Raw genomic sequence first — 177,194 nt, 5'->3', positions numbered from 1 at the left:
TACTACGTTGATAGGCTACAGATGTAAAGGTGGCGACACCACAGTCGAGTAGTACTAATCATCCGAAGCTTTCAAAGCAAACAGAACTGTTGTTTGTTCTTCATGCTAACTTCTTTCAATCATGTTTAAGGTTTAAGGCGATAAGGTCTGAGGCGTAGGGTTAAACCCTTCCACCTTTATACCCTTCCCCTTCTACCTCAATAAAATATTCAGGTGCCTATATCGGTGGTGTCCACCTCTTCCCATTCCGAACAGAGAAGTTAAGCCCACCAGAGCCGATGGTACTGCGGTAACACGTGGGAGAGTAGGTCGGTGCCAGATCTTAAAGAGAAGCCCTTCAGCAGTAATGTTGAAGGGCTTTCTTGTTTTACGGGCAATGGGCACAGCGCAAAGTGCATAGCGCGGTTTCCCGGCATTAAGGGGTTAGGGCGCTAAGCTGTGTTCCCCGCAGATTACACCAATCTCCGCTGATAGCATTCCATCATCCGTTCTACATCTTCCATCGAATGCCCTAGGTTAAATAGCCCTGATGGTAGCGGCATCCCTTTTGGTTAAGAAAAATTGTTTAAAAAATAAGGTTTCCAAAAGGATAGAGCGCACAGCAGGACGGAACCCGACCCAAGCGCACGGGACACTGCGCTCCAGGACCAAGAGGTATTTAAACCATTAAGAAGTTGAGAAAAGTTAAGGTTGTACTTCCGCAGATTTACACCTATCTTTGTAAAAAGCATCCCATCATCCATTTTACATCTTCCCTTATATCCCGGGTTAAATAGCCCTGATGGGAACGGCATCCCTTTTGGCTAAGCAAAATTGTTTAAAAAATAAGGTTTCCAAAAGGATAGAGCGCACAGCAGGACGAGACCTATCCCAAATGCTCGGGACACTGCGCTCCAATACCAAAAAGTTTTTAAACCATTTAGGAATTGAGAAAAGTTAAGGTTGTGCTCCCGCAGAAAACGCTGATCTCCGCAGAGACCATTCCATCATCCGTTTTACATCTTCCATATTTACTCCTATATTTTCTGTCTAAGGTTAAATAGCCTCGATGGGAACGGCATTCCTTTGGGCTGGAGATTAAAGTTATTTCTCTTAAGGTTGCCAATTGTGGTTAAATTTAAAACTGATTAATACTAAATATGTTTAATATCACAAGGTTTGCCACAATATTTGGTTATCTTTGTTTTTAATAAAAATATAATCATAAATAATGAGTTTTTTTGCAGATAAAAGAAGGGAAGTAATGGTGCATATCGAAACGTATATGCTGGAGATGATGGATACCTATCTTAAACCAATTGATACGAACTGGCAACCGTCTGATTTCCTTCCTGACTCTACGAGCGAAACATTTTATCAAGATATCCGAATTTTAAGGGATAATGCAAAGGACCTTTCTTACGATCTTGTAGCGGTATTGATTGGCGATACGATTACTGAAGAAGCTTTGCCTACTTACGAATCGTGGTTATCAATGGTGCAGGGGCCGAGTATGAAAGAAGATGGTGGCTGGATGAAATGGAACAGACACTGGACTGCTGAAGAGAACCGCCATGGTGATTTATTGAATAAATATTTATACTTGTCTGGTCGCGTAGATATGCGCCAGATGGAAATCTCTACACAATACCTGATTGCCGATGGCTTCGATATTGGTACTGGTCATGATCCTTATCGCAACTTTATTTATACCTCTTTTCAGGAGATGGCAACCAATATTTCTCACCGAAGGGTAGCTTCTTTAGCCAAAAAAGATGGTGATACTTTATTATCCAGAATGTGTGGTGTAATCGCTTCTGATGAGGCGAGGCACGCCAAAGCTTATAAGGATTTTATGAACCGTATTTTCGAGGTTGATCCTAATGAAGCCATGTTGGCTTTTGAAGACATGATGCGTAAAAAAATTGTCATGCCTGCACATTTCCTACGCGAGGTAGGTTTAAAAATAGGTCAAACATTTGGCCACTTTACAGATGCTGCGCAACGTTTAGGTGTTTACACGGCGATTGATTATGTTGAAATTATGCAGCAGTTAATCGAGGATTGGAAAATTGAAGGCATGCGGGATTTAAATGAAGCAGGTGAAAAAGCACGTGATTATATTATGGCATTGCCTTCGCGTTTATTACGTGTTGCAGAACGTATGAAAAATCCAACAATTGATTATAAATTTAGCTGGATTGCCGGATAATCAGTTTAAAAAAATATGTGAAGTCCCCCGATGCAAGTCGAGGGATTTTTTTTGGGCTTATTCCCTTACATATTTCTTCTGTATTGGCCACCCACTTCGTAAAGGGCATTGCTAATCTGGCCTAATGAGCATATTTTACACACTTCCATAAGTTGCTCAAAAATATTATCTCCAGCTATGGCTGATTTTTGAAGTTGTTTTAACAAATCTGCTGAACGGTCTTCATTTCGGTTTTGAAATTGTTGTAATGCAGCAATCTGGTATTGTTTTTCATCCTCAGTTGCACGAATTACCTCTCCCGGAACAATGGTAGGTGAACCATTTTTATTGAGAAAGGTATTTACACCTACTATCGGGTATTCACCTGTATGTTTCAGCGTTTCGTAATACAAACTTTCTTCCTGGATTTTTCCACGTTGATACATCGTTTCCATTGCTCCCAAAACACCACCTCGATCGTTGATTCGTTTAAATTCGGATAGAACAGCTTCCTCAACCAGATCAGTCAATTCTTCAATAATGAAAGCGCCTTGTAGTGGATTTTCATTTTTAGCCAGACCCAATTCTCTGTTAATGATCAACTGGATGGCCATGGCTCTCCTTACCGATTCTTCCGTTGGGGTGGTGATGGCTTCGTCGTACGCATTAGTATGAAGGGAATTGCAATTGTCGTATATGGCGTAAAGTGCCTGTAGCGTAGTTCTGATGTCATTAAAATCGATTTCCTGAGCATGTAATGAACGGCCGGATGTTTGAATGTGGTATTTAAGCTTTTGCGAACGGTCGTTTCCTTTGTATTTGTTTTTGATGGCTTTAGCCCAAATTCTTCTGGCTACGCGGCCTATAACGGCGTACTCAGGATCAATACCATTGGAGAAGAAGAAAGACAGATTAGGTGCAAAGTCATCAATATGCATGCCCCTGCTTAAATAATATTCAACAAAAGTAAATCCATTACTTAAGGTAAATGCCAGCTGAGAAATCGGATTGGCACCCGCTTCTGCAATGTGATAGCCGGAGATAGATACCGAGTAGAAATTTCTCACTTTCTCATCGATAAAGTATTTCTGAATGTCGCCCATCATCCTTAAGGCAAACTCTGTAGAGAAGATACAGGTATTTTGCGCCTGATCTTCTTTTAAAATATCGGCCTGAACCGTTCCCCGTACCGAACTGATGGCTTTAGCTTTAATAGTGGCATAAACATCGGCAGGAAGCACCTGATCGCCGGTGAGACCCAAAAGCATTAAACCTAAGCCGTTATTTCCTTCAGGTAATGCGCCATTGTAAGATGGTCTTTCTATATTTTTGGCTTTATAGATTGAAACAATTTTAGCCTCTACTTCTTCTGTCAGACCATTTTCAATAATGTATTTTTCGCATTGCTGATCAATCGCCGCATTCATGAAAAAACCTAATAACATTGGTGCCGGGCCATTAATAGTCATTGAAACCGACGTAGAGGGTGCACATAGGTCAAAACCGGAATATAGTTTTTTGGCATCATCCAAAGTTGCAATGCTTACACCGGAATTACCGATTTTACCGTAGATATCGGGGCGGACATGCGGATCTTCTCCATAAAGTGTAACGGAATCAAAAGCGGTAGATAAGCGATGTGCCGGTTGACCTAACGATACATAATGAAAACGTTTATTTGTTCGTTCAGGGCCACCTTCTCCGGCAAACATTCTGGTAGGGTCTTCACCGTCTCTTTTTAAAGGAAAAACGCCTGCCGCATAGGGGAATTCACCCGGAAGGTTTTCGGTTAACAACCATCTTAAAATATCGCCCCAGTCTTCATATCTTGGAAGAGATACCTTTGGGATATTTAGTTTTGAAAGTGATTCGTAAAATAAAGGCTGTTTAATTTCTTTATCGCGGACTTTATAAATGAAAAACTCCTCTTTGTATGCTTTTTTTGTTTCTGGCCATTGGCGCAATAGGCGTTTGCATTCGCCGTCTAATTGCTCTTCGAAGAATTCATAGCTTGCCTTTAGGTTTTTTGATATCTCATCCTGAGAATCTTTTTCTAAAGATAGTGGATTAGTCTCTCCTAATAAGTCGATTACCCCTTTAAGCTGGTACATTTTACGGGCGATGGTAACCTGTTTCTCTACCCAATCATTGTATGTTTGGCTTGCCTCAGCAATTTCTGCCAAATACCTGATCCGATCGGGAGGAATAATGTAAATTTTCTCTGACTGATCGGAGGTTAATTCCATTTTGGCATTAAAATCAGTTCCGGTTTTTAATTTAATCTGATCCATCAAAGCAACGAACAGGTTATTCATTCCCGGATCATTAAATTGGGAAGCCATAGTACCATACACTGGAATTTCATCGTCTTTAGCATCGAAAATGTTATGGTTGCGCTTATATTGTTTACGCACATCCCTTAGTGCATCCAAAGCCCCTCGTTTATCAAATTTATTAATCGCTACCAGATCAGCAAAATCTAGCATATCGATTTTTTCGAGTTGTGTAGCTGCCCCAAATTCAGGCGTCATCACATACAATGAAACATCACAGTGTTCGGTAATTTCGGTATCCGACTGGCCAATACCAGAGGTTTCTACAATAATCAGATCATAACCTGCAGCCTTACAGATGTCGATACTTTCCTGTACGTTTTTTGATAAAGCCAGGTTGGCCTGTCGGGTTGCCAATGAGCGCATGTAAACCCTTGAATTATTAATCGCATTCATGCGGATGCGGTCGCCAAGTAGGGCACCTCCTGTTTTTCTTTTTGAAGGATCGACCGAAATAATAGCCAGGGTTTTATCTTTTACTTCAACCAGGAATCGACGGACCAATTCATCGACCAGGGATGATTTTCCTGCACCACCGGTTCCGGTAATACCTACAACAGGAGCATTGTTATTTTGAGATAAACGCTTTAATTCGTTAACAAATTTTTGAGCAGCTTCAGGATCATTTTCTGCGACAGTAATGGCACCAGCTATAGCTTTGATATCTTTTGTGGAGATGCTTTTGAGATCATTGCCAATGTCTGTTTTGGTTACAAAATCAGTTTGTATCAGCATATCATTAATCATGCCTTGCAGCCCCATTTTACGTCCATCATCAGGAGAGTAGATTTTGGCAATTCCGTAGGCCTGTAATTCTTCAATCTCTGAAGGTAGAATCACGCCGCCGCCACCTGCAAATATTTTGATATGACCCGATCCTCTTTCCTGTAAAAGATCGTACATATATTTAAAATATTCAATATGTCCGCCCTGATAGGAGGTCATGGCAATACCCTGTACATCTTCCTGAATGGCACAGTTCACCACCTCATCAACCGAACGGTTGTGGCCAAGATGGATAACCTCAGCTCCTGATGACTGCAGGATACGGCGCATGATGTTAATGGTGGCGTCGTGTCCGTCGAAAAGGGACGCAGCGGTTACAAAACGGATTTTATTTTTAGGTTTATAGATTTCTACTGGTTGCATACTATGGGATTTAAAGGACTGGCATGCTCGGGTAACCAATCCTTGTTTCCAAATATATTTGGTATGCAAATGTACTAAATTATGCTACTTAAAGCATGAATACCCTATACCGTTATGGCTTTTGGTTCAGCTATAAATTTTGCCTAAATTAAAGTAAATAACCGCTATTGTCGTCAATGATAAACGGTCTCAGACTGTAGTCGAGAACCACAAAGTGTTCATCAGAGCTAAGTCTATTGAGGCAGATCGCTCCATTCCACTGTATTTCAGCCGAGATGACGATTGAATTAAAAACAAAAAAACTATGCTGGTGAGCATAGTTTTTTAGTGTTATTTATTGGTGATTTCAGTGATCGGTTCACCTACTGTTCCATTCGGGGTTTGGATATGCAGTAAAGCCGCTAATGTTGGTGCAATATCTGTCATGTAATGCATTTGGTTTGTTGCGCCCGGCTTAATTCCCCATCCCATAAAAACCAGAGGAATGTGCGAGTCGTAAGGATTCCAGTTACCATGTGTGGTTCCCGTGCTGCCACCATTAAACCAGTTCGGTTGTAAAACATAATAAATATCGCCACTTCTACGGGCATTGTATCCGTTGGTAATCATTTTCTTCTGGATCTCCTGAAGTGTGGCCTGCGATACTTTCGCAATATCTACCGCATTCTGAAAACCATCCTGCCTTTTTAAGAATTCAACCGAGGCGGATTTAATCACATCAAAGCTGATATCTGCTTTGTCTGTCTTGTCATGATCGAAGATGATCTGGTTATTCATCGATTTTAATACGACATTGTCTAACTTAAATTTATCGTTTAAATAGGCATTTAATTTACTTGCAATTTCTCTGTCGCTCACCACACCGGCAGGTAGCTTATTCTCTTGCATAAAGCCAGGTACATGGGCAGCGCCATGGTCGGCCGTTAGAAATACAGTATAATTTCCTTTACCTACCTTTTTATCCAGATAGTTGAAAAACTCTTCGAAATCTTTATCCAAACGCAAGTAAGTATCTTCAGCCTCAATAGAGTTTGGTCCGTAAGCATGACCAATATAGTCTGTAGAAGAACAGCTGACTGCTAAAAAGTCGGTGATGTTGTCTTGCCCCAGGTCTTCGGAAAGAATAGCGAGTTTGGCTAAATCTAAAGTGATGGTATTGCCATAAGGTGTACTTCTGATGGCATCGAAATTTTTATCAATGTTTTGTGTTAGCTGGTGTGGAAATGTACTTGATTTACCTTCATATGCATTTTCATCTTTTGTGCTGTTTACATAGGTATTGATCGGATATAGCGTTTCCCAGTTTTTTGCATAAAACTTGTTCGCGAGTTTCAGTTTGTTATAATCGGCAATCCAGCCCGGAACCTCTTTCATATAATAGGTACTGGTAATCCAGTTTCCGGTACTACCCTGGTACCAATACGCTGCATTTGCGGCGTGACCAGCCGGAAGGATGGAACCTCTGTCTTTCAAAGAAATACCGATTACTTTCCCTTTAAAGTTTGTCGCCAGTCTCAACTCATCAGTAATGGTTGTGGTGAGCATATTTTTTGGCGACATATTGCCTTCTGATGAAGGTGTACTGCCCACTGTAGAAACCGAAGAATCTTCTGTGCAGTAAACACTTTTCCTGGTTTCAGGATCGTACCAATCATTACCGATAATACCATGAACAGCTGGAACTGAACCCGTGTAGATGCAAGTGTGACCACATGCAGTATATGTCGGTGTATAGGGAATAAATGTGTTTTCAACAGAAAAACCTTCGTTGATCAACCTTTTGAAGCCACCATTAGTGTAGCGGTTATAATAGCGGTATAAATAATCCCAGCGCATTTGGTCGACTACCAGACCTACCATCAATTTTGGACGTGCAACCTCCGCAGGAAATGCTTTGGCAGATGTTGTGCTTGTTTTTTTGGTTTGGGCGGATGAAAATGAGATCGAAAAAATAGAAACGGTAAAGATTAAACGGAATATTTTATTCATTATGCTTTAGTTAAAGGGCTAAAGTAATGAATTTAGATAAAGCTACTTTGAAGTTAATGTAAAGATTTTATATCGCTTCGGCCACTACAAACGTGCTTCCACCAATAAAAACCAGATCTTTAGGGCTTGCCGATTGAATAGCAGTTGCTTTTGCTTCAAGAACTGATGTAAAACTTTTTCCTGTTAAGCCAAATGCGGCAGCCTGTTCTTTTAAGCGATCTGCATCTAAACCGCGTTCCAAAGCGGGTTTGCAAAAATAATAAGTTGCATTTTTTGGCATTAACAACAATACTTTCGAAATGTCTTTATCGTTAACCATGCCGAAAACGATGTGCAGGTTCTGGTAAGGCGTTTGTGCAATATTTTTAATCACCTCAGTAATGCCAGCTTCGTTATGCCCCGTATCGCAGATTACCAAAGGGGTTCTGCTTAAAGTTTGCCAACGTCCCTGTAAACCAGTTTGCTTTTTAACCTGGCTGATGCCGCTGTAAACACTTTGCTGATCGGTTTTAATTTCGGTTTTCTCGTTCAGCACAGTCAGGGTTTGGAGAACGGTTAATATATTTTTAGGCTGATAAATTCCGGTAAGATCACTTTGAAGATCTTTATATTTGATTTCTCTTCCCTGATAAACGGATACGGAAAGTTTACTGTTTTTGACTTTAAGATCCTGTGTGTTCAGTACCTGGTCGGCAAAAACAATAGTCGCGTGTTCAGTGTTGGCTTTTTTAATGAAAACTGGCGCAGATTCTTCTTGCGTTTCGCCAATCACCACTGGGATACTCTTTTTGATGATGCCTGCTTTTTCTCCTGCAATTTCCGCAAGGGTATTCCCGAGCATATTCATGTGATCGAGGCTGATATTGGTGATGACTGAAATTTCCGGGGTGATGATATTGGTAGAGTCCAGCCTCCCGCCCAAACCCACTTCAATTACCGCTACATCTACCTGATGTTTTGCAAAATGATCGAACGCCATAGCAACAGTTACTTCAAAAAAGGAAGGTTCGGTTTTTTCGATGAGTTTTTGCTGTTCTTTTACGAATGATACCACTTCAGTTTTGCTGATCATTTTTCCGTTGATGCGAATGCGCTCCCGGAAGTCTTTCAGATGGGGTGAAGTATACAATCCCGTTTTATTTCCCTGGGCCTGTAGCACGGAAGCGAGCATGTGGGATGTTGAGCCCTTCCCGTTTGTTCCGGCCACATGGATGCTTTTAAATTTATGTTGAGGATTATCCAGAGCTTCGCAAAGGATGATGGTATTCGTTAAATCTTTTTTAAAAGCTGATGCGCCAACGCGGGTAAACATCGGAAGTTTACTGTATAAAAAATCAAGCGTTTGTTGGTAGTTCATAATATACGTCAAATATAGGTTGACTGGCGTAATTATGAAATCAAATGAGAAAGATTTCTTCCGAAGTTTTTACTTTTTTTGATGGTAAAGGATGTACAAAACCAGCAGGGTAGGTGAAGTCAGATGTTTCCATCTGACTTATAGTTTAGATGATACTCATGCATCATTAATCGTTAAGAGATCCTATCAATCTTTTGAACAAATATAGTCTGTCAGATAGTAATATCTGACAGCACAATAAAAATTATTTAACTTTAAAATTAAACATCACAATTCCGGTTTGTACATCTGGAGCGGATTCCAGTTTGTTTAAACTTGCACCCAATACAGCCTGCTCGCACTTTCTCCAGAGGGCTAAATCAGATAAGGTTGTACCTTTAGCTCCGGCGCGTGCCTGTACAACTTTGCCATTTTTGTCTACGCGGATCTGGACGGCAATTTTTCCTGCGCTCTGTCCATCATCCTGTATTCTGGGGATATCGATAAATTTTCTGCTGGCTAAAGATAGCTGTACATTGCCATTTCCCGACCCCCCTTCACCATAATTTGATGCTAACGGATCGCCATCTTTATCACCCTGGTTGCCTGGCGTTTTTCCGGTACCGTCTCCTTGTCCCTGACCGGTATTTTTCTTGCCTTTGTAAAGTGCATTTTGGTTAATTACCGGCTTAGCAGGTTTATCTTCTGTTACAGGCGTAGGTGCAGTTGTTGTAACTTTTGTGGGTTTGGTATTTACGGCAATGGCATCTTCGGTACTCTGTGTTTGTACCTCTTTATCACTGCTTTCGGTGGCGGTATTTGGTGTAACCTTCTCTTCAGGTGTAACCTTTTCAGGCGCTTTACCATTCGCATTTGGATCTGCAGATGGTTCTTCAATGCTGGTATAATCATCGCCCATACCTTCTGCCGAAGTTCCGTAATTTACCACCATGCCGCCCATACCTACTTCTTCAGGTGGTTGGAATGAACCAATCACAATAAAAAAGCTGATCAATAACAAAAATCCCATAATACCGCTTGCTATAGCAATGGCCTTTGGATAATTGTTTTCCTCCTGAGGTACGTTTTGTGCTTTGTAGTTCATTATTTTTTAGGTTCAACGGCTACAACAAGTTTCAATTTCAGTTTATTGGCAATATCGTTCACCACAAATCCATCCTGATAAGTTACATTGCGCGATACATATAAAAGTATGGTCATATCTGGTGCCAGCTTTTGATATGATGCCAGGGTAGGCTCTAATTCCTCAATGCTCACCGGTTTCTTTTCAACGAAATATTTTAAATTTTCGTCTATTGTAACGGTAACTGCTTTTTTGGCGGTAGATTGCTGTCCGCTTGATGATTGTGGCAACAATAATTTTACTACTGTAGGATTGACGACTGCAGAGGCCAATAAGAAAAACAGCATCAGGAAGAACATAATATCGTTCAACGCTGAAGTATGTACTTCTACCGATCCTTTTGTTCTTTTGCGTAAATTCATTATTTGCCCGGTTCTTCTAGTAAATCAATAAAATCAATTGCATCAGTCTCCATTTTAAGAATGATTTTTTCAACCATAATATTTAAGATATGATAGAGTACATAAGCAATAATCCCGATAATTAATCCGGTTGCAGAGGTAATCATTTTGGTATATAAACCACCGGAAATTGTTCCGATTTCGATTGCTCCCTTAATCGATACCTGGTGGAAAATGGTAATTACCCCCACAATTGTACCTACGAAACCGAGCATTGGCGCAATACCTGCAACAATACCCAGGATACTGATGTTTTTCTCTAATTTAGAAACTTCTAATTTGCCCACATTTTCAATTGCGCCTTCAATATCTTTAATCGGGCGGCCAATGCGTTTTAAGCCTTTTTGCAACATGCGAGAAAGAGGGGAGTTGTTATTTCTTAAAAGCGACATGGCACCATCTAAATTTCCGGATTGGATATAAGACCGGGTTTGCGCCATAAGGTTAGCCTCATCTTTTGTGGCTTTTTTAATGGTTAAATAACGTTCAACAAAAATAATCAAAGCCAAAAAAGCCAAAAAAGCCAACGGAATCATTACCCATCCGCCTTTAAAAAGCAGATCTATAAAATGGAGTTCTTGCTGTGGCTGTGTTAATGTTTGGTTAATTGCATTTGCTGTGTCTTGCAATGCTTGTGTGGTGTCCTGAATTAATAAAGTTATCATTATGGTTGTGTGTTGTGTTTTTGTTGTACGAAATACCCTTTGCCTTTAAGTTTTTTCTCTAAAATATCTTTTTGCTCTTTAGCTTCTTTTTCTGTGCTGAAGCTTGCTATACTCACCTTTTTTAAACGGCCCGGAACAGCTGCTATTTCGGCCTTTAAACCAATTTTTTCCATTTGTTTGATAAAAACAAGCGCCTTTTTTTCTGATTGGAAAGATGCTGCGATAACATAGAACGTAGAAGGACCAGTGTTTGGTACAACTTTGTTTTCTTTAGGCGTTTCGATAGCTGGCTTAGCAACAGGTTTAACCACTTCTTTTTTAACGGTATCTGTTTTTTGCTGAACCTGATTAGCCTTTAATATACTATCGGTTTTGGCTATTGAATCCTGTTTCGCTTTCAAAGTATCCACTGCAACCTTAGGCGAATCGATAATTACTTGTGCAGGTTTCTCAGTACCGGTTGTTTCTCCTGTAAATAACTCGGGCTTAATCAAAAAGGTTATTGCTGCAACCACAAGCAAAGCCACAATTGCAATCGTAATCATTAACCAGGTAGACATACCTTGCCTAGCTTCATTGCTGTGTTCGAGCGGGTCATGGCCAAAACGGTTTGGATGCTCAGCATGCTGTTCTTTTATAAAAGCTGGTGCCTCAATTATGGGCTCTTCTTTTTTAACTTCCTCTTCTAAATTAATATATTTTTTTGGCTCATCCGTTTCTGGCCTCAATGAAAAACGGCCCGAATAATTTTGTTGGGGTTGAACCGGTTCAGCGCCTGCTGCTTCTGCATTTTTTTCTGCTTCTGGTGTATGGCCAAAACGGTCAGGATTTTCGTCATGCTGCTCTACTATCGATGTAGGAACACCAACCTGGTTAACGTCTTCAACCGGGCCGGGTACGCCGGTATCTTTTACCTGTTCGGTTTTATTCGTTTGACTATCTTCAACAGCACGGTGCTCAGCAGCAATATTTTCTACTTCTGATTCTGGTGCATGACCGAAACGTTTTGGATGTTCTTCATGCTGCGAAATCAACGATTCTGGTACTGCTACTTCTTGAATAGGTTTTAACTCTTCTTTCGTTTCAGTAGATTCTTCTGTTTTACTTGAATGTGTATTAGCAGCAGTATCTTCAATCTCCGATTCTGGTGTATGGCCAAAACGGTTTGGATGTTCTTCATGCTGTTCTTTAATAAATTCAGGCACTTCAGTAATTGCTAATGAATCTGTTTGTGTATGTTTTAAAGTGTTTTTAAGATCATCCTTAACTTCATCTAATTCGACGTTTTCAATGTTAGGGGCCTGATAAGACTTATTCTCAAAAGAAGATGGTGCAACTGGCGCTTCCGCAATTTCGTCATAAATCTCTTCCTCTTCGTTCTTTGGTAAATCTGTTTTTACCTCTTCAACGATCGTTTCTTCCAGCGGTGGAAGTCCATAAAATTCCGAACCATAATTCATGTCTTTAACTGGTTCGAAAGCTAAACCTTGTTCAGTAAAAAATAAGCGTCCGGTATTTTTAAGTTCGGCCTCGTGGTCTACTTCAAGTTTTTCATTTACTTCTTCAACAAACTGTGCAATGCGATTGAGGGCATCTTCATTTGTAATATTGGTTTTAGTTGAAATAAAGTTAGCCAAAGCTTCCTGTTCGATTACTTCTTCGGAAAACCGGAGGGTATAGCCTGGAGGCAAAAACGTTTGCCTTTCCTTATCGTATCTTCCGGGGTATTTTTTCTTATAAAAGGTGCCCAAGCCGGTAATACCAACTTCTTTGCGTTGCTGCAAGAGTGCCAACAGGTATGATAAGATATCCATTCGGGTAAAATTAAGCGTTTTAAATTAAAAATTATATTTTACCTTCAAATAGTGTCTTTGGATGCTATTATACATCCTATTTTAAAAGGGGACAAAAAACGGTACAGATAGTTGTTTCCACTATGAAGAAATTACAGTTCTTTAAACGTATAGCTGTATCCGTGCAAAGATAACGGCTACAAAGATAGAAATGGTATGCGAGTAAGCAAATGACAAGATCAATATAATCGGGTTAATGGCCTAATGTTGTGATGTAGTGATAATAAAAAAAAGCAAGAGAACCCAGGCTATCCTGCTCAAATGTTGTTTGTAACGGTAAAAATTATCCGGTTAAAAATCACAGCGCATACAAATATTAATCATGTAAATCGCATCCTTGCTCAAAAGTATCTCACATGTTTTTTTTCTTTCCGATGATTAATTGCTTTAATAGCCAGGTATATACCCAGGAATAAAAGCAATGCTGAAACAAGCAAGCCCGTTGCTACGGGAAGAAACAGGCTGGCGGCAGCAAAAAAATCGGTCCAGTTTATAAGCGGATAATAAAAGTAAGTGAGCATTAAAAAAGCTGCTAAAGTTAAAAAGGAGCAAAGGTAAAGGGCTATTACTGTTGTTTTGGTTCTCATATTTTTGGGAATGGTTGGAAGTATTGGGCTTAATCTAAATAAGGGTTTTGTGGAATGTGAACCAGATGGTATCCATTTTTCTTAAGGAGCGCTATTGTACACTCATCTGGCAACTGTTTAAAAATAACGGTGGCTAATACCTGCGAGGGCATGGCTTTTATCCTGACAAGAACATCAAGGATAAACTTCTTTAATCTGATAAAGAAAAACTGTTTACTATAGCGTTTAGTTGATACCAAATCTGCTCCTTTAAACCAGTAATTTGGATTAATTTTTTTAAATCCGATTAGAGGCAGGCCTAAACCAGCTGCTAACTTTTCAAATTCTCTTTCCGAAACCTTATAAACAAAATTTCCGACCGGCTCAAATGAAAAGCGGTTATTCCATAATTTATTTAAAAAATGCGCATTCCGGTTCAGAAGATTGCTTAACATCAATAGCAGTGGCATCTTGATTACCGGATCTTGTGGCTCTATAACGATTACGCCTTGTTTGGCTACCCTGATCATTTCGTACATGGCAGCATAGGGCCTTGGAAAGTGGTGATAGGATTCTTTACAAAGTACAAAATCAAAACTATTGTCTTCTTGTGTAAGTTTTTCTGCATTCTCCGCAACACAGGCATCAATGATTCCTCTTTTTAGTGCAATATTTAGAAAATCTGTATTGAGATCAGTTGCTAATACACTGTTGCCTGAACTAAGGATGTATTGCGCATCAAATCCATAAGCATCACCTATGGTAAGCCAACGTTGTTTCTTTTTTGCTAAAAGCGGATCAATGCAGTTAAAGAATAGTTTTTGAAGCCAAAAAGCTACATTATTTTTGCCGGTAGCAATGGCTCGTTCATAAAAAACGGTTTTAGCACTTTCAGATGGGAAATGTGTTTTATACCATTCATCATGTCTATTGTAGCTTTCGGTATGGTGCATATAAGAGGTTTTATAAACTTATACGAAGGCATTATTATAAACGCTTGGTCGAAAATAAAATACCGTAGCAAAAAATAAATTAATTTTAACCCAGCGTTTTTCATATTCACCTCGTAATCCTCTTACAACACGATGAAGAAAAACCGCTTACCGAACCAAATGGATGAACCTTTTTTCTAAGCAAGATACTAAACTGATCAAAGGCTGTAAAGCTAATGAGCGGCAAGCACAGGAGGGGCTCTATAAACTTTACTATGCCGATATGCTGCGTATATGTTTCCGTTATTTAAAATCTGATGATTTGGCACAAGATGCACTAAACACCGGCTTTTTGAAGATTTTTCAGCACATCCAAACCTTCGATGCAAAAAAAGGAGAATTTGGAGCCTGGATCAGAACGGTAATGGTGAGATCATGCATTGATATTGGCAGAAGAGAAGCCAAGTTTAATGAAACCGTTAGTCCGGATGAAATAGAAGAAATTTTTATTCAACCCTCAGTATTAGATAAACTTTTTGTTGAAGATCTCCTCAAATTGATACGCTTATTGCCAACCGCTACGCAGCTGGTTTTTAACCTTTCGGTTATAGATGGCTATTCGCATAAGGAGATAGGGGAACATCTGAATATTACCGAGAGCACCTCAAGGTGGCATCTCTCTGAAGCGAAGAAACAGTTGAGGGAAATGTTAGCGTCCTCAGCCATTGATAAACCAACTGAAAAAACGAAAAAGAAATGAAAAATTCAGCATGGTATCATAAACTCTGGCGCGATAAATTTAATGGTTTGCCTGTCAAGGATGCTGCTGATGCCTCATGGACAGGTATGCAGAAACTGCTCAATGAGCAGATGCCGATCGGTACGGGTGGTAGCCACGGACCACATTTATCAACAGGCACCAAACTATTAAAAGTAGTTAAAATAATAGGATATACCTTCTCTGTAGCTGCTGCAGCCTCTACTGTGGGTTACTTCACACTTAAAAAATCGGACAATAAGCAGAATGAAATAGAAGAGAAGGTTAAATCGGTCTTTTCGGATTCGATGCTTGTGGATAGCAATAAGGTATTAAATTATGATGAAATAGCTGACAGCACAATAATCAGAGATAGCCTCAATGGCGCAGAGGACTCGTTGAATGCAGATGTGGAGCAAAATAAATCTGTTGGCGATGATGTTTCGGAGCTGGAAAAACCGGCCGGGCAAATGGAAAACAGCGCTTCTAAAACCATGAGAGCAAATGCAGCTACTCCTTTAAACAACAAATATTTCGTTGCAAAAGAATCTAATCGAGTCGAATCAATTGAAGATTTAAATAAGATAAGCCTGAAATCCAGTTCGAAAGTGGAAGTTATCAGCAATACTGACCAAAAGGAGAACAGCTTATTTGGGAAAAGCGGCAAATTATTATCGTGGCCAAAGCTACATCAACAAGAAGTTACCTATATTGATCTTCCCCTAAAAATTCAGCGTATAGCAATACCGGTAGTTAAAGCTAATGATTTTCAAAATTCATCAGGGAATCAAGATAACACGACACGGCATTACGATAAAAATGCTGAACCTAAAAATCAAAAGGAAACAAATATCAGCTTGCCTAAAATCAGAACGAATAAAACCAAACAAAACGGTTCTATTGATCCAAAGTATAGTTATGGTTTAACGTCCGGGATGAATGTGCAAAAAGGAAATAATAGTTTTTATATAGGTGTATTTGGTTCCTATGCATTCAATAAAAACTGGCAACTTACAGTTGGTTTAAATGCCAACAGTAATCAAAAAATTGCAGGGAAATTTACACATCCGAGTTATTACCGACCAGACTCGGTACCACCGCTTACCATTGCTACAACGCGAAAATTGGTTACAATCGATATTCCATTAGCTGCTGCGTATAAGTTATCAAAGCATATCGATTTGAAAGCTGGTCCGATAGTTAGTTTTGTAGGCAAGCAATCTATAGGAATCACCAAATTAAATCCAATAGTCAATCCGCGCGACACGTTATACCATAGCAAGCAAATCGACTCTATCATAGTTAATACTAATACCGTAAACAATAGGGTAAACATCGGAATTACAGGGGGCATCAGCATTCATATTAAACAATTTGATGTTAATGGCAGCTACCAATGGTTAACCCCATACAAGCTAAGCAATAGTTTGGGTTCTTTTAAACAGCGTAATCACTTTTTTAGGATTGGGATAGGGTACAGGTTTCGGTAAACACGTCAAAAATAGGCTTGGTGTGTGGTTTTACAAGGGGGAATTACAAGAGGGAAGCAGCTGCCAATCAGATTTTTATACCTTGAAATATTGAGCCACAACGGGAAAAAAAATAGATAATTCAAGAATATTACCTCAACTTGCTTATATCCGGCTTCACACTGATGGCGGCTTTTGTTTTACATAACTAATAATCGTCTACTAAAAATAAACAAATACGCTTGATGTATTATATTTTGATAAATTTTTAGTGAGGCATGTTAAGGATTATAAGTAATTTTTATATTTGGTTTTAACTTATGCTAACTAGATGGTACGCTCAAATGAAAAAAATATACAGTAAAACCCAATCCTCGATTTCCAGAATGCATCCGGATAAACTCATTGAAGAAGGATGAAGTTTACGCAAGAACAGATTTTAAAGTTTGCTCCCGATGATGCATCTGTAAAAGCAGGGAAAGCATTAGCTACGCCTTCGAAATGGGTCGTTACGGCTGCTCATGAAAAAGCACTTTGGGGGGATTGTCAGGGGAGTGGTAAAACACCCTATAAAACCATTATCGATTTAGTTAATCTTGCTTTTAAGTGTTCTTGTCCCAGTAGGAAATTTCCTTGTAAACACGGCTTGGGTCTACTTTATCTATATGTTTCCCATTCGTCTGTTTTTTCCTGTGAAGAGAATATGGCGCCACATGTAGAAGAGTGGATCAATAAACGTTCTGCGAAACAGGAAGAAAAAAGACCTAAAGAAGATGCAGTAGCAGATGAGAAAGCCCAGCAAAAGAGAATAAAAGCGAGGACTAAAAAAGTTGATTCAGGTATCGAGGAACTTAGGTTGTGGATTAAAGATTTAGTGCGTAGCGGTATCATGCATATTCCACAGAATGCCTATGATTTTAACAAAAATATAGTTGCAAGGATGGTAGATGCACAGGCTGGTGGCTTAGCTAATAACCTTAAAAGACTGAATAATATTAATTTTTACAAAGAGGGTTGGCAAAAATCACTGGTCAAATCGCTGAGCAAAACCTACCTGCTTACAGAGGCCTATAAAAATCAGCAACTGCTTCCGGAAGATCTTAAACAGGAAGTAAGGTCGCTGGTTGGGTGGAATATATCAAAAGAGGAAATACTGGCGAACACAGGCATAACTGACAATTGGTATGTACTATCGATTGACACTACCGAAGATAATAATCTAAAAACGGAGAAAATCTGGCTCTACGGTGAAAAAACCAAGTGTTATGCACTTATTATTAATTTCTATACTACGATTCAGGCTAATGCCAATAATTTAATACCGGGAGATGTTGTTCATGCAGCGCTTGCATTTTATCCTTCGCCCACACCTTTAAGAGCCTTATTTAAAGGTGAAGTTAAAAAAGAAAATGTTCAGTTCTTTCCAGAAACGCAAAGTAATATTGCGGATCTTTTCAGGCACGTTTCGGGTTTATTAGCCATCAATCCGTTTGCAGAAGAAATTCCTTTTTTACTATCCTCTGTAAAGCTCATTTTTGAAAACGAAACATGGTTTTTGGTTGATTCGGATCAGAAACTCATTTTATTGAGCAATTCTGAAGATGAATCTTGGCTAATCCTTTCCATCACCAAGGGTAATTCTTTCGTATGTTTTGGTATTTATCAGAATGAGCAGTTCAACTTAGCTTCAGTTTTTATAAATGATAAACAGTACCCGATAAAATGAGCGATCAGAAAATTATAAAAACAGCCCTTTTAGGCACTGATAAAGTGACGTTTGATCCAATTCCCGATTTAGTCGGGATAGGTAACCGAATTATAGCCGGGCAGGTAGATAAGGAAGATGCTTTTTTGAAAAATGCTGCGGTAAATTTCCTGTATCACGAATCAGGGAGGATACCTGATGTTTATAGCGGTGCCCAGCAAGGTTGTCCGGATGAAGAAAAAACCGAAGTAGATGCATTTACCGGTTTTCAGATCAAATCAGCACTCCGGTTAAAAGACGATGTGTTATTTTATTACTTGGTTTACAGAACCAATCAGGCCAATAAAATATTTGGTGCAGATCTGGTTACCATTGCTTTAAATAAAGCTTTATTACAGAAACGGAAAGCTGAAGCAGTCTTAACAGCCTGCGGTGAGACGGGAAAGTGGCTGGCAGGCATCAATAAAAACTGGGCGGAACTTTTTGATTCCGTTTCGTCAGGGCAGGATTGGGAAACAGGTAACCTGGAATGGCGCCTAAACTATTTTGCAGGTTTAAGAGCAGAGGCGCCATCAGACGCTTTGGCGTTATTAGCTGATCTGCAACAGGAAAACGCAAATGTAAGGGCCGAATTTATCGCTTTGTTGGAAATCAATCTTTCCATCAACGATGAAACTTTTTTAATGTCAGTTTTAAATGATAGGAGCAAAAAAGTAAGAGATATTGCTATTTACCTGCTTAAATTGGTGCCAGGTACCGCAATAAATCAGCTATTTTTAAACTACCTCATCAATAGCCTTTCCGTTAAAGAAGAACGGGTAATGCTTTTTGCAAAGAAAAATGTTTTGACTATTGATCCGGGGGTTACACCGGGTGATGAATTGTTTAAATATGGTTTGGAGAAAATCAGTTCACAAAAAGGTATTGATGACGCTGTTTTTTGGGTGGCCCAGATTTTTGAGTTTATCGATATCGGGACGCTGGCTTCAAAATTTAACCTTTCGGTAGAAGATTGGCTGAAACTGGTATTAGGCGATCAACATGCTAAGGTTTTTAAACCTTTTCTGAAAAATACAGCAATTCATTTTAAAGATGGGTTATTAAGTAAAAAACTGCTTGAATCAGGTATTGAGAATGGAATCGAACTGCTAAAGTATGTTAATCCTAAAGAGCGGACGACTTTTATTAAAGAACTACTCGAAACTGATTTCAACAGGGTATTGGATTTGCTTTTGGAAAGTTATGATATGATAGAAACGGTTATTGCAGAACGGATTTTTAAAAAACTATCTGATAATCCTTATGCAATCCAGACCAACGTTTACCAAAAGCTGGCTTTATCAATGCCTGATAGCCTGTTACCACTCATGGAAAAATTCGAAACACCGGCTTCAGACCATTATCAGGCAAAATATTTCAGTAACCAGGTAGTAGCGATGGTTCGCTATATTGAGTTGAGGCAAACACTAAAATTTTAAAATCTAATTAGCGTGGAGAATAACGTATTAAGACAAGCTGCCGAACAACAGTTTAAGCAGGAAATTGAAGAATTAAAAAAGGAAGATAAACATGTAAAACCCGTAAACTGGCAGTTATCGCCACATGCCGTGATCGATTATTTGATGGGCAAAAAACTGGGGAATGGTTTTGAGGTAACCCCAAAATATATTGGCAACAGAAGGCTGATGGAAATCGCTGTAGCGACGTTAACTACTGATAGGGCTTTATTGTTATATGGTTTACCAGGTACGGCCAAATCATGGGTTTCAGAACACATTACTGCTGCGATTACCGGCGATTCTAATCTGGTGATACAAGGTACGGCAGGTACCAGTGAGGAAGCGGTACGTTATGGCTGGAATTATGCCATGTTATTATCAGCAGGTCCGGTTAAAGAAGCCATTGTAGAAACACCTGTAATGCGGGCAATGAAAGAAGGCAAGATTGTACGTATCGAAGAGCTTACCAGAATTGCAGCCGATGTTCAGGATTCACTGATTACCATTCTGTCCGAAAAAATGTTACCTATACCCGAACTAAATACGCGGGTGCAGGCGGTGCAGGGTTTTAACGTAATTGCAACCGCAAATAACCGGGATAAAGGGGTAAATGAACTGTCAAGCGCACTAAAAAGACGTTTTAATACGGTTATTTTACCTGTACCTACTTCAATTGAGGAAGAAGTTAATATTGTTGAACAAAGGGTGGCCAGTTTTAGCACATCAATTAACCTGCCTGTTCAAAAATCGATAACCGAAGAGATCAGGAGGATCGTAACCATTTTTAGGGAACTCCGTAACGGTGTTTCGCTTGATGGTAAAATCAAACTGAAATCGCCGTCGGGCACGCTAAGCACGGCAGAAGCCATTTCCGTAATGAATAATGGATTGGCATTGGCCTATCATTTCGGCGACGGGTCTTTAAAAGCTGATGATATTGCCAGCGGTATTATCGGTTCGGTAATCAAAGATCCTGTACAAGATAAAATTGTGATGCAGGAATACATGGAAACCGTTCTGAAACAAAAAGACGGATGGAAAGACATTTATAGGGCTTGTAGAGATATCGTTTAATATGTCTGTTCATCTTTTAGGAATCAGGCACCATGGCCCCGGATCTGCCCGCCATGTTCTGGAAGCACTGCAAAACCTCAGGCCCGATGTGATATTGGTTGAAGGTCCACCGGAGGGAGAGGCCATTTTAAAGTGGGTGGGCGATCAGGAAATGAAACCGCCGGTTGCCTTATTGGCTTATGTGCCTGATAATCCGAAACAATCCGTGTTTTATCCTTTTGCAGAATTTTCGCCAGAGTGGCAGGCCATTATTTATGGTTTAAAAAATAAAATACCGGTAAGGTTTATCGATATGCCCCTTATCCATAAACTGGTAGAGGTGCCTGCAGAGGAATCACCCGAAAATGCTACACCTGATGATATAGGTATGGCAGATGAAGTGGGGGACTTTATTCCTGTTACTAACAATCCGTTATCCCATCTGGCTGAAATTGCTGGTTTCGATGATCAGGAAGAGTGGTGGGAACATCATTTTGAGATTGCAAAGCAACCCGAGGATGTTTTCGCATCAATAGGAGAGGCCATAGGCGCATTGAGGGAGGGGCTAACAGAGAATAACAGGGTTGAAAAAATCCGTGAGGCATTTATGCGTAGAGGCATCAGGCAGGCAGAACGTGAAATGTATAGTTCAATTACGGTAATATGTGGAGCCTGGCATGTACCTGCCTTGCAAAATATGCCCAAACAAAAGGATGATGATGCACTGTTAAAAAATTTGCCTAAAACTAAAATCGAAACTACATGGATTCCCTGGACGAATGACCGCCTTGCTTTCGAAAGCGGGTATGGTGCTGGTTTGGATTCGCCAGGCTGGTACAAGCATATCTGGAACAACCAAAATGACGATGGCACAAGGTGGTTAACCTATAGTGCCAATGTTTTCAGGAGTAACAAAATCGACATCTCTTCTGCACACATTATTGAGGCTGTAAGGCTGGCTAATACCCTGGCAGCATTAAGAAATCTAAGCAAAGCTGGTTTAAAAGAACTCAATGAATCCACCCAAACAGTAATGTGTATGGGCGATGATATTCAGATGCAACTAATCAGATCGGAACTTATTATCGGCAACGATATGGGAGCTGTACCAGCGGGAATTCCACAGGTACCCCTGCAGAAAGATTTTGAACAACAGGTTAAAAGCCTGCGCCTAAAAGTAATCAACGAAGAAAAAATACTTAATTTAGATTTAAGGGAAACAAGTGGTCTGCAAAAAAGTATCCTGTTCCATCGCTTGCTGATATTGGATATTAAATGGGCAAAGCAAAGATATATTTCGGGTAAAGGTACTTTTAAGGAAGAGTGGCTATTACTTTGGCATCCAGAGCTTTCCATCGCACTACTCGAAAAAGCGCCTTGGGGCAATACGGTTGAATCGGCATGTAACCATTACCTGAAACATGTTTCACTTAACTGTGGTCACCTTGCCCAGATCACTGAACTGGTAAGCAAAGCACTGCCTGCTGATCTTCACGAAGGCGTACAAATATTGTTGACGAGAATGGATGAACTGGCTGCCATGACATCAGATATCGCCATGCTAATGGATGCATTTATCCCATTAACGGAAGTAAGCCGCTATGGCAACGTTCGTAAAACTGATCAGGAAACCATAGGTACTATTCTACAATCGATCTTTTTTCGTTTAAATGTAGGTTTGCCATCGAGCTGTTTCGGAATTGATGAAGAGCAGTCCGTTGTTGTTGCAGGTAAGATCAAAGCTGTAAACAAAGCGATTTTGTTTTTAGACGATGAGATGATGAAAAACGCTTGGTTCGAAACCCTTGCCAAAGTATTAAAACTTAAAAATGTGGTACCGCTGGTTCATGGGGCCTGCTGTAAACTATTGTACGATTCAAAAGTAATTGGTACAGAGGAAACTGCCCTGGAATTTAGCAGGGCACTTTCCGGGGGTAATGATCCATCATATTCTGCCTTGTGGATAGAAGGCTTTTTAAAAGATGCAGCAACGGTTTTAGTCTTTGACCACGAAATCTGGGAAATCCTGAATAACTGGTTATCGGAAGTAAGTGCTGAAGTATTTTTAGAGGTTGTTCCACTGTTGAGAAGAACCTTTGCCACTTATACCCCATCCGAAAAAAATAGTATTGCACAAAAGGTTAAGCAGGCGCCGCCGTTAGGCAGAAGCTTTACACAGAAGGATGAAGTTGATGTAGCGCGGGCGGAAATGGTTTTGCCTATACTCGAAAAAATACTTGGTTTTTAAACTTAAGCTATGCAAGAAGAACTAGAAAAAAGATGGAGGTTGATATTGGGCGGGCAAACCCGGCAGGAGCTGGATGTAGTGCTCACAAAGCAGGAAACCGGCATCGACAATACTTTGGAGGCTTTATATAATTCAGATCGGAAAGGTGGCTTAGGACCTTCATCGCCAAATGTTTCGAGATGGCTGGGTGATATCCGTGAATACTTTCCACAAACAGTGGTAAAAGTAATGCAGCAAGATGCTATTAAACGGATTAATCTCACTTCTATGCTCAACGAGCCAGAGATACTCGGCACACTTATTCCTGATGTCCATTTGGTGGCAAACTTAATGACTTTGGGCCGGGCTATTCCTCAAAAAACAAAGGCAACGGCACGTTTAGTGGTTCAAAAAGTAGTTGATGAGCTGATGCAGAAATTAATGACGCCAACCCAACAGGCCATCATTGGGAGTCTTAATCGTTCAGCGAGAAACAGAAGGCCCAAACATAACGAGATCAACTGGGCCGAAACCATTAAACGGAACCTTAAACATTACCAACCTGAATATAAAACCGTTATTCCTGAAACCCGGATCGGTTATGGCCGGAAACGGAAATCGATGAAAGACATTGTGCTCTGTTTGGATCAAAGTGGATCGATGGGAACCTCTGTGGTATATTCGGGGATTTTTGGCGCCGTAATGGCTTCAATTCCGGCAATTACTACCAAAATGGTGGTTTTTGATACCGAAGTTGCTGATTTAACCGAGGAGCTACATGATCCGGTTGATCTGCTTTTTGGTGTTCAGTTGGGAGGAGGTACCGATATCAGTAAGGCATTAACCTATTGTGCTCAGATAATAACAAAGCCGTTGGATACGGTATTGATACTGATTACCGATTTATATGAAGGCGGGAATTTGGAAGCAATGAAAAATATGGCTGCACAGCTGGTTAACAATGGGGTACAATTGATTACAATTTTGGCGCTTAATGATGATGGCTCAACAGCTTTTGATCACCACAATGCCGAATTTCTATCCTCGCTGGGCGTACCTGTTTTTGCCTGTACGCCTGATCTGTTTCCCGAATTAATGGCAGCGGCGTTGAACAAGCAAGATATTAATCAATGGGCTGGCGATCATGATATTAAAGTACATGCCAAATAAACCCCAAAAAAAATGCCCTCCTATTTGGAAAGGCATTTTTTGTACGCTTAAATAGTTGCTTAAAAAGAATAAGTCAATCCGCCGAAAATATTAAATCCATTTGCCTGGTAATATAAATACCTGCTGTAGTTGTTATTTAAGATATTGTTCGCTTTAGCAAAAACAGAGAATTTTTTATTGATCCTGTAATCTGCACCAAGGCCTAAATCTACATATCCTTTAACTGTCTCAATAAGTTCTATGCCCGGGTTCGGAATTACATATTGCGAAGCAGGAACCGGCGCACCTGTATATACTTTAGCTTTTACATCATCCTGAATGACTACACCAGCATTAAAGCTTAGTTTTTTGTTGAAAGTATACATAAAGTTCGAACTCACTTTTAAGCCTGGTTTAAACCAGGAGTAGGTTTCAGAAGCCGGCTTCCAATCATCCAGGTTTAATTTTCCGGTCCATTTTAAAGCATCGCTTACCTGAACTGAAATTTCGCCTTCCAGACCAGTTAATTTTGTTTTGCCGAAATCGTAAATGACATCGAACTTATTAAAGTCGGTAAAGTTGTTTACAAACAAAGGCATATCATCAAACTGTTTTACATAGATACGGGCTTTGTAACCAAAACCAGGTCCGCCTGTACCTTTAACACCTGCGCTGAAACTTAATTTTTCTACAGTATTTTTAACCAGGATATTACTGTTTAGCCATGGATTTTCATCGGTAAAGTTTTTTAACGAGTTTCTGTTTACATCTCCTTTAACTTCTCCAAAAACCTGTAAATAATCAGGAATCAGTGTAAAGTCGGCCGTAACCGCAGGGAATACCTTCGTGCTGCTATAGGCACCAAATTCCTGAACGAAATTAACGCCTGCGGTAATTTTAGCCCCCTTAACCTGTAAGCGGATGTAAGGGTTTAAACGCAGCAAATTGTTGCCAACACTCGTTAAAGCATCTTTCGTGTTTCCAAATTCGGTTGACGCAGCTAAGCCAAGGTTTAAAGAATTAATACGCTTGTTAACATAACCGTTTAAGCTCAGGTAATTTTCTTTAGCGCTAAATTTATCGTTCCAGATATAGCCATTGGCTTTTAAGGCATAGCTAAAAGCATCTTCGTCCTCGGTGAAGTTTTTCACCAATTCGCCTTCTAATTCGATGGTTGTTAATGCCTGTTTATCCGGATTGGGATTTAGCGTAGGCCTGCTGTTATCGATCCCATAAAAATAAGTGCCGTTACGCTCGAAATTAATGCGCCCGCTTACTGTATTTTCATCCAAAATACTGCGACCGAAAACACTTAACTGTTGGTTGCTACTGTTCTGTTTATTTAACTTTCCTTCCTGACTGAAGTGTTTAAAATAGCCACCAACCTGTAATCCTTCATCTTTGCCAGTGTTGAAATATGCTTCTCCTAAAAGAGTAGCCAAAGAACCAAATCCACCTTTTACATAATTGTTGACTAAAATGCTTTCTTTTTCTTCGGCAAGTGCCTGGGCCTGTAATTTTTGGATATCACTGTTTAGCTCCAGTTTTCTATCCATAATGCTGTAGTTTAATTTAGCTTTATATGTTTTAACGTCATCCAAATTTGGGCTTCGTCTCAACTTTACCGCTTCGGCCAAAATGGGTTTGTATGGGCGCACTACTTCAATCTCTTCATTTACTACGCCTTTTTCCTCCGCTTTTTTATCCTGGGCCTGTGCGGTCATTAAGCCGGCAGCTACAAAAAACAGCGAACTATATATATATTTAATCGATTTCATAATTGCTACTTCTTCTTGTTTAGTTTTTCTAGTTTTTCTTTGGCTGTCGGAATGATATCGTCCTTGCCTTCGTAATTATCAATAATACTGAGAAGTGTACTTTTCGCCTGTAAATTGTCTTTAAGGGCTACATAATTATCAGATAAAAGGATAAAAGCTTTCGCTACCCAATAATCGTAAGCGGCCATATTGTTAATCAGGTCAAAACAGGTTTTAGATGAAGTTTTGAAATCACCTTTGTTGTATTCCAATAAAGCTAAATTGTACTTGGCTTCGGCAGCAGCAACAGTTTTTGTTTTAGCCACTACATTCTTAAACTCTTTTATGGCAGTTGTAGTGTCGCCTTTTAGTAAGTAAGCTTTACCGGAGTATAAGCTGGAACTGTTTTTTTCTTCTTCCGATGCTTTTTCTGATTCTTTAGTCAGCTGCGCGTACTTAAGCATGTCATCAGGCATGTTTAAGGCAGTATAAGCCTTTAACAAGTTATTGATGGCAAAACTATAATGCGATTTGTAATCAGTAGTTGTTTCCAGTCTTTTCAGGTAAACAATGGCTTCATTGTATTTTTTCTGGTTTAAAAACAGTTGCGAAATACTTACCAATGAACGTTCTGTATAATCACTCGTCCAGTCGTTTAAGATAAATTCGTAATCAGGAATGGCTTCATCCGGGCGACCTAATTTAACCAATGATTCAGCTCTGATAAATTTAGCTTCCTTTTCATGTATCGCTTTAGGGAACTTATCAAAATAAGCATTTATCGCCTGAAAAGCGCCGTTTGCATCTCCTTTTAGATAGGTATTGTTCGCTGCAGCAAATACAATGTTATCCTGCTCCGAGCCAGAGTAATTTCCCAGTGGAGTAGTGGCGGCATACGCAATAAAGCCATCCGCATCGCCACGGTCTACATAAATGTTTTTAATTGATTCCATGGCCTGCTTAGCTTCATCGGCAGTTGGATAATCACGGATTACTTTTTTAAACGATTCTAAAGCAGCATCATCCTGATCCTGATTATATTGAACCAGACCAATGGTAACCAGTGCTTTAGCTACGTAGCTGCTTCGTGGATATTTGGCAACCAAAGCTACAAGGTCAGATTTAGATTTATCAAAATCACCTTTATTGAAATAGGTATAGGCTGTTTCGAAACCGGCATCATCCGCGTAGTTTGAGTTTGGAAAAGCCTTCAATAAGTTTTGCATGGTTGCAATTTTCGCATCATACTGATTTTCCAATCCCTGGATCATTCCTTTCTGGAAAGTAGCATAATCCTCAGAAGTAGTATGTCTGTTGATGATCTTATTGTAATTCGCCATCGCGTCACCATAATTCTTATTAACGAAATACGAATCGGCTAACCGAATAGTGGCATCATCAATGGTTTTTTGATCTTTATCGTTGCCTGCAAGGAATTTTTCGAAATAATTGGCCGCCTTGCTGTATTTTTCATCTTCAAAAGCTGCATAAGCTAAAGCATAGTTGGCAAAATTATATACGCCTGTCTTATCGGCATCCGGCATTTTCAGGAATTTCTCGAAAGTGCTAACCGCTTCTCCATACTTGCGCAGTTCGTACATCGATTCTGCTTTCCAATACGTGTTTAAAGCATAAATCTCATTGTCTTCCGGAAATTTGTCGGAGCGTAAAAACATGGATAAGGCATTTGGGAAAGCCCTTTCGTTGTAAAACTCCAATCCTCTGAAATAAGTAACCTTTTGATAGGCTTCTTTAGCCTCCAGGTTTTTATCAGGAATAGGTTCTAAAATGTCTACAGCGGCCTGATAATTTTTAGTGGTTAATAAAACCTCGCCCAGTAAAGTTTTCGCTTCGTTTATTTTACGCGATTTTGGAAACGTTTTTAAGAAACCCTGTGTAGCTTCCAGGGCCTGCTGGTGAAATTCTAACTCATAGCTTAATTTAGCGTAGTTTAACCAGGCTTCTTCCTGTATACTTTTATCAAAACTCAAGCGGGAAGCCCTGAAAAAGGCACTTTGTGCTTTCTGTTTATTTCCCAGCTGGATAAAAGCCTTGCCTAACGTATGCATACCGTTTTGCAGGTAAATATCATCGTTATTCAGTTTTTCTAAAACGGTAACCGCCTCTTTGTACTTTTTATTCTGGAACAAACTGTATCCATATTGATAAATAAAAAGGTTGTTTTTGGTTTCGCTTTTGTCTTTTGCATAATATTCTGCAAAATATTTTTCCGCATTTTTGAATTCAGATTTTGCAAAGTAAGATGCCGCAACCAGGCTCAGCATCTCTGGTTCAAACTGTTGTTTTGTTTTTTGAATGGCTGCCAGCGCATAGCTGATCACATCATCATAACGCTCATCCAGGTAGTACATTGATGTGATATAATAAGGATAACTCGCCTCATAAGTAGGTGAGCCCTTCAGCTTTTCGAAGTTGGCCAATGCCGTTTTATACTCTTTATTTAAGTAATTGATGTAGGCGAAGTAGTAAGTGGCACTTTCCTGAAAATCACCTTCTTCTTTTTTTACTTTTTCGAATAAAGGCTCTGCCTTATCGTAGTCTTTAAGTTCAAAATAGGCATAACCCTGCTTAAACTGGTATTCATTTCTTTGTTTGCCCGAAAGAGTAGAAGGGTCGGTTTTTTCGAACCAATCTAACGCTTTTTTATAGTTTTTTTGATTGAAATAAGTTTTTCCAACGTAGAAATAAGCCAGTTTGGTATTCGGATTTAACGGATAATCGCGGATGAATGCCTGAAACAGACTCTCGGCATCGGCATTGGTCAGTTCCAATGCACAAACAGCTGCATAAAACTTTGCGTTTTCCTTAAGTAACGACAGTTCGGCATTGCTTTCTGTCTGGGTAGAAGGTTTATAACGTTGCAGCTCTACGAGTTTAAATTGTTGCGCAGCTGCCGTATATTTTTCTTTGTCTAATAATTCTAAGCCCGTTTGATAGTTTTTGTTGAGGTTTTGCACCGCACTAACTTGCGCATAAGTGCTAAAACTTCCTGCTAAAATTAGCGGAATTAGTAAGTATTTTTTCTGCATCGGTTTCAAATATGGTTGGTACTAAATTAGAAATAGTATCAGAGCTTATCAACAGAAGTAATTAACATCTGTTAATAACACAAATTAACGACGGGATTCTTGGTTTGGTATTAAAGGGCGATCGAATGTGGAAAAGTTAGGTTCAATGGTCATTAGTTCATTCGTCATTGATATCGCCGAATCAGGTAGAGGTTCATTGGTAAACTTATCATTGGCTTATTAGGCCACAACATCAATTATTTAGTGGCTTTTCCCAAAGATGTCTGTTGCTCCAGATAATCTATTTAGCAATTGAAAATCAGTTAATTGCAAAAAAAAATAGACTCCCGACTCCAAACTAACAACTCCAAACTCCAAACTAATTATCCCTGACTGGCTAGCAGATACAACACGGCCATTCGGACGGCCACTCCATTCTCCACCTGTTCCAAAATAATCGATTGTTTACTATCGGCCACATCGCTGGTGATTTCCACACCTCTGTTTATCGGACCAGGGTGCATTACGATGATTTCTTTATCAAGGTTATCTAAGATCTGTTTATTTAAGCCATACATCATGGCATACTCTCTTAAAGATGGAAAATATTTTATATCCTGACGCTCCAGCTGGATACGCAACATATTGGCCACATCACACCAGTTCAGTGCTTTAATCAGATTATGTTCAACTTTTACGCCAAGTTGATGGATATGTTTGGGGATTAAGGTTGTAGGACCACAAACCATCACCTCTGCACCTAAGCGCTGCAGGCAAAGAATGTTGGATATCGCAACACGAGAGTGAAGAATATCTCCAACAATCACCACTTTTTTACCAGCTACATCGCCCAGTTTCTGGCGGATGGAGAAAGCATCAAGTAAGGCCTGGGTAGGATGTTCGTGCGCCCCGTCTCCTGCATTAACAATCTGTGCTTTTACATGTTTACTTAAAAACTGACCTGCCCCGGCATAAGGATGACGCATCACTACCATATCAACCTTCATGGATAGGATATTATTTACCGTATCGATGAGGGTTTCTCCTTTACTTACCGATGATGAGGAGGCTGCAAAATTAATTACATCAGCCGAAAGTCTTTTTTCAGCAAGTTCGAAGGAAAGTTTGGTACGGGTAGAGTTTTCGAAAAAGATATTGGCAATCGTAATATCACGAAGTGAAGGAACCTTTTTGATTGGGCGGTTAATCACTTCCTTGAAATTATCTGCAGTTTCGAAAATCAATTCGATATCATTCCGGTTAATATCTTTAATGCCTAAAAGATGTCGGGTTGATAATTTTTCTGCTGCCATTTTTTATTTATTGTTTTTCTCTGTTTTATTATTTGGTTTTAATTGTCAGATAGCGCTTCCATGCCAAATATTCCCATTGTAAGGTATTTGGGCTCATTTTGGCAGGGGCGGTTCTGATATTAAAATCACTTTATCTTCACTTCCTTCGCTGGCCCAGGTTACTTTTACCTGTTGTGAGTTTAAGCTATCTACCTGATGGCCAATATAATCAGGTTCTATAGGTAAGTGCCTGCTAAACCTTCGGTCTATTAAAACCAAGAGCTCCACTTTTTCAGGGCGGCCATAAGCAAGCAGGGCGTCGAGCGCTGCCCTAATGGTTCTGCCTGTCCAAAGTACATCATCAATCAGGATTACTTTTTTGCCTTCAATAATGAAATCCATCGAGTTGCTGCTCGCGGTAACCAATCCGTCTTTCCGTCGGAAATCATCTCTGAAGAAAGTAATGTCAAGGTTTCCCTTTAAAATTTTCTTGTTTTTTAAGATCTGTTGAAGATCCTGATGAATGCGGTCAGCCAAAAAAATACCTCTTGGCTGGATTCCAATTAAAACGGTATTTGCGAAATCGTCGTGGTTTTCAATTAATTGATGGCAGAGCCTCTTAATTGTAATCTGAATTTTTTGTCCGTCAAGAAGTGTTTTCTTTTGCATTGAAGAAGGATTGGGCAAATATATAAAAATGTTTTAAGCTAAGAAAGTTGAACATTGATTGTTTTAACGATTCTGTGGCTAAATTGTTCGTTATCAAAAAGTAAAAGGAAAAAAATAATTTTATGTGGATGGAAATGGTAAATTACAAAAATGGTGAAGTTAGTCCGACAGGAGTAATTCGACTTAAGTTTTAAACTCTCTGCTTTTCGCTTAAATTTTGATCGGAGTTATGGCTGTTTTTGCATTTAAAACATTATTTTTATAGTCTATGATCCGGCAACCTGTAATCTTTTTTGATGGTGTTTGTAACTTGTGCAATTCATCTGTACAGTTTGTTATTGCGCATGATCAAAAGAACCAATTTAAATTTTCGGCGTTACAGAGTGATTATGCCAAAGAAATGCTGCCAAAATTTAATGCAGATCCGGAAAAGTTGAATACCATTCTATTGCTGGAGGATGAAAAGCTCTATACCAAATCATCAGCGGCACTGCGCGTGGCCCGCAAACTGAATGGATTAATTCCGTTGCTTTATACATTTATCATCGTTCCTAAGTTTATACGTGACTGGGTTTACGATATAATTGCAAAAAACCGTTACAAATGGTGGGGAAAGCAGGAGAGTTGTTGGGTGCCCACCCCCGAATTGAAAAGTAAGTTTATTGCTTAATTTGATTGATTGTTTTTCTTTCCGCGCGGTGACCACAGCCACAGCGATAACACAATCAGTGGGATACAGATGCTTAACGAAATGACAATCAGGATCGGTCGCTGTTTAACCATATCTGCTTCCTGAGAAAGGAAAACATATATTGCTTCTTTAATGGCAAATAGGGTAATGATGGTGGAAAGCACAGCAAATAGTTTACGCATAATTTTGTCTTGAATGCAAAGATTGCATAAATTTTCAGAAACAGGAAAGATGCTGGCCTAAATCAGCATGACTAAACAGTCAACAAAAAAAGTCAGCCGGATTACTCCAGGCTGACCTGTGTTTACCAGATACGCAAAACTTACTCGGCTGTTTTAACCGGAGTTAAATTCCCTAACTCTTCTTCAGAGAATAACCGGTAATGTATTTTGAAGGTTTTCTGCATTGGAGTTTCTAAAGAAAATCCACCTACGCCGAAACCATCGAGTACATCTAACGTAAAGTGCGAAAATTTCCAGTATTCAAAAAGATCTCTGTCTACCCAAAATTCGCAACCTTCTACTTCACCTAAACAAACATCGCGCATCCGCAGGTAATAGCCTCCTTTTTCGAAACATTGGGGCTGTGTACCTTCGCAACAACCACCAGCCTGGTAAAACATGAGTTCTCCATGCTTTTCTTTAAGTACTGCAATCAATTCTTTGGCTTTTTCTGTACTGTCTATTCGGGCTACCATGATGTTAATTTTAATAATGGATTTTCAGAAGCAAGAATTTTTTAAGGTTGACGGTTCATGGTCAGGTATTTGATAGCCGTGGTGCTTATCGCATGTCTTTAATTGCAAACCATTGTAATAAACGGATAGGCTGTTTACTATGAATCACCAGGCTATAGCCATATAAACCGGTAGGCTATGAACTAACAAACCATCAACTATGATCTTGTGCACAATTTAATAAACCACCAACTATGATCCAATTAAAAGAAACCCAATTTGTTTTTATCGTAAGAAATTAACATGTTTTTAGTCTGGCGATAATGACCCAACATCATTTTATGATTTTCCCTGCCTACACCTGATTGTTTGTAGCCGCCAAAAGGAGCGCCTGCAGGGTAAGCATGATATTGGTTCACCCAAACACGTCCGGCCTGAATGGCACGGGGCACCTGGTAAAGTTCATGGGCATCGCGTGTCCATACGCCTGCGCCTAAACCATATAAAGTATCGTTTGCAATCTCAATGGCTTCTTCAACGGTTTTAAAGGTCGTTACCGCCAACACCGGACCAAAAATCTCTTCCTGGAAAATACGCATTTTATTATGGCCTTTAAAAATCGTTGGTTTTATATAATAGCCGCCACCCAGTTCGCCAGTTAGTTCATTTACCCCTCCACCAGTTAATACTTCTGCACCTTCTTCTTTACCTAATTTAATGTACTGCGCAATTTTTTCATATTGGATTTTCGAAGCCTGTGCCCCCATCATTACCGTTCTATCCAGCGGATTACCAATTTTTATTGCTTCGGTTCTTTCGATTACTTTTGCAATAAATTTTTCGTAAATATCTTCCTGAATTAATAAACGCGAGGGACAGGTGCAAATTTCTCCCTGATTTAAGGCAAACATCACCGCACCTTCGACTGCCTTATCTAGAAAAGCATCATCTTCTGCCATTACCGAGCTAAAAAAGATATTTGGCGATTTTCCACCAAGTTCCAGAGTAACAGGGATGATATTTTCAGTAGCATATTGCATCACCAATCTTCCGGTAGGGGTAGAACCTGTAAATGCTGCTTTTGAAATTTTAGGATTAGTAACCAGTGCTCGGCCAAGTTCTGATCCGAAGCCGTTTACCACGTTAACCACACCCGGAGGCAGTAGATCGCCGATTAATTCCATTAAAACCATAATCGAAACAGGTGTACTTTCTGCAGGTTTTAATACTACACAGTTACCTGCGGCCAGCGCAGGGGCCAGTTTCCAGATACCCATTAACAAAGGGAAGTTCCAGGGAATAATTTGTGCCACTACGCCAATCGGCTCATGTACGATTAAGGAAACTGTATTTTGATCAAGTTCTGACAATGAACCCTCTTCTGCGCGGATCACACCTGCAAAATACCTGAAATGGTCTATGCCAAGCGGTAAATCAGCCGCTAAAGTTTCCCTAACGGCTTTTCCATTGTCGACGGTTTCGACAGTGGCCAGGTATTCGAGGTTATCCTCCATCCTTTGTGCAATCTTATTTAAGATAATGCTTCTTTCGGTAGAAGAGGTTTTGCTCCAGGTTTTAAAAGCCTCATGCGCAGCATCAACGGCTAATTCTAAATCTTCTTTAGTAGAATGGGCTGCCTTGGTAAAAACCTGACCGTCAATCGGAGATATATTATCAAAATACGCACCTTTAACCGGTGCTACAAATTTTCCCCCTATATAGTTATCATAGTGGGATTTGAATGAAGGTTTCTCAATTAAATTTTCCATAATTATTATTGATAATTAATTTTAAAAACCATTCTGAGCGGGTTTGATATAGGATTCTTAATGGTATGGCTCATCATGATTTTTACGATTTTAAGATTTGGCTGATACAAACCTAATGGCAAAGCCTACTGAACAGATAGTACAATCGCATCAATTGATAGCATTATTGTTTCAGGTTTTGTAACCATTTTATAACCCGACCTGCTTTACGGGGCAGCCAGTAGAAATGATGCTATATTGCCGGATAACAGGTCTTTCGGATGACCGTTTGAAAAGTTGGAAATCATTATATTTGATTATAGTAATAGTCTAACCAAATTATTTCGGTTTATGCAATATACATTAGATCAGGTAAAACTCAGTACTACAGAAACCTTGCAGACACTGGTAGAGAACAGAACGTCTTATACCTTAGAGCGTTGTGAATTAAATGTTTTCGAAACTTATACCCAATCTTATAAGGTTCCCCTCACTTTTAACGATTTTGTCATTACGAGTATGCTGAGGGGTAAAAAAGTGATGCATTTATTTGATAAAGAGGGGTTTGATTATTTTCCGGGTCAGACCGTTATTGTTCCTCCATCGGTTACGATGGAGATTGATTTTCCGGAAGCCACTAATCAAAATCCTACGCAATGTATTGCCTTGGCTATAAATCAGGAGCAGATCCAAAAAACGATTGCTTATTTAAACGAGTTTTTCCCAAAGGAGGGAAGTAACGAAAAATGGTTGCTGAACTATGATGAATACCATTTTTACAACAATGAAGAAATTGCCTACCTCATTAATAAAGTCATCCGGATTTGCGCCGAACGTAGCAAGGAAAAAGATGTGCTGGCCGACTTAACCTTAAAAGAATTGCTGGTGCGCATCATGCAGACTCAAAATCTTAAAACCGTCAGCGATGAAGGTTATAACATCAATCAAAATCCATTGGCCTTTGTACTGAACTATATTAAAACTAACCTGAACGAGAAAATCAGCATCAATAGCCTGAGCGATAAGGCCTGTATGAGCAAGGCCACGTTTTACCGCTTGTTTAAACGCGAGCTGGGCATTAGTCCCAACGATTTTATCCTGTCAGAGAAAATTAACAAAGCCAAAATCTTGCTTACCCGGCCTGGTGCAAAAGTGGCTTCAATAAGCTATGAACTTGGTTTTAACGACGCCAATTATTTTATCAGGACATTTAAAAAGATTGTAGGCATCACACCGGGCACTTATCAGGTACAGGTGGCAAAACAAATCGTTCACTAATTTTCTAAATACCTTTTGGAATAGGTAATTCCCATTAAATCGTATCGTTTAAACTGCGTTTTTAACCTTTTCTGAAAATCCGGATAATTACGTTTGTCTTTTGGACTCCACAAAATTTCGCTCAGGGCATCTAACCTTGGGAAAAGCTGATATTGTACTTTAGCAGGGGTGGTGATGTATTCGGTCCATAAACAGCCCTGCGCACCCCAAATGTATTTTGCCTGTTCGGCATTTAATTCAGTAGGTATGGGTTCATAATTGTAAACATCAATCAGGGGCGAAAACTTATTTGCAGCCAGGCTATCTTCTTTTACGAACTGCCTGTGGTTAAAATACATGGTATTTTCTGGTGTCATGATGGCTTTATGGTTTTGCCTGGCCGCCTCAATGCCTCCTTTCTCTCCCTGCCAGCTCATCACCACCGCATTTGGTGCGAGGCCTCCCTGTAAAATCTCGTTCCAGCCAATAATGGTTTTACCTTTGCTGTTTACAAATTTTTCCATCCTGCGGATAAAATAACTTTGCAGTTCACTCTCGGTTTTTAAGCCATTGGCTTTCATCATCTGTTGAGAAACAGCTGATTGTTTCCACCATACTTTAGCAGCTTCATCGCCGCCAATGTGGATATAGGGAGAGGGGAATAAATCCATCACCTCTGTTAAAACATTTTCTAAAAACTTAAAGGTAGTGTCAGAAGCCTGCAGTACATTGTTGTATTTGTTCATCATGCCCCAGGTTTCGGCTACGGTGTACTTTTTGTTGGGTTCAGTTCCCAATTCCGGATAGGCTGCCAGTAAAGCCATGCTGTGCGCCGGCATCTCAATTTCTGGGATAATGGTGATGTAACGTTTAGCCGCATAATCTAACACTTCTTTAATCTGTTCTTGGGTATAAAAACCACCATGGCGTATGCCGTCAGTTTTAATTACAGCATCATTTGGTGTGATTTTAATTTCGTTGGGCATTACCTGATATCTAATATTTTTGTTGCCTTTTCCTGGCCATAAGCCAATAATACTACCGTTGCGCCAGGCACCAATTTCGGTTAGTTTAGGATATTTTTTGATTTCAATCCGCCAGCCATGATCATCGGTTAAATGCCAGTGGAAATAATTCATTTTATGCAGTGCTAAATAATCAATGTACTGTTTTACAAAGGCAACATCAAAAAAATGACGGCTTACATCGAGGTGCATGCCGCGGTAGTCGAAGCGGGGATGATCAACAATTACAACTGAAGGAACGGTGATCAGCTGATTTGCTACGGTTGGCAAGAGCTGTATAAACGATTGTACGGCATAAAATACCCCAAATTTTGATGTGCCAATAATGGTTGTATTTTGATCTGTAGTGATCAGGTTATATGCATCATTAAATTCGCTGATTCTTGTATTGGATATCAGTTTTATAAAGTTTCTGCCAGGGGTAACTTTAGTGATGGTCAGTTTTAGTTTATAGTATTTTTGAAGATAATCATTAAGAAAATCCGCTGATGGAATTAATGTAGAGTCTGCAACTACAATCTGTGTCTTTGAGTCGATTATAAAAGGCTTTTGTGTTTGTTTTTTATCAATATAGGCTGGCTGCGGTATAATATTAATCTCCTGAGCAGAAACTTTGAATGATATAAGGACCAGAAATAAAAAGATAATTTTTTTCATGCTGAAAAGGCTAGGTTAAGCTTTTCAAAAGTAGTGATAATAGCAGGGATGTACAGAATAAGTAGAGGAGAATGGATTATTTTGTTACATAATAAAAAAAGTCGTCATTGCGAGAAGGCTTTTTCAGCCGACGAAGCAATCTCTCTTGCAGGAATCGCCAATATGAAAGATTGCTTCGTCGTACCTCCTCGCAATGACGACTTAAGTATCAGATTCGTACATTCAATGGTCCTATAGATGCTGGGTATTATAGGTTGTAGGGCAAAAAAAATCCCGATAACTTTCGCTATCGGGATTAATATTTCAGTTAAAAAGAACTAGCCTTTTTTTGCTTTGCTTTCTTCGCCTTCTAATTGCGATTTCAATTGAGCCAATACGTCTAAGTCTCCTAAAGTAGATTTCTCTACAGAATCTTTAACTTTTTTAACCGCAGTTACAGCAGCTTTAGCTTCTTTTTTCTTAGCATTTCTTTCTTCTGCTACAGCTTCAGCTTTAACTTCTTCCCAGATACGGGCGTGCGATACTACGATACGTTTTGCTTCCTTGTTGAATTCAATGATTTTGAAGTCATTGGTTTCTTCAGCTTTAACTGAAGTACCGTCTTCTTTAACCATGTGTTTAGTTGGTACGAAACCTTCTACACCATAAGGTAAAGCAATAACAGCACCTTTATCAGTTACTTTAACAACAGTACCCTGGTGAACCGAATCTAAAGTGAAGATCGTTTCGAAAGTATCCCAAGGGTTTTCTTCTAATTGTTTGTGACCTAAGCTTAATTTACGGTTATCAACGTCTAATTCTAAAACAACAACGTCTAATACGTCACCAACTTTAGTGAATTCGTTAGGGTGGTTTACTTTTTTAGACCATGATAAGTCAGAGATGTGGATTAAACCATCAATACCTTCTTCGATTTCAACAAATACACCGAAGTTAGTCATGTTTTTAACAGTTGCTTTGTGCTTGCTTCCAACAGGGAATTTAGCAGCAACTTCTTGCCATGGATCGTTAGATAATTGTTTAATACCTAAGCTCATTTTGCGCTCGTCTCTGTCTAAAGTTAAAACTTCAGCTTCAATCTCATCACCAACTTTTAAGAACTCTTGTGGGTTTCTTAAGTTTTGTGACCAGCTCATTTCAGAAACGTGGATTAAACCTTCAACACCTGGGATGATTTCTAAGAAAGCACCGTAATCTGCAACAGTTACGATTTTTCCTTTTACTTTAGAACCAACCTGAATGTCAGTGCTTAAATTCTCCCATGGGTGTGGAGTTAATTGTTTTAAGCCTAAAGCGATACGTTTTTTCTCATCATCGAAATCTAAAACAACTACGTTGATTTTTTCATCTAATGATAATACTTCTTTCGGATGCTCTATGCGGCCCCAAGAAATATCAGTAATGTGAAGTAAACCGTCAACGCCACCTAAATCGATGAACACACCGAAATCAGTAATGTTTTTAACAGTACCTTCCAATACCTGACCTTTTTCTAATTTAGAAACGATCTCTACTTTTTGGCTTTCTAAATCGTCTTCAATTAACACTTTATGAGAAACAACTACGTTTTTAAACTCATGGTTAATTTTAACAACTTTAAATTCCATTGTTTTACCCACATATACATCGTAATCGCGGATAGGTTTAATATCAATTTGAGATCCTGGTAAGAAAGCCTCAACGCCCATGATATCAACAATTAAACCACCTTTAGTACGGCTCTTAACGAAACCGTTGATGATTCTATCGTTCTCAAGCGCCTCATTGATAGCTTCCCATGATCTTTGGGTTTTTGCTCTTTTGCGGGAAAGGATCAATTGACCGTTAGCATCTTCTGGTGCTTCAACGAAAACGTCAACTGAATCGCCGATTTTTAGATCTGGTGTATCACGGAATTCTGAAGTAGAAACCAAACCGTCTGATTTGAAACCTACGTTTAATACTACATCTTTGTTGTTGATTGAAACAACAATACCGCTGATGATTTCACCTTTAGTGATCTGGTTGAATGTTCCGGCATACATATCTTCAAACTTTTTACGGTCTGCTTCATTGTAATTACCAAAAACTTTTTCATCTGCATCCCAGTCGAAATCTTCGCTTGGTGTTGCTAATGATGATTTGATCGATTCGATCGAAACTGAATCAGCTTCTGATTCAATTGTTTCTTTTTCAGTCAGGCGTCCGCCTTCTCCCTGAAGTTCAGCTGTTTTAGCCGCTAATTCTTTTTCTGCTACTTGTTTTTTAGCCATTAATTAATTGTCTCCTTTTTTCCCTATTTAGGGATTGCAAAGGTAAAAATATTTTAATTAATAGAAAAGATTTTTTTAATAAATCTTGCTGATTTTTAGCGTTTTATAATTCCCTTCCTTTGGAGGGGTGCCTGAAAGGTGGGGTGGTTATTTGAATTTGCCATATAGCCTTTTGGAATATGAAAGAATTATATAGTGATTTAAAGGTTAATTATTTGAAAATGAGCGTGCCGTATTTATCGGGGCAGCAGTCCCGCTATCGCTTATAGTCCTCGCTGCGCTCCGGGCTATTCCGCTTTATCGGGTTTATAAACAAGGGACTGTGTACAAATGACCTTCAAACGTTCTTAAGTAGCGACTTAATAATTTAAGGTGAAAATAAAAAAGCCATCCTGTGGGATAATTTATTTTATAAAATCAATGTGAGTGACAGGAGAATTTAAGGAGATAAATCTCACGTTATCGTCATTGCGAGAAGGCCTTTTCGGCCGACGAAGCAATCTTACAACGATCGCTACTAGTGTGCATTAAGATTGCTTCGTCGTTCCTCCTCGCAATGACGATTTTTCTATTGCAATCTGTCAATAGCTGCCTTTCGAAGGACGATCGCTTACCCTTCAAAAAAATTCTGAAACAAGTTCAGAATGACGATTTGCTGTTATCTTTTCGTAAAAGTCCCTCTTGTAAAACCTTCTCCAATTAATGTTCTTTCATCCCTGATTAAAAGCATAATGGTGTTCTGCTGATCATATAGTTTAATCATATCGCCATCAATTACATATTTTGAGGTAAACACAGAATCGGTATAGGCATCGGTAACGGTTACTGAATCTTTCGACTTAAAATTGAAAGTTTTATACTGTATATCTTCATTGGTGGCAAAGGTACCTGTTACCACTTTTGCCTGTATAAAAGTGATATAACAGAAATACCCGATTACCAAAATCACAATTACCGAAAAACCGATAAGAAACTTATTGCCACTGGAATATTTAACCGAAAAGTATAATATGGTAATCAGTATTAACGCAATCACAGCAAAAAAGATAATGTTCGTATAATCCTTTTTTTCCAGAGGTACAGATGCCGTGATGCCTGTTTTTTCAACTTTTGCCTTTACAGGCGAAATCCTGATCAAAAATTCTTTGCTCACCCATCCTTCGCCATTGGTTACTTTAATTTTATAAAAACTGGTGTTAGAAGAATCGATTACGGCAACATTTTCATTTTTAGGCAGGTAACCAACAATTCTACTTTTCGGATCAGCTTGTTGCCTAACCCTCAAATCGTCAACGGTTACACGGTACATATCGGTGTTTGTTGTTTGGGGAGCGGCATCAGTGTGCGCAGCAGTTATTTGTGGTGTTGTAGGTTTAGCAGCAGGGGCAATTTTTTCAACGAAATCTTTGCTCACCCAACCTTCGCGGTTTTTAAACTTTACTTTGTAAAATTTGGCATCACTGGCATCTAAAACCGTAATTTTTTCATTCTGAGCTATATTTCCAATAATCTTGCTTTTAGGATTGCTGCTTTCCCTAACACGCAATTGGTCGGCTTTTACACGATACAAATCTTGTGCGCTTAAACGATCAGCAAAAAAAGAAAGAGCAATGAGGAGGAAGAAAATTCTAGTCATAAGTATAAGTTTCTGCGAACAGTTTAGTAAGTAATCGCAAACACGCTATAAGCAAACACCGTGCTAAGTGTTTCAAAATTAGAAAATACTTTTAATAGCTAGGGATAAGTTTGAAAAAAGGAATTATCTTTCTTCACAAAGCTTCTTTTATGCAGTGTGATGTTTTCTTGGCAATCACATAAGCTAAATTACCAGCTTCCACCAGTGCCACCACCGCTGCTACTGCCACCGCCCCAGCTACTGCTAGAGGAAGATGATGAACTGCTGCCTGATGATGAGGAACCGGATGAAGAACTTGACTCAACCAGCATCGCTAAGGTAATCCATTTAATAAACTCTGTTTTTTTACAGAAGCTGCACTCGTTTATGATTTTGGCTTGTCCCTCATGGCTGTAAGTAGCCTTTTTAGTGGTTACCTGTTTGTTGAGCTGGTAGGTCCGGAAATAACAGTCAGGACATTCAGTATAACTATTATAAGCTTCCGCAGGCCATGGCTTGATAAGATGTTCCTGATGATCAACACTTTCCCAGATATCATAGTCATAGGCTTTTACTATTTCCTCCTGACGCTGGCCTTTTGTTAAAAAAGGTTTACCTTCAATATTAATATCCCGGTCCAAACGCACCATTTCCCGTCCCTTACTATCCAGTACAGCTTTAAACCGATTAATATTCTTTACCCTTTTAAATAAATACAGCAGGAAACTGATTAAAATAAAGGGAGAAAAGATGATCAGCCAAAAGTTTTTTTTATGGAAGCTACTTACCGAATTAAAAAAGTTTTTATCGTCATTATGGATACTTCGTAACGCTGAAATGTGGAAAAGGTACCTGCCGAAAAGTATAAGCGACAAAATTATATACAAAATAATTGGAATATCTCTTGACCTTATTTTTTCAATTAAGCTAAAGCCATCAGAAAAAATGAATATAAAAACAACTACAAAAGTGATCATCATAGCCACCGCACAGCCTTTTCCTATCTTTTCATATTGCTTCCCATCTGATTGGGATTGATCTTTTATTACATTTTTTGCCTGCCGGTTTACAATTTTAAATGCACCCCAAAAAAGCAGCAGGATGATCCCGGTAGGTATTAAGAAGTTTTCAAAATCACTATTGCTTTTTTTTGGGGTGAACAATTGATTAAGCTCCGATTTGTTTTCAGGATTTAAAATGATTGCTCCAATGGCATTAATAGTATTGGAAATTCCTGTGGCGAAATCATTTTCCCTAAAAGCTGGTAAAAGTTGCTTTTCGGCAATATGTTTGAGCTTCACATCAGGCAGAACACCTTCTGTACCTGTGCCGGTAATGAACCTGTACTTGTGGCGGGCTTTAGAGATGAACAATAATAAGCCATTGTTGCTGGTTTTTGAGCCTACTCCCCAGGTATCGAACAATTCGTAGGCAAAGTCGAAATCTTCCTGATCATGGTCAAAATCATTAACCACCACAACCGCCACCTGCACATTAGTTTCACGCTCAAAATCGGCAATGGTATTGTTGAGCTGTGCTACTGCTCCGGCACCCAAAATGTTATCGGGGTCACTAACGTAACCACCTCCATTTTTTTTCGGATCGGGAATATCTCTTACCTGATAGGCCGTTTGCGCAAAAACAAAATTGCCTAAAAAAAGTAAAATGAAGAGGGCGAGAGGTTTGATTAAATGTTTAGTGAGCATCGCATAAATTTATGGCCTCATCATTTAACAAACAGTTGGCGGTATGGTTTACTCTTTTAAAATTTTTGCCAATACTTGATCCAGTTTTGCCTTATCTTTCATATAAGCCTCCAAATCGTAAAGCTGTACTGTTTTGAATTCTATCGGGTGGCTTTCGCTCTGTAATGAAATATAACCTGATGTTAGGGCTTTACCATCTGTTTTAACTTTTGGGTCGAAATTTGAAACATTGCCACCGCCAATTTGAGGTTTGGTATATTCTAACACCACTTCACCTGCTATAATGTGCTTGATTACAGAATCGCCTAAAACTAAAAATTCTGCGGTCACCCATTGGTCGCCAGCATAAGTTTTCGATTTGGAATCCAAGCAGTGTGGCGTAAATAATTTACCCTTATAGTTAATCAGCGTTCCAGGTGTACATACATTGCTGGTGTGGCGTTCATGTTCACCATCTCCACCCAAAATCTGTCCTTCGATAGAGATCGGGAAATCCTGGTCTTTCAACATGGTTGCAGGGTCCTGGCAATGCAACATAGCGCCGCTGTTACGCGTAGCCCAACCTTCGCCACCTTTAGCCTGCTCGCCTACAAAACGATAGGTTACTTTTAAAAGATAGGCTGAAAAAGGCTTTTTATAGAAAATGTGTCCGTATTGCTGGTCAAACTCATTGTAGCCATCATAACTTACTTTCATTACACCATTCTCTACACGAAAAGTATTCGCATAATTTTCATTGTAGTCGTGTTTGGCAATTTTAATGTTCCAGTCTTTTAAATCTTTTCCGTTAAAGAGGTTAATCCAGCCTTTTTGGGCATTTGCATTTAAAATAAAGAAGGATAGAAATAATGCAATAAGGTAAACTGATTTTAATTTCATAGCAACATTTGGTTTTGGTGCTAAAAATATAAATTTTTTCCCGAAGTCAAAGTTTGATGGATAGCTTTGGGCAGGATTTAAGTAATCCGAATATCTGCGAAATAAAATCTATCCCGATAGATCTCTCCATTTCGCTGCGTTTCAGTCGAGACGATGATTCTTTCAGAATTTGTCAATGTTAATCGTCTATGAATCTATGACCAATGAACTAATGACTAATGAACTACTGACTAATGAACTAAAAACGGATTAACTTTCTCCAGCGCAAAATCCAATTGTTTCTGCTGTGTAAGATCGGTATTATCTAAAATAATGGCATCATCTGCCCTAACCAACGGACTTTCTTTTCGGGTAGTATCGGCATAATCCCTGTGGGCAAGGTTTTCGAAAACTTCTTCTAAAGTCGTTTCGTTATTACCTTTGCTCTCCAGTTCTTTAAACCTGCGTTCGGCCCTGATTTTCGGGTCGGCGGTCATAAAGAATTTTACAGGAGCATGTGGAAAAACAGTGGTGCCGATGTCGCGGCCATCCATTACAATGTTTTTAGATTTCCCCATACGCTGTTGTTGTTTCACCATTTCATGGCGCACAAGTTTATGCGCAGATACCTCACTTACATTTTCTGAAACCGGCATCAAACGGATCTCTTCTGAAACTTCTTCACCGTTAAGAGTGATGTGCGATTCATAATCGCGCGAATGGAAATTGAGTTCGATGTGTTGCAAGGCATCTTCAACCTGGGTATCATTGCTCACATCTATGCTGTTGCGTAAAAAATATAGGGTAACCGCACGGTACATGGCCCCGCTGTCTACATAAATGAAACCTAATTTTTTAGCCAGTGCTTTCGCTAATGTACTTTTTCCGCAAGATGAATAGCCGTCAATAGCTATAACCAAGTTTTTCTTCATTCTGCTACAAAGGTAAAAAAAGCCGATGGGTTTGCTAACTTTTTTTGGATCGATATTCTTTGTATTTTTGCCTTATGTTACCGAGCAGAGAAGAAATTTTACGATCAGCCATTTTTAAAACATCGCGTAGCGGGGGTAAAGGTGGACAGAACGTAAATAAGGTTTCGAGTAAGGTAGAACTGGTTTTTAATGTAGAAACATTTGAATATTTTACTGATGAGGAAAAAGCACAGCTTAAAATAAAGCTGCAGAACCGTTTGGATAGTGAAGGTCTGCTGCATATTGTTTCGCAGGAGGATAGGAGCCAGTTGCTCAATAAAGAAAATACCATTGCCAAACTCATTGATCTGTTAAGGAAAGCTTTGGTTGTCCAGAAAAAACGAAAGCCAACCAAAATCCCAAAAGGCGTTATCGAAAAAAGGTTAAAAAATAAAGCCTCAACAGCGGAGAAAAAGAGAAATCGGAAAGTAACTGGTTTTTAGTTTGTTTGAAAAGATTTGTTGTCGTTTGACTTTTTGAAGGATCTACAATGTCAGATAGCAATATCTGACATCACAAAAAAGAATCGTCACCCTGAATTTATTTCAGGGTCTATACCGGGATGCTAAAGTACGGTGATATATCTGTAAATAGCTATCAATTAGGTAGTTGTTTTAACTTTTCCCAAACCTATAATACAAACTCAAACCACCATAATTCTGTGCTTTAGCTACACTTTTAACTTCTTTTGTTTTAAGTATCACATTAAAATCGGCAGTAAACCTTTTTGAACTATAATTTACACCAAACTGTTGTTCAAAAACGATTGGCTTTACACCAAAAGTTACCGGGCTGTTGTTGTTGAAAAGGCTTCCCTGAATGGTGGCATCGTAAGCTACCAAATTGAGCTGCGGTTTTACATAAAAGAAAAATTCAGCATTATTTAAGCTTTTGGTTTTAGAATTTCCTATTACTGCATTATGGTAAGCACTATTGAACAATTGATTGATTTTACCAGCCCTAAAAAGCACTGATGTGCCCAAACCCGAAAAAGTGGTGCCTAAATTGGCATAACCCTGGGCACTGATATCTACAATTGGGTCTTCAGGTCTAAAGAGCAATTTACTGTAATTGGCAGCCAGGTTTACGGCCAGTTCATTTTTGATCTGGTAGTCCCAACCTGCCGGCGTATAAAAACCAACCGTTTTATGGAGAAAACGTTGTGCATCCTGTCCAAGTGAGTTAGGACCAACTGTACCTAATTCTACACTCGTTTTTAAAACACTCTCATTTTTATAAAAAACCGAGTATGCACCACCCAGGTAAAGGTAACCTGCAAAAGGTCTGTCCTGATCTTCTTTTTTCGGTACCTGGCCCCAATATGGGGTATACATTTTTTGTCCGGCAGAAATTTCGTAGGTTTTCTTTTCGATCTTATCTGATAACTTTTCGGTGTTAAGTGCTCTTCTGAAATAAATAAACAAGCCATTGGTATAATAACGATCATTTAAAGTAGCCAGGTAAGCATCATTTTCGGTTTTAAAACCAAATTCGTTTTTAAAAGATTGGGCAAAACCAGTTGATACAGCCAAACAAAAAAATAGTGCAAATAAAAGTGATTTCATAAAAAAGTCCCGATAATTACCGGGACTATAAAAGTATTTATTGTAATTGGATTTTTGATTGTTCTCTGTTAAAAGATTATAAATTAGTTTACAATTGGTGCAATTTTAATACTTAAATCTAAAGGTTTTTTTACCTTGTTTTTAGTTAGTGCCAAATCAATTACTTCGCTCATTTCGGTTACATAATGAAATTTTAAATCCTTGATATAACTTTCTTTGATTTCTAAAATATCTTTACGATTGCTCTTGCAAAGAATAATTTCTTTAATGTCGGCTCTTTTGGCGGCCAGGATTTTTTCTTTTATGCCACCTACCGGAAGCACTTTTCCGCGTAAAGTAATCTCACCGGTCATGGCCAAATGCTGTTTTACCTTACGTTGGGTAAAGGCCGAAGTTAATGCCGTTAACATCGTTATTCCGGCCGATGGACCATCTTTAGGCGTAGCGCCTGCCGGAACGTGTACATGTACATCCCAATTATCAAATAAAGTATAATCAATGCCAAATTCTGCAGCATGTGCACGTAAATAAGCCAGCGCAATCACCGCCGATTCTTTCATTACATCGCCCAGGTTACCTGTTAAGGTTAATTTTCCTTTCCCCGGACTTAAACTCGATTCGATGAATAAGATATCTCCACCAACACTTGTCCAGGCTAAACCCGTTACAACTCCGGCTACTTCATTGCCTTCGTACAAATCCTTGTCGTAAATAGGAGCACCTAAAATACGTTCCACATCATCATTGTCCAGATTTACGTTGTAGGTTTCTTCCATGGCAATTTTTGTGGCCACACCACGTACCAGCGAGCCTATTTTTTTCTCTAAACCACGCACTCCTGATTCTCTGGTGTAATCTTCAATTACTTTTTCGATCAGGGCAGGTTTAATGGAAATATCTTTGGTCTGCAAACCATGATTTTCTTTCTGTTTTGGCAACAGGTATTTTTTGGCAATCTCTATTTTTTCTTCAATGGTATATCCGTTTACTTCAATAATCTCCATACGATCTAACAATGCAGGCTGAATGGTGCTTAAAGAGTTCGCTGTAGCAATAAACAGGATGTTTGATAAGTCATAATCCACTTCTACATAGTGATCGTAAAAGGCATTGTTCTGCTCAGGATCTAAAACTTCCAGCAAAGCTGATGATGGATCTCCACGGTGATCAGTACCAACCTTATCAATCTCATCCAGCACAAAAACAGGATTATCTGCGCCGGCTTTTTTAATGGAAGAAATGATACGTCCCGGCATGGCACCGATATAAGTTTTGCGGTGGCCGCGGATTTCTGCTTCATCGCGGATACCACCTAAAGCCATGCGCACATATTTTCGGCCTAATGCTTTTGCAATAGATTTTCCCAGTGATGTTTTGCCGACTCCCGGAGGGCCGACCAAACATAAAATAGGCGCTTTCATATTGCGTTTTAGTTTTAGTACAGCCAGGTATTCAATAATACGTTGTTTTACTTTTTCTAAACCGAAATGATCTTTATCTAAAATTCGCTGTGCTCTTTTTAGGTCGAAATTATCTTTTGTAAACTCGTTCCACGGTAAATCCAACAATAATTCCAGGTAGTTTAACTGTACCGAATAATCTGGCGCAGCAGGATTCATTCTACCTAACTTGTCTATCTCTTTATCAAAATGATCGGCAACGGCCTGGGTCCATTTTTTCTTTTTAGCCCTTTCCTGTAAAGCGTCAAATTCTAAATCGGCAGCATTACCGCCAAGTTCTTCCTGAATGGTCTTTAGCTGTTGATTTAAAAAATAATCACGTTGCTGTTTGTCTAAATCGGTACGTACTTTTGACTGGATCTGATTTCTCAATTCCAGCATCTGCAATTCCACCATCAAAAGTTCCATTACCTTTTGTGCTCTTTCCTGCAATTTATCCATTTCGAGGATTTTTTGCTTATCGGCCATTTCGGCATTCATGTTTGATGAAATGAAATTGATCAAAAATGAATTGCTCTCAATATTCTTAAGTGCGATGCTGGCTTCGCTCGGGATATTTGGCGAAAGCTGGATGATCTGTGCAGACATCTCCCGTATAGAGGCAATCAACGCTTTAAACTCTTTATCTGCCTTGTGCTTTTGTTCTACAAACTTTTTAACAACCGCTTTAATGTAAGGTTCGTTCTGCACTTCTTCAATCAAACTGAAGCGTTGTTTACCCTGGATAATTACGGTTGTATTTCCATCAGGCATCTGCAATAGCTTAATGATGTTGGCAACGGTACCAACTGTGTTAAGCTGCTCAAAAGTAGGGTCTTCAATAGAAACATCTTTTTGAGAAACCACCCCAATGATCTTATTTCCTTTATAGGCTTCCTTAATCAACTTAATCGATTTGTCCCTTCCCACTGTAATAGGAATAACTACTCCAGGAAATAAAACGGTATTCCGCAAAGGCAATATGGCCAAGGTTTCCGGCGTTTCTTCATTGTTCATTTCATCTTCGTCCTGTTGAGACATTAATGGAAAAAACTCTGTATCCTCATTTATGATTGGCATTGCTGTTTGGAAATCAAATATATCTTGTTTACTCATTATCACATTTTCCGCTAACGACAAACTGGCAGTTTAGTCGTATTTAATTTGTTTAATTTTTGTATTCCCTTCATAAATTCAACTCTTGTGCCAAAATAAAAATAATATTAATGATATGTTAAAAAGGCAGAGTAATATTAATATTTTCGCCTATATCATATAAAGCATTTTTTAGCGTTTAAGCTAATGTTCAGGGCAAGCGGTTTTTAATGAAAGAAAAATTAAAAACTTTTAAATTATTAGAATAGGATTATATTGCAAAAAATTTCTCCTATAAATTTAATTAGGGGTTAGATTTGTTACACTTATTATTCATACATGGACTATTTTAAAAAAGCGATTTTAGGATTAATGATTTTTACATCAACCGCTAGTTTCGCGCAGAGCAATTACGAGAGGAGCATGCAGGCGATGATGAAGGGTGATTACAAAACCGCTGCTATGCAATTAGAAAAAGCTGAAGCTAAAACTCCTGATAATGCTCGTGTACTCCAGATGCTTGGTTATTCTTACTTCCAAAATCACGAATACGAGAAATGTATTGCCACTTACAGCCGATTGCTGAACATCAAGCCTACTGAAGTTTCGGCATATTATTATCGTGGTATAGCGAGGTTAAAAATTGCTAATGATCCTAAAGAATCGTTAAACACAATGCGTGAAAATTTTTATCAGGCATCTTTAAAAGATTTTACAAAAGCAATTGAGATTAACGGAGATGAAGATGCGCAGATGTTTCAGAACCGTGGCTTAGCTTATAAAGATTATGCAATTTTCAGGTCTTTCAAAGCAAAGAAAAAGGAAGAAAAAGCAGCTTGTATTTCTTTATTCAATAACTCTATTGCTGATTTTCAAAAGGTACTAACGCTACAACCGTTAAGAAAGGATATTATCGATTGGGTAACTTATGATAAGGCGCAGATTGCCAGCCTTAAATAAAAAACAATCATTGAAATGAAAAAAGGGATCTGAATAATATTCGGATCCCTTTTTTTATTTCAGTTTTCCGGTCACGGAGTATCTTTTGTTCTTTAATAGCCTGATTTTCTGGTGCTTTTTGATGCTGTATAAGCTGTCGGGACAATAAGTTAGCGTATCCTGAGATTGATAGAGAATATTTTTATTATCGATAATGATCTCTATTTTACCTGCTTTCTGACCTTTCCAGGTAATGGAGACCTTCTTTATGGGAATTTTTTTATGGTCAGAAGTATAAATATCAACTCCGTTTTCCTGGTTTGTTTTAAAACTTCCTTTCCATGATGTTTTGTTAATATCTGCATTAACAAAAATGGCAAGTTCCTTTGTCCAGTCAGCAATTTTAACGTTTTTGTTTTCAACCGTCCCATCTACGCTTACGCTTTTATTTACAACAGGGTTTAGCTTTTGTAAACGTGAAATTTCTTTCTCAAAATATCCTTTTATATCAAAATATGCCAAATTGGTATTTGCTTCAGCTGCTTTTCGCTGGTTACAGGAAAATAAAGCCAAAGCAAATACGGGGATAAAAAGTTTTTTGATCATTATACTAAAACGTTTCCTGTCATTTCTGCCGGAATAGCCACACCTAATATTTTTAGAATAGTAGGGGCAATATCACCTAATTTGCCGTCTGCAATGGTTTTGTAGTCTTTATCAATTAAGATGCAAGGAACCAGGTTGGTTGTATGCGCAGTGTTGACAGATCCGTCGGCATTCACCATAAATTCAGAGTTTCCGTGATCAGCTAAAAGAATGAACGAATAGCCGTTTTCCAAACCTTTGTTCACTACAGTTTCGGCACATTTATCTGCCGTTTCTACTGCTTTTACCACGGCCTCAAAAACACCTGTATGACCTACCATATCTGGATTGGCAAAGTTTAAGCAGATAAAATCAGCCCATCCTGTTTCCATTTCTTTAGTAATGGCATCCGTAATGCCTGCAGCACTCATTTCCGGTTGAAGGTCATAAGTTGCAACTTTTGGAGAAGGAATTAAGATGCGTTTCTCATTGGTAAATTCGGCCTCTCTACCGCCAGAGAAGAAGAAAGTAACGTGCGGATATTTTTCGGTTTCGGCAATACGAATCTGGTTTTTATTATTGTTAGCCAGTACTTCCCCGATAGTTTGGGTTAAATCATCTTTGGTGAAGATTACATTTACTTTTTCAAAACTCTCATCGTAAGTTGTCATAGTAACGTAATACAATGGCAGTTTATGCATCTGCTGCTCCGGGAAATCTTTCTGGGTCAAGGCCGTTGTAATCTCACGCCCCCTGTCAGTACGGAAATTGAAACAGATGACTACATCATCATTCTGAATAGTGGCTACCGGAGTAGCATTATCCTGCGTTAATACAATGGGTTTTAAAAACTCATCTGTAATACCATCCGCATACGATTTTTTGATTGCAGCTAAAGCATCCTGGGTTTTTTCACCTATTCCATTAACCATTACATCATAAGCTTGCTTTACACGTTCCCAACGGTTATCACGGTCCATGGCATAATACCGGCCAACCATAGTTGCCAGTTTAGTATTGGAATTTTGTAAATGGTTTTCCAGGTCGGTAATAAAACCCAAACCGGAGTTTGGATCCGTATCACGGCCATCCAAAAAAGCATGGACAAAAGAATTTGGAACATTTGCTTCATTTGCAGCATCGCATAAAGCTTTTAAATGTTCAATGTGTGCATGTACTCCACCATTTGAAACCAGACCGATAAAATGAACTGCTTTATTATGCTGTTTAGCATAATCAAAGGCACTTACTAAAACCGGATTGTTGTGCAATTCCCTGTCGGTTATAGCTTTATTAATTCTTCCAAGCTCCTGATAAACTACCCTTCCGGCACCCAGATTCATGTGTCCAACTTCTGAGTTGCCCATTTGGCCGGCAGGTAAGCCTACTGCTTCGCCAGATGCCTCAAGTCTAGAATTGGGGTACTTCTGTAATAACGAATCGAAAAAAGGAGTGTTGGCAGCGTATGCGGCGTCAGAATTATCTTGTTTTCCATAGCCCCAGCCATCTAGAATTATAAGCGCGAGTTTTTTATCGTTTACCATTTTTATCGTAAAATTTATTGATCTTTGTCAAAACATTTTCATGTATAACATGTTTAGTATTTTGTTTACATGGCAAATATAACTTTATTGAAGCGTATCCAAATGAAGAAATCCTTTTTTTGATATGCTAATGGCATAATTTTAGCTATAGGGTTCTGTATAAAATACAGAAATGATCCGGAGCTTATTTTTATTCATAATTAGTTTGTCGTCGTTATATCATCCAAATGCCTTTCAGGCCGATATAATCGATGATTTATCGTCGTATTTTAAGGCTGGCAACTCAAAGGAAATCGCTAAAGATTTTGCCTCAACTATTGAACTGATCATTATTGATGAAGAAGATGTATACTCTAAAGCACAGGGTGAACAGATTTTGAGAGATTTTTTTATCAAACATCCACCAATAAAAACAAGTATTTTTCATAAAATCAATACCAACCCAAATTATCGTTTTGGTGTAATCATGTTGAGCACTGCAAAAGAAACTTTCAGGGTTTCGATCACCATGAAAAAATTCAATACCAGTTTTTCTATTACCGAGTTACGGATAGAGCCTGCGAAGGATTAGTGAAATAGCAATTTGTTTAATTGAGCTTCTCTAATCAGAAACCAAATTAGGCTTAACGATTCAGATTAACCCTTGGGGAATTGTCTGCTAATAAATAATTATTATTTTTGCGGCATTAAAATCTATATTTTGGATAATCAACTGATACAGCAATTCATAAAAAATGCCCTTACTGAAGATGTGGGTGACGGAGATCATACTTCACTTTCTACAATCCCGAAGGGAACACAGGGAAAAGCCAGACTCATCATCAAAGAAGATGGTATTTTAGCTGGGATTGAATTGGCCATTGAAATATTTAAGGAAGTTGATCCCGGTTTGGAAGTTGATGTATTACTTCAAGATGGTGCTGCGGTTAGATTTGGAGATATAGCCCTAACCGTTGCCGGAAGTACACATTCTATTCTAATTGCTGAACGACTGGTGTTAAACTGCATGCAGCGTATGAGTGGCATTGCTACTAAAACGCATCGCATTGTCTCACTGTTGAAAACAACCAAAACCAGGATTTTAGATACCCGAAAAACCACCCCTGGTTTGCGCTATTTAGAGAAATGGGCGGTAAGGATTGGTGGAGGGGTAAATCACCGCATAGGTTTATATGATATGATCCTGATTAAGGACAACCACGTAGATTATGCAGGAGGGATTTCAAATGCCATTACAGCTGCTCAGAAATATATTACAGATCAAAATAAATCACTTCAGATCGAAATCGAGGTGCGGAACCTGGAAGAGTTAAGGCAGGTTGTTGCTGTAGGTGGTGTGGACCGGATTATGCTTGATAATTTCAGTTTTGAAGACTTAAAAGCCGCGGTGAAGCTAATTGACGGTAAATTTATTACCGAGGCTTCCGGAGGGATTACCGAAGAAAACGTTGCGGCATATGCAGCTTGTGGAGTAGATTTTATTTCGATGGGTGCGCTTACACATTCTGTGAAAAGCCTGGATATGAGTTTAAAAGCATACTAAATTGATTTGCTCTAAAATTAAAAGCTTATTTTTTGTAACATTGTAGGCTATGGTTACGGTTTATTCTCTCAGCGCGTTAATAATTGCTTACCTTTTCGGATCTATTCCAACGGCTGTATGGCTAGGTCAGGCCTTTTATGGTGTTGACGTTAGGGAATATGGAAGTGGTAATGCTGGCGCAACCAATACCTTTAGGGTGTTAGGCAAAAAAGCCGGAATTGCCGTAATGATCATTGATATTGCAAAGGGTTATACTGCAACCAATTTAGCCTATCTCATTGGCATGTCGGTAACCGGCCCCCAAAATTCAGTTGTTTTTGTTAACTACCAGCTCGCCTTGGGGGTAACTGCAGTAATGGGGCATTTGTTTCCTGTTTTCGCTGGTTTTAGGGGAGGAAAAGGAGTGGCTACACTTTTTGGAATGGTTTTAGCAGTTAACTTCGAAGCATCTATGCTTTGCGTTCTGGTGTTTGTGGTGGTACTGCTGTTAACTAAATACGTTTCATTAAGTTCCATTTGTGCGGGATTTACCTTTCCGTTAAGTGTGGTTTTCCTGTTTCAGGTTTCTATCAAATCTGAAGTGCTTTATGGTATGGTGGTTTGTATTTTAATTTTGGTTACCCACCAGAAAAATCTCGAAAGATTGCTGAAAGGCAAAGAATCAAAAGTGTATTTGTTTAGAAAGAAAACGAATTAACCAACAAAACACATTTCTGTAAAACTTATTTATAGACTTGCTGTTTAATCAACGGCTTTTGCTTATCAGTTTTACGAATCATTTAAAAAAAAATCGCATTTATGAAAAAAATATTTTTAGCAGCAAGCGTTGCTGGGATCTTATTATTTAACTCATGTTCTACTGTTCCTTTAACGGGTCGTAGTCGATTTGATCTGGTAAGTAACGACCAGGTTTTGCCAATGGCATTCCAGGCTTATAATACTTTTTTAACAGAAAATAAATCAGCTGTTTTGCCGGCGTCCAATGCTCAGGCTTTGAAAGTTAAAACCGTTGGAAACCGGTTAATTACTGCAGTAAAGTCATATATGAACAGCAATAACTATGGTAATCTGATCGCGGATTATCAATGGGAAGTTAATGTAGTACAGAATAACGAAAAAAATGCCTGGTGTATGCCGGGGGGTAAGATTGTGGTTTACACAGGTATTTTACCGATTACACAGGACGATGCTGGTTTAGCTACAGTTATGGGACACGAGATTGCCCATGCCATTGCAGGCCATTCAGCAGAACGGATGTCGCAAGAAATGGTAGCCCAGGGCATAGGTGCTGCTGCAGGTGTGGCGCTGTCTAAAAATCCTAAAACCCAATCTATTTTTAATACATTGTATGGTGTGGGTACACCTGTTGCGATGCTGAAATTTAGCCGTAACCAGGAGCTGGAGGCCGATCGTTTAGGTCTGATTTTTATGGCCATGGCCGGATATAATCCGCAAAATGCTACTGCTTTCTGGAATAGGATGTCAGACGCGTCAGCAGGATCACAAAGGCCACCTGAATTTTTGAGCACCCACCCAAGTGATGCAACACGAATAGCACAGATCCAAAAATATTTGCCTGAAGCGAAACAGTATTATAAGAAATAAGGTGAAAGGTTGAAGGTAAAGAGGTGGAAGGTTTTGCATGATGCAGGGCATTCCACTTTTTTTCTTTTATGGATGTTGATTTAAGAAAAGATTCTACGTCTTGGTCTTAGCGTCTTGCTAAGGCCTTTTTTGTCTCAAAAAAATATCAATTGCGTCCCGAATGACAGACTCTTTCTAAGAATATTCATTAAGTCTTAGCGGACGCTAAAACTAGGGTATGTTAATTGCCACCTAATACCTGCAAAATTGCACTGGCTTTGAGTAAACACTCTTCATACTCTTTTTTGGCATCTGATTCATAAGTGATCGCTCCTCCCACCTGAAATGATAAGTATTGATTATCACTATTGTATAAGATGCTTCTGATCACCACATTAAAATCGAAATCGCCATCAGGTGTTATATATCCAAACGAGCCAGAATAAACACCTCTTTTGCTTATTTCATACTCTTCAATCAATTTCATGGCTTTAACCTTTGGGGCCCCTGTCATGGAACCCATTGGGAAGGTATTTTTAATCGCATCGATAAAATGGATCTCCGGATTTAATCCACAGCTGATGGTCGAAATCATCTGGTGTACCTGCGGGAAGCTGTAAATGCCAAATAACTCTTCAACCTTTACCGAACCTTTAACTGCCGATTTGGTGAGGTCGTGGCGTACCAGATCAACAATCATTACATTTTCTGCCTGTTCTTTAACATTGTTTCTGAGCTGCAATTTTACAGCTTTATCTTTTTCCGGATCCGAACTTCTTTTTGCTGTGCCCTTGATAGGTTGTGAAATCAGTCTCGATCCGCGTTTGCACAAAAATCTTTCTGGTGTGGCAGATAAAATATATTGGTCGTAAATCTTAAAATAGCCTGCAAACGGTGTGGGCGAAATCTGGTTTAATGCCTCAAAAGTATGAACGGGGTCTATTTCAGCATTTTCTGCAAAAAATTCCTGGCAGAAATTGACTTCATAAATATCCCCTCTATGGATGTGGCTCCTTAACGCCTCAACTTTAGCTATGTATTGATCTTTAGATAATCTATGGGAGATCTGTATCGCTCTAAGTTGTTTTTTATTTTCAAAGGATAAAGATTCGATATCATCTAAAACAGACTCATTACCAATAAGAACTTCAGCATTACCATCCTTAAAAGCAATCAGGTATTTGGGAACAAAAAAGTATAAATCAGCAAAATTTAATCCGTCAGGATTATTAGATTGAAGATCTTCTATTTCGTTTTTTAAATCATAGCTGAAATAACCAAAAATCCATTGCTTATGTGTAGCATAAAAACTTTTTAACTGATCAAAACCATTACCTGTTGAGCACTTTAATTCTTGATGCACGTCAGCGGCGATAATGAAATCATAGGCCGAATAAGCATCGTGATAATTATTTGAATCTAAAAAGCAGCAGACTCCGAACTGGTTGGCCCAGTGTAATGCTTTTCGTTTAAAATCAGATATGTTTTGCAGGGTTTTCAAGCTGTCGCAAAGGTAAAAATAGAGATGGTAATTGTAGAAAATTAATTTTTATCTTTTGAAACAACTTTTTTGAGTTTCCCATCATATTTTCATTCAGATAAGTCATCATTTCGAATGGGGTGCAATGCAGCCGAAAACTACTTATTGCTCAGCGCAGCTAAATCTGTTTAGATAGATCTCTCTATTTCTAGATCTCTCTATTTCGCTACGCTTCAGTCGAGAGGACGCAACGTGTAGTTAAGTAATCCTAAAGCCTATGGCATTAAGATTCCCGCCTGAGCGGGAATGACGATTTTTTATTATAATTAACTAAAAACAAAAAAGCAACCCGTTATGGATTGCTTTTCTTTAATTAATCGTCACCCCGAATTTAATTTCAGGGTCTATTAAGTTAATATTAGATCGATGCTGAACTAAATTCAGTATGACGAATGAGGTTTTAATGTAATTGTAAAGTTTGCGCTCTATCTGGTCCTACTGAAAGGAATTTGATTGGCACTTCCAGTTCTTTTTCTAAAAATGCGATATAATCAGTCAGCTTAGCCGGTATTTCATCTAATGAAGTGATTTTGGTTACATCTGTAGCCCAGCCTTCAATTGCTTTTAACACAGGCTTGGGTTCGATAGAAATGATGTCATATGGCATATAATCAATCGTTTCGCCATTGTATTCATAATGGGTACAAGCATAAATGGTATCGAAAGTATCTAAAACATCAGCTTTCATCATAATTAATTCGGTTACACCGTTTAACATGATGGCATATTTTAAAGCAGGAAGATCAATCCAGCCACAACGGCGGGCACGACCTGTAGTTGCGCCAAATTCGTGACCTAATGCGCGCAGGTTTTCACCAACCTCATTATCTAATTCGGTAGGGAACGGGCCGCCACCAACACGTGTACAATATGCTTTGAAGATACCATAAACAGCACCTACTTTATTAGGGGCAATACCTAAACCGGTACAAGCACCTGCCGTTGTGGTGTTGCTTGATGTTACGAAAGGATACGAGCCGAAATCAACGTCTAACAACGTTCCTTGTGCACCTTCTGCTAAAACGGCTTTTCCATCTTTTAAGAAACCATTCACATAATGTTCGCTATCTACATGAGGAATGGTTTTTAGGAATTCGATGGCCTCAAAAAACGATGCTTCTTTCTCAGCTAATTCATATTCAAAACCTTCATAATGAGAAAGGATTTCTGTATGTTTTTCTACCAGCTTAGCATAACGCTCTTTGAAATCAGGTAGTGTAGTATCGCCGACACGTAAACCATTACGCCCGGTTTTATCCATATACGTTGGACCAATACCTTTTAAGGTTGATCCAATTTTGTTTTTACCCATGCGCGCTTCGTTAGCTGCATCCAATAGCTGGTGGGTTGGTAAAATTAAGTGTGCTTTTCGGGCAATCACTAATTTGCCATCGGCAATTGGGTCATGACCAGCTTTTTTTAAATTATCTAACTCTCTTTTTAGGATAATAGGGTCGATTACTACACCATTTCCGATAAGATTCATGGTTTTTTCGTTAAAAATTCCTGAAGGAATGGTATTTAAAACGAATTTTTTGCCATCGAACTCTAAAGTATGTCCGGCATTTGGGCCACCCTGAAAACGGGCGATAAGATCATATTTTGGACTTAGTACATCAACGATTTTTCCCTTTCCTTCATCACCCCATTGCAGGCCGAGAAGTACATCTACTTGCGTCATTATTTAATAAATTAAGCTGGTTTTATTTGTATTATGATTTAATTTTGTTCAATTTTTTCAGCTGTTGCTGCACTTTCATTTACTTTCCTGGCCATGCTGCAATCAGAGCAGAAACCATAAAGATTTAATGAATGGTGCTTAACGTCGAATTTTAAAAGATCACCCACCATGGTTTGGATCTGGTGGATGCGGGGATCACAGAATTCTACTACTTTACCACACTCGATACAGATCACGTGATCATGCTGGCGGTAACCATATGACTTTTCGAATTGCGCCATGTTTTTACCAAACTGGTGTTTGGTAACCAAGTCGCAGGAAACCAATAATTCCAACGTATTATAAACCGTAGCACGACTAACGCGGTACTTTTGGTTTTTCATGTGGATATACAGGGTTTCTACATCAAAGTGGTCGTTTCTTGAATATATTTCTTCCAATATAGCGAAGCGCTCTGGTGTTTTACGTAGATTTTTGTTCTCTAAATAAGCCTCAAAAATCTTACGGACGAGCTCATTTGTTTTTTGTTCAGACATAGTTTTTAAACTCCATTCAAAGGTAGTTAATTAGTTTGATTGTTCGAGGCTTAGATTGTTTAAATGTTGTCAAAGTCGGAGTTCTGAGGTCTGAATCCGGAAGTTGAAATCGCAAATAGACTGCAACTTAGACTCTAAACCCAGACTTCGGACTTCGGTCTACAGACTCCCGACTACCTATGCGTCAAACCTGGTTACTCCGGTAACACCCCTTACTTTTAATAAATTTTTAATCAGGTTTTCCAGGTGTTCGGTATCATTTACAAAAATCATAATCGAACCATCAAAAATCCCCTCATTGGTATCGACGGTAATTGAGCGCATATTTACTTTAAAATCAGTAGAAATCACGCGTGTAATATTGTTGATTAAGCCAACGTCATCAATACCTACAATACGTAAGCCGGTTAAGAAGGTTAATTCCTGTTGTTTATTCCATTTGGCTTTAACCACCCGGTAGCCATAATTGGCCATTAGCTGCGCGGCATTCGGGCAGTTGGTACGGTGTATTTTTATTCCTTCGCTCACAGTGATGAATCCAAAAACGTCGTCACCAGGTATGGGGTTACAGCAGGCTGCCAACGTATAATCAATACGCTGCATATCTTCTCCAATGAGTAAGATATCAGAATCTCCTCCTTTAATTTTACTCTTTATTCCATCAACAGAAAGATTTTCAGGGCGTTCGGGACCGCGGTGTTCAACTTCTTTTCCGCTTAGCAGGTACTCTTTAATATCTTTTAGTTCTATTTTACCGAGGGCAACATTTACAAAGAGTTCCTGGGTAGATGGTAGTTTAAAGAAATAACTCAGTTTTTGAATGTTATCGGTATTGTAAGTGATTTTAAGCGATTTCAGTTTTCTTTCCAAAATCTCCTTACCATTTTCGGCAATTTTCCGTTTTTCTTCTTTTAGTGATGATTTAATTTTCGATTTGGCTTTAGCCGTAACCACCACATTGAGCCAATCTTCTTTAGGGGTTTGTTTGCTCGAGGTGATGATCTCTACCTGATCGCCATTTTGAAGTTTGTATGAAATAGGAACCAGTTTGTGGTTAACCTTGGCCCCAATACAGGTTGCACCTACATCGGTATGGATCTCGAAAGCAAAATCCAACGCTGTAGCACCTAAAGGCAGTTGGATTAAAGCACCTTTTGGTGTGAAAATAAAAATCTCATCCGAGAAAAGGTTCATTTTAAAATCATCGAGGAAATCCAAAGCGTTGGCTTCAGGATTACTCAACATTTCGCGTACTTTCTGTATCCACTGATCAAGGCCGTTGTCATTGCTCGACTCTTTGTATTTCCAATGTGCTGCAAAACCTTTTTCTGCAATCTCATTCATGCGTTGCGTACGAATCTGTACTTCCACCCATTGCCCGCGCGGTCCCATTACCGTGGTGTGCAAGCTTTCGTATCCATTTCCTTTTGGAGATGATACCCAATCGCGTAATCGATCTGGATTTGGACGGTATAAATCGGTTACGATGGAATATGCTTTCCAGCAATCAGCCTTTTCATTTTCAGGAGCCGAATCCAAAATAATCCGGATGGCAAAAAGATCATAAACCTCTTCAAAAGGGATATTTTTCTTTTTCATTTTATTCCAGATGGAGTGGATCGACTTAGGCCTGCCATAAACATCAGCCACTAAACCTTGTTCGTGCACAATCTCGTCAATAGGCTCTACGAATTTTTTGATGAAGAGTGCACGCTCTGCCTTTTTCTCATTTAATTTTTTTGCAATAAATTTATAGGTGTCAGGATCAAGATATTTCATTGAAAGATCTTCCAACTCTGATTTTATAGCGTATAAACCTAAACGGTGGGCAAGGGGAGCATATAAATAAATAGTTTCTGAAGCGATTTTAAGCTGCTTGTGGCGGGGCATAAAATCCATTGTACGCATATTGTGCAAACGATCTGCGAGTTTGATCAGGATTACCCTTACATCATCAGCCAGGGTAAGCAACATTTTACGGAAATTCTCGGCCTGTAAAGAGCTGTTGGTGTCAAAAACACCTGATATTTTGGTTAAGCCATCGATTATTTTAGCGGTTTTTTTGCCAAATTCGCGTTCAATATCTTCTAAAGTGATGTCAGTATCCTCTACCACATCGTGCAATAAGGCGCATACAATGGAAGTGGTTCCAAGTCCAATTTCTTCAGCAGCAATCTGTGCAACGGCAATAGGATGGTAAATATAGGGCTCGCCAGATTTGCGCCGCATATCTTTATGGCTTTCGAGTGCCATATCAAAAGCTTTTCGGATTTCTTTTTTATCCCCCTTCTGTAAGGTAGATTTACTTGCCCGAAGTAAGGCCCTGTATCTTTTTAGAATCTCTTGCTTTTCCGCCTCTAAATCAATCACTAACTCTGTTTTCATTTGTATTTTTTGCGTAAAAATTGCGTCTTATTTATGAATAAAACTTATATTAGTTCTGTTAAACAACTAATATATGAAATAACACCTAACTTTGTAAAAGTATAAATTTATGAAATTTAAAGGGCTATTTTTTCTTTGTATTGTAATGATTTATGGTGTTTCACTGCATGCGCAGGAACCAACTGCCCCTGTATTCCCTAAATTAGGTAAAAGCGATACGATAAGAGTAGCCTCGACAAATGATAACGGCGTGATGATTCCATGGATGCAACTGAATGAGGTTAACATTTATGCGGCCAGAATCTGGAAATCGCCGGCAGAGCAGGCCGCTTATAACCGTTTACGGTATAACGTATTGAAAGTAATGCCCTATGCTTTGTTTGCCAAACGCCGCTACGAACAACTGGAGCAGGATTTAGCTAAAACTTCAGAGAAAAAACAACAGAAACAATTGGTTAAACAATGTGATAAAGAAATAAAAGACATGTTTAACCGTGAGATAAAAGAGTTGACGATTACACAAGGCCAGATTTTAACGAAACTGATTGACCGTGAAGTGGGCAGAACAACCTATGATATTGTGAAACAAACCAAAGGCGGTTTTGCGGCATTTTCGTATCAGATTGTTGCACGAGTGGTAGGACATAATTTAAAAAGCACTTACGATCCGAATACAGATAGGGATATAGAATCTATTATCCGTACTTCGGGATTTTATCAATAACATACTATGCAGGATCGCATACCCAATATTTATTCCTTTAAGGTGAAGAAAGTTAACGGCGAAGAACAACCGTTATCAGCATATCAAAACAAGGTTGTTTTAATTGTAAATACCGCATCAGAATGTGGTTTAACACCCCAGTTAAAGGAGTTACAGCAACTTAAGGATGAGATTAATAATCCTGATTTTGAAATCCTGGGTTTCCCTTCTAATGATTTTGGAAAGCAGGAACCTTTGAACGGAGCTGATATTGCATCTTTCTGCGAGATCAATCATGGTGTAAAATTTCCGGTTTTTGATAAGATTGTCGTTCGCGGGGAAAACGCTCACCCACTTTATCAATTCCTGAGTGATAAAAAACAAAATGCCAAATTAAGTTCGAAACCCCGGTGGAACTTCCATAAATATATTGTAAACAGAAATGGCGAGCTGGAAGATTATTTCTTCCCGTTCACCAAGCCTTTGAATCCGAAAATTAAAAAGAAAATTCAGCAGTTGCTGAGCCAAAATGCCCGATAATTGAATTAATGAAACCGACATTATTGAAATAATCATTAAGCCAGATGGATAATGATTATTTTAATGATCAAAGGTTCCATCTGACAATTAAAAAACACGAAAACACAGATGAACTTAGATATTTTAGTAATCGCTGTGCATCCTGATGATGCGGAGCTTTGCTGTTCAGGTACGATTTTAAAACATATTGCCTTAGGTAAAAAAGTGGGCATTGTAGATTTAACCAGGGGTGAACTTGGTACAAGGGGGACAGCAGAAACAAGAGATGAAGAAGCGGCAGATTCAGCCAAGATTTTAGGATTGCATATCCGCGAAAATTTAAGGATGAGGGATGGATTTTTTCAGAACGATGAATATCACCGTTTGGAAGTGATTAAAGCCATTAGAAAATATCAACCAGAAATTATCTTAAGCAATGCGCTTGAAGACCGCCACCCCGATCATGGAAGGGCTGGCGACCTGGTTTACGATTCGGTTTTTTTATCGGGTTTACCAAAAATTGAAACATCAATTGATGGGATTAAACAGGAAGCACACCGTCCAAGATTGTTATTGCAGTTCATCCAGGATCGGTATTTACAACCTGATATTATCGTAGATATCTCTGATCATATGGATAAAAAGATCGAATCCATCCAGGCTTTTAAAACACAGTTTTATAATCCCGATGTAGAAGGTCAGCAAACTTATATCTCCTCTCCGGAATTTTTTGAAAGCGTAATTGGCCGTTCAAGAGAATTTGGTAAAAGCATTGGCGCAACTTTTGGCGAAGGTTTTACTTCGCGAAAATTGTTGGGCGTAGATAATTTATTTGATTTAAGGTAGGTCTTTTTTTAACCGCAAAGCTCGCAGAGAAAGGCGCCAAGCTGGCCACATTTTTCTAGATTCGTTTAAACCTCAATGCCCTCTGTGGAAAAACTGAAATAATGCTTTGATCTTAACCACAGAGGCTCACAGAGAAAGGCACAAAGAGCATCGAGCTGGGTCCATTTTTTAATGACTTGAAACCTCAAATATCTTTGTGAAAAAGTTTTGCGCCCTTAGCGGATAGAATCTCTATGTTCCTCTGTGCAAACCTCAATGCCCTCTGTGGAAAAACTGAAATAATGCTTTGAACTTAACCACAGAGGCTTACAAAGAAAAGCACAAAGAGCATCGAGCTGGGTCCATTTTTAATGACTTGAAATCTCAAATGTCTTTGTGAAGAAGTTTTGCGCCCCTGGCGGTTAAAATCTCTGTGTTCCTCTGTGCAAACCTCAATGCCCTCTGTGGAAAAACTGAAATAATGCTTTGATCTTAACCACAGAGGCTCACAGAGAAAGGCACAAAGAGCATTGAGCTGGGTCCATTTTTTAATGACTTGAAACCTCAAATATCTTTGTGAAAAAGTTTTGAGCCCCTAGCGGTTAAAATCTCTGTGTTCCTCTGTGCAAACCTCAATGCCCTCTGTGGAAAAACTGAAATAATGCTTTAATCTTAACCACAGAGGCTTACAGAGAAAGGCACAAAGAGCGCCAAGCTGGGCACATTTTTCTTGATTTGTTTAAATTTCAATGCCCTCTGTGGAAAAACTGAAATAATACTTTGATCTTAACCACAGAGGCTCACAGAGAAAGGCACAAAGAGCATCGAGCTGGGTCCATCTTTTAATCACTTGAAACCTCAAATGTCTTTGTGAAAAAGTTTTGCGCCCTTAGCGGTTAAAATCTCTATGTTCCTCTGTGCAAACCTCAATGCCCTCTGTGGAAAAACTTAAATAATGCTTTGATCTTAACCACAGAGGCTCACAGAGAAAGGCACAAAGAGCATTGAGCTGGGTACATTTTTTAATGACTTGAAACCTCAAATATCTTTGTGAAAAAGTTTTGCGCCCTTAGCGGTTAAAATCTCTGTGTTCCTCTGTGCAAACCTCAGTGCCTTCTGTGGTAAAAATAAAATGATGCTTTGCGTTTCTTTGCGGAAAAACTTTGCGCCCTTTGCGGTTATTTAGACAGCCCAACAAAATAGCCCTTCATTTGTTATTCTCAAAATGAATAATAATGGCGAATATATTTTCATCTCTCAAAAACGCTTACCATCTTTTTAAACATGTAGACTTCGATAAGCTGGAAGCTTTATCAAAAAAAGTCGATTTACCCAAAATGGTCGAAACGATCTCGAGCCTGGATGATAAACAGATTCAGGGAATGATGAAAATGATGGGCGGATCTGGCAAAAAGAAAGCGTTGCCACCTATAGAAGGCGACTTTTATCATTTAGGCGATGAAGCACTAAAAGATGAGGACCGTGCGCTCCAGTTAAAGGTACGTGCCTTTTTGGAACAGGAAGTGAAACCCATCGTTAACCATTACTGGAACAAAGCAGAATTTCCATTTGAAATTATTCCAAAACTTGCCGAGCTCAATATTTGTGGTTTAACCTACAAAGGTTATGGCTGTCCCGGGAAATCCAATTTAATGGAGGGCATTTTAGCAATGGAGATGGCCAGGATCGATACTTCTATATCAACTTTTTTTGGTGTACAGAGTGGCCTGGCCATGGGTTCAATATACTTATGTGGCTCGGAGGAACAAAAACAGCAGTGGCTACCGCTAATGCAGCAATTTAAAATTATCGGGGCATTTGGGTTGACTGAGCCTGAAGTAGGGTCTGCTGCTGCCGGCGGACTAACCACAACATGTAAAAAAGTAAATGGCAAATGGATATTAAACGGTCAGAAAAAATGGATTGGTAATGCCACTTTTGCAGATATCCTAATTATCTGGGCACGTGATGAAGAAACCGGGGACGTAAAAGGGTTTATCGTGAAGAAAGATAATCCGGGTTTTGCTGTAGAGAAAATGCAGGATAAAATGGCCCTAAGGATTGTACAGAATGGCTTGATTACCTTAACCGACTGCGAGGTAGAAGAAGCCGATCGCCTTCAAAATGCAAACTCATTTAAAGATACGGCAAAGGTTTTGCAAATGACACGTGCAGGAGTAGCCTGGCAGGCAGTAGGTTGTGCGCGCGGCGCTTATGAAAATGCCCTGGAATATACGCGCACCCGAAAACAGTTTGGTAAACCCATTGCATCTTTTCAATTGATTCAAAATCACCTGGTAGAAATGTTATCGAATTTAACTGCAATGCAAACACTTTGTTTCCGTTTATCGCAACTACAAGATCAGGGATTATTAAAAGATGAACATGCTTCGCTAGCCAAAGTTTTTTGTTCATTAAGAACGCGCGATGTAGTAAGCAAAGCAAGAGAAGTGATGGGCGGAAATGGTATTTTGCTCAAATACAATGTAGCACGTTTTGTGGCCGATGCAGAAGCCATTTATTCGTATGAGGGTACCAAAGAAATTAATACGCTGATTGTAGGTAGGGCGATAACAGGGTTTTCAGCTTTTGTTTAGATGATGGGAACTTAACGAAGTTTGAAAGGGTAATTAGTTGCTTGTCAGTCTGAGCGTAGTCGAAGACTGCTGTGCATAATGATTAATTTTTAGGTTTTGGAAATGAGTGTCAGTATTTCATAGGTACTGTTGCCCTGCCATTCGCTGAAATCTTTTTGCACATTTTGTAGTGCCGGGGTTTAAACCCGCGTGCTGTAGTTACAGATGCTTCGTGCCTCAGCATGGCAGTATATTTAGGGTGTAAAGAAGCAAAAAGGATTTGCGCTGCTGTCAGGTCTATCGAACAACGGCGTGCTTTCAAGGCAATAAACTTAGTATATAAAGTGAGCAGGGCGGAGATTGCGTGGAGCATAAATATTATCCATGTACCGATTCTCGTGAAACTATGAGGGGGAACTCCCCTCCTGATTCAGGAGGGGTGGGGGTGGTTATAAAGGAAATTCTATTTAGTCCTTTCCCTTTCAGGAGAAAGATGCCGATAGGGGATAGGGTTTAGGGCGCTCGCTAGCATTCGGTCGTCACCCGATAGTCATGTGACCTCGTACACATGTCAATCTAAATGCATAGGAAATGCTTTGTGACCCTCTGTGTTCGGCTTTTTGTCCTCTGTGGTTCAACCTCAGTTAAACTTTAGCATAACTGCGGAAATCTGCTAGGCCGCAAAGCGGGACTGAAAATGCCAAATGCGCAGCACCCTTCATTTCCAAATAATCATAAATTTTTAGGTTTCGGCCCGACGTTTAACTTCTTTTTAAAACGGATGTTTATTAAATGCCACCTGGCTCATCGCACTTTTTTCATATAAAGCAATACAGTCTTTGTTAAAGGCAGGATCAAAATTTATCTCTCCGGGCTGTAAGCGTTGTGGAATATTTGCATGATGCATAAAAAAATACACTTTTGTGTTGCCGTATTTGGTATGGGGCATTAAATTACCATAATCTTCCATTTCTTTCCAGATCGAATCTTTAACGGTCACCACATAAATCCGTTGTATTGGACCAGTGTTGTTTTCATTTCTATACTTAAGCATTTCTTTAAAGCCGGCTTTCATATCACTAATCCCAGGCTGATCAAAAATATCTTTAACTATAAAAAAGATCAATACCAAAACCCCTGCAAGCAGGAAATAAACAAACGATTTTCGCTTCATGCCTACAATAAAGGCAATATTTTTTCCATAACGGTCAGGCCTTCGTCAATATGCTTTTGCTCAATGCAAAGTGCCGGGCGGAAACGGATGGTTCGCTCACCACAACCTAAAAACATCACATTGTTTTCCAGCCCCTTGCCAATAAAGGCATTGCGCATTTCTTTTGTCGGGAAATCGAAAGAACATAACAATCCTCTTCCGCGTACATTTGTCATCTGATCAAATTTATGCGCCAGGTTTTCTAATTGATCTTTTAAGTATTTGCCAACTTTTGCTGCGTTCTCACATAGCTGATCCTCTTCCACGATCTGTAAAATTTGGGAAGAACGCACCATATCCACTAAATTGCCGCCCCATGTCGAGTTAATCCGGCTGGGTACTTTAAATACATTGCTTTCAATTTCGTCTACCTTATTACCAACAAGAATGCCACAAACCTGCATTTTTTTGCCAAAAGCGATAATATCCGGCCGGGCTTTTTCACTAAAGTGCTGGTGGCACCAGAATCTACCGGTTAACCCCACACCGGTTTGTACTTCATCATAAATCAAAAAAGCATCATTTTCATCTGCCAATGTTTTAAGTTGGATTAAAAACTCTTCCCGCAGATGGTTATCTCCACCTTCTGATTGGATCGGTTCTATAATAATGGCACAGATTTCATCTTTATTTTCTGCAAAGGCTTTTTTAATCCGGGCGAGCGAGGCTTCTTCAGTTGCAATGGCATGATTTAAGTTATCTCCGGAAAGTGGAAAGCTAACTTCCGGAACAGCTACCCTTGGCCAATCGAACTTGGCAAACCATTTTGTTTTATCTGGCAGGGTATTGGTTAAACTCAGTGTGTAACCCGTACGGCCATGAAAAGCCTTTTCGAAGTGCAAAACCTTGAAACCTCTTTCTTCGGTATATCCCTTGGCAAAGTTTTTTTGAACTTTCCAGTCCATGGCAACCTTAATGGCATTTTCTACTGCTAAGCCTCCACCTGCAATAAAAAAAGCATGAGGCAGATAATCAGGAATGCCAATTTTAGAAAATGTTTCCAGGAATTGTGCATACTGCTGGGTGTAAACATCGGAATTTGATGGATTGGCCAGAGCGGCCAGTAAAAGATTCTTTTTAAAAGCTTCATCACCAACCATTTTTGGGTGGTTGTAACCTAAAGGAACCGAAGCAAAGCAAGTGAAAAAATCGAGTAAAGTCCTATTGTATTTAGAGTCGTAAATGTAAGCGCCATGGCTTTTTTCCATATCATAGGTCAGGTCGAAACCATCGGCCAAAATGTGTTTACTTAACGATTCGTTAACGCGATCTGCAGGTACTGTTAATTGATACATAAACTTGGTTTTGGTATAATCCAAATTTAGTTAAATGTGCCTAAAATCAAAATTAAGCACTTTTTCTGCACTTTTCGGAAAAAATAGGTTTAAACAGTTTAAAGTATGATTATAGACAAAAACCTATTTTGGACTTCACAGATGTGGAAAACTTTTTCAGTAAAATCGCATTTGAGCAATACATTTTTTACTCTTAAATTAAGAGATATGAATGATATCTTACAATTTTTCAAGAAAATCCAGGTACAGCGGAACACTTTTTTCAACCCATTCTGGTGACGGGTTATGATCGATTCCATAGTATGCGAAAAGAGGTCTATAATCGGCTTTAACGTATTCAAAGGAAAGCTCAAAAGGGCGCGTAAGTTCTTCCAATAGATATTTGTAAATACCAGAAGGATTGAGCTCGGCTTGCTCTACACCTAATGAAATGGCCAGTGCAATTTTCTTTCCCGCAACCTTATAGCCACTTTTGCTTCCATATGCCCAACCATGCGTAAGGACTTCGTCTAGCCACTTTTTAAAAAAGGCCGGGCAGTTAAACCAATAATAAGGGAACTGAAATACTATCTTTTCATATGTTTCGATCAGTTTTTGCTCAGCAGGCACATTAATTTTTTCATCAGGATAAACTTCATGCAATTGATGCACATGGAATTTATCAGGGAATTTACCAAGTTCTTCGATCCACCTTCTGTTAACAACAGAGTTTTGAATATCAGGATGAATGACGATAATGAGTGTTTTCATTTTAGCAGCCTTAAATTATTAACTACAAAAATAAGGTAGCTTGCATAGAATATGTATATTGGCAACCAATTGTATGGTACTATAAAAAATGTAAGTAATGTCTAAAATCAAGGAAACATCGACCAATTTTGCCAATAAGCAGGCTTTAGCGGATGAATGTCCGGAAGTTTATGCTGCCCACATTATCGGAGGACAGTGGGCATTGGTCATCTGTTCCTGGCTAATTAACGGAAAACTCAGATTTGGTGAACTGAAAAAATTGTTGCCTAATATTACCGAACGCATGTTGACGCTTCAGCTCCGAAAACTGGAAGAAAACAAAATTATTAAACGTACTATTTATGCTGAAGTTCCGCCACGTGTGGAATACGAACTCACACCAATAGGTTACGAACTTAAAGCCGTTATTAAACAACTGGAAAGTTGGGGAGATAAGCACAAGGCACTGGATTCAGCAAACAGCTTAAACATTACCAAAACGAATTAAGCAAAAAGAAACTTCTAAAACTTATCCATCATCCCCAAAAGGCCCATTAGCCCACCTGTATGGATTGCCAACACTTTTTCATCTTTGCCGATAATGCCTTGTTTTGCTAAATCCTGGATGGCATAAAACATTTTTGCTGTATAAACAGGATCCAAAAGTATTCCGCTCTTTGCCGTAAAGGTTTTGATAAAGCTAATCAGTTCGGGAGTGGTTTTGGCGTAGCCTCCAAAATGATAGTCAAGATGAAGTTTGAGATGTTCAGATACAGGAGTATATTGTGCAATTTCTCCTTGAATAAAAGAAGCCCCCTTTAGTACGGGGATGATATGTAAATTCGTATTTAGCTGGTGTTGCCTGATCCCGCTCAACAAACCTGCCGCTGTAGTTCCTGTTCCGGCAGCACAAAAAATGTGATCATAAGGGACTGTTAATTCGTCGATTATCTCTGCACAGCCGATAGTGGCTTCTATAGAGGCACCCCCCTCATCTACAAAATAAGCCTGTTTATCAGCCGCAAAATTTGAATTAAACAAATTATGCTTATCCCGATAACTTTCACGGTCTGTGAAAATGAGTTTCATCCCAAATAACCGGCAAAGCAATAACATCTCATTTTTTACTTCTTCCCCACGTACAAAAGCGGTTGATGTAAACCCTGAGCGTGATGCAGCAGCGGCTGTAGCGACCAGGTGATTGGAATAAGCACCACCAAAGGTAACCAGATGAGTTTTATTTTCATCCTTTGCCTTCGCTAAAATATATTTGAGTTTACGCCATTTATTGCCCGAAATGTAGGGGTCGATAAGATCATCCCTTTTAACGAACAGGTTTTTTAAAGGTGGAAATGCTATTTCCTGTACCGGGCTATATATTTCTTCAAACATGTGTAAAAATAAAAAACACCTGAATACTTCAGGCGTTTTTGAACCATTATTATGCCTGTAAGTTTTTTATTTACCAATACCTAAACCGATACCGGCATTAACCATGCTGTATTTTGCCTGCGTATAGGAACCGTAAAACTTAAAGAAACCAAACTTTAGCTGAAAGCCTAAACTTGCTCTTACGCCGTTGATATCCCTTTGATTTACAGCAATCGGGTCGGTATAATTTACCGACTGACCATTACCAGTATCAAACGAATAGGTACCCAAAGCCTTTAAATCCGTATTGGAAGTTTGATACCCCAGACTGGCAAATGGCGTAAAAAATAAAATTTGTTTTGATACGATGGCGTCAAAATTTACACCATTGAACTTGGCATCAATGCGTTGGTCTGAATTTGCAGTATTGTTAATATTCAACGGCAAATTATATTTGTATTGGGTAAATCCTCCTGCTACAGCAATATCTACCGGCACTAATTTCTCTGTAGTCGAACCCATAAAAAGTGGCAGCAATTCTACTTTTGCACCAAAGCCGATCATTGATAAACTTCCAAGGTCGCTACCTAGTTTTATTTTAGGCATAGCTCTTAAAGTAACATCGATGTTTTTGGGTAGCCCCAATGTAGCCTGTAATTGTACTGCAGGTACAACATGGAAGCCCAAACCTTTAGGTAGATTAAAAAATGATGTAGTAGGTTGTCCGTTACTGGTGTAAATCTGCATCTTTCCGCCAACTTCGTCATTGCCAAAAGCAGTCGGCCCTATAGACGACGAACCAACTGCCGGCCTGATATTGTTCAGACCCAAAGTATTTACATCATAGCTGCGGGCTGATTGTGGCACAAAGGCGCCCGAAACCGAAAAGCGGGCATCGAATTTTAACAAACCTTTCGATTTTGCGGTATTACTCCACCCATCTGTTAAGCCAATGCCCAAACCTTTGTATAAGGGATCGAAATAAGCATTGATTAATTTAGTCGCATCGGCGGGACCAGACTTAAAAAGGTCTCCAACATTCTGTTGTGCATTAGCTTTTTGAGCAGTAATTAATAACATTAAGGCACAAATCGCCTTTAAGGTGTAGTATTTTTTCATAGAGGAAGATTTGAAACATTTTCATTATTAGTAAATATAATGCTGTTTTTGCGAAAACTGCAATCATTAAAAAAATCTTGAAGTTAAAAGTCTATTTTTGCGCCATGGAAAATGTGGCTGGATTGCAGGAATCAGAAGAACAGGAATTATACGAACATTTAAAAATTATTGTGGATAAAGGGCAGTCTTTACTGCGTATCGATAAATTTTTGATGGTACGTGTAGAAAATGCCTCAAGAAACCGGATTCAAAATGCAATTGATGCAGGAAACGTACTGGTTAACCAGAAGCAGATAAAGGCCAGTTATAAAGTTAAACCTTTTGATGAAATATCTATCGTTTTACCTCATCCGCCAAGAGATACAGAAGTTTATCCTGAAGATATTCCACTGGATATTATTTACGAAGATGGTGATTTACTTGTGGTAAACAAGCCTGCCGGGATGGTTGTACATCCTGGTTTCAATAATTATACCGGAACATTGGTTAATGCTTTGGCATTCCACTTTGAGCAACTCCCTCAGTTACCTGGAAATGACGGCCGCCCGGGCCTGGTGCACCGCATTGATAAAGATACTTCAGGCTTACTGTTGATCAGCAAAAATGAAAAATCGATTACACACCTCGCGCGCCAGTTTTTCGATCACAGCATTACCCGAAAATATATTGCGCTGGTTTGGGGTGATATTGAAAATGATGGTACCGTTACCGGTTATATTGGCCGTAGTGTAAAGGATCGCCGTGTAATGGATATTTACGATGATGAAGAAAAAGGAAAATGGTCTGTAACGCATTATAAAGTACTAAAGCGGTTGGGATATGTTACTTTGATCAGTTGCGAACTCGAAACCGGCCGTACGCACCAGATCAGGGCTCACATGCAACATATTGGTCATCCCTTGTTTAACGATGCCATGTATGGTGGCGATAAGATTTTAAAAGGCACTACGTTTAATAAATACAAACAGTTTGTAGACAATTGTTTTGAATTGCTGCCCCGTCAGGCCCTGCATGCGCAAAGTTTGGGTTTTATCCATCCTACTACTAAAGAGTACATGTATTTCGAATCGCCGTTACCGCCCGATTTTAAAGCCGGATTAACCAAATGGGAAAATTATATTGCAACATCATAAAATATGCTTCAAGAGTACCTCTTATTTAATGATGAATTTCAGGCGGTAGATGCCCCAATTTTGACAGCGGCTAACCGAAGTTTCAAATTTGGTGATGGATTGTTTGAAAGTATGCGCATGATCAATAATAAGCTGCAATTTGCAGACTTACATGCTGATCGGTTGAGTGCTGGCATGAAAGCACTAAAAATAGACGGACATGCTTTGATGGACGATTATTTTCTGCGCCAGAAAACAGCTGATTTGACAAAAAGGAACAAATGGAACGGCAATGTTCGGTTCCGACTTTCTGTTTACAGGGGAGGGGCTGGAGTATACACACCTGAAATTAATAAAGCTGGTTATATTCTGGAGGGTATTCCGCTAAAAGCCTCTACATACGAGTTAAACAGCAAAGGTTTGATTATTGATGTTTTTGACGAAATGACCAAACCAGTTAATAAACTCTCGAATTTTAAAACAGCTAATGCACTGCTTTATGTTATGGCCGGGCTTTTTAAAAGTCAACACCGCCTGGATGAGGCCATGATCCTGAATCAATATGGTTTTCTTTGCGAAAGCATCAGTGCAAATGTTTTCGTGGTATACAATAAACAGATTTATACACCTGCCCTTGCCGAAGGTTGTATCAGTGGTGTAATGCGTACAGCTATTATGCAATTATGTAAAATGAACGATATGCCTTTAATTGAGGCACAGATCAACCCCGAAATCTTAAAAGAAGCTGAAGAAGTTTTTATTACTAATGCTACTCAAGGCATACAATGGGTAATGGGCTATGGCAGGAAACGTTATTTTAACGAGGTTTCGAAGTTTTTGTCGGAGAAGTTGAACGCTTTGTAATAACCTGTCCTCAATTTCCATAGGAGGCAAATTTCTTTTGCTTCGGCGATGTTACATTTGATTTCTATCGGTTTGTGTTGACCTGAACTGTATTTTTAGTATTATTGGTCACACACACACACACAAATTTAACCGAAATGAAAAAATTACTCATGCTCGTAATGGCTTGCTATGGCCTGAACGCCCGTTCACAGCAGTTGAACGAATCCAGAAACTTTCTGTACTTCTATTCAGATTCTACAGTTTATGCACAAAAGATCAGGTTGCGACCCGATTTAACCGGCGGGTGGTCGCTTCGGGCCGATTCAAGGCGGATACCGGTGTCACAGGTCAAATTTTTTAATAATCAGGATGGCTTTTTTGCCAACACCAGAAAACTCAGTCTTTTGGGAGCGGCCTCTTTTGCTGAACGTATTATTGAAGGTAAGCTGAATCTTTATCAGGAAGTAATTTACGACGGCGTTCTTATGGAAGATGAATACTATGGATTTAGCCATTACAGGCAGCAGGCAGTAAACAACCGGATGTTCATTAATAAGGGGTATACCGATTTAAAAAGCGTAAATTATCGTAATTTAAACGAAGCAATGGCTGATAATCCGAAAAGTTTGGCGCTGTTAGGGAGATATAGGAATGCTAAAATTACGGGCATTGCTATGTATGTGGCAGCAGGAGCAGCAATTATTGCCAGTGGGGTTACGCTGATGTCAGAAGGTAAAAAAGTAGGTACCACATTCGGTGGTATGCCAAAATATGCAGACCGCAATTATACGGGCAGTTTTGTTTTGTTAGGTTTGGGGGCCGGTTTAAGTCTGGGGGGATTTCTGGTAGGCGAATCTGGTAAGAAGAATATAGAAAGGGCTATTGATAATTATAACCGGTAGCTGAACAAGATTGTTATTGCTTTCCAGAAAAAGAGGGATTTAATTTGGTCATCACGCAAAGATTTAACCAATCTCTTTTTTTGGAAAGCAAATTCTGTGGTACTTCGGTTCCGCTTGTCCCGCCCTTTGCTTAATCCCGATAAAATGATCTCATGAACAAAATATCCTTAAACGGGATAACGCTGTCGGTCGGGTTTATTTAACTTTGGACAGTAACAATGTCATAGGCATCTAAACCTGATCGATTATGATTTCTTGAATAAAAAATCTAGCTTTATTTGAAAGATCCTTCATTGCATTCAGGATTGTAAAGGTTTATTCATTCGGCTCCAGACTGATGACTTTGGACTAAAGACTCCAGACTAAGGACTACCTACAACCGTATTCCTCTTAAAAAATCTTCTATCGGCATACGTTTTTTGCCCTCATACTGAATATCCAATAGTTTGATAAAACCATCTTTAGCGGCGAATTTTAAAAAAGTTTTGCCATCGCTTAAAAAGCCTCCGGCAACAATACCTGGTTCTTTATGTTCTATTTCGGCCTTAAATATTTTTAAGGTTTTATCATTTAAAAAAGTAAAGGCGGTAGGGTATGGGCTTAACCCGCGGATTAAGTTATATATCATTTGTACCGGGTTGTTCCAGTCGATTTTGCAATCTTCTTTAAAAATTTTCGGCGCGTGTTTTAAGTTGCCGCTTTGTGGCTGCGGTTGTTCGCTAACCTCACCGGCCTCAATGGCTTTAAGCGTTTTTACTAATAGGTTGGCACCAATGTGCATCAGTTTATCATGCAGGTCGCCGGCAGTTTCTTCATCAGTTATGGGCGTACGGTCACTAAGGATAATATTGCCGGTATCGATTTCATGCGTGAGGAAAAAAGTGGTTACACCGCTTTCTTTTTCTCCGTTTATGATGGCGTGATTTATCGGGGCAGCGCCACGGTATTGTGGTAAGAGCGATCCATGAAGGTTAATGGTGCCATTTGGCGGCATATTCCATACCACTTCTGGTAACATTCTAAAAGCCACGACTACCTGTAAATCTGCCTGATATGATTTGAGTTGCTCAATAAATTCAGGATTTTTTAATTTTTCGGGTTGAAGAACAGGAATCCCTTTTTCTACCGCGTATTTTTTTACCGCACTTTCACTTAGTTTCTGCCCACGCCCTGCAGGCTTGTCTGGCGCAGTAACGACTGCAACCACATCAAAATTGGCTTGTACCAAGGCATCTAAAGAGGCTACCGCAAAATCGGGCGTACCCATAAAAACTATTTTCATACGAAAGTGTTGTGTTTCTAAAATAACGTGGTCATCCACGTTTAGTTTCGCAAAATAACTAAAAATAAACCCATACTTATAGCCAAAAAATGGTACAAGGTAAAGATGTTGTAAAAGCAAGCGGATTAGTGTATGTAACTGATGCCATGCCTGGTATTTACCGTAAAGGAAAACCAGGAAAATTTTATTATGTAGATAAAGAAGGAAATAAAGTTACAGATGACAAACACCTGGACCGGATTAAAGCACTGGTTATTCCGCCAGCATGGCAAAATGTATGGATTGCCAATAAACCCAATGCTTATTTACAGGTGACGGGAATTGATGCCGCGGGGCGAAAACAATACAAGTACCATGCGAAATGGACCAGCCGACGTGCGGAGGATAAATATTTCCGCCTCCTTGAGTTTGGAAAATCTCTGCCCAAAGCCAGGAAAAACCTACAGAAAGACCTCCGCCGCAAAGATTTCGACGAACGTAAGGTGCTGGCTATTTCGGTAGATGTACTTCAAAAAACATTAATCAGGGTAGGAAATGAGAGCTACAAACAGCTGTATGGATCTTTTGGCCTCACCACCCTACGTGATAAGCATGTAAAAATAAACGGAAGTAAAATTACCATGGATTTTGTGGGAAAAAAAGGCGTGCAGCAGAAACTGGAACTTAACGATCGTTCGCTGGCAAAACTGGTTAAAAAATGCCGTGATATTCCTGGTCAGGAGCTTTTTCAGTTTTATACACCTGATGGCGAACATAAAAGCATCGATTCCGGTAAAATAAATGCCTATATTAAAGAAATTACAGGCGATGATTTCACGGCAAAAGATTTCAGGACCTGGGGAGGTACCCTCGAAGCGCTTCGGCAGTTTGCCCAATGCCAGGTGAATGAAAATGCAGGTTTAACTAGTAAAAAACAAATTGTTGCCGTTTTAGATTGTGTAGCCAAAAAATTAGGTAACACCCGGGCGGTATGTAAAAGCTCTTACGTTTACCCGCTTTTGCTTACGGCTTACGAGAATAATCAGCTTGAAAAATACCTTAAAAAAATGAATAACCATGCACTTCAAGGTAAGGTGAGTTTAGAGCATAATGAAAAGGTGCTATTATCTTTTTTAAAATCTGGTAGCAAGTAAAAAAGCAACTATATTTGTCTTTTATCCCAATTATGCAAACTAATCTCGCCGATAAAGCCAATATTTTTAATACGCTTATAGAGGAGTCTCCAATGCCCATCGCGCTTTATACCGGAGAAAATATGATTATAGAGGTAGCCAACAAGGCTATGCTTAAAGCCTGGGGAAGAGACGCATCTGTAATAGGTCAAGAGTTGGCTCTGGCGCTGCCCGAGCTGAAAGATCAACCTTTTCTTGATATTCTTAAACAGGTAAGAAGCACCGGCATGCCTTATGAAGCCAAAGAAGATAAGGCCGTGCTATTAAATGATAATGTACTCCAAACTTTTTATTTCGATTTTATCTATAAACCGCTGCTTGATTCAGATGGGAATGTATGGGGCATTTTAAATAATGCTACAGATGTGACCGAATTAGTAAATGCAAAGTTTAAAGTAGAGCAGAGTGAAGCTTTGTTAAGGCAGATGATTTACGATGCGCCTGTGGCTATTGGAATTTTAAAAGGCAGAGACCTGATTATAGAAGATGCCAACGATGATTTGCTAAAGATATGGAGGAAAAGTAAAGCTGTAATCGGTTTAAAACTTTTAGATGGATTGCCTGAAATTGCCAACCAGCCTTTTCCAGAATTGTTACAGCAGGTTTACAACAGCGGTGTTGCTCATTATGGCTACGAAACCAAAGCCCGATTGGAGCATAACGGGGTTGAAGATGATTTTTATTTCAACTTTGTTTACGATCCAATATTTGGTCAGGACGGAGAGGTTACCGGCATTATGGTAGTCGCTAACGAAATTACCTTACAGGTTGTATCAAAGATGGAGGCTGCTAAAAGCGAAGAACGCTTTCGCAACTTTATGTATGATATACCGATGGCCACGGCTTACTATGAAACAGAAAACATGGTAATCAGCCTTGCGAACGATGAAATGCTCCGGTTTTGGGGAAAGGATAAAAGCGTAATCGGTAAAACCGTTGCTGAAGCCATACCTGAATTGAACTTACAGCCATCAGTTGAAACTTTGAAAAAAGTATATCAAACAGGAATAAGTTACCATGCTGATCAGGAAGAATTCCTGGTGATTATTGATGGTAAAGAACAGAAACGCTGGTTCAGCTTTACCTATAAACCGATAAAAGATTCTAACGAGCAAGTGTATGCCATTATCCACGCTGCAACGGATGTGACAAAGCTAGTGCAGCTGCAACAGCAAAAAGATGAATTTTTGGGGATCGCCAGTCATGAGTTAAAAACACCCGTAACCAGTATCAAAGCGTATGCACAGGTGCTTGAACGCATGATCAGGAGTGAGGGAGACGAAAAAAAGGCGACAATGGTACGTAAAATGGACCAGCAACTGAACCGGTTAACGTGCCTGATTGGCGATTTACTTGATGTAACCAAAATTCAATCAGGGAAAATGACTTTCAACCCAATTGAATTTGATTTTGATGCTGTTGTTGAAGATATTGTAGATGAAATGCAGCACATCAGTTCAAAACATAAGATCATTTGTAATCTGGAAAGTAATGCCATCGTTTTCGCTGATAAAGAACGCATTGGGCAGGTTATTACTAATTTTTTATCTAATGCAATTAAATACTCCACCGACGCCGATGAAATAGATGTTGCTACCCATAGTCAAGACGGTGAAGTGATATTAAGCGTCAGGGATTACGGAATTGGTATTTCGGAGGATTTGCAACATCTGGTTTTCGACCAGTTTTACCGTGTAGATGGTAACTTGCAACATACCTACCCGGGCTTGGGTTTAGGTCTTTACATCTCAGCTGAAATTATAAAAAGTGAAGGCGGCAGGATTTGGGTGGAAAGCACTGTTGGAGAGGGTGCCACATTTTTCTTTGCTTTAAAAATAAAATAATCGTTCAGCTCATACCATCAGATGCAGTCTGAACGATAATTTATGCTTTAGGTGCTTTCTTGATCGGCTGTACCGGTTGCTCTTCGTTTTCGCGCTGTTTAGCGGGATTATTGGTGCGAACTGGCTTGTTGGGGGTGCTGTCGTTTTCGTGTCTTACGGTTTTATGGTCAACAGGCTCCCTTCCTTTAGGTACCTCTTTCTCGTAATTGCTTCCTGGTTTATCGCTTTTAACTTTTGGACCGCTCATGTTATAATGATTGAATGAATGAATTTTGAATGATTGAATAAAGAAAATCTTTATCCCTTTAAATCATAACAAATCAGAATACGTTAAGTTTAAAAAACTTCTAAAGTTTATCATTTTTTCATTTTCTCACGCTCTCATTCAATCATTCTCACATTAATTATAAAGCAAGTATTTCTTACGCATGGTTTTGTACGTACTTAAGCCTGGTTCCCAGCTGGCTCTGATCTCTGCTTCACTCTTACCGTCAATTATCTGCTGCCTGAAATCAGCTACACCCACCAGTCTTTCAATGACGCCCATTTCTTTACTCAGTTTGGTATTAAAAAAATCTTCTTTTTTGGGCGATGCCTGATACAATGAAATTAACCATGATAAATTAATCTGTTTGGCTTTGCGCAGTTCGGCTGTATCGTAAGTTCTTAAATCTAAGCCATAACAAACCTGATCTTGGAATAATGGTGTTTCTGCCATCCCCTTTATGCTTTTTGGGGTAAAACTGAAATCGAATTTACCTTTTAGGTAAGGCGCCCCAACAATAGCAAAAGGAAACATGGTTCCACGGCCATGATTTAGGTAAGTCCCCTCAAATAAACAGGTAGATGGATAAAGTAAAATAGATTGCTGCGTGTTTAAGTTAGGAGAGGGCTTAACCGGTAAAGTATACTCCATGTTATGATCGTAATTGGCATTTTTGATAATGGTAATTTTGCATTTCACCTTATCTTTCAACCAGCCTTCGCCATTTAACATCTGTGCATATTCTCCAACTGTTAAACCATGCGCAATAGGTATAGGTTGTATGCCAATGCCCGACTTAAATTTAGGATCTAAAATTGGTCCGTCGATTAAATAACCATTTGGATTTGGTCGGTCTAAAATCAGTAAAGGCTTATGGTTTGCGGCACAGGCTTCCATCACATGCTGCAAAGTGTTGATATAGGTGTAAAAACGAACACCTACATCCTGAATATCGAAAACCATAATATCAATATCAGCTAAATCTTCAGCTGTAGGCGTACTATGTCTGCCGTAAAGGGAGACGGCTTTTATTCCTGTTTTAGTGTCAATATCATCATTAACACTCACACCAGCGCTGGCATTGCCTCTAAAACCATGCTCAGGACCAAATATCTTTTGAATTTTTACTCCTCTTTTCAAAAGGCTATCAACTGATGTTTGCGTACCAATAATAGAAGTCGGATTAACCACCATGCCAACACGTTTGCCCTTTAACAACGGCAGATATTTTTCGGTTTGCTCTGCACCGGTTTTAATGGCTGTTGGTAACTTTGCTGTCTTAATCATCAGTTTTTTGTTTTCCGGGCTATTCTTGCCCAAAACCTTTTGCTCCTGCGGTTTGGGCTGCCCACATGCAGATAAAGCAATTAAACTGGTTAACGTAAAGCTGATGTATTTTTTCATTTTAGTGTATTCTGGATATTATAATAAAACAATTTACAGCATATTTTAATTATGCTATTGGCGTTTTCTTTTTAAAAGTTAACGATTGATATTTAAAGTTGGTTATTTATTTTCGAAAATGCCATTTTTAAAAAGGAATTGAGCATTTTTGTTAATACAAACCGATTAAATTGAATTTCGAATATTTCATAGCAGGGCGGATAGCCATTAGATCTGAACGTACCTTCTCAAAACTCATTGTACGTATTGCAATAGCAGGCGTGATGTTGAGCCTGGCTGTTATGATTCTTTCCATAGCCATTATAAAGGGCTTTAAAACTGAAATTCAGGATAAAGTGAGGGGATATTTAGGCGATATACAAATTACCCGATACGATCTGAATAATTCTTTTGAGCATTCTCCCTTTATTTTAGATCGGGAAACGGAAAAGACGCTCAAAAACAATCCCGATATTGAATATTATTACCCTTTTGCTACAAAACCTGGTATTCTATCGGCCAATAATGAAATTGAGGGCATAAACTTTAAGGGGATAGATAAAAGCTATAAATGGGATTACATTAAACAGCATATTATCAGCGGCACCATTATCGATTTTTCTGATAGTACGGCGGCCATGCAAGAACTACTGATTTCGAAATACACAGCTAACCGGTTAAAACTTAAAACAGGTGATGATTTTATCATGTACTTTGTTCAAAACCAGTTACGCCCGCGTAAATTTAAAATTGTAGGTATATACGATATTGGCGTTGAAGATATTGATAAGGGCTTTGTACTGGGCAATCTGAATATCATTAAACGCCTGAATAACTGGAAAGCTAATGAAATTGGTGGCGTAGAAATCAGGATTAAGGATTTCAGCAAACTTAAACCCATTTCCGATCATATTTATGAAAGTCTCCCACGTAGTTTACGCTCGTATTCCATTGAAGAAAATTTTCCTAATATTTTTACCTGGTTAGGTCTTCTTGATGTAAATACCAAAGTATTATTGATCCTGATGCTCATAGTAGGTGTAATTAATATGATTACAGCCTTGTTGATTATGATTCTGGAAAAGACCAACATGATCGGGATGTTAAAGTCGTTCGGGGCAAGCAACTGGAGCATTATGAAAGTTTTCCTTTACAATGCGGCTTATTTAATCGGAATAGGATTGTTACTAGGGAATATCCTGGGCTTAGGTCTTGGGTTCTTACAGCAGTCTACGCACATTTTTAAGCTTAACCAGGCCTCATACTTTTTAGCTTATGCACCCATAGAGTTTCATTTTATTGATGTGCTGTTGCTTAATATCGTTACGGTAGTGGTGTGTTTAGCCGTTTTGATTATTCCTTCGTTGCTGGTGAGTAAGGTTTCGCCACTTAAGGCAATCCGGTTTAAATAAAAAACTTGGGACACCGGACAGATCATTTCCCGATGCCCAAGCAACCTAAACTATGCCCTTGCTTACTCACACCTTTATGGCTTGTGCAATATTCCATTTCTGATGAAGAACTTCGTCTCAAATCATATTCCAGTCAAAACATGCTGCCCATACACTGATATCCTAAAATCGACAAGGTCATATTTGAAAATATGTGTTCCTTTCAATGGTTTGTAAATTGGCATCTGGTGTAATATTGAATTTCCATCCCATAATGCAACCGGCTGATTTCAGGGCAAACATGGTCACCATCGATACTCCACTCCAAAAACATCTACATTGGTGTTTTTTTTGAGCCTAAAGATAGAATGAGGATGAAAAGGACAATACAGATTTGGACATTCATACCCCTTAAACGGAGTTGATAATAAAAACGCTACACTTAAATCGAAATCCATTCTGTACCTTGTGTACTGTGGATAAATTCAGTCCGTGGTTCGAGGTTTAGATAAGGATAAGTAACTTTGGAAAGATATAGGCCGGTAGGATGGGCAGGTAATGATATTTTGGAAGGTTTAAGTGTAATGAGTTCGCTTTCAAACTCATCAAAACTGAGCTGTCCTTTGCCTACCATCAGGATTTTGCCCATAATCAAGCGGATCATTTTACCCAAAAAGCGGTTGCTGGCAATATGAAACCTTAATCTGTCGCCCTTTGGGTTTACAAATAAATCGGCTTCCATTACGTTGCAGATGGTATGTTCATATTTATCCGGATGCGTACAAAAAGCCCTGTAGTCTTTATATTGAGGTAATAATTTTACCACAGCTCTCATTTTATCAAAATCTAAATCGTTTAATAGATAAAAAGAACTTTGGTTAGTCAAAAAAGGATCTTTGTAGGTATGGACGAAATAGTCATATTTACGCTGTACTGCATCAAACCGGGCATGTGGCTTGCCTTCCATTTTGATAATGTCGAACACGGCGATATTGGAAGGTAAAGCTTTATTCAAAATGTAAATCAGATTGGAATTAACCTCTTTTTCGATATCAGCATGGAAGAAAAACTGACTGGCATGCACGTGTGCATCAGTACGGCCGCAACCGTTAATGGCAATTGGCGATTTTAAAATCTTCGACAGGGTTTGTTCTATAACTTCCTGAACGCTTTTTATACCAGGTTGTTTTTGCCACCCATTGTAGTGCTGGCCTTGATAGGCAATATGAAAGAAATACCTCATTATTCTGCTGCAATTTTACGGAAATTTTAGCAGCAGGAATATTAAATGATACTTTTGTGCTGTAAATTTTAATATGGATTCAATAAACTGTCCTTGTGGAAGTGGAATAACTTTTCAGCAATGTTGCCAGCCTTATCACTTAAAAACGAAAACAGCGCCAACTGCCGAGGCTTTGATGCGTTCCAGATATTCGGCCTTTGTAGTCGCTGATGCAGATTATCTTTATGAAACTACGCATCGCAGTAAAAGAAAAAATCATTCTAAAAGTGATTATTTAAGCAGCGCGAAAAATACCAGATGGCTAAAGCTCGAGATTGTTTTTTCCACTTTTGATGTGGTAGAGTTTAAGGCCTACTATCTGAACAAAAAAAATCAGACCGAAGTGTTGCATGAAAAATCTAACTTCAGGTTAGAAGATGGTAAATGGTATTATGTTGACGGGGATTTTTACTCATGATAAAAATTCATTCAGGTTATCGGGTGTTATGACCCTGGTTTCCGCACCAGCATAAGCATCTAAAAAGGCTTTTGGAAATTTTGCCCTGGCCTTCGGGTTCCACTTCATTTCATAAGCATTCATTAAACCATTTCTTTCTTCAATATAATCTATTTCCTGCTGCGCATGCGTACGCCAAAAGTATTGGTTGCAGTTGATCTGTTTGTAAGCAAGAAACTTAACCCGTTCACTAATCACAAAATTTTCCCAAAGTGCACCAATATCCTGTCGTAATACAGCCGGATTAAATTGATTGATAACAGCATTTCTGATTCCATTATCGTAAAAATAGATTTTCCTGCTTTTCTTTAATTCATTCCTTAAATTTCTGCTTAAAGAGCCTAGCCTGAAAACAATGAATGCCTTTTCGAGCAGATCGATGTATTTTTCGGTAGTTTGATTGTCCAGCCCCGCTAACTGTCCTAACTCGTTATAAGATACTTCGTTTCCTACCTGGAAAGCCAATGCCTGAATTAATTTTTCCATTTTATCTGGCTTTTGTATTTTCTCCCAGATCAGTAAATCTTTATATAAATAACTATCTGATAATTGTTTCAGTCGTATTTCTTCTTCCCCTGGGTTGTTAACAATTTCTGGATAGTATCCGTAAACCAGTCGGTGATCAAGTAATCGTTTTTCTGTAAGTAAGCCATGTTCCTCCACCATTTCTCCGAACGAAAAAGGAAATAGATTGTATTCCCATTTCCTGCCGGTAAGCGGTTCATTGATGTGATTCGCTAACTCGAAAGCTGATGAGCCTGTAGCTATTACTTTAACATCCTTAAGCTGATCGATCATTAGTTTAATCGATAGGCCAATGTTTTCAATTCGCTGCGCTTCATCAATAATCAGTGTTCTCGATTTCCCTAAAAGAGAGCGTAATGAGGTAGCGGTGGTATTTGAAAGTATAGTTCTGATGTCGGCATCGTCGCCATTCCACCACATTACCGGCTTGGTAAATTTAGATAATAGTTGTTGTAGAAGCGTGCTTTTTCCAACTTGCCTTGGACCTAAAAGGATAATTGCCTTTTCATCTTTCAGGCGTTTTTGTATAGAATCAGCTATTGCTCTTGAAATCATAATCGCAAATTTAATATAAATTTTGCGAATCGATTCGCAAAATTTATATTAAATTTGCGAATTAGCTTCTTTTAGCTATATCTTCTTCGCTTCGTTCCAATATACATCCATTTCTGCAAGTGTCATATCGTCTAAGGCCTTTCCGTTTTCCTTTGCTTTATTTTCCAGGTATTGGAAACGTTTGATAAATTTTTTATTGGTTTTTTCTAATGCATTCTCCGGATTGATATTGATAAAACGGGCATAATTGATTAATGAGAATAATACATCGCCAAATTCTGACTCAGCTTTTTCGATATCGATTGCCGTATTGTCTGCTACATTAAATTCAGTTTTAAACTCCTGCAATTCCTCCTCTACTTTTTCCCATACCTGGTTTTTATCTTCCCAATCAAAGCCTACTCCACGTGCTTTTTCCTGAATACGGGCAGCTTTAACCAATGCGGGCAGTGAAGAGGGTACACCGGCCAATACCGATTTGTTGCCTTCTTTTAGTTTAATCTGTTCCCAGTTGCGTTTAACATCTTCTTCATTCTCTACTTCAATATCTCCATAAATATGCGGGTGGCGGTTTACCAGTTTATCGCAAACGCCGTTTAAAACATCAGTAATGTCAAAATCGTTGGTTTCTGAAGCAATTCTGGCATAAAAAACGAGGTGCATCATCACATCGCCAAGTTCCTTTTTAATTTCGTCTAAATCGCCGTCTAAAATGGCATCGCTTAACTCATAAGTTTCCTCAATAGTTAAATGGCGCAGTGTTTCCATGGTCTGCTTTTTATCCCAGGGGCATTGCGTGCGCAAGGTATTTAAAACGGTAAGTAAACGTGTGAAGGCGTCAGCTGGATTATTGGCGCTTGCTGGAATTGGATTGTTAGGCATGTTTTATGGTTGAAATAGATTTATCGAACGCTAAAGTACCAAACCCAGGCGATTAAGAAAAACTGAAAAGGAATTCTGAACCATAAATATCTTGGTCCGGGGCCTGGCTTATATAAATTTTCGTAATTGATGCGGTGTCTGGCTGCATAAATATTTGCAGGTAGAATGGCTATGTAAAAAATAATCAATGCTATTCCGGTAAAATGCCTGGTGCTTGGTATCGCCAATCCGATTGCAAATAAGATTTCCAGAATTCCTGTTAGCATTACAAGTTCCACTTTTTTGGGAATGAATAGTGGAACCATGGCTGCCATACTGGTTTTAAATTTGAAATGGCCAGCAGCAGTAAATACCAGCATTGCAGCCATTGCCATATTACCTGCAAAAATATCTCCTTTATCAAAGGTAGTGTGTTGGCCAAAAGCCATCAGCGCAATATAAACGATTACCAGGACAAATAGGGGTTTCATTAATTCGACCGATTTACTTTATTAAATTAAATGCAATCAGTATTGTAGCAACAAACAATACCAAAAGGCCGGATAAGAAGATGAAGTCGGCGGCCTTTTCCATCCGCTGGCTTGTTGTTTTTTGTCGTCTCATCGAGATAAAAGATAAGATGCAGCTGGTCATAAAAAACATTACCGCAGCTACGGCAAATTCGTCAATCAGGGAGCCATCGTTGAGTGCGAGTTTTTTCAAAGACGTGAGTACAATGAAGCAAATACCCAGGAGATTGGCAGAAGTGCTTAAAATATGAGGCGATCTGTTTTCGGCCATTTTAATCTTTTTCTTCTAATTTAATCTTTTTTGTAATCCGGTAAACCCGTTTCTTTTTATCGGGCCTGTGTTCTTCTCCCATTAATATGCCCCAGGGTTTTAATCCATCTACTCTATCAAAAATTATTTTTAAGATGGCCAAATATGGAATACATAAAAACATGCCTGAGATACCCCAGATCATTTCGCCAACAACGATACCGATAAAAGCAAATAAAGCATTTATTTTTACTTTAGAACCTACTACTAACGGCATCAGTACATTTCCATCTATAGCATGCACCCCAAGATAAGCGATTAAGACCAGCAATACTTTACCAGCACCTGCGGTAGCGAAAGTGATCAGGCAGCTTACCAGTAAGGCAAAGAATATTCCCAAATAAGGAACCACATTAAAAATGCCTGCCACCAATCCCAATAGAACAGCGTATTTAACGCCTAATAAACTCAGCACCGTAATCATTAATACCGTAACAATAAGCATTTGCAAGAACAAACCTATAATGTATTTTTTAATGATGTACTGAATCTGGCTCACAATTTCTGCGACTTTTTCTTTATGTTCTTCGCTAAAAACAGAAGTTAAGAACGTAAATAATACCCTGCGGTAGTTTAAAATAAAGAAGGTGAATAGTAATGTGAAACCTAAGAACAATAGGGTAGAAGATAAGGTTGATAGGGTTGTAGCCACAATTGCAGCACTGGTAGCCAAAGCTTTTTCCGTGCTATCGTTTAAATAACTGAGCTGTTTCTGAGAATTTATGCCGAAAGTATGCGAAATCCATTTTTGCAGTTCGTGATAGGAAACGTTTGCTTTCTCTTTAAGTAACGGCCAATCTGCCCATAAATCGCTGAGTTGATTGCCAAAAAAGTATACAATTCCGCCAATAACAGCAATCATCAGAATCACTGATAGCAAGGTTGACAAACTCCTTTTGAATTTTAAACGGTGCTCCAAAAAATTACCTACCGGTAATAGTAAGATTGCCATTAAAAAAGAAAAAAGTAAAGGGGCCAGCAAAGAGTGGCCTAAAATGGCAATGTAGGTTAAACTGATTAAACAGAAGAGAACCAGTGCCAGTTTGGGTAAAAAAGATAGTTTTTCTTTCATATCTATTAAAAATCCTGTTTAATACAAAATGCCCGAATAATTGTTTCATTAATCGGGCATTTAAATATAAGAGATTATTTTAATAACTACTGGCTTGATCTAAATGAGAAATTTCTTCTGCTGACAATTTCAAATTAGCAGCTTCAGTAAACGATTTTAGTTGGTTTAAATCAGTAACACTTGCAATTGGGGCAGTAACCGAAGGGTGGTTGATTAACCAGGCCAAGGCTACAGAAGCCGGCTCCACCTGATGTTGCGCTGCAACCTGATCAAGGGCTGCTAAAATTTTAAAACCACGTTCATTCAGGAATTTTTTTACGCCCCCGCCACGCTGGCTTTTGTTCAGATCGCTTTCGCTGCGGTATTTGCCGGTTAGGAAACCACTGGCAAGCGAATAATAAACCACAACACCCAAATTATAATCCAGGCAGATTTTTTCGTGTTCCTGCTCAAAGTCCGCTCTATCATAAAGGTTATACCCTGGTTGGTAGACTTCATAACGGGGCAAGCCATTTTCGGTAGCATAAATTAAAGATTCCCTAAGTCGATCGGCAGAAAAATTTGAAGCACCGATCCAGCGGACTTTGCCTGCCTTGATTAAAGTTTCGTACGCATTTAAGGTTTCTTCAACAGGGGTGCTTTCATCATCAAAATGAGAAAAATAAAGATCGATATAATCGGTTTGCAAGCGTGATAAAGAATGTTCTACCTGATTGATGATATAATCTTTCTTTAATGATTTACCTTGTCCCATATCTGAACCTACTTTGGTTGCGATAATAATTTCATGGCGTTTGTTTTGTTTTTTCAGCCAGTTACCAATAATTGTTTCCGATTCACCTCCATTATTTCCAGGTACCCAACGGGAATATACATCTGCCGTGTCAATAAAATTGAAACCATTTTCCGCAAATTGGTTTAATATTTCAAATGATTTCTTTTCATCAATCGTCCAGCCAAAAACATTTCCTCCGAATACAATTGGTGCAATATTTAAATCTGTTTTGCCTAAAATTCTTTTTTCCATGATACGAATGTTAATGTTAATCCAACAAATTTAGATTGTACTGGTTTGGCAGGTGCGCTAAATTATGTAAAATGATGTTGTAGATTAACCGCAGAGTGCGCAAAGAGAAAGGCGCAGAGCACACGGAGTTGGATGGCTGTTTTTGTTGTGCACGAATTTATCTCAGGGCATGAAGACACAAAGAGTAAGGCGCAGAGGGCATAAATTGGGAGACTTTTCTTATGCAATGCCATCGCCAGACTTTCTGATCCCGAACTTTTTCCACATCCATCATCCATTTTACATCGTCCATTTTACATCCTGAATTTTCATCATCCATTTCCCATTTTTACATCCCTTTAACTGCTCTAAGCATCTCTCTTTTTCCGGGGGCGCCAGGCAATTTTTCTATGTTAAATCCGCAGGCTTTAACCGCTCTTTTTAATTTTCCCGTAATGGCGTAGGTAATAAAAGTTCCTCCAGGTTTCAAGAAACTGCAGGCATGTGCAATAATTTCATCACTCCACATTTCGGGTTGGTGCTGTACCGAAAATGCATCGTAATAAATCAGGTCAAATTTTTTATTGCCGCGGTATTCGGCCAATGTAGTATGCGGAATTTCTAATGTGCAAAGTGGTGATAGTTTTTGAGGGCCTTTTAATGCTTCTGGGTAGTTGGAAATAAACCTGGTCCATATTTCTTCAGCAACATATGCTGCATAACCTGTTTGCTCAATTATTGTTGTAGTCAGCGGAAAAGCTTCAATACTGGTATAATTCAGTTTTATATTGTTTTCTGCACAATATTCGAAACTTAAAATAAAATTTAATCCCGTGCCGAAACCAACCTCTAAAATGGAAATTTCATCTTGGTTGGCGGAAGCAAATTTCAAACCTGCATCAATAAACACATGTTTGCTTTCCTGCAGTGCACCATGTTTACTGTGGTAATGTTCGCCTATGGTTTCGTTATAAAGTGTATTGGAACCGTCGGCAGTAGGCGTTATAATATTCATGGCTTGGATTATTTTATTTTTGAAGGTAATGGTGCAAATATAGGAACAGGATGGATAGGATTTTTGGATTTCCAGGATCAATTAGCAATTCGATGATCAAGAATTAATTAAAGATCATATCTGTCTTTATACTTTCAGCCTGATACTTGTATCTCGCTACTTGTGCCTTGCTAATTATATCTTTGGTCTTTAACTTTTAATCTTTTGTGATTAGCTTTGATCTTACCCTAAAGCCTAAACCCTAAACCTTCGCAAATATGGATATCGAATCGTTCAGAGAGTATTGTTTAAGTTTACCCGGTACTACCGAAGGCATGAAATGGGAGCATTTGTGTTTTATGATAGAAGAAAAAATTTATGTCATTATCGCTATTGATGAGGGGAATCGTTTTTCTATCAAATGTGATCCGGATGAATTTGACGAACTCTCTGCCAGATACGGCATTTCACAAGCTTATCATATGGCAAAGCGGCAATGGATCCAGATCGAGAATTTGGAAGTATTGAACGATAATGAGCTAAAAAGAAGGGTCGCCGATTCAAGAGCGATGGTGTTAGCCAAATTACCAAGGAAAACACAGGCAAAGTACGCTTAATTTTTATGCTAAGGTATCTTTCACGTGCTTTAGGTGCAGGATTATGCTTTAAATCGACTGGAAATTATTGTTCGCCCTTAGTTTCTTCTTTTGTTGTTTCATCTTTTTTTATGCCTTTATCTGCATTCAGTTCTTTCGACTTCATAATATTAAAACGGTACATTTCTTCAATACCAACCAGTTTTCGCGTGCATTTATCAATGTCTGTACCTTCTTCCCATAAATAAGGACGGAAGCTATAGGTTTTGGTTCCATCCAAATTGGCAATGAATTGATTCCAGCTGCTCCAGCGTAATCCCTTGTAAAATTTGGAAAGATCACTGTCAAAGCAAAAAACGAGAAACTCCCCATAACCAGCTCCAAGTGGTTGCCAGGTTAAAGTATTGGGCTCAAGATAATACACATTTTTAATGTCTTTGCCCAAACCGCCGTAGTTGATGGCAAAAAAACCGCCTACTGCATCATCAGCAATTAAGAGGTAGGGAATGTTATCGCCATACTCCTTTAAGGTTTTCCCTTTGTTCCAATCGGCTATGTTTCTGTTTAATCTTTCGCTGCCGGAGCCTAAAATTCTAATCCAGCCGTTATCTACCATAATGCCTCCCGTATTGTAAATTACCGAACCAAGTGTGGCATAGGTTGTCATTTGCGAGTGATACAAAACCTCCTTCGCCTTTGCAGAATCAACGGGCAGAACCTCTACCTTGTTTTTTGCAGATTCAATCCATTTTTTTACCAGTGGCCATGCAGGATCTGTTTTGTTGATTAATTTTTCAATACTGATCATGTTATTTTCCTGGGCAAAACCTGAGAGGGAAAATAAGGATAACGCAAAGATAAAGAGGTAGGAAATTGGACTTTTCATAGATAAGGCACTTATATTTTTCAAAGATAGGATGATAATTAAGAATTGTTTAAAGGAGTAGGATTAATTTTTGATTGAGGTGGATGTTGATTAGTTATTGTTTCGCGGGGATACGAACCAAGGCGGGAATGGGGATGGGAAGACCTTGCACCGCATCTGAAAAAAAGCGTCCCGAAATAATCAGGACGCTTATAATATTAAATTTATGATAATGTAAATTTTAAAGTTGAGGGGGATTGAGTCTTATAAATTCGACTTTCAACCTCTATTAAATGATCGAACTAAAAAGCCTTACACCCTCCACCTTCCAGCCTCAAATCTACCACATTCTGATTCTATCTTCAGGTTTTTTGTATAGTTTATCGCCAGGTTTAACATCAAAAGCTTCATACCAGGCATCCATATTTACAGGCGCACCAATGGTACGGTAAGGGCCTGGAGAATGCGGATCTGTTTTAATTAACTGGGCTGCACTTTCAGGTAAAATATTACCCCTCCATACCTGCGCCCAGGCCAAGAAGAAACGCTGATCTGGTGTAAAACCATCGATTTTTTCATTACTTTGACCTTGTTTGGTCATTTTAAAAGCAGTGTAAGCAGCATTTAACCCGCCTAAATCGCCAATGTTTTCGCCCATGGTTAACTTACCGATTACATGAACCGTATCTAACACCGTATAGGCGTCAAACTGCTCCCCCAAAGCTTTGGTTTTAGCATCAAATTTAGCTTTGTCTTCAGCTGTCCACCAGTTTTTTAAGTTGCCGGCGGCATCATATTGGCTACCGCTGTCATCAAAGCCATGACTCATTTCATGACCAATTACCGCACCGATACCACCATAGTTAACGGCATCGTCAGCATTTGGGTCGAAGAAAGGGAACTGTAAAATACCCGCTGGGAAAACAATTTCGTTCAATGTAGGGCTGTAGTAGGCATTAACCGTTGGAGGTGTCATTCCAAAGCGTTTACGATCAACCGGTTTACCTAACTGGTTAACCATTTCATTATAACCCCAAACGCTTGCATTGCGTAAATTCTGGAAATAAGTATCTTTATTAATCACTAAACCATCGTAGTTTTTCCATTTTTCGGGATAACCCACTTTGGGTGTAAATGCATTTAATTTAGCTAAGGCCTTTTGTTTGGTTTCAGGACTCATCCATTCTAAACCTTTAATTCTGATTTCGAATGCTTTACGCAGGTTTACGATCATCTGGTTCATGCGTTCTTTAGCTTCCGGCTTAAAATATTTAGCTACATAAAGCTGGCCTAATAATTCGCCAATGGTGCCATCTGTTAGAGATGACATGCGTTGCCAACGCGGCGTTTGCACTTTCTGACCGGTTTGAGCCTGTGTAAAAGCAAAACTTGCCTTTACAAACGGAGAACTTAAACTAGAAGCTGAACCTTTTAAAATATTCCATTCTAAATAGGTTTTCCAATCTTCAACAGGAATTGATTTCAACATTCCATCCAGGCTTGCCATAAATTTAGGCGATGAAACCAGAACAGTATCTTGATTTTTGATTTTGAATTTGGGTAAATAGGTCGTCCAGTTAATGTCAGGCGTTTTTTTGTTCAGTTCTGCAACGGTAAGCTTGTTATAGGTAGCATAAGGATCGCGCATTTCCAAACGGCTCATCTGCGCTTCAGCAAATTGCTTTTCAATTTTATAAACGGTTGCTGCTTTTTGTCTGGCTTCTTCAGCTGCACTTCCTGTTAAGGTAAACAAAGTCACCATATAGGTGTTGTAAGCATCGCGGATCTTCACACTTCGCGGATCATCTTTAAGGTAATAATCACGGTCTGGAAGTGTTGTACCACCCTGACTGATATTCACCATGTATTTGTTCACATTCTTGCGGTCCTGGCCAACACCCAAACCAAACATTCCGCCGCCCAAACCATTGGTGCGCATGTAGGCCACCTGATCAAGCACATCCTGTATATTTTTAATTTGCTTGATTTTGGCTAAATCGGCTTTGATAGGTGTATAACCCAATTTTTCAATGGTCGCACTATCCATGGCGGCTGTATAAAAATCGCCAACTCTACGCTTAACCGAACCTGCAGGAGCAGATTTATCGGCAGCTGCATCTTCCACTAAAGATTTAACGGCATTGATATTAAAATCGCGGAGTTCGTTAAATGAACCCCAGCGCGTTTCTTTAGCAGGAACCGGATTGTTTTTTATCCACGTACCACTCGCGTAGGTGTAGAAATCGTCGCCTGGTTTAACGGATAAATCCATATTAGCAGGGTCGATAAATTTTTTCGTTTGTGCATTTGCAGAAAAGCCAGCAGCGATTATACCCAGCGCCGCAAAATATCTTTTCAAATTTTGGTATTTCATTCGCTTAATAAGTTAATAATGATGCGAAATTTAGGAAATACTAATTGATACTGGTGTAATATATTAAGAATATTACTTGTTAAACCAGTAATAAATTTTTGCCAAGCCAAGACGTCTGATCAAGTCGGAAGCTGAAAAAGGAATTTTGATAGATTTCATGATTTTAAATCTTTATATCACTATTAACATTTTTTAACAAAATTTATTGTGCGCTTGTAAAAAATATTGCTATCTAGAATGATTCAGAATAAAACCTATTATTTTCCATAAATTTGAAATACTGATTAAACTTAGCATGTTTTTTGAAGTTTTAAAGTTTAGTAAGTAATTAAGAAGGTAATGCACTAGATACAATATATAATGACCCACTCACATGATAAAGAAGATAGCTGTTGCAGCAGTAAAGAAAATGCCGAATCAAAACATGCACATCATGATGATCATGCACACGAAGAGGGGAACGGGCATAACCATGATCATGGAGGTGATCCATCAGTCTTTAAAACATATTTGCCAGCTATTGTAACATTGGTTATGCTGCTGGTTGGAATTGCGTTTGATAACCTTTTCAATTTGCCGGCATTTCAAGTCATTCGTCCTTACTGGTACATTGTGGCTTATTTACCCGTAGGTGTTCCGGTTTTACGCGAAGTTTGGGAAACATTTAAGGCCAAAGATTTTTTTACCGAGTTCTCTTTAATGTCTATTGCCACTATCGGTGCTTTTGCTATAGGCGAGTATCCTGAAGGCGTAACGGTTATGCTTTTCTATACTATTGGCGAGCTGTTTCAAATGGCTGCGGTAAACCGCGCAAAAAGAAATATCAAAGCATTGCTTGATGTCAGAGCAGAAGTGGCGCATGTATTCCGAAATGGAAAATATGAAGATGTTGATCCCGAAAAAGTAGAAATTGGTGAAACGATACAGATAAGGGCTGGTGAGAAAACGCCGTTGGATGGCGAATTGATCAACGATAAAAGCAGTTTCAATACTGCTGCCTTAACGGGGGAGAGCAAGCCCCGCACCATTGTTAAAGGCGAATCGGTTTTGGCCGGAATGCTTAATTTAGAGAAGGTAATTGAAGTTAAAGTTACCAAAGCTTTTGCCGACAGTGCATTGTCGCGCATTTTGGAAATGGTTCAGAATGCCACTACACGTAAAGCCAAAACCGAACTCTTCATCCGCAAATTTGCGAAGATATATACGCCGATTGTTTTCTGTTTGGCCCTTGCGCTGATCACTCTTCCAATTTTGGTTTTGGGAAGTGAATACCACTTCCAAACCTGGTTGTATCGTTCGTTGGTTTTTCTGGTTATATCTTGTCCATGTGCGCTGGTGATTTCTATTCCACTGGGTTATTTTGGAGGAATTGGTGCAGCATCAGCAAATGGTATTCTTTTTAAAGGCTCAAATTTTCTTGATTTAATTACTAAGCTTAATACTGTTGTGATGGATAAAACGGGCACCTTAACAAAAGGTGTTTTTAATGTCCAGAAAGTAGAAAGCAGTATAGATGAAAAATATTTTTTAAGCTTACTAACGGCTGTAGAAGCGAAATCTACCCATCCAATTGCGAAAGCTATTGTAGCATATGCTGGCCAGAGAGAAATACATCCAGCTGAAAATATCGAGGAAATTGCCGGGATGGGTTTAAAGGGTTTGGTTAATGGCAAAGAGGTTCTGACAGGTAATGCTAAACTTCTGGAAAAATTCAATATTGATTTTGAGCCTAAAATTACTTCGATAGAAGAAAGTATCGTTGTGGTTGCTATCGACCAGAAATACGTGGGTTATGTTTTAATTGCAGATGAAATAAAAGAAGATGCTGCCGATGCCATCAAACAGCTTCACGAAAACGGAATAAAACAGGTGGTGATGTTAAGTGGCGATAAAACCTCAATCGTTAGAAAAGTTGCCGAAAGTTTGGGAATCGATACTTATTTCGGAGATTTATTGCCCGAAGATAAAGTTGCCAGACTGGAAGAAATTAAAAGCGATAAAAGCAAGGTTGTGGCTTTTGTGGGCGATGGAATTAACGATACACCGGTATTGGCGCTCAGCGATATCGGTATGGCCATGGGTGCAATGGGTAGTGATGCGGCTATCGAAACGGCAGATGTAGTCATTCAAACTGATCAACCTTCTAAAATTGCGACCGCTGTTAAAATAGGTAAAGCCACGAAAAATGTAGTGATCCAGAATATCATATTGGCATTTACCGTGAAAGCAATTGTTTTAATTTTAGGTGCAGGCGGAATAGCTACCATGTGGGAGGCTGTTTTTGCCGATGTTGGTGTGGCACTCCTGGCGATTTTAAACGCCGTGAGAATTCAGAAAATGAAGTTTTTTTGATGGGTTAATTGTTTAAATTGGTTAAACGGCTAACTGTGTTTAGAATAAAACATTTTTTTATTAATTCATGATACTACTGGTTGATAAATGAAAACTCGTTGGCATTGAATGAGATATGTTGAAAAATATAAAATCAAATTGCTATAAAAATTAGTATATTTGAGTATGTCTGAACCTGTTCTATATCCTGTTTTAAAAGATGATGAGCCTGTTAGGCATTTCAATGAACTTGATGCATCGTTAACCTATAGTTATTCTAATTATTTAAATTGGCTTTTTCCCGAAAGAGTAGAACTGATTAAAGGTAAAATCTTTAAGATGAGTCCTGCGCCTTCGAGCGTTCATCAGGAAATTGTTGGTAACATATTTCTCAAGCTCGGAAATTTTTAAAAAAGCAACCTTGTAAAGTTTACCTGTCACCATTCGATGTTCGTTTTCCAAAGGAAAGTCGCAATGATCAAGCTATTTTTACCGTTTTGCAACCAGACATCTGTGTAATCTGCGATAAAAACAAAATTGATGCTCGTGGTTGTATCGGTGCACCCGATCTGGTTGTCGAGGTTTTATCTCCCGGAAATACCAAAATGGAACTGCTGAATAAATACCATGTTTACGAAGAATCTGGTGTGAAAGAATATTGGGTAGTGAGCCAGGGAGATAAAAGTATTTTGATCTATACCTTAAATGAAATTGGTAAATTTGAGCCCTCAAAAATATTTACACTAAGTGAGAAAATTACATCAACTGTATTACCTGGTTTTGAACTTGCGCTAGATGATGTTTTTGATGACGTAGAATAAGGGTTCAATAAAACTTCATTATGGTCCTTGTCTTGAACGAACCAGTTTTTCTAACCCTGATTGACGTGATAGCTTCCGGCTTCACGTTTGACCTGCAAACCAAAAGCAGGGCAGGCCTGCAATTTAACACCCTTATCTTCTACATAAACTTATCCAAAGTTTGTCTGCGTTAGTCTTTCAGTTTTCCGCTTACCTAAGCTTTGGGCTTTCAGCTTAATTAGCTATTTTTGGGCTTTTATAACAATTTTCATGAGCATTTCCACCAAGTACAATCCTGCAGAAACAGAAGATAAATGGTATAGCTATTGGCTATCTAAAAAGTTTTTCCACTCAGAACCTGATGAGCGCGAACCTTACACCATCGTCATTCCGCCACCAAACGTCACAGGTGTACTTCATATGGGGCATATGCTCAACAACACCATTCAGGATGTATTGATCCGCAAAGCCCGTATGCAGGGTAAAAATGCTTGCTGGGTACCCGGAACTGATCATGCTTCTATCGCTACTGAAGCAAAAGTGGTTGCCATGTTAAAAGAGCAGGGTATAGATAAAAAAGATCTTTCGCGTGAAGAGTTTTTGAAATATGCCTGGGAATGGAAAGAGAAGTACGGTGGTATTATTTTAGAACAGTTAAAGAAATTGGGAGCAAGCTGTGATTGGGACCGTACCCGTTTCACTATGGAGGAGGATCTTTCTGAAGCGGTTATCGATTCATTTATTCATTTATACAAAAAAGGATGGATTTATCGCGGCATCCGTATGGTGAACTGGGATCCGGCTGGTAAAACAGCAGTTTCTGATGAAGAGGTAATCCGTAAGGAAGTAAACCAGAAATTATATTACATTAAATATCAGGTATCAAGCAGCAAGAATCAGGATGAGCCTGAATATTTAACTGTTGCTACAACGCGTCCCGAAACCATTATGGCCGATGCTGCCATCTGTATCAACCCAAATGATGAACGTTTTGCACATTTAAAAGGCAAAAAGGTTTTTGTGCCTTTGGTTAACCACGAAATTCCGGTTATTGAAGACGAATATGTAGATATTGAATTTGGAACGGGTTGTTTAAAAGTAACACCGGCGCACGATCTGAATGATTACGAACTGGGTGTTAAGCACAATTTACCGGTTACCGATATTTTAAATGATGACGGTACCTTAAACGAACTGGCGGTAATTTTAGTAGGCGAAGACAGGTTTGTTGCCCGTAAAAAAATTGCCAAAATGTTGGAAGAGGCCGGTCATTTAGAAAAGGTAGAAGATTATAAATCACAGGTAGGTTTTTCTGAACGTACCGATGCCGCGATCGAACCGAAGCTGTCGATGCAATGGTTCGTGAAGATGAAAGAAATGGCTCAGCCGGCATTGGATGATGTTTTGAACGGTGAAGTAAACCTGATTCCGAATAAATTTGAAAACACCTACCGTCACTGGATGGAGAACGTGCGCGACTGGAACATCAGCCGTCAGCTGTGGTGGGGACAAAGAATCCCGGCCTGGTATGATGATAAAGGAAACTGGGTGGTTGCCAAAACCAAAGATGAAGCTTTAGAAGAATTCTGGAAGAAAAAACATCTGGATGAAAATTGTTCAAACGAGGAAAAAGCTGGATTCAAACACCAGCTGGAGCCGTTTTTAAGGCAGGATGATGATGTGATGGATACCTGGTTCTCGTCATGGTTGTGGCCAATTTCTGTTTTCGATGGCTTTAAAAACCCGGAAAATAAAGATATCAATTACTATTACCCAACTAATGATCTGATTACGGCACCTGAAATTTTATTCTTCTGGGTGGCCCGTATGATTATGGCCGGACATGAGTTTATGGGCAAAAAGCCGTTTACAAATGTATACTTAACCGGTATTGTACGCGATAAATTAGGCCGTAAAATGTCTAAATCGTTGGGTAACTCACCAGATCCGATCGGATTGATTGAAAAATATGGTGCCGATGCGGTTCGTGTGGGTATGTTAATGTCATCACCGGCCGGTAACGATTTGATGTTCGATGAAAGCTATTGTGAACAAGGCCGTAATTTCGCAAGCAAAATCTGGAATGCGTTCCGTTTGGTAAAGGGGTGGGAAGTTGATGAAAACCTGGTAAATCCAAATACTCAGGCTATATTATGGTTTGAAAACCGTTTTAATGAGGCATTGGTAGAAATTGAAGCCAATTTTAAACAATACCGATTATCTGAAGCACTAACCATCACTTATAAGTTAGTTTGGGATGATTTCTGTGCCTGGTATTTGGAAATGGTTAAACCGGCTTACCAACAGCCGATTGATGGGGAGAGTTACAAAGCTACGATTGCCTTTTTTGAAAATATCATCAAGTTATTGCATCCGAATATGCCTTTCATTACTGAGGAATTATGGCATGATGATTTGTTTGGTGATCGTGCAGAAATGGATTGCTGTATTATTGCTGAGTTTCCAAAAGTGGGAGCTTTTGATGAGAAATTATTGAAAAATGCAGAGGTTATTAAAACCGTTGTAGCCGAAATTAGAAACGTAAGGAACCAGAAACAGATTTCTCCTAAAGAAGCTTTGCCTTTAAATATCAAAATAAATTCTGAACTTGATTATGAAAAATGGTTAAACATTGTTTTCAAATTGGCCAATGTTTCAGAAGCGGAAATTGTAAATGATAAAATTGTTGGTGCAACAGCTTTTATGGCCGGTAAAGATGAATTCTTTATTCCACTGACCGAAAATGTTGATGTTGAGGCTGAGCGCCAACGCCTAAATGCTGATTTGGTTTATCTTCAGGGGTTCTTGAAGTCAGTTAATGCCAAATTGAGCAATGAGCGTTTCGTGCAGAATGCGAAACCTGAGATTATTGCCAACGAGCGAAATAAAAAAGCTGATGCTGAGGCAAAAATCAAAATTATTGAAGAAAGTTTAGCGGTTTTAGGCTAGTTACAACTTCTTAGACCTATAAGGTTTTCAAAACCTTGTAGGTCTTAAAAAGGGATTTTCTTTTTCCTTTCATTTTCCATAATACATCCTTTTGCTACCTTTCTTTCTAAATTGTTACCTAAGCGTAGCATTATATTAAACTAGAAACGCTAATTTGGATGCTGTTAAACGTGCATTAAATCGTTTAACTTGCAATCTATCTAACCTTATTTAAACCGTTGTATTCTATGGAAAATTCCAGAAGAAAATTTATAAAACAATCAGCAATATTTGCTGTAGCAACCTATGCAGGCACCATGGGTATGAGTGCTAAAAGTTATGGGCGTATTATCGGCGCAAATGATCGGGTACGAGTTGGTGTTGTTGGATTTTCTGATCGTTTTAAAGATACGCTTCTGCCTTGCTTTCTGAACCATAATAAAGAACTTAACTTCGATATTGTAGGTCTTTCCGATCTTTGGAATTACCGAAGGGATTTAGGAATTGCCCATTTAAAAGAAAAATTCGGCCATGATATTAAAGCCTGTCGTAACAATGATGAGCTTTATGCCACAAAAGATCTGGATGCCGTGATTATCAGTACGGCAGATTTTCAACATGCACTACACACCATTGAGGCGGTAAAAGCCAATTGCGATGCTTATGTAGAAAAGCCGTTTGCTGAGACGATGGATGACGCTAAAGCTGCATTTAAAGCGGTTAAAGCCAGCAAGCAGATTGTACAGATTGGCTCCCAACGAAGGAGCGGTGAAAATTATATCAATGCTGCAAAATTTATCCAGGATGGAAAATTCGGGCCCATCACTGCGGTAGATCTGGTATGGAATGTAAACCAGCCTGGCAGATGGCGCAGACCGGATTTGGTAGCTAAATTAAAGGAAGAAGATATTGATTGGAAAAGATTTTTACTCAATCGGCCAAAGGAAGCTTTTGATCCAAGAAAATACCTGGAATATCGTTTATTCTGGCCTTATTCATCAGGAATGCCCGGGCAATGGATGAGCCACCAGATTGATACCGTGCATTGGTTTACCAATTTAAAACACCCGCGTAGCGTAGTGGCAAACGGAGGCATTTACACCTGGAAAGACGGCAGGAGGAACTGGGATTCGATGGTAGCTGTATTTGATTACGGCCAGCCGGATACCACCGATGGTTTTCAGGTTACTTTTACCTCCAGGATGCAGAATAGCGTTGGCGACGTAGGTGAAGTTTATTACTCGAATGGTGGTGAACTCAACCTCATAACCAATAAGGTATCGCCAAAGGGAGGTTTAAGGGAAAAAGAAGCAGCTGCTATGGGAATGAAAGCCAATCTTTTGCCAGAATTTGATTTAAGTAAAACTGCAATTAAAGCTGCAACCGGTGCCAATATGGGTGGTGATAGCTTAACCTCCAGTCATATGCGCAACTGGATGGAATGTGTGCGGAGCCGTAAAACACCAAATGCGCCTGTGGAAGCCGGTTATTCACATTCTATTGCCAATATCATGACCAATGCTGCTGTACGCACGGGTGCAAAAGCCGTTTTCGATGAAGGCAAACAGGAAGTAATGGCAAATGGAAAAGTATTTAAATATTAGGTGCAGTCATTGCGGGGAAGCATGATAGCTTGTCCCGACCGTTCGGGGAAGCAATTTTTTGGCAAACAAACTGTTTTCCAGAAGTTTGGAATAAACAGCCATCGGAATAATTAAAGACTATAAAATCTCATAAACCTATCATGTTAAATTTTAAAAAATATAGTATTCTGGCGTTTTCGCTAATCAGTTTATCCGCAGCTGCCCAAAAAGCAAAACCATTATTTGATGGTAAAACGCTTACCGGCTGGAAAGCCGTTGCAGGTGCTGCTCCATATAAGGTTGAAGATGGAATGATTGTGGGAACGATGACCAAAGGCACACCCAACTCATTTTTGATTACCGAAAAAGAATACGGCGATTTCATTTTAGAGCTGGATGTGAAGCTGGAAGGCGAAACGACCAACTCGGGTGTGCAAACCCGTAGCCATATTAAACCCGAAGGAAACGGCGGTAAAGGGCTGGTTTTTGGCAGGCAGGTAGAAATAGACCCTACACCACGTGCATGGACGGGAGGAATTTATGATGAAGCCAGAAGGTTGTGGCTTTATCCTTTAGAACTTAATCCATCGGCCAAACCATTGTACAAAAAGAATGAGTTTAACCATTACAGAATAGAATGTATTGGTAATGAAACCAAAACCTGGGTAAACGGAACGCCCGTTGCCTATGTGATCGATACCTTAGATCAATCTGGCTTTATTGGCTTACAGGTTCATGGTATTGGCAATAACCTGGATAACGATGGCAAGAAAGTTTATTTTAAAAATATCAACATTCAAACTGAAGGCTTGAAAGCCAAAGCTTTTCCAAAAGGAATTTACACCGTTAACTTAACGCCAAATGCCTTATCTGCTTACGAAAAATCGGAAGGTTATAAACTTTTATTTGATGGTAAAAGCAATGCAGGCTGGGTTGGTGCCTATAAAACTGCTTTCCCTTCCAAAGGATGGAAGATTGCGGATGGTATCATCAGTGTTGAACCTTCAGGAGGTGCAGAATCGACTAATGGAGGAGATATTGTAACGAAGGATGAATATGCTGCTTTTGACTTATCATTTGAGTTTAAGCTGACGCCCGGAGCCAATAGCGGTGTGAAATATTTTGTTACTTTAAGTGAAAACAATTCGGGTTCGGCCATTGGTTTGGAGTACCAGGTTTTGGATGATGAATTACATCCTGACGCCAAACTGGGCAGAGATGGAAACCGTACTTTGGCCTCTTTATACGATTTGATTACTTCGAAAAAAGAAGCCCGTTACCTGCGCCCAATCGGCAGCTGGAACAATGGACGTGTAGTGGTTTATCTGGATAACCGCGTAGAGCATTATTTGAATGGTGTAAAAGTGCTGGAATATACCCGTGGTTCAGCAGAGTTTAAAAAACTCGTTGCTATGAGCAAGTATAAAAACTGGAAAAATTTTGGTGAAGCGCCAAAAGGGCATATCCTACTGCAGGATCATGGTAACAAAGTAGATTTCAGAACGATTAAGATCAAAAAATTATAAGTTTTGATTTGAAAACGGGCATTGGTTCAATATGGCGGCCTGCAGTCCCGCTTTCGCTTATAGTCCTCGTTACGCTGTGGGCTATTTAGCTCATCCGATAGCTCCGAATCGTTTATCATTAACGTTTGTGCCTTGAAACAAACCCATGAGCACTGACGGATGGTAATTAGCCCCGACATACGCGGAAATACTTTTTGTTGCATGTTCGATCATACAGTAAGGACCTGGAACAAAAAGATTGCAGCATTGGCGGGACCAGCCTTTAATAGCAGCAGTAGTTAGCGCTCCAAATCATCATTTTAAAAAAAATAAAATATAAACATATCATGCATCGTCGATCTTTTGTTAAAACATCAGCCCTAATAAGTTCTGGATTACTTTTGGGCAATCAGGGTTTTGCCAATTTAGCAGCTGATGAAATTATTAATGTGGCCATGATTGGTTGTGGTGATCGCGGTAAAGGGGTTCTGTCGGTAATTAAGTCTTTGTCTGCAAAGTACAAAATTAAAGCCTACTGCGATCTGCTCGATTTTAGGCTAAAGGAAACTGAAAAATATGTTCCTGCTGAAGCAAGGGCGATAAAAGATTATCGCAAAGTTTTAGATGATAAAACAATCGACGCAGTTTTTATTGCCACACCTTTAAGCGAACATTTTATAATTGCAAAAGATGCAGTGCTGGCCGGCAAACATGTGTATGTGGAAAAAACCATGACTTATAACATTGCCCAGGCACTCGAACTTAAGAAACTGGTTAAAAAACATCCTAATCAGGTTTTTCAGGTGGGTTATCAGTACCGTTATTCTCCATTATATTTCAAGGTAAAAGAGATGATCCAGAGTGGTTATTTAGGTAAGGTTAGCCAGATTGATTGTCGTTGGGACCGTAACGGTAACTGGCGCAGGGCAGTTCCGGACCCGGCTTTAGAACGAAAAATAAATTGGAGAATGTATAGGGAGTATTCTGGTGGTTTGGCTGCTGAGCTGCTTTCACACCAGATCGATTTTATTAACTGGGCTTTCGAAACCCAGCCTGATGAAATTATGGGCTCGGGAGGGATAGATGTTTTTAAAGATGGCCGCGAAACTTACGATAACATTCAGGCTATACTGAGGTATGATGAGAAAGGTATGATTGGTAACTTTGGGGCTACTTGTGGCAACGCACATGATGGTTACCTGTTTAAAATAAAAGGTACGAACGGTTCGGTTTCTCTGCTGACCAATACCGGTTTATTTTACCCTGAAGCGCGTACCAAAAAAGAGTTGGGTATTGTTGATGGCGTAACCGGGGCAACCAAAATAGTGGTCAATAAAGACGGCGGAATCCCGATTTTGGATAAGCCCACCATAGATGGAACAAACTATGCGCTTGACGAATTTTATAAGTCGGTCACTTCAAAAACAGAACCGGCATCAAACATCAATACCGGCACCCAGGCGGCTATATGTGTGGCCATGTGCAACGAAGCGATTTACAGTGGTAATAAACAGGTTTGGAAGAACGAATATAGCCTGTAAATCAGGTCATTATCAACGGACTGAAGAATCTTTTGTATTGGCTGTTGCCGCACCGACGAGCGTCAACTATTATTCCATGCTCATTTAATGACGCAGATTAACTATCGAACTGATAGATGGAAATGGTCTGTGAGCCACAGACCACGGGATTAGATTAACACAGGACGATTTACCACTCCAACTTTAAAAAAGCTACTCCCTGTCTCGCCAATTCCATCTCAAATAGACCGTTGCCTGTATTGAATTTGGTGGGTTTACCCATCATTTTAAGCTGACCGGATTTTTCCAAAGTTGCAATCTGTTTTGCATCCGGGTTTTGTGGCGAACCCATTTTTTTCCATTCGGTATAAGCATTGCTATTATCAGTATCGATAAGATATTGGGTGATGTTTACTGTTTTTGCAGGCAGTTGATTTAACGAGATGGAAACAGTTTCTTTCGTTCCAGTTTTATCTTCATCGTGGTAATTCCAAACGATAACAGCAGCCGTTTTATCTGCTTTGGTGGCTAAAGCCCCAATATCTGTCTGCGTTTTTCTGATACTCGAATCGAGGATGGAATTTAAATTGTACATCCGATTGCTTATGGTCTCCACACGGTTTCCTTTCATCTGGCCAAACATCCTGAACACATTTAATACAGGTTTATCTACGCCGTTGGTTGCTAGATCGCGAAAGCCCGCAAACCAGGGCTGGTTTTCAAATTCGAACGACCAGGTAACAGCGCCCAATAGGTTGATATTATATTTGTCTGTAAGTTCATAAAGCCTGGCAAAAGAAGCTGCAGTATAACTCGAATACATGGTGCCATTGCGGTAGGCATTTTCTGGATTGGTACTCATACCACAGGCGGCACAGCCTTCGGGATCAGATTCGCCAATGATAACAGGTATATTTTTAAGTTGAGGATATTTACGGATGATCTTGTAATTGGCATCGATATTACGGAGCTGCGCCCTTACATTCATTACAACAGTTCCATCAACTACGCGGGGTGATCCTTTAGCATGAAACAATACAGCATCTAAAGGTGAACCGATTTTACCAGTTACATAATTGGTATCGGTTAAGCAATGTTTGATAAAAGCGTCTAAAAACCTGGTGCCGCCACCGGTTACATTGGCACCACCAATTTTTGCAGTGGGTAAAGCCCTTTTCAGCCCATCGGCAGCGTAATCATAAAGTTTAAAGAATTCAGCCTGTGTACTTTTCCAGTAAGCGCCATCGGGTTCATTCCATACTTCCCAATACCAGCTTTCTACCTCCTTCCTACCATAACGTTCTATACAATGTTTAACCCATTCATATACCAGATTGCCCCATTTTTTATAATCTTTGGGCGGGTAGGCCCAGCCTGTTAAAATTTCGTCGTAACGTGCGCCAGGTTTCCATTTATGCTGGTATGGAAAAGGTTTGATAGACAAGGCCTCTGGCATAAAACCAATCTGCGCCAAAGGTTTCATACCTCTTTTTACGTAAGTATCGAAAATCTGATCGACAATTTTCCAGTTATAAACCGGATTACCTTGCAAATCTTCGGTGTAAGCATTGGTAGATCCCCATTTTAAAGCAGGGGTTCCATCTCCGGATGTGAGCAGGTTATGCGTACGTACATACACCGGAACCGGACTAAACTTTGAGATTTCGGTGAGCAACTTCCGGCCGTCTTTCATATAGGTATAATTTGGTTCATCGTATCCGAACCAGGCCCAAATAGGTTGCATAGGTGCTATGTTCTTATCGAAATTAACCTGAATATTAGCTTTTGACTGAGCGTTTGCGGTATAGGTGAAAACGGCTAAACCGATGAAAAAGCAAGCTTTTTTTAAGAGGTACATGTGGTATTTATGACGTTTGTTTGAGACTGTAACTTTCACGTTTAAAGTAAATAAAAAAAATGATATTCATCAGGCTGCCCGCTAACAAATTCAAATAATTGATAATCGTTCTTCCAAAATCTCTCCGTTAATTTTCAATATGGCTTTTTGGACTTTTAATGGAAAAGTGTTTCTGACTTGTTTTTGTCAGTTGAGTATGGGATTTAATCTTATCACTAAATCCGTAGAGACGCTGCGCTTAACTCTACGGGCAGTTCATGTAAAAGTAGTGATAGCTCAGTTCAAAAGCCTAAATTAAAAAAAGGACAGACCATCCGGTACTGTCCTTTTACATCATTAACTAAAATTAAATTCAACACTTTTATTCTATCTGTTTAGTGGAAAGCGTTTAAACCACTGAGTAAGAATTTTTTGTAATTAGCTATTTCATAATCAGCACCTTGCGGCGGTGCCAATAGGGATTCTGTTTTTGGATTGAGCAGTACATAAAACGGCTGTGAATTGGATTGGAATTTTCTGGCTTGCAAGTCGCTCCATTTTTTACCGATGGTGGTAAGTTTTTTCCCTTCGGGTGTAACTGCTACATCAGCAGGAGCCAACTCCGTTTTATCATCTACGTATAACTGGATCAATACATAATCATTGTTTAGCATTTTGTATACATCCTTGTCCGGCCAAACGTTTGCTTCCATTTTTCTGCAGTTTACACAGGCATGGCCGGTAAAATCGATCATTACAGGTTTGTTCAGCTTTTTTGCTGCGGCCATACCTTCATCATAATCAAAATAAACATTCAGCTTTAAAGGTGCATGGAATTTGTCTGCATATTTATGCGGACCGTCATTTGTTGCAGTCTGTTTTCCGCCTAATAAACTGGCAGTATACAGATCAAAATCCTGGGTTTCCTGCGGTGGAAGAAAAGCAGAAATGCTCTTTAACGGCGCGCCCCACATGCCCGGGATCAGGTAAATGGTAAAAGCCAATACTATGGTAGCCAGAAAAAGCCTAGGTACGGAGATAAATGCCAATGGGCTATCATGCGAAAACCTTAGCTTACCCAGAAGATAGATGCCCATCATCCCAAAAATAACAATCCAAAGGCTTAAAAATATTTCGCGGTCAAACCATTCCCAATGGTAGGCCAGGTCTACATTACTTAGAAATTTTAAAGCAAATGCAAGTTCAAGAAAGCCAAGCACAACTTTAACACTGTTTAACCAACCACCAGATTTTGGCAGCTTGTTCATTGCAGATGGAAATAAGGCGAACAGGGCAAAAGGGATGGCCAGGGCTAAGGAAAAGCCAAACATACCTACGGCCGGGCCTAATAAGGCGCCGGTTGTTGCGGCCTGTACCAATAAAGTGCCAATAATTGGACCAGTACACGAGAAGGATACCAGGGCCAGCGTTCCGGCCATAAAAAATAAGCCCGCTACGCCTCCTTTATCAGAATTGGCATCCATTTTATTTACCCATGACGAGGGTAGGGTAATTTCGAATGCACCTAAAAACGAAGCTGCGAAAGCCACAAGCAATAAGAAGAAAAAGAAGTTAAATATCCCATTGGTAGATAAACTGTTTAAGGCATCTGCACCAAAAATTACGGTAACCAAAAGGCCCAGTACCACATAAATGAGAATAATAAAAAAGCCGTATAACGCTGCGCGTTGAAAGGCCTTTCCTTTTTCTGAACCTTTAGTGAAAAAACTTACCGTAAGCGGCAGCATAGGGAAAATGCAAGGCATCAACAGGGCGGCTAAACCGCCAACAAAGCCCGCAATAAAAATACCCCATAAAGTTTTGTGTTCTTCTTTCGATGGTGCAACAGTTTGATCAACCTTGTTTGGTGCCGCTGGTGCTGTTTTAACAACTGTATCAGTTGCTTTGATGATACTGTCAGGCGTCTCAGGTTTAATCTCTGTAAAGGTGAGATCATCAGTACCGGAGCTGTCTTGTGCATATCCGTTTAAGGATATGGCACCACAGAACAGCAATCCAAGACAGATTTTTTTTAAGGATGTCATATGCTTGTTTGCGCTTATTTTACAGGAATACTAAAGTCAACCTGTTCTGGCGGCAAACATTGTTTATCGTCGCATACCATAAATTCTACATTACCTTTAATGGTTGCCGTTTTACCTTTCAGCTTTACTTTCTGTTGAAAAACGACAGATTTTTCGAAGTAGCTCACCTCCATTTTGAAAGTAGGTTCGAACTTGGTTATTGCTTTTGGCTCGATCGTTTTGCCAATCAATGTGTAAGCAGCAGCTGTTGGAAAGGTAAAAGTTGTTTTAACAGGACCACCATCTTTAACAAATTGCGAGTAGAGGTGCCAGCCCTCGTCTATAGTAGCTTTAATAAAAACAGTAGCGGTATTTGGGCCGGTTTTTTTTGCAGCGTAACTCCAGGTTACGGGTTTTAAGATCTGGCTATATGCGCCAAGGTTAATCAGGCATACGGCACATAACAAAAAGGTGATTTTTTTCATGTTGTGGTTATTAAATTATTGGTTATGGTGGTTTTGTAATCTGCTAAAGGCCTGGTAATCCATAAAATCTACTTCAGGGGTAATGTATCCAGCCTTAACTGGTTCCTGCTTCATTAAATCGGTACTTAAATATTTCTTGTTGCTATCAGAAAAAATTGTGACTACACAACTGTCAGTTCCCATTTTTTGCTGTTGTTTAATGGCGCCTATTACATTGGCTCCTGATGATATACCTACAGCTAAACCAAGTTTTTCTGCCAGTTTTTGCGCCATTAATATGGCATCGCCATCGTTTACCTGCACTACTTCGTCCAGTTCACTCAGTTTAACAATTTCAGGAATAAACTCATCAGAAATGCCCTGGATTCTGTGGCTGCCTACTTTGTAACCTGTAGTTAAAGTTGGTGATTCTGCAGGCTCAAGGGGATGTATTTTAATATCAGCATTTTGCTTTCTTAAAAAATTGCCAACCCCCATAATGGTTCCTCCGGTGCCTACGCCTGCAACAAAAGCATCGGGCGATATGTTTTTTAATTGCAGTTGCCCCCAGATTTCCTTCCCAGTGGTCTGTTCGTGTGCTTCCGGATTAGCAATATTTTCAAACTGTTTTGGTAAAAAGATATTTGGGTCTTTTGTGGCCATTTCTTCTGCAAGTTTAATGCTACCGATAAATCCGCCTTCTTCTTTGCTCACCAAAATAATTTCAGCACCTAAACTTTTAATAATATCCATGCGCTCTTTGCTCAGCCAATTGGGCATAATGATGGTTACCGGGTGGCCTAAAGCTTTACCTATTGCTGCAAATGCAATTCCGGTATTACCGCTCGTCGCCTCCACTATCCGGTCGCCAGCTTTAATTTTACCTTCAGCATAAGCTTTTTTGAGGGTATAAAGCGCCATCCTGTCTTTAATACTGCCCGTTAGGTTATAGTGTTCACATTTAACGTAAATTTTGCCCAAACTTCCACGATACGTATAAGTAAGCTCCAGCATTGGGGTGTTGCCAACCAGAAGTGATAAATGTTCAAATTTTCCCATATTGGAAATTGTTAATTCATTAGCGGTTAATGCTTTCATGGAGATTTTTTAAATCAATTAAAGTAAATTTTTAACTAATTAAATTTCGGTAAAACTCTGTATTATTCTGATTTGGATCAATACAAGTCGATTTTTTCGGAAATTTTTTGCTATTTTTATCATTATTTAATTTTTATTTCAGTTTAGGCTATTTTTTTTAAGGTCTGTTATATTTTTTTTCATTCATCAGCGTATATGGTACAGGGCGATTTAGATCAGGTTGACATCGAAATATTAAAATTGTTGCAGCATGATGCCGCCTTAACCCATAAAGAAATCTCTTTGAAGCTGCATAAATCGATAGCAACCATACACGAACGTATAAGGCGATTAAAGGAGCAGGGTTATATTAAAAGAGTGGTGGCGATTCTTGACCGGAAAAAGATTAATAGAAACCTGATTGCTTTCTCTCATGTACTGCTGAAAGAACATACCGCCAAAACCCTGATCGAATTTGAAACCGAGGTGTCTAAGTTTGGAGAAGTAATGGAATGCCTGCAAATGACGGGGGCGCATGATTTTATTCTCCGTATCGCTACTAAAGATATGGATGCCTATCACGAATTTTTACGGAATAAACTGGCTACACTGCCTAATATTACGACTGTTCAGAGCTACTTTGTACTTTCCGAACCAAAAAGTGAAACTGCTTATCCGCTGTAGGGAGGTAATGTTCATTAGCCATTAGTATATTGGTCAATAGTTTACCGGCATTTGTTTTCTCCATAAAGCTTGCGTCATTTCGAGCGGAGTGCAACGTAGTAGAGAAATCTATCAGGATAGATTTCTCTGCCGGGTGTTCGAGACTGCGCTTTAGTCGTCGGGATGACGACACTTTCTATGGAAGCCTATCAATGATAATCGGGTGCAAAGCAGCCTAAAATCTTAATAAGTAGATTTCTCCCCGCCCGCCGCACAGGTGGGCATTTCGCCGCCGAGGAAAAACGGATGGCTCAAGTTGAACGGACGATTTTATTCATAAATCATCCAAAGAAATTACAAGTACATTTTTATTAGCAGGTTAACTGTTGAATCTTTTCAAATTTAAAACCGTAGCGCCAATCATAACCATGGTGAGCAGTGATATCGAAAGCATATTAATCCATACACGCGGAATCTGTTGACGGTTATATTTTTCCAGTTTATAATTTTTAATATCGGTATCGTTAACATCTCGATTAAGGAAGATTGCCGGATAAAAATGCAAGCGAATCTGCTCGTGGTATTTTCTGACAGCCTGTTGAAATTCAAGATGTGTAGTAAGATCTGATCCTGCCATTTTATTTAACCCAAGCTGCGTTTGTACGGTAGGAAAGAAAAAGGCAAAAATTTCTGTAAAATCCTGCCTGCCGACCAATTTCTTTTCGATGGACAGCCTGCTTGCCAATGCCTGGTCATCACCCATTTGCTGCATGGCATAATACCAATACCAGCTAAAGGTTTTCTTTTCAGGAAACGGATATTTCTTCAATTGGGGATAATGTTTAAAAAAGGGTTTCATGGTCACGTCTTTAGCCATATCCCATTTTTCATGATAGCCTTCGCGTTGGTTAATTACATTTTGCAAGGCTTCAGGTACCGGGTATTTTCGCGTTAGAAAAAGATTAAATGATGCCGGAATGACGATGCAGAGCAGTACCCACACGGCTATTAGCGCTGAGGCATTAAAATTTGAAGACTTACCTAAAGAGATGAAGAAAAAGGAAACAGCAAACCAAAAGCTCAGGTAGAGTAAAATAAGTACGGTAACCGAAAGGAAGGTTACGTCTTGCGGTAATGCCAGGTAAAACATCGCTACCAATAATAGCAATAGTGCAACGCTAAAAATCACCGCAACCCTAACTAAAAATTTTTGCCAGATAACCTTAAAAGACTGGTTGGTTTGCGCCCTCAAAAGTGACCATATCCCACTTTCTTTTTGTTCTGAAAGGAGGTTGTAGGTGAAGGCAATAATAACCAGCGGGAACAAAAAGATAAATACGAAACTAAGATCCATGTTGCCCAGCAGCAGGCTGACCGGATTATTGATATCGGTATCATAAAGCTGTCCTTCAAGCCCCAACATGGTTACCGAAATTAAGTAGGGGTTTATATCACGCTGTCCGTTGGCAAAGGCCGCCCATTTATCAGGGGAGTTGGCCAGTGTAAACTTATTATGGAAAAATAACAGGCCAATATCATCGCCGAAATGCTCGATATTTTCAAGGGTATTTTTCTTTTGCAATATGGCTGCTTTTTCAATTACAGCTTCTTGCCTGGCAATGAAAGTTTTGCCGAAATACAGGCCGGCAAAACCTGTTATAAGAAGCACAAAGATGCCAATCCAGGAAGAACTGCTTCTAAAAAACAATTTAAATTCGAGCTGATATCTATTTTTTTTCATGCGTATTGCTATATCGTTTTAAGCCATTTGGTTGAATATTGGAGCAAAATAACCGTAACCAATAACCAAAAGGTTAAGGCACTCAGCGCTAGTAGCTCATTTGACAGAACCGTATCTAATGTTTTAAAACGATAGTTAAAATCGGGTTGTTCTGCCCAGTTGGACTTACTAATGGCTAGCGGTTTCTCTTCATCCCCAGGTTTAATGTTGCTGATTTTCTCAATCTGTAGCTTATTCATCTTTTGAGCGAGCTGATAGCGGTAAGCTTCTGCCTGATGCTGAAAATCGACGTAGGTATTAAAATCAGATGCGGTTAAAGCCATCGAAATATTTTTCAGCGATAAATAAGGGTTTAAAAAACCCGTGATTGTAGTCATGCTGTTCTGTTTTTTGAAAATTTTGTTCAGTTCATTCTGGTGGCTACTGTAAATTTTTGAGGTGATCTTTTCACCTTCGGCCATAATATAGCCACCATAGTTAAAAGGAAGTTTTTTAACATCATCTACGGCGTAAGCTTTCAGCAGCGAATCCTTAATGGCCGCGTAGTGTGGGTCGTTTGGATCATGGCTGTCGCCCTGCTGATGAACTTCTGTCGCAATGGCATCGGCAAACTCTATTTTAGACGGCGAAGGATGGATCTTTACCCCAACCGCCTGGGTAATGCGTGGCATAATCACCATAAAAAATATCCAGCAGGCCAATAAGGTAATCAAAGCGGATTTAGAACTGCGGGCAAAGGCAGAAACCAAAACCGTAACGGCCGACATGATGAAAAAATAGATGGCATAAGTTAAAACCAGGAGTAACAGACGTAAGGCTGAATCCATACTGATTTGCCAATGACTTAATGATGCCCATAACAAGATGGTGAGCAGGATAAGCGGAAAAAATATAGAGAGGCACACGCCGATAATTCCCATAGTTTTCCCCCAAAGGAGCTGTCTCCAGCTTATGTCCTGGCACAACAGGATTTTTAAGGTGCCTGATTCACGTTCGGCCGATATGCTGTTATAACCTAAAAAGAAAATGAGTAAAGGCACCAACAATTGTAATACCATGGCCACACTGATTTCGCCAAAGCTTAACATACCGTTTGTAAAACCTGCTTCACTAAAATTAACGGTATTCTGTTTGTGTGCCTCTAAAAAAATAGATACCCCTGCAAAACTTTCTATGCCAAAATCGAAGAAACTGAGTTCATGTTTTTCACGAAAGGCGAGGTAGCCATAGTGCGCCATCCGGTGTGGGTGTTTATCTGGTTTAGCTAACCATTGCGCCCTTACCAGCGCTTTATAATGGAGCCGTTGATTATTTTGCATTTTAAAGTTTTGCCAACCAACATAAGTAGCCAAACAGAGTGATAAGCCCAGTAAAAGTGTTAAGGCTAATGTTGCTTTATTGTTGAATGCGGCTTTAAATGTTTGTTTTGCGATAGTGCTTATTCTACCCGACATTATATTCTATAGGTTACGTTAAACATTACATTTCTTGGCGTGCCCGGGAAAAGACGCAGGTAGTTTTGCGCACCTACCCAATAGGTTTTATTTAAGATGTTATTTACATTTAAGGCCAACTGCACCTTTGAGCCGGCCGGCGAATAATAAGCTGCGGCATCAACAAGGGTATAGGCTGGTAGAGTAAAATCCCTGATGTATAATGGAAGTTTAGTGCCGATATATTGTAAACCTGCACCAAAACCCAGGCCCTTCAATTTTTGAGTTTCAAAATTATAACGTGTCCACAAACTGGCACTGTGCTTTGGCGTGTTCTGCACCCGTTGACCAATCAAAGCCGGGTTGAAATCATCCATAATAATAGCATCAATGTAACTATAGCCCGCATTAAACTGCCAGTTCCGGCTGATGAAACCTGAAGCTTCAAACTCAAATCCGCGGCTGCGCTGTGCGCCACGTTCAATTAAACGGTTCACATCCAGAGGGTCGTTTGCATTCATCAACAGGTTTTTCTGGTTAATTTCAAAAACCGAAATGTTAACCATTAAACTTTTATTCAGCCATTCTGATTTTGCGCCAATCTCTTTCAGGTCACTTGTTAGGGGTTTAAAGTTGGTGCCTGCCGGCGGTGGTACAATAACGAGTGAAGAGGTGTTTCCCTGTGGCTGGTAACCCTGCAAATATGTTCCGTAAAGGTTAATGTTATCGGTTACCGCATAGGTTAGCCCAACTCTTGGTAAAAGCTTCTGCTGATCGATCTTCTTTTCTGTTACCAGTTTGTAATTGCTGTAATCCTGGTACCATTCCTGTCTCAGGCCCAGGGTTAACGTGAGTTTACGGTATCTGATCTGGTCCTGAAAATAAACCGCATTAACTAAATTATAGGCCGGCTGGATTTCAGTTTTGGTAAAAATATAATCGCTTAAATTTTTAATCGTATAACTTGGGTTAGCAAGGTTGAAATGCTCAACATTAGGTACAGGTGCATTCACCCCATTTACCATTTTAAATAAATAGAGGTCTTTTTTTGCCGGATCATACCTGCTGGCAATGTTACCATCTTTTAGACGGTAACCCTGTGCTGCATTTTCGCCGCCGCCACGTAGTTTCTGGGTATTGATGCGGTCGTAGCCTATTACCATTTTATGGTTCAAGTGAAATGTATTGGCGTTTATACTTAAATAAGTACTTAAATTATCGGTACTCCACTTTTGCTGGCGCTGAACTGCCCGCATAGCAGCAAGGGTGGGGATCGCTTGATTGTTTTCATCAACACCAAAAGCATTGGTGGTACGATGTTCCAAAAGATCTTCATTCCAGTTTTGCTTCATATAAGCCACATTAAATACAATATCCTGATTAAAGCGATGAGAAAAATTGGTCATCAACATTAAATCCTGAGTGTTAAAACGATCATTGCTGGCACCCATATTAAAACTGATGGGTGTACTTTTTAAATCGGTTTGCCCGGCAATGGCGCCAAAAATAGCTTGGCCACGGTCCAATCTTGAATTGCTGTTGTTTAGCACAGCCTCTACATTTAAACTGGTACGCTCATTCGGGGTGTACGAAAACGAAGGGGCGATTATATGACCTTTTCTGTACTGGAGGTCCCTGAAACTTTTGCTGTCTTCATATCCAAGATTCAGCCGGTAAAGCAAGGTTTTATCCGCATTTAAGGGGCCTGTAAAATCTAATGCTCCACGTATGGTACTAAAACTTCCGGCTGAAATACTGATTTCCCTGCGGTCTTCTGCCAGCGGTTTTTTTGTTACGAGGTTAATACTTCCACCCGGGTCTACACTCGAAAAAGTAGCACTTGCCGGACCTTTTATCACCTCAATCCGTTCCAGGTTGTTGGTTAATGGTTGGTTAAAATAAAATTGGCGGGTACGCATGCCGTTAATGATGGCGCCTTCTTCATTTTGGTTGATTCCCCTGATGGAGAATTGGTTGTAATAACTGCTTTGCGATACACTGGTTACGTTTTTGATGGCATCAGCTAGTACAGCAGCCTGCCTGTCGGCAATTAATTCTTTCGAAACCGAAGAAATAGCCTGTGGAATGTCTTTGTTTAAAGTGGCCGTTTTTGTGGCTGAAAAGGAATAATTGCCGTAATATTTTTTGCCGTTGGTACCCACCACCTCTACCGTTTGTAGTTCTTCATTCGAAGCTTGTAATACAATGGCATCGAGGTTTAAATCACCTGTTTGATTGACAGGATATATGAGGCTGAAACTGCTATAACCAATGGCGCTAACGGTAACCGCATAATTAGCTGTTTTAGGTAAAATAAGCGAGAAATTCCCCAACGAATCGCTTATTGTATTCAATTGATCTTTACCATTTTTAAATTTAATAGTGGCTTTGTAAATGTTTTGACGCTCTGCATTGATTACTTTCCCGCTTACCTTGATCTGGGCAATGGCTTGAATGCTTACCAGATTGAGCAGGAGGAGTAAAAAAAATGTAGCGGCACCATAAAGTGCCTTATGTTTTGGGTGCATGAAATGGATTTGATTATATGGTTTGTAAGTATAGTTCCTGCAAGTCGGTTGCGTTAATTTCGCTTGCTTTAAGGGTATGGATCAATTGGCCCTGTTTCATAATGCCGATGTGCGAGCCTACATTTACGGCATTAAAAATATCATGCGTCGCCATTAAAATAGATTTACCTTCTGCAGCCAATTGTTTAACCAATAGGGTAAATTCGGCCGTGGCTTTTGGATCTAAGCCACTGGTTGGTTCATCCATTAAAATAATTTTCGCGTTTTTAGCCAGGGCAATCGCAATACCGACTTTCTGGCGCATCCCCTTGCTGAAACCGGACAGGTGTTTATGGTGAGCCGATTCTTGTAAACCACATTGATTTAGAAAATTGGTCAAACTACTGGTTTCATAATTAAAACCTGCAAGTTTTGAAAAGTAATCGAGGTTCTCTATGGCCGAAAGGTTACCGTAAAGCATCACCACTTCAGGAATGTAAGCAAGGTGTTTGCGGCGCTCGTGATCATGCGCATCCAGCGCCTTGCCATCGATTAAAATTTTACCCGCGCTTGGTTCAATAAAACCAAGAAATAAATTAATGGTGGTCGTTTTACCTGCACCATTTTGGCCCAAAAGGCAAAAAACCTCGCCGGCGTTAACGGTTAAATTAAGTTGGTTCAGAGCCTGATAAGCTCCATAATTTTTAGATAATGAAATAGCTTGAAGCATAATATATAGGAAATATAGGCGCATGCCGGATACAGCTGCACATTAAACAAAATAAATTTGTCGGATAAATAAAGTAAACCTGATTTTGAGATTATGCCATTAAACTTGGCGGCCCTTTATTGCTAAAAGATAGAATATAAGCAACAGGTTGCTTGATCAGATAAACACAGGGTTTAATACCTGGTTTATTTATAGGTAAAAGAAATGCCAGCGGTAAAGGGCGATCGAAAAAGTGCGATTGGTGTTTCAGCACTTCGCAGAGTTTACAGGTTAACTTTGTCGAAACAAGTTGGGCGTTGTATTTTGAATGCGATGTATGGTTTACGGAATGTTTCGCTGCGTGGTGGTGCAGACTTTCGATCAATGTCGCATTAAGAAATACCCCTAATAACAATATCGCCCAGATGCGGGAAAAAATTTCGCGGCGGTATTTACTCTTTGAATGATTCAATGCAACAAAGTTACATTTAAAAAATTAAAATCAAACCTTTTATCAGATTTGGTTATCGGATCTGATGTTTAAATACTTGTAGTCAATATACTAAAATGGAGCTACGGTGGTAGAGTTTAAAATAAAAATGGTTCGTGCAGACACGAACCATAGCAGTGGTTACTTTAGCCTCGCCCTCTGCTTAATCCCGGTAGATTAGCTGGTAAATAAAATAAAGTTTAAACCTGGATAACGCTGTCGATCCCTTAGGTTTAGTTAACTCAGGTTTTTCATTTCATCGACCCCTGTGTTTATTCTGATCGCTTAGGTGGTCTGTGAGGACACAGACCACGGTGGTGGCAGTAGAGTTAAAATGAAAATGGTTCGCGCAGAAACGAACCACGGCAATGGTGATAGTAAATTCCTCCGTGTCAATCTGTGTTTTCCGTGGTAAAATTAGTTAAGAAATATTAAGATTCTTTTAGTTTTTAGGAAAGCAATACTAGTGCTGCTTCGGTTATGGTAGTCCCGCCCTTTGCTTAATCCCGGTAAATTAACTGGTAGATAGAATAATACACAAACCGGGATAACGCTGCCGGTCGGGTTTAGTTAACTCAGGTTTTTCATTTCATCGACGCCTGTGTTTATTCTGATCGCTTAGGTGGTCTGTGAGGACACAGACCACGGTGGTGTTTAAAATGAAAATGGTTTGTGCAGACACGAACCATTGCTATGGAAATAGTGAAATCCTCCATGTCAGTCCGTGTTTCCGTGGCAATATAAACAGCTTGTGATCGGTGTTGTCAGATGTTACCATCTGACACGTAAATAGTTAATATCACTTAGAACTCAAAGCGAAAAAGACTCGGTGAAGCACGTTAATTATATCACCTGAGACTTCACTTAACTTTAAGTTAACACCGGTATCTTTTCTTTGCTCCATATTGCCTGATGCAATTGCCTTTAAAATGAACAAACTCATTAGTCTGCTTTTATTTTCTCTTTTTTTCATCTCTGATGTAAACGCCCGGGAAGATCGATTTGAATCAATTTTTGTTCAGGATCAAAAAGATCCGGCTACAGCCCTGGCTCAATTAAAGAGGATCTATGCCAAAGCTATTGATGATAATGATGAGTTAAAAGAGGGCAAATGTTTAAAGCAGATGGGCAAGATTTGTTATACACAAGGCCACTTTAGTCAATCTTTAGAGTTCTTTTTAAAAGCAGATAAGATATTTGGTAATGCCAATCAACCATTGTTATTGGCCGCTAACCTTAATGATGCCGGCGTGCTTTACTATTACATGAAACAGAAAGACAAGGCCATGAATAGCTATCGTAAAGCTATTGATCTCTATAAAAGATTAAATAATTTAACCGGACAGGTAACGGTATTGGGCAATATTGGGCAGTTGTACGAAAAAAGGCAGCTTTATGATAGTGCGTTTTATTATCAAAAACTGGCTCTAAAAATAACCGAAAAGCTTAACAATAAAAGCGAAGCTGCAAAAATACACGAAAACTTCGGGAGCATATATGAAGATCTGGAGCGTTACGATTCCGCTTACGTACACTTTAAACAGTCACTGGATTTATATCAAAAAGACCGGAATAAGCTGGGAAGTATTGAGGTCATTAACAATTTAGGCGATATTTTGCGTAAAACCGGTCGGTATAAGGAAAGTATTGTGCAAACCGAAACGGCTCTAAAACTTGCCGAAAAAATGGGAAATATTTATCAGGTAAGTTCCTGCTGCAGAGATTTAGGAAAAGCCTATGAGTTATTGAACAATATGGACAGCGCCTATCATTATGTAAAACTTGGTTATAAATATACTATCGATCTGTATTCGGTAGATGGAGCCAGGCAGGCCGCATTTTTGCAGGTACTTTACGATATCAATAAAAAATCTGATGAAATTATCAGATTAAAAAACGACCGGAAGGTAAACCGGATTATTGCTTTTTCTTCTGCCATTGTGGTGATATTATTGGTTGTTCTGGGTTTTGTGATTTTCAGCAGGCAACGTTTAAAGTTAAAAGATCAACACATGCTGGCAAGGCAAAAGGCCATAGAACACGATATGACCAGCCTTGAACTCAAAAATCTTCAGCTCGAAGAACAAAATCTGAAACAATTACTAGAGGTAAAAAGCAGGGAGTTATCTACTCATACTTTAAATCTGATTAAGCATAACCAGTTTCTGGAAAACCTGAGAAGTACCTTGCAGGCAATGGTGAAAGAGGATAAACGCGATCAGAAAAAGCAGATGAGCCAGATCCTAACCGAGATTAACCAGAGCTTTAACCACGAACGCAATTGGAAGGAATTTACGGCCGCTTTTGAGCAGGTACACCATCAATTTCTGGAAAGCCTTAAAAAATATAGTCAGGAGCTTACCTCAGCAGATATGCGCTTAATCGCGTTGTTAAAAATGAATCTTGATTCGGGAGACATTGCCACCTTGCTCGGTATATCTACCGATAGCTTAAGGGTATCAAGATACAGGCTAAGGAAAAAGCTAAATCTGGCTCAAGGCCATAATTTATCCGCATTTATCCAGGCCTTATAACCGTTACATCGATGGCTATCTATTGCCTGTTTTGAATGTTTTTTAGGGCTTAACAATTCGTTAATGTAACGGTAATAAAAGCATAACGGCGTTTTTTAATATGTTTAATGGTCTTATTTACAGTAGTTTGTTTCTTTTTGTTGCTTTTTGATATATGCCTGTTGTAACGCTGTTGCCTTTATGTAACCCTTAATATTTTCTGATGTAATCTGGCGTGTACATCTTTGCCCCGTCGATAATAAAAAGACAAGACCAAACGCAATGAATAAACCATTACAAATTCTGTTTTTACTTCTTTTTTGTGCAGGCACAGTTCATGCCACAAAACTAAAGGGCCATGTTTACGATAAGCAAAGTGGCGAGGCCATTGTAGGTGCAACGGTGGTTTTAGAAAATCCAAGGCGCATAACCAATACCGGATTAGACGGTACTTTCGAATTTAAGGATGTTAAAGTTGGTACTGCTAAAATCAGCATAAGCTATGTTACGTACAGAACCATCGAAAAAACATTCGTGATCATGAAAGAAGATAACGATCATTTAAAGTTTTACATGGAAAGTGATTCGAGAATCCTTGAAGATATTACCATTAAATCCAATACGGTTAGTTCTACTGATCAGGGGGCAAGACGCTTAGAAAAAAACGCGCCACAACTGATGAACATCGTATCAGGCAGGGCGATTGAAATTTCACCGGATCTCACGGTTGCGAATGTGATGCAACGTATTTCGGGTGTATCCATAGAGCGTAACAGCAATGGCGACGGACAGTACGCCATATTAAGGGGAATGGATAAACGCTATAACTATACGTTAGTCAACGGCGTTAAAATCCCAAGTCCGGATAATAAATACCGTTATGTTCCACTCGACCTTTTTCCTGCTGATTTACTCGATCGTTTAGAGGTATACAAAACCCTTACCCCAAATTTAGAGGGCGATGCTATTGGCGGTGCGATTAATATGGTGATGAAAAATGCACCGGGTTTGTTGCAGGTAAATGCCAATCTTTCTACTGGTTACAGCCAATTGTTTTTCGATCGTAAGTTTACCAGCTACAATGCTTCGGATATCAGTTATAAATCGCCTTATGAAATAAACGGCAGAACCTATAATGCTACACAGAACGATTTTACCAAAGGAACGCTTGATTATAAATATAGAAACCCTGCACCTAATCTAATCGGAAGTTTATCTTTAAGTAAACGCTTTTTGGATAATAAATTAGGCGTAGTGTTAGCAGGAAGTTATCAAAATACCTATCGCGGAAGCAATAGTACCTTCTATAATAATTCCGTTGTTGGTACAGATGCTTATGCCACCATTACCAGTAAAAGTTACCGTGAATTTTCGGAGCAGCAACAACGTACAGGTTTGCACGGGAAAGTTGATTATGTTTTTAACAAAAACCATCAGATCAGTTTTTACAATGTATATGTTAACCTGAAAAATCAGCAGGTTAGGGATGCCGTAACTACTACTTATAATAAAGATTATGATCCAATAGCAGGAAATGCACAGTTGGTTTTCGATACCCGTAGCCGTTTAACTGAGCAGCAGATTTACAATTCAACGCTGCATGGCGACCATCAGTTTTTTAATGATAAATTTAAGGTGCAGTGGTCGGCTGTTTATTCTTCTGCCAAAAACGATGTGCCTGAAAATACCAGTATCAGTTTAAATGGGTTGGAACAGAATTTCCAGCGCAAACGCACCAGCTTGGTGAATACCAACCCGGTTACCCGCAGGTGGGAGCGTAATACCGACGAAGATTTGGCAGGTTATCTGGATCTGGCCTATCATGTTTTAGCAGGTAAGCATAAATTGGATGTTATGGCTGGAGGTTTATACCGCGATAAACAAAGAAGCAGCTTCTTTAATAATTACAATATGGCCCAGGCCGCTGATCATGCAAATGATGTTTACGGTGTAAATTTCCAAAATTATACCGATCTGAACCTGGTGGTAAGCAATCCAACCGGTGCTGTAGCCAATTCCCTTACCTACGATGCCACGGAACAAACCACTTCCGGTTATGGAATGTTTAAATATAATTCAGCTAAGTTAGAAGTAATTGGTGGTGCAAGAGTAGAGCATACCAATCAGGGTTATCACCTTCTTTTTGCCGCAGGAGAATCTTTTCCAAAAGGAAATCAGGTTTACACCGATGTATTGCCGAGTTTAACCGCAAAGTATTTCTTAACGGAAAAAGCACAGTTACATGCCTCTTATTATAAGGCGCTTAACCGCCCGGGTTTTTATGAAATTGTACCTGGAAAGGTGGTAAATGAAGAATTTCAGGAACGTGGTAATCCTAATTTGCAACGTGCTCTGGCTGATAACTTCGATTTAAGGTACGAGCTTTTTCCCGGCGCTTCCGAGCAATTATTGGTTGGTGCTTTCTATAAAAGGATAAAAAATCCGATTGAATATACTTTTCAGGCCGATGCTGTTCGCGGTCAGGATATTTATTACAGCCCGGGTAACTTTGGTATCGCAAATAACTACGGAGCTGAGGTAGATTACATCAAGTATTTTAGTAAAATAGGGGTGAAGGCCAATTATACGTATACCCATTCGCGTATTAATACCACTAAAACCACCAGGGTAATCAATAGCACCACCGGAGATACCGAGCCTGCAAATGTGAATCAGGAGCGTCCGCTTTATGGTCAGTCGGCACATATTGCTAACCTGTCTATATTGTTTAAAGACACCAAAAAAGGCTGGGATGCTCAGGTTGCAGGTGCCTACACGGGGCCACGGATCAACACGGTTTCGCAGTTCTTAAACAACGATTTATGGCAGGAAGGATTTATCCAGGTTGATGCCGCTGCAGAGAAGCGTTTTAAAGGCGGAATAAGTGTTTTTGTAAAAGCCAATAACATTTTAAATACCCCGGCAAAACTATTTATAAAAGGTACAAATTCCGCAAATAACGATATCAAAGAAGATTTGGTTAAAAACGGAAATACCTTGATCAGGAGCGATTATTATGGCCAGAATTATCTTGTTGGCTTTAGGTATAAGTTTAATTAATAGCATTTTAAGAAACAAAGACATGAAATCAAATCAGATTTTTAAATTATTAATCCTTGTTGTGCTGGCCCTGGCAGGATGTAAAAAAGCCAATATAGATGTAGATACTACTGTTATTGATGGTTCGGCAATCGGAGAAGTTTCCGGGGTTTGGGCAAAAGGCAGTACACAGGTAATTAAAGGCGATATTGTCATCCCTGAAGGGAAAACCCTGACTATTGAAGAAGGGGTAACGGTGCTGATGGACACGGTTGCAAAACCAGAGATTGTGATAAAAGGTAACCTGTATGCACTCGGAACGGCAGAAAATCCAATCAGGTTTACGGTAAATGAATTTTATAAAACTGCGTCAAAAAAATTCGGAAAGCTTTGGGGCGGTATTTTGGCCGGGCCAACGTGCGAGGAACTGGTGCTTGATCATGTAATCCTCGAATATGCTGGCTCCACTACTTCGGATGCTTCCACATCCGTAAAAATGGGGCTTTATAAGGCCAAGGCTGGAGAAAATCTGCCCGCACTCTGGTTTGCCAATGCCAATGGCAAATTAGTGGTTCAGAACAGCATTTTCAGGAACCTCCAGGAAGATTGTACCTACATTGAAGGCGGGAAGATTATTTTTGCCAATAATGTGTTTTATACTACGGGTGTGACAGGAGGGGAAGCCATGAATTTTAAATCTGGCTGTTTAGCAGATATCGCTTATAATCTGGTTTATAGCACCAATACCAATGCCTTAAAATTATCCAATACAGGAGATAAAACGCCGCAAACCTACATTATTGCGTATAACAATACCATGGTGAATACAGGTTGGAGAAGGCCAACGGCCAAAGGCGGATCAATCTGGCTGGAAAGTACCGTACGTGCCGATCTGTATAATAACCTTTTTGCCAATACCCGTTTTGGCGTAAAAAGAGATCCGAAAAAACCTGAAGATAGCCGTTCTGCTTATGGCAATAACTGGTATTATGGTTTTGATCAGACCACTGTAAATCAGTTTCAGCCAACAGGCGATATTGTAGGTGGTAAAAACGATGTGATCAGCAATGTGGCCGGTGCAAATGATCCTAAATTTGTGAATTATCCTTTAAACACGGGAGTTACCAATGCCGATTTCAATACCGCATGGGATTTTCACCTGCAGGGTAACTCACCCGCTTTAGGCAAAGGCATCACTAACTTTAACCGTCATCACAAAGCAGGCATTGTAATGAAAAACGGAATTACCTATATCTCGCCTTCTCCATCTACATTTGTTGGTGCATACGGAACTAAAATATAAAAATGAAATACAACCACAACCATATTTTAAAGTTTGCCGCTTTTGCGGTTTTAAGCCTGGCCATTTCTTGTAAAGGAGGTGCGCAAAATGGAAATAGTACAGCCGTAAAACCCCTATATGTATCTGACCCTGTCGATTTTGATACCGATGATCCTGCAATATGGGTAAACCCAAGCGATCCTGCACAATCTTTGGTAATCGGTACCGATAAAGATACCAATGGTGGCCTGTATGTTTTCGATCTGAAAGGCAAAATCATCCAATCCAAAACGGTTAAGGGCTTAAAGCGACCTGATAATGTGGATATTGCCTATGGTTTGCAGTTGGCTGGAAAAAAGACAGATATTGCAGTCACAACCGAGCGTTATACCCATAAACTGCGTATCTTTTCCCTGCCGGATATGAAGGCAATTGACAATGGCGGAATTCCGGTTTTTGTGGGAGAAACAGGTGCAGAGTACCGTGATTTGATGGGGATTTCGATGTATACCGATCCTGCTGGAAAAATTTATGCCATTGTAGGCCGTAAAACCGGCCCTAAAAATGGAGGTTATCTTTGGCAATATGAATTGACAGATGACGGAAAGGGTAATGTTAAAGCAGATTTAGTGCGGAAATTTGGATTGTATAGCGGGAAAAAAGAAATCGAAGCTATTGCCGTTGATAACGAATTGGGCTTTGTTTATTATTGCGATGAGCAGGTAGGCATACGCAAGTATTATGCAGATCCGGCCAAAGGAAATAAAGAACTGGCATTGTTTGGACAAGGCGATTTTGCCGTGGACAATGAGGGTATCGCCATTTATAAAACACCAGGCAATAAAGGATATATCCTGGTGTCTGATCAGGGTGCCGGGCAGTTAAAAGTATATGACCGGGTAGCCAGGAAAAATACGGCCCATCCGCTATTAACCACCATAAAATATTCAGCTAATCAAACAGATGGTATTGATGTGGTTTCCGTTCCTTTGAATAAAGATTTTAAACACGGTTTGCTGGTGGCGATGAGCGATGATAAAACCTTTCACTTTTATAGATGGGAGGATATAGCGGGTAAAAAACTCGATGTGAATAGGTAAGTTGCAAGTTTCGTTATTGCGAGAACACTTCTCCAGCCGACGAAGCAAGAAATGTTGTGGTCTGTCGAAGGAGAAATATTTTTTAAAGTAGTAAAGGTCTTCGACAGGCTCAGACTGACAACTCTCCAGACTTAATTAATAAGATTAGACTACACCGCAATATTATTCGATAATTTATATTCAGACGGGGTAATTCCCGTCTGCTTTTTAAAATATTTACCAAAAAAAGAGGAATTGCTAAAACGCAGTTCCATGGCTACTTCCGAAATATTCATTCTATGGCTCGTTAGTAATAATTTCGCCTCCCTGATGACCATTTCATCAATGATTTCCCCCGCTGTTCTATCGGTTACCTGTTTCACTACTTGTGATAAATGCCTGGGTGTAATGCGTAAGCGGTTGGCATAATAAATTACACGCTTTTCCTTTTTGAAATTTTCTGATACCAGTGATAAAAACCGGTTCGTAAGCTCTGTTTTGCTATCATGCACAAAAGGCATTGCGTCTTTCTGTTTGTGCTTTAACAGAAAAATATCATACAAGAGTTCTAAAAAGCTGTTGTGAACAATGTTTTTAATCTGAGGCGTGTCTTTAGGTACATTCAGTTTTTTGTGTATGGCAAGCATGTCATAATAAATGAATGTATGCTCTTCTTTTGATAATGAAAATTTATGGATAGGATTGGTCTGGAACATTCTGTAAGCTTCGCCACTGTTAAAAAATACCCCTCTGGTTTTTAAATAACTTTTGCTAAAATGAATACTGATAAATGAAACCTCGCTGTTATCTCTTATTTCATAAACAGCATGCGGAAAAATGAGTAGAATATCCCTTTGGTTTAATACATGTTCTGTAAAATTTATCCTGAGGTTCATTTTCCCTTTAGTGATCAGGATCAGCGCATAACTTGATACACGGAACGGTTCAGAACTGCAATAATTGGGATCTGTGCTATGATGGATTTTAGCCATCAGACCATCATTTAAAGACAGCGCTTCCTCATGGTCTTTTTCAGAAAAAGTTTTGGTGAGTAAATCTTCTTGCATAAAAATTGTTCCGTATTTTTAATCATTTCTTAACAGATCCAATCATCTTCTGCACCACAATTTTATCCACCCTATTTGGATAGTTTTTGCCCCCTTATCTATCGGATTTTTGATGTGGCAAATGTAATGTTCAGAATTAATTTTGCAAGAATATTTTTTTTAAATGACTAATTTCTGATTGATTTTTACGTTTTTGATTAATAATTTAAATAAATTAAAATGCTTTAAAACAGTTATTTGTGTTATTTAATCGCTTTTTATTCTACTTTTTAACCTTTTTACTATTTTATAATAAAAGTCAGAATGTCAATTAGTCAATTCATCTAAATGTCACATTTTGCCTATCCAACATTTTGACCAATATATCCCACATTTGAACCTTTTTTTGGCTTCAGTTACGCACTAAAATTGTGTGATCAAATCATTTGGTTAATGTAGCCTTAATCTACGCTGTTGATTTTAACTTCTACAAGTAGCATTCAGGTTGCAGATCAATGTTTCAGAATGGGTTTTAAAAAACTGAAGAATATAAGTGTTCAGCATGCGTAAAAAATTACAAGATAGAATTGCCTCCTTTAAGGATGCAGCGGTGATAAAAGAAAAAGGATTATATCCTTATTTCAGGTCAATAGCATCTGGTCAGGACACCGAGGTAGTAATCAATGGGGAAAAAGTACTTATGTTTGGTTCAAATTCCTATTTGGGTTTAACCAACCATCCCAAAATAAAAGAAGCCGCTAAAGCAGCAATAGAAAAATACGGAACCGGCTGTGCAGGATCGCGGTTTCTGAACGGTTCGCTCGATATCCACCTCGAACTGGAGAATCGCCTGGCTGAATATGTAGGCAAAGAAGCTGCAGTACTTTTTAGTACCGGTTTTCAGGTCAACTTAGGGGTAATATCCTGTTTGTTAGATCGTAACGATTATCTGTTGCTGGATGAGTATGATCATGCCTCTATTATTGATGGTAGCCGTTTGGCCTTTTCGCGTACGATTAAATATGCGCATAATGATATGCAGGATCTTCGTCGCAAATTGAGCCGTTTACCTGAAGATGCTGCGAAACTGATTGTTTCTGACGGTATTTTTAGCATGGAAGGTGATCTGGTTAATCTTCCTGAAATGGTAGAAATAGCCAACGAATTTGGCGCCAATATTATGATGGATGATGCACACAGCCTGGGTGTAATCGGTTTCAATGGATCTGGAACAGCATCTCATTTCAATCTCACTGAGGATGTAGACCTGATTATGGGCACTTTTAGCAAATCGCTGGCTTCATTGGGCGGTTTCATTGCCGGTAATACCGAAACCATCGAATATATTAAACACCGTGCCCGTTCACTCATGTTCAGCGCCAGTATGCCGCCATCAGCTGTGGCCAGCGTGATTGCTGCGTTGGATATCATTGAAGCGGAACCTGAACGGATTGATCAGCTTTGGGCCAATACAGAATATGCGAAGAAACTTCTGCTTGATGCCGGTTTTGATATCGGGCACAGCAACAGTCCGATTATACCCATTTACATCCGCGATAACACCAAAACCTTTATGATTACGAATATCCTTCAGCAAAACGGGGTTTTCGTTAATCCGGTAGTTTCGCCGGCTGTTCCGTCAGATTCATCTTTGATCAGGTTTTCTTTGATGGCTACGCACACTTTCGATCAGATTGAATCGGCCATAGCCAAGCTAAGTGCAGCTTTTAAGTCCGTTAATGTAGAATTAGTCGGGAGCCAATCATGAGAGAACTGGTAAAGGTTTCCGGTAAAAAAGCATTGGCTGCGTTTGTAGATTTTCCGCACGATTTGTATGCGGGCGATGTAAATTATGTGCCCGAACTTTTTATTGCCCAGCGCGATCTGCTTAGCCCTGGAAAACATCCTTTTTACGAACATTCTGAAATACAGCTCTTTTTGCTTTATGATGAGGGTAAAATAGTTGGGCGGATTGCCGCCATCAACAATACCAATCATAATAAGGTCTATGAATCGAATGATGGTTTTTTTGGCTTTTTTGATTGTATCAATGATGCCACAGTAGCTAAACAGCTTTTTGAAGCGGCAGAGGATTGGTTAAAGCAAAAGGGATTGACCAAAGTTTTAGGACCGGTAAATTTTTCTACCAATGAAGTATGCGGCTTGCTCATAGAAGGTTTCGAAGGCCCTCCGGTAGCCATGATGCCTTATAATGCCCGGTACTATCTGCCGCTTTTGGAACAGATTGGGTTTCAGAAAAATGTTGATTTAAGGGCCTACCGGTACACCGCTGGCAGTTATAACGACCGGTCTGTGAAACTGATGGACAGGATTGAGGAACGTTTGAAACGGAATGACATTATCCTCCGCAAAATCAACATGAAGAAATTTAAGGAGGATTGTAATGCGGTAAGAGAGGTATACAACAAAGCTTGGGATAAAAACCTGGGTTTTGTACCGATGACGGATAAAGAGTTTGACTACACAGCAAACGATTTAAAACTCATCCTTGATCCTGAATTTTGCATCCTGGCCGAGCAACATGGCAAGATTATAGGTTTTGCTTTAGCCATACCCGATATCAACCAGATTTTGATCAAAATTAAACGCGGAAGACTGTTTCCAACAGGTTTGATCAAGCTTTTAGCCAACAAAAAGAAAATTGATGGGATCCGTATTTTATTGCTTGGCGTGGTAGATGGTTACCGTAAAATGGGGATTGAAGCCTGTTTATATGGACGGATTATCAAACATTTTGAAGCTAAAAAGATGAAATATGCAGAGGCGAGCTGGACTTTAGACCATAACGAGATGATCAATAAGCCCATTGAAGATATCGGTGGAAAGTTATACCGGAAATATAGGATTTTAGAGAAAGCGATATGAAAAAGCGGGTGTTGATAACGGGAGCAACAGGATTTGTGGGTTATCACCTCATCAAATCCGCTTTGGCCAACAATCTGGAAGTATTTGCCAATGTACGTAACATTACAACTGCAGGTCATCTTAAAGATTTTGAGATCAATTATGTAGATCTAGATTTTGAATCGATCTATTTGCTGAAAGAGAATATTGAAGAGAAAAAGTACGATTATATTGTACATGCTGCTGCAGTAACCAAGGCAAAAAAATTAAGCGATTACAATAAAATTAACGCAACCTATACCAGGAATTTGGCGGTAGCTGCTTCAAAATCAACACATCGCATCAAGAAGTTTGTATTCATCAGCAGTTTGGCAGCACTGGGCCCTTTAAAGCAAAAAAATGAAAGGCTAACGGATAATGGTGCTTCAAATCCGGTAACCAGTTATGGGATCAGCAAAGCATTAGCTGAAACATACCTGGCCCAGATTTCGGATTTACCCTTGATTATAATCAGGCCCACTGCGGTTTATGGTCCTCGGGAGAAAGATATTTTCATACTGATCAAAACTATAAAGGCTGGGCTGGAGCTTTACATTGGCAAGCAGGAACAGGAACTCAGTTTCGTGTATGCTACCGATCTGGCCGACCTTGTCATTAAGGTACTCGCTTCAGATGTGGTGGGCATGGCTTATAATATATCAGATGGGGCAGTATACAAGCGCTCATCGCTCGCTCATTATGCAAGGAAGGCCTTAGGCAAAAAAACAGTAAGGGTAAATGTACCTGTGCCATTGATTAAAGGTTTGGCCTGGTCGATGGAACATTTATATGGCATGTTTAATAAAATACCCGCCTTAAATGTAGATAAGATAAAAGAACTCACGGCGCCTAACTGGGGCTGCGACATTAAAAATATTCAGAATGATTTTGGTTTTGCTCCCCGGTTTGGCCTTGAACAGGGATTAAATGAAACCATCAACTGGTACCGTAAAAACAATTGGTTATAAGATTTTAAATAAAATAGAATGAAAGAACAAGTAAAAGCAGCTGAAGGTAAGCTGGGAATATTAATGCCAGGATTAGGCGCCGTAGCAACAACCATGATCGCCGGAGTTGCTGCAATAAAAAAAGGCATATCAAAACCGATCGGTTCTTTAACGCAGATGGGTACGATCCGTTTAGGTAAAAGAACAGAAAAAAAGGAGCCAAAAATTAAAGATTTTGTTCCTCTGGCCAATCTGGAGGATTTAGTTTTCGGTGGCTGGGATGTTTACGAAGATAACGTTTACGAAGCTGCTTTAAACGCCCGCGTATTGGATGCCAACCTTTTGCGCGATGTACGCGAAGAATTACAGGCCATTAAACCAATGCGCGCTGCTTTCGACAGAAACTACGTAAAAAACCTGGATGGCAAATATGTAAAAGATATCGATAACCGTTACGAACTGGCGCTGGCTGTAATGGAAGATATTAAAAACTTTAAAGCTGCAAACAACTGCGACCGTATTGTACTGGTTTGGTGTGGCTCTACCGAAATTTATTTCGAACCATCAGAAGTTCACGAATCACTTGCTGCTTTTGAGCAGGGTTTAAGAGATAACGATCCACGTATTGCGCCAAGTATGATTTATGCTTATGCGGCATTAAAATTGGGGATTCCTTTTGCTAACGGTGCGCCAAACTTAACGGTAGATATTCCTGCTTTGATCGAACTGGCGAAAGAAACCAATACCCCAATTGCCGGTAAAGATTTCAAAACCGGTCAAACTTTGATGAAAACCATCCTGGCACCTGGTTTAGCGGCACGTTCGTTAGGTGTAAACGGTTGGTTTTCTGATAATATTCTGGGTAACCGCGATGGTTTGGTGTTAGATGATCCGGATAACTTCAAAACCAAAGAAGTATCAAAACTGGGTGTACTTGAAGATATCTTTAAACCGGAGCTCAATCATGATCTGTACGGCGACATGTACCACAAAATCAGGATCAACTACTATCCCCCACACGGTGATAACAAAGAGAGCTGGGATAACATCGATATTTTCGGTTGGTTGGGTTACAAAATGCAGATCAAAATCAATTTCCTTTGCCGCGATTCGATTTTGGCCGCACCGATTGTATTAGACCTTGCGCTGTTTATCGATCTGGCTAAACGTGCAAACCTTTCGGGCATTCAGGAATGGTTATCATTCTACCTGAAATCGCCACAAACGATACCTGGGGTACCAGCAGAAAACGACATTTTTAAGCAGTTAATGAAACTTCAAAATACCCTGCGTTACATCATGGGTGAAGAATTGATTACCCATTTAGGTCAGGATTACGAAGAAGAACTGATAGAAACATTATAGTGTTCGTCCATAAATTTCTTTCAACGGCTTTGGGCATTGGCTACATCGGTAAAGGTGCCGGTACTTACGCTGCAATAGCAACATGTATTTGCTGGCACCTTTTCCAGGGCCCTTATACCAACCCATATTTATGGCCTATACTTGTTACCATGTTCATTGTAATGATTGGGGTAATGAGTGCCGATAGGGTAGAGGAGATATGGGGTAAAGACCACAACCGGGTAGTAATTGATGAAGTTGCCGGAATGTGCATTACATTACTGCTTATACCTTTAAAATGGCAATATACCTTAACCGGTCTTATTCTTTTTAGGTTTTTTGATATCCTCAAACCATTTGGCATCCGCAAATTAGAATCCCTGCCTGGTGGTTGGGGGGTTATGGCTGACGATGTGCTGGCTGGAATTTATTCAAATATTATACTGCAACTCATCGTTGTTTTAGCAATATTTTAAACCTGATGTTCACTTTCCTAAAAGCACAGGCATCATCCTTAGTGGCCTCGGCAACAGATTTCGGTGTGACTATTATGGCCGTAAATCTTTTGGGTTGGTGGTACCTGGCAGCCAGTATAACAGGCACGGTAGCAGGTGGTGCCGTTAACTTTTACGTAAACCGTAAATGGGTTTTTGAAAGTGAATCTACAGCCATTAGGTGGCAGATATTAAAATATATTTTGGTATGGGCCGGCAACCTGATCATTGTAACCTCGGGGGTATTTATGCTCACGCATTTTTTTAATCTCAATTATGTACTTGCCAAAGTTTTGAGCTCTGTTTTAACGGGTATCAGCTACAATTATATCATGCAAAAGCAGTTTATTTTTTCAAATTAAATGAAACCGATTTATTCATTTTTATTATTCGTTACGCTCTGTTTTATTTTGCAGGTAAATGCCTTTGGCCAAAGAACTGTTGTATCTGGTACGGTACGCGACGCCGTAACCAAAGAAACGCTACCCAATGTTTCGGTTTTCTTTAAAGATACCCAGATCGGTACACAGACCGATGTAAACGGGAAATATTTACTTGTGTCTCCAAACCCACAAAATGAGATCAGTTTCAATTATGTTGGTTATCGCAGTGTTATTAAAAATACTGTTCCATCCGCAACGCAGGAACTGGATATTGCCCTGGTACCCGATTCGAGAGTTTTGGATGAAGTGGTTGTGGTGGGCGGTAAAAAGACAAAGTATCGAAATAAAGATAATCCCGCGGTGGAATTGATCCGGCAGGTAATTGCGCATAAAGATGAAAACCGCATTAAAAGTTATAATACTGTTTCTTTCAGGCAATATGAAAAAATGCTCTTCTCACTGAGCAATGTATCAGATAAGTTTAAGAATAAAAGGATGTTTAAGAATTATCAGTTTCTGTTTCAGGAGCAGGATTCGACATTAATCGGAGGGAAAAATCTTCTTCCGATTTATATTCAGGAGCAACTGGCCGATCATTACCTGAGTAAAGATCCGGAAAAGAACAAAACGATCGTAATCGGAGAAAAACAGGTCCAGTTTGATAGCCGTTACATTGATAATAAAGGAATGAAATCCTATTTCGACAGGATGTATCAGGATATTGATATTTATAAGAATAATATATCCGTGATCAGTAATGAATTTTTGAGTCCTATTGCAGATGGTGCGCCTAATTTTTATAAGTTTTTCATTACCGATACCATTAAAACACAGAAACCTGAAATAATAGAACTGTCTTTTACCCCGCGTAATACCGGCGATATGTTGTTCGAAGGGAAGATTTACGTGACCAATGATAGGCATTATGCGGTTACAGGAGCCTCTTTCGGGGTAAACAAAAATATCAACCTCAATTTTGTACGTGCACTTAAAATCGATCTGAATTTTGAACAGAACGATAAAGGCAAATACAGTTTGAGCAAAAGCAGTTTACTGGCCGATTTCGGCATTGGTAAAACCAAAGGTATTGGCTTTACAGGCGAGCGTTCGGTTACTTTTAAAAATTACCGGTATGATACGGTGCTGCCGGATACGATTTTTCAAGGTAAAAGCAGCGTAGTACTGGCTGATGCGGCAAAAAAAGACGAGAGATTTTGGGAGAATAACCGGTTAGATACCATTTCGAAGAACCAGCTGAAGATTTACAGCAATATTGATACGCTGCAAAATCTGCCATCTTTCAAGCGGACCATGAAAATCGTGACCCTTTTATTTGCAGGTTATCAGAATCTTGGCCCCTACGAAATAGGTCCGGTAAACACCTTTTACAGTTTTAACAATGTAGAAGGTTTAAGGCTACGGTTTGGTGGCCGAACCACTCCGGAATTGAGCAAACGTTATTATTTCGAAAACTATCTGGCTTATGGCATTAAAGATGAGAAATGGAAGTTTTTCCTTTCCGGTACCTATTCACTGAACAATAAATCGATCTACGCATTCCCTCAACATTATGTTAGGGCCAGTTTTCAGCGCGATACTAAAATACCCGGACAAGAGTTGCAGTTTGTTCAGGAAGATAATTTCCTGCTCTCGTTTAAACGTGGCGTAAACGATATGCTGTTGTATAATGATTTTTACCGTTTGGATTATGTGAAGGAGTTCGAAAATCACTTTTCGTATAACCTGGGTTTTAAAAAATGGAGCCAGACACCAGCCGGCGGGTTAAGTTACCTGAATACAAATAACCAGCTGGTAAACCGGTTAACCACCAGTGAGGTTTCTGTTCAGTTCAGGTACGCCCCGAATGAGAAATTTTACCAGGGGAAAATATACCGCGTGCCCATTGCCGATCGTTATCCCGTATTTAATCTCCGTTACACCGCAGGTTTAAAAGGCGTTTTGGGCGGTGAATATAATTATCACAACCTACTCGGAAGCATCGATAAACGTTTTTATTTATCGCAGCTGGGTTATAGCGATGTAACGGTAGAAGGCAGTTATATTACCGGAAAAGTGCCTTTTCCTTTGCTGGATATCCACCGTGCCAATCAAACTTATGCTTATCAGCTTAACTCTTACAACTTAATGAACTTCCTGGAGTTTGTAAGTGATCATTACGTAAGCATTAATATCGATCATAATTTTAATGGCTTCTTTTTTAATAAAATGCCGTTGATCAAGAAATTGAAGTTGAGGGAAGTGGTCTCATTCAAAGCCCTGTATGGTGGCTTGCGGAATGAGAATAATCCGAATTTTCAAACCGGATTATACCAGCTTCCGGTTTACGAAAATGGTGCTCAGCGGACTTATACATTGAGCAATACACCCTATATGGAAGGCAGTATCGGTGTAGCTAACATCTTTAAGTTATTGCGGGTAGATCTGGTAAAACGCTTCAGTTACCTTAATAATCCGGAAGTTTCGGAGTGGGGGATCAGGGCAAGGGTAAAATTTGATTTTTAAAATAAGCTATGGAAAAAAATCTGAGAGACAGCCTGCAACAGGGCATTTATAAAGTCATCAATCCTTTTGTAAAGGGATTGATCAAAATCGGTTTAACACCTAATGCCGTCACTACCATCGGTTTAATTTTAAATATTGGCGTGGCAATTATTTTTGTGCTTGGTGCAGAAAAATCTAACCGAGGCGACATGTCTTACATTGGTTGGGGAGGTGCACTGGTGCTTTTTGCTGGTCTGTTCGACATGCTCGATGGTCAGGTGGCGCGACTCGGGAATATGAGTTCGAAGTTTGGCGCTTTGTACGATTCGGTACTCGATCGTTATAGCGAAATGATTATGTTTTTGGGTATCTGTTATTACCTGGTGGCACATCATTACTTTTTAAGTTCATTGTTTGCTTTTATTGCATTAATTGGTTCGATGATGGTGAGTTACACGCGTGCAAGGGCCGAAGGATTAGGAGTGGAGTGTAAAGGCGGTTTAATGCAGCGACCGGAGCGGGTAGTGACCATTGGCGTCTTTGCCGTCTTCTGCGGTATTGCAGGTCATTTTATCGGTGGTAATTATAAGTTATATGTGCCGGGAATTTCTTTCCATGTATTCGAAACCATGTCGATTTTTACCATGCCCATTACTGTAATGGCGGTGTTGACCAATATTACGGCTGTTAAACGTCTTCAAGAGGCCAAAAGAGGCCTGGAAGCACAAGAATTTAAGGAAAGAAAAGGAAATAATAAAGCGGCATTAATTGCAGGTTTAGTTTTTATGGGAGGTTTAACCGGAATAATCTCTTTACCTGCGAGTGCGCAGGGGTCAGATCCTTCCCCCATCAGTTTTCCGGTACCAAAAGACATTAGCAATCAATTATTTTACTTGCAGCGCGATCCGAATACCAATACCATCATTTGCCAGTTAAATGTAGACAAACATGGAGAAGTGAATAAAGAGCAACCTGTAAATGTATTTTGGATGCGTTACGGAGATCAGGGTGAAAAGAAAGAACTCAGTTATATTCAGCGGAAATTTGCTTATGGCATTATTAGTAAAAACTTAGGGAATGGCCAGTTTGAATTGCGGTTTACTTCACATAAAAAGCTGCCGATGTACCTGAATAAATCTGCTGTTGATAAGAAATATCATGTTTTTGCGACAATAAACAATAAGAAAATGCAGCTGGAACGTATATTCCTTCGGATTGAAGGAGGCACATTCTGGTTTCCTAATGTAAAATATGTTGAAATAAAAGGTTATGATGCTTCGGAGCCGTCGAAAGTGTTAGTAGAAAGGATTAAGGTTTAGCGTTAGGCGTTTTGCGGGTGGCGTTCTTATCCATTCCGTCATTGCGGGAAGGCTTTTTCAGCCGACGAAGCAATCTCTCCCCAATCGTCATTTCGAGCGGGCCTGATAGCTATCAGGTGCAGCGTAGTCAAGAACACGAAGGCTCTGCAAAGCAAAATCTAACTATATAGATCTTTCCATTTCGCTGCGCTTCAGTCGTGATGGCGATTAAATAAGAGTGAGTTGTCATTCTGAGTGTAACGAAGAATCTTTAATGATAAAGTATTGTATATGACAGATTGTTTGGGAAGAAGATCCTGAAACAAGTTCAGGATGACGATTAAATGAGTGGAGCTGAAAGCCAATTAAATAATTACAATGAAAAAGAATTTTGTTTCCAATTCAACCGCATCCATCAGGATGTTTAAAAACGACTTTTTAGAGAGTCTATCAAAAGTTCAGTTTTACGTACCATTAATCGTATATGTTCCGGTTATTGCCTTTCTGTTCTGGAAAGCACTCTGGGAAATAAACATGACGGCTTTAAGTTTTACAGGATGGTTTTTGCTTGGCCTGGGCATCTGGACCATCACCGAATACGTGCTCCATCGTTATGTTTTTCATTTTGAACCTGAAGTTGAATGGGGTAAGAAAATCCATTTTATCTTTCATGGGGTACATCATGATTACCCAAATGATGCCAAAAGGCTGGTGATGCCGCCCTCTGCCAGTATTCCAATGGCTTTAGGCTTTTACTTTCTTTTCGACTGGTTATTGCCGGATACCAGGGTTTATCCGTTTTTTTCAGGGTTTATGATCGGTTATCTGTTTTACGATATGGTACATTACGCGCTTCACCATGCAAATTTTAAAAGTGGTTTCTGGAAAAAACTAAAGCAGCATCACATGCTTCACCATTATTCCGACTCGACCAAAGGTTATGGGGTAAGCTGGACTTTTTGGGACCACGTTTTCAGGTCTAATTTTGATAAAAAGTAGTATGCAGCAACAATCATTGCTTAAAAACAATTTTTATGATATCCGTAATATTTATCTAACAGTTGCTATATCTGTTGGATATCTATTGTTATCAATACTGCTGGTTGGCTTTAAAACTGATCAGCTGGTGCTGATTTTTATCTTTAATGCCTTGTTCTATATATCAAGGGGAACCAGAAAGTTTATCCTCGGTTTTTCTATATTTATTGTATACTGGATCCTGTTTGATTACATGAAAGCCTTTCCAAACTATCTGTTTAATACGGTGCATATTAAAGATTTATATGATTTGGAAAGGAAAACTTTTGGCGTTAATTACCACGGAGCAACACTGACACCGAACGAATACTGGAAGATAAACAGTACCCCGTTTTTAGACGTATTGACGGGGTTTTTCTACCTGATGTGGGTACCCGTTCCATTGGCATTTGCTACCTATCTTTTTTTTAAGAATGAAGAACAGTTTGTTCGGTTCTCGCTCACCTTTGTTTGGGTAAATTTACTGGGTTTTGTGGTTTACTATGCTTTCCCGGCTGCTCCACCGTGGTATGTGCAGGAACACGGTTTCGGCTTTGTAGCTAAAACAGCCGGTAATACCGCCGGCCTGGCCCGTTTTGACCATTACTTTGGGATTACACTTTTTCATGGAATATACAGCAAAGGTTCTAATGTATTTGCGGCCATGCCGTCGTTGCACTCATCATATCCGGTTATTGTGGCTTATTATGGTTTGAAAAATCACTTGGGAAAAATTAATATTTTCTTCTTTACCGTAATGCTGGGCATCTGGTTTTCGGCGGTTTATACCAGTCATCATTATACGCTCGATGTGTTGGCCGGATTAACCTGTGCGCTTTTGGGCATCATTTCTTTTAATTTATTAATGCGCTACACCAAATTAAAACAACTTGTAGCCAAAATGGTAACCGTCATTGGTAACTAGCATATTCATTTTAATTCAAATTAAGCAGAAATAGGAAATGAGGATTGAGCCTGGTGTGTTTTTAATTCTATTTCAATGTTTTTTGCATGGGCAAATAGATAAAACTCTACACTTGCAACAAGAATAAGTGCATAGCCAAAGAGTTCGAGCGACTCTTCCGATACATTTTTAACATCACGGACGTACTGTGTTTCCATAACGGCCATCCAGAAAACTTTCCTTCCATACAAGCGCGCAAAAATATAGGTTGTTACAATACCTGATAATAAAATTCCAAAAGAGAACTGGTGTACGAAATTGTTTAAGTTGGAGAAAAATATGGCTTTCTTTCTGTAAATAAGCAGACTTGCCAGGATAAGGAGACTGAATGCACCGGTTTGCCATGCACCATCATAAACATGTTCGTCCAAAAAAGCATCCTGTTCCCGGATCAAAGAAGCCATCATAAAAGCAAAAAGCGCGAAGGAAAGTGGGAATAAGGATCTGTATTTAAAAGAGGTGTAGAGAAAAACGGTTGAACTTAAAAGGAGCAAAATGCTTTGAACATATTCTACCGCAGAATCTTCACTGAATTTATTGCTTACTGCTTCCTGTTTTACATTCCATTTAAGAAATTCGGCAAGCAGGTAAATGAGTGCACCATAAATAATAAGCCGTAGAAGGGCAGTTTTTAAACCTGCAGGGGTTGATGTGATGGTGTATTTAGCCACTTTAATAAATATGGGTTGGTGGTCAGCCAAATCAAATTATTGATGATTCCGCTTTGATGAAATTTATGCTACAAATTTCGATCAGGAACCGCATTCAAAAAAGGTCTAAAGCTCCTAAAAATTGGTTTAAAGGTACGAATATTTAAAATTTAAGGACATATCTTATCAATTAGGATCAGCGCCATAAGTAATTAAAAAAGCCTTATAGCTGATCGCTTAAGATCAGATATCGAGCTTAGGAATATGAATTTTTCGGAATGAAATTAATTATTTAACACTTATCCACTTGTTAAGCGTATTGTCTGGTGCTTCAACCACTAGTTTATAGTAAGGGGATGGATAGTTATTAAGGTCGGCCAGATAATGTTGCTGATTAATGTCAACCTCTCCCAGTAAATGATAATCATCTTTTCCACCGGTTTTAAACGCATTAGTGGTTGCCAGCCAGATTTTTACTTTTCCCTTCTTTTCCAATGCCTTCCAGGTGATGTCTAAGTGGTTTTGTACATAATTTGCCTTGAGTGCGGATATGGATACCGGGCCAATAAATGAAGTACCATCAATTTCCTGTTCTACACTTTTTGGAAGTTTTATATTCAGATAACCAGCAATGGAAGGCATAATATCTACTATACTAAGATCGAAGTATTGCGCATAAGTATTCAGGTTTTTATAATTACTTACCATCCAGGTAGAACGCTGACGATCAGATTGTCCGCCATGTCCGCGACCTGTTTTTTCATCACGTCCATGATCGGTTGTAATTACAATCAGCCAATCTTCTTTAAATCGCTGTTGACGGTAATTAATGGCATCCCAAATATGGCCCATTTGTTTGTCCAGCATCTCAACAGCCTTATAAAACTCCGGACTATCACCATAGCGATGGCCCATATCATCCGTATATTCCAGGTATACCCATGATAGATCCGGTGCTTGATCGTGAATGGTATTAGCAGCTCGTTTAACCACTTCCTCATCAATAAAATGCATATAGTCAGCTTTTTTATCATGTTTAAAGCGGACAGTATCTAACTCAAAACCATCAGCTACAAAATCGGGCTTAAAGTTTCCGGTTTCAGGAAGGCCATCGCCAAGTAGTTTGGTTCGGTTGTCAGTCCAGCTGGAGAAAATAGCTGTTTTTTTATCAGGGTATTGATTTTTGAAAAGCCTGAAAATATGCTGATAATTATAATTTGGAGCCTTGATATCATTATCGGGTACGTTATGCTTGTTTACCCAGGTGCCGGTAAGCAAGCTATTGTAACCCACAGCAGATATGGTTGGTGTTTCGTTATAACTTGCTTTATCTCCGCCCACATGCATCCGCGAATAAGAACCTGTAGAGATGATTTTTTTGAAGTTAGGTAATTCCAATCGTTCTATTACATCGGCAGGGATACCATCGGCGATAACATAAACCACTTTTCGTGGCCTGTTTTGAGCAAGTGATGATAGTGATAAAGAAAAAAAGCAGGCAAAAATAAATGTCCTTAATAACATCGTTTTGTGATTAGAAATTGTGTGAGAAATACTCGTTTTCAACTGTTCCATCATCGTACATTTTAAGTATGGCATATCCGGGTGGCGTTTCCTGGTAATAACCGGGGCCTTCTGATTCTGCATCGCCTTTGCCCCACCAAAAACCACTCATGGCTCCATTGCAGCAGTATTGAATACCATTGTATACCGTTTGATCAGAGAGATGGTTGTGTCCGCTCAGGCAGATTTTTACCTTATCGCGATGTTTGTAGAAGAGATTCTTCAGTTTTTTACAATCCGAATGTCCGCCGCCAACCAATACCTGGGTGGTGCCCAGGATCGGATAGTGTGACATGATGAGCGTAGGTGTGCCGGCAGGCAGGTTTTTTAATTCCTGCTCAAGCCAGTTATACTGTTCATCATCAAGAGAAATTTTGCTGTTGTTGCCGTCAAGGATAATAAAGTGCCAGTTTTTTTTAGAGAAACTGTAATAGCGATTAGGAATTTTCAGCCGTTTTACCACATAGTTCTTTCCATACATTTCATCGTCTGTTGCAGGCGCTTTCCACCAGATATCGTGATTGCCAATACAACTGTATATTTTGTATTTATCGATCACCTTAGTGCATTCATCCCAAATATCCCATTGTTCAGTTACCTGATCGCGTACCACATTATCATAAGAAGCATCATTAATGGAATCTCCTCCGTTTAAGAAGAAATCAACTTTATGTTTGCTGATTATCTGATTTAAACATGCTTTGAATCGTAGCGGGGCATTTTCTCCTGCACGGATATGAACATCAGTAATGTGTGGCACAGTAAGCACCAGCTTCTTACCTTTCGGTTTATCTGTAAGCGTTTCTGAAGCCATACCGGGCAACGCACCCAAAAATGCCGTTCCTGCCGATATTCCTATTGCCTTTATTAAAGACCTTCTCGTTATTTCTGCCATCATTACCAGCCAAAAATTTGTTTCAGTTTAGGATTCAGGATGACTTGTTGCTGTGGAATAGGGCGGTAATAGAATTTGGGTTCTTCGAAGTTTCTGGTCACATTTTCTGTTACAATATTACCGCCGTTGTTGCCATTCTTCAAATAAACCGTTGCATCAGTACCGATAAGTCCTGCACGGTAATAAATAAGTTTTACCCCAAGCGAATTTTTTTCTTTCTGGTCTTCACCAGGGATAGTGGCCGTTCTGTCAATCAGAATAATATCATCAACACCATCACCGGTAAGGTCGTATTTGCCCAATCCGGCAAAATACATGCCTTGGGGGCTTGTGGTAAGTAGTTTGCCTACCTTCCAACGCATTAAATCATCAAAGCGCATGTTTTCAAAAGCATATTCTACCCTGCGTTCCCTCCTGATTTCGAATATAACGCCTTCGTTGGCAGTGACATTCGGATACTGTAATTGCAATGCCGGATCTGGATTGGCATTAGCCGTTGCCAGGTTGAGATCGGGCAACCCCGCTCTTTTACGAAGAAGATTTATCGATTGGTCGAGCTGGGCCTGCGTTAAGGTACCCAATTCAGCAAGCGCTTCAGCATAAGTTAACAGGATTTCTGCATAGCGGTATACCGGAAAATCTACACCGTTTAAGATCGCGTTATCAGTGCTGTTTACATAACCTTTCAACTGATGATAACCTGTAAAATTTTTGTTTAAACGCTGGATATAGGGGGTAGGATCGGGTACCCTGATCCAGCCCGGGTAAACCATTGTTTGCGACATCCGCGGATCTCTGTTTTTAAATTCTGCCACAAAACCCAGCTGCGTGTAGTTTGCTACATCTGTAAACCTCGTTCCATCTTTCATTAAGTAAGTTTCTAACAGGTTCTTGGCTGGTGCCTGCTCATAATCGCCAAAGACGGTAGAATTTACATTCTGGCTTTTGTTTTTACTCAAGTCAAAGATGTTGACTAAAATGACCTCGCTATTGGCTGTTAAATCCTGACTGGAGAAAAGTGTTGCATAATCCTGTTCCGGTTTTCCGGTGTTGTAAATGTTAAACTTTTTGCTGGCGATGATTTCTCCTGAAATTCTTGCTGCAGTTTCTAAAAATGCATTTGCTGAGCCGCTTAAATTGAGTTCGTTATGGTATTTACGATAAGTGCCCTCATAAAGTGCTGCCCGCGCATATAAAGTGGCCACTGCCCATTTTCCCGGAGTACCTACCGGAACACTTTCCCTCACATTTTTATAGGCAAAATCTAGATCTGCCATGATACTGTCGGCAATCAACGTCCTTGGATCCCGGGCTTTGTAGAGTGCATCATCACCAGGTTCCAATGTACCTGAATACCAGGGTACGTCAGAGAAACGCTTAACTTTATCTAAATAGAATTCAGCGCGGTAATACCTGGCTAAACCCGCGTAGTGGTTTTTAACGGCAGCAGAAACCTGTGCTTTTCCGCAATTCTCTAGAAAATAGTTAATGTTTCTTAACCTGCTCCAGCTCCAGCCAGTGGTAATGTTTTGGGCGGTCGCATTTCCTCCCATAATATTTTTTATCTCAACTGCTGCTGTAGTGGATACGTTATCCGTACTCTGATCATTAAGGTAAGTACTGCGGTCTGGCTGCGAGAGTAGGCCATTGATATAGAGCGAAAGATCACTTTCTGTGTTAAAAAAGAGGCCAGGGGAGACGGAGGTTTGAGGGAAGCGATCAAGCCCTGCTTTTTTACAGGCTGCGAGCATACCTGCAACTGCAATAAACACGATATATATATACTTTTTCATTTTATAATGATTTAATTATGATAGATCCAAAAATTAAAAATCGAGGTTTAAACCGAAGGCATATCTCCGTTGATAAGGATATGCCCAGGCACTTGGTCCCTGGTTAACCGCTTCCGGATCAATAAATTTCTTGATAGAAGAGAACTCATACAGGTTTTCTCCGGTCACAAATACGCGAAGACGGTTTACATGAAACTTTTTGGTCCACTGAACTGGTAAGGTATAACCAAACGATACGTTTTTGATCCTCAGGTAAGCACCGTTTAGCAAATATTTAGTCTGGGGAATATCTAAACCCGATCCATAATTGGCATCGGCAAGCCAAGATTGTAATACCGGATATTGAGAATCGGTATTGGCATCAGCAAGGCCCGCGGCGATATATGAAGCGGAGTGTTTGGCTCTTTGTTCCGGCGAATCAGCTGCTCCACGGTAAAAATCTAGGTTCCATGGATAAACGTTGGCATACGGCTGCTGGTAAGGCCCCCAGAAAAGATAGTGATGAGGATAAAAATCTCTTTTTAATACGCCCTGCAAAAATACAGAAACATCAAAACCACCCCAATCCATATTCAGATTGGCACCGATCGTATAACGGTCAGCACTGTTACCGATAATTTTTAAATCTTTCGGATCGTTTGAACTTAAACCCCTTTCAATTTTCTTATTTCCATCTAGGTCAACATATTTTGGCCATCCTTCAACAATGGAGAGGGCGCCCCATGGAATAATGGCAGATTCATCTAAAGCAGCAATTTCTGCTTTACTACGGAAAACCCCGTCATTCTGTAATCCCCAGATTTCTCCGAGTGTCTGCCCCTCGCGGTAATTTGAAAACAGGTTCTGATCATTTTTAAATCTGGTAATTTTAGCTTTAGAATCGGCCAGGAATATTTTAGTATCAAAGCTGAAAGGTTTTGAACCCAGTTCAAACCTGTCTCGGTAAGTTACTGAAAGTTCCCATCCTTTGGTACGAAGATCGGCAGAATTCTGACGTGGTACACCCGTGCCTAACACCCCTGGAAGTTCCTGTCCTGCAGTAAGCATTCCTTTGGTATCACGGATATAATAATCGAAAGTGAAAGAAAGTTTATCGTTCAACAGACCAATATCGGTACCCATATTTAAGGTAGATATTCTTTCCCATGTATAGGTTCGTGGGTCTACGTTTAATCCAGGGGCACCATTGATCACCTGGTTCTGGCCATTTCCTCCAATTAAATAACCAGAAGTACCAGTTACAAGTGATTGGATATAACCAAAGTTTGCTACGTTATCGTTTGGAAGAGCACCCTGATTTCCAAGTTCTCCATATGAGGTTCGAAGTTTAAAGGTAGATACTACAGGCGATAGTATCTTAAAGAAATCTTCTCCACTTGCTATCCAGGCCAAAGAAGCTGAAGGAAAGAATCCCCAGCGCCTATTTACAGGAAACCGCGATGAACCATCGTACCTTCCTGTAGCTTCCAGGATGTACCTGTTTTTGTACGTGTAATTTAATCTCGAAAATGCACTATTGGTAGCATAAGCGGAGTAACCTGCACTAGCAGTAGCCGTTCCACTGGTGAGCGAGAGGTACGGTAGAGAAGAAGAAATCAGAATGTCTTTACTCGCGTTTACAGTAGAATAGCTGTAATCTTCGCTATTAAAAGCTACCATTGCACTGAAAAAATGGTCGCCAAGCGTCTTTTTATAAGTGCTATAGATATTAAATGCGTTATTAAACAGGTAACCATTGTTTTCGGTTACTGAACCGGTCCCACCTTCTTCGCGGATATCATTCGGACCATAGCCGATTTTGTATTTTTTACTGTCATTATGCGTTTTCCAGAGTTCACGTTTAAAAGAAGCGTCAGCGTTTACCTGAAGATCACCTTTTAAAAATAAAGCTGTTGCACTCGTAATATTCTGAAAACCAAACATATTTTGAAGGTTATTTCCTCCATCTACAAGTTTTGCAGCTAGTTTTCCGGCAGCGGTATTCGCCCATGTGCCATCAGGATTCGTAGCTACGTCGGTAGGCATCAGGTAATACAGGTCCGTAATGTTTCCGTTAGGAAGTGCCCGTTTAGTTTGATAAATATTCAGGTTATTATCTATTTTAAGCCACGAAAGTGGAGAAAAACCCACTTTTGACCTCAGTCCATAACGGTCCCAGTAATCTGCAGTCAGTTTATTTAACCCATTATCTCTGGTATAATCTGCAGAGAGGTAGTAGGTTAAAGGCTTTTCGTTTACCGCAGCTCCACCAGAAAAAGTAAGGGTATGGCTTTTAGATAAACTAGAGTGATTAAAAAAATATTCATACCAGTCGTTACTGCCCATATAGGCCCATTTGGTAGGGTCGGTTGGATTTAACCGGGTATCGGCTATAGCAGGGTTATCAGATCTTTCTTTCGCCCAGCGGTAATATTCGTCAGAATAATTTACATAATCCCATGGAGTGTTATCTGTAGCAGTTTCTAATACCCTCGAAAAAATATAGGGATCGGTCACCGGCCTGGGTAGTAAGGTTGGCTTTGCCCATGATTGGAAAGTATTGTAACTAATGGTATTATTACCAGCAACACCTTGTTTAGTGGTAATCAGAATTACACCAAATGCAGCACGTGCGCCATAAATGGCTGCCGATGCCGCATCGCGCAATACGGTAAACGAAGTAATATCGCTAGGGGTTAAGCGCAACATATCATCAGTGCTGGTAGCAGGAATACCATCGATAACAATTAATGGCGAGCCACCATTAATGGAAGTATAGCCTCTGATATTGATGTTGGGTACACTGCCTGGCGCGCCGCCTGCGTAAGTGATATTGAGTCCGGGACTAATGCCCTGTAAGCCCTGCAATACATTGCTTACAGGTCTCGACTCAAGCTGCTTGCCAGAAATCTGATCAATTGCGCCGGCAACATTGATTTTTTTCTTGGTTCCAAAACCAACAACCATTACCTCATCGAGGTTGGCAAAGTCAGGAGATAAAGAAATATCGATTTTTGCCCGGCCACTAACCAAAATTTCCTGTTGCTTGTAGCCAATGTAGGAAAATATAAGTGTAGCATCAGGTTTTACATTACTCAAGGTGTAAATACCATTACTGTTGGTAGCGATATGCAGGTTTGTCCCTTTTACAGTAATGTTTACGGCAGGGAGCGTTTCCCCTGTCTTTGCATCAGTAACCACGCCTTTTATTGCGATCCCTTGTGCAAAGCCGCTTGTAGACAGAATCAATAGCATGAATATCCAGAGTAGCCTTTTTTTCATTTTCTTAATATTTAGTTGTTTGATTTGGAATGATAAGCTCTTTTCAGCGGTGCTAAGTTGAACATATCATATTAAGGATAGGTTAAGGTTCAATTAATATATTAATTGAACGTTCATTCAATATATTTAATAAAATAAATTTGCAGAATCCAAACGCTTTTGATTAGTTTGCCCCATTAAATTAGCTGCACGATGGGACGTAAAAGTCTAAAAGAGACAAGGAGACAGGAAATTATAAAGGTATTTTACCAGGTGGCCAAAAAAGAGGGCTACGAAAATACCTCTATAGCCAAGATTGCAAAGGTGATGGATATTAACCCGAGCCTCATTATTCATTATTTTGAAACCAAGGAAGGACTCACTTACGAATTGATCGACCACATACTTGACCGGTATTTACTGATCTATACTGTAAAGAATAAAGAGAAAGCATCCTTAAGCGATTTGCAAAGTACGATTGAAATGCTTTTTTCTAAAAAATGGAACCTGCTTTTTGATGACGGTTTATTTTATACTTTTTACGCTTTGGCGTTTAGGGAGAAAAAAATCAAGCAAAAGTATAAGCTAATTCTGGATTCGTTGCGCAAAGGACTTGCGTTGCTGATTGAACAGTGCAATGCGCAGTGCATTACAAATGTAAACGACCCAAAGGTTGCAGCCGATTTCATTTTTGTAATGGTTGACGGAGCTTACTTTTATCTTTCGTTGGAAAATGATAAAAAAGCTTATTCGGAGCGATTAGCATATTATAAGCAAAAAGCTTATGATCTGCTTTGCATACCTCCAACTAAGGCGCTTTCTGATCCCGTTTGCTAAACTGGCGACCCAAAGCAAATAAGCCAATAGACATCCAGAGTACATTGGCAGCAGCATTGGGTAAATCGTGCGTATCTAAGGCGGTTACGGCTAAACACAAGCCACCCAATATATTTAGGGCCTGAAAAGAGAACGAATCCGACCGGATTAATTTCATACTTAAAAAAAGGTATGCCAGCGTACAAAATACTACTCCAGACCACCCGATAATTGACATCATTAATTTCATTCTGTTGTATGGTTTGCTGTGTAAAGCTATGAAATAATGTGATTACCTTTAGATAATGATACCAATAATCATATATCGGCTGGTAGCGCTGTAGCAAAAAATATGTTAGTATCGGGATGCTGGTTCTTTAACTTCAATAAAGAAAAAGGAGATCACCGTTGCAGTTTGCTTTGGTTTCCTCCTTTTTTTAAAGAATGAACATGTTAATCCTATCTGAAATATTGAGAGAGGTCGGTTACTTTACCGGAAAAATAGGTGCTTCTTGTATTCGCTAAAATATTTTTAGTATCGTTGATAACAAACAACCTCGACTTGCCGGCTTCAAAATTAATTTCCCCATAACGGCCCTGGTTGGGTTTAAATGGATAAGCGGCTAATACAAAAGGCGCGCTGGTTGTAGTGTAGGGTACATTATCGGTGCCTTTTTCAACAATATCAAAACTATATATATAATTGGCATCTGGTAGTGGTGGAAGTTCTATCTGGTTAAAAGTACCATCTTTAAGCAAAGTAAGCCTAAGTTCGGGCTGCACCTTTGTTCCGGCGGTACCATACGCTGCAGTAGATTGGGGTTTAAGCCTGGTGTAGAAAACGAGGTCTACATCAACATTTTTAAATTGTGGTGCAAATAAAGTCTCGAACTTTGCACTAACCATCATATTTGCAGGATTTACAGGCGGGTTAAGGCTTACATTATCAACAATTTTGATTCCATCGTAAAAGAAATTTATGCTTTGGCTATTGCTGGTTGCATCGATCGTTTTAGCAAGCAGAATATCGGTTTCGCCTTTTTTGCGTACCGTGATTTCTCTCTTTGTACCTTTATCAATCAGGATAGGTGAGGTGTTATTTATCGAACCGGTGCCGGATAAAAATACATTTCCATCTATTAAAAATTCGAGTTCACTCGTTAGCGCGTAGCCTTTAATGACTAATGATATGGAACTGTTGTATATTTTAGTGCCATCATAAAAAATACTGATGTACTGATCGAACGGTGCTGCCGTTATCGTTCTGGAAAGTAATATCTCCGTTGAACCTTTTTTTCTGATTTTCAAATCAGCGTGCTGATCTTTAACGGTAAGCAGAGTTTTTACGTTAATGCCCCCCGAAGGTGGTGCGGCAAGTACGCTGTCTTTATACAGGTACTCCAGCTCAACACTACTTGCACCCGTAACATTTAACTGAATAATTTTAACCGGTTCGGGTTGGAGTAGTTCTGCCTTACGGCAGGATAAACTTAATGAGGCGATGGCCGAAAGGAAAAAAAAGGCAAATATTTTAAGTTTCATATAAAGGTTAATTATCGTTTAAAACAGCGTTATCCTGTTTTATTATAAGAGACTATGCCGAACAGCATAGTCTCTTTCTATAAAGAAAAAATTAAAATACAAGTTTTGACCAACCGGTAGCCCAGCTCGGAAGTGTAACTGTAGCAGGAGAACCCGGAGTGTTATACCATGGTTGCGCAACACCGAAAGTACTGGCGTTGGTTGCATTTACTACCAAAGTATTGCTACCACCGTCAACATAAGCACCAACAGCAGCTGTGATTGAATTGTTGAAGCCATGCACAGAAGTAGAAGATATATCTGAAAGACCTGCATTTGCATCGCTATCGAAAGCAATACCGGTATTGTAACCAGAAACAATTACATTAATTAAGCTAACTTCCGAACCTCTGCGTTCGCGGATACCGTTACGGTAACCTAAACCAGAAATACCATTTTTATTTTCAGTTCCGAAAATGTTTACATTTTGCAAGATTGGATGTGTTTTTGGGGTTAGGCTAAATGTACCATCTTCGGCAGGCGCATTGTTATCCGATTCGATACCGTTTGAATCGCTGTTACCACCGCTTGTGCTGTGTGTAGAATTTTTATCAGCAATGGCAACACAGTCGCTTAATGTACCGGTAAAACCGTTATCAAAATCAAACTGGTCATCATCAGAAGCCAGCGCAATTAAACTACTTGGACTAACTGTACCACCGAAAAACTCAAATCCGTCATCTAAGCCGTAAGAAACCTGTACGTGATCGATCGTTGTGCCGCTACCTACACCACCTAAAGTTAAACCGTTCACTTCGATATTTGGAGCTAACTGGAAACCTGCATACTCAATACGCACATATTTAAAAGTACCACGGTTATCTTCGTCATTTGTACCGCCATAGTGGAATTTAGGATTATCAGCTAAACCTTCAATCAGTTTATCACCAACGTTGATTCTGGCATTACCTAAAATAATGGCACCACCAAAGTCTCCTGGTTTACCAGTTGTGCTGGCATCACCATCTAAAAGATAGCGGCTGGTGAACACAATTGGATTTTCTGCTGTACCTACCGCATTGATGTTACCATCTTTGGCAATAACCAATACACCATTTTGTACACCCGGAGTATTTACCGAAGCTTTAATGTAAGTACCGGCCTGGATAGTTAAGGTTGCCCCGTTTCTAACGGTTACTACACCACTTAACTCATAAACATTTCCTGCGGTCCAGGTAACAGAGCTGGTAATGTCTCCGCTAACAGCCACAACTGGCAAGGATGATTGTGAATAATCTGCTGCTGAAGTGCTGCGGTTACCGAATGCATCAGCACCACCTTCGTTTTTTTTACAAGCTGTAAATGAAACAGCAACAATTGATAAAAGACCGATTAAATTTTTAAAATTTTTCATTGTCATTTTTTGTTTTTCATAGGATCTTATTGTTACGATCCATGTTTTTTAGGTTGATTTTTTTTCAAGGTCATTTAGGTGTACCGACAAATTATCCATTGTTTTTTAAGGAAATAAAAGCCTGTTTATACCTAAATATGATGTTTTTTTATATCTTAGTCGTTCATATAGATTTAACTAAGTAAATCTGTTAGCTACCCTGGGTTTTTAACAGTAGATTTTAAAATAGTTCAGGTTTTTCCTGATTGGCCGTTCCACTGCAAATGATCGGTTTAAACGAAGGGTTCTGATACAACCTTTCGTTTTTTTTTACGGCTATGCAGGAAATAAATTTCCTCCTTTCCTGTTAAGTGGTTTAACCTTATTAAAACTGTTTTTCATGGTCATTTTAAAAATTATAGGTAATGGAAGTGCTGTAGGTGCGGCCAAATTTTTGTGAAAACATCACCTGGTCTCCTTCGTCCAGGTTGTTGGAAAAACCTGGTTTCAATCGCAACTTGTTGCTGTAGTCTGAACCCGGCTGGTAATCGGGGTTGGCTTCGTAACTTGCGGTATTTCTATAAATCAGCGAGGCCCTGTTGAGTAAATTCCCCGCATTGATTTTTACTTCGAACCTGTTTTTATAAAACTTATAACTAATCTGTGCATCAATCTGGTCGCGCGGGTTTTCATATTCAATGTTATTCAGTTCCGGACTAACCAAAGTTGTTTTGCGCCCAGATTTATTATAGGCCAGGTTGAAGCCAAAATGCTCGTCTAAATATTGTAAACCGGCATTGATCAGGTAAGGTGCCTGCCCATACATGTTTCTTTTGGCTTTGGCACTTACTAATACATTTTCGCCATTGGTGCCAGTAGTTTTGTAGGTCCCAACTACATTGGCTGTTTGTAAGGTAAGGTTGCCGTAAAGCGTTAATCTTGAGAGCAGGGTATTGTTATTGATGAAACCCAGGTTTTTTCTCAACTCCAGTTCCAATCCATAAACTTTGGCTTGATCAGAATTTTTGATATAATAAAAACCGCCTCCGTTTGATATGCTGTAAACCACTTCTACGGGTTGATCGAATTTTTTATAAAAGGCACTAGCCGAGATGATTTCGCCCAAGCCGGGGAACCATTCAAATTTAAGATCGTAATTTTTAATTTGGGTACTGGCCAAACCCTCGTTCCCAAACTGGGCATCAAACATCGGGTCGTATCTAAAGAACTGACTGTTATCCATTAGTTCGGGCCTTACTACAGCATTTGAAAAAGCGGCCCTGATGTTAATCTCTTTTGTAGGGCTGTAGGTAAGATTAGCTGAAGGTAACCAACGCCATTTTTTCTCAGATGGGAGTGCGAAACCGCTCACTCCCCTAACATTGAGGTCGTTGCGGAGTTCGGTATATTTGAAGTACTCTGCTCTTAGGCCCCATACCAAACGTAATTTTTCAGCAAGACGGTTATCAAGCATCATATACGCGGCCTGGGTGGTACTTTTACCTTTATAGCCGTTTAAAAAGTATGGGTTAATAAAATAATTGTAGCCATTATTGCCAATTTTGGCAGGATCAATCATTTGGGCAATAGAGATGAATTTCAGGCTATCGGGTATCGATGCATTACGGACCAGTGATGCGATTTCCCAGTTTAAGGAACCTTCTTTGTGTATACCAAAATACCCCGTTTTTACCGTGTTATTTAGTGAGCCAATTTTCAAAGGCATACTTGCATCGCCACCCCAGGCAAGATGGTGTTCATTATTGCTGTAGTTATGTCTTGAGGTAGGTTTGATATAACCTTCCCTTTGGCCGCTTGCCTGGTAAAAATATTCATAATCATTACCAAATTGCTGCAAGTTTTGGGTGCTAATACTCAAATCCTTCTCTTTACGGTCTATTGATGTACGCGATAAATTCCATTCCAGCTTTACTTTGCCTACCTGGTGCTGGCCATTGAGTTTATTCTGTAACAGGTTGGTGTACGTAGGATCGTCAGCTTCAACAATAGCATTTGGTTTACGGCCATTGGCAAAGAATTCAGATCCATTATCAGCATCATAACCAATGGTTCTAAACAGGTCGTTATTGTAAATGTGTGTATAGGTGTTGCGGAAACTAAATCTGTTTTTCTCAAGCTGTAAACCCACATTTAACATGGCTGCTAAAGTGGTGTTGAACATATATTTCGCACCGGTATTTGGCGTATTGATATTCCATTCACCTCTTGTTTGCTGTTCAATGGTGTTGATATTCTGGTTGTTGCGGTAGCTTAATGATGTGGTAAACCCCAGTTTTTTATTATTTGTAGTATCAATGTCTATGGTTCTGCCTATCGTAAACTGATAATTTTGAGATGGTGCCGTTTTGTACCTGTACATCGTGAAATTATCATTGACGAATTTCTGGCTTTGGATAATCAGCTTTTGCTGGTACTGCTCGTCTGTAAGGGTATTGTTGGGTGCCGTTGTACGTTCAGTATGTTCTAAACCGACCGGAAAATTTCTTCTTCCATCATCAAACCCAAAATAATCGTATTTGCCTCGCTTATGACTTAAAAAATCTTTTCCTGTGCTTTGATCATTATAAGAAGTACCTGCTGTAAAAGACATAAAGTTCTCGGTAGGGATATCTTTGGTATTGATCTGTATTAACCCACCCCCGAAACTGCTGTTCATATCCGGCGTAACGGTTTTACTCACCACAACGTTATCAACCAGGTTCGAGGGAATTAAATCGAAAGAGAAGTTACGGGTTTGTGCCTCTGTACTGGGTAGGGTAATCCCATCCAGCTGTGCAGTATTATAACGTTCACCTATGCCGCGTACTAAAACCATTTTATTGTCTACCGAATTTACCCCGCTAATGCGTTTCAAACTTTCACCAATGTTTTTATCCGGTGTTCTGGAAATCTGTTCGGCACTAATTCCATTGCTCATTTCGGCAGCATTTTTCTGACGGGTCAGTAAGCCTTCAACGGAAGCTTTTTTATAGCTGGCGGTTATCACCACATCTTGCAAACCTTTTGCATCGGGTTTTAGTGAAATGTTAAGCGGTGTGCTTTTATCTGCCCTGACCTCTACATCACTTATGCGCTGTGTAATGAAAGATATATAACTAATTTCTACTGTGTATTTTCCGGGTTCGGCAGTTAATGTGTAACTACCATCGCTGGCCGTTTGTGTAGCTTTGCCCGTTTCGTTAATTTTAACGGATGCACCGGGCAATGTTTCACCTTTTTCGTCAAAAACCTTTCCTGATATGTTTCCTGGTTTTACCAGATCCGGAAGTTTATATAGCAATATGGTATTGGCATCAGCAAACCGGTAGGCTACTCTGGTTCCTGAAAGTATTTTTTTTAAGACCAGCTCAATGGCCATGTTTTTTACTTCAAGGCTTACCTTTCTATTTGGGCTGAAAATCGATTTATTATAATTGATTGATAAGCCTGCCTTTTCTTCAATCAATGAAAGTGCATCAGGGATACTCATTTCAGCTATTTTAAGGCTTAAAATGCTTTCTTCTGGCCTTTGTTCAAAGCTGCTTGCCACGCCCTGGTTGAATAAAAAAGTAGATAGTAGTATCAGGGTTACCAAAGGGCGGTAATCTAAATTGATAATATATTCTTTTATATATTCATAAATTCCTATTTTCATAGGTTCAAGATGTTTTTTAATTTTCACGGGTTAAAAACTTTTGTTTTAGGAGCTGGATTGTTCGAGCAATCCGGCCCCTTGTTGATGTAAAGAAGTTTAATCTGTTTTTTTGTAGGTATAAATCTCGTTTGTTGCACCTTTTGCCGCGCTATAACATTTGCTAACTCATCATTGACAGCCCTCCCCCCATACGGTTATTATTTTGTTTACATTGTCTATTTTATATCTCATTTTTTTGCCGCTCATGATCCGGATTTCTTCCATTATATCGCTGATGCTTTTGCTGGTAAATGTGGCATTGTACCTGCAATCGTTTAATTTATTGGTTTTCAGTTCGAAACGGACATTGTAATATCTTTCCAGTGACTGGAACATATTAGCCAGACTTACATCTTTAAAGGCAAAGCTGTTCTTAATCCATGCATTAATTTCGCTGATACGTTCGTTACGGATATGATAGTGATGAGCTTTTAAATGATATGATAATTTCATTCCGGGAGTAAGTAGCGAAAGTTGTCTTAATTTTCCTGTACTGTTCTCCGAAACGCCTACTTTACCGGTACGAACAGCGACGCTGAAAGTTTCATCTTCAGGATAAGCATAAATGTTGAATGAAGTACCCAAAACCCTGGTCTGCATCTCTCCGCTCTTTACGATAAATGGGCTGGTGGCATCATGTTTTACTTCAAAAAAAGCTTCTCCTTCCAGCTGGATATTTCTTAAATTACCTTTTACGAACCGGGATGGCCAGGTTAGTCTGCTTTCGGCACCAAGATATACAACAGAACTATCCGGTAAAATCAACTTTAGTCTTTCGCCCTTTTGAGTGGTTTTACTTAAAAAGGTGATCGATGTTTGTGTAGCTTGTTGTACGTTCCGGTACAGATACCAGCCAAGCGATGCAGAAATAATGACGATAACTGCCGCAGCATATTTTAATAGTGGCGAGAATAATCTGCTTTTAGGCTGGCGTTTTTCTACTTTTTCCCATATTTCTGCAAGTCCGTTAACAGCAGTTAAAGAGTAATCGGTTTCTGTTGTTTGTGCTGTCCACGCGCTTTCCATTACACCATAAAATTCACTATCGGCGTTCGTTGGGTCAGCAAGGTACTCCATTAGCATTTTTTCTTGCTCTGGAGTGGTTTTACCTGCTAAGTAATATTCAAATAGTATTTTAATATTTTCTTTCACTTTAATATTTGTAAGCTTTAGCGCTGCGCACTAATGTATATATGCACGAACGTGGTGATATAGCTATCGGAAAATGAAATTTATTTTAAAAAGCAATTAGGGGCAGTTACCGGGCAGTTTTATTTGCTTGTTATCCTGAGAAATAATTTTAGAATTAAATTAAAATAAATCTTCTCGATGGATTTATGCAGGTATTCATCGCGACCCTTGCCTGAAAATGATGATAACGCTTAAAGCTTATATGCGCTTATATACTAGCAAGATATATTAACGATGAGCTGCCTGTATAAACGTTATTATAAGAAGGCTTTTTCTTGTCAAAATCGCGTTTTTTTGGAGCTAGTCAACGGTAACCTAACAGGAGGCATCCTCGCTAAAAAAATTAAGATGGCAGAATGTAAATGAATTTAATAATGATCAATTGACAGAGTAGATTCAGAAACCATGCAGGTAGCCATAACTACTTTTCTTATGGGGCACCCTTCAACAAAAGATCACTATAGCCAATGATAATATCGTTTCCGGGGAATAGGTGCTGAAGTATTTCCGCAAAGTCCCAAGTGATTTTTTGAGATGGTTGTTTACCGTGTTTTTAGAGATGCCCATCAGTTGCGAAATTTCTTCGTGGGTATGGTGGTCGTTACGACTCAATAAATATATTTTTTTAACCTGCGGAGAAAGACTTTCTATCACTTTATTTACAATTTGTTTCGTTTCTTTGGCATTAAGTTCCTCTTCTATGGTATTGAATGATGGCTCATATTTAAGGTTTTCGTTGCTGTAAGCCTTCTCTCTGGCTTTTTTACGAAGTATAGAAAGAAAATTATTACGGATCAGGGTATAAAGAAATGCCTCAAAATTCTTTTGTGTATCAATTTTTGATCGGTTTTCCCAAAGCCTTACAAAAACATCCTGGGTAAGTTCTTCGGCTTCTTCACCGTTACGGCTAAAATGGTAGGCATAACCATATATTTTTTTTCGATACTGGTGGTAAATTTCATTGAAAGCGGCAGAATCGCCAGCTTTTACTGCATTGAGGAGTTTTGCATTTTTAACATCTTCCAACTGTTCCATAAGTAGCGTTTATGTTGGCAAGTTAGTAGTTGCGTATAAAGTTAATGTTAACGCAATGAAAACCTTTTCTATCACCTTAACTGATGGGTGACGACTATGCTTTGCTGTGCAGACACCGTCCTCGAATCCATTAATACACGATCAGGCTGAAAGCTGTTAGTCAATACATTATTTATTACAGTAGAAGTTTTGATAGCCTTACCGGTTATGGCAGCAATTGCCGCTCTCACCATTGGATCTGCAGTATCGCCAGGTTGAAGCAAAGGCAGATTATCCATTTCATTAACCTTGATATCGGGGGCAATGCCTGTGCTGTAACCGCCAATGCCCTGTGCGTTAAAAAGTTTATAAACAATCGGGTGTATTTCCCAGTTCACCTGTTTAGGGCTTCGGGCATCCAAGATCCTAAATGACGCTTCATCTTTTCCCCTTGTTTTTTCACCGATCAATATCACCTGAATAAAAGGTTTAAGATTATTAATCATGACTTCTGAAGCAGATGCGGTGGCTGCTGTTGATAGGATATAAACCCGGCTTAAGCCAAGGTTTTGCTGCAAGATGGCGTTAAAATTTAAAGTTCCATCGAATGTAGCTGCAGTCCCGATTGATTCGGTTTTGGTGCCTCCGTTTTTATTGCCTTTGTAGATAATAAAGGGTTTATTGAAAGCTACATTTTTAGCAATCATAGCGCATAAGCCGGCTGCTTCTGCTACCTGGCCACCTGCGTTATAACGGAGGTCGAGAATGAGCTCAGCTATGCTTTCTGATTTAAAATTACTGAAGGCAGCAGTAAGCGAACTGGCCAAACCACCATTAAAATCCAGAAAATACAGGTAACCGATTTTTTTTCCATCACTTTCTATCACCTTGCTGATCTCACGCTGATCGAGTATGATACTTTTATTTAACTGAACCGTGCGGGTGTCTGTCCAGATATTGTTTTTCAGTTCAGCTAAACTCAAAGAAAAGTGATCGCTATTTAATATTTCAGTTTGCAAAAACTGTGCATTATCAACCGTTATTGTTTTGCCGTTAATTTTACTGATATAATCTCCACGTTTTAAACCAGCCCTCGAAGCCGGAGAGTCGTTTAGTACCACTTTAATAATTCCGATAGCTTTTGAACTGTTTTGGTCACTCACCACGGTATAATCAAAACCAAAATTTCTGTTGCCTGGTATTGCAGTGGAAGGGTCATTAGGGATCGTGATGTATGAAAAACGATCCGACGAGTTGCGGATGGAATTAAAAAAATCTTTTGGTGCCAAACTGAAATTCGGATTGGAAGGCAATTGGTCATTCCAATAATAATATCGTTTAAGGCTATCAAGTATCCAGGTGTTGATATGCTCGTTGCTTCCTATTGGATAATCAGGTTTTTGACTGCTTTTTTTGCAGCCCGACAGGATAGTTAAAAGTAGAATAACTATATAAATAAACTGATAAGTTGTTTTATTTAAGTTTGTTATGGACGTGGTCATTGCCTTTCCTGATTTTAGAACAAACTTAAAATTACTATTGTTAACCCGGCATTAATTTTCAAGTTAGCATAATCTACCAAATATAGGCCTGGAAAGAATGGTTCCCGGTGTTAAATTATCATTACAGACTTATTTAATGTTAATGTAACAATAATTAAACATTCGCGTTTTATTGCATTAACTTTGCGCTGTGAATTTTCCGCTTTATATCTATTACGAATTATTAATCCGTTTATCAGAAATCGAATCCGGAATCGGCGATTACGTATCTTCAAATGCTAATGATGAGAATTGCGTATTGCGTACTACAAATGGCATCATAACGGTTCCGATCAACCTCCTAAGGCGACAGTCAGCAGATCCCAACCTGATTAACCTTGACGAATTAATTGCGTTAAGTAAAAATTTCAAGCCCGGCTATGCTTAATTCAATAGGGGTGAACTGATTTAAAATAAAACATGATCTTTTGCTTAAATAAATTATTGAGGTTTAATAAAGGTGTAACAGATCGTTTTTGGAAAATCGCAGCCATCTTCTATTTTATCGCTCCAAATGCAGCAAAACAAGCGTTCTTGTGGAGGATCTCGGTCGTGCTAAACCCAACTTTTTTTAGCAAAGCCAGCTGATAATTAACCGAACGCGGGGTATCTTCATATTCAATATAATCTAATACTTTTTGTTTGTATGCTTCACCGCCAAGTGTTTTCAGGTATGCTCCGTATTGATCCTGAAAAAGTTTGTCAACCAAAACTGAATCGTGCGCAATGAGGTCTGAAATCCAGATACTGCCACCGGGTTTTAAAGCCTGGTAAATCTTAGTGAAAACAAGTTCCCAATCGGCATCAGTACGTAAATGATGAAATGTAGCCGCGGCCAGTACAATATCGAAACGGTTGTCGGGCAAATCCAGGTTTCGCATATCATCCTGTATCAGCGTTATTTTTCCAGCGGTTTGCGCCGATATCCGAGCTTTTGCGCGTGTTAACATAGGTAGGCTCAAATCGTTTAAGGTACAGTTTAGGTTTGGGATTTTGCTGAGCATTTTCAATGTATAATTTCCAGCGCCACAGCCAATATCCAACAGTTCTGTAGCGGTAGAATTAATGTATTTGGCAGCTTCGGTGCAAAGTTCCATGGTAAGGGGCGCATCAATAGTGGTTTGCTGACCGCTTTCTAAATTAGAGAAACGTTCTACATCGCTGTCGAACCTTGTTTTTATCTCATCGTTTGTTGCTTTATGCGAATAATCTTTATTCATTGCTTTTAGTTTTTTGTAAAGTTACCGCAGTTGATCATATTTGTAAAATATCAATTTCAGCATAAATTAATACCTAAAAAGTATTGTAGATATGGAGCTCAGACATTTGTCATATTTTAAAACTGTTGCAGAAGAACTGCACTTTACCAAAGCAGCAACGAAACTCTTTATATCGCAGCCGCCTTTAAGCAGGCAGATTAAAGAGTTAGAAGAAGAACTCGGCGTAATGTTGTTTATCCGCAATAATAAAAGGGTTGCGTTAACAAATGCCGGTAAATATTTTAAAAGTGAAGTAGATGCCTTATTTGCCAGGCTGGAGGAAAGTAAAGAAGTGGTGCGTAAAGTCCATGAAGGTGTTAGCGGCGAATTTAAAATCGGTTATATTAGTTCGGTTTACCAATCGCAGCTTGCCGAAATTTTAAAGTTGATGCATCAGGAATTTCCCTACTTGAAAACGAGTTTGTTTGAAGTACCAACCCTGGCGCAGATTAAAGCGCTGGAACATGGCGATTTAGATGTTGGTATTTTGAGAGCTCCTGTTTTGTCTGAAAAATTGAAAGTAGAATCTTTGTTTTTTGATCCTTTTGTGGTGGTTACCCCTTTAAGTACGCATAAAATAGGGAATGAACATGAACTCGCAGATTTTTTAAGGAAGAGTCCGTTTATTTTTTTTAATAAGGCATTTGCACCACAGTATAACCAGAAACTTGTGGAAATTTGCCATAGATTGGGCTTTAGTCCGGATATTACACACGAGGCTAACAATGTGCACTCCATACTACAATTGGTAGAGGCGGGTCTGGGTGTATCTATTTTGCCACTGTCGTTAAAAAAGCAATATGCCCAGCTGAACGTATCTTTTATTGAAATTGAAGACATTCCGATTAACACAGAGGTGGTACTGGCTTATAAAGAATCAAATAAAAACGAGGCATTGAATTGGTTTATTAAACATTATACACGGTTGAAAATATAAAAAGGCTGTATCAGAAGTAAAATCTAACATTTATACCCGAAATTTTATTTTGTTTTTCGTCATTCCCGCGCAGGCGGGAATCTTAAGGCGCTTTGCAATAGCATTAGGATTCCCAATTAAATTGGGAATGACGACCTTTCAAAATATTATTCTGCTAAAAATCTAAAAAATCATTTCTGATATAGCCTCTGTATGCAGCGAGAAAGAGGTTAATTTCTAAAAATCCTTAATCTTAACGTGAAGGCTGACCAATCATTTCAATGAGTTTACGCTCAAGTCCTTTTCCAACTAAAGTTTTGCCTACAATTTTTCCATTGGGATCAATCAGGAAATTTTGCGGTATGGCACTAACGCCGTACAATTTTGCTGCGGCACTATCCCAGGCCTTAAGATCAGATAGTTGCAGCCATGGTAAACCATCGTTCTTTATCGCATCCAGCCATAGATTTTTTGCTTCGGGTTTATCGAGCGATACACCAACTACGGTAAAGTTTTGATCTTTGAATTTGTTATAAATCCTGAGCAGGTTTGGATTTTCTGCCCTGCAAGGGCCACACCATGACGCCCAGAAGTCTAATAAAACGTATTTGCCTTTAAAAGAAGAAAGTTTTACCAATTTTCCTTCTGTATCAGCCAACTCAAAATCAGGTGCCGTTTGTCCAATGGCTGTAGCTTTCATCTGAAGCAACGTTTTAGCAACGTTTATACCTTTAGTACTTTTCTTAATCCTGTCAGAAAAACCATCAAATAAAGATTTTACTTCAGCGTACTCACCGTCATAAGCTAATTTCGACATCAGATTGAGCGCAAGATCAGAATCAGGATGGGTTCTTACGAATTTTGCGTAAGCTTCGTTTGTTAGTTTGCTATATCTTTTTTTGAATTCTTCCAGCTTATCTTCAAAATTAGGCGTGTTTTGCTGATTTGATTTTCCTTCCATGAAAGCCTTATCTCCCGGAGACATCTTTGCCAGCGATTCGTCTACAAGATTGTTAAATTCGGTATAGTCATTGTTCATAGGTGTACCGGTTACTTCTAATCCGTCAAAAGAACTTCCGCCTTTAATAGCGACCATTATTTTACCAGGTTCTAAAATTACGGTACCGCGCTCCAGGCTTTTATTTCTACCGACACCTTTTGTGTCAAAACTCAGTTCGGCTGAAACTGGTGAAGAAGTTGCTGTGCCGGTGAATTTAAATGCTCCGTTTTTCAATACAACCGAATCGGTAATATCTTTGCCATTTAAAGTATATTCTAGATAGGCCTTTACCGGTGCATTAAATTCACCATATTTTCCTGTGATGGTGAAAGTATTTTTTCCGCCCTGTGCAAAAGCACTCAATTGTAGTATGGATAAGGCGATAATCATTAATCGTTTCATATTTTTATTGTATCGTTCTGGATATTAATTGATGTTAATGGTAAAATCGACTTCATCCGGCGGAAGGCACATCTTGTCGTTACACACCATAAATTTAGCTTTTCCTTTAACAATTGCTGTTTTGCCTTTTAGCTTTACTTTTTGCTGAAAGATGACTGAATTTTCGAAAAATCCGACTTCCATCATGAAGGTGGGCTCTAAGCGCACAATGGCCCGGGGTTCTTTTGTATAACCTGAGACGGTATAGCCATCTGATTTTTCAAATGTAAATTTTGTCGGTTGCGGACCACCTTTTTCTACATACTGTGAGTATAAGTGCCAGCCTTTTTCTAAGGTGGCTTTTACATATACAACCGCTTCATTTTTACCTGTTTTTTTGGCCGCATAACTCCATTTGATGGGGTGGTAGATTTGCCCGAATCCTTTTATTGTGAAAAACGAGCAGAGTAACAGCAGAATGATATTTTTTTTCATATTGATATTAATTATTGTCGGCAGCATGCTTTTTAGTGATTTCTACCATTGCTTTTAATTCATAATATTCCCGATCTGTCGAGCCAGCGTAGCCAATTCCTTCCATTCTTATTATTCCTTTAGGATCGATGATAAATTTATGTGGTGTGCCTTTAGCACCAATTGCTTTGTAGAATTCCATATCGGGATCTCTAAATACATCTAAAGTCAGTTTGGATTTGTCGACATATTTTTGCTGGGTTTCTTTGTCCTCAGCTATTCCGGCTACAAATAGTTGAAATGGTTCATTTTTATAGTCTGCAACTATTCTTTCGAAAGCAGGAAAGCAGGCTTTACAGGGCGTACAGGTGGTGCTCCAAAAATCGACTACCATGATTTTTCCTTTGTAATCAGATACTTTAAATTCCTGACCATTTAATTTGGTAATGGCAATGGTTGGCGCGGGTTTGCCAACTGGATCCCATTTGCTTTCAAGCGCCTTATAATAGTGCTGGTACGCCTCGTCCTGTAATGAAGTGACATATTTTTCAGCATTATCTTCTCCATTTATTTTGGCATAGATGGTTTTAAGCGTAGATAAAAGTTTGGGATTAGATTCTGCTTCTTTAACGGAAACGGTTAATGTATCAATTGCCTTTTGCGTTTGGCCATTCGCATCTAAAATAAACGCATAACGACTGATGAAATTTGGCTTCGAATCTTTAAAGTAATTCATGTTCCTCATTTTAGCATCTTTAAGTGCTTCGTTGATTTTTGCTAATGCAGAACTTTTATCGCCATTGATACAATCTACGGTAGCTGAAATTTCCAGTAAAAGTTCGTGTGCATGTTCAAAATCATCCTTACGCAATCCGTTTTCAATATCATTAATATATTGTTTGGAAATTACATCAACCCATTCCAGGTGTTTTTGCTCATCTAACCACTTTTCAAGAATGTTGGTTAATTCAAATAACGATAAACCATCTTTAACTGACTTGTCATAATGTTTGAACTTTTCTAAATTTTCATCATGAAGCCAGCTAATGGCTATTGCACCTTTAATACGGTCGTAAATTTTTCTGTTTTTATCCGTTTCAGGTATTTTCTTTAATAAGTCCTTATAAAATTTTTCCTGATCCTGTACTTTGCCAATAAGCGTAAATTCTTCATATTTTTCAGCCAAAGGATTAGGCTGTTGTGCTTTAGCTCCATAGCTGATAATCAGCATTATGCTTAAAGCGGTAAAGCAGTTTATTAATTTGTTGATTTTCATAACTGTTATTTAATTTATGTTGTAATATTGGGCAGCCTAAGGGCCGCCCAAGTGGAATGATTTATTGATTATCTGCTAATCCCTGATTTTGATTGACCATAAGTTCCCCGAATTTCATCGCATAGCGTTTTGGGGTCAGCGTATAAGTTTTTAAAATGCTGCCATCTGCATCCAATAAATAGTGGTTAGGATTAATGTGATCCTTATAAATCGGATCCACTGAAAGACGACGCATATCTAACCAACGTAAACCCGAAAGCGCAAATTCCCTGATGCGTTCGTCCAGAATAAATCTAACCATAGCTTGCTGGTTGGACGCTACGTTTGACGGTACGCTCGCAGCTGAAGTAGTCATTCTTTTCAACCGCAAGGCCTCAACATCTGCCTTTGCGCCGCTCAGGTCATTTTCCCGAGCCTTGATTTCTGCACGCATTAAATACATTTCAGGTAGCGACGGCCCGATATCAAGAAAGAAATTCGGATAACGACGTACTTTTTTAGGGTAAATCAGGTCGCCAAACATCTCCGTGTCTGAATAAAGCAGTAATCTTTTATCATCGTCACCGTAAAGGGTAGCCACCTGAGGTGTGAAAACCGGGCAATCAGCAAAATTGAAATTCCAGACTGTGGTAGAAATATTATAAATGACCTGGCTGTTGTTTGCAGCAAGAGGCAGATTGCTTAACGCACCCAGGAAGTTGAGCGGAAACCAGGAACCGGCTGCATTTTCATCCAAAACAGTATTGTAATCGTAGAGTGAGAGCGGTATGGTTGATTTAGACAATTCTGCGAATGCGCCATCAATATGTGTTTTAGCGGAAGAAAAATCAAGCATATTCATATATACTCTGGTGAGAAAGAATTCGGCAGCCATTTTAGATAGCCTTCTGCGATGCACAACTGGTCCGAGGCCTGGAAAGGCTTCTGTTAAATCTTTTATGATTGCAGTATAACACTCTTTTACTGTTGCCCTGGTAAAGGATGTTTGGGTAACATCGGCTGCGGTAATAAGTGGAATCCCCAAATCAGTTGCAGCCGATGCAGGGTTGTAAGGGAGTGAAAAATCATTTAAAAAGGCCAGATTGCAAATGGCCCTTCCAACTTTCGCTTCAGCCAATAACTGCTTTTTCTGCTGATCTGTTCCTTGCGTAGATGTTGTCACCTCATTGATAATCTTGTTAAAAAGGTATAGTCTTTGGATGTAACCCGTAGCTGCGGTAATTTCCTGAGGGAGTTCGTTTTGCTCGTAAACCCTGTCTTCATACCTAAACAGGCGTTGAACCCTTAAGGGTACTCCATCCAAATAGCTATTTTGCAATGCAATATCGTCTCCAAGATATATGGAAGCGGAAACGGTATTTTGCAAATACAAACCATTCAGGATCTGTTCATAATCATTTGTTGTTTTTGCTATCAGTGATCCTTTAGGCTGTATTTCCAAAAAGTCTTTTTTGCAGGAGCCCGATAAAAGGACCATGCAGGCCATCAATGGCCTTAAAAAGTATTTCGTTGTAAGTTTCATAACTGTTAATTCTGTTTAAAGTGTGATATGGGCACCTAGTGTTATTGTTCCCTGTCCGGTGCGCAGATTTCTTGTCGCACCGGTGTTACCTGCCGTTTGCGTTGCACCAACATTTCCTAAAGACTGGAATTCAGGATCGATCCCCAAATCATTGGCTTTCCACAACATTAAGTTAGAAACCTGTGCCCTGAACGTTATGGCCTGTGCATGTAGTTTTTTGATTATCCCACCTCTAATATCATAAGCTAATGTGATATCCCGGATCTTTGCGAAAGAAGCGTTAAACACATTGCTATTTGAGTAGGTATAATAGTTGGTGTTTCTATTTCCACTGATTGCGCTTGTGGCGGCATATCTGGGAATGTTAGTCTTATTTTCGTCGCCCGCTATCTTCCATCGCTCGGCAAACTCACTGGTCATATAATTTAAATAAGGTACGCCCGACCAGAATGTATTTACATCGCGAAACATGACGTTTCCACCATTGTAGATGATGTTAATGCCCAATGTGAGGTTTTTATAGCGGAATTTATTGGAGAAGCCACCGCTGTAAACAGGTTGTGAAGTTCCCGTGTACAACACATCCTGAGCCATAGTCGCTGTCGGGTTTGAGGTAACCGTTCCATCGGCGAGTTTAACCTGGGGATCTCCTGAAGCATTTAAACCTGCATAATTGTAGGCAAATACTGCAAAAGAAGGATAGCCATCCAGGAATCTGGTATTGATCATGCCTGGGCCCGTAGTAATCGGTGTAGCGTTCGCAAGCCTCGATATCTTATTTTTATTATAACCCAAATTAAATGAGGTACTCCAGGTGAAATTGCTATTGCTGATGTTTAGCGAACCGAGCGAGACATCCAAACCCTTGTTTTGCAGATCGCCAAAGTTCCCGATCACTGACGCAAAGCCTGTTAGCGGAGCAGTTGTGAGGTTGCCGATCAAATCATTTGTTTTTCTGAGATAAGCATCTATCGAACCGAAGAATATGCCATTCAGGATTTCAAAATCCATACCCAGGTTATAGTTTTTGGTCAGTTCCCAGGTCAGTTTCTTGTTTGCAGGCGCATTAATGATCAGGCCGACGCCGTTTGGATAATTAACATTGGTTTCAGCACGTAAAATATCCCATGAAGCCGCCGTACCCGGAGTCGGGGCATTACCCGTAATACCGTAAGTGAGCCTTAAATCCAATCGGCTTAGCCAATTAACCGGTTTGATGAAATCTTCTCTTCCAAGTGCCCACTTCGCACCAACACTCCACACTGGCCTGTTCTGGGCTGAACGGTCAAAGCCGAACAAATTACTTTTATCTATACGGATACTGCTGTTTAGCGTGTACTTCCGGTCAAATGTGTAACCTAGATTGGCAAAATAAGAGGATGTACGGCTTATTACACCTTCGCCACCGGTTACATTGTTGGCTAATGTCCTTGTTCCTCCTGGTACTGTTCCCGTGATACCCTCACCTAATAACTGATAATTTACAGGTCTCGCTACCTGAAGCTGATCATCCCAGCCCCGGTAAATACTTGTTGTTGAAAGTGGCGAAATGCTTGTCGCTTCCTGTCCTGCCATAACCGTCAATTGATGCTTTTCAAGCCAGCTGTGATCGTATAAAAACTGATTTCTGATGGTCCAGCTTTTAAGCAGTTCATCGGTAGCAGTTAACCTGCCACCAAAAGCGGGTACATTATAGATAGGGGTACTGTTCATAGTAGGCGCCTGGGTAAATGTCACCACCTCATTTCTCACGGCATAACTATTTTGATCCAATTCCACGCGATTTTTAAAAGAATTAATGTTATAGCCAAATGTCCCTTCATATCGAAGCCCTTTTATAATCTCTAATGTTACGCCCCCTACAAACCTTGTAGATAATGCATTACCTTTGGTATATCCATTTTCGATCTCCTGTAAGGGGGAGTAGTCAAGATTGATCCGGCTTCTTGACTGATAATCTTTGCGTACATCATCGCTATAATTACCCATATGGTTAACAGTCAACGGGTTTCCAGATGGATCGGCAAATAGCTGATAGGGAACCAGATCTAAACCTGGAGCGGTTATATTGTTACTCCTGGTAAGCCAGTTCGTGAAGTCGGTAATGAGGTAAACCTGAAGGCGTTTGCTGAATTTAAAGTCCTGGCGCAGGTTGATTTTATACTGATCATCTGTTTGGCCGGGTATATTGTTAACTATTCCAATATAATTGGCAGAGCCATAGAAAGAATGGACTTTACTACCTCCTGATACAGAGATGGTATGGTTGGTGGTTGCAGCCTGCCTGTAGAAATATTGTTTAAGCTGATCGCGATTATCAATTCCAGCCAGGCTATCTAATTTTGTATCAGCCTGGGCCTGGCTTATTAAACCCCGGTTTGCATCATATTGGTATTGCAGATGAGGGGGAACGGGTGCAATTAATTGAACTGAATTAAAGGAATTGCTGCCGACATATTGAGGGAATAGTTCCCTTGCTGCAGCAATAAACTGGCTACTGTTCATCTTCTGGATGTAGTTCAGATCTGGTATGCCTTGAAAATTGTGATAGCCATCATAGTCAATTTTTAATTTTTCATCTGCAGATCCTTTTTTTGTAGTAATTACAATTACACCATTAGCCGCTTTTGCACCCCATATAGAGGAAGAAGTTGCATCTTTAAGTACAGTGATATCTGCCACATCCTGCATATTGATATTTTGAATAGCATCATCGGGTACTTGTACACCGTCTAAAACGACGAGCGGGCCTCTGTTGGAGTTAATGGATGATAAACCACGAATCAAAAAAGGATTGTTGCCCGCATCAGGAGCATTATTTACGGCTAAGCCAGGTACTAACCCGTCCAACCGTTGTAATACATTTGTACTGCTTGATCTCTCGTTCATAACAGCCAGGCTGGGCTTTGAAAATGAACCTGCACTCCGTTCTCTTGAAAGTGTTTGATACCCTGTTGAAAAGGTCACATTTACTGATTCCAGCTCATTAGATGCAAATTCGAGCTGAATGATTCCCATATCTGGCGATGCATTGATCTCTTTAATGGCATAGCCTACATAAGAGATCATTAAAACCGCATCACTGGCAATACCGGCCAAACGAAATGAGCCGTCAGCAGCAGTTTGTACGGAAGTATTACTGTTTTTAACCTTAACGGTGGCGCCCATTAGTGGTTGCTTTAACATGTTTAGCACAATACCTTTTACATCCATCAACGCTGTGGGCTTAGCAATTGCTGCAGTCGGTTTGTTGAAAATTAGAATTGCTTTGCTCTCTTTATCAATACTGTAGGAAAGATTGGTTTGGGCAAGTATTTGTTTAAGGGCAGTTTCCAGGGGGGCGTTAGTGAAACTGACATTTATAATTCTGTTCTTCTCGCCCGCATCTGCCCAAACAGAACTATACCCGGTTTGTGACCGTATCTCTCTGAACACCTTTACTAAGGCAATTTTTTTTTGATTGAGGGTAATATTTTGTGCTAAACTGGATGCGCTTACATGTAAAAGCGAGATCAGTAGGAGGGTAAAAGTTAGCTTCATAAGCCTTAAAATTTTATGCGCGCAGCATGGAAGCTGCATAAAATCTATCGAAGAAATTTTATACATTTACATTCTTTTAAATCGTGAATTATCTGGTAAGAAACGTTCATTTCCGATCTGATCGGAAAGATTTAAGAGTTTCAAAAGGGGTGTTCCAGCACTCCTTTTTCTCTTTTAAAATGGTGGCAATTAGTTACTCTTCATGTGGTTTGGTTTAGTTAAGTTTGGTTTGGTGGTTGATAATTAATTGGTATTGGTTTATGGTGTAAAATGCGCAACCTTGATTGTTCTTCCCTGCACATTAAAGCGGACCTTTTTGGTCATTTCTAAAATCCGCAGCACATTTCTAATATTTCCGTGGCGTGTAATAGTGGCCAGAACCGGGATGCTTTTTAGGGCTTCGTCCTGGTATTCAACCTTTACATCATACCACATGGCAATTTTATTCATGGCACTTTCCATCGGTTCATCAAACATAAAATAGCCGTCTTTCCAGGCAATCATGTTCTCAACGTCTACATCGTTAACCACAATTTTCTTTTTACTGAATAAGGCCTGTTGACCAGGTTTTATCTTTTTAAATTGCCCGCCCGACTCCACTTCAATAGCGCCCTCTAGTAAAGTGGCGGCAACATGGCCATTATTAGATACGCTGTTGATATTAAAACTGGTTCCAAGGTCCCGAACTATCCCGGCAGCTGTTTTAACTGTGAATGGAGCGTCTGCCCTATGTTTCACTTCAAAATACGCTTCGCCATAAAGAAGTTCTACATCGCGTTTGTTGTTCGCAAATTTTTCAGGAAATCTGATTGCACTTGAAGTATTGAGCCAGATTTTGGTGCCATCGCTCAAGTTAATCTGGTAAACCCCACCTTTTGGCGTCCGCAGGGTATCATAGGACATTGCAAGTGATGTATTTGCGCCCTTATTATAAGTTAGTGATCCGTTCGAATCCTGTTGCAGTACCAAATCAGTATTGGGGATCTCAATTTTTTGAAGGCCATTGCCAAGTACTACTTTTTTCCCATTAGCCATCAGCAGTTCGGCCTTATTGCTACCTGGCTTAATTTCCAGATTAACAGACTGCTCAACAGGACTGGATTTTCTCGAATTCAATAACAGATAGGTGCCTGCAAAAACGCAGATGAGCACAGATGCTGCTATAGCGACATAACGAAGGTTGGAACTGCTGCGCTTAGCTAAAATTGAATTGAGGATTTGTTGCGCATCTTCTTCAGGGAGTTCCTGGTCAGACTCATATTCCAGCCAAATATCGTTTAGCAGTTCATCTAACTTTTGTCGGTCTAATACATTCAGCAGCGCAAATAACTCTTCTAGCTCTTTTTCATCACACTTGCGATCTACATATTTAGCTAGTAAAATCTTTATTCTATTTTCCGACATACATAACAATTAATTGCGCGCAATTTTAGTGCGTTTTTAATTGTAAGACGACGAAGTGGTAAGAATGTGCAAAAGAAAAATAAATATTTTTATATTTTTAGCTTACAAGCGGAATAATATTATTAGCAAGAACGAAAATAGGCTTCCTTTTAAAGTGTTGAGGGCATTTCTGAAGTGACTTCGGATAGTTGGAATAGAAAGATTAAGTTTTTTTGCGATTTCTCCGTAGTCTTCACCTTCAATATGACGTAATTCATAGACCATACGCTGTTGCCTAGGTAATTTCTTTAGTGCAAGTTCATATTTCAATTGAATTTCTGTCGCTTTCATATCCTCAAAAGGATCGCTGGACGTACGCTCGTCAGAAACCAAACTAAGGCTTGAAAGGGCTGTTGACTCGCGCGAAGCCCGCTTTAACTGATCGAGAGCGGCATTTTTAGCCATGCGATAAACCAATGCATTGAAATTTTCTACTTTGTGGGCATTACGGCGTGTTTTCCAGATCTTTAAAAAAACGTCTTGGACAATGTCTTTTGCAATTTCGCTTGATCCCGTTATTCCAAAAATAAAACCATAGAGTTTATTTCTATAACTGTTAAAAAGAGTAGCAAAGGCCTGTTCGTCATCTAATAAAAGACGGCCAAGTAATTCCTGCTCCTTTTCAAGTGTTAATTTATACATCTAAATTCGTACATATCCTGCCCTTAAGCGTCTTAAATTTAAATCCACTTAAAAGCTAAAACGACTGTTATATAAAACGTGGTTAATTTATTAAAAATATCTTAATATTTAATAATACGTAAAAGTTCTGGAAGTATGCGAATGATTAAATAAAAAGTAACGCGCTACCCCCTAAGGTGATTAAGGTATATTGAACTAAGCGGCGAACTATTTTACTGTATATCATGTAAAGTACTTCCAAATATATCAGAGATTATTGAGATTTTTTAAGACAAAGTCTGCTCTTTTCAGCACTTCAGATCTCAAATCAGGATTCATTTTATCCCAGATCCGGTAAACCATAGAAAGCCTGTGGTTCTTGCCAAGTTTAGCCCTGTTTCTGTCATGAAAGTCCCAATACAGGCTGTTAAACGGACAGGAATTTTCTCCGGTTTTTTCATTGCGGTCGTACTTACAAGTATCGCAATAATTGCTCATTTTATGGATATAATTCGCAGTGGCAGTATAGGGTTTGGAGCCGGTAATGCCGCCATCTGCATATTGGCTCATTCCCCTTGTATTGGTAATTTCTACCCATTGTATTGCATCGATGTAGATACCCAGATACCAAAAATCGACCTCATCCGGATCGATGCCGGCAAGCAGCGCAAAATTTCCTGTGATCATTAAACGCTGGATATGATGTGCGTACGCATATTCAAGAGACTGGTTAATGGAATGTTTTAAACAGTTCATGTTTGTTTTTCCTGTCCAGTACCATTTTGGAAGTTTCCTTTTATGGTCGAAGAAATTCATTTTTTCAAATGTTGGCATTTTCATCCAGTAAATCCCCCTCATGTACTCACGCCAGCCCAGAATCTGCCTGACAAAGCCCTCTATCTGATTCATGGTGATCGATTTCTTATTTTCCCTCCAATATTTAACCGCTGAACTGACCACTTCAACCGGTGAAATAAGCTTGGTATTCATGCTAAACGATAGACGAGAATGATAAAGAGACCATTCTTTGGTATGCATGGCGTCCTGGAAAGTACCGAACAGCGGGAGGCAGTTTTCACAGAAATAATGTAGCAGTTTTAAGGACTGATCCCTGTTTACAGGCCAGGGCAGGTGTTTGGGGTTTATGTCGCCAACGGTTTTAATTGCTGCATCTCTTATTCTTTTATACTGTTTACTTACATCATTATCAAATAAAAGGGGAGGGTTCGGCTTATGGTTTTTGGGAAGTTTCTTGCGGTTTTCTTGGTCAAAATTCCATTTGCCACCTACCGGATCATGGTCATCATCTAACAATATGTAGTGTTTTGCGCGCATTGTCCGGTAGAAACTTTCCATTAACAATTCTTTTTTCCCGGAAAAGAAATCTGCCAGCTCGGTTCTGCTGGTATAAAAATGTTCGCTATCAAAAGCGCAGTGATTAATAGGCAGGCTTTTGCAGAAATTGTTTAGTTCCTGATCTAGCCGATACTCATCGGGCAACTGATAATGAAATTCTTTTACGTCAAACTTTTCTATTAAATAGTTCAGGTTATCTGAAAAATTTTGTTTGTTCTTCGGGTCATCAAGTCGAAGGTAAATGGTTTCAAATCCTTTATCGTTCAGCAGCTCAGCAAAATTTTCCATTGCTGCAAAAAAAGCACATGCCTTTTGGTTGTGGTGCCAGACATAACTGGCTTCCGTTTTTACTTCCATCAATACATGCAACGTGCCTGGCGCTGGTTTCTTAAACCAGGAATGCTGGATATTGAGCTGGTCGCCCAAAATGAGACGCAATATCCTGTATTTTTTTTCCATCGTTAAGAATGTCAGCTCAAATTGTTTACCAGTAAAAAACCGGATTCCGGCCATATTGTTTGGCAGAGATCTTGCCTTTTATCCCGGAATCAAGCGTTCGGATAACTTTAAGCGGTTTTTCCTGAAAAAAGCCCTAAGTTTCATATCTGTTACAGTAGTTTATCTGAATTTTCTATCGGCATTTGTATTTTTTCACGCAAATCATTGTGCGTCAATTTTTTATAATAATAACAGGCGGGATAGATGAAAAACATCTTTTATAATGACATGAACTGCAACTGCATACTTCCTGGGCTTAGCTTTTTGCCAAATTTGGCGACAGACCTCTCAACTCCGAACACGTCAGCCTTTGTAATTTTTTAACCAATTTTCGTAATGGCAATTTTCTCCGAAAAATAAATATCTCATGAAGATGGTTATCGAAATCTCGAATGGATAAAAGGGTTGAGGGTATGTATTTAATCACAAACGAATTACGTGAAATAAAAAACGAGACAAACAGTTTTAAAACTGATTTGTCTCGTGAGGTGCTCGTAAAAATACAGTTAATGAACTTTTTTATTGAATATTTGAAGCGTATTGCAGACTTGAAGATTTCTCAATAATTTTCCTTAATCGAGTAAATGTTGATCTAATGACTTGATTAAGATTGTCAATTCCATTGACCATGTTTGATTAGTTGTGAGATTATAAATATTTGAATTATGACCAAATCCTACAGTTAACGAAATTCTTTGAAAATATTTCAGGCCTTGAATGTGGATATCTTGTATGTAACCCATTCCGAGTTTTTAAGTCAATTTGAATGGATTCTAATTAATATGCATATATTCTCAATAAGTTTTCCTGATTATGAAAACTTATACCTCCAGCCTGAATGAGTTTATGACAGCCTGGTTTCTGGTATTCCTTCAGCACTTGTTATGCTGTATTGATCTGAATAAATAGAAACCTCAACAGTGCGGATGATAAAGTATATACACAGGGAAGAATCTGTAACCTAGTGAGGCCAGCTTTCAGATGCACAAAATCTTCATCTTTATGGTTTTTTTCAGCTTGACCTAATCTATTTTTTCATTGTTCTGTTTTTGATATAGTTTACTACAATATCCTTATATGTTTCACTAACAGTAATCTTAAGGTTTTCATTGGTTGTCATTTTTAAGATATTCATCGTCATTTCCTCGATATAGTTTAATGTAATCAAAAACGATCTGTGTACCTGAACTATATTTTTTATATGGGATAACATCTCTTTAATTTTTGCCATGGTTATATGAGAAACTATAGTTTTGTCTATGGTATAAATTTTAACATAATTACGCATGCTTTCTACAGCAACAACCTCGTCATACTTTATTTTAATCAGTTGATTTTTTTTGCCTTTGATTTTTGCAAAGAAAAAATCTTCATCAAGTTCTGTTTCTTTTACTTTAGTCGAATCGGTAAAGAAAAGAGGCTCGACCAGTGATTTGAACCTAGATAAATAAATAGGTTTTAATAAGAAACCATCGGCTTCATTATGGTAGGTGTCAAGCCAATATTGATCGTGACCTGTAATAAATATTAATTTTTTTGTTTTGTGCCGAATTAACTTCGATAATTCCAGCCCGTCTATTTTGGGCATTTCAATATCCATAAAAACGACATCAATTCCTTTTCCCGATCGTATAAATTCAAGTGCAAGCTCAGGATCTGTAAAGCATGCTATAAGTTTGTAATTAGGTAATAAGGCAATGTAATCTTCTATGATTTCAATGCCATTGATGTCGTCGTCAATGGCAATACAATTAAAGGGCATATTTTAAGATATTTTATTAGAGCACGTTTTAGTTTTATGCAGGGGAATGTAATAGGTGTAAAAAACAAAACAGGTTTGGTAGTTTAGTTTTTTAATAAAAAGGACTATCTAATACAAAACTATTTACGGTGTTAGCCAATTCCGAATGACAACATTTGAAAAAGAAGATAGAGAAGACAAGCATGAGTGAAAATATCAAAATAATATTGTATTAAAAATAATACTATTTATAAATTTTAATTTGTATTAAAATGTAAAATTAAGTAGAAATATCCGGATAATTAAATGCTTATTTAACTTAATTAATAAATGTGTTATATGTATAGTTTATAACAGACATATTATTGATACTCTTTTTGCAAAAAAAAAGTTAATTAATGATGGGTATCGTTATTATGGACAAGCTAGTATAAATAAATCTTTTCCTCACCATGCGCCTGGAGGCTGTTCTATAGGTACAAAATACATATTGCAGAATACAGTATGTAATTAACACCAAAGTAGTAATTAGTTGGCATATAGACACTATGAGAAAGTGCTTATAACTTATTTTGTTTATATAAAATGTTCATTATCAGTTTAAAATGATCATATCTAATAATGTTTAATAGATTGAATTAATGAAGATATTCCCGATATTTATAAATGTAAGCTGGACATTTCAGGAAAGCCAGGAAGATGTTAAGGGCTTTTTCCGCAACTAAATCCAAGAATAAGTTTAGATTTTATGGCTTGGTTTTTCGGAACACTTTCAGCAGATTATGACTGGTTAGCTTTTTCGATATTTGTATTTTTAAACTCATTTTTTGGTATTATATTTTAAATGCATTAGTATTTAAAATATACCTATTGAATAATCTTGTTTTTGAAGAATAGAAAATTATTTTTTAAAATTTCGTCCCTAAAAAATATGTTTCCGTGTAAACTGTCTGGTTTGATTTTGTAATGTTAATCATTTACTTCACATTTGTTTTATCACGTTAATATTGACAGAATTATATTACATTTTTACAATTTTTTAGCAAGATTTATTTTATAAAAATTTTAAATTTAATAATCTAACTATTTAGTTAAGCCAAATTATTGTCTGTAAAATACTTCAGCTCGATGATCAAAAAAATCGATTGTCAGGGATATTTATTGTGATGAGATTAATAACGAATGCAGAACTAAACAAAAAGATGAATCAACTCTAGTATACTACTTGAGACAAATTCCTTGTCAACAAAGCCTAGTGTACTTAAAATATAAGGTTAAGCTATTTGTTTTTGCTTATTAATAAGAAAAATGACATACATCCTTTATTCTTTCATTTCTGAGAACAATCATAAAAAATTAATGCAAGAGTTTTTGTTGAGATTTCCACTTGATTTTCAAAAAAAAATAATGAGCTATCGAAGATGGCAGGATGCTCAATTGTCACTATTAGGAAGAATATTGCTCTATAAAGGGGCTGACAATTTCAGCAAAAAATATAAAAAAGCTAATGTTAAATATAATAAATATAAAAAACCCTACTTCGAAGAGGATAAAATTTATTTTAATATTTCTCACTCTGGAGAGATTGTAGTTTGTGCTGTGACTGATGTATCTGATATCGGGATAGATATTGAATTGCAATGTGATATTCAGATAGAAGATTTTCAACTTCAAATGACAAAGGGAGAATGGGCGAAAATTTTCACATCTATTAATAAACTGGATTCATTTTATGGTTATTGGACACAAAAAGAGGCAGTTATCAAAAATAGTGGAAAAGGTTTGTCTGTACCGCTAAAATCATTCGAAATATTGGAAAACGTTGCAATTATTGAAGGTAAAACGTTTTTCCTTAAGGAGATTAAGTTACATGAAAAATATAAATGTCATATAGCAACGTGCACTTTATTGGATGAAACAAGTATTAAAATTTTAGAATTAGATCCTTCAAATGATCATGCATACTTAAGCTAGATGAAAATATTTAATAATAATGAATTATAAGGTAATCGCCCTCCCATTTGCTGGTGGTAATAAATACAGCTTTAAGAGTATTGAAAAGCATGCGCCACAAAAAATAGATTGGATTACTTTGGAGCTTCCGGGGAGAGGTAATCGTTTTAAAGAAAGGTTGTTAGATCGAGTCGATCATATGGTGGATGATCTTTTGAAGATCGTAATACCTCATATACAGAAGGGAAATTATATTATATATGGGCATAGCATGGGAACTTTATTAGGTTACGAACTAACAAAAAGAATCGTTAAAAATAAATTGAAACCACCAACGTATCTCTTTTTTACCGGACGTGGGGCTCCGGGATTTATGAGATTTAAAGATAAAAAATCAATTCTTCCAAAAGACAAATTCTGGCAAGAAGTGAATGAAATGGGAGGTTTGCCTAAAGAGTTTTTTGATCATGATGAGCTTTTGGACGTGTATTTTCCTATTATCAAATCTGATTTCAAAGCTATTGAGGATTATGAATTTCAATCAATGCAAAGTCCGTTCTTAATTCCTATACATGTATGTATGGGTGATGAAGAAATTGGAGAAGAAGAAAATAAGACTCCAATGGTAAGTATGCAAGCTTGGAGTAACGAAACATCTTGTTCGTTTTCCTATGAATTATTGAAAGGAAATCACTTTTTTATTCTTAAACATCCTAAAACTATCCTCCAAAGGATTTGCGAAGCCTTTGATGGTAAGTTAAAGACAACATAGTATTTTGAATATATATCAAGTTTATTTAAACCCAGATTGGGTAATAGAACCATTATTTGATAACCGGTATACATGTTGCCATTTAATATCTTCTTCAGCTGTTAATATTATTGGTAGACATTTGAAAACAATGGATTACTTTATTCATCCCCCGGCTGCATGTAACAAGGTAGTGAAGCCATCGCCTTTACAAAATAAGGATAAAATACTTTTGAATATACCTTTTGGTCATACCGGATTATATGAATTCAATAAAATGAAAAAAACTCTAAGTTCATTAAACAGTATTAATTTTTTTTTGAATACACATTCTAATATGGCGATCGTCCCGGATTTTTTTTTCTGCAGAACTTCCAGAAGCCAATGAAAAGTACATAGTAATGAAAAAAACATCTGCTATTCAGGAGACTATATTGCTTACTCAAAATATATATGCCAATTCTCCGCTTTACAACGTTTGTGGTTATGCTTTGATTAAAGGTGCACTGCAAGCCTCTGTATTAATAAAGTCAATCAAATACATTTTGAATAATGCTGATACGGTAGCCATTGGTTCCCAATGTTTCACGGATGGTAATTTGAGAAATTATGACGCATTGGAAATCGAAGAATACAGTATAAAATCAATTGATTTTTCGATATCAGGTGATCCTGTTCAGTCATGTCTTGACTGGATGAGTAGTGATATAAAAATACCGTTTGATACCAGTGAAAATCTTCTACAGGTTAGCTTAATTAAAGTAGCTAACGATAAGTACTATTGGTATACTAAAGTGCATCATTTAATATTTGATGGTTATTCGATGTCGTTGTTCTTTAATAAGGTTTCAACATTATATTCACTGATAATAGACGGTTCTTATGTGCATCCTGTTATGAATGATTTTCTTTACATGGATTTTATTCGTGGTGAGGCCGATTACAGACTTTCCGATAGTTACAAAATTGATAAGGATTTCTGGTTAAAAAAATTAAATGTTATTTCAGAAAATAAGGCCTTTAATGCTTGTATGTCAATGTCAGCTTCCGAATCCCTTATTTCTAGCCGACAGGAAATAACTATCCCCAGAAGTTTGTACGAATCTATCAGTATATTTTGTAAACGCTTCAACTGTACAGCATTTCATTACTTCTTATCTACGCTTCTCATTTTAAACAGATGTTATAATGAGGGAGGAACTGTAATTGGAATTCCTGTTTTTAATAGGAAAAACAAGAAGTTTAAAAATACATTAGGAACATTTGTAAATATACTTCCTTTTAATGATCTCCTAATAAAAGGAGATTCTTTTATTGAAGTGCTCATTCAGGTTAAAAATGAAATCAGGGAATGTTATAAACATCAACAATTTCCATTATATGATATTCTGCAGGAACTTGATAGGCCGGGCAATATTTATAATATTTCTTTTTCATATCAAAAGAATGATTATAGCGCAAAATTAGGAGATGCCGACGCTACTATCCAATATCTTCATAGCGGAGCGCAGCAGGAAGATCTGGTATTCCATTTGTTAGAGTATTCAGCAACAGAGGATTTAAAATTATCTCTGGATTATAAATTGAATACTTTCTCTGCCGAAACGATTCATCGGCTATTAGGGTGCATATACCAATAAATTTGACCCCCTTTCGCCAATTTCAAATTGACCCCCAGAGTTGTTGCTTGAAAAAAGCAGAAGTTGTTGTGCAAAAAG

At 39.2% G+C, this 177,194-nt stretch carries 137 protein-coding genes and 1 rRNA gene; 58 read left to right on the top strand and 80 right to left on the bottom strand.

Going from position 1 to position 177,194, the window contains the following annotated elements:
• The first annotated feature begins 209 nt into the window (after positions 1 to 209).
• Together rrf and ACIQXP_RS17390 are read left to right on the top strand one after the other, a co-directional pair.
• A 5S ribosomal RNA gene (gene rrf / locus ACIQXP_RS17395) occupies positions 210 to 321 on the top strand.
• A gap of 889 nt (positions 322 to 1,210) precedes the next feature.
• A complete protein-coding gene (locus tag ACIQXP_RS17390; protein ID WP_090985332.1) occupies positions 1,211 to 2,191 on the top strand; it encodes an acyl-ACP desaturase in 981 nt (326 codons plus the stop codon).
• A gap of 65 nt (positions 2,192 to 2,256) precedes the next feature.
• Here ACIQXP_RS17390 and ACIQXP_RS17385 read toward each other — a convergent pair whose 3' ends face one another.
• The 8 genes from ACIQXP_RS17385 to ACIQXP_RS17350 all read right to left on the bottom strand — a co-directional run bounded on the left by ACIQXP_RS17385 (position 2,257) and on the right by ACIQXP_RS17350 (position 14,559).
• Complete coding sequence (locus ACIQXP_RS17385) at positions 2,257 to 5,652, bottom strand: methylmalonyl-CoA mutase family protein (protein WP_387506282.1); 3,396 nt, start codon at positions 5,650 to 5,652, stop codon at positions 2,257 to 2,259.
• A 330-nt stretch (positions 5,653 to 5,982) separates the two neighbouring features.
• Positions 5,983 to 7,641, bottom strand: coding sequence for an alkaline phosphatase PafA (pafA, locus tag ACIQXP_RS17380; RefSeq protein WP_387506280.1), 1,659 nt, complete (start codon positions 7,639 to 7,641; stop codon positions 5,983 to 5,985).
• Between the two features lie 67 nt (positions 7,642 to 7,708).
• On the bottom strand, positions 7,709 to 8,998 hold the full coding sequence (locus ACIQXP_RS17375; RefSeq protein ID WP_387506278.1) for a bifunctional folylpolyglutamate synthase/dihydrofolate synthase: 1,290 nt from the start codon (positions 8,996 to 8,998) through the stop codon (positions 7,709 to 7,711).
• 244 nt (positions 8,999 to 9,242) lie between these two features.
• A complete protein-coding gene (locus ACIQXP_RS17370; protein WP_387506276.1) occupies positions 9,243 to 10,082 on the bottom strand; it encodes an energy transducer TonB in 840 nt (279 codons plus the stop codon).
• Positions 10,082 to 10,483, bottom strand: coding sequence for an ExbD/TolR family protein (locus ACIQXP_RS17365; protein ID WP_025144642.1), 402 nt, complete (start codon positions 10,481 to 10,483; stop codon positions 10,082 to 10,084). The genes ACIQXP_RS17370 and ACIQXP_RS17365 overlap by 1 nt, the downstream gene beginning before the upstream one ends.
• Positions 10,483 to 11,187, bottom strand: coding sequence for a MotA/TolQ/ExbB proton channel family protein (locus ACIQXP_RS17360; protein ID WP_090985321.1), 705 nt, complete (start codon positions 11,185 to 11,187; stop codon positions 10,483 to 10,485). Before ACIQXP_RS17360 ends, ACIQXP_RS17365 begins: the two co-directional genes overlap by 1 nt.
• Complete coding sequence (locus ACIQXP_RS17355) at positions 11,187 to 13,001, bottom strand: HU domain-containing protein (protein WP_387506273.1); 1,815 nt, start codon at positions 12,999 to 13,001, stop codon at positions 11,187 to 11,189. Before ACIQXP_RS17355 ends, ACIQXP_RS17360 begins: the two co-directional genes overlap by 1 nt.
• Before the next feature lie 655 nt (positions 13,002 to 13,656).
• Positions 13,657 to 14,559 (bottom strand): class I SAM-dependent methyltransferase, encoded by a 903-nt coding sequence (locus ACIQXP_RS17350; RefSeq protein ID WP_387506271.1) that lies wholly within the window; start codon positions 14,557 to 14,559, stop codon positions 13,657 to 13,659.
• Between the two features lie 163 nt (positions 14,560 to 14,722).
• Here ACIQXP_RS17350 and ACIQXP_RS17345 point away from each other — a divergent pair, with 163 nt between their 5' ends.
• From ACIQXP_RS17345 to ACIQXP_RS17315, 7 genes are all read left to right on the top strand, one after another.
• A complete protein-coding gene (locus ACIQXP_RS17345) occupies positions 14,723 to 15,298 on the top strand; it encodes an RNA polymerase sigma factor (RefSeq protein ID WP_387506269.1) in 576 nt (191 codons plus the stop codon).
• On the top strand, positions 15,295 to 16,785 hold the full coding sequence (locus ACIQXP_RS17340) for an outer membrane beta-barrel protein (RefSeq protein WP_387506267.1): 1,491 nt from the start codon (positions 15,295 to 15,297) through the stop codon (positions 16,783 to 16,785). Before ACIQXP_RS17345 ends, ACIQXP_RS17340 begins: the two co-directional genes overlap by 4 nt.
• A gap of 394 nt (positions 16,786 to 17,179) precedes the next feature.
• The gene (locus ACIQXP_RS17335; RefSeq protein ID WP_387506265.1) at positions 17,180 to 18,490 is read left to right on the top strand and encodes an SWIM zinc finger family protein; all 1,311 of its coding nucleotides are present in this window, start codon (positions 17,180 to 17,182) and stop codon (positions 18,488 to 18,490) included.
• Complete coding sequence (locus tag ACIQXP_RS17330) at positions 18,487 to 19,947, top strand: DUF5691 domain-containing protein (protein ID WP_293741382.1); 1,461 nt, start codon at positions 18,487 to 18,489, stop codon at positions 19,945 to 19,947. Before ACIQXP_RS17335 ends, ACIQXP_RS17330 begins: the two co-directional genes overlap by 4 nt.
• Positions 19,948 to 19,959: 12 nt before the next feature.
• Positions 19,960 to 21,042 (top strand): ATP-binding protein, encoded by a 1,083-nt coding sequence (locus ACIQXP_RS17325; protein WP_387506263.1) that lies wholly within the window; start codon positions 19,960 to 19,962, stop codon positions 21,040 to 21,042.
• A gap of 1 nt (position 21,043) precedes the next feature.
• Positions 21,044 to 23,269 carry a DUF5682 family protein gene (locus tag ACIQXP_RS17320; RefSeq protein WP_387506261.1) on the top strand — a complete coding sequence of 742 codons (2,226 nt, stop codon included), beginning with the start codon at positions 21,044 to 21,046 and terminating at the stop codon, positions 23,267 to 23,269.
• Between the two features lie 9 nt (positions 23,270 to 23,278).
• Positions 23,279 to 24,418 carry a VWA domain-containing protein gene (locus ACIQXP_RS17315; RefSeq protein ID WP_293741385.1) on the top strand — a complete coding sequence of 380 codons (1,140 nt, stop codon included), beginning with the start codon at positions 23,279 to 23,281 and terminating at the stop codon, positions 24,416 to 24,418.
• Positions 24,419 to 24,477: 59 nt separating this feature from the next.
• On the opposite strand, the gene ACIQXP_RS17310 is transcribed toward ACIQXP_RS17315, so the two are convergent.
• The 4 genes from ACIQXP_RS17310 to pyrR all read right to left on the bottom strand — a co-directional run bounded on the left by ACIQXP_RS17310 (position 24,478) and on the right by pyrR (position 31,144).
• On the bottom strand, positions 24,478 to 26,175 hold the full coding sequence (locus ACIQXP_RS17310; RefSeq protein WP_293741386.1) for a porin family protein: 1,698 nt from the start codon (positions 26,173 to 26,175) through the stop codon (positions 24,478 to 24,480).
• 5 nt (positions 26,176 to 26,180) lie between these two features.
• The gene (locus ACIQXP_RS17305; RefSeq protein ID WP_387506259.1) at positions 26,181 to 29,204 is read right to left on the bottom strand and encodes a tetratricopeptide repeat protein; all 3,024 of its coding nucleotides are present in this window, start codon (positions 29,202 to 29,204) and stop codon (positions 26,181 to 26,183) included.
• 362 nt (positions 29,205 to 29,566) lie between these two features.
• On the bottom strand, positions 29,567 to 30,496 hold the full coding sequence (locus ACIQXP_RS17300) for an aspartate carbamoyltransferase catalytic subunit (protein ID WP_293741388.1): 930 nt from the start codon (positions 30,494 to 30,496) through the stop codon (positions 29,567 to 29,569).
• A gap of 93 nt (positions 30,497 to 30,589) precedes the next feature.
• On the bottom strand, positions 30,590 to 31,144 hold the full coding sequence (pyrR, locus tag ACIQXP_RS17295) for a bifunctional pyr operon transcriptional regulator/uracil phosphoribosyltransferase PyrR (RefSeq protein WP_090985290.1): 555 nt from the start codon (positions 31,142 to 31,144) through the stop codon (positions 30,590 to 30,592).
• A gap of 268 nt (positions 31,145 to 31,412) precedes the next feature.
• On the opposite strand from pyrR, the gene ACIQXP_RS17290 reads away from it, so the two are divergent.
• Positions 31,413 to 31,814 (top strand): thiol-disulfide oxidoreductase DCC family protein, encoded by a 402-nt coding sequence (locus ACIQXP_RS17290; RefSeq protein WP_293741390.1) that lies wholly within the window; start codon positions 31,413 to 31,415, stop codon positions 31,812 to 31,814.
• On the opposite strand, the gene ACIQXP_RS17285 is transcribed toward ACIQXP_RS17290, so the two are convergent.
• The 3 genes from ACIQXP_RS17285 to ACIQXP_RS17275 form a co-directional block, all read right to left on the bottom strand.
• Positions 31,811 to 32,017 (bottom strand): hypothetical protein, encoded by a 207-nt coding sequence (locus ACIQXP_RS17285; protein WP_293741391.1) that lies wholly within the window; start codon positions 32,015 to 32,017, stop codon positions 31,811 to 31,813. The two genes, ACIQXP_RS17290 and ACIQXP_RS17285, sit on opposite strands and share 4 nt — an antisense overlap.
• Before the next feature lie 140 nt (positions 32,018 to 32,157).
• Positions 32,158 to 32,532, bottom strand: a complete 375-nt coding sequence (locus tag ACIQXP_RS17280) for a DUF779 domain-containing protein (RefSeq protein WP_293741392.1) — start codon at positions 32,530 to 32,532, stop codon at positions 32,158 to 32,160.
• 242 nt (positions 32,533 to 32,774) lie between these two features.
• The gene (locus ACIQXP_RS17275; RefSeq protein ID WP_387506255.1) at positions 32,775 to 34,280 is read right to left on the bottom strand and encodes an aldehyde dehydrogenase family protein; all 1,506 of its coding nucleotides are present in this window, start codon (positions 34,278 to 34,280) and stop codon (positions 32,775 to 32,777) included.
• Positions 34,281 to 34,610: 330 nt separating this feature from the next.
• On the opposite strand from ACIQXP_RS17275, the gene ACIQXP_RS17270 reads away from it, so the two are divergent.
• The gene (locus tag ACIQXP_RS17270; protein WP_387506253.1) at positions 34,611 to 35,537 is read left to right on the top strand and encodes an AraC family transcriptional regulator; all 927 of its coding nucleotides are present in this window, start codon (positions 34,611 to 34,613) and stop codon (positions 35,535 to 35,537) included.
• Here ACIQXP_RS17270 and ACIQXP_RS17265 read toward each other — a convergent pair.
• From ACIQXP_RS17265 to cmk, 6 genes are all read right to left on the bottom strand, one after another.
• A complete protein-coding gene (locus ACIQXP_RS17265) occupies positions 35,534 to 37,198 on the bottom strand; it encodes a beta-N-acetylhexosaminidase (protein ID WP_387506251.1) in 1,665 nt (554 codons plus the stop codon). The genes ACIQXP_RS17270 and ACIQXP_RS17265 overlap by 4 nt on opposite strands.
• Before the next feature lie 317 nt (positions 37,199 to 37,515).
• A complete protein-coding gene (gene rpsA, locus ACIQXP_RS17260; protein WP_134204825.1) occupies positions 37,516 to 39,450 on the bottom strand; it encodes a 30S ribosomal protein S1 in 1,935 nt (644 codons plus the stop codon).
• A 658-nt stretch (positions 39,451 to 40,108) separates the two neighbouring features.
• Complete coding sequence (locus ACIQXP_RS17255; protein ID WP_387506249.1) at positions 40,109 to 41,086, bottom strand: SH3 domain-containing protein; 978 nt, start codon at positions 41,084 to 41,086, stop codon at positions 40,109 to 40,111.
• A 188-nt stretch (positions 41,087 to 41,274) separates the two neighbouring features.
• Entirely contained in the window at positions 41,275 to 42,771 is a 1,497-nt protein-coding gene (locus tag ACIQXP_RS17250; protein WP_387506247.1) for a TPM domain-containing protein, read from the bottom strand.
• A 48-nt stretch (positions 42,772 to 42,819) separates the two neighbouring features.
• A complete protein-coding gene (locus tag ACIQXP_RS17245) occupies positions 42,820 to 43,650 on the bottom strand; it encodes a 3-keto-disaccharide hydrolase (RefSeq protein ID WP_293741398.1) in 831 nt (276 codons plus the stop codon).
• 230 nt (positions 43,651 to 43,880) lie between these two features.
• Complete coding sequence (gene cmk, locus ACIQXP_RS17240; RefSeq protein ID WP_387506245.1) at positions 43,881 to 44,561, bottom strand: (d)CMP kinase; 681 nt, start codon at positions 44,559 to 44,561, stop codon at positions 43,881 to 43,883.
• Between the two features lie 74 nt (positions 44,562 to 44,635).
• On the opposite strand from cmk, the gene arfB reads away from it, so the two are divergent.
• Positions 44,636 to 45,043, top strand: coding sequence for an alternative ribosome rescue aminoacyl-tRNA hydrolase ArfB (arfB, locus tag ACIQXP_RS17235; protein ID WP_293741400.1), 408 nt, complete (start codon positions 44,636 to 44,638; stop codon positions 45,041 to 45,043).
• 171 nt (positions 45,044 to 45,214) lie between these two features.
• Here arfB and ACIQXP_RS17230 read toward each other — a convergent pair whose 3' ends face one another.
• Both ACIQXP_RS17230 and lon read right to left on the bottom strand, forming a co-directional pair.
• Entirely contained in the window at positions 45,215 to 46,165 is a 951-nt protein-coding gene (locus tag ACIQXP_RS17230; RefSeq protein ID WP_387506243.1) for a lipid A deacylase LpxR family protein, read from the bottom strand.
• A gap of 83 nt (positions 46,166 to 46,248) precedes the next feature.
• Complete coding sequence (gene lon / locus ACIQXP_RS17225) at positions 46,249 to 48,720, bottom strand: endopeptidase La (RefSeq protein ID WP_090985260.1); 2,472 nt, start codon at positions 48,718 to 48,720, stop codon at positions 46,249 to 46,251.
• A gap of 318 nt (positions 48,721 to 49,038) precedes the next feature.
• On the opposite strand from lon, the gene ACIQXP_RS17220 reads away from it, so the two are divergent.
• Positions 49,039 to 49,659, top strand: a complete 621-nt coding sequence (locus ACIQXP_RS17220) for a tetratricopeptide repeat protein (protein ID WP_387506241.1) — start codon at positions 49,039 to 49,041, stop codon at positions 49,657 to 49,659.
• Positions 49,660 to 49,713: 54 nt separating this feature from the next.
• Here the strand turns inward: ACIQXP_RS17220 and ACIQXP_RS17215 are convergent, their stop codons facing one another.
• Complete coding sequence (locus ACIQXP_RS17215) at positions 49,714 to 50,244, bottom strand: hypothetical protein (RefSeq protein ID WP_387506239.1); 531 nt, start codon at positions 50,242 to 50,244, stop codon at positions 49,714 to 49,716.
• The gene (gpmI, locus tag ACIQXP_RS17210) at positions 50,244 to 51,767 is read right to left on the bottom strand and encodes a 2,3-bisphosphoglycerate-independent phosphoglycerate mutase (RefSeq protein ID WP_387506237.1); all 1,524 of its coding nucleotides are present in this window, start codon (positions 51,765 to 51,767) and stop codon (positions 50,244 to 50,246) included. Before gpmI ends, ACIQXP_RS17215 begins: the two co-directional genes overlap by 1 nt.
• A gap of 172 nt (positions 51,768 to 51,939) precedes the next feature.
• Here gpmI and ACIQXP_RS17205 point away from each other — a divergent pair, with 172 nt between their 5' ends.
• The 4 genes from ACIQXP_RS17205 to ACIQXP_RS17190 all read left to right on the top strand — a co-directional run bounded on the left by ACIQXP_RS17205 (position 51,940) and on the right by ACIQXP_RS17190 (position 54,915).
• Positions 51,940 to 52,338 carry a DUF4783 domain-containing protein gene (locus ACIQXP_RS17205; protein ID WP_090985254.1) on the top strand — a complete coding sequence of 133 codons (399 nt, stop codon included), beginning with the start codon at positions 51,940 to 51,942 and terminating at the stop codon, positions 52,336 to 52,338.
• A 129-nt stretch (positions 52,339 to 52,467) separates the two neighbouring features.
• Positions 52,468 to 53,310, top strand: coding sequence for a carboxylating nicotinate-nucleotide diphosphorylase (nadC, locus tag ACIQXP_RS17200; protein WP_387506235.1), 843 nt, complete (start codon positions 52,468 to 52,470; stop codon positions 53,308 to 53,310).
• A 49-nt stretch (positions 53,311 to 53,359) separates the two neighbouring features.
• Entirely contained in the window at positions 53,360 to 54,007 is a 648-nt protein-coding gene (gene plsY, locus ACIQXP_RS17195) for a glycerol-3-phosphate 1-O-acyltransferase PlsY (protein ID WP_090985250.1), read from the top strand.
• Positions 54,008 to 54,108: 101 nt separating this feature from the next.
• Positions 54,109 to 54,915: a M48 family metallopeptidase gene (locus tag ACIQXP_RS17190; RefSeq protein WP_293741405.1), complete on the top strand. Its 807-nt coding sequence runs from the start codon at positions 54,109 to 54,111 to the stop codon at positions 54,913 to 54,915.
• Between the two features lie 220 nt (positions 54,916 to 55,135).
• Here the strand turns inward: ACIQXP_RS17190 and ACIQXP_RS17185 are convergent, their stop codons facing one another.
• The 4 genes from ACIQXP_RS17185 to ACIQXP_RS17170 all read right to left on the bottom strand — a co-directional run bounded on the left by ACIQXP_RS17185 (position 55,136) and on the right by ACIQXP_RS17170 (position 61,036).
• On the bottom strand, positions 55,136 to 56,395 hold the full coding sequence (locus tag ACIQXP_RS17185; protein WP_387506232.1) for an anthranilate synthase component I family protein: 1,260 nt from the start codon (positions 56,393 to 56,395) through the stop codon (positions 55,136 to 55,138).
• 439 nt (positions 56,396 to 56,834) lie between these two features.
• The gene (locus tag ACIQXP_RS17180; protein ID WP_387506230.1) at positions 56,835 to 58,115 is read right to left on the bottom strand and encodes an adenylosuccinate synthase; all 1,281 of its coding nucleotides are present in this window, start codon (positions 58,113 to 58,115) and stop codon (positions 56,835 to 56,837) included.
• A gap of 38 nt (positions 58,116 to 58,153) precedes the next feature.
• Complete coding sequence (locus ACIQXP_RS17175) at positions 58,154 to 58,651, bottom strand: Fur family transcriptional regulator (protein WP_145860497.1); 498 nt, start codon at positions 58,649 to 58,651, stop codon at positions 58,154 to 58,156.
• Positions 58,652 to 58,828: 177 nt separating this feature from the next.
• Positions 58,829 to 61,036 (bottom strand): RelA/SpoT family protein, encoded by a 2,208-nt coding sequence (locus ACIQXP_RS17170; protein ID WP_145860499.1) that lies wholly within the window; start codon positions 61,034 to 61,036, stop codon positions 58,829 to 58,831.
• 109 nt (positions 61,037 to 61,145) lie between these two features.
• Between ACIQXP_RS17170 and ACIQXP_RS17165 the strand changes: the two genes are divergently transcribed.
• The 4 genes from ACIQXP_RS17165 (at position 61,146) to ACIQXP_RS17150 (ending at position 65,680) form a co-directional block, all read left to right on the top strand.
• Positions 61,146 to 61,760: a DUF4294 domain-containing protein gene (locus ACIQXP_RS17165; protein ID WP_387506227.1), complete on the top strand. Its 615-nt coding sequence runs from the start codon at positions 61,146 to 61,148 to the stop codon at positions 61,758 to 61,760.
• Between the two features lie 6 nt (positions 61,761 to 61,766).
• Positions 61,767 to 62,279, top strand: coding sequence for a glutathione peroxidase (locus tag ACIQXP_RS17160; protein ID WP_293741409.1), 513 nt, complete (start codon positions 61,767 to 61,769; stop codon positions 62,277 to 62,279).
• 108 nt (positions 62,280 to 62,387) lie between these two features.
• Complete coding sequence (bshB1, locus tag ACIQXP_RS17155; RefSeq protein WP_293741410.1) at positions 62,388 to 63,104, top strand: bacillithiol biosynthesis deacetylase BshB1; 717 nt, start codon at positions 62,388 to 62,390, stop codon at positions 63,102 to 63,104.
• Between the two features lie 1,214 nt (positions 63,105 to 64,318).
• Positions 64,319 to 65,680, top strand: a complete 1,362-nt coding sequence (locus ACIQXP_RS17150) for an acyl-CoA dehydrogenase family protein (RefSeq protein ID WP_387506224.1) — start codon at positions 64,319 to 64,321, stop codon at positions 65,678 to 65,680.
• Positions 65,681 to 65,789: 109 nt separating this feature from the next.
• Here ACIQXP_RS17150 and ACIQXP_RS17145 read toward each other — a convergent pair whose 3' ends face one another.
• The 4 genes from ACIQXP_RS17145 to ACIQXP_RS17130 form a co-directional block, all read right to left on the bottom strand.
• Complete coding sequence (locus ACIQXP_RS17145) at positions 65,790 to 66,032, bottom strand: hypothetical protein (RefSeq protein WP_387506222.1); 243 nt, start codon at positions 66,030 to 66,032, stop codon at positions 65,790 to 65,792.
• Between the two features lie 399 nt (positions 66,033 to 66,431).
• The gene (locus ACIQXP_RS17140) at positions 66,432 to 66,833 is read right to left on the bottom strand and encodes a hypothetical protein (RefSeq protein ID WP_293741412.1); all 402 of its coding nucleotides are present in this window, start codon (positions 66,831 to 66,833) and stop codon (positions 66,432 to 66,434) included.
• Between the two features lie 2 nt (positions 66,834 to 66,835).
• Positions 66,836 to 68,167 carry an L-lysine 6-transaminase gene (lat, locus tag ACIQXP_RS17135; protein WP_293741413.1) on the bottom strand — a complete coding sequence of 444 codons (1,332 nt, stop codon included), beginning with the start codon at positions 68,165 to 68,167 and terminating at the stop codon, positions 66,836 to 66,838.
• A gap of 219 nt (positions 68,168 to 68,386) precedes the next feature.
• Positions 68,387 to 68,917 carry an NAD(P)H-dependent oxidoreductase gene (locus tag ACIQXP_RS17130; protein WP_387506220.1) on the bottom strand — a complete coding sequence of 177 codons (531 nt, stop codon included), beginning with the start codon at positions 68,915 to 68,917 and terminating at the stop codon, positions 68,387 to 68,389.
• A 97-nt stretch (positions 68,918 to 69,014) separates the two neighbouring features.
• Here ACIQXP_RS17130 and ACIQXP_RS17125 point away from each other — a divergent pair, with 97 nt between their 5' ends.
• Positions 69,015 to 69,404 (top strand): winged helix-turn-helix transcriptional regulator, encoded by a 390-nt coding sequence (locus ACIQXP_RS17125; RefSeq protein WP_293741415.1) that lies wholly within the window; start codon positions 69,015 to 69,017, stop codon positions 69,402 to 69,404.
• 14 nt (positions 69,405 to 69,418) lie between these two features.
• Here ACIQXP_RS17125 and ACIQXP_RS17120 read toward each other — a convergent pair whose 3' ends face one another.
• Both ACIQXP_RS17120 and ACIQXP_RS17115 read right to left on the bottom strand, forming a co-directional pair.
• Positions 69,419 to 70,288, bottom strand: coding sequence for a 1-aminocyclopropane-1-carboxylate deaminase/D-cysteine desulfhydrase (locus ACIQXP_RS17120; RefSeq protein WP_387506218.1), 870 nt, complete (start codon positions 70,286 to 70,288; stop codon positions 69,419 to 69,421).
• Positions 70,289 to 70,354: 66 nt separating this feature from the next.
• Entirely contained in the window at positions 70,355 to 71,386 is a 1,032-nt protein-coding gene (locus ACIQXP_RS17115; RefSeq protein ID WP_293741417.1) for a DUF6588 family protein, read from the bottom strand.
• Positions 71,387 to 71,490: 104 nt separating this feature from the next.
• Between ACIQXP_RS17115 and ACIQXP_RS17110 the strand changes: the two genes are divergently transcribed.
• The 3 genes from ACIQXP_RS17110 to ACIQXP_RS17100 all read left to right on the top strand — a co-directional run bounded on the left by ACIQXP_RS17110 (position 71,491) and on the right by ACIQXP_RS17100 (position 74,246).
• Positions 71,491 to 72,519: an RluA family pseudouridine synthase gene (locus ACIQXP_RS17110; protein ID WP_090985218.1), complete on the top strand. Its 1,029-nt coding sequence runs from the start codon at positions 71,491 to 71,493 to the stop codon at positions 72,517 to 72,519.
• Between the two features lie 3 nt (positions 72,520 to 72,522).
• Positions 72,523 to 73,362 carry an aminotransferase class IV gene (locus ACIQXP_RS17105; RefSeq protein WP_293741418.1) on the top strand — a complete coding sequence of 280 codons (840 nt, stop codon included), beginning with the start codon at positions 72,523 to 72,525 and terminating at the stop codon, positions 73,360 to 73,362.
• A gap of 137 nt (positions 73,363 to 73,499) precedes the next feature.
• Positions 73,500 to 74,246, top strand: a complete 747-nt coding sequence (locus ACIQXP_RS17100; RefSeq protein WP_293741419.1) for a hypothetical protein — start codon at positions 73,500 to 73,502, stop codon at positions 74,244 to 74,246.
• A gap of 373 nt (positions 74,247 to 74,619) precedes the next feature.
• Here ACIQXP_RS17100 and fmt read toward each other — a convergent pair whose 3' ends face one another.
• Entirely contained in the window at positions 74,620 to 75,528 is a 909-nt protein-coding gene (fmt, locus tag ACIQXP_RS17095; protein ID WP_387506215.1) for a methionyl-tRNA formyltransferase, read from the bottom strand.
• A gap of 89 nt (positions 75,529 to 75,617) precedes the next feature.
• Here fmt and ACIQXP_RS17090 point away from each other — a divergent pair, with 89 nt between their 5' ends.
• Together ACIQXP_RS17090 and ACIQXP_RS17085 are read left to right on the top strand one after the other, a co-directional pair.
• Positions 75,618 to 76,661 (top strand): DNA topoisomerase IB, encoded by a 1,044-nt coding sequence (locus ACIQXP_RS17090; protein WP_387506213.1) that lies wholly within the window; start codon positions 75,618 to 75,620, stop codon positions 76,659 to 76,661.
• A gap of 32 nt (positions 76,662 to 76,693) precedes the next feature.
• Entirely contained in the window at positions 76,694 to 78,544 is a 1,851-nt protein-coding gene (locus ACIQXP_RS17085) for a PAS domain-containing sensor histidine kinase (protein WP_387506211.1), read from the top strand.
• A 40-nt stretch (positions 78,545 to 78,584) separates the two neighbouring features.
• Here the strand turns inward: ACIQXP_RS17085 and ACIQXP_RS17080 are convergent, their stop codons facing one another.
• Both ACIQXP_RS17080 and ACIQXP_RS17075 read right to left on the bottom strand, forming a co-directional pair.
• Entirely contained in the window at positions 78,585 to 78,791 is a 207-nt protein-coding gene (locus ACIQXP_RS17080) for a hypothetical protein (protein WP_134204833.1), read from the bottom strand.
• A 153-nt stretch (positions 78,792 to 78,944) separates the two neighbouring features.
• Positions 78,945 to 80,213: an exo-beta-N-acetylmuramidase NamZ family protein gene (locus ACIQXP_RS17075; protein WP_387506209.1), complete on the bottom strand. Its 1,269-nt coding sequence runs from the start codon at positions 80,211 to 80,213 to the stop codon at positions 78,945 to 78,947.
• A gap of 170 nt (positions 80,214 to 80,383) precedes the next feature.
• Here ACIQXP_RS17075 and ACIQXP_RS17070 point away from each other — a divergent pair, with 170 nt between their 5' ends.
• On the top strand, positions 80,384 to 81,604 hold the full coding sequence (locus ACIQXP_RS17070; protein ID WP_387506207.1) for an ABC transporter permease: 1,221 nt from the start codon (positions 80,384 to 80,386) through the stop codon (positions 81,602 to 81,604).
• A gap of 421 nt (positions 81,605 to 82,025) precedes the next feature.
• Here the strand turns inward: ACIQXP_RS17070 and truA are convergent, their stop codons facing one another.
• On the bottom strand, positions 82,026 to 82,826 hold the full coding sequence (truA, locus tag ACIQXP_RS17065; RefSeq protein WP_387506205.1) for a tRNA pseudouridine(38-40) synthase TruA: 801 nt from the start codon (positions 82,824 to 82,826) through the stop codon (positions 82,026 to 82,028).
• Between the two features lie 73 nt (positions 82,827 to 82,899).
• Here truA and ACIQXP_RS17060 point away from each other — a divergent pair, with 73 nt between their 5' ends.
• Complete coding sequence (locus ACIQXP_RS17060; RefSeq protein WP_293741425.1) at positions 82,900 to 83,283, top strand: YchJ family protein; 384 nt, start codon at positions 82,900 to 82,902, stop codon at positions 83,281 to 83,283.
• On the opposite strand, the gene ACIQXP_RS17055 is transcribed toward ACIQXP_RS17060, so the two are convergent.
• From ACIQXP_RS17055 to mnmC2, 7 genes are all read right to left on the bottom strand, one after another.
• Complete coding sequence (locus tag ACIQXP_RS17055; protein WP_387506203.1) at positions 83,278 to 84,402, bottom strand: ATP-binding protein; 1,125 nt, start codon at positions 84,400 to 84,402, stop codon at positions 83,278 to 83,280. The two genes, ACIQXP_RS17060 and ACIQXP_RS17055, sit on opposite strands and share 6 nt — an antisense overlap.
• Before the next feature lie 75 nt (positions 84,403 to 84,477).
• Entirely contained in the window at positions 84,478 to 85,284 is an 807-nt protein-coding gene (gene mazG / locus ACIQXP_RS17050) for a nucleoside triphosphate pyrophosphohydrolase (protein ID WP_387506201.1), read from the bottom strand.
• A gap of 20 nt (positions 85,285 to 85,304) precedes the next feature.
• The gene (locus tag ACIQXP_RS17045) at positions 85,305 to 85,754 is read right to left on the bottom strand and encodes a DoxX family protein (RefSeq protein WP_387506199.1); all 450 of its coding nucleotides are present in this window, start codon (positions 85,752 to 85,754) and stop codon (positions 85,305 to 85,307) included.
• Positions 85,755 to 85,767: 13 nt separating this feature from the next.
• The gene (locus ACIQXP_RS17040) at positions 85,768 to 85,986 is read right to left on the bottom strand and encodes a hypothetical protein (RefSeq protein WP_387506197.1); all 219 of its coding nucleotides are present in this window, start codon (positions 85,984 to 85,986) and stop codon (positions 85,768 to 85,770) included.
• A gap of 79 nt (positions 85,987 to 86,065) precedes the next feature.
• Complete coding sequence (locus ACIQXP_RS17035) at positions 86,066 to 87,175, bottom strand: AI-2E family transporter (protein WP_387506195.1); 1,110 nt, start codon at positions 87,173 to 87,175, stop codon at positions 86,066 to 86,068.
• Between the two features lie 79 nt (positions 87,176 to 87,254).
• Complete coding sequence (locus ACIQXP_RS17030) at positions 87,255 to 88,202, bottom strand: aldo/keto reductase (RefSeq protein ID WP_387506193.1); 948 nt, start codon at positions 88,200 to 88,202, stop codon at positions 87,255 to 87,257.
• A gap of 328 nt (positions 88,203 to 88,530) precedes the next feature.
• Complete coding sequence (mnmC2, locus tag ACIQXP_RS17025; protein ID WP_387506191.1) at positions 88,531 to 89,196, bottom strand: tRNA (5-methylaminomethyl-2-thiouridine)(34)-methyltransferase MnmC2; 666 nt, start codon at positions 89,194 to 89,196, stop codon at positions 88,531 to 88,533.
• Between the two features lie 257 nt (positions 89,197 to 89,453).
• On the opposite strand from mnmC2, the gene ACIQXP_RS17020 reads away from it, so the two are divergent.
• The gene (locus ACIQXP_RS17020; protein WP_293741432.1) at positions 89,454 to 89,792 is read left to right on the top strand and encodes an MmcQ/YjbR family DNA-binding protein; all 339 of its coding nucleotides are present in this window, start codon (positions 89,454 to 89,456) and stop codon (positions 89,790 to 89,792) included.
• 64 nt (positions 89,793 to 89,856) lie between these two features.
• On the opposite strand, the gene ACIQXP_RS17015 is transcribed toward ACIQXP_RS17020, so the two are convergent.
• Positions 89,857 to 90,657, bottom strand: a complete 801-nt coding sequence (locus ACIQXP_RS17015) for a DUF2625 domain-containing protein (RefSeq protein ID WP_293741433.1) — start codon at positions 90,655 to 90,657, stop codon at positions 89,857 to 89,859.
• A 319-nt stretch (positions 90,658 to 90,976) separates the two neighbouring features.
• On the bottom strand, positions 90,977 to 93,010 hold the full coding sequence (locus ACIQXP_RS17010) for a M13 family metallopeptidase (RefSeq protein WP_387506188.1): 2,034 nt from the start codon (positions 93,008 to 93,010) through the stop codon (positions 90,977 to 90,979).
• A gap of 360 nt (positions 93,011 to 93,370) precedes the next feature.
• Between ACIQXP_RS17010 and ACIQXP_RS17005 the strand changes: the two genes are divergently transcribed.
• The 7 genes from ACIQXP_RS17005 (at position 93,371) to ACIQXP_RS16975 (ending at position 103,698) form a co-directional block, all read left to right on the top strand.
• Entirely contained in the window at positions 93,371 to 95,362 is a 1,992-nt protein-coding gene (locus ACIQXP_RS17005) for a heavy metal translocating P-type ATPase (RefSeq protein WP_387506186.1), read from the top strand.
• Between the two features lie 165 nt (positions 95,363 to 95,527).
• Positions 95,528 to 95,752: a hypothetical protein gene (locus tag ACIQXP_RS17000; protein WP_387506184.1), complete on the top strand. Its 225-nt coding sequence runs from the start codon at positions 95,528 to 95,530 to the stop codon at positions 95,750 to 95,752.
• Positions 95,728 to 96,162: a Uma2 family endonuclease gene (locus ACIQXP_RS16995; RefSeq protein WP_387506283.1), complete on the top strand. Its 435-nt coding sequence runs from the start codon at positions 95,728 to 95,730 to the stop codon at positions 96,160 to 96,162. The genes ACIQXP_RS17000 and ACIQXP_RS16995 overlap by 25 nt, the downstream gene beginning before the upstream one ends.
• A 249-nt stretch (positions 96,163 to 96,411) precedes the next feature.
• Positions 96,412 to 99,090: a valine--tRNA ligase gene (locus tag ACIQXP_RS16990; RefSeq protein ID WP_387506182.1), complete on the top strand. Its 2,679-nt coding sequence runs from the start codon at positions 96,412 to 96,414 to the stop codon at positions 99,088 to 99,090.
• A gap of 227 nt (positions 99,091 to 99,317) precedes the next feature.
• The gene (locus tag ACIQXP_RS16985) at positions 99,318 to 100,673 is read left to right on the top strand and encodes a Gfo/Idh/MocA family protein (RefSeq protein WP_387506180.1); all 1,356 of its coding nucleotides are present in this window, start codon (positions 99,318 to 99,320) and stop codon (positions 100,671 to 100,673) included.
• Between the two features lie 140 nt (positions 100,674 to 100,813).
• A complete protein-coding gene (locus ACIQXP_RS16980) occupies positions 100,814 to 102,178 on the top strand; it encodes a 3-keto-disaccharide hydrolase (protein ID WP_387506178.1) in 1,365 nt (454 codons plus the stop codon).
• 326 nt (positions 102,179 to 102,504) lie between these two features.
• Complete coding sequence (locus ACIQXP_RS16975) at positions 102,505 to 103,698, top strand: Gfo/Idh/MocA family protein (protein WP_387506176.1); 1,194 nt, start codon at positions 102,505 to 102,507, stop codon at positions 103,696 to 103,698.
• 169 nt (positions 103,699 to 103,867) lie between these two features.
• Here ACIQXP_RS16975 and ACIQXP_RS16970 read toward each other — a convergent pair whose 3' ends face one another.
• From ACIQXP_RS16970 to ACIQXP_RS16955, 4 genes are all read right to left on the bottom strand, one after another.
• Complete coding sequence (locus ACIQXP_RS16970; protein ID WP_387506174.1) at positions 103,868 to 105,574, bottom strand: GH39 family glycosyl hydrolase; 1,707 nt, start codon at positions 105,572 to 105,574, stop codon at positions 103,868 to 103,870.
• A gap of 335 nt (positions 105,575 to 105,909) precedes the next feature.
• A complete protein-coding gene (locus ACIQXP_RS16965) occupies positions 105,910 to 107,559 on the bottom strand; it encodes a protein-disulfide reductase DsbD family protein (protein WP_387506172.1) in 1,650 nt (549 codons plus the stop codon).
• A 14-nt stretch (positions 107,560 to 107,573) separates the two neighbouring features.
• Complete coding sequence (locus ACIQXP_RS16960) at positions 107,574 to 108,023, bottom strand: protein-disulfide reductase DsbD domain-containing protein (protein ID WP_387506171.1); 450 nt, start codon at positions 108,021 to 108,023, stop codon at positions 107,574 to 107,576.
• A 15-nt stretch (positions 108,024 to 108,038) separates the two neighbouring features.
• On the bottom strand, positions 108,039 to 109,100 hold the full coding sequence (locus ACIQXP_RS16955) for a PLP-dependent cysteine synthase family protein (protein WP_387506169.1): 1,062 nt from the start codon (positions 109,098 to 109,100) through the stop codon (positions 108,039 to 108,041).
• 195 nt (positions 109,101 to 109,295) lie between these two features.
• Between ACIQXP_RS16955 and ACIQXP_RS16950 the strand changes: the two genes are divergently transcribed.
• Complete coding sequence (locus tag ACIQXP_RS16950) at positions 109,296 to 109,763, top strand: Lrp/AsnC family transcriptional regulator (protein WP_145860563.1); 468 nt, start codon at positions 109,296 to 109,298, stop codon at positions 109,761 to 109,763.
• 358 nt (positions 109,764 to 110,121) lie between these two features.
• On the opposite strand, the gene ACIQXP_RS16945 is transcribed toward ACIQXP_RS16950, so the two are convergent.
• The 5 genes from ACIQXP_RS16945 to ACIQXP_RS16925 all read right to left on the bottom strand — a co-directional run bounded on the left by ACIQXP_RS16945 (position 110,122) and on the right by ACIQXP_RS16925 (position 116,604).
• Complete coding sequence (locus ACIQXP_RS16945) at positions 110,122 to 111,483, bottom strand: DUF3526 domain-containing protein (RefSeq protein ID WP_387506167.1); 1,362 nt, start codon at positions 111,481 to 111,483, stop codon at positions 110,122 to 110,124.
• 8 nt (positions 111,484 to 111,491) lie between these two features.
• Complete coding sequence (locus ACIQXP_RS16940; RefSeq protein ID WP_387506165.1) at positions 111,492 to 112,937, bottom strand: ABC transporter permease; 1,446 nt, start codon at positions 112,935 to 112,937, stop codon at positions 111,492 to 111,494.
• On the bottom strand, positions 112,937 to 115,444 hold the full coding sequence (locus ACIQXP_RS16935; RefSeq protein ID WP_387506163.1) for a TonB-dependent siderophore receptor: 2,508 nt from the start codon (positions 115,442 to 115,444) through the stop codon (positions 112,937 to 112,939). The genes ACIQXP_RS16940 and ACIQXP_RS16935 overlap by 1 nt, the downstream gene beginning before the upstream one ends.
• A gap of 13 nt (positions 115,445 to 115,457) precedes the next feature.
• Positions 115,458 to 116,153 carry an ABC transporter ATP-binding protein gene (locus ACIQXP_RS16930; RefSeq protein ID WP_387506161.1) on the bottom strand — a complete coding sequence of 232 codons (696 nt, stop codon included), beginning with the start codon at positions 116,151 to 116,153 and terminating at the stop codon, positions 115,458 to 115,460.
• Positions 116,154 to 116,244: 91 nt separating this feature from the next.
• Entirely contained in the window at positions 116,245 to 116,604 is a 360-nt protein-coding gene (locus ACIQXP_RS16925; RefSeq protein WP_387506159.1) for a hypothetical protein, read from the bottom strand.
• 947 nt (positions 116,605 to 117,551) lie between these two features.
• Here ACIQXP_RS16925 and ACIQXP_RS16920 point away from each other — a divergent pair.
• From ACIQXP_RS16920 to ACIQXP_RS16905, 4 genes are all read left to right on the top strand, one after another.
• Positions 117,552 to 119,156, top strand: coding sequence for a tetratricopeptide repeat protein (locus tag ACIQXP_RS16920; protein WP_387506157.1), 1,605 nt, complete (start codon positions 117,552 to 117,554; stop codon positions 119,154 to 119,156).
• 261 nt (positions 119,157 to 119,417) lie between these two features.
• Positions 119,418 to 122,195, top strand: coding sequence for a TonB-dependent receptor (locus ACIQXP_RS16915; protein WP_387506155.1), 2,778 nt, complete (start codon positions 119,418 to 119,420; stop codon positions 122,193 to 122,195).
• A gap of 22 nt (positions 122,196 to 122,217) precedes the next feature.
• Positions 122,218 to 123,477, top strand: a complete 1,260-nt coding sequence (locus ACIQXP_RS16910) for a right-handed parallel beta-helix repeat-containing protein (protein WP_387506153.1) — start codon at positions 122,218 to 122,220, stop codon at positions 123,475 to 123,477.
• A 2-nt stretch (positions 123,478 to 123,479) separates the two neighbouring features.
• On the top strand, positions 123,480 to 124,556 hold the full coding sequence (locus ACIQXP_RS16905; protein ID WP_387506151.1) for a phytase: 1,077 nt from the start codon (positions 123,480 to 123,482) through the stop codon (positions 124,554 to 124,556).
• Between the two features lie 149 nt (positions 124,557 to 124,705).
• Here the strand turns inward: ACIQXP_RS16905 and ACIQXP_RS16900 are convergent, their stop codons facing one another.
• Complete coding sequence (locus ACIQXP_RS16900) at positions 124,706 to 125,602, bottom strand: AraC family transcriptional regulator (protein ID WP_387506149.1); 897 nt, start codon at positions 125,600 to 125,602, stop codon at positions 124,706 to 124,708.
• A gap of 541 nt (positions 125,603 to 126,143) precedes the next feature.
• On the opposite strand from ACIQXP_RS16900, the gene spt reads away from it, so the two are divergent.
• The 10 genes from spt (at position 126,144) to ACIQXP_RS16850 (ending at position 137,395) form a co-directional block, all read left to right on the top strand.
• On the top strand, positions 126,144 to 127,349 hold the full coding sequence (gene spt / locus ACIQXP_RS16895; RefSeq protein WP_090985141.1) for a serine palmitoyltransferase: 1,206 nt from the start codon (positions 126,144 to 126,146) through the stop codon (positions 127,347 to 127,349).
• Positions 127,346 to 128,467 carry a hypothetical protein gene (locus ACIQXP_RS16890; RefSeq protein ID WP_387506147.1) on the top strand — a complete coding sequence of 374 codons (1,122 nt, stop codon included), beginning with the start codon at positions 127,346 to 127,348 and terminating at the stop codon, positions 128,465 to 128,467. The genes spt and ACIQXP_RS16890 overlap by 4 nt, the downstream gene beginning before the upstream one ends.
• Entirely contained in the window at positions 128,464 to 129,453 is a 990-nt protein-coding gene (locus ACIQXP_RS16885; protein ID WP_387506145.1) for an NAD-dependent epimerase/dehydratase family protein, read from the top strand. Before ACIQXP_RS16890 ends, ACIQXP_RS16885 begins: the two co-directional genes overlap by 4 nt.
• A gap of 18 nt (positions 129,454 to 129,471) precedes the next feature.
• A complete protein-coding gene (locus ACIQXP_RS16880; protein WP_387506143.1) occupies positions 129,472 to 130,797 on the top strand; it encodes an inositol-3-phosphate synthase in 1,326 nt (441 codons plus the stop codon).
• The gene (locus ACIQXP_RS16875; protein ID WP_387506141.1) at positions 130,797 to 131,252 is read left to right on the top strand and encodes a phosphatidylglycerophosphatase A family protein; all 456 of its coding nucleotides are present in this window, start codon (positions 130,797 to 130,799) and stop codon (positions 131,250 to 131,252) included. Before ACIQXP_RS16880 ends, ACIQXP_RS16875 begins: the two co-directional genes overlap by 1 nt.
• A 5-nt stretch (positions 131,253 to 131,257) precedes the next feature.
• Positions 131,258 to 131,632, top strand: a complete 375-nt coding sequence (locus ACIQXP_RS16870; protein WP_090985131.1) for a GtrA family protein — start codon at positions 131,258 to 131,260, stop codon at positions 131,630 to 131,632.
• Positions 131,633 to 134,176, top strand: coding sequence for a DUF5686 and carboxypeptidase-like regulatory domain-containing protein (locus ACIQXP_RS16865; RefSeq protein ID WP_387506139.1), 2,544 nt, complete (start codon positions 131,633 to 131,635; stop codon positions 134,174 to 134,176).
• Between the two features lie 8 nt (positions 134,177 to 134,184).
• Positions 134,185 to 135,474 (top strand): DUF4833 domain-containing protein, encoded by a 1,290-nt coding sequence (locus tag ACIQXP_RS16860; protein WP_387506137.1) that lies wholly within the window; start codon positions 134,185 to 134,187, stop codon positions 135,472 to 135,474.
• A gap of 357 nt (positions 135,475 to 135,831) precedes the next feature.
• A complete protein-coding gene (locus ACIQXP_RS16855; protein ID WP_293741463.1) occupies positions 135,832 to 136,452 on the top strand; it encodes a sterol desaturase family protein in 621 nt (206 codons plus the stop codon).
• Between the two features lies 1 nt (position 136,453).
• The gene (locus ACIQXP_RS16850) at positions 136,454 to 137,395 is read left to right on the top strand and encodes a phosphatase PAP2 family protein (protein ID WP_387506134.1); all 942 of its coding nucleotides are present in this window, start codon (positions 136,454 to 136,456) and stop codon (positions 137,393 to 137,395) included.
• 20 nt (positions 137,396 to 137,415) lie between these two features.
• Here ACIQXP_RS16850 and ACIQXP_RS16845 read toward each other — a convergent pair whose 3' ends face one another.
• The 5 genes from ACIQXP_RS16845 to ACIQXP_RS16825 all read right to left on the bottom strand — a co-directional run bounded on the left by ACIQXP_RS16845 (position 137,416) and on the right by ACIQXP_RS16825 (position 145,596).
• Positions 137,416 to 138,105 (bottom strand): hypothetical protein, encoded by a 690-nt coding sequence (locus tag ACIQXP_RS16845; RefSeq protein WP_400454050.1) that lies wholly within the window; start codon positions 138,103 to 138,105, stop codon positions 137,416 to 137,418.
• A gap of 267 nt (positions 138,106 to 138,372) precedes the next feature.
• Positions 138,373 to 139,608 (bottom strand): alkaline phosphatase family protein, encoded by a 1,236-nt coding sequence (locus ACIQXP_RS16840; RefSeq protein ID WP_387506130.1) that lies wholly within the window; start codon positions 139,606 to 139,608, stop codon positions 138,373 to 138,375.
• Positions 139,609 to 139,618: 10 nt separating this feature from the next.
• On the bottom strand, positions 139,619 to 140,545 hold the full coding sequence (locus ACIQXP_RS16835) for a metallophosphoesterase family protein (RefSeq protein ID WP_387506128.1): 927 nt from the start codon (positions 140,543 to 140,545) through the stop codon (positions 139,619 to 139,621).
• Entirely contained in the window at positions 140,545 to 142,335 is a 1,791-nt protein-coding gene (locus ACIQXP_RS16830) for a RagB/SusD family nutrient uptake outer membrane protein (protein WP_387506126.1), read from the bottom strand. Before ACIQXP_RS16830 ends, ACIQXP_RS16835 begins: the two co-directional genes overlap by 1 nt.
• Before the next feature lie 33 nt (positions 142,336 to 142,368).
• The gene (locus ACIQXP_RS16825; RefSeq protein ID WP_387506124.1) at positions 142,369 to 145,596 is read right to left on the bottom strand and encodes a SusC/RagA family TonB-linked outer membrane protein; all 3,228 of its coding nucleotides are present in this window, start codon (positions 145,594 to 145,596) and stop codon (positions 142,369 to 142,371) included.
• 192 nt (positions 145,597 to 145,788) lie between these two features.
• Here ACIQXP_RS16825 and ACIQXP_RS16820 point away from each other — a divergent pair, with 192 nt between their 5' ends.
• A complete protein-coding gene (locus tag ACIQXP_RS16820; RefSeq protein WP_293741470.1) occupies positions 145,789 to 146,412 on the top strand; it encodes a TetR family transcriptional regulator in 624 nt (207 codons plus the stop codon).
• Here ACIQXP_RS16820 and ACIQXP_RS16815 read toward each other — a convergent pair.
• The 7 genes from ACIQXP_RS16815 to ACIQXP_RS16785 all read right to left on the bottom strand — a co-directional run bounded on the left by ACIQXP_RS16815 (position 146,384) and on the right by ACIQXP_RS16785 (position 156,706).
• The gene (locus ACIQXP_RS16815) at positions 146,384 to 146,629 is read right to left on the bottom strand and encodes a CBU_0592 family membrane protein (protein ID WP_427430231.1); all 246 of its coding nucleotides are present in this window, start codon (positions 146,627 to 146,629) and stop codon (positions 146,384 to 146,386) included. The genes ACIQXP_RS16820 and ACIQXP_RS16815 overlap by 29 nt on opposite strands.
• Before the next feature lie 221 nt (positions 146,630 to 146,850).
• Positions 146,851 to 147,933 carry a hypothetical protein gene (locus tag ACIQXP_RS16810; RefSeq protein ID WP_387506121.1) on the bottom strand — a complete coding sequence of 361 codons (1,083 nt, stop codon included), beginning with the start codon at positions 147,931 to 147,933 and terminating at the stop codon, positions 146,851 to 146,853.
• A gap of 91 nt (positions 147,934 to 148,024) precedes the next feature.
• Complete coding sequence (locus tag ACIQXP_RS16805; protein ID WP_293741472.1) at positions 148,025 to 149,326, bottom strand: hypothetical protein; 1,302 nt, start codon at positions 149,324 to 149,326, stop codon at positions 148,025 to 148,027.
• A 388-nt stretch (positions 149,327 to 149,714) separates the two neighbouring features.
• On the bottom strand, positions 149,715 to 152,960 hold the full coding sequence (locus ACIQXP_RS16800; protein ID WP_387506119.1) for a TonB-dependent receptor: 3,246 nt from the start codon (positions 152,958 to 152,960) through the stop codon (positions 149,715 to 149,717).
• A 168-nt stretch (positions 152,961 to 153,128) separates the two neighbouring features.
• The gene (locus ACIQXP_RS16795; RefSeq protein ID WP_293741474.1) at positions 153,129 to 154,151 is read right to left on the bottom strand and encodes a FecR family protein; all 1,023 of its coding nucleotides are present in this window, start codon (positions 154,149 to 154,151) and stop codon (positions 153,129 to 153,131) included.
• 483 nt (positions 154,152 to 154,634) lie between these two features.
• Complete coding sequence (locus tag ACIQXP_RS16790; protein WP_387506117.1) at positions 154,635 to 155,225, bottom strand: RNA polymerase sigma factor; 591 nt, start codon at positions 155,223 to 155,225, stop codon at positions 154,635 to 154,637.
• Positions 155,226 to 155,296: 71 nt separating this feature from the next.
• The gene (locus tag ACIQXP_RS16785) at positions 155,297 to 156,706 is read right to left on the bottom strand and encodes a S41 family peptidase (protein WP_387506115.1); all 1,410 of its coding nucleotides are present in this window, start codon (positions 156,704 to 156,706) and stop codon (positions 155,297 to 155,299) included.
• A gap of 190 nt (positions 156,707 to 156,896) precedes the next feature.
• Between ACIQXP_RS16785 and ACIQXP_RS16780 the strand changes: the two genes are divergently transcribed.
• Complete coding sequence (locus ACIQXP_RS16780; protein WP_145860613.1) at positions 156,897 to 157,133, top strand: hypothetical protein; 237 nt, start codon at positions 156,897 to 156,899, stop codon at positions 157,131 to 157,133.
• Between the two features lie 109 nt (positions 157,134 to 157,242).
• On the opposite strand, the gene ACIQXP_RS16775 is transcribed toward ACIQXP_RS16780, so the two are convergent.
• The gene (locus tag ACIQXP_RS16775) at positions 157,243 to 157,965 is read right to left on the bottom strand and encodes a class I SAM-dependent methyltransferase (RefSeq protein WP_387506113.1); all 723 of its coding nucleotides are present in this window, start codon (positions 157,963 to 157,965) and stop codon (positions 157,243 to 157,245) included.
• Between the two features lie 91 nt (positions 157,966 to 158,056).
• On the opposite strand from ACIQXP_RS16775, the gene ACIQXP_RS16770 reads away from it, so the two are divergent.
• On the top strand, positions 158,057 to 158,941 hold the full coding sequence (locus ACIQXP_RS16770; RefSeq protein WP_387506111.1) for a LysR family transcriptional regulator: 885 nt from the start codon (positions 158,057 to 158,059) through the stop codon (positions 158,939 to 158,941).
• Positions 158,942 to 159,173: 232 nt separating this feature from the next.
• Here ACIQXP_RS16770 and ACIQXP_RS16765 read toward each other — a convergent pair whose 3' ends face one another.
• From ACIQXP_RS16765 to ACIQXP_RS16725, 9 genes are all read right to left on the bottom strand, one after another.
• Positions 159,174 to 160,322, bottom strand: a complete 1,149-nt coding sequence (locus tag ACIQXP_RS16765) for a redoxin domain-containing protein (RefSeq protein ID WP_387506109.1) — start codon at positions 160,320 to 160,322, stop codon at positions 159,174 to 159,176.
• Between the two features lie 24 nt (positions 160,323 to 160,346).
• Positions 160,347 to 160,796, bottom strand: a complete 450-nt coding sequence (locus tag ACIQXP_RS16760; RefSeq protein ID WP_387506107.1) for a protein-disulfide reductase DsbD domain-containing protein — start codon at positions 160,794 to 160,796, stop codon at positions 160,347 to 160,349.
• Between the two features lie 7 nt (positions 160,797 to 160,803).
• On the bottom strand, positions 160,804 to 162,051 hold the full coding sequence (locus ACIQXP_RS16755) for a TlpA family protein disulfide reductase (protein WP_387506105.1): 1,248 nt from the start codon (positions 162,049 to 162,051) through the stop codon (positions 160,804 to 160,806).
• Positions 162,052 to 162,112: 61 nt separating this feature from the next.
• A complete protein-coding gene (locus ACIQXP_RS16750) occupies positions 162,113 to 163,573 on the bottom strand; it encodes a RagB/SusD family nutrient uptake outer membrane protein (RefSeq protein WP_387506103.1) in 1,461 nt (486 codons plus the stop codon).
• Between the two features lie 15 nt (positions 163,574 to 163,588).
• Positions 163,589 to 167,113, bottom strand: a complete 3,525-nt coding sequence (locus ACIQXP_RS16745; RefSeq protein ID WP_387506101.1) for a SusC/RagA family TonB-linked outer membrane protein — start codon at positions 167,111 to 167,113, stop codon at positions 163,589 to 163,591.
• A gap of 258 nt (positions 167,114 to 167,371) precedes the next feature.
• Entirely contained in the window at positions 167,372 to 168,517 is a 1,146-nt protein-coding gene (locus ACIQXP_RS16740) for a FecR family protein (RefSeq protein ID WP_387506099.1), read from the bottom strand.
• A gap of 102 nt (positions 168,518 to 168,619) precedes the next feature.
• Complete coding sequence (locus ACIQXP_RS16735) at positions 168,620 to 169,198, bottom strand: RNA polymerase sigma factor (RefSeq protein WP_387506097.1); 579 nt, start codon at positions 169,196 to 169,198, stop codon at positions 168,620 to 168,622.
• Between the two features lie 246 nt (positions 169,199 to 169,444).
• On the bottom strand, positions 169,445 to 170,992 hold the full coding sequence (locus tag ACIQXP_RS16730; RefSeq protein WP_387506095.1) for a cryptochrome/photolyase family protein: 1,548 nt from the start codon (positions 170,990 to 170,992) through the stop codon (positions 169,445 to 169,447).
• Between the two features lie 1,066 nt (positions 170,993 to 172,058).
• A complete protein-coding gene (locus ACIQXP_RS16725) occupies positions 172,059 to 172,793 on the bottom strand; it encodes a LytR/AlgR family response regulator transcription factor (protein WP_387506093.1) in 735 nt (244 codons plus the stop codon).
• Between the two features lie 1,287 nt (positions 172,794 to 174,080).
• Between ACIQXP_RS16725 and ACIQXP_RS16720 the strand changes: the two genes are divergently transcribed.
• The 3 genes from ACIQXP_RS16720 to ACIQXP_RS16710 all read left to right on the top strand — a co-directional run bounded on the left by ACIQXP_RS16720 (position 174,081) and on the right by ACIQXP_RS16710 (position 177,116).
• A complete protein-coding gene (locus ACIQXP_RS16720; protein ID WP_387506091.1) occupies positions 174,081 to 174,746 on the top strand; it encodes a 4'-phosphopantetheinyl transferase family protein in 666 nt (221 codons plus the stop codon).
• Between the two features lie 19 nt (positions 174,747 to 174,765).
• Positions 174,766 to 175,497 carry a thioesterase II family protein gene (locus tag ACIQXP_RS16715; protein WP_356985679.1) on the top strand — a complete coding sequence of 244 codons (732 nt, stop codon included), beginning with the start codon at positions 174,766 to 174,768 and terminating at the stop codon, positions 175,495 to 175,497.
• A gap of 380 nt (positions 175,498 to 175,877) precedes the next feature.
• Positions 175,878 to 177,116: a condensation domain-containing protein gene (locus ACIQXP_RS16710; RefSeq protein WP_356985681.1), complete on the top strand. Its 1,239-nt coding sequence runs from the start codon at positions 175,878 to 175,880 to the stop codon at positions 177,114 to 177,116.
• Positions 177,117 to 177,194 lie beyond the last annotated feature (78 nt).

It is taken from the genome of Pedobacter suwonensis (assembly GCF_044762335.1).
In the GTDB taxonomy this organism is placed as follows: domain Bacteria; phylum Bacteroidota; class Bacteroidia; order Sphingobacteriales; family Sphingobacteriaceae; genus Pedobacter.
This window is presented reverse-complemented; position numbering and strand designations above follow the sequence as displayed.

What these genes read in the sequence shown, in the direction of transcription:
- ACIQXP_RS17390 (WP_090985332.1), top strand. Translation starts at nt 1,211, where the DNA reads ATGAGTTTTTTTGCAGATAAAAGAAGGGAAGTAATGGTGCATATCGAA.
- ACIQXP_RS17385 (WP_387506282.1), bottom strand. Translation starts at nt 5,652, where the DNA reads ATGCAACCAGTAGAAATCTATAAACCTAAAAATAAAATCCGTTTTGTA.
- pafA (WP_387506280.1), bottom strand. Translation starts at nt 7,641, where the DNA reads ATGAATAAAATATTCCGTTTAATCTTTACCGTTTCTATTTTTTCGATC.
- ACIQXP_RS17375 (WP_387506278.1), bottom strand. Translation starts at nt 8,998, where the DNA reads ATGAACTACCAACAAACGCTTGATTTTTTATACAGTAAACTTCCGATG.
- ACIQXP_RS17370 (WP_387506276.1), bottom strand. Translation starts at nt 10,082, where the DNA reads ATGAACTACAAAGCACAAAACGTACCTCAGGAGGAAAACAATTATCCA.
- ACIQXP_RS17365 (WP_025144642.1), bottom strand. Translation starts at nt 10,483, where the DNA reads ATGAATTTACGCAAAAGAACAAAAGGATCGGTAGAAGTACATACTTCA.
- ACIQXP_RS17360 (WP_090985321.1), bottom strand. Translation starts at nt 11,187, where the DNA reads ATGATAACTTTATTAATTCAGGACACCACACAAGCATTGCAAGACACA.
- ACIQXP_RS17355 (WP_387506273.1), bottom strand. Translation starts at nt 13,001, where the DNA reads ATGGATATCTTATCATACCTGTTGGCACTCTTGCAGCAACGCAAAGAA.
- ACIQXP_RS17350 (WP_387506271.1), bottom strand. Translation starts at nt 14,559, where the DNA reads ATGCACCATACCGAAAGCTACAATAGACATGATGAATGGTATAAAACA.
- ACIQXP_RS17345 (WP_387506269.1), top strand. Translation starts at nt 14,723, where the DNA reads ATGAACCTTTTTTCTAAGCAAGATACTAAACTGATCAAAGGCTGTAAA.
- ACIQXP_RS17340 (WP_387506267.1), top strand. Translation starts at nt 15,295, where the DNA reads ATGAAAAATTCAGCATGGTATCATAAACTCTGGCGCGATAAATTTAAT.
- ACIQXP_RS17335 (WP_387506265.1), top strand. Translation starts at nt 17,180, where the DNA reads ATGAAGTTTACGCAAGAACAGATTTTAAAGTTTGCTCCCGATGATGCA.
- ACIQXP_RS17330 (WP_293741382.1), top strand. Translation starts at nt 18,487, where the DNA reads ATGAGCGATCAGAAAATTATAAAAACAGCCCTTTTAGGCACTGATAAA.
- ACIQXP_RS17320 (WP_387506261.1), top strand. Translation starts at nt 21,044, where the DNA reads ATGTCTGTTCATCTTTTAGGAATCAGGCACCATGGCCCCGGATCTGCC.
- ACIQXP_RS17315 (WP_293741385.1), top strand. Translation starts at nt 23,279, where the DNA reads ATGCAAGAAGAACTAGAAAAAAGATGGAGGTTGATATTGGGCGGGCAA.
- ACIQXP_RS17310 (WP_293741386.1), bottom strand. Translation starts at nt 26,175, where the DNA reads ATGAAATCGATTAAATATATATATAGTTCGCTGTTTTTTGTAGCTGCC.
- ACIQXP_RS17305 (WP_387506259.1), bottom strand. Translation starts at nt 29,204, where the DNA reads ATGCAGAAAAAATACTTACTAATTCCGCTAATTTTAGCAGGAAGTTTT.
- ACIQXP_RS17300 (WP_293741388.1), bottom strand. Translation starts at nt 30,496, where the DNA reads ATGGCAGCAGAAAAATTATCAACCCGACATCTTTTAGGCATTAAAGAT.
- pyrR (WP_090985290.1), bottom strand. Translation starts at nt 31,144, where the DNA reads ATGCAAAAGAAAACACTTCTTGACGGACAAAAAATTCAGATTACAATT.
- ACIQXP_RS17290 (WP_293741390.1), top strand. Translation starts at nt 31,413, where the DNA reads ATGATCCGGCAACCTGTAATCTTTTTTGATGGTGTTTGTAACTTGTGC.
- ACIQXP_RS17285 (WP_293741391.1), bottom strand. Translation starts at nt 32,017, where the DNA reads ATGCGTAAACTATTTGCTGTGCTTTCCACCATCATTACCCTATTTGCC.
- ACIQXP_RS17280 (WP_293741392.1), bottom strand. Translation starts at nt 32,532, where the DNA reads ATGGTAGCCCGAATAGACAGTACAGAAAAAGCCAAAGAATTGATTGCA.
- ACIQXP_RS17275 (WP_387506255.1), bottom strand. Translation starts at nt 34,280, where the DNA reads ATGGAAAATTTAATTGAGAAACCTTCATTCAAATCCCACTATGATAAC.
- ACIQXP_RS17270 (WP_387506253.1), top strand. Translation starts at nt 34,611, where the DNA reads ATGCAATATACATTAGATCAGGTAAAACTCAGTACTACAGAAACCTTG.
- ACIQXP_RS17265 (WP_387506251.1), bottom strand. Translation starts at nt 37,198, where the DNA reads ATGAAAAAAATTATCTTTTTATTTCTGGTCCTTATATCATTCAAAGTT.
- rpsA (WP_134204825.1), bottom strand. Translation starts at nt 39,450, where the DNA reads ATGGCTAAAAAACAAGTAGCAGAAAAAGAATTAGCGGCTAAAACAGCT.
- ACIQXP_RS17255 (WP_387506249.1), bottom strand. Translation starts at nt 41,086, where the DNA reads ATGACTAGAATTTTCTTCCTCCTCATTGCTCTTTCTTTTTTTGCTGAT.
- ACIQXP_RS17250 (WP_387506247.1), bottom strand. Translation starts at nt 42,771, where the DNA reads ATGCTCACTAAACATTTAATCAAACCTCTCGCCCTCTTCATTTTACTT.
- ACIQXP_RS17245 (WP_293741398.1), bottom strand. Translation starts at nt 43,650, where the DNA reads ATGAAATTAAAATCAGTTTACCTTATTGCATTATTTCTATCCTTCTTT.
- cmk (WP_387506245.1), bottom strand. Translation starts at nt 44,561, where the DNA reads ATGAAGAAAAACTTGGTTATAGCTATTGACGGCTATTCATCTTGCGGA.
- arfB (WP_293741400.1), top strand. Translation starts at nt 44,636, where the DNA reads ATGTTACCGAGCAGAGAAGAAATTTTACGATCAGCCATTTTTAAAACA.
- ACIQXP_RS17230 (WP_387506243.1), bottom strand. Translation starts at nt 46,165, where the DNA reads ATGAAATCACTTTTATTTGCACTATTTTTTTGTTTGGCTGTATCAACT.
- lon (WP_090985260.1), bottom strand. Translation starts at nt 48,720, where the DNA reads ATGAGTAAACAAGATATATTTGATTTCCAAACAGCAATGCCAATCATA.
- ACIQXP_RS17220 (WP_387506241.1), top strand. Translation starts at nt 49,039, where the DNA reads ATGGACTATTTTAAAAAAGCGATTTTAGGATTAATGATTTTTACATCA.
- ACIQXP_RS17215 (WP_387506239.1), bottom strand. Translation starts at nt 50,244, where the DNA reads ATGATCAAAAAACTTTTTATCCCCGTATTTGCTTTGGCTTTATTTTCC.
- gpmI (WP_387506237.1), bottom strand. Translation starts at nt 51,767, where the DNA reads ATGGTAAACGATAAAAAACTCGCGCTTATAATTCTAGATGGCTGGGGC.
- ACIQXP_RS17205 (WP_090985254.1), top strand. Translation starts at nt 51,940, where the DNA reads ATGATCCGGAGCTTATTTTTATTCATAATTAGTTTGTCGTCGTTATAT.
- plsY (WP_090985250.1), top strand. Translation starts at nt 53,360, where the DNA reads ATGGTTACGGTTTATTCTCTCAGCGCGTTAATAATTGCTTACCTTTTC.
- ACIQXP_RS17190 (WP_293741405.1), top strand. Translation starts at nt 54,109, where the DNA reads ATGAAAAAAATATTTTTAGCAGCAAGCGTTGCTGGGATCTTATTATTT.
- ACIQXP_RS17180 (WP_387506230.1), bottom strand. Translation starts at nt 58,115, where the DNA reads ATGACGCAAGTAGATGTACTTCTCGGCCTGCAATGGGGTGATGAAGGA.
- ACIQXP_RS17175 (WP_145860497.1), bottom strand. Translation starts at nt 58,651, where the DNA reads ATGTCTGAACAAAAAACAAATGAGCTCGTCCGTAAGATTTTTGAGGCT.
- ACIQXP_RS17170 (WP_145860499.1), bottom strand. Translation starts at nt 61,036, where the DNA reads ATGAAAACAGAGTTAGTGATTGATTTAGAGGCGGAAAAGCAAGAGATT.
- ACIQXP_RS17165 (WP_387506227.1), top strand. Translation starts at nt 61,146, where the DNA reads ATGAAATTTAAAGGGCTATTTTTTCTTTGTATTGTAATGATTTATGGT.
- ACIQXP_RS17160 (WP_293741409.1), top strand. Translation starts at nt 61,767, where the DNA reads ATGCAGGATCGCATACCCAATATTTATTCCTTTAAGGTGAAGAAAGTT.
- bshB1 (WP_293741410.1), top strand. Translation starts at nt 62,388, where the DNA reads ATGAACTTAGATATTTTAGTAATCGCTGTGCATCCTGATGATGCGGAG.
- ACIQXP_RS17150 (WP_387506224.1), top strand. Translation starts at nt 64,319, where the DNA reads ATGGCGAATATATTTTCATCTCTCAAAAACGCTTACCATCTTTTTAAA.
- ACIQXP_RS17145 (WP_387506222.1), bottom strand. Translation starts at nt 66,032, where the DNA reads ATGCTCCACGCAATCTCCGCCCTGCTCACTTTATATACTAAGTTTATT.
- ACIQXP_RS17140 (WP_293741412.1), bottom strand. Translation starts at nt 66,833, where the DNA reads ATGAAGCGAAAATCGTTTGTTTATTTCCTGCTTGCAGGGGTTTTGGTA.
- lat (WP_293741413.1), bottom strand. Translation starts at nt 68,167, where the DNA reads ATGTATCAATTAACAGTACCTGCAGATCGCGTTAACGAATCGTTAAGT.
- ACIQXP_RS17130 (WP_387506220.1), bottom strand. Translation starts at nt 68,917, where the DNA reads ATGAAAACACTCATTATCGTCATTCATCCTGATATTCAAAACTCTGTT.
- ACIQXP_RS17125 (WP_293741415.1), top strand. Translation starts at nt 69,015, where the DNA reads ATGTCTAAAATCAAGGAAACATCGACCAATTTTGCCAATAAGCAGGCT.
- ACIQXP_RS17120 (WP_387506218.1), bottom strand. Translation starts at nt 70,288, where the DNA reads ATGTTTGAAGAAATATATAGCCCGGTACAGGAAATAGCATTTCCACCT.
- ACIQXP_RS17115 (WP_293741417.1), bottom strand. Translation starts at nt 71,386, where the DNA reads ATGAAAAAATACTACACCTTAAAGGCGATTTGTGCCTTAATGTTATTA.
- ACIQXP_RS17110 (WP_090985218.1), top strand. Translation starts at nt 71,491, where the DNA reads ATGGAAAATGTGGCTGGATTGCAGGAATCAGAAGAACAGGAATTATAC.
- ACIQXP_RS17105 (WP_293741418.1), top strand. Translation starts at nt 72,523, where the DNA reads ATGCTTCAAGAGTACCTCTTATTTAATGATGAATTTCAGGCGGTAGAT.
- ACIQXP_RS17100 (WP_293741419.1), top strand. Translation starts at nt 73,500, where the DNA reads ATGAAAAAATTACTCATGCTCGTAATGGCTTGCTATGGCCTGAACGCC.
- fmt (WP_387506215.1), bottom strand. Translation starts at nt 75,528, where the DNA reads ATGAAAATAGTTTTTATGGGTACGCCCGATTTTGCGGTAGCCTCTTTA.
- ACIQXP_RS17090 (WP_387506213.1), top strand. Translation starts at nt 75,618, where the DNA reads ATGGTACAAGGTAAAGATGTTGTAAAAGCAAGCGGATTAGTGTATGTA.
- ACIQXP_RS17085 (WP_387506211.1), top strand. Translation starts at nt 76,694, where the DNA reads ATGCAAACTAATCTCGCCGATAAAGCCAATATTTTTAATACGCTTATA.
- ACIQXP_RS17080 (WP_134204833.1), bottom strand. Translation starts at nt 78,791, where the DNA reads ATGAGCGGTCCAAAAGTTAAAAGCGATAAACCAGGAAGCAATTACGAG.
- ACIQXP_RS17075 (WP_387506209.1), bottom strand. Translation starts at nt 80,213, where the DNA reads ATGAAAAAATACATCAGCTTTACGTTAACCAGTTTAATTGCTTTATCT.
- truA (WP_387506205.1), bottom strand. Translation starts at nt 82,826, where the DNA reads ATGAGGTATTTCTTTCATATTGCCTATCAAGGCCAGCACTACAATGGG.
- ACIQXP_RS17060 (WP_293741425.1), top strand. Translation starts at nt 82,900, where the DNA reads ATGGATTCAATAAACTGTCCTTGTGGAAGTGGAATAACTTTTCAGCAA.
- ACIQXP_RS17055 (WP_387506203.1), bottom strand. Translation starts at nt 84,402, where the DNA reads ATGATTTCAAGAGCAATAGCTGATTCTATACAAAAACGCCTGAAAGAT.
- mazG (WP_387506201.1), bottom strand. Translation starts at nt 85,284, where the DNA reads ATGCCTAACAATCCAATTCCAGCAAGCGCCAATAATCCAGCTGACGCC.
- ACIQXP_RS17045 (WP_387506199.1), bottom strand. Translation starts at nt 85,754, where the DNA reads ATGAAACCCCTATTTGTCCTGGTAATCGTTTATATTGCGCTGATGGCT.
- ACIQXP_RS17035 (WP_387506195.1), bottom strand. Translation starts at nt 87,175, where the DNA reads ATGAAAGAAAAACTATCTTTTTTACCCAAACTGGCACTGGTTCTCTTC.
- ACIQXP_RS17030 (WP_387506193.1), bottom strand. Translation starts at nt 88,202, where the DNA reads ATGGAAAAAAGAATTTTAGGCAAAACAGATTTAAATATTGCACCAATT.
- mnmC2 (WP_387506191.1), bottom strand. Translation starts at nt 89,196, where the DNA reads ATGAATATTATAACGCCTACTGCCGACGGTTCCAATACACTTTATAAC.
- ACIQXP_RS17020 (WP_293741432.1), top strand. Translation starts at nt 89,454, where the DNA reads ATGGATATCGAATCGTTCAGAGAGTATTGTTTAAGTTTACCCGGTACT.
- ACIQXP_RS17015 (WP_293741433.1), bottom strand. Translation starts at nt 90,657, where the DNA reads ATGAAAAGTCCAATTTCCTACCTCTTTATCTTTGCGTTATCCTTATTT.
- ACIQXP_RS17010 (WP_387506188.1), bottom strand. Translation starts at nt 93,010, where the DNA reads ATGAAATACCAAAATTTGAAAAGATATTTTGCGGCGCTGGGTATAATC.
- ACIQXP_RS17005 (WP_387506186.1), top strand. Translation starts at nt 93,371, where the DNA reads ATGACCCACTCACATGATAAAGAAGATAGCTGTTGCAGCAGTAAAGAA.
- ACIQXP_RS17000 (WP_387506184.1), top strand. Translation starts at nt 95,528, where the DNA reads ATGTCTGAACCTGTTCTATATCCTGTTTTAAAAGATGATGAGCCTGTT.
- ACIQXP_RS16990 (WP_387506182.1), top strand. Translation starts at nt 96,412, where the DNA reads ATGAGCATTTCCACCAAGTACAATCCTGCAGAAACAGAAGATAAATGG.
- ACIQXP_RS16985 (WP_387506180.1), top strand. Translation starts at nt 99,318, where the DNA reads ATGGAAAATTCCAGAAGAAAATTTATAAAACAATCAGCAATATTTGCT.
- ACIQXP_RS16980 (WP_387506178.1), top strand. Translation starts at nt 100,814, where the DNA reads ATGTTAAATTTTAAAAAATATAGTATTCTGGCGTTTTCGCTAATCAGT.
- ACIQXP_RS16975 (WP_387506176.1), top strand. Translation starts at nt 102,505, where the DNA reads ATGCATCGTCGATCTTTTGTTAAAACATCAGCCCTAATAAGTTCTGGA.
- ACIQXP_RS16965 (WP_387506172.1), bottom strand. Translation starts at nt 107,559, where the DNA reads ATGACATCCTTAAAAAAAATCTGTCTTGGATTGCTGTTCTGTGGTGCC.
- ACIQXP_RS16960 (WP_387506171.1), bottom strand. Translation starts at nt 108,023, where the DNA reads ATGAAAAAAATCACCTTTTTGTTATGTGCCGTATGCCTGATTAACCTT.
- ACIQXP_RS16955 (WP_387506169.1), bottom strand. Translation starts at nt 109,100, where the DNA reads ATGAAAGCATTAACCGCTAATGAATTAACAATTTCCAATATGGGAAAA.
- ACIQXP_RS16950 (WP_145860563.1), top strand. Translation starts at nt 109,296, where the DNA reads ATGGTACAGGGCGATTTAGATCAGGTTGACATCGAAATATTAAAATTG.
- ACIQXP_RS16945 (WP_387506167.1), bottom strand. Translation starts at nt 111,483, where the DNA reads ATGAAAAAAAATAGATATCAGCTCGAATTTAAATTGTTTTTTAGAAGC.
- ACIQXP_RS16940 (WP_387506165.1), bottom strand. Translation starts at nt 112,937, where the DNA reads ATGTCGGGTAGAATAAGCACTATCGCAAAACAAACATTTAAAGCCGCA.
- ACIQXP_RS16935 (WP_387506163.1), bottom strand. Translation starts at nt 115,444, where the DNA reads ATGCACCCAAAACATAAGGCACTTTATGGTGCCGCTACATTTTTTTTA.
- ACIQXP_RS16930 (WP_387506161.1), bottom strand. Translation starts at nt 116,153, where the DNA reads ATGCTTCAAGCTATTTCATTATCTAAAAATTATGGAGCTTATCAGGCT.
- ACIQXP_RS16920 (WP_387506157.1), top strand. Translation starts at nt 117,552, where the DNA reads ATGAACAAACTCATTAGTCTGCTTTTATTTTCTCTTTTTTTCATCTCT.
- ACIQXP_RS16915 (WP_387506155.1), top strand. Translation starts at nt 119,418, where the DNA reads ATGAATAAACCATTACAAATTCTGTTTTTACTTCTTTTTTGTGCAGGC.
- ACIQXP_RS16910 (WP_387506153.1), top strand. Translation starts at nt 122,218, where the DNA reads ATGAAATCAAATCAGATTTTTAAATTATTAATCCTTGTTGTGCTGGCC.
- ACIQXP_RS16905 (WP_387506151.1), top strand. Translation starts at nt 123,480, where the DNA reads ATGAAATACAACCACAACCATATTTTAAAGTTTGCCGCTTTTGCGGTT.
- ACIQXP_RS16900 (WP_387506149.1), bottom strand. Translation starts at nt 125,602, where the DNA reads ATGCAAGAAGATTTACTCACCAAAACTTTTTCTGAAAAAGACCATGAG.
- spt (WP_090985141.1), top strand. Translation starts at nt 126,144, where the DNA reads ATGCGTAAAAAATTACAAGATAGAATTGCCTCCTTTAAGGATGCAGCG.
- ACIQXP_RS16890 (WP_387506147.1), top strand. Translation starts at nt 127,346, where the DNA reads ATGAGAGAACTGGTAAAGGTTTCCGGTAAAAAAGCATTGGCTGCGTTT.
- ACIQXP_RS16885 (WP_387506145.1), top strand. Translation starts at nt 128,464, where the DNA reads ATGAAAAAGCGGGTGTTGATAACGGGAGCAACAGGATTTGTGGGTTAT.
- ACIQXP_RS16880 (WP_387506143.1), top strand. Translation starts at nt 129,472, where the DNA reads ATGAAAGAACAAGTAAAAGCAGCTGAAGGTAAGCTGGGAATATTAATG.
- ACIQXP_RS16870 (WP_090985131.1), top strand. Translation starts at nt 131,258, where the DNA reads ATGTTCACTTTCCTAAAAGCACAGGCATCATCCTTAGTGGCCTCGGCA.
- ACIQXP_RS16865 (WP_387506139.1), top strand. Translation starts at nt 131,633, where the DNA reads ATGAAACCGATTTATTCATTTTTATTATTCGTTACGCTCTGTTTTATT.
- ACIQXP_RS16860 (WP_387506137.1), top strand. Translation starts at nt 134,185, where the DNA reads ATGGAAAAAAATCTGAGAGACAGCCTGCAACAGGGCATTTATAAAGTC.
- ACIQXP_RS16855 (WP_293741463.1), top strand. Translation starts at nt 135,832, where the DNA reads ATGAAAAAGAATTTTGTTTCCAATTCAACCGCATCCATCAGGATGTTT.
- ACIQXP_RS16850 (WP_387506134.1), top strand. Translation starts at nt 136,454, where the DNA reads ATGCAGCAACAATCATTGCTTAAAAACAATTTTTATGATATCCGTAAT.
- ACIQXP_RS16840 (WP_387506130.1), bottom strand. Translation starts at nt 139,608, where the DNA reads ATGTTATTAAGGACATTTATTTTTGCCTGCTTTTTTTCTTTATCACTA.
- ACIQXP_RS16835 (WP_387506128.1), bottom strand. Translation starts at nt 140,545, where the DNA reads ATGATGGCAGAAATAACGAGAAGGTCTTTAATAAAGGCAATAGGAATA.
- ACIQXP_RS16830 (WP_387506126.1), bottom strand. Translation starts at nt 142,335, where the DNA reads ATGAAAAAGTATATATATATCGTGTTTATTGCAGTTGCAGGTATGCTC.
- ACIQXP_RS16825 (WP_387506124.1), bottom strand. Translation starts at nt 145,596, where the DNA reads ATGAAAAAAAGGCTACTCTGGATATTCATGCTATTGATTCTGTCTACA.
- ACIQXP_RS16820 (WP_293741470.1), top strand. Translation starts at nt 145,789, where the DNA reads ATGGGACGTAAAAGTCTAAAAGAGACAAGGAGACAGGAAATTATAAAG.
- ACIQXP_RS16815 (WP_427430231.1), bottom strand. Translation starts at nt 146,629, where the DNA reads ATGTCAATTATCGGGTGGTCTGGAGTAGTATTTTGTACGCTGGCATAC.
- ACIQXP_RS16810 (WP_387506121.1), bottom strand. Translation starts at nt 147,933, where the DNA reads ATGAAACTTAAAATATTTGCCTTTTTTTTCCTTTCGGCCATCGCCTCA.
- ACIQXP_RS16805 (WP_293741472.1), bottom strand. Translation starts at nt 149,326, where the DNA reads ATGAAAAATTTTAAAAATTTAATCGGTCTTTTATCAATTGTTGCTGTT.
- ACIQXP_RS16800 (WP_387506119.1), bottom strand. Translation starts at nt 152,960, where the DNA reads ATGAAAATAGGAATTTATGAATATATAAAAGAATATATTATCAATTTA.
- ACIQXP_RS16790 (WP_387506117.1), bottom strand. Translation starts at nt 155,225, where the DNA reads ATGGAACAGTTGGAAGATGTTAAAAATGCAAAACTCCTCAATGCAGTA.
- ACIQXP_RS16785 (WP_387506115.1), bottom strand. Translation starts at nt 156,706, where the DNA reads ATGACCACGTCCATAACAAACTTAAATAAAACAACTTATCAGTTTATT.
- ACIQXP_RS16775 (WP_387506113.1), bottom strand. Translation starts at nt 157,965, where the DNA reads ATGAATAAAGATTATTCGCATAAAGCAACAAACGATGAGATAAAAACA.
- ACIQXP_RS16770 (WP_387506111.1), top strand. Translation starts at nt 158,057, where the DNA reads ATGGAGCTCAGACATTTGTCATATTTTAAAACTGTTGCAGAAGAACTG.
- ACIQXP_RS16765 (WP_387506109.1), bottom strand. Translation starts at nt 160,322, where the DNA reads ATGAAACGATTAATGATTATCGCCTTATCCATACTACAATTGAGTGCT.
- ACIQXP_RS16760 (WP_387506107.1), bottom strand. Translation starts at nt 160,796, where the DNA reads ATGAAAAAAAATATCATTCTGCTGTTACTCTGCTCGTTTTTCACAATA.
- ACIQXP_RS16755 (WP_387506105.1), bottom strand. Translation starts at nt 162,051, where the DNA reads ATGAAAATCAACAAATTAATAAACTGCTTTACCGCTTTAAGCATAATG.
- ACIQXP_RS16750 (WP_387506103.1), bottom strand. Translation starts at nt 163,573, where the DNA reads ATGAAACTTACAACGAAATACTTTTTAAGGCCATTGATGGCCTGCATG.
- ACIQXP_RS16745 (WP_387506101.1), bottom strand. Translation starts at nt 167,113, where the DNA reads ATGAAGCTAACTTTTACCCTCCTACTGATCTCGCTTTTACATGTAAGC.
- ACIQXP_RS16740 (WP_387506099.1), bottom strand. Translation starts at nt 168,517, where the DNA reads ATGTCGGAAAATAGAATAAAGATTTTACTAGCTAAATATGTAGATCGC.
- ACIQXP_RS16735 (WP_387506097.1), bottom strand. Translation starts at nt 169,198, where the DNA reads ATGTATAAATTAACACTTGAAAAGGAGCAGGAATTACTTGGCCGTCTT.
- ACIQXP_RS16730 (WP_387506095.1), bottom strand. Translation starts at nt 170,992, where the DNA reads ATGGAAAAAAAATACAGGATATTGCGTCTCATTTTGGGCGACCAGCTC.
- ACIQXP_RS16725 (WP_387506093.1), bottom strand. Translation starts at nt 172,793, where the DNA reads ATGCCCTTTAATTGTATTGCCATTGACGACGACATCAATGGCATTGAA.
- ACIQXP_RS16720 (WP_387506091.1), top strand. Translation starts at nt 174,081, where the DNA reads ATGACATACATCCTTTATTCTTTCATTTCTGAGAACAATCATAAAAAA.
- ACIQXP_RS16715 (WP_356985679.1), top strand. Translation starts at nt 174,766, where the DNA reads ATGAATTATAAGGTAATCGCCCTCCCATTTGCTGGTGGTAATAAATAC.
- ACIQXP_RS16710 (WP_356985681.1), top strand. Translation starts at nt 175,878, where the DNA reads ATGAAAAAAACATCTGCTATTCAGGAGACTATATTGCTTACTCAAAAT.